This window comes from Lysinibacillus sp. EB106-09-02-XG168 (genome assembly GCF_058791475.1).
This window is the reverse complement of record NZ_JBYTDN010000003.1, coordinates 1614802-1845487: the sequence shown is the minus strand read 5'-3', so window position 1 is coordinate 1845487 and position 230686 is coordinate 1614802. Positions and strand designations below refer to the sequence as shown.

Here is a 230686-nt window from a genome sequence, read left to right as displayed (position 1 = left end):
AGTAGCTTTCTATATTGCTTTATGGAATCAAGATTGGCGTTTACTTATTGCTTCCTTAGTAGGCTTTACTCTTATTATCATACTAGGTATTTATGAAGGATCCGCCATGTTATTTTCTGGATTTATATTTGCTGATTTAATTGGGCGAGCTAAAAAGAAATGGCATATTGCTTTAGGAATGATTGCCATTGCCTTTATGTTTTTGACCGTTATTTGGTTTGAGTCAGGAGCATCTTTCAAATTAGAATCCCAAGTATTAATACCCGTTATGATTATTCAGCTACTATTTCCAATGCTAATTTACTACGTAGAAAAGTCTAAAAAATTACAATCAGAATTAACAGAGGTAAATACGCAGCTCGTTCAACAAGAAGAAAGACAGCGTATTGCAAGGGACCTTCACGATACGATCGGTCATACATTGACAATGATTAAAATTAAAACCGAATTAACTACAAAATTAGTCGATAAGGATACGATGCGTGTGAAAGATGAGTTAAATGATATTTTAGCAACAACACGAACTGCGCTAAAGCAAGTAAGAGAATTAGTATCCGATTTGAATTTTATTTCGTTAGAAAGTGAGCTTATTCTTTGTAAACAGCATTTACAAACTGCGGATATTTCCATAAATATCAATAATAACTGTCCAAAGCTTCTCCTAGCGAGTGTAGAAGAAACGATGCTGTCCTTATGTTTGCGGGAAGCGACTACAAATATTATTAAACATAGTCAAGCAAAAAAATGCCAAATCGATATCAATACTATAAATGGAATTTTAAATATAACTATTGTTGATGATGGTGTCGGCTTACATATCCAAGGGCATGGGAATGGACTTTCATCGATGAAAGAAAGAATGAATGCCCTTCTAGGAACTGCTTCCATAGAGAATTTACCGACAGATGGAACAATTGTGACGTTAACACTGCCTATCCAACACTACAGATTGGAGCAAACTACATGATACGAGTATTACTAGCAGAGGATCAACAAATGTTACGTGGCGCCTTGACTTCCTTGTTGTCGTTTGAGCCTGATATAAAAGTGATCGCAGAAGTTTCAGATGGTCAAAAAGCGTGGGAATTTATTCAACATGAGCTACCTGATGTTTGTGTTTTGGACATCGAAATGCCGAATCTTTCTGGGCTTGACCTTGCTGAAAAAATTAAACAGGCAAATTTACCGTGCAAGGTGATGATTGTTACTACCTTCGCACGCCCTGGCTATTTACAAAAAGCGATGGATTGTGGGGTACATGGATATTTATTAAAAGATGAACCTATAGACTATTTAATCGAAACAATAAGAAAAGTCATGAATGGCGAAAAGGTCGTCAGCAGAGATTTAGCCGCTACGTTATTTATGAAAGAACAGAACCCACTAAATGAACGTGAAATTGCTGTTCTGCAGCTTGTAAAGGAAGGGCTCACAACAAATGAGATTAGTAAAAAACTATTTTTAACGAAAGGTACTATTCGAAACTATTTATCCACCTCTATTCAAAAACTTCAAGTCGAGTCTAGACAACAAGCTGCTCAAGTCGCCAGTGATAAAGGGTGGCTTTAGAAAAGAATCTCGTCACCAGTCGTGACGAGATTTTTTAACATGTTAGAAACCTCAGATATAAATTTTCGTATCTACTAAAAGATTCTTTAGTTCGCTTTTAAGACTATATTTGTCGCTGTAGCCCAGTTGTTTAATGGGACAACTGTATAATTGACATTAGCTTTGAATGTACCACCGTTCGCAATATCAAAAATGCCTACTGCACCTTTACGTGATGAGTATCGATATTGCGCTTGAAGTGAACTTCCATCATTTCCTCGTAATTCTACACTTCTACCTGCAAACAAATCAGATTGAGGATCATTTGTTAACTGTAATTCAAATGATTTATTATCAACAGCTTTGGCAGACTGAAGAGTAAATGGAACCATTTCTTTTGCTAATAAGCTTTTTTCATCAATTTCAGCCCATTCAGAGTTAATACGATATGTGACACCAGGCTTCAGTTTTTTTCCTTCAGGTAGTCTAAACTGAGGAGCTTGTTTGCCATCTGCAGCTTGTGTAAATGGTACATAATTTGCTACAAACTCTTCCCCTTCGCTTGATTTCACAGTAACATAGCGATCACGCAAGGAAGATATAATATCGAAGCGTGTACCATTAGCATCTCGATTATGACGATCTAAGCTAAAAGCTAGATTTCCACGACCTGCACGATAAGCTTCAATAATATTTGCATAATCAACAACGCCATCCTCTTGGAAAGACTCCAATATAAATGTATCGTTTGTCACTTGCGCTACATTACGAACAAATACTTTCTCATCAGTTCCCTCAAACATTTTTTTGCGCTGTTCTTTATAGCTCAACGTATAGATATAGTCATCTTTCTGGAATGTTACAGGTACAATATATATACTCTTTGAACCAGTCATTAATCGTGGAACATTGACAATCTCTAAGTCACCATTAAATATGAAATGTTTTTTAATAGCTTCTAAATTATTCAGATCTACATCCTCTGCTACTAACGGTTTGTTAAACGTAATTTGCAGCGTCATTGTGTTTAATGACTTAATGTTTGTAATCTTTGCTACTTGTTCATTTTTGGCGCTTGCTACTGATTGAGTCCCTGCCGCTTCTACACTTAAAGGCTCGTTAAATGTTACAATACCAGCTGATAATACCGAAAGTGCTAATGCTGCTGGGACAATACGTTTTCTTAATTTCATCTTTAAATCTCTCCTTTACTTGTGCAAGTTGTTTACAAGATTTATCATAAGATCCATCTCTAAACTGCCAATAAATAAACTATTAAAAAACAATTAAAAAATAAAAAAATTAATTTAATAATACAAAAGAAACCATAAAAAAACTGTAGATCAACTCAGCATCAAGTTCATCTACAGTTTAGTTTTTATACCGCCCCTGCTGCGTTGAGAATCTTTTCAATCTCCTTGAATCCTCGTTTTTTAGCATGTTGTAACGGGGTCACATTATTATCATCTGCTATATTAACATCTGCACCATGTTCGATTAACAATTGAATCGTTTTTTGCTGTGTTGGATTACCGTCATTTAAAATGATCGCCTCCATGAGTGCAGTCCATCCTAAATGATTGACATGATTAACGTCAATTTTTGTATTGGTCAATAATTCTTTTATAACCTCAATATGCCCGTGCTCTGCAGCAGGGATTAATGCCGTTCCCCCATATCTATTCGTAATCTTAGAGTCTGCACCAGCTTGAATAGTCATCTTTAAAATATCAAGGTATCCTTCTGCACCTGCATAAAGGAAAGGTGTGTTCAGCATTTTATCCTGAATGTTCACATCAGCTCCTGCGTCTATTAATAGTTTTGCCGCCTCGACATTATTCTTATACGTAGCAATCATCAATGCTGTCCGATTGTTTGAGTCCTTTGCATTGATATCGACTTTTTTATTCAAAATACTTTGGAGTTCGGTGTTGTCACCTTTTTCTACTGCTTTAAACAATTCACTAGTTGATTCCTTTTTCAAAATTTCACTACCCCCTTTGCTATTATACAAAGCCCCCTTTTCATTTGAGGTACAGCCTTGAAGGATAAATAATAACGCCATCATAACCACCTTCATGTTTGTCACCATTAAACACCTCTTCTAACGACATTTTTTAATACCTCCCATAGTTTAAGTGTTAATGCTAAATTATCCATTAATGATTTCTTAAAAAAGTCTAAAAATTTTCAAGAAAAAATAACTCTTCACCTAACAACGAGATATTTTCGTTAGACATTTAACCGGTACCCGGCTCCCCAAACGGTTTCCAAAAATTTAGGCTGTGCAGGGTCCCGTTCAATTTTTTCACGCAGTTTTCTAATATGAACAGTCACTGTCGAAACATCTGCTGCTGACTCATAGCCCCAATTTCTTTCATAGAGTTGCTCCTTGCTTAGCACTTGATTGGGATGTCTGAAAAAAAAGACAAGCAGATCAAATTCCTTTGTCGTAAAGGCAATATCTTCCCCATTGACAAGTACCTTTCTTGCAGAAGTATCGATGCTAATCCCATGAATAGAAATGATATTATTCGTTTGTTGATTACTAGCTAAACGTTCATATCTCGATAAATGTGCCTTCACTCTTGCAACAAGCTCACTTGGACTAAATGGCTTCGTAATATAGTCATCCGCACCTAGTCCAAGTCCTCGTATTTTGTCTATGTCCTCTTTTTTTGCTGAGACAAACAGTATCGGAATATTGTGAACTGCACGAATCTGTTTGCAAATCTCAAACCCATTCATTCCCGGAAGCATAATATCTAAAATAATTAAATCATATTGTCCCTGAATAGCCTCTTTGAGTCCGGCTTCACCATTATGTTCCATAACAACTGAAAAACTATTAATCTCTAAATAATCTCTTTGGAGCTCAGCAATGCTCACTTCATCTTCAATTAGTAATATTTTTTTCACTGTTTCTCACCTTTTCCTCAGCCTTTTTCAATGAAAAGAAAATGCTTGTTCCCTTGGTTATTTCACTAGTTCCCCAAATGTCTCCATCCATTTCAAGGACAATTTGTTTAGCAATGGCCAATCCTAAACCACTGCCACCAGTTTGAGAATTTCTTGATGGCTCAGCCCGATAAAAACGATCAAAAATTAAAGGTAATGCATTCGGATCAATACCTATTCCATTATCCATTACTTGAATGATCACTTCATCTGGTTTTTCTAATAGTGAAATAGTAATTTGCTTTTTTTGCTTATCCATATATTTTTCACTATTGCTCAATAAATTCGCCAAAACGCGACGTAATTTATCGCGATCAGCCTTAACGTAAAGTGGTTTATTAAACGGAGTATATTGTAAATGGATCTCTCTAGAAACTAAGTCGAAACTTGCTTCTTCTACGTAATCCTTTATATATTGATGAAGATCTATTGTTTCAACATTAAATGGTAGTTTCTTCAAATCCAGCTTTGAAAATAAAAAAAGTTCATCAATTAATAAATCCATATCCTTCGCTTTCGTATAGATGGTAGTTAAATATTTATCCATTTTTTCTTCTGTATTCGCCACACCATCTTTTATCCCCTCTACATAGCCAATAATAGATGTAATTGGTGTTTTTAAATCGTGTGAAATATTTGATAAAAGTTCTTTGCGGTTTTCTTCATATTGTAACTGCAATTGTACGGAATCCTTTAATTTGATTCTCATTTCCTCGAAGGAGCGATTTAATTGACCAATTTCATCATTCGAATGGACATTAATTGCAAAGTTTAAATCTCCAGATTTAATACGTTTAGCTCCCTCTTTTAGAGTTGATATCGGTTTGATAATACTTCTAGATACTAAATAATTTAATAATCCAATAATCATCATAAAAAATAAAAATAAAATACCTAAAAGTATTGGCAGCAGCTCTCTAATTAATTCCGCATGGGAGCTAACTTGTTTTAAGACAAAAATACTTCCCTCCGTGTCATCAGGAAAATAAAAATCGAACTTTACATACGTATAAAATGAATTCTCAATCATAATCGTGTCGCGTGTATTAATATTCGTTGCTTCAAAGCCTGGAAGACTATTCAGTAACATCTGTTTATAATTAGAATGCGAAGTATAAATAAGCTGATGATCTTTTCTTACTACAATTCCAATTGAAGAATCGCCAATTTTCTGAAGCTGTTCAATATCCAATAACTGCTGGGGATTATTTTTGGCAATTAACTTTAAATCCAGAAATGCGTTCTCCTCAACTGCTGTTAAAGGCTTTTGCACATAGGATTTTTTGTAAAAATGCTCAATGGCCTTTACATCACCTGTAATTGCAAATGAAAATAAAAACCCTGCAGCTATTAATAGTGTGATAGCTATTATGATTACACCTACATAAGATAGCAAAAACCTTGTTTTAATGGACATGCTCTTCCTCCCCTAAGTTAAACTAAAAAAACTTTACCATACAAATCTTAAAACTTTATAAAATGACCGTAAAAAAATAAAAAACTCTATTTAAAGGAACTTAAAGTAAAAAAGCGACACTGCTATCCTCTCATCTGAAGGAGTATGCAGTATCGCTATAATTTTAATTTACATCATTTTTTGCTAATTTATTTTTAGACACCAAATTTATAATTAATTCTACAAGGACGACAGCAATTAAAGAAAGTCCAAATAGTGGCATCAATATTCCTAAAATGATCATGAAAATGATAAAAGGAATAGATACCTTTTGAGAGATTTTAGGTGGTGCCGATAGTATACCTTGTTTCTTTCGTAGTAGCCATGTTCTGAATCCCCAAGCAATAACTACTAAAAATGCTATACATACTAGTAAATTGATTAATTTATTTGGCCAACCAAACAAATGACCTTCATGTAAAGGAATACCCCATGTGAACCATTTTGCAAGAATGCCATAGTCCTCATAGCCAACCTTGTCTATAAATTTCCCGCTATATTGATCAAAATACATTGTCGTTTCATCATCTGGGCTAACATCAAGACCTGTGACACCTGTGTTACTAGATTTAGCAACTGTATAGACACCGTCTTCGCTAGTAGGATAAATAATAGCGTATGGTTTCGAGATATTCATTGCATCAATTTCTTGTTGTAGCTTTTCCACACTTAGTTGGTTAGGGTTTGCAACAAAGCCTGTATTTCCTCCCCCGTGATGGGCTGCATGTGCCGAGTCTGAGGTTGGAGGAGTTTCTTGACGAGTAGCCCAAGGAATCTCACTTACATCAGATGTAGGTGGCTGCTGTTGCAATAATGGCGTGCCGAAAGAAGGGTAATCTTGTGAAGCTTGGTAAATATATTTCCCCATAAACGCAGACCATGGTAAACCTGTGAAAATAATAACTAGCATTGGAATCGTAATAATTGTCCCAACAAGGGCATGGAATTTTCTACTCTTTTGACGTTTGTTTGTCTGCTTTGTTTTCTTTAGTAATTTTCCTTTAAACGTCATGTAAATGCCTGAAAGCATTAAAAAGATAGCCCAGCACGCTGCTAATTCAACTAAATAATTGACAAACGTTCCCCCAATAAATAAGGAACTATGGATATTTCTAATTATATTTGCAAATGTGTAGCCAGCATCTTGACCACCAATAATTTGGTTATGATCATCTAAAAACACATATTTTTCTTTGCCATCTGCATTTTTCATTGATAAACGTGTATTGTATGGCTCTTCTAACTCAATAATTTTATTTGTTTTGTAGCCAGCATATGATTCTTCTGCAAGTTTAACAGCATCATCAATAGATTGTACCTCTATTTTTCCACTTTCACCAAAAAAGTATTTATCATATAACTGATTTTCAACATTGGTATAAAATAAAAAACCGATACCACTTAATGTTAGCGAAATAAGCAGTGGCGTAATAAATAATGCGGCATAAAAATGCGTTCGCCAAAAGCTCTGATAAAATGTGTTTTTCATGTTGTATTCTCCAATCTATTTAATCGATCTCGCCTTGGCGTAATTGTAGCTGACGCTTCGCTTTCGCTACAGAAAACATTTGTAGCTGACGCTTTGCTTTCGCGCAGATAAACAAGGCGTCCGGATTTTGAATTGTGCATAGGCCTGCAGATGTTTTTTGTGCGAAAGCGCAGTGCTAACATAGCGTCAGCAAAAGGTCTTGGTTATGTCTGTGCGAAAGCGAAACGTCAGCAACAACACGAGGGTCGACACGATGTCGGTCATTTCGGTAATGCCACAGGACGTGGTGTTTTTACCGATGCAGGTCAGTTAGCCGTTTTCGCAGGATGCGAAGGTTCAGGCAAACATCCTTATATTCTTCCCTTGCAAAATCCGTGACATCCGCCGGAGGAGCACAAAATTATTATATAGATAAAAAGTGAAATATGGATGAAGTACTAGGGATTATTTTATGACAATTATATGTATTCCTATTAATATAATTAGTTTATAAGAAATAAAAAGTAGCCAAACGCAGTCATTTCAGGTTTGGCTACTCAACTTTTCTATAAGATCATCTAAGCTAATAACGGTATTACTATCAATAACACCTCGTGCAAGTAAAAGGATAACTTCAGGGGATATATTAACGTAGTTTCATTTTATCCCATTAATTCTTTCATTACATTCCTATATGCTATTAAAATATCACTTTTATGAACAGCATCCTGCCCTACATACTGTTCAACGAGCTCCCCTAATGTGTGAGAAGTACTTGTATACTGCTTTTCCATGATTTCAAACTTTAACAGACTTTCATAATACTCGATAACTTGTGGATTCATGTGTAACACTCCTTCATTTTTAGCATAAAAAAACATCTTTCCCTCTACAGAAAGATGTCTACTATGACAAATACACGACATAATACGGTGATTGCCACGGCGAAAAAGAATTTCTATTAGTAATAGAAGCTACCTTCTCAGCAATCATCGTACTATGAGCATGCAGGAGAAGTTCTCTAGTCACACTCAACACCCCCTATCCTCGTAGGTTTTTTGGTTGTACTAGATAAAGGCAGGTCTCCTGGCTTATGTTCATCACACCTTTCACCTTCCCATTACAAGTCGTAACAGTGGTCTTTTGAAACGTGCTCCCATTTACAGTTGCGGGACAGCGTCGGATTTGCACCGATCTTCCCTTTTAAACAAATCAAAATATGATTTGTACCTCTATCTTATTATTCCGTTTTTATTATTATACCATAGTGGTTTGTGTACATTGTCACCTTTATATCAGTGTTTATCGGAAACAATGGGCATGCCTACACTATGCTCATCTAAATTGAACTTACCCAACACCCTCCGACATTCATGGCACTATACTAAGCAATAAGGGCGCATTCTCACTCACAAGATAGCTTACGACGTTTTCACAACTCTACAGAGGTATCGGATACTTGCATAACCTCAAAATAAAAACGAGATAAACACATCGTTCACCTCGCTCCTTTACTACTCTTATTGATCTGTTTGTTTTTGCTTCTTTTTCAAATACTCCGCACGTATTTTTTCAAGTTGCTGCTTTTTATCAAATTGGGCAGGCTTGTGTTTTTCATGATACTTTTGCACAGCTACCTTACCTTTGGTATCCAATTGATATTTCCCCACTTTGTTCACCTACTTTTCTTGTCTTTAAAGAGAAACTATTCAACTTTGTACCTCTATCTTATTATTCCGTTTTTATTATTATACCATAGCGTCTTGTGTTAATAAGTCCTTCTATCTTTTATCCAATGTGTATCCACCCTCGTTAAAACACACTTGGAAATTAAGGGATATTTTGTTATTTTATAGTTAGTTATCCAACTAACTAATAACTAAAGAGGTGAAAACCAATGGCAAAACCTACTGGTATCGAAAAGTCTGATTTATTAACGGCTGCCAAGCAAAGTTTAGTGGAAAAAGGGATTGAAAAATTCACATTAAAGGCTGTTGCTGAGCAAGCCGGGGTGACACAAGGAACTATTTATTATCATTTCAAATCAAAAGACCAAATAATTCTAGAAATTGTTCAAAACATTTGTGAAAACTCTTGGAATGAGATTTTGACGATTGATCAACATATGATTCAATCTGCACTTCTCTCTGCAAAAAGTCGATATGAAAATGATGTCTTTTATCATAAATTATTTTTCACCTTAATCGTCTTTGGCTCTACTAACCCAGCTATTAGGCAGCAAATGGGACAAATTTTAGCGACTGAAAATGAACATTTATGTAACGTTTTAATAAATTATGGGGTACATCTCCAATTGATGGTGTCACAACGGAAACGTGGAGCATTTTTCTCAATGCCCTTATTGATGGTTTAGCTATACAAGTGATGATGCGGGACGATTTCAATGTAGATGCATTCTATCAACAGTTAGAAAAAATCCTAGAGACACTGTATCGTCTAGGGAAATAATTGAAGGAGGAACCACAATGCCATTCTTTTTATGTTGGGGGTTTGCAATTTGGCTTGTAGCAAGTGCTGTATTCCGATTAATGGGGAATTACTTTTTTATCCTTGAAAAACCTTTATTCATGATAGCCGCTTTCATTATAGCTATTCCACTCATTTTGATAGCGACTATACCTATTTATTCTTTGAAAAAGATAAAGGGTACTGATCGATTACTGGCTGCTATTTGTATCGTATTACCTGGAATGCTCATCGATGCAGTCGTATTATTAGTTTTCGATAATATTTTTCCGAATTTATCAGCCGATGTAGATCGTTATTTCGCCTCATGGCTTCTATGGGCCTATTCCCTAATACTTATTACAGGTGCTACAAAGGCTTCATTCGTGAGGAAGAATACTATTCATTCATAAAATAAAAGGATTTTACATTATCATCCCAGAACTTAGTATTGATAGGAATTAAAGGAGGAGAACAAAAATGATTATAGGCTTACATCATGTTCAAATAACAATTCCAAATGGTGAGGAAGAAAAAGCAAAACATTTTTACTGTCAAGTATTAGGACTAAAAGAACTTGAAAAGCCTGATTCGCTTAAAGGACGAGGTGGATTTTGGTTACAAGTCGGCAATAAAGAGGTACATGTAGGGACAGAAGATGGCTTTGATAGATTAACGACTAAGGCTCATATCGCCTATCAAGTTGAAAGTATAGGAGAGTGGAAAAAGACATTAATCGAACATCATATAGAAATATTCGACTCAGTTCCTATTCCTCATTTTGAACGATTTGAATTTAGAGATCCATTCGGTAATAGAGTAGAGATGATTCAGGAAATTTAATAGCAACAGTTGAATAGGAGTAATTTCTATTCAACTGGCCTGTTTTCAAAAATATGATAGTGAATATCACATGACAGTCGTTTTAACAAATGTCATCTAACTTTTGAATTTTATCGGATACCTTTTTCGTTTTATTACCCAAATGTTTTATTTTATCGATTAACTTTCGCGTTTTATCCCCCAACTTCTGAATTTTATCGACATCTGCCTTCCAAAAAGCAAAAAATGATTTACCTGATTATCGCTAAATATTTCATGCTGAGTGTATCGTCGTTCCCCCCTCTGTCATGGTTTTTACTGCCCCTTTGACCTTTCGATTCTAACAATTACTTCACCCAACTGAAACATTTGTAATATAACTGTAAATTAAGGCGATGAAGCCATTTGTATCAGGTGGTTACAGCGAATTCCCATTCACCGTGGTAACAATTACCTCAAAGAAGCCTTACTTTTTCATGCTACGATTAATTCCAGAGAAAAGCCAAAACAGGATTAAACTTAACAAATGGCTTCAGGAGGAACTTAACATCATGAATAAACGATTTTTAAAAACAACATTAGCTTTGACAATAGGTTTTAGTACATTGGGAATAGTGCAACCAACTGTTCATCCAGTAGAAGTAGAGGCTGCAACAACTAATAACTCTCAGGCTGTTGCTACGAAAGCAGAGCAACTAATTCAAACTGGTAAAAGCTTAATTGGTAAGGCGACATATAGTAATTCAGAATATAAGCCTACGTATCCATATAAATTTTCTTGTGCTTCTTTTATCATGTACATTTTCGAGAAAAATGGTGTCGATATTGGCACTTACAATGAAGATTATATGATGCAGCAAGGGTCTTACGTGGCGAAAAGTCAATTACAAAAAGGCGATTTACTTTTCTTTAAGAGTAAAAAAACAGGAACAGATCCTGATCATGTAGGAATGTATATTGGCAACAATAAAATGATTCACATGGCTGATTCTAAGCAAAATATCGTTATTTCGGATTTAAATAGTAAACCATATTATACAGATAATTATGTAACTGCTCGCAGAGTATTACCTACACTACTTTCAGCTAATCCTGCAACGAAAGGCGATAAAATTGTTGAAAACGCCTTTAATTATAAAAATAAAGTAACGATCAGCTCTACAAATAATGAAGCAAGTCTTCGCTTTACAGCGCCAGGATTTGTAGACTTTGTTTATCGCAAGAGTGGCGTTAAACTTGGTACAACCAATTTAAAGGATTTGATGAATGCTGGCACAACAGTTTCACGTGCTAATTTAAAAAAGGGTGATTTAGTGTTCTTTAATAGTGTTGTAGGCTCTAAAACCCCTTCACTAGTAGCTATCTATGCAGGTGATCACCGTATTATCATTCCAAGTTCTAGTGGTATCACTACAAGAGTACTAATGGTTGATTATTACAAAGAGCATTATATTACAGCAAAACGTGTTTTTTAAGACCACTCTAAATTGTATGTAGAAAAAAGAAGCATTCCTTAAGGAAGCTTCTTTTTCTTTTATCCATTTTTTAACTGATTGGCAAATTCAATCATAGATTTGCTAGACATTGGTCCTTTAATAAGTACGATGGTTTCACTATCGAGCTTAGTCTTTAGTATATCTAACACTCCTGAAACATCTTTAAACATATGAACGTCTGCCTTCGTACCTTCCTTCAACGCTTGTTTCGCGATATTTTCTGCTCTTTTGCCAATAGTAATAAGCGTATCAATATTTCTTTTCGCGACCATTGTGCCAATCTCTCGATGATATTTTTCTTCGAAGTTACCTAATCTCTTAATGTCACCTAAAATAAGAATTACTTTTTTCCCTTCTCCTACCGTATCTAACACCTTTAGTGCCGCTTCAACAGAAGTTGGGTTATTTGTCCAAGTATCATCTACGATTGTACTTTCACCAATCCCTGTTGAAAACTCTAAGTGTCTTGCCATCGCTTTAAACGTTTTTAAATGCGAAATGGCGATTTCAATGGAAAGTCCCATTTCCTTTACAGCAGCTATAGACGCTAACGCATTATATACTTGGTGTTCACCGTATCCTGGAACAGACACTTCATATTGGTTATTTGACACTTTTAGTACAAATTGCATGCCGCTCTCTGTGAATTGTATATTCGTAGCTTGATAATCTGATTTTTCGTGAACGCCAAAAGTAATCAACTTCCCTTTAAATTTGCGAAAGGGGATCTTTTTAGTGTTTTCATCATCACTATTAATGATTAGTGTGCCATCTTTTTTTATTCCTTCTAAAATTTCTGCCTTTGCTTTTATATACCCATCAAGATTTATACATCCGTCTAAATGATGGACACCTATATTCGTAATAATACCAATCGTAGGCTGATAGATCATACACTGGTGTTTAATATTTCCGATATTGCCCAAACCTAATTCAAATATAGCTGCTTTTGTCTTCTGATTGATTCCAGTCAAGTATGGCAGGGATTGCCGAGGCTCATTTTTACTACTTACAGATGCTTGAACATCCCATTCCTTACTAGTTATGTGTTTAATCATTTCTTTCGTAGTAGTTTTCCCACATGTTCCGGTTAAAGCAACGACTGGTATTTCGAATAGGTTTCTGTAATATTCAATGAATTTCCAATAGGCCTGCACAATGCTCCTGACGCGTATAACAGTTGTATTCTTCAGCGTATTTTTCAATTCTTCTGATGATTTATCCGAAATGACTAGAGATGGCCCCTTTCGATCTATCTCTTGCCAGTTGATGGTATCCCTTTTACTAACAAACATAAGTGTATGATTATGTGTAAGCTCATGTCGATTGTAATAAATTGCATGTTTAACAGACCAGTGTTCAGAACCGCTTAATAATTCTCCTTGCAATAGTTTTCTTATCTCATGCACACTGATATGTTGCAAGTTAACTTCCCCTCCTTTCTATAAAGTATATTTCTGAGTAAATGAGCGATATATAAGTAGCCTTTTACCTTTTTTGCAATCAGCTAAAGATATGCTCAATCTAGAAAATGATGAAAAATAACATTTTATTTTGGTGAAATCTATTCGCAATCAGATGATTTCTTTATTTTTAGATCATCTGCCAACTTAGAAATTTCTTTACTATACATATCTCCTTTAACGAAAATAATCGTATTTTCATCTACAATATCATCTAGCAATTTATAGGCCAGCGTACTATTTTTATAAATATACACAGGTGAACTCAGTCCTGCCTCAATGGCATGAACAGCCATAATGCTTGCATGTTCCCCTATCGTAATGAGTACATCGACCCCAATTTTACTAATTAATTCTCCCGCTTGCTCATGAATGATATATCCCCAAGACCCTAAATCTGTAATCGTCCCAATAATGGCAATCTTTTTCTTCCCTTCTCCGAGCGCATTCAAAACCTTTAACCCTGCCTCCAAAGAAGTAGTTGTAATATTCCATGTATCATCTATTAATATGGAATTATTAATGCCTTTAAACACTTGAAGCTGCTTATTCAATTTTTGATATGATTGCAGTTGTTCAGCTGCTAAAGAAATCGGCAGACCCATTTCATAAATAGCTGCTATCGCAGCAAGCGCATTATATACTTGGTGCTCGCCAAAACCTGTTACAAAGATTTCATAGAGCTTATTCTTGTGATGAACGTTGAACAGCATACCATTTTTGTGGTAACGAATATTACTTGCTCGAAAATCACAGGATGCATGCTTGCCTATTTTAATGATGCGACCGTGAAACTTCGATACATCTATTTTACTTGTGTTGATATCCTCAGCATTAATGATTAATGCGCCTGTAGGACTAATAATATCCAGCATTTCAGCCTTTGCTTGGATATACCCCTCCAACGTTTTACAATAATTTAAATGATGTGCTCCTATATTCGTAATAATCCCAATAGTCGGCTTGAAATACTTCCCTGCATTTCTGACATCCCCTGGTGAACCAACAGCAGTTTCAAAGACGGCCGCTTCGGTATGATCATCAATACCCAGTAAATATTGCAAAGAAGCCGTTCTAGAATTACTGCTAAGTGTCGTGGCTACTACATTTTTATTGGCAGAAAGTATATGTTTAATCATTTCCTTCGTTGTCGATTTACCAGATGTACCAGTAATGGCTACAATCGGAAGTTTAAATTGATTTCGATAAAAGTTTACAAATTTCCAATAGGCCTCGTCTGTATTTGTTACTTTAATAATAATTATTTCCTCAGGTATATCATTTTGACTATATAGTCTATCTGTTACAAGCACTAGAGGATAAAACTGCTCAAATTTTTTCCAGTTTACAATAGGCTTACTCGTAAAAAGGACGGTATTGTTTTTTTTCACTTGCTTCAGTCGATAAGCACCATGGTGAATCAACACTTCCTCCGACCCTTGCACTAAATGACCTGTAGTAATCACTGTTAAATTTCGCACCGTAAGAGGCTTCATATTAATCTCCCCTCCTTTCCTTTCTAGTATATGGAACTTCTTAAAAGTTGCTTGGATGTAGACAAGATACATAACTAGAGGAAATCTATTTGTTCGCATATATATATAGGTGATTAAGTAATCTAAGTACCAATAGAAGGAGTGATATACCTGAAAACGATTATATTTATCGGCACAAATAAATCCGGGTCAAGTCGTGAAGCGACAAGAGCAGCAGAAAAATTGGGTTACTTTACTGTACTTTTTACAAACACCGAAAAGCAATTACAGCAAAGAAAAGCCTACCCAGATATTCATAAAATGATTCTTATTGATACTTCGAACATAGAAGCCATGAAAGATGAAATTTATACCTTAATTAAAACCGGGTTAGATATAAAATCAATTGTTAGTTTTGTCGATCCCTTTGTCCATATAGCCTCCATTTTATGTGATGAGTTTTGTGTCAACTATACATCTTCAGCAGCTATTGAAATGATGGAGGATAAAGAAAAAACTAGAATTTTTTTAGAGAACCATTCCTATTCTCCAAAGTTTTTTCTTCTCAAACCCAATGAGTCCGTCACTAATGACTTAGAATTTCCATTAATTATAAAATCTCCGAAATCTACAGGTTCCAAAGATGTTTTGTTAGCAAACAACTCGAGCGAACTGAAGAAACACCTGAGCTATCTACGAAACAAAAATCCACGTGAAACAATTATGATTGAAGAATATATCGAAGGCCCGCAATATTTAGTAGAAGCACTTGTCTATAAACAGCATGCTCATGTAATCGGTATTATTGAACAAGAAATTACTCAAGGTAAACGTTTTATTATTACTGGTTATGGCGTGCTTGTTAAAGTTCCTAAAGAAATTCAATCTGGTCTTGAGGAAGTTCTTCAATCTATTGTTAAAGAGTTAAACATCGAAAATGGTGCGCTTCATTTAGAGCTTCGTTTAACAAAGAATGGCTGGAAGCTTATTGAGATTAATCCACGAATCTCAGGGGGAGCAATGAATACTATGCTTCACGCCGCTTTTGGATTTAATTTAGTGGAAGAAACACTTAAATTATTTTTAGGTGAACGCCCCAATATCAGGCCAAAGCATAAAAAGTTCGTCTATACAAAATACGTCATTGTTGAAAGTAAAGGTATTTTAGAAAAAGTGATTGGAAAAAATAAAGCAACGAATTCACCGGGAGTCGTGGATGTATATGTGAAGCCGAAAAGGGGAACATTACTGAGCCCTCCTTTATCGATGGGACATCGTTATGCCTATGTAATTGCGGAAGGTGCGACATTAGCTGAAGCAAAAGATAAAGCAATAAATGCCGCGAAAGAAATAAAATTCATTCTAAAAGTGTCATAGATTTAAGGTATATTTTGAAACTGAACTCATCGATTAGCTACAAAAAATATCCCGAATAATTGTCCCCTTTCAAAAGGTCAATTACTCGGGTCTTTTATTTATTCTTTAAATGTTTGATCTAAAAATTTTACCGTTTCAAACATATTCGTTTTACTAGCACCCTTTACTAAAATGGTATCGTGAGGTTCTATGACTTTCTCTAAGAGTGCATGCAAGTTTTCCTTATTAATGAAATGATGAATTTTAGAAGGCTCCATCCCTTTAGCCTTTGCTGCCTCTCCCATTTCCTCCGTTCTAAAGCCATAAGTAATGAATAAATCTATGTCTTGCTCGTAAATGAATTCGCCCAATTTACGATATTCCTCTTCTCTCAAATCCCCTAATTCTCGCATTTGTCCAATAATAGCAATTTTACGTTTCTTCGCTATATTCGTAAGAACATTAATAGCTGCACGTACGCCCTGTGGATGAGAGTGAACGGTATCGTCAATAAGCGTAATGTCATCACGACAGTTATAAATAGTTAATCTTCTAGGTGGTTTTTTGAAATTAAGCCCCGCTTGAATATCTGCTGGACTAAATCCTAAATAATCTGCAACCGCAACAGCATTCAGCGCATTATAAACATGATGCTCTCCTAAAATGGGGATATACATAGCGATTCCCTGTCCTTGTAGCTTTATTTTAAAGGTCATACCGATGTCTTTATATCGAATATCATAAGCATTATAGTCCGCTGTGCCATGAATGCCAACCGTTAATATTTTTCCTTTAAACTGCTGTGTCTCTAAATAGTTTGAGTTGTCATCATCCTTATTCAATATTAATAAACCGTTTTGATCCATGCCATGTATTAATTCCGATTTTGCCTTCGCCACGCCTTTAATCTCTCCATCAAAGTTGCCTACATGAGCTAAACCGATATTTGTGATAATACTAATATTCGGTTGGATAATGCTACAATGATTTGTAATGATACCTGGATAAGCCATTCCGTATTCAAGAACAACAGCCTCATGCGAAGCATTAATTTCTTCTTTATGTTTTTTCGTATGCTCTGTTGTATTCCAATAATCTTTTGACTCAAAAACATTCCATTTTTGCGACAAAATAGAAGCAAGGAATGCTTTTGACGTCGTTTTTCCAGCACTGCCGGTAATCGCAATAATCGGTAAACCATTTCCTTTGTCTAAAGCCTTATTTGTCGTCTGTTGTGTTATTTCACTTTTTACTTCGCCTTTATCCTTATTTGTCGTCTGTTGTGTAGTTTCACTTTTAACTTCGCTTATATCCTTATTTTTTTGCCGTTGCTTAATTTCACTTTTAATTTGCTTTTGGTTGCTAGCAAGGTACATGGCATACTTTATCGTATTGATGACCACATCTAATTCTAAATAGAACGCAGGAGGGCAACCTGGTCGCCAGTTTACCTCATACATCCAGATTTTTTGATGTTCATCTAGGCCTATATCAATGCCAATTTCATCAATAACTTCTCCAAATTGCGAAATCTGAATCTCATCTAAATGTTGAGCTAGTGACAAGGAAAAATGCTCTAACATACGCCGAATATCATAAGCCTCTTCTTTAAATTCCTGCTCTAGAAAAGGATCTAAATAATTCGTAAATCCACCATTGTTAATATTAGGTATGATTGAGCCATTTGGTGCAATTCGCGGATAAATCGTCGTTATAACCCATTTACCTTCACCGTTTTTTTGAACATGAAGCCGAAAATCATAAATTTGACCAGATTTTGTTATCGATTGAATATAAGGTTGCACGATAAAGGTGCCTGTAGAGAGTTGCCCTCTTATCAAATCATCTAGCTGTGGCTTTGAATAACTAGTAATTTCCGTATCTTTCTTTACCTCAAAGTTAGCCCTTCCTACTTTCGAAATAAAATAAATCCTTTTTCCCTTCCGGCCATCTATCGGTTTAAATACCACTTTTTTATAAAATGATATAAATTTGTGGAATAAATCAACATTCTCCACAATTTCAGATGGAATTAAATATTTATCGAATTCCTTAGCTTCCTTCAGTCGCTTCATTACGTTCCATTTATTCCCTATAGAATAAGTTGTAAAAGGAATTTCCTTTTTCAATTTCTCAATAATGTCCTTTGATACGGACAACTTTTCTGGACTGCCTGCATTGTATATCACATCTGGAAAGGGCATCATCCTTTCATGCCAATCGCCATTTTCATATACCTTCCCTCTAATGGAACGATTATCGAAGTTAACACTTTTTGGTGTAAAATAAAAAAATTGAGCCCCTTCTGCTTTTGCAACAGCCGCAAATGCATATGACTTAATTACTGTTTGAGGATCTAGACGATGATGCAACATTCCAATAATTGTCATTCTTCAATCTCTTCCTTTCATCGATTTTCTCTCTAATAAATTCAATCAATCCAACGTGCATATAGACAGCTGCTATAGAGTTCATGTTATTTTAGTAGGCTAAAAGAGGGACATAATTTCATCACCATTTGGGCTCAATGATAAATTTCCCTTTTAACATATCTGGCTTAAGTAACTGAATCGCAGAAATACTACTTAATTCAATGGATTTTACTGTGGACGTTCGCTCTAACCTGACGACCTCTGCAATTAAATTCGTATCATGCCCTTCATAATCATAAGCACGCAAAAGTGAAACAGTTCCTCGACAAAGTTCTTTATCAATAGCCTCTATTCGAAAAAACTCTGTTTCAAACTGGTTTACAGTATCCATTAACCTTAAATGAGTACCGTTTTGTGCAATTAAAAAAAAGGGAATTGTATCGCTTCCCACTATTTTCACAAGCAGTTGACCAAAGTATTTAGAATGATAATCCTTCATCACATCTTGGAGTGCTTTTATGTCGTAGAGTGCTTCACATAGAAAATGGTTTCTTTTATTTTCATTATTCATTTCCCCCAGCCCCTCCCAAGTCTTCATGAGCCATTCGTCCAGGACAGTAAGACTCCCCATACAAGGTTTTAATGTAAAACAAAAATATAGGTGGGAGTTCCACTACCCGTAAAAGCCCGATTGGTTCATGAACAATCAGCGGGAATGAGAATCTCCCATTTCACTTTATGCAACATCTTCTCTTTATCATATGTAAAGACAATAAATATGACGACTTTTTTCGATTTACCTATAAAATTAGTTCTTTATCATGTAAACTGAGGGGAAATAGTTTACCGAATATAGATTATGTTAAAGATATTTTGAAGATCATTGCAGGAGGTTTTAAAGCAAGAAAAACGGGCAGTAAGACTCCCTAAACAACAGCAAAGAAGTTAGGTGGGAATTCAACTGCACGTTAAAGCTCGTTTAATGAAGACTTATTATCAGTGGTATACTCCACGTTTCACTTTATTGAACACTTTATTGAACACTTTGTTGGTCTCCCTGATTTAGAAGAATAACACCGCCAATAATTAGGGTAATTCCGATTGCTGAGTATAAATTAAACATTTCTCCCCATACAACGATTCCTACAATTACGGTTAAGGCTGTGCCTATACCTGACCAAATGGCATATGCAAGGCTTAATGGTAGCGTTTTTAAGCATAGGGACAAAGAATAAAACGAAATCCCATATCCTAATGCGACAGCTATCGATGGACCTAGAATTGTAAATGCCTCTGAAAACTTAAGCATCGTTGTTGCAAATACCTCACTGACAATAGATAACGCTAAAAAAAGATAACCCTTCATTTACAAATTCCTCCTTAATGTCCGCTACCAGCAAGGTTAAGTATAACTACACCGACAATAATAAATAAAATCCCCATAAGCTTTTTTTTATTAAGTAATTCCTTATAAAAGATTACACCGATTATCGCCGTTAACGCCGTTCCTATTCCTGCCCATATCGCATACGCAGTACCAATTGCTAAAGATTGTAATGTTAGAGAAAAGAAATAAAAAGCTGTTCCATACCCAACCACTACACCAATTGACGGGAATAATCGTTTAAAGCCATTTGTAAGTTTTAGCATCGAACTTGCAAATACTTCTGCGATAATTGAAATAAATAAAAAACCTAAAGCACTCATGTATGTTAGTCCTTCCTTGTCATGTGCATTAATTGTTCAAAGACACCTTCTGTTGCCTTATCGGATAATGGTGCGATATTTAATAGTTTAGAATAATACAATCCATCAATCGTTAACCGAATCAAATGAACAACGGGGGCCTCTAAGCCATCCTGAAGCAACTCTTCTAATAAACATTCATAAACGGTTGAGATGGATGAATGGTCATTTTGCAATATTTGAACCGCAATATTTAAAGATGCCTCATTCGCAAGATCTTTTTGAGAAGTTAAAATAAATGCTCTCGACAGTCTTCCAGTTCCTTGCTCAAAACTTGCTAGATGTTCAAAGGATTGTATAACCTCGTTTAAAATCGTTTCAGCAATTGCTGTTTGAAGGGCGTCCTTCGTATTAAAATGATACAGTAAACCACCTTTACTAATGTTCGCCCTTTCGGCTACCCTTTCTAAAGTTAACGTGCTTAAATCATTATCCTTTAAATATTGAATCGCCGTTTGAATAATATGTGATCGCTTTAAATCCGCTTTTGATGACATACAATACCCCCTATCAAATAAAAAACCGTCTGGACGGTCTTTTTTAGTTTACAATTCCTATTTCACATCGTCAATTACCGCGCAAAAAAAATCGAGACCCGAATAGCATTTACGCTTCGGGCCTCTGTTATTCTTCATCGTCTATATACTCCAAAATATCTCCTGGCTGGCAGTTCAATGCCTTACATATCGCATTCAACGTAGAAAAACGCACTGCTCTAACCTTTCCAGTTTTTAAGTTGGATAGATTGACAATCGACACATCTACTTTTTCTGCTAGCTCACTTAGCTGCATTTTTCGATCAGCAAGCATTCGATCTAATCGAATAATTATCGTCATTTTTTCACTTCCTAAGCTGTCGCATCATATTCATCCTGTAAAAACGCACCATATCGGAATACACGTGCTATCGTCCAAATGACGAATCCACATAATAATAATGTCCAATTAATTCCGGCAAATTGAAAGCTTATCTCTTTTATTAAACCTGTACCTACTAACAACTCACCTAATTGAATTTGTTCAGTTACTGTATAAGCAATGTACGTGCGAAATGTATCTACTGTCAAGCTCAATACAACTACAGTATAAGCTATCCATTCTATTTTTCTACTATTCTTTTCTGAAAAAATAATTCCTTTACTTAAATTACTCAACAGATTTCTTACTTGAACAACGATGAATAATAATAATCCTATGTAGATTGAAGCAGTCAATAGTAATTTCACGACACTCATTTTCGTATATTGAATATTTTCCGTTACCTTATCTGCTAATTCAATTTGAATCCCTTCTAAATGAATGAAAGCTGTTATATTACCCTGTTCCAGAAAATTATTTACACTATTCTCCGGCACAAAAATTACCCCTGCACATAATACACCTATCATAATTATCCCAATTATAATTAAAGCCATCATGATTGTAAAAATTGAACGTAACCCTTTTGTTAAAAATCGAAATTCTTTACTTTGGATTATTTGTTCCATTCCAAGCATCCCCTCTCTTATTGTTAATTATACATCTCACTAAACCCTTTACAATAATTAATTAATGTTTATCATTAAAAAATTATTGTTTAATTTTAATATCATGAATTTACATAAATGCGTTCTATGTTTTCAAAATTGCTGTTTCCTTTACATTATTGGGAAAAGAAATGTGATGAATGGAAGTGCTAGAATCGTCTCATCACAAAGGATTAGGCCTAAACGGATGATAAAATAAGCCCTCTCAATTTACGAGAGGGCTCCAGCCATTTATTTTGGTAATATAAATGTTTCTTTTTTACCTTTAGAAGTATCCTCTGCTCCTTTATTTCGGATCGGACCCAACTCAATGTCAAAGGCTTTATCTTTCCAAATTTTTTCATACTGCTCTTGATCTAATACGAATACTTGTAATAGCTCGCCATTTTCACCAGCTTTAATAATGTCATTAGGCTTATAATTTAATAACATACCTTCGCTTAATAAATATTGCATGCCATCATTAACTGTTAATTTCGAAGACATAGAAGATAAGCCAATTTCACTAGTAGCTTTATTTTCAAGTTTAAATTTCACTGTTAATAAAGTGACACCGTTTGTGAATTTTGAGAAACGAGGAGCTTCCACATCATTAGGTGTGAATTTTGTAAACTGATAACCTTCTAGAATAGCATTTACATCACCTATTTTTTTACTTTCATTGATGTCGCTTTTTTCCTTTAGAATCTTCTTTTCACCCATATTGTCCATTGTTACTTTATCTTGATAAAATGTTGAATTACTTGATACTTTTTTCGAACCATCTGCATTTAAAGCAAGATTAAATCTTCCTTCTGTACCAATAGTAGTGTCATATTTTTCTTTTTCTGCAAGCGGTACTGGAATCATTACTGATACTGTGCCCAATTCATTGATTTTTGCTAAATCTGTTTCACCGAATGGATAAGCGATATACCCAGTTACCTCTTCGCCTGCTTTTATCAAATAATCCGTTTCGAAGCTTAGTTTTCTTGGTAATTGATCTTCTTCCGGAATCAAATACTTATCATTCGTATAATATTTACTAGCACCCGTAAATGTAACGTCTAAACTAGGCATGTAGTAAACATCTTTATCCATATCATTCTTCACTGTATATTTAGCTAAGATGACACCACCATTATTTTCTTCGTTAAATGGAATATTAAAATCTGTGTGGAAATCCTTTAACTCTACTACTGAATATGCATCAAGTGAAATTGAAACATTCTCCATTTTATGTACTTGTGATTCATTATTTTCAAAAAGAACTTTAGCTTTCCCTTGTGTTTCCTTCTCCATATAAGAAATGAAGGAAGCGAAGTCAGCTGAACCTTTTGTTGCTTCTTGATCTTTTTTAGGTTCTTCCTTTTGGACTTTTTCTTTATCTTGTCCTTTTTCCTCCTGTACTTTCTTTGGTTCATCGTCTTTCTTTGTTTCGTCCCCGTCTTTCCCACAACCACTAAGAATGATTGAAGTCGATAAGATTAGCGAAGACATTAAAAATAAACTCTTTTTCATTTCTTCCTCCAAGTTGTTTCTTTATTAATTTTTTGGCTCAACTGTAAAAAACGAATAATAAAAGCTATTTTTCGAGCTGATACCCATTTTAATCCACATTTAGTTACAAAACAACTTGCATTGGAAGAAATTATACTATCGAAATAATGAACATCCAAATATTGTTTATTAAATAATTCAATCTTATTTTTCTATTACCATTATTTACATAATTCGAACTTTTTTAAGTTATTTTCATTGAATAATAATTATCAATGTACTAAAAAGGCTGTATCACTCATTGTTATTAGAAAATAAGTATAATTTACCCAAGAACATAGTCTCATTGCCCTTTTTGTAATTCATGATAAAACGAGGCTGATATCGTATAGATTATTGTTATTAAAACGTAAAAAAACAGAATTAATCTACAAAATATATAGAATTAACGCTGTTAAAAAATATTCAAATTGAATTTTATATACTTATTAAACCATATAGCATTAGTAGCAGACCTAAATAAAACAAACTTGATCCTGAATAGCTGGCCTTTTCGTACGCTCAACACCTCAAAAAATAAGTACCTCTTTCTAAGGTATCCTGTGCTATATACTGAAGCATAGATGCTCTTGTGACAACACCAATTATTTCCCCTTTTTCTTCCACATCCAAACATTTATAATGAGCTAATTTTTGAAGAATGGTCTGTAAAGAATCATTGAAGGAAATGGTGTTCTCTTGATTTCTTTGAATATTCTTAACTGCAATAGGTTCAATTACATCTTGGATATTGAAAGTATTCTCCCCATACTCTTTTACCCCAATAAAATCTCGAACAAAATCATTAGCAGGATTTTGTATGATTTCTTGTGGAGTATCAATTTGCACAATTTCCCCATTCTTCATTACGCATATTCGATCACCAAGTTTTAAGGCTTCTTGCATATCATGTGAAACAAAGACGATCGTTTTTTGTATCGTTTGCTGAAGCTCAAGAAGATCATCTTATAATTTTGTGCGAGAAATCGGATCTAAAGCACTAAAAGGCTCGTCCATTAAAATGATTTCGGGATCCGCTGCTAATGCACGAATAACACCGCCCCTTTGCTGCTCACCACCAGAAAGCTCTGTTGGTTTGCGCTGACTATATTTATCTGGTTCAAGTCCAACCATAACTAATAACTCACGAACTCGTTGCTGGATTTGCGGTTTACTCCATTTTTTCAATTCAGGCACAACAGCTATATTTTTCTTCAATCGTCATATGAGGAAACATCGCAATTTATTGAAGGACATAGCGATATTCCATCGCAATTCATGAATGTTGTAATCACTAATTCTTTTGCCGTTAATTCGAATAGTCCCGTCCGTTAAATGAATGAATCAATTTATCATTTTTAATAATGTTGTTTTTCCACAGCCACTAGGTCCAATAAGAACAAAAAATTCTCCCTTTTTGATCTCTAAATGAATAGCTTTCACTGCGACTTGGTCATTTGCATATTTTTTTGTGACATTTTCAAATGCTATCATTGTATAAGCTCCTTTTCAGCGTCACTACCTGTTAAACGAATACCCACGATATTAAATATATATTTTGTTAAAACGATGGGGTTGATTTCCGTTCCGACTAGGCGTTTTTCTAGAGCCTAGCCTTCACTCCAATCAGCTATTCCACTTTGTAAGGATTCCTTGATCTTTTGAGAACACACATTATCTATTTACTTAATGTTTTAATATAGAAATAAACTACTATTATTGTCTTCTTCATTTCGTATACGTTAAGCATAGTAGGTCTAGAACTAACACTTTTTTAAGATACAACGTGTTCCTATATATATTTCACTATCTAAAGTCATTTCAAACTTAATTTATTGTTTTATATCAAAACGTTAGTCATCTTGACGCTTTACTCTATTTGTCTCATAATTTTCATAGAAAATCGTATACTGTTTTTGAGTACGTATAACTACTATTCAATCCCCTTTCATTTCTAAATGGTGCTGGAAATTAAGGAACTAAATGAAGGGTTTTATCGTTCTATGAATGATGTACTCTATAAAAGAAAACATGACTTTATTTCTATTAATGACTTTGGAATAATTAGAAATATATGAGCTTCGTTATTGAAAAGAAAGGAGGATGGCAGATGTTGTAATCTATCAACATCAATGAACAATGAAATACGTGATTAATTTTTTCAAAGGACTTATGATTACTATTATTGTTATTTGTATTTCGTTTTTTATGGTGACGCAGCTATTCAAAACGCATGAAACTGAAGAGCCTATAGTTGTAGATAATCGTCCTAGTGTAGAAGAATTTATTGGCTCAATTGCTGAAATTGCTCGGAAACTCGGTGCTGAAAATGACTTGTATGCATCGATTATCATTGCGCAAGCCGTTTTAGAAAGTGAACATGGACAAAGTGGTCTTGGATCTGCTCCAAATAATAATTTATTTGGTATGAAAGGTAGTTATCAAAATAACTCCGTGACATTTGAAACATATGAGGATGACGGGAAAGGTAATATGACTACGGTGATGGCTCAATTCCGCAAATATCCTTCCTATGAGGCATCTTTGCAAGATTATGTGAAATTAATGCGTAATGGGGTTTCTTGGGACAAAAATTTCTATGCAGGCATTTTTAAAAGCAATGCGAAATCCTATACAGATGCTACGAAGTTTTTAACAGGCTCCTACGCAACAGATTCAAAATACAATGAAAAACTGAATGCACTAATAGCAAAGTATGATTTACAACAGTATGACAGCCCTGTCAAAGATAAAAAGACAATTACCGTAGCTGATGGTGACTCGCTTATGCATATTGCAGAAGCTCATAATGTTAAAGTTACGTCCATCAAACAATGGAATCAGCTTCGATCTGATACACTTGAAGCTGGTCAGCAATTAAATATTTATAAATATTAACGTCAAACCTCCAAGCTTAATAGGGTTTATCCTAATAGCATGGAGGTTTTAGTTTTATAGGCTTAATAAGAAAAAAGCTTCCTTATCTATCCTGTTCGGATATCCATTTGTTAATCATAAAACCTTAAAGTCTTTCATACTTTCTCCAAGAATATAGTGTGAAAACCACATCAAATTCTGCTTCATAATAGCCACATTAATTCCTGGCTGATCCGAACTATATGCCATTCCTTTAAATATTATTAATTCTGTATCAACTTCCATATCCTTTAGTCCTTGATATAGCTCATATGCATTTGGAATTGGGACTCTTGCATCCTTTTCGCCATGTTGGATTAAAGTAGGCGTACAGGCTGATTGATTATATGTCATTGGTGATGTTTTGCTATAGATCTCTGGATCATTCTATGGAGCATCTCCTAAATACATCCTAATAAAGTAAGGGATATCTGTATTTACATAATGGCTACTCCAATTAGTAATTCCACCACCAATTGAAACTGCCTTAAATCTACTACTAAATGTAGAGCAATAAGCTGATATATAGCTACCGTTGCTCCATCCCATAACCCCTACTCTATCTTTATCTGCAATCCCTTTGTCAACTAGTTTATCCACTCCAGATATAACATCATCGTAGTTAGCAATTCCCAGTTTTCTATAGTTTTCTTTTAAGAATTTCGAGATTTTGGTGGCATCTTTTTCATTTCTTCAAAGTGTTAAGAATGATCGACGGGTGCCGGTAGCTCTGTAGCAGGTAAAATATACAGGATTTTATACATGCTGCAGCTAGTGAGCTAGCCGAAAAACACTGTCAAACCAACGATGTATAAAATTCTGCATACACAATAAATTATTTTGTAATAGAAAACGAAGTAATACCAAGGGTTTGATCCTTGGTATTACTTCCTTTTTCTTCTAATGTTATGTAAAGTCGAAATGTATGAACATGAATAAAACTTTTTTTAAAAAGTTGTTAAATCAAATTGAAAGTCCCCTTTATAGAGTGTTAGGTTGTTCAACTCTAACAAATTCATATAACAATAGGAGGAATTATATTATGGCTAGATAGAAAAATATAGCAAGAGAAACAGAGGCTCAAAGCGTACAGAGCTACCTAGCTGCTATACACAAAGAGAACTCTAAGGTAAGTCCTAGTGATTTAACAATCGCAATTGCAGGGGTAGGTCTTTCAGCATTATCGTTATTATTTATTAAAAAGATTGGGCCACAAATGGGGAAACTTTTGGGGGCTGTTAGTACAGTCCTTAGTGTGGTTTCATTAACTTCATTGTTTTTAGCTAATCCGAATAGTTCGAAGTTACAAAAAGTTTTAGACGACTGTGCTAAAAAGAAGGGTACTTATATCTTAACAACTACAGAATTATGGGAGTACGTAGGTCATAGTGGTAACAATACTACCTGGGAAACGCGGACAACCTATTCATACCATTAAGTTTTTCTTGTTTTCAACTACTCGCAACTAACATTATTACAGAAGAAATAATAGAAAGAGTTGCTTTATAGTAGATTGATGTAATCAATAAAACTAGAGCACTGATGATGATTGTTACACGTAAAAATGTATCTGTTTTTTTACTTGCATTGAAAAAATCGTGAAGAATACCAAGCAAATAACACAATCCAAAAAATATAAGATATTGATAAACAAATATCGGTTTTATATAAACTGGGATACCCAAATAAATTATTTCAAATATGAAAATGAGTAGCACTACATATTTTGCGTATTTGGTGAAAAAGTTACCCAAAACACCATCTCCTTTTATATAATAGATTGTTAAATAATAGCTTATTTAAATCAATGACGGAAAAATGATTACAGATTAAACATGGCTTTCATTTGCATCGCTTCACGATGATACCCAGCGTTTTTAATAATAGCTAAGATTTCTCGTTGGAGTTTCGCCCTAGTTTTTTTTGTTTTTGCTGCAACTAGTTCCTGTATTTTTGGTTCTACGTTAATCAAGTGAATGTGATGTATTCTTCCAAGAATTCTTGATGATTTCCTTGAGAACTTACATTTACAATACCATAACCCGAACTTCCCCAGTAGTTTGGTTCTAAAACAATAAAACCTTTTTCGATAAACTGTTCAATAGGATATTTCTCATTAAAACAGTCTGAAAATATTGAAAAGAACGCCCAAGCCGGACCACCATGGATCACTACTAATAAGGGATATTTTTTATTGGCGTCAAAGTCGACTGAGGTTGATAAAACTCCTTCTATTTCAAGACCATCACTACTTTGCCATGAGATTATTTCCCTGTTACTTTGACCCCTTCTTTCTCATCAGTAATTTGAACCCCTTTATAACCATCTATTGACTTAACAAAGATCTGATTTTTCTTATTAACTGGGCTAAGGTATACGATAGCTCGAGAATCTGGAGACCATAACGGGTAAGTACTATCTAAATCTCCTGTTGTTAATCGGTAACATTGCCCCTTATCTTTTTCATATATCCATACATGATTCCTATAGTTATTGTCTTTCCAGTTAGCAGTCTTTTTGACAAATGCTACGTTTTTGCCATCATCACTTATATTTGTACCTGATAAAATTGGTATTGAAATAATCTCTTCTATACTTAGATATGTTTTTTCATTCATTTCCATAAGTACACCCCTTTGTTTCTTTCATCATATATTGAACATGACCCTTACTGAATTTTCATAAAATGGGTGGAAATCACTTCTCTTACTAACTAGCCTAAAGACACCCATTTCTACTGAGTGTCTTATCGAACCTTCATTTTAAACGTCGCGACATTTTTATAGACTTCATGACTTTATTTATAAGCTACAACTTTGTCATAGTGAACATTCAATATCACTGTTTGATTAAATTGTCATTATTGGTGAAGAGGGCAATGGAAAAAGTACATTATTAAAACTCATTTACGATGAACAATTGATTGCTGATTATATGCATCACCCCAAGTGTTTTTAAAAACAAAAAAAGATGCCTCTGTGTAAACAGAAGCATCTCGCTCAACAAAAGTATTCACTCAAAGTGTAAAAATCAAAGAGTGGTGGAATTGATATATGACAGGTGAAAATTAGCTTCTTGTTTATTTATTATGAGATTAGCTTTACGAATAAATAAACAATTGCTCATATTCTTCACCCTCCGTTCATTCAAAAATAGTAGGTTTAATTTAACATAAACTTCTATATTCTGCAAATAACATTAAAGCTTAAAATAGACTCCCTACCGCTATTATTGTTGTTGCTAAATCTTTTCGATAGAGCGGGTGTAATTCATTCAGACTATTAATATTTACTTCATTTCCACCAAGTGATGAATGGACATAGAAATCATCGCCTATATAGAGCGCAATATGATCTGGGAAGTATAATAAATCACCCTTTTGTAGGAGCTCGACAGCTATTTGTTTTATCGGAAACCCTTCGACAATTTTAGCATCTCGGTAAATCAATACACCACTTAGCATATACGCCATTGAACATAAACCTGAGCAATCAATACCGAGTGGCGATTTCCCCCCCCAGCGATAAGGTGCTGCTAAATAGCTAAGCGCTGTTTGGACCACATTTTCTCGTATTTGTTGCTCTGATAAGCTGTTTTCTGGAATTTTTTCTTGTAGCCATTGCCTACGTACATAACCAGTCTCTCCCGACGCTAATTGCACTGCTGCCCACTGAGTATCTAACTCGTTTTTAGTAATCGAACAGATAAATGAACCTTTAACAAGTGTTATCATTTTCGCACTTTGAATTCGAGGCTGGTGCAAAACATCGGCGAAGCTTTGGTTAATAAAATGGTTTGCTTCTTTTCGCCAAGTATCTGTTTTTGTTTTATCAACTATTAAATTAGCCTTTTGGCAATAACCTTCATAGCGATAATCGGTTAGTATGCGTGCCCAGTTCTCATCTATGTCTTCCATAATTTCTACCGTCATTCCATATAGTACCTCATCTACTAATTCTGAGGCTTCATCTGGCTTTGCGTGTAAATTTGCGATCATGGATTTCACAATGGCATTCATTCTATCCGCTCCTTCCGCTTCACCAAGTATTCGTAAACAACTTTGGAAATACGACCGATTAGCTGCCTCGCATGATCATTATTCGTAACCTCTGTTACGAAAACACCAATGAGATAATCTCCAGAGGTGCTGTACACAATCCCAGCATCATGATCTACTGTTTGAAGACCACCTGTTTTATGAGCAAGTTTCACATCATCTACTAAATAACGACTTAATGATTCGTGTATTCGTTGGCGACTTAAAATATCGATTGTTAGCTCACTAAATGCTGATGATAACAAGTCCTTACGATAAATTCGTGAAAATAATAGTGCCATATCACTTGCGGACGTTGTATTGTCACAGCCTTTTGCAAGCTTTTCAAAATCCATCATCTTCCGTTGAATGGTTGTTTGCTTAAGCCCTATTTGATGAAAATAATGATTGAGTGCGTCCATCCCTAGAAAATCGATTAATACATTTGTTGCTGTATTATCACTCGTAATAATCATCCATACTAAAAGCTCATAGATGGTACTTTGCTCTAGACGCTGCTCACTAATAACACTAAAATCAACCCACTCTTCTGGCACTATCTCAATCTCTTGCTCTAAAGATTGGTTGTTACTTTCTAAATAGTTCAAAACAGCAAGCAGTATAGGCACCTTTATTAAGCTAGCACTAGAAAACGTGTCTTCTAGCTTTTCACTTATAAAAAATTGCTCAGTCTTACAATCTTTCACAAACATATGCACTTTATAGGGAGCATTTTGAAGAATCTCCGTTATCGTTTGCTTCATATTTCACCTACACTACCACTTTTATCATCTGATTCTCCGTATCTATCGTGATCGTACGACCTAGTGGCAGCGACATAGTCGGTAAAATGTGACCACAAGTAATGTCCTTAATGATAGGTTTATGGAATGGACCTAAAATTTCTTGGAAAATTGTTTGTAGGGATAGGCTATGCTCTGGATGTTTTGGATTTTCAGGACCACAATTTGTCCAAGCTCCTAGTAAGATACCTGCCACCTTATCTAGTTTGCCTGCTAGTTTTAGTTGCGTAAGCATCCGGTCAACACGTTGCTCACTCTCGTCTACATCCTCTAAAAATAATATTTTGCCCTTTGTATCAATTTCATAAGGTGTTCCAAGAGATGCGGTAACTAATGTTAAGTTCCCACCAATAAGCTGTCCTGTCGCTTTTCCATCTACAAGCGTTGTCATTGTACGTCCAGGTGGATTTTCAAGACAGTAGTCAGTTCGTTCTGTTGCTGTCACACTTTCGATAAAGGAATTCCATGTATATGGATCCATCTCTGGCCGAATAAATTCTGTGGAGGGCATTGGTGTATGATAGGTAACAAAGCCACATGTTTGGTTAAAAGCGATATGTAATGCTGTCACATCGCTATAGCCAGCAAATACTTTTGGATTTGCCTTGATCATATCGAAATCCAGAAGCGGTAAAATCTTCATCGCTCCGTAACCTCCACGTATGCAGAAGATGCCATCAATATTTGGATCTCTAAACATTTGATTAACTTCAGAGGCTCTTAGCTCATCAGAGCCTGCTAAGTAGCCATGCCTTGCACTACATGTTTCCCCAGCAACTACCTTAAAACCTAGTTTTTCAATACTTTTAACTGCGGGGAGAAATTTTTCTGGTGGGGTTGCACCTGAAGCACTTATCAATCCAATAGTGTCGCCTTTTTTCAATGCCTTTGGACGAATCATTTGCTTACCTCCATCTTTAGTGAAGTTCGGTATCTATCCAATTCCTCTTCATTGGCCAATACAAAATGACCTTCCTCTATTTCGAAAAATGACGGTGGCTGAATGTCATAGCGGTGCTGTGATGGATCATAGATTTCTACGACTTTATCACGCTCCTTATAAGGGTTTGGCTCAGGTACTGCCGATAATAACGCCCTTGTATAAGGATGAACCGGATTAGAAAACAGCTTTTCTGTCTCAGCTAGCTCAACAATTTTACCTTTATAAATTACAGCAGTTCGGTCTGTAATAAAACGGACTACCGATAAGTCATGCGCAATGAATAAATAAGTTAAATCATTTTGCTGCTGTAAGTTTGCTAGTAAATTTAATACTTGGGCACGAATAGATACATCTAATGCTGAAATTGGTTCGTCTGCAATAATAAACTCTGGCTCCATTACTAGTGCACGTGCAATACCGATGCGCTGACGCTGCCCTCCTGAAAATTCATGTGGAAAACGACTAGAAAACTCCGGTAATAATCCAACATTTAATAATGCATTGCGTACCTTCTGTTGACGATTGGCTTCATGTTTGACGTTTTTTGAATTAATGAGTCCCTCGGAAATAATATAGTCTACCTTTGCTCGTTCATTTAGCGATGCCATAGGATCTTGAAAAATCATTTGGATTTTCTGTGTAATTTCTCGATCCCACTCTTTTGATATTTTGCCATTTAGTTTCTTACCGTGATACAGTATTTGTCCTTCAGTGACTTCATTGATCCGCATAATAGCTCGGCCGATTGTTGTTTTTCCTGAGCCCGATTCACCTACTAAACCGAACGTTTCACCTTTAAAAATATCGAAGCTGACATCATCAATAGCTATAAATTTATTTTTGCCTTTACCAAAAACGACCTTTAAATTTTTCACTTCAACTAACACTTCTTTATGACTCATGGGCGTATCGTCTCCCTTCAGCGAAAAAGGCTTGTAATGCTTCAGGTGGCTCTACTTTCGGAGCAAGTGGATCCAATAGCCATGTACGTGCATAATGTGTGTCACTCACCTGAAAAAATGGAGGACGTTCCACAAAATCAATCTTTAACGCATATTGATTGCGAGGTGCAAAGGCATCTCCTTTAATTTCTTGAAAAAGATTCGGAGGAGTACCTTTGATGGAATAAAGCTGCTGCCCTTTTGATCCTAGTTGTGGCAATGATGAAATGAGTGCCCAAGTATAAGGGTGCTTGCCATTAAAGAAAATTTCATGTGTCTTGCCCACCTCGATAATATCACCCGCGTACATTACTGCAATACGGTCGGCAACCTTCGCGACAACGCCTAAATCATGGGTTATATAAACGGTTGTTAGTCCATATTTTTGTTGGAGATTTTTTAGGAGCTGTAAAATTTGTGCTTGGATTGTTACATCTAACGCAGTTGTTGGCTCATCACAAATTAATATTTTGGGCTTACATGCTAGCGCAATCGCTATCACAATTCGTTGACGCATGCCTCCGGAAAACTCGTGAGGATATTGCTTATAGCGCTTTTCCACATCGTGAATGCCAACATCTTTTAACAATTTTAAAGTTTCTTCGTATGCGGCTTTACCCTTTAAGCTTTGATGTAAATGGACGCATTCCTCAATTTGCTTACCGATCGTTTTAAGTGGATTTAATGATGTCATTGGATCTTGTGTCACCATTGCCACTTCTTTTCCACGAATGCTTAGCCATTCCCGCTCGGTTCTAAACTGTGCTAAATCCTGATTATTGTAGAAGATATGCCCCTGATCAATATGTCCATTTTTATCAAGCAAGCCCATGATTGATTTCATGAGAACGGATTTTCCCGAACCTGATTCGCCAACGATTGCAAGGCTTTCACCTTTGTATAAATCAAGGGAAATATTACGAATAGCCGTTAGCACTCTGCCACGAAGTGTAAATTTAATGACAAGGTTTTGAATGGTTAAAATAGGTGATTTAGTTTGTGTCACTTCCAACATCCCCCTTTATACGTGATTTTTCGGATCTGCTGCATCTGCAAATGAATTCCCTATAATATAAAATGCAATCGTAATGATACTTAATACAATACTTGGAAAAATGAGCTGATATCTTAATTCTGGAGACATCATGAGCACTCGGCCTTCATTGATTAAATTTCCTAAAGACGGCTCACTAATCGGTAGCCCTAATCCGATGTATGTTAAAAAAACTTCCGAGCCTATTGCAAATGGAATAGCTAAACTCATTCGTAGCATAATGACAGAAATAAGATAGGGTAATAGATTTTTTATTATAATTCGGTAATCTGGTGTTCCTAAACATTTTGAGGCTAAGTTATATTCACGATCTCGTAAAATAACAATTTGATTGCGTATAAACCTCGCCATCTCTACCCAGCCAGTAATACACATAGCAATAATGATGGTTGAAATACTCGGCCGCAAAATATAGGACATTAAAATAAGTACGATAGTCGTCGGTATATTATCAACGACGTTGTAAAGTTGCGTGATAGGTAGCTCTAATTTACGCGAAAAGCCCCAAAGCGTACCAATCGTAATACCTACGATAGCCTCTACTAAAGCAACGACACAGCCAATAAATAGAGAGGTCCTTGTCCCTGCCCAAATACGTGACCATAAATCCTGCCCAATGGAGTTTGTTCCAAACCAAAATTCAGCGCCTGGCGCAATATTACGTGCTTGGAGACCTGTTTGCTCATCAAGATATATTTCAGTCGGTGATTTTTGCGCTGGTAAATACGGCTGTAAAATAGTAAAGGTTACGATAAGAAGCACGCCAACTAATAAAAAAACAGCGATGCGGTTTTTCAAAAAGGATTTCCAAGTTGAACGCCAATAAGAGTAATTAGAGTACGCTGTTTCTTCAGCTTGACGTTCATCAACTTCCGCAAACTCGAACAATGTTTCACGTGATTTGTTAGAAATATTATTTATTTCTTCTGAATACATTCCCATTAGCGTACACTCTCCCCTTTCCCTAATTTAATCCGTGGATCAACAAGGGCCATTGCAATATCCCCTAAAATGAGCCCGATAATTCCAAGTGAAGAGAAAACTAGTACTAAGCCTTGTACAATCGTATTATCTTGTCGCTGTATAGCATCTACGAGTAAGCCCCCCATCCCAGGAATGGAATATAAGGATTCAATATAGATAGAGCCTGTAATCGTAAAAAGAATGGTTGCAGGTAAATATTGTGCCATCGGAATAAAGGCATTTCGTAGTACATGTTTAAACATTAATGTACGTTCTTTAACACCTTTCGCCTTTGCTAGCTTAATATAATCCTTGTTTAGTTCATCCACCATATAACGTCGCATCCACATCGCATAGGAAGCAGTCGGCGCTAGTGCCATTGAAGTAAGTGGTAAGATCCAAGTAATGGGCTGATATTCATCAAAAAGCATTGGCAAATGTAAAATTTCTGTAATATACATTTGAATGACTAAATAATAAACGGCAGCTGGCACCGCTACAACAATGACAATGTAGCCAGTTCCCAAACGGTCAAGCCAGCGTCCCTTCATCTGGGCCATCAATATTCCGAGCGGAACCCCTACTAAAAGTGATAGTGCAACCGCACCTAAACCGAATAGCAAGGAATACATGATCTTATCTGCAATAATCGTGACGACAGGTACATCTGTCCGGTATGTAACGGATTTACCTAAATCACCTTGAAATAGATTCGTGTAAAAGTTCCCCAATTGTACAAGTAATGGGTCCCGTAAACCTAAATTCGTTATATAGATCTCTTGTTGAGCAGGTGACATCTTATCTGCTGCTGCACCTAAATAACCTTCTTCAGGCATTAAACGTAGTAATGAAAAAACAATCGTAATAATAATAAACAGTGTTAACACTGATTGTAATAAACGTTTACCTATATACCCCAGCATCACTTCAACCTCCTTTTTCAGAAAGACTAAAGGAGATCCCGACTTTTCTATTTCGGTATCTCCTTCATCAATACTCACTACTTTTGAATATTTATCTTGAATGGAGCCATCACGTTTTTTCAACATTAACTACCCTAATAATCGATTGATACAACTAACAATTATCGGGATAGGGTTTTAAATGATTGAATTTTCAATTATTTCGATGCGTTAGCTAACGCATCCGCCCGTTCTTGCTCCCACTTCACTAAAGCTTCTTTAAACTCCTCGTTACTCATTGGTTTTTCTAAAACTCGCTGACCTTTAAATTTCTCGGCCGTCACACCAAATGGGGAGTATTGAGCCTCAAATGGATTTAATTTAGAAGCAACATAGCCACTACCTCCTACTGAATAAGGAATGACAAATGCCTCATCAATTAAGAACGCTTCCGCTTTCGCAAACAACTCGTAACGTTTTGCTGTATCGATTGTCTCTTTTGCTTCGTCTACTAAGTTTTGATATTTTGTTTTTCCGTTTGCTTCTGTATAACCTTCAGCTAGCTCCGGTTTATTATAAGTACCGTCTGCAGTGAATGGATCCGTATACGTTGATGGATCGGCATAGTCTGGACCCCAGTTAGCTTCAAGGAATGCAAATTTACCAGGTTTACGAACCTCCGCTAAAAAGCCTGTTGATGGTCCGGCCTCTACAATAACGTCTACATAATCAGTACCTAATAATTTTTCAATCTGCTGCTCAACGACTTGTGAACGATTTGCCCAATCTGGACTACCAGCGTTATAAGGCATTAACACTTTTACCGGGAAAGTTACTTTCCCTTCTAGCGCTTTTTTCGCTTTTTCCTTGTACTCTAATGCTTTTTCCTTATTAAAGGAATCGGTGTTCGTAAGATTAGCTAATGGTTTTAATTGTGTATAGTCAACTCCCTCTACGTTGACAAAGTTTTTAGGTGTAATTGTGTTGCTCAGTAAATCTTTAGGATTATAAGGTTCTAACGTAAGCATCGCAGATTCGCGGTCAAGCGCATGGAACAATGATTTTCGGAAATCTTTATTATTGACCGCTTTCTTCCAATTTTCAGGCTCGTATTCTGCATCAAACTGTGGATTGAAGTTTAATGCAAAGAAGTACGTATAGAAGTTATTTTGTGTTTGACGGATTTGTGTTTTTTTCTTTTCGTCTTTAAACCACTCATCAATAATAGAAGTTGGAATACTCGCTGAATCGATTTCTCCTCGTAAAAATAATTCTGGTGCTACTGTAGCCGCTTCTTTATTGTATTTATAGCGAATACGATCAATCAGTACATCGTCTTTATCCCAATACGTATCATTTTTCACAAGTACACGCTCATTTTGAGGTTCAAATTTATCTAAAATAAAGGATCCGTTATATAGGAAATTTTCACGAGTTGTTCCAAAACTATCACCTTTTTCTTCTATAAACTTCCCGTTAACTGGGAAGAAGCAGACGTAGTTCAACATCGACAGGAAATAAGGTGTAGGCGTTTCTAAAGTATATTCCACTGTCTGCTTATCTACCGCCTTAATGCCTACCTTCGTAAAGTCAGTCATATCACCGTTATAGAAGGCTTCCCCATTTTTCACGACCGTCGCAATCCAAGCTGTCGATGATTCATTTTTTGCATCAAGTACATAAAGTAAGCCATCTACGAAATCTTGAGCAACAACATCCGCATACTCTTTACCGTCATGTGTAACCCATTTTGCATCGTCACGAAGCTTGAACGTCCAAACAGTAGCATCTTCATTTGATGACCATTCTTTCGCTAAGCCCGGTTGCACAACACCATAATTATCATACTCAATTAATCCATCAACTAAGTTCGCTGCAACAGCAAACTCATTCGTTTCAGAAGTTTTTAAGTAATTTAGCGTTTTTATTTCCCCCGAATAAACAACCCGATATTCTGATTTTTTTTCACTTGATGAATCGTCACTACAGGCTGCACAAAGCATTACAACTAGACACGCGAAAAGCATCCAATATCTTTTCATAATAAGCATCCCCCTAGCAATCTTTTTATCTCGCATAAACGGGTAGAGATTTATATGTACTGTAAGCGAAAGCGTTCAGTACAAGACTCCCACTTCAAGATATATAAGCGGGGAGATTAACTACCCGTAAAAGCCCGTTTTGTTCATCAGTGGAGGATGAAACACTTCCACTGAGCTACATTGAAAATCCTACCCCAACCGCATCTGTCATCCTAATTCGATCATTTTCAAATTTTGGACCCCCAGCAATAGGATCTTTCACACATAAACTCGGTCCATCTAAATCTACCATCGTGATATTTTTCTGTGATGCGGCAAAATGTGCAGCAGCACTTACGCTAATTTTTGTCTCTAACATACAGCCAATCATGCATTGTATGTCGTTTGCCTCCGCAATGTGGCAAATTTTCTGTGCTTGATAAATACCTCCTGTTTTCATGAGCTTAATATTAATCAAATCTGCAGCTCGCTTTTCAATAATTGTATAGGCATCTTTTGCAGAGAAAACACTTTCATCCGCCAAAATATTTGTCATTGTATTAGCCGTCACGAATTGCATTCCCACTAGATCATGGCTATGAACAGGCTGCTCAACTAATTCAACATTCGTACCTGCATCTTCAAGTGCGCCAATAATTTGTACAGCCTGCTTTGGTGTCCAGCCCTGATTCGCGTCCACCCGTAATGTTATGGCGTGTCCAACTGCATCTCGAATTGCAACAACTCGCTCTACATCACCTGCTGGATCTTTCCCCACCTTGATTTTTAAAATTTGAAAACCTCGTTGAACAGCGGCTATACTATCCTTCACCATTTCTTCAGAATCATTTACACTTATCGTAATATCTGTAATTAATTCTTTCCGATAGCCCCCTAGTAATTTATACAGAGGTGTTTGATAGTGTTTCGCCAATAAATCATAAACCGCCATATCTACGGCGGCTTTCGCACTGGTGTTTTGATAAATACTGCTGTCGATTCGCTCCATGATTGATGACAATTCTTCAATATCCATCCCGATAATGGCTGGCTTGATATAATCTTCTATAGCGTGCGAAATGGACCCTAGTGTTTCACCAGTAATGGCTGCAGTCGGTGCCGCTTCACCGATACCTATTTGCCCATCATCAGTGTGAACATAGACGGCAATATTGTGAATGCTATGCACTGTTCTTAAAGCTGTTTTAAACGGTGTTATAAGCGGTGCTTCTACTTTCCCTACGATAATATTTTTTATTTTCATCCATTCACCTACCTTTTCATTGCTTATGTTAAGAATTGTAATATTCGAAGCACCTCATAAAAATTATCCGTTACGAATTCCACTGTATTATGTGGTTTAAATGTAGCATTGGGATAGAACGAGTTTCGATATGCACGCGTATGATCACGATAAATGATTTCCACTACAAAGCGCTCCGGTAATGGAACTTGCAAATCTTCCCGAGGAACTTTCATTGAGTCCTCAACAAGTCGTTTCGTTTCTTTAATCGTCAACTGTGGGCTGACACTAATAGTCGCATTTCCGATCCCTTCTTTTGTAGCAAATGTGAGGATATGATCATTGATTGATTGAATTTCCTCTGTTAACCCCACATCTCCACTAACAAATGAAACAGGAACACCATGTAAAGCAGCCGCGTACGTATTAATTAAAAATTCACTTGCATACTCCCCATTAATTTTCACATCCGCAAAAACACAAAGCGTATGTGCCAAAGGATTACGCGCACTTCCCCCTTTACTGTGGTAACCAATAAAAATCGCTCGATCAAAGCTCTTATCAAGTCCCGCGACCATACACATCGGGTCATACGTCCAACCTCGAATAATCTTGCAATTTACTGGTAAATTAGAAATATCTAGATTACGTGCTGAATCATGGGCATCCTTTAATAAAATTTCGGTTGCTCCACCACGAATAGCCCCCTCTATAGCGGCTTCTACTTCCTTTGTCATTTGCTTTTGGAAAAACTGATAATCTGGCGCGTTTAGCTCCGTCTCACTCCAAGCTGTTGTGCCTGTAATTCCCTCAATATCTGCACTAATATAGACCTTCATAGAAATCGAAACTCCTTTACATTATTGTCTTGGATCATTGCTTCCACAGCCCCATAACTAGCTTCTAGCGCACCTACACGTCTTGCCCATGAAACATTATTAAAATCGTAATGCCACCATTCCTCTGAATAATTCGTAAAGCCAACTATCGTCATACAGTTATATAGAAGACGTCGATGTACACAGGCTTCCCAATCTTCCTCTGGATGTTGTTCAAAATAGCGTGTCGCAGACTTTTCACTGATTTCATCAAATGCTGAACCTAAATTTAAAGCATTACCTTCTAGATCTCCTAGTGTCAGATCAATTGCTCCACCTGTTAAATGTGGGGCAAGATGAGCTTGATCAATGCTAGGAAACGCAACATACTTACGCGTTTCTCTTACAACCTCTTGCTCAGTAAAATGGGGATAAAGCTGTGCTATTTGCTTTGAAAAATTCACAAACAAAAATTGCTGCACTTGGAATGGACGATAGCCATCATATAAAATAAGACTAAAAGTTTTAGGTAAAAATAACAGCGCTTGTGTTAATCGCTCATAGACACCTTGACGTAAATAAATTGCTTGTAAACTGTTTGGTATTTTTTGTTGATAGTAAATTGGGTTAACAAAAATCCTCGAATGTTCTTCCCCGATTTGAATGAATGGCTCGCCATTTTCACAAATTGCTGGAGTAGATTCCCCCATTGAAGTTTTATTTACCTCAATGGGTTGAAAGATGGGGTCATGTATAGTTCACACCTCCGATTTCAGGTTTTGATAAAATTTTTAGATAATTCAGTTTTATCGAATGTATCATACCTTAAATTTATTGACTAGATAAAAAAAGAAATCTTCCAGAGTAATTGCTATTCTCTGTTTTTTTAACAAGATGCGCCAAATCATTGGTGCAAGCAGTCGAAAGGCGATGTATTTTCACCTATTTAGGAATTTTATTCGTGGATAGGGTAGAAGATTACCGAAATATAATAAAAATTGACCGATTTAAGCCTTCTCTAAGTTTCCTCACCATAACGAGTAGTTGATTTCCGTTCCAACTGGGCGCTTTGGTGTTGACGCTTCGCTTTCGCACAGAGCAAAGCTTCCTGGGGGCGTTCGATAAGCCGCTTCGCTTCTCTCCAATCAACTTATATAGCACTTGTAATTAGTAAAAAAACCTCCATTTTGATAATAGTCAAAATGGAGGTTAACTCTCATAATTATTTCGAAGTTACTAAATAGGCCAACTATATAGTATTTTTATTAATATTTCGAGCACTAAAACTAAAGAGGTTCATGTCTATTTATAGAGCTAAAATCGATAGCTTCAACTTTATGTCCATTTCGGCCAACAGTAGTTTGTGCCTGTGATAATGAATTTAAAATGGCTTCCTCTGTTGCTTCTGCAGCAGCTGCAAATAATTGATTCATGATAGGATGATCCTCACGTAGTTGTGTACGTGTCTCGACTAGCTGATCTGATAGATGAGCGATATGATGGGCTGTTGTAAAGCCAATAACTATATCTCCACTACCATGTGAAAAATGACTGCCTGTACGTCCTAATCCAATACCACAGCGTTTAATGACACGTGTCAGTTGACGACTACTAAGCGGCGCATCCGTGGCAAGTACGATGATAATTGAGCCATCAGTCTGAGATAATGTCGATTCACTTTGACAGTTCGAAGCATTATATCGATGTGCTTGAAACTCTGAGCTTTGCCCGAAATTACTAAGGACCATACATCCTACCGTGTAGTTCGTTGACTCATGCGTCACAATTCGGGAAGATGAGCCAATCCCACCTTTATAGCCAAAGCACATCATTCCTTTTCCTGCACCAACTGCCCCTTCCTCTGCTGTTACATTTGATGCGTTGCGGATTGCTTCCACAGCATGTTCCGGTGTGATAGGACATTCTCGAATAGAGTTTAAATAGCTATCGTTACATTCCCCAACTACGATATTAATTGTTCCTGTTGAATAACCTATTTCACTATTCGAATCTAGCATAAATTGTAACGTTCCTTGTGTTACAGCTGGAACGCCAAATGTATTCGTTAGCATAATTGGTGATTCAATTACTCCTAGTTCATTCACTTGAACGAGCCCTGTCGTTTTCCCAAAACCATTTATCACATAGCTTGCAGCAGTAACTTTTTGCTGAAATAAATTGCCACCATGCGGTAAAATCGCTGTTACCCCTGTACAGGCATAAGCGCCGTCTTGATTCAATTTCTCATCGAGCGTTACATGACCTACATGCACGTCAGCTACATCGGTAATACAATTTTTCTCACCAGTGGATATTGTTCCAATAACGATTCCCATCTCTCGTACTTTCATATTACTTCCCCTTATGAATCGCCATATTTACTGCAGCCTTTGCATGAAGAATTGTTGTATCAAAAACAGGCACGTTCAGATCTCCCTGTTTAATTAGTAATCCTATCTCTGTACAGCCTAATATAATTCCTTGTGCTCCCGACTGCACAAGGTTTTCAATCACCTGTAAATAATATTCCTTCGATGTTTGTTCAATTTGGCCCAAACATAATTCTTCATAAATGATACGATTGACCTCAGTACGCTCGTCAGCAAGTGGAACAATCACTTCAATGTCAAATCCCTCTACTCTAGCTTTATAGAAATCTTGTTCCATCGTGTACTTTGTCCCAAGAAGGGCAACTTTCTGTAAACTAGCTTTTTCTATTTGATTTGCTGTCGCATCAGCTATATGTAAAATCGGTATCTGGATCTTTGCGGCAACGATATCTATAACTTTGTGCATTGTATTTGTACAAATGATAATAAAATCTGCCCCTGCACTCTCTAAAGATTGTGCTGCTTCTCCCAGCACTTGTCCAGCCTTCTCCCAATCTCCCTCAGCTTGATAAAGCTCAATTTCTTGAAAATCTACACTATACAAAATACATTTGGCTGAATGTAAGCCTCCTAATTGTGTCTTTACCTCTTGATTCATAAGACGGTAATACTCAGCAGAAGACTCCCAGCTCATACCACCAATCATGCCAATAGTTTTCATACGAATTCCCCCTTTAATTTGACTGAATACACATTACATCATGTTGATTTCCGCTCCGACTAACGCCTTTTTTTGCGGGCGTCAGTCTTCATTCTAATCGACTTGGTTTCAATAAATTACATACCAAACTCTGGTTAATTATACAATGATTTTATTATTATACTAAAAAGCTACAGCAAATAAAGGAATTTTCAAAAACTTTACCATTTGTAATCCCCTTCCTCCATTTCTTCCGCTTTTCATTTTAAGAAGAGTAAATATCTAATGATGGAAACATAGGAAACAAAAAAGTGATATTCCCCTCAAATATGATCAATAACATAATCATAACGAAAAATGCCAATACAAAAGAAAGTAAAACACGATACCGTACCTCCTTTTTTATACAACATGCACTTTTCTTTCGTTTCATTTAATCATTTTTATCCGGTATAATTTCGACAAAATAATCCATTACTTATAACATCTCGGACTAGACGTATCAAATATTGTAAAAACATTACAACACGCAAAAAATTAATATAATTCTGTATTTTCAAAAAGTGGATATATTGCAAAAAAACAGTGTAGACTAAAGCGTATTGAGATTGGAGGAAAGCAAATGGAATGGTTAACGAATATTGTAGGTGATACTAATAATATTTTATGGACATATTGCATTATTACATTGTTATTAGTTGCTGGATTGTATTTTTCATTTGGCACAAAATTTGTCCAAATTCGACTTTTCCCTGAAATGTTTCGTTTAATAGTGGAGAAAAGAGAGGGAGATTCAGGTGTTTCTCCGTTCCAAGCCTTTACGATTAGCGCAGCCTCACGTGTAGGTACTGGGAATATTACAGGTGTTGCATTAGCAATCGGTGTAGGTGGACCTGGAGCAGTTTTTTGGATGTGGATTATTGCCATCTTAGGAATGGCGACTGCCTTTATTGAAAGTACGCTTGCACAGGTGTACAAAGTAAAGGATGGCGATACGTTCCGTGGTGGACCAGCATATTATATGGAAAAAGCGTTAGGTCAACGTAAATTAGGGGTTATTTTTGGAATTCTTTTAACGTTAAGCTTTGGCTTTATTTTTAATGCGGTACAATCGAATACGATTGCAACTTCTGTAGGTGAGGCATTTAATATTAAGCCTTATATCATTGGTATTATATTAGTTGTGTTAACAGCCATGATTATTTTTGGTGGCGTACATAGAATTGTAAAAGTTACGCAAGTACTTGTACCCGTGATGGCGGTTTTCTATTTAGCTGTAGCCCTATTTGTTATTGTTACGAATCTGACTGAAATACCTGCCGTTTTCAAACTGATTTTCACAGAAGCGTTTGGTCTTCAGGAAGCTGCTGGTGGTGCGATTGGTGCTGCCATTATGCAAGGTGTACGCCGTGGCTTATTTTCTAATGAAGCCGGTATGGGTAGTGTTCCTAATGCCGCAGCTACAGCTAATACATCACACCCTGCAAAGCAAGGATTAGTGCAAAGCTTAGGTGTATTTTTTGATACAATTATGATTTGTTCTGCAACAGCGTTTATCATTATTTTAGCGGGTCTATATAATACTGGTGAAAGTAATGGAATTATTCTTACACAAAATTCCTTAGCTGTACATGTAGGTGGATGGGCTCCTTACTTTATCGCTATTGCGATTATTTTCTTTGCATTTAGTTCTATTGTCGGAAATTACTATTACGGTGAATCTAATATTGAATTTATGAATGCTCATAAAGGTTGGATGTTTGGCTACCGTATTTTAGTTCTTGCTATGGTTATGTTTGGTTCTCTTGCGCAAGTAGATCTTGTTTGGAATTTAGCAGACCTATTCATGGGACTAATGGCTATCATCAATATTACGATTATCCTGTTACTTGGTAAAATTGCCTTCAAAGTGTTAGACGACTTTACAATGCAACGTAATGCAGGCAAAAATCCTGTATTTTATGCAAAATCAATCCCAACATTGAAAAATACTGATTGCTGGGAAGAAGATCGATAATTATTCGAAAACGCCATTCCTCAAACGGAATGGCGTTTTTTTATATTTATAATTAATATTTAAATTGACTAATGAGCTGTTTTAACTCATCTGCCATATGCGCAAGCGCTTGTGCAGAAGCATTAATTTCTTCCATCGAAGCTAATTGTTCCTCTGTAGACGCTGCCACATCCTCTGAGGCAGTTGCATTTCCTTGTGCTGAGAATGCCAAATCTTCCGTAACAGCAGTCACCTCTTGTACACTTGCTGACATTTGTTCAGAGGCAGAAGATACCTCTTCCATTTTAGGAGTAATCGCATCCATACTTGACATAATCACTTGGAACTTCGTGATAGCTTCATCCGATACATGTAGACCATTTTGAACATCCTCTGTAACTTTTGCCATGATGTTTACGGATTGTTCTGTTTCTAACTGGATGCCATGGATTAACTCGAAAATTTGTTGTGCAGATGTCTGTGATTGCTCCGCCAACTTTCTAACTTCATCAGCAACAACTGCAAAGCCTTTTCCGTGCTCCCCTGCTCTTGCTGCCTCAATCGCTGCATTGAGAGCAAGTAAGTTCGTTTGATCTGCAATGCTTGTAATCACATCTAAAATAGATGTAATTTGCTGAGAGCGTTCATGTAGTGATTGAATTTTCGTGTTGGAATCGGTCACCGATACATGAATAGATTGCATTTGATCTTTTGTATCTCGAACTGCCTTGCCACCTTCGTCTGCCTGTAGCGTTGCATGCTGTGAAAGATCTGTCACAGTAGAAGAGATCTCCGCGATATGAAGAATAGCCTTAGAAAGTTCCTGTAACGATTCTGCATTCTTAGTGGCACTCGTCGTTTGCGTGTCTGCGCTCGACGCAACATCTTGAATCGAAATGGCCACCTTTTCTGTAGCAATGCTCGTTTGATTAGCATTGGCTGTTAGCTCTTCTGCAGACGATGCTACCTCTTCAGCATTTTGTTCAATTTTTTGAATAAGAGTTCTTAAACTGTCTTGCATATCGTTAAAGGCTTGTCCTAGCTGCCCAATCTCGTCATGAGAAGTGATTATCACCTTCTCTGTTAAATCACCTTTACTAATAGTTACTGCACTATCCTTTAGTGATCTAATTGGTCTTATAATTGCCTTCATGACAAAAAAGAATACAATCGAACTGATTACAATCGCAGCAATTAGTACGAGAAACGTTTTTTTCAAAATAGGTGATGCTGATTGGTCAATTTCCTTTGCAAAAATTGTGCCGGTAATTTTCCAGTTTGTCAGTTCATTTGTTGTATAGAACATAATACGGTCATCACCGTCAAAGACATATTCAAACGTTCCCGATTTGTCGTCGTATATTTTGTCAAGGAAGCTTTCCTTTAATTCGCCACCCGGTTCTAAAGTCGGATGTGAAATGACCAAATTATTCTCACCAAAAATAGAAGGATATCCATTTTTCCCTATTTTTATAGAGTCCGAAAGTTTTTGAATGTCTGTCAATTTTATATCAATTGCCACTACACCAGATTGATCTTTTAGCTGACGAGCAACTGTTACGACCATTTCTCCAGTCCCTGCATCTATGTATGGACTTGTAATTAAAGTCTCACCTTTTAACGCCTTAGCCTCTTTATACCAATCCCTTTCCAAGGGATTATAATCCGCACCATTTATTTTTGGTTCTTGAATAAATGTTCCGTCATTTGTTCCTACATAAATGCTTAAAACATCTGGACTCAACTTCATATATTCTTGAAAATTTGGTAGTATTGTAGTTTCCTTCTGTCCGTACTTTGAAGAATTTATTTCCTCACTAAAAGTAATGATTTCATTCATTTTTGTGCTAATAGCACTATCAATTAACGTATTCAAAATTTTAACACTTTCATCCGCACTAAAAAGTATTTCTTCTTTTATCGAATTTTTTGCTGAAAGATATGATAAGCTTCCTACAGAAATAACTGGGACTAATAAGATAAGAGCAAATAACGTGTAGAGCTTACCCTTAAAACTTTTAAATAATTTTTTCATGCAACAGTTCTCCTTTTTCTTCAAAATTATTAAGATATATATTTTTGTGTTTCTTTTATCGATGAAATTTCACCCAAGGCTTTTATCGGACGAAATACTTCATTTCAAACCCTTTTTTTCATTTTTTTGATTTACCATTGGCATAATTGTTGCTTTCGCACAGATAAAACCGTGTTGCTTTCAGAAAAGTGGGAAGAGAGATTTCACAAGAAAAACCAGGTACCATCTATCGACAACGAAAAATCAATGTAGAGCCTGTTTTTGGATTCTTAAAGGCTAATTTTTGTCACATTCGATTTTCTGTCCGTGTTCCTGTTCGTGGTTAATAAAAGGTTGAAAACGAAATAGGCTTTATTGGTGCCATTAAATCTCCGGAAATATACACCCCTTATTAAATAAGATAAAAAAATAGAATGACTTGGTTAATCAAGAAAAAAGAGAAATCGATGCTATTAGATTTCTCTTTTTCATTTCGATCAATTAGTTAAGTCCCATTCTCGTTTATTAGTGTTGAAAATCAAAATACTTAAGGAAATCTTTGCGAATATTTTCCTATAGCTCAAAACAGTATCGCTAAAGCTGCTTTAGTTCATTTTTGTATGAACACTTTTAAGATTTATCAAAACAAAATCCTGTTTTATCAGAAAAACAAACTCTTACTATTATAAACGCTTAAAAAAGCGCCCATTCGTTTTGCCGAAGAGCCATACTTTATTTAAAATGTAATCTTAATCTCATTGACACAATAGTTTTTCAACAATCTAAAATGCCACCCCTCAAAGGAGGAATGGCATTTTTCGTATGTCTATTAATATTTAAATTGACTAATGAGCTGTTTTAACTCATCTGCCATATGCGCAAGCGCTTGTGCAGAAGCATTAATCTCTTCCATCGAAGCTAATTGTTCCTCTGTAGACGCTGCGACATCCTCTGAGGCAGTTGCATTTCCTTGTGCTGAAAATGCCAAATCTTCCGTAACAGCAGTCACCTCTTGTACACTTGCTGACATCTGCTCAGAAGCAGAAGATACCTCTTCCATTTTAGGAGTAATTTTATCCATGCTCGTTTTAATCATTTGGAATTTAGTGATGGCTTCATCCGATACTTGTAGTCCATTTTGAACATCCTCTGTAACTTTTGCCATGATGTTTACCGATTGTTCTGTTTCTAATTGAATACCATTGATTAGCTCGAAAATTTGTTGTGCAGATTCCTGTGATTGCTCCGCTAGCTTTCTTACTTCATCAGCAACAACTGCAAAGCCTTTTCCGTGCTCCCCTGCTCTTGCTGCCTCAATCGCTGCATTGAGAGCAAGTAAGTTCGTTTGATCTGCAATGCTTGTAATCACATCTAAAATGGACGTAATTTGCTTAGAGCGTTCATGTAGCGTTTGAATTTTCATGTTTGAATCGGTCACCGATATATGAATAGACTGCATTTGATCTTTTGTATCCTGGACTGCCTGTCCACCTTCATTTGCTTGTAGCGTTGCATGCTGTGAAAGATCCGTCACAGTAGAAGAAATCTCCGCGATATGAAGAATAGCCTTAGAAAGTTCCTGTAACGATTCTGCATTTTTAGTGGCACTCGTTGTTTGCGTGTCTGCGCTCGACGCAACATCTTGAATCGAAATGGCCACCTTTTCTGTCGCTATGCTCGTTTGAGTGGCATTGGCTGTTAGCTCTTCTGCAGACGATGCTACCTCTTCAGCATTTTGTTCAATTTTTTGAATAAGAGTTCTTAAACTGTCTTGCATATCGTTAAAGGCTTGTCCTAGCTGTCCAATCTCGTCATGAGAAGTGATTGCCACTTTCTCTGTTAAATCACCTTTACTAATAGTTACTGCACTATCCTTTAGTGATCTAATCGGTCTTATAATTGCCTTCATAACAAAAAAGAATACAATCGAACTGATTACAATCGCAGCAATTAGTACGAGAAACGTTTTTTCCAAAATAGGTGATGCTGATTCGTCAATTTCCTTTGCAAAAATTGTGCCTGTGATTTTCCAGTTTGTCAGTTCATTTGTTGTATAGAACATAATACGGTCATCACCGTCAAAGACATAATTATACGTACCAGATTTGCTGTCATACATTTTGTCGAGGAAGCTTTCGTTTAATTCGGTACCCGCTTCTATGGTTGGATGTGAAATGACACTCTTGTTTTCATCAAAAATAGAAGAATATCCACTTTTTCCGATGTTAATAGAGTCCGAAATTTTTTGAAGGTTTGTCAATTTTATATCAATTGCCACTACCCCAGATTGATCTTGTACCTGACGAGCAACTGTAACAACCATATCTCCAGTCGCTACATCTTTATAAGGATTTGTAATTAAAACTTCTCCCTTCAAAGCTGTAGCCTCTTTATACCAATCTCTTTCTAAAGGATTGTAATCAGTACTATTCGATTTGGGCTCTACAAATAATGCGCCCTCATTTGTTCCAAGATAAATGCTCAGAACATCCGGATGTAGCTTTATGTATTGTTGAAATTTTGTTTGTACCACTGCCCCCTGCTGTTCATACTTAGAAGAATCTATTTCGCTAAACACATTGATGTCATTTGTTTTTTCACTAATGGTTTTATCAATTAACGTATTTAAAATTTCTACACTTTCATCCGTACTAGCAAGTATTTCTTCTTTTATCGAATTTTTTGCTGAAAAATACGATAAGCTTCCTACAGAAATAACTGGTATTAGTAAGATAAGAGCAAATAATGTGTAAAGCTTACCTTTAAAGCTTCCAAATAATCTTTTCATGCAACAGCTCTCCTTTTGTCTTTCCTAGTTCTTAAAATGTGTTTTGTCTCATTTTGTGGTTTCCTTTTATATTCAAAGAATCCCCAGCACACAACCTCCCCTTCTCCTATCGATTAAATTTCTTTCTTCTATTTTTATCGGACAAAATACTTAAATTCAAAGACCTTATTTCATTTTTTTGATTTTCTCGACATAAATCGAGCTCTCTCTGCCACTATCCACTAAACATAGAACCCCTATGAATCAACTTTTATGATCATAGGGGTTCTCGTGTTAGTACTTAAATGCCTGAATGGATTCTTGTAAGTCAATCGCCATTTTTGCCAAATGTGTTGAGGCAGCCGCTACTTCTTCCATCGCCGCATTTTGTTCCTCAGAGGATGCTGCAACACTTTGAACATTGCTACTCGATTTCATGGATACTTCGCTAATGTAGTCAATTTCTTTTACAAGTTTTTCAATATCTTGATGGATTGTTCGAATAGCCTTTGTAACTGATTCGGTTTGAGCTTGCACATCATTAATGGCATCGTCAATTTGAATGAAATTATCTCTTGCCACATCTACTTTTTCACGACCTACCATTACAGAATCATTACTACTAATCATATCTTCCTCGATAATTCTTGTATCTTCAGTAATTTGCAAAACAACCTTTTCAATATCTACCGCTGCTAGATTCGATTCATCTGCTAGCTTTCGTACCTCTTCTGCCACTACAGCAAAGCCCTTACCATGCTCACCACTGCGCGCCGCTTCTATAGAGGCGTTGATTGCCAATAGGTTTGTTTGGGTAGCAATATTTTTAATAACATTGACTGCTGAGACGATCGCTGCTGTATTTTCATCTAAGTCTTTAACGCGGGTACTTAGCTCTTCTGAATTATTCGCAATGTCATTCATCTGTTCAATGACATTACGAACTGAGGAACGCCCTATGCTAGTCATATTTTTAGTTTCTACAGTTGCACTGTTTACATGATCAATATTCGTTGATATATCATCCATCTTTTTTAAAATGTGTGAGGATAAGTTTCGTACATCACCTGTTAATGTATCCTGCTCTTCAATACCATGTGCAATATCTTGAATCGATTCTGAGACAACTTCTGTTGCCTGTGTCACTTCCATACTACTCGCTGTGAGCTGCTCGGATGTTGCTGCTACTTGTTCAGCCGAATTACCAACTTGCTTCATCGTACGTTGAAGCTTTTCTGACATCGAATTAAATGAAGCTGCCAGTTGGGCAAACTCATCTTTTGTTTTAAATTGCAGGTGCGTTTGTAGATTGCCAGTTGAGAATTTGTCCATTTCTACTACTGTTTGCTGAATATTTTTTGCTACTCTTCGCCCAAAAACCGTCGCAATAATAATGCTTGTAAGTAAGGAGACTATTGCTAGTACAGCAATCTCTTTGCCACTTCTGTCGCCCTTTTGCTTAGTAGCCTCAATACGTGCCTGCATTTCGTCCTGCTGAGCGGTTGCCATCGTTTTCCCAAACTCAACAAGCTTTAGAGAGCCTTTCCCTAAAACCGGTAATGCCAACTGCTGGGCTTGCTGTTTTTCACCACTTTGAAAAAGCGGTACAATTTGTTCATCTATAGGCTTTTCCCATGTTTCTAATTGCTTTAAAAACTGTTCAAAGTCCGTATTTTTATGTTCGAGTTCTTCAATACGCTGAATAGATTTATGTAATGTTTCTCGTATTTCCTGATGATTGTTGAGCATATCTTCTTTACCATATAACATATACCCTCGAATAGCAGCATTTGCACGAACTGTTTGAAAGGAAATATCATTATACAAGTTCATTAGTTCCGTATTTTTTTCGATTTCCGCAAGTGTGTGTTTATTATCATTTAAAAAGTATATAGCAATACTGGTAATTAGCAATAGAAATACTAAAACTATACCAAAAGCAAATTGCAGTTTTCGTTCTACCGTTGTTTTCATACGACTCCCTCTATTCTACTATTAACATTAGTCCTCTTGAGTATAGCCTAATCATACCTTTTATCCCATAAGAGGTGCGTCTTTTATCATAAATCAACACTAATTTTTTACAAAATTTAAACACATCTCCAAATGTCTTGACTTCTGTAAATTTAATATGGCTATTTAAAAGCGTAGTACAAACATAGCGGCAACAATTTCACGATGTAGGTTTCGAACTGGCTTTCACATTGTGGGTTCACGTTGTTCGTTGGTGTTATTACCAAAATTAGGGTAAACTGTTAACAACTAAAATAAGGGAGAGTAGTAGAAAATGAGTAAACCAGATTTATACGTTAGTTTAGTAGTAGGCTCTGAATGTGATATCGAATCGCTTGCAATACGCTCTGTACTTGAGTCATTCGGTGCACGAGTGACTCTTCATTTAATTGGAAGACCCAATGATTTAATTGATGTTTTGTCTGGGGAAGATTTAGACGATCGAATAGATTATTTAATTTTAAACTTCCATGGGAACGAAGGACGTTTTTGCATGCCAGAGTTAGGTGAGGATATTTATGAGTTAAATGAACCAAGGGGTGAATTTTTCGGTCCACACGAGATCTTAAATTACTGTACATTAAAAGATGTGAAAGTTATTGCCTCTGGCTGTACTTTAGGTGAAAAGCAGTTAGCTACTGCATTTTTAAAAAGCGGTTGCCACTCCTATTTAGCCCCGGATGATTACATAGATGGTAATGCCAATTTAATGTTTCTCATTAGATTTATGTATGAAATCATTGCTAATGAGCGCACACAACAAGAAGCCTTTGAAATCGCAAAATCTATTGACGATGAGACTTCGATGTATCAGCTTTATTTTGCATAGTAAAAACAGCAAAAAATCGTAGCTATAAAATCGGCTACGATTTTTTATTTATTTAAATCTTCCCTTAGGCTAACACGTTTTTTGTCTGTCCCGGGGATGCGAAGGCAGAATAGCGTCGTATAGTTCGAGTGAAGCGGGGTGTTTAAATGGATCGTTCTTATTGATTTCCTCAACAAGTCGGCCTTTATGCATCACTAGTATTCTATCTGATATAAAGCGTATTACATTTAAATCATGAGAAATAAAAATATAAGATAACTTCAGTTGCTTTTGTAGTGATTGAAGTAGTTGCAATATATTTTTCTGCAATATCATATCGAGGCTACTGATAGCCTCATCTAACACAATTAATTTTGGTTTTATTGCAATTGCTCTAGCAATATTTACGCGTTGCTGTTGACCTCCACTAAGCTGTGAAGGATATTTATTAGCAATATTGTTTTCTAACTCAACACAGTTCAGTAGCTCCTCTACTTTACGTTGCCTTTCGCTTTTGGAAAAATTCTCAAAATTAAGAAGTGGTTCTTCTATTATTTCTGCAATTGTTTGCTTTGGATTAAAAGAGTTAAAGCTATTTTGAAAAACAGCTTGTAAATCTCTTCGAACCCCCTTTTTTTCTTTAGAGCTAGCTTGATATAAATTTACATTATTAAATCGTACAATTCCACTCGTCGGATTCTCTATGCCCAAAATGATCCTAGCTAATGTACTTTTTCCTGATCCACTTTGACCGACTACTCCTAAACATTCGCCTTCCTGAAGCGAAAATGTGACCTGTTGTAATACTGGTATTTCTAGTTTTTTTTGTATAAATGACTGCCTCTGATGATAGTACTTCTCAACATTCGTCACCTCTAATAGAGCCATTTACTACCTCCTCTAAAAAGTGATTCTCGATTGTAAAAGTTTCTTTGTATACCAATGCTGTGGCGCGTCAAAAAAATCAAAGACATTCGCCTGCTCGATGAGTTCTCCCTTATACATAACAGCAACTTCATCGGCAAGTTCAGCAATAACACCAAGGTCATGTGTGACGAGAATAATCGCCGCATTTGTTTCATCTCGAATTTGATTAAACAATGTTAATATTTTCTTTTGATTGACAGTATCAAGTGCTGTTGTAGGTTCATCGGCAATATATAATTTAGGTTGCATCGCAAAAGAAAGAGCAATCATGACACGTTGTAACATCCCTCCACTTAATTGGAAAGGATAATATTGCAAAAGTTTTTCGGGATTAGGTAAATTTACTTTATTCATAGCGGAAATAGCTATCTGTCTTATTTCTTTTTTAGTTAAAACGTAATGCGCTTTTAATGTTTCTCTAAAATGCATTTCTATTGTTTGAATACTATCAAAAGCTACCAAAGGATTTTGTGTAATCATCGATATATGCCTTCCTCGATAATCTCTCAAGCTTTCTTTTGTTACAGATGATAAATCAATATTTTGAAATAAAATTTGCCCCGTCGATTTTGCTACAGCTGGAATAGATTGCATAATTGCTTGACATAACATCGACTTACCACTACCACTTTCACCGATAATACCTAATATACGACCTTTATTTGCAGTTAAATTAATAGAAGATAGGATTTCCTGCTCTCCTATTTGCACATTTAAATCTTTGACTTGTAATAAGATTTTTCTTTCCATAGCAATCCCTTTCAATGATCCACTTGCTTGCTTTGACGAGAGATGAAGTTAAATAATAGGACTACAATGATTATTGCTATACCTGGATAAAGCATAAGTTCAGGATGTAGTCGAATATACTGTTTGCCTTCACTAATCATCATTCCCCACTCAGGAGTAGGAGCTTGAACACCTAATCCAATAAATGAGAAGCCAGCGATTTCTAAAATGACTTTTCCTAAATCTAATGAAATAATAGTTAGCATGGGCGCCTTTATATTTGGCACGAAATGGCGTAGGATTAGCTTAACTCCTGAAGTTCCACTAATTTTAGCAGCTTTTATAAATTCTTTTGCATGAACGCTTATAAATAAGCCTCTTAAAACTCTAGAATAATAAACAGTTTGAGTAAAAATAAGTGCCAATAATAGATTTTTTAAGCTTGGACCCAAAATACCTAGAAGTCCAAAAACAAGAACAAGCGTGGGGAATGCTAATAAAATATCACAGATACGAATAAAAAAATAATCAATTATCCCCCTTTTAAAAGCCACTATTGCCCCTATCCATATAGCGAAAAAGGTTGCTACTAATTGGATAAATAAAGCTGATCCTAAAGAATAGCGAATACCTAACAGTATACGTGAAAGTATACATCGCCCTAAATGGTCTGTGCCGAGAGGATATGCCCATGATGGTTCTAAAAACTTTTTAGATACATCTACCAAAAAAGGATCATTCGGCATGATAAACGGTGCAAAAAGCCCCAATCCCCCAATAAATGTGAGAAGAGTTATACTAGTTAATTGTTTACCATTTAAACTTTTGTGTAATTTGATCAATCTACTCTCTCCTCCTCACTATCATTAGCTGAGGATCAAGAACTCGATGTAATATATCTGTACATAAATTAGCAAAAACATAGATGATAGCAATTATTAGAACATAACATTGCACAACTGGATAATCCCTATTCATAATTGATTCTATTAAGTAGCGACCTAAACCTGGCCAGCTAAATACTTGCTCCACAATAACTGCCCCACCTAATAAATTTCCAAGTGTCATGCCAAGCATCGTCGTCAACGGAATAGCTGCATTTTTGAAGACGTGTCGACTGAGAATAACAGATTTTTTTAACCCCCGTAAAAATGCATACTGAACATATTTTTTTTGTAATTCTTCTATAACACTTGTACGAATTGCTTGAACAAACAATCCAGTGGTTGGTAATGCCAAAGATACTGCTGGTAAAATCATATGTAAAATAGTCCCTTTACCATTTGTCGGGAAGATGCCTAGCTTCAAACTGAATAAGTATAAAAGAAAAAAACCTAACCAAAAAGTTGGGATGGATACACTGATAATAGATAATAAGCCGACAATCCTATCAAATATTGAATTTTTATAAAGTGCACTAATAATACCTAGTGGAATACTAAAGCAAATCATACATACAAATGCAGCTAGGGCTAATTCAAAAGTTGCCGGCAGTTTTTCTACTATTTCTTGAGCAACGGGTAATTTACTCACAAATGATGAACCAAAATCGAAGTGCAACACACCTTTTAGCCATATAAAATATTGAATAGACAATGGTTGATCAGTGCCTAATTCCGATCGTAGCGCCTGTATCGCTTCTGCTGTCGGGGCGACCCCTGACATTCTAAGTATGACCTCCGCTGGCTCTACTGGAACAAAACGAATAAATAAAAAGGTCATTATTGACACCCCTAGTAAAACAAATGGTAATGTAATAACTCGTTTTAAACAAAAAAGCCAAGTTGATTCGTACATTTCTTTCATCACTTCCCAAGTCTTCATAGTGCAAAAAGAGAGGAGTCATAGTAGACCCACTCTCTTCTCATTCTCTTACTTTAAATCCATTTGAGCATAAGGGATATCGTATTCAGATGCACAGGGATTAAAATCTTTCATATGTTTATGGTAAATAACGTTATTCGTTTCATATGAAATTGGATAGAATAATGCTTGGTCATGGAACATTGTTAAAATATCTTTATACAATTGCACACGTTCCGCTTCATCTGTACCAATTAATAATTGATGTATTTTGCCATCAATTTGCGCTGCGTTATCTAGGCCTAATTTCGCTTCATAAACACCATTTGCATTCGGTGTTGCTGACTCGTTTGCGAAGCTGTGTGGGTCTGTTGGTGGACCGTTTGTGCGCCAGAAATTAATATCTACTTGATTATCCATTAATTTTTGGAGCCCTACCATTACATCGGCGCCTTCAAGGTTTAATTGGACGCCTATTTTTGCTAATTCCCCTTGCATTAATTCTGCCATTGGTTTTTGGATAGCATCTGTTGCAATGTAGATTAAATCTAATTGAAGAGGCTGCCCATTTTTAGAACGGATTTTATCACCATTTTTTAATGTCCAACCTGCTTCATCTAATAGCTGCTCGGCTTTTTTTGGATTAAATAGTATTGGTTTTAACTCAATATCTGCGTATGGAATAGCACCCCAAAACAGTTTATTGGCAACTTTTTCTGTACCATGGGTAATACTTTCAACCATTTGTTCTTTATTAACTGCGTATTGAATAGCCTGGCGTACTTTTAATTCTGCTAAAGGACCAGATTGTGTATTAAAAAGTAATGCTCGTGTAGATAAAGGTTCAGATACAGCCGTTTTGTATTGATCACTGTCTTTTAAGAAAGTGTAGTTATCTAAGCTAATAATGCCTCGACCATAAATTATGTCTAATTCTTCATTTTCAAATGCCAGTGAAATAGATTCTGAATCAGGAATAATTTTCACTTTTACTTTGTCAACTAGTGGCTTTTCACCCCAATAATGTTCGTTGCGGCTAAAAATTGCATATTGATCTTTTTTATATTCGGTTAATACCCATGGACCTGTTCCAACCGGAGCATTAATACCTTTATTAGTTGTATCTCCTTCAGGGAATCCGTTATCCCCTAAAAAGCGAAATGGTCGCACAAAAGCCAGTTCATTTAATACAGGGTAATAGGGCGCATCTAATTGTAGACGAATTGTATAGTCGTCTTCTTTCACAACATCTACAATATGATTCACCATCCCCATCCAAGAGTGTGTATCACGATCTGCTAAAACCGCATTAAAATTACGAATAACATTATCTGCATTAAATGCTGTCCCATCAGAGTATTTTACATCTTGTCTAAGATGAAATAGATAAGCTGTTTTATCATCAGAAATTTCCCAGCTCTTCGCTAATTTCGGCGATATTGTCCCGTCATCGTTATATTCTACCAATGATTCATATACCATTGCTTGCGCAGTCATTTGGTTTGGTAAATAGGTGTGCGGATTTAAAGGCCCTATATCTAGCGGCCAGCCAACTGTTATCACCTTTCCTTCGTTAGAAGTTTTACTTCCATTACTTTCACCCGAGCTTGAACAGCCTGCTACAATGGTTAACATCAGTATGAGAATGAAAGGTAATATTTTTTTAAAAAATATCATTATGATTGCTCCTGTCTATTCTTGGGTGATAGAAAATTGATATATGTATGTTTCTCCACCATAATACTAACTTGAAACTCAAAGTAATCTCATGACTATGATTAGAAAAATGCAAAAAAAAATCCTTATTCCACGTGAATAGGGATAGAAAAACTCATTATTAAAAGCCTTCCATCCATCTCCCTATCTTTCGTAGATCTACAATGAATCTTACTACAAGCAGGCATTCTGGCTTATGAATCTTCATTTTGCTTCACCTTCCCAAGTACTTACTCAGTGGTATTAGAAACAAAACTCCTCATTTACAGCTGCGGGACAGCATGGGATTTACACCCATTTTCCTTTAAATTAAGCGAAAAAGTTTTTTCACTCAAACTTGTAATGATACATATTAAATTAGTATTAAACATAACACGCTGCAAAGACACACGTCAATTTTATTTTCTGAATATAATATAGTTTTGAGATTTTTCAACATAGATATTTATGTTTATTCCACAAAAAAAAGCCACCACATACTAGTGCGATGGCTACACTTCTATCGTTGATGTTTTTTTAACATTGATTCTGTAAAAAACTGAGATTGTCCCTTTGGAATACTTATTGTTTGCCACTGAGAACCCTTTACTTGCTTAGCGATGTAAACGATTTGACCGACATGTTGTGAATAATGGGCCATTTGTCTTTCAATCGCATCTATCACGGAATGCTGCTCTCCCCTTATCGTTACAAACCCATTTAAATCAGCTTCAGATAATCCTTGTAAAGCATCTAAAAATACTTGCCAGCCCTTTTCCCATACTGTCATAACCTCTTCTTTTGTCTGAAGGCTATCCGTAAATTCATCATCACGATTTCTCGTTGCTTTCTCACCATCTGTCGTTAGAAAGTCAGTCCATCTCGATATCATATTACCACTAATATGTTTTACAATCACTGCGATACTGTTTGAATCTTCATTATACGCCCAGTGCAATTGGGCCTCTTCTAATTGGTCGAGTGTTTTATCGCCTAGCTCTTTGACACTTCTAAATCTTGTTTTGACAACATTTAAATACATTCGCGCTAGCGTCATTGTTGACCCCCCTGTCCCTTTTCAACTATTTTAATAATATTCTGTATCAGACAAAATCTTTCCCCTCCTTCTACACTATAACAAGGCTACAGGTATAAAAGATTAAATTTAAACCAAAAAAAACCGTCTCTTCATTAATTGAGACGGTTTCCTTCGAGCCATTATAAATTTTCATCAATATATGTTTCTATATCTGATACAATCGTGTCAATAGGGACATCCTCTGGATTCTCTGCATACCCCGAATACATTTTTACGATTACGCCATCTTTATCAACTAAGAAAAATTGATTCCCATGGACGACTTGGTCGCTGTTAGGATCATTTCTGACGATTATTTTTGTTGATTTTACAGCGAACTGCTCGATATATTTTTGTGAATAACCAGTAAGTAGATTCCATTTTGATTGATCTGGAACATTATATTTTTTCAAATAATCAGCTAATACTTCTGGTTTATCAACGTCAGGATCAACTGAAAACGCAACAATATTATAATCTTCCACACCTTTTTTCTTCAGCTTCTCTTGAACTTGCGTCATATTAAAAGACATTGGTGGACAAATTGAAGTACAATTCGTGAAAATATACATACCTATCCACGGTTTTCCTTTTAAACTTTCTAATGAAACTTTTTCTCCGCGTTGATTGACATGTTCAAAATCTGGTAATTCTAAACTATAATCTGCTTTAAACTTTGAATTTCCACACGCACTCAGTACAGTTGCTACTGCAAAAAGTAAAACAAGCCCAATTATTTTATTTCTCATCTTTAACACGCTCCCCACTTACACTATCCTCATCCTATCGTACGATGTAACTATTGACAAGGACACTCAAGTGACAGCTTTCGTACATCTTTGTGAAATCGATTTCACTTTAAGGAAACAAGCGCATCATGAATGGCATCTAATTTCACTTCTACTCGGTGCAGTAAATAAAACGACACTAAAATAGGAAAACCGATATCCGATATCATGTTTAACCATTGTTCCATGTTAGTCCCTCCTTCGCAGCTAGATGAATAAGACTACTATTGCTGAAAATGGTCCTTGCAGTACATGCTGCAAAGACCATTTCTTAGTTATTCGATTTCTAAATCAATTTCTGTTACTTGACGATCAACGATGCGAGCCCCAGTCATTGTAACCAGAGCGCCAGCTTGTCCTTCAAAAACGTTTTTAGCGATGATTGTTTGCATTACCTTTTGAATTTCTTCCGATGTTACCTTTGGCTTCGGTGCATCAATTGCAATTGTTGCCGTTTTCCCTGCTGCTGTTTCAAATTGCAGCTCTAGAACTTGTGTCATAGCTTTCCCTCCTTAGGATAAATCTGTTGTTTCCTGTTTTACAATACTGTCTAGTGCGTGTGAAGATAGACTTGCAATGACTTTTGCAACAGCTACTAAATCTTCTGCCGTATGCGAGCTGTTCAAATTACGGTACGTTTTTGTTGTGAACAAAGGCTCGTTCTGGGCATCGTGTCCAGCGACATACTTTAAGCGCAGTGTAGCACCTACGAAATTGACTTTTGCCATGGAGGTCACCCCCTTTCTTTCACAATATATATACGGACTTATTACTAAAAAAGGGACATTTAGGATGAATTTTTTTATGTAAGCTTTTATAATAGAGTGAGAGAAGGCAAAGAGGTGAACGATTTGTTAAGTGGTTGGTTTTTATGGTTTATTTTATTTTGGGTAGTTGTACTTATTTCCCTTATGGCGATTGGCGGATTTTTCATGTTCCGCAAATTTTTAAAGGCTTTACCGAAGCAGGATGGTAAATCTGATTTAGATTGGCAAGAGTATTATTTAGATAAAACTATTCATTTATGGGGACAACCTGAGAAAGAGCTTCTATATGAACTTGTAAGCCCTGTACCTGAGCTATTTAGACAAGTAGCAAAGGAAAAAATTGCAGGGAAAATTGGAGAACTTGCAATAGAAGAAAAGGCATCTGCTATTAACCATGATTTAATTATACGTGGCTATATTCAAGCAACGCCTAAGCGCGACCATAAATTTTTACGTAAGAAATTAGATGAAATGCAGATTGACATTTCTCCATATGAACATCTATTTGATTGATGATACGCTGCACAGAATCGTTGTGCAGCGTTTTTCCTTCCTTAGTAAAGAATTATCACATATTCTTTTTTATAAGTTTTTCTTGGAGTCTATCCGTCGCTTGGACGACTCTTCCTTCGCTCTGTTTTCTATCCATCACTTTGAAGATTCTATCCACAGCTTTCGCCCTTTTATCCATATCTTTGACGATTCTATCCGTCGCTAGAACTACTCTATCCATCAGGTGCATAAAAAAAACTACACTAGATAAAATCTCTAGTGTAGCTCTTCCATTAATAATTCTTCAGTGGAATTGTTTTTTTGATTTTTATGAACTGGATAAGCATTGCGATTCGCCAAGGAAGTAACATCGCGAACGCTAGAATCCAAAACATTCCAGCTAATTCACCAATATCAATGGAGTTACTTAATATTACTTTTGCAACTACACGGAACACTAACAGTCCGATTAGTATAAAAACGAATGCTTTTGAACGTTTTAAATAAATATCTAGGCCTTTTACTTCAAATTTAGAAGTGGCAATTAAGATTGTCGAGAATACCATGCCGACTGCTGCCGCTTCAAGAATTTGCATGGGTGGCACTCGAAATTGTTCGAATAAAAACATTAACGCACCTGTAGACATCGCTATAGGTGGAATGATAATTTTCTTCTCATTTGTCGGTTTCTTAGACGCTCGCATACGTATAACCATGACAAAGGTACCCATAAAAATGGCCATTATGGTCGAACCTATTACATAATAGTGAGAAGGGATATTGCTAAACATAAAAAATCCTCCTCTAATGTCATTAACAATTTTGTCCAAGTAATTGATCAACTACAGCTTTTAATCTTTCTGGCTCGAAAGGCTTTGTCATAAAATCCTTTGCTCCACTTTCAATTGCTTCCACAATTAACTTTTGTTGCCCTAAAGCTGTAATCATAATTATTTTTGCATCTGGAAATTCAGGAATGATTTCTTTTACTGCTGCAATACCTGTCATAACGGGCATTGTTACATCCATCGTTACAAGATCTGGTTGTAACTCACGATACATAGCCACAGCTTCCTTACCATTTGCTGCCTTACCGACTACCTCATAACCCCATTCAGTAAACATATTACTTATTGCAACACGCATAAAGAGCGTATCATCCACTACTAAAACTGTAGGCACATGTTCATCTCCCTCCACGTTAAGGTATGGTATGCCACTTTAGTTTAGCAGATTAGAAGCCTGTAAATCCACCGAAAATAGGCTCTAAAATGCGTGTTATATACGTTAATCCATCAAAGAATAACACGACACCAACGGCAATCATAATATAGCCACCGATTTTCACAATTTTTTGGCTGTGTGTACGAATCCAAGTCATCCGCGCTATAAAGAAAGATAACAAGAAGAACGGAATAGCAAAGCCTAAGAAATAAGCTAACATATAGCTAAAACCTGAGCTTGGATTTGCACCAGCTAAAGCAATAATCGATGCTAAAATTGGGCCAGTACACGGCGTCCAACCAGCCGCAAAGGCTATTCCGATAAATACTGATCCCAAATAACCAGATGGGCGGTTTTTAAATTGGAATTTTCGATCCTTCATTAAAAAGTCAATTTGTAGTAATCCCACAATCATTAAACCAAATACTACGATTAAGATAGCACCAACCTGACGTAATAATGTTTGATAGTTAAGGAAGAACTCCGCCGCTAACGATGTCCCTAGTCCAATCATAATAAAGATAATTGAAAATCCTAGTAAAAAGAAGAGGGTGTGCAAAATAGCACGTTTTTGCATCATACCTCGTTCCGCTTTTAGCTCATCTAATGTCATCCCCGTTATGTATGATAAAAATGCGGGATATAACGGTAGAGTACATGGTGAAATAAAGCTTAAAAAACCTGCACCTAAAGCTAAAAATAAGTTAATATCAGTTTCCATATTTTCTCACTCGCTCCTTACAGTTACTGCCTCCATCGTACCAAAAAACACTGTAAATTGCGCCCTTCCTGTTTGTGAACGTTTCATGTCAAAAAGGTGTTGAAAAAGTGAAGCTCTATGAAGTTCTATTATACTAGTATACAAATTTATTATTCAAACTTTATTACATCAACGTGATGTAGTTCATATACTTTTGCATTATGCGCTCCCCTTATATTATCTGTCAACAAAATTCCCCATTATTCTGCATTCCAAGTTATAACATTCTACGCCTATTCAAAAGGCACTAGCACTGTGCTTTCATAGGTGCACAGCTTTATTGTAGACTGTACAATGTCTTTACTGTTAAATAGTGAGAAAATTTATTTTCTTCATGTATAATAAAAACAATAGAGCCATTGATAGAAATAAATGAGGTGTAGTCCTTGGAATTAAGAAAAATTAAACCGAAAAAAATATATGAGGAAGTAACCGAAATTCTCTATGAAAAAATTAGAGCTGGCGAACTAAAGCCTGGTGACCGACTTGATTCAGTAGAACAACTTGCTGAACAATTACAAGTAAGTAGATCTGCCATCCGAGAAGCTCTTTCCGCTTTAAAAGCGATGGGGCTTATTGAAATTAAACAAGGCTCAGGTACTTTTGTTAAAAGTAATCAATCCAATCAGCTCGATTTCCCATTATCAACTGCCATTTTAACAAATAAGCAAGATATCTCACATTTGTTAGAAGTACGCAAAATTATTGAAGTAGGCACAGCGGCTAGCGCAGCCATTCATCGAACAGACGAAGACCTACAGTCAATGATGCAAATTTTAGATGAAATGAAACATGCCCAAGGTAATGGTGAGCTAGGTGAAAAAGCAGATTTTCAATTTCACGCGGCCATTTCTGCAGCATCCCAAAATCCCCTACTTGCAACTTTATTAGACCAAGTTTCAGGTTTAATGATTGAAACGATGAAAGAGACACGACGAATTTGGTTGTACTCAAAAAAAATAACAAGTGAAAATTTATATGATGAACATATGCAAATTTTCCTCGCAATAAAACAGCAAAATGAAGAACTTGCAAAACATGCTATGGCTTCACATTTAAGTAATGTGGAAGAAGTTCTATTGCAATATTTCGAAACAACAGAAACTCAAAAATAACCGAAGCTGCCTAGTTTTTATAATAGGCAGCTCCTTATTTTTCCGAAAATTTAAAATAAACACCTTTCATTCGTCTGAAAAGTTGTAGTATTATAAATACAATATATTTACCCAACAAGTCATCAGATGACCTGTTGATTAGTTGGTCAAAGGGTAATAGAAACATAAAGGAGCGGTTATTATGAAAGTTACACTTTTTGCGACTTGTTTAGTTGATATGTTTCAAGGTGATGTAGGAAAAGCTGTTGTAGAAGTTCTTGAAAGGCTTGGCTGTGATTTAGACTTCCCTGAAAATCAAATTTGCTGTGGACAGCCTGCCTATAATAGTGGCTATGTAAAAGAATCTAAAAATGCTATGAGAAAAATGATCACAGCATTTGAACATGCCGAATACATCGTCTCCCCTTCTGGTTCTTGTGCTTATATGTTTAAGGAATACCCAGAAGTATTTAAGGGAGATCCTGTTTGGGAGCCTAAAGCACAAGCATTAGCAAATAAAACATATGAATTTACAGAGTTTATAGTAGATGTACTAAAGGTCGAGGATGTAGGCGCACATTTAGAGGGCACGGCTACTTATCATACTTCCTGTCATATGACACGTTTGCTCGGTGTTACAGAAGCACCGTTTAAATTATTAAATCAAGTGAAAGGTTTACAGTATGTCGAACTTCCAGGTAAAGATCGATGCTGTGGATTTGGCGGTACATTTTCAGTAAAAATGGGCAATATTTCAGGAGCAATGGTCAATGAGAAAGTACAGAATGTTGAAGAAACAGAGGCAAACATTTTAATCGGAGCTGATGCTGGTTGTTTAATCAATATCGGTGGACGAATCAATCGACAAAGTAAGCCTATTAAAGTTATGCATATTGCGGAAGTATTAAATTGCCGCTAGGAGGGAGTAAAAAAATGTCCATGAAAACAAGTTATGACCGCTTTAATCATCGAGTATCGAAAGAATTAGAAAATACTTTTATGCGCGGAGCTGTGTCAAGCGCACAGGAACGCTTTCAAACACGTCGGCTAAAACAAGCTGATGAGCTCGGACATTGGGAGGAATGGCGTTCTCACGGAGAAGAAATCCGAAAGCATGTACTTGCGAATTTAGATTACTACTTGTATCAGCTAAGTGAAAATGTCTCTAAAAGAGGTGGACATGTTTACTTTGCGCAAACAGCAAAAGAAGCGACGGACTATATTCAAAGTATCGCTAAAAAGAACAAGGCTGCTAAGATTGTGAAATCAAAATCTATGGTGACGGAGGAAATTGATTTAAACGCGGCTTTAGAAGAGCTCGGTTGTGAAGTCATTGAAACAGATCTTGGAGAATACATTTTGCAAGTAGATGATCACGAGCCCCCCTCTCACATCGTTGCCCCAGCTTTGCATAAAAATAAGGAACAGATTCGTGATATTTTCAAAGAAAAACAAGGCTATGCGAAAAGTGAAAAGCCTGAGGAAATAGCTTTATATGTACGTGAAAAATTAAGGAATGAATATTTAACAGCAGATATAGGCATTACAGGCTGTAACTTTGCTATTGCAGAGAGTGGATCGATTACACTCGTGACGAATGAAGGGAACGCAGATTTAGTAACAGCATTGCCCAAAACACAAATTACAGTAATGGGGATGGAGAGGATTGTCCCTACATTTAAAGAGATGGAAGTGCTAGTAAGCTTATTAACAAGAAGTGCAGTTGGACAAAAGTTAACAAGCTATATTACAACATTAACAGGAATCAAAGACGAAGGTGATACAGATGGACCAGAGGAATTCCATTTAGTCATCGTTGATAATGGGCGTTCTAATATTTTAGGCAGTGAGTTCCAGCCTATTTTACAATGTATTCGCTGTGCAGCCTGTGTGAATGCTTGTCCTGTTTATCGTCATGTGGGTGGGCATTCTTATGGTTCTATCTATTCTGGGCCAGTAGGTGTTGTTCTTTCGCCATTATTAGGTGGCTATGAAGATTTCAAAGAGTTACCATATGCATCCACATTATGTGGTGCCTGCACTGATGCTTGTCCTGTTAAAATACCGTTACATCAGCTTATTCATAGACATCGTCAAGTAATTGTTGAAAACGAAGGTAAAGCTCCTGTATCAGAAAAGCTATTAATGAAGGCATTTGGTTTAGGTGCTTCCTCCCCTACTTTATATAAAATGGCGACAAAAATGGCTTCACCAGCAATGGCCCCTTTTACTAAAAATCAAAAAATCTCAAATGGTCCAGGTCCACTAAAAGCATGGACGGAAGCAAGAGATTTTCCAGCACCAAACAAAGATAATTTCCGTGACTGGTTTAAACACCGCCAAAAAGGAGGCGATGAATGATGGCAGGTACTATTGAAAATAGAGATGTATTTTTATCAAAAATTGCAAAACAGCTTGGGCGTGCGCCAAAAACAGAAATGAAGCAACCGACATGGCAATATCAACCTCAAGATCGTGTCCTAAAAGAAGCGACAAAAGATGAGTTAGTAGAGGTTTTAGTTGAACAATGCAAAAATATTCATACGGATATTTTCCTTACAAATACAGCAAACCTTCCAGTAGACTTACAAAAAGTAATTGAAAATTATGGAGGTCAATCTGTTATAACATGGAAAGACGAACGTTTTAAGGGCTTTGGCCTATCATCACTAATGACCGAGCAATGGCCTCAAGCAAATATTCAGCTGTACGAATGGGATTCGGAGCAGCCAAAGGAAAATATTCGACAGGCTGAAAAAGCTAATATCGGCATTACGATTAGTGAAATAACATTAGCAGAATCAGGGACTGCTGTACTTTTTAGTAGTAAGGATAAAGGTAGATCTGTCAGCTTTTTACCCGAGAACTCTATTATTTTAATTCCGAAAAGTACGATTGTTCCACGGATGACGCAAGCAGCCCGCTTAATTAGTGAAAAAGTCAGAACTGGCGAGCAAATTGCCTCCTGTATCAACTTTATAACAGGACCAAGTAATTCAGCAGATATCGAAATGATTCTTATTGTTGGTGTACATGGACCCATGAAAGCTACTTATATTGTGATTGAGGATCAGTAAATCTTGTTGAATGAAGAAAACCGGGCATACTTCACATTGTGAAGAGATGCCTGGTTTTCTTCTAATGATATATGCAAAGCGATACATTAATTTGTTACGCTCTTAGTTACTACCTTTTGTTCATAAAACTCTGGATGTGCTTCTTTTAAGACAGATGTTCGTAGCATAACTAGTGCTATCGTTACGATAATTGCACTTGTGACAAGTAAAATAACCGTTGCCGGGAAAGTATCGTACAAGATACCGTAAACAACCATACCGATCGGCATCATTGACATTGCCATTGTTTCCATTAAACCTAATACACGTCCGCGGTATTCTTCCGAAATTAGCTTTTGCATATAAACCATAATCGGCATGTTAATTCCCATCTCAAAAATAGCGAAAATAAAGTAGATTACAATATAAAAGATAACCATCGTTAAATATGATAAATTCGTTACTAATGGAACAACCGCAAGCCCTAAACTGCTAGCCAACAGCAATAAGCTGATTTTAGCAAAACGTAGTGGCGCCTTCACCTCTGCCCGTGTTGCAAAATAGATGGAAGCAACAAGCATACCAACTGCACCCGAGGCCTCTACAAAACCAAAATGAGTTGATTTTACTTTTAATAACTCAATAATAATGTAAGTCGCCCCTACAACGATGGCAGAGAAAAACAAATTAATCCATAACGAAATCCACATGATTGTTTTAACTACTTTTTGTTGCTTAATATAACGAAAGCCGCTAGCAAGCCCATCCCACATCTTTTCCTTTTCTACAATCTGTTCCCTTGTACTATAAAGTGTAAAATTCATTGTGGCTTCTAAGCAAAACGTAATCACATAGGCCACCATATGTACAAGTAAAAATGCTTCCATGGAGAAAAATCCATACATCATTCCACCGATTACTGGTCCTCCAATTGCTGCGATTGACACTGACATTTGATTAAATGACATTGCTTTTTGTAGACGTTCTGGATCTACTAGTGTTGCGATTGAAGAAGTAAATGTTACACCTGAAAAGGCAGAGCAAATTGTATTAAAAACTGTTGCAATATAAATAGCATACACCGACAAACCGACCATTTCTGTATAGAGTAGTAGCCCTGTAACGGTCAATATCGTACCTGCTTGTGCTATTAAAATAGTGCGTTTCTTTGAATAATTATCAGCTACATAACCTGCCAAAGGCGCGACCAATGCACGAGGTAAAATGGAACAGATCATCGTTGTCGCAAAACTCATCGCTGACCCTGTCAGTGCCAAAATATATAAACCTATCCCAAATGATAAAACATGAGACCCTAACTGCGAGATCATTTTGCTGGCTGTAAATGTCCATAAATGATACGTTGCCTTTTTATACTTTTGCGCTTCATTCATCTAAAATCCCTCCATATTTTTAGTTAGGTTAAAAAGTTTAATTTTATTAAACAAAATATAACACACCTTCCACTTTTCATACAACAAAAAGTTTAATATAATTAAACAAAGGATATGATTTAAAAAGGAGGCGAGGCAGTGGACTCTTTAGGCACACGAATTCGCAAATTAAGGAAAGAACGAAAATTAACATTAGAGGCACTTGCCGGTGAGCGTCTAACAAAAGGTATGTTAAGCCAAATTGAAAATGATAAGGCCAAGCCTTCGATGGAAAGTCTTGAATATATTGCGGAGCGTTTAAAGGTAAAAGCAAGTGAATTACTTGAAGAAATAGCACCTTCTACGATACGTCATCTTTTAGAGCAGGTGGAGACTATATATGCAGAAATAAAACTAGGTAATACAGAAAATCAGCAGCAAATCATAGAGATGATTAACCCTTATGTAGAAGATCTTCCGCTTAGCTATGAAGCTGGTCGTTTACTGTATATTTACGCAACAGCACAATATCAAATGGGATTAACAACATGGGAGTCACCACTCCAACAAGCGCGCTTCATGTTTAAAGAAATTAATTTACTGAGCCATTGGTTTGAAACCTATATATTACAGTCAGCCATATTCACAGAAGGTCGAAACTATAAAATGGCGTATTCCTGTATCTTACAAGCTAAAGAAAAAGCTGAGCAAGAAAATTATCAATTAGATTCACGGGATGCCGGAAAAATGGCTTATTATATTAGTGTTTTTCAATTAGCAATCGGAGAACATGAAGCCGGTAAACAACTCGTTAAAGAGACAATTGCCAATGCACATAAAAATCAATTTTACTCTTATATAGATGATATGTATCGTATTGCAGCGTTTTGTGCTATGGTTGACAACGATTTTGAGCAAGCAGAACATTTGATAAAAAAACTTGAGCAGTATCGAGTTTTTGCGGAACAAGTGGATGTAGATGCCTTTATTTTCACATTACGAGCGCATTATTATAACAATTTCACTCATGATTATGAAAAGGCACTAGCGGAAATAGAGCGGTTTCGTCCACTTATGGATATGGGATCGATTAAATTTGATAAAAATCTTTACTATTCGGAAAAAGGAAAATCCTTATATTTGCTAGCCCGATATGAAGAGGCTAAAGAAGCATTTGAACATTTAACAAACATTCCTCCATTCATCTTACATCCATTTGACATATTAGGCTTAAATGAGTGCTTTTCCTATAAAGCACTTTGCTATGCACATTTCGGTGAATTAACAACTGCCTACGAAATTGCCAAAATGGCCTATTTGGATTCAAAAGATTTAATTGATTTGCCCTATAAAGAAAAAATTGAAGAAACTTATTATTCAATTAAAGCACAAATTAATTCGGTTCAATAATATAAAAGGGATTGCACATTTTTAAATTTATGTGCAATCCCTTCAGATTATTAGCTCGATTTATCTCTCTTTATTTCCTTCTGAATCTTGCGAAGGGCTTTTTTCGAACCGCGCTCTATATCATGCTGAAGCTTTCGATCTTTATAGTTCACAAACAATGTCTCTACATCATATCCTTCTGGGTATAATTCTGTTGCTGGTAGCTCTAGTGCCAAGCGTTTAACATTTACCTTTATGAATTCTTCCTCATAGTACACGACAACATTATAGAAATTATCCATTTCTTCATAAACGATTCCAACGTCATCATGATCTAACAGCTTCACACGATCTCCCTTTTTAAAGTCATACTTTGCTTTTGTTCTCTCTTGCTCAATCTTAGGCTTCCTGATTTTACTGTCATTTACTTGTTCTAGATGATAATCCTTATTATCAATATAACCCTTCGCTCTTTGTAATACTGTTTCACGTATATTCATTTTCTTAGAAATCCATAGCGCATTACTTTCTCCAGATGTTCCGATGACTAATTTATATAACGGTTCTAAAGTTTCACTATTAAAACGCATAGCCGCATTCATAAAATCACTATGCATTTCAGAAAAACGCTTAATTTCTCCATAATGCGTTGTCGCCACTGTGATACAGCCCATATGGTAGAACTCCTCCAAGATGGAAATGGCCAGCGCTGCTCCTTCATTTGGTTCCGTACCGCTACCTATCTCATCAAATAGCAAAAGCGTATTATTATTGGATGCCCTCATAATATCCGAGAGATTTTTCATATGGGATGAAAACGTACTAAGTGCATTTTCAATACTTTGATTATCACCAATGTCTACAAAAACATGATCGAATATCGCTATTTCAGTACCTTTATCCGCACCAATATGGAAGCCCGACATTGTAGCCAATGTTAACAAGCCAATGGTTTTTAGGACAACGGTTTTACCACCAGCATTCGGTCCTGTAATGATTAAGCTGCGATAGTCTTTACCAATTTCAAAATGAAGTGGCACCGCTTTACCTGTTAACAGTGGATGCTTACAATTAACGAGCTTAATATAGCCATAATCATTTAAGCTTGGTTCTAAGCCCCCAATATTCTTGCTAAACTTGGCTTTGGCAAACACCATATCATATTGGCTAATTAACTCCATGTTGATGTTGATTTCACGGATATTTTCCATCAGGAGCCCTGATAATGTCGCCAAAATTTGATATTCCTCCACCGCTTCCTCTGCCTTCAAAGTGGCCAATTCCACATTTAATTTAGCAACAGCACTTGGCTCCATAAAGACCGTAGCACCTTTTGATGAAATCTCTACTACCGTCCCTTGCACATGGTTTTTATAAGAAGCTTTAATAGGTATCGTGTATCGATCATCCTTCTTACTTATAAAAAATTCCTGGATATATGTTTTATTTGCACTGCTATTCAAAAATTTAGTCAAACGGTCTTTAATTTTTTCCTCTGTTGATTCGATATGATTACGGATACGCTTTAATTCTCTACTAGCAGCCGAATCGACACGATTTGCTTTAATCGCAAAATTAATCTCCTCTTCCACACTTTTAAATTCAGACATCGAATTAGCATAGGATGCAAGTACGGGTGCAAAAAACTCCTTTTCCAGCATAAATTTTTTAATTTTTCTACAGCCTCTTAAAAAGTCTGAGATGCTAACTAATTCACTTGGGTCTAAAATGACCCCCTTTTCAAGTTTTTGAATGGTATTGTCAATATTGGATACCCCTAAGAACGGGACATGACCTTCCGCATCTAAAATTACTCGTGCCTCAGTCGTTTCATTCAAACGATTTTTAACAACTGTCAAATTTGGGCTTGGCGTTAATCTATCTAATAACTGTTTACCTAATCCACTGACACAATATGATTTAACGATATTCTTCAATTCATTGTATTGTAACTTCTCAAAAGTAGTATGATTCATTGTTAATATCCCCTCACTATGATTTTCTAGAATCATTCATGAAGACACCTACTCATTAGATAGCAATGATTTTTATCAATTATGCCTCGGCATAATTGCGTCCAGAATCGGCTTTGTGCTTAGGCCTGCCGAGGGCCGACACGATGTCGATCATTTCGGTAATGCCACAGGATGTGGCGTTTTTACCGATGCAGGTCAGTTACCCGTTATCGCATGGATACGATGATTTTAGGCTAACATCCCCTAGGAACTTCTCTCCGATTCTGTGACATCCGCCTGATGCTTCAACTTCTTTCAGCGGATGTTTGGACAGTCGCTGAAAGAAGTTGAAAAAGACAAAAAAAGCTGCGGGAGAAACCCACAGCTTTACCATTACAAGGCATGTGTAAAAAGCATCATGAAAAAGACTTCATCTACATGAAGTTTAGTCAGACCATTACAAGCTTTATAAAGTATTGTAGGTATCTTCATAGGTATCGAAATAAATCCACGACTAAATAAAGGGTGACATACTGACATAAATCCCCTGGCGTCATTAAATTTATTTCATTAAGTTGTTCCTATTTAGAACCTACCGCACTCATCAAAAGCACCTCTCATTAATTATCATTGTTATCTAATTTGTCATCATCTTACTATATGCTGGTAAAAAAGTAAAGGTACTTATGTTTGATACGATTTTAAACTATAGGAGAACAAAAAATTAAAAGTAATTGGATATATTGCAAACAATCCTTTCCCCCTTTACAAAATATTAATTCTATAAGTATTACGATAATCGCCCAACAATGAGACCGTTACTTAAATGCTTCACGGTTTAAGCTGCTGTTGTGGAAAATTCCTTTTTATCTAAAATTATGATATTTTAGAATATAGTATATAAAAAATAGTAAAAAAATTAATATTACTTAAGTTTTTCATATGAGAAGGTGGTTTTTTTCATATATGGATATTAGACAGCTGCGATATTTCATAGCAATTGTAGAGGAAAGAAAAATTTCTGCTGCCGCTGAAAGGCTTCATATCTCCCAGCCTCCGCTAAGCCAGCAACTGAAAACAATGGAAAATGAATTAGGAACGAAATTAATAGAGATAACTGGTAAATTTTTAGAAGTTACGGAAGCAGGAAGGGCCTTATATAAGTACGCGCTACAAATGAATCAATTAATGGAAGAAGCTAAAATAGAAGTAAAGGAAGTCGGAAACGGGGAAAGTGGAAAATTGACGATCGGTATCAATACTTTTTCGTTAACCGGATTACAAGAGTTACTTCACCAATTTCACAAAAAATATCCTAAGGTTACATATACAATTCAACAAAATGAGTCATCTCATCTTTGTCAATTAGTGAGAGACAGGGTTGTAGAGCTGGCGATTATTCGATTACCGCTCGAGTTAGATGATTTTTCTGCTACCCATCTTTATACAGAACCTTTTTACTTTATTACTTCAAATAAAAATCAGCCTTTTAATCATCAGATTATGCTTGCTGACATTCAAAACTACCCGTTGATATTACCGAGTACAGAAGGATTAGGAGTGCATTATATGATTCTGGAAGCATTTTCGAAAGCTCAACTACATCCGAACATTATTGCCGAGTGCTCTGATATCTCCCTATTATTAGATTTAGTTGCTTGTAACTTTGGGGAAGCTATTGTTCCGGAAACCGTCATTAAACAATACAAAAACTACAATATCCAAGCTTTCAAAATTACAGATACAGAGCTTTCTGCATCCACGGGCTTAATATGGCTGAAGGATCATCATCTATCAAAAACCGCTCAAAACTTTACAAAACTGTTAACGAAGTTCCACCAGCAAAACACGGATTTACAGAGTCAATGATATTCCAACATTCAAAATCCCAATCTCTCATTTTCATAATTGAGGAATTGGGATTTATTTATTCAACTAAATGGCCCTTTCATGTGAAAAAACACAGATCCATCCTCTAAAAATGCGTCCGATTGTAGTAAAACTAAAGGATGGTCTCAGTCTTTAAAACTGAATCACATTTTTCCGCCAAAACCGCAATAAAAACAATCGCACTATTTATCATTATATAATAGCCCATTTGCTTGCCATAAAACATTGCAAATTCACCTAAAAGGGGGACCACTAACAAACTACACATTTAGTAGGACCTCCGGAAGAAGTCTCAAGGATTTTCTTTCTATATTTCTCCTGCAACTACACTACCTTTAAACATCGTAGCAATTCTATTGGATCTTCTAGCAATAGCCTCTGCAGAACAAGAAGCTTCAACAAAGACAATGTTTGCTTCGTCTCCGACTCTTGGCCAAATCTGATTGCCTTCATCGTTCAAAGTAGTTTTCCCGTCAGTTATAAATCCAAGTGTCTGTGACAATGAACGTTCATCAGCCCACCCTGAAATTTCTGCCAAACGACTAACTCGTTCCAAAATGTCTCCGTTTCCAAATGGGGACCAGACATCGAAAATATTATCGCATCCAACAGAAACATGGACTCCTTTCTTGTGCAATAAGCCTACATGCGGGAATTTCCTTCCAATTGGTACACTAGTAATGATAGAAATACCTGCATCAGCCAAAATTTCTGCCATTTCTTCTGCATGTGCCTTTGAGATTTCCCCAAGTCCAAATGCATGACTGATTGCTACTTTACCATGCAAACCCGCTTCTTTCGTTAATGCTGCCAATCTTTTCATAGTATAGACACCGAGGTGATCCGGATCATGTAAATGTAGGTCGATTCCCGCACCCCCTTCAATAGCAAGGTCAACCATATCTTGTAATGATTTTTCGATATTACCGTCAACTGTAGCTGGATCGACTCCTCCTACCAACGTTGCTCCCTGACGTAGACTTTCCCTTACTAAATCATGTGCCTTTGTACGTAACAAACCGTGTTGTGGAAAGGCAACGATTTCATATGATAATTTACCTTCAAATGTTTGTAATGCTTTTTGTACCTCTTCTAAATTTTTTAATCCAACCTCTGGATATATGTCCACATGGGTGCGAACGTGTGTTACTCCTGCGTTCAAGTATATATCCAGTAATTTTTCTGCCCGTTCTTGCGTAGTTGTTTTTAGAGAAGAGAGTATTTTTTTCTCGATTTCAAGTCGTTCATAAATATGATTAACTGGTGTTACTGCACGCCATTCATCACCAAGCAATGTTTTATCTAAATGACAATGTTTTTCGGTAAAGGATGGTAGAAGTAACAACTGTTTTACATCCTTTTGTGGGAAATCGTCTAAAATTGTCTCACTAGCAGAGATAATTTTTGCGATTTTCCCATCCTGAATTAACAAGTGGCGGCAATCTGTCTTTGTGCCGGTTACCATATCGCTTTCTATTTCATATTTACTCTCTACTAGGGCATTTGTTAGCCAAAATGTTTTATCCATATTATCTACCCTTTCTTATGTGAATCATGAAAGTTTGTCTGTAACAAAATTTCCAGCAAACACTACTGCCTTTCTCGTTGCTCTCCTTGCAACTGCTTCAGCTGAACAACTTGCATCAACTAAAACGAAATCAGCTTTGTCACCGACTTTTGGCCAAGCACGTTCTCCTTCTTTATTTAACGGGGTTATGCCACCGGTAATATACCGAAGCGTTTGTCCTAGTGAGCGTTCATCGCTTAAACCGAAGCGCTCTGCCAATGTTCCTGCCTTTTCTAAGCTGTCTCCTTTTCCAAAGGGAGACCAGTGATCCATAACGCTGTCAACGCCAAGAGACACATTGACACCTTTCTCTTGAAGTAATGGGATTGGTATTGTATGACCAATCGGAACGGAAGATGCAATTGAAATTCCTTGTTTGGCTAGTAGTTCAGCTACTTCGTTTACTTCCGCACGTGAAATATCGGCAAATGCCAATGCATGACTAATTGTGACTCTACCTTGCCATCCAGCTTCTTGTGTTAGAGCTGCAAGCCGTTTAAAGGTAAAGATACCTAGATGACCACCATCATGTAAATGAAGATCAATATCTGCATTTGCTTCAACAGCAAGCTCCATTACTGTTTGCAACGATTTTTCAAGATCTCCGTCAATGGTTGCTGGGTCGACACCCCCTACAAGTGAAGCCCCATTGCGCAGGGCTTCTCTAACAAGTTGAACGGAGTCACTACGCAATAATCCATGTTGTGGGAAAGCAACGATTTCAACTGTAGCTTTTTCTTTATAAGCTTCCACAGCTCGTACAGTTGCCTCAAGATTTTTTAAGCCAATGACTGGGTCGACATTACAATGTGCACGAATATGAGTTGAGCCTTTACTAGTTAGCAAGTTCAGTAACTTTTCGGCCCGTTCTGTGGCAACAGGAAGTAGTTTTGGAAGTAATAGTTCTTCCTCTTCCAGACGAGTGAAAATTCCCTTCGTCGGAATGGAGGGTGCTTTCCATGGTCCGCCATAGTAGGTTTTGTCAAGATGTACATGCATATCTCTAAAGGAAGGCAACATCAAATAGTTTTTTGCGTCCTTCACAGGGAAATTTGTTTCTAAAAGCTTGTCCACCGAAACAATATCTGTTATTTTTCCTGCTGTAACTTGAACGTGAAAGCTTTCCGTTTCAGTTCCTGTAACTGTACCATCTAGATAATGATAGCCGGTCTCCAATTGAACATTCTTTAGCCAATATGTTTTATCTGTCAATTACTTTTCCTCCTCGTTTGTTACTGCGCGTTTATTTATTTTATTCATTCCAGCGTTGATATTCTTTGATGTCGTCTTTATGTTGATGCTGCACTATAGGTATTATCCCTTGAATGATTGGTTTGAAAAAACCAAGGAACATGCCCCGGCCTATTCTCATAGCATCCTTCTCTCTTTTGTTGATAATGTTATCATTGTATAAAATATATTAAAAATATTAAAAAAATTACTTTTCGTTAGGTTTTTGATATATCGGGAGATAAAAATCACAATCATATGCGTTTGGTGAGATCTTTCGGCAGCTTTTAGGAAGTATTTTATTCGATAATCACATCAATTTTCCTTATCTGTTCAGGGCATGCATGCTACATGTTAGTAGCTTCATATCGTTAAGAAGAAGAAAAAATGGAGCAATTAATCCAAGAACATATAAGGTTTTAATTGTCACTAAGTGAGAGGTTATTATCTAATGGTTCATTTTTTTGAAAAAGTAAAACGATTCTAAGCTTAAAATATTAATTAAAAAATTAATTACTCGGATTGACAATAACATTAGCAGCAGCGTGCCGTACAAGTGACAACGCAAATGAACCAAAGAAAGAAACAAAATAGTCATCTGTATCAAGATGACTATGAGGAAGTTCCTTTGATAACAAGGCTCCGAGTGTTGAAGTTCCATTAAACAATCGCGCCCTAGTTGAATATCCCAAAATATAAAAAGTTACGACTGCATACATACGTTGAAATGAAGTAAACTATATTATAAAAAGCACAAATGGTGTACTTTATTAGTTAGTTTGACTCTTCAATAGGAGTTGGATAATTACAGGATAAGGTACGAATTAATAAAAAAAAAGGAGAGATATGATGTTCGATCAAGTTGCGTATTTTATTTTTCAAGCCCTGCTAATTCTAACGGTTTTGGTTGTTTTCGTTGGAATCCCTCTTGGGGATACACTTTTAAGAAAAAAATAATACTGCATCTAGTTAATTATTATGAACTGCCCCTTCGCTTCGTAGGGATTTTTCAAAGAATACAAAAAAGTAGTACAAACCAAAGGCTTGGTTTGTACTACTTTTTTTGTATTTACTTATGCAGATTTATGATGTGCCCTTCTGATTTCAATGATTTTCGATCCTGAAAACAGTAGTAAGGCTGCCCAAATAATGCTAAATGCCAAAAGCTCTATTTGACTAAACGGTTCCTTATAAAGTACGATCCCTATAACTAACGTAATCGTTGGCGATACGTATTGAATAAAGCCTAATAAATAGAGTGGAATATTTTGTGCACCTTTCGCAAATAAAATTAACGGTACTGCTGTCACGATACCACTTACAATCATGAGGATGTCTGTTTTCACATCAACATGTAAAAATGAGGCATGATTCGTTGTAAAGAGGTAAACATAATAGCCTAATGCAAACGGTAGAATAAATAACGTTTCTATGGCTAGACCTCTTGTCGCATCAAGCTTAATTTTCTTTTTTAGAACACCATAAATAGCGAAGGATATAGCAATAAGAAGTGCTACCCATGGGATTGATCCATAATTTATCGTTAAAATAATAACAGCAATAAAGGCAATTCCGGTAGCCACCCATTGCGCACGACTAAGTGCTTCTTTAAAGAAAATAACCCCTAAAATAACTGACAGTAAAGGATTAATATAATAACCTAAGCTCGTTTCAATTAAGTGGTTATGGTTAACTGCCCAAATATATAAATACCAGTTCATCGAAATAACAAATGAAGCTCCAGCAAGCTGCCAAAAATGCTTTTGGTGTGACCACAAATATTTTAAGTCTGCGAGAAGATCCTTGCGCATTCCAAATACTATTACTGCTAGTACTGTAAAGACAAAGGACCAAATGACGCGCGATAATAAAATTTCCATACTCGGTACATGTTCAAGTAGTTTCCAATAAAGTGGAAATGAACCCCAAAAAGCATAGGCGAAAAATGCTGCCAGTACTCCTTTTTTCTCATTTGACATTGCCTCTAACTCTCCTACTCCATATGAATCTATACGACTTTGCGTATTATTACCATTAAAAGAATAGACTTATTATAGGACTTTGAGTGGAAACTGTAAATGCCCAATTTTAATAAATTGACATGTATATTGTTACTTTTTCATTTCAGATTCAAGCTCAGAAATATATTTGCGCACCGTACTATAACTAATATCAGGATTAATTTGACGCTTAATACGAATATGAATCTCTTTAATACCGACACCTTGCTCTCGCATATCGCGAATCATACATTTTAAAGGACCTGACAAGGATTCCTTTGACAGAGCAGTATATTTACTTAATTCAATTAGTAGCTCTGTATTTTGTCGGCGAATCTCCTTGAGCTCTTCTACAACGCAATTATATTCTGTTAACTTTTTTTGTAAGACGGCGTTTTGCTTCTTTATTTTTTGCATGTCTTCCACAAGCTCTAAATTTTGTTTCTTTAAAATTTTCCTCTCTTGCTCTAAGATTGTGTGCTTTTCATCTAAATCTATATGTAAGGCATTGAACAGTTCTTCTATATGCGTTAATTCATGGTAGCGACTTTTTAATACGAGCATTAGTTTTTCTGTCGTATTAATCGCAAGTGCTCCATCATTTAAAGACTCACAAGATAATAAAGTTGGATTCATTTTGCTCATCATCTTTTCTTTCTCCATGATTGATTGTTTTATATAATCGAATTTCAGTGTTTAGCATCTTTCCGCTTCCTTTTCTCTGATAATGATTCTCATTTACTTTATCATAATGAGGAATTTCAATTTTGTCAAAAAATAAAAAAACTTCTTGCAAGATAAGATTGCAAGAAGCTTTACATTTACATTTTTTTCAGTTTTTCATATTCAAGTTGTAAACGTTCAATACGTTTACGGCCTTCCTCACGATTTCTTGCTGTTTCTGCTTGAATTTGCTTCGTTTCTTGAATACCTGACATAATTGTTTGCCATGTTGTTTCAATTGTTTCGATTTTAATGCTTGGGCTACCAGCCGCACGTGCGATATTAACGCTATTTTTACTAATATTTTCTGCATTTTTGACAAGCATTTCATTTGTACGACGGTCTAATTCACTCATTGAATCAGAAATTAGTTTTTGGCGCTTTAACGTCACCGCATGAATAAGCCCTTGCTTGAATATAGGAATTGTCGTCACAAATGCAGAGTTAATTTTAGCAATTAAATGGTTATTACCTTGCTGCATTAATCGAATTTGTGGAGCAGACTGGAATGATACTTGTTGTGCCATTTCTAAATCATAACGACGTTGTTCTAGTAAATCAACGGCACGTACCATCGTTTCATATTCCATTGCAGCTAATTGATCGCCAGTTTGTGCTTTTTGCTCTAGTGCTGGTAATGTTGAACGTACTTCATCTGTTTTCACTTCAATTGCTGCTATAAATTTACTTAGTGTTTGGAAATAGTTTAAGTTTTGATCATATAAATTCTCAAGATCAATAGTATTTCGCTTCATTTCACCTTCGTATTTTTGAACCTCACGGAAAATAACGTCAACTTCTTTATTCATGCTGTCATATTTGGATAGAAACTTTTCTAATTGTTCCTTTCCTTTACTAAACAGTTTCGTAAGGAAGCCACCTTTTTGTTCCTCCGCAAAATCTTGAGGATCAAATTTATCCATAATTCTATTTAAATTATTTAATAATACACTTGATTCCTCAAGCTTACTTGTTTTCATCGTTGCTAGCATTTTATCTGAAAAGGTAGAAATACCATTCGCTGTTTCTTTTCCAAGTTCTAGCATTGCAATTTGATCTTTCACATCAATTTTTTGTGCTAATGCATGAACCTCTGGATCTTGCTTTAGCGCAAGTTGATTTTGAGCAATTTGTGATAGCTCTTGCTCAGAAACAAGCACTGGTTTTTGTGCTTGCTCCGCCTGTAATAATGGATTAGGTTGTAATAATGGATTTTCTGATGCGAATGGATCCTTTGATTTCATAAGGTCGTTGTCAAATTCAGACATAAAGTTTTACCCCCTGCGATTTATCTCTTTTACTTACATACGATTCCCAGCTGAAAAAGTTTCATTTTAGTCAAGCATCTGCAAAATAAGAGTCATTAAATGTAGGAAAACCCTCGAGATGCTCTAGTTGATTTACTTATGTGGCAAGGCGTTAAATAGGTGATTTTTTTAGTAAAGCTTCAATCCTTGCTTGAGAAAACGAAACTTCACTGTCTACTATAAATTATAGCTTGTTTCATTAGGAAATTCGACTGAATGCACGAAAAAAATTACATTATTCTCTAGTATTGGCATACCCGCACTAAAAAAAGCAGCTACTAAATGCAGCTGCTTTCACCATCATGTTGTCACTTTTAGTACGGTTTTAATTTTTTGAATAACGCCACCTGAACTATAAGTTAGGACACTGCGTTTATAGAATGATATGCTGAATAAGTAAGCTACAATAATTGTTGCGATTAAAATACCTAACGATAAAAGTGGTACCGTTACGCCTATATCAGTAGCCCCAATACGCATCGGCATAATCATTCCAGACGTAAATGGAATATAAGAGAATATCTTAATGATAAGAGTATCCGGATTCCCCATTCCAGATAACATAACATAGAAACCAATTAATGTAATCATCATGGCTGGCATTAATACTTGACCTGCTTCTTCAACTTTAGACACTAAAGAACCGAATAGTGCGCCAACAATTAAATAAAGAATAATTGTTAATAGTAAGAATAGCACGGCATATATGACATAACCAATCGATAATTCACTAACGATACTAGCTGCCATATCCCAAATAACACCGTTCTTCGCAAATTTCGCATAGATTAGGAAGACAACTATAATAATGCCCATCTGTGTTAATGCGAGTAACAATACACCAGCAATTTTTGCTTTAAAATGGGTAGCTGGTTTAACACTTACTAGTAGCATTTCCATTGCACGTGAACCTTTTTCAGTCGCAATTTCCGTTGTAATCATAGATAGGAATGTAGAAATAAAGAAATAAATTAAAATACCTACTGCATAAGATACAAATTGTCCTGATTGTTTTTCTTCTTCGCTTTTACCACCAGTAGACTCTGTATTTAAGTTTTTATCAGTAATAATCGTTTTGGCATCCACAATTTGAGCTGCTTGGTCTGGTGTTAATGATAACTGTTGTACAGCATAATTTTGGCCAGCAAGTTGCAATATCGAATTTATCGCACCTTGATCATTTAATTTCAACGGAGTGAAAGTGGCAATTTCAGCATGTAGCTGTCCATCTTGATCTGTTATTTTAACGATTGCATCTAGCTTTTCGTCTTTGACCTTTTTCTCTAGCTCCGATATATTCGATTCATTTTGTATAAATTCCATATCGCCATTCGATACAAAGAGACCACTTAAATCAGCTGTTGTTTCATTGACGATTGCAATTTGTTGCGCTTGATCATCACCTGTAAAAAGCTCTTTAATATCTGACCAGAATACTGCAACGGACATCCCAAGTATATAAATGACTGTCATTACAACAAAGGATTTTGATTTTATTTTTGATGTGTAAAGCTGTTTCATTAATAAATTAAACTTCGACAACGTTGCCACCTACCTTATCTTTAAAGATCTCATCTAACGATAAATAATCTAAGCTGAATTTTTCTATATATTTACCATTGGAAAGCTTCTCGAAAATACTTTGTGCATAACTCTCATCCTCTAGAGTAAGCACAATTTGCTCTTTCTCCACTCGGACATCTTTGACTCCTTCTAGTGTCAACAATTGAGTGGTCGACCACTCTGTACGCACTGCTAATCTCGTTTTTCCGTATTGTTTCTTTAAATCTAGTAAACTACCTGAAAATAGAGAGACTCCACGTTTTAATAGACAAAGATGATCGCATAGCTCCTCTACATTATCCATCTGGTGACTAGAGAACAAAATCGTTGTGCCCTGTTCTTTTAAATACAAAATTGCATCTTTCAGTAAATCTTTATTCACAGGATCCAGTCCACTAAATGGTTCGTCCAGTATTAAGAACTGCGGTTTATGAATAAAACTAGCAATCAGTTGTACTTTTTGCTGATTCCCTTTCGACAAAGTTTCAGCCTTATCTTTTCGTCTTTCTTCGAGCTCAAATCGATTAATCCAATAGTCAATCTCTTTCTTTAGCTCCGACTTCTTCATGCCTCGTAGCTCGCCGAAAAAGTAAAGCTGGTCCTCTACCTTCATCGTTGGAAAAATACCTCGTTCCTCTGGTAAATAGCCAAGTACATCTCGGTTGATGGCATTAACAGGTTTGCCATTCCATGTAATCGTACCAGCCGTTGTCTCCTGTAAATCTAAAATCATTCGGAACGTCGTTGTTTTACCGGCTCCGTTTTGTCCAATCAGCCCAAAAATCTCCCCTTTTTCAATCGTAAAGTTTAGATTATCGACTGCTGTGAAATCTTTGTATTTCTTCGTGACACGCTCTAATTGTAATGTCATTCTTTTCCCTCCTACGCTTCAAATATATGTAATTTTTGTTGCAGCCCTTTTTTACGTCTTTCAACCTTCAAAATTTGCATACACACAATTATTACGACTACAAAACTTAAGAATGATGCTCCCATGTTTAAGAATCTTTCTGTTGATTCACCAAGCCCCATATAAAAATTGATAAATCCAAATAAAAGATTTATCAATGTTGCGGCTATAAAAAGACGGCTTATTGATGTTAAATATTTTATTTTCGAAGAACAATCTGAAAATAATTCAAATGGGCCTTCTGATTTCTTTTTTCGGTAATAAGCCCATACTCCAAATTTTGAAACTAACTCAATATTCATCGTCTCTAAAAAATCAAAGTATTCCTGGCTTTTACCTTTGATTAGTTCATTGCGATATATGTACTGACCAGGTTTCCCTTTTTCAAACATAAAGTATCCCATCATTGTGCGCTTTAGATGCCAACCTTGTTCCGCCATTTTATTAACCCATGCTTCTTCTTTTTCATAATCAAGAAAAATCCGATACACTCTTTTATTCATAAAGTTCCACCTCCCATCCAAGTCTTATAAAATTGATGTGAACTCTTGGTTAAATATGCGCCTTAATACTAATCGTTATAACTCTGCACCTTTTTGAATTATCCAACTTTTCTGATTTCCCGGAAAATAATTTTGAATATTCATCTCATCTAAAGCTTTTTTTCAGACTTGGTATTATTAACATGCAGCTAGCTTGTTGGGAATCTCCTATACTAATCTGTAAACAGATCCAAATCCTTCTTTAATTTATGGCGCACACGCATAAGTTTTAATAATGGAATAGAAAATAACACGACTACAAGAAGATTAGTGATATTCATTGATAATTTAATCCAGTCTATCGCCTGTTCTGAAAAGATTCCACTCAAGCCAATTAAACCTATTATCAAATTAAGCATGATGAGTGATAGTAGCACTGAAATTTTTTGAGACAGCTTACTAATTTTATTTTTCTTATCAGAGTAAAGTTCAAAAGATCCATCATTTGCTGGCTTCCTGAAGAATACGAAATGACCAGAACGATCTACCTGTTCAATTCCCGTGGACTTTAGAAATTCTAAGTATTCGTCTTCATATGAGGCACCAAATCGCTCCAATTCATCATGCCGATAAATATAGCTACCTGGTTCCCCACGTTCGAACGTAAAACGTATCCAAGTAAACTTTTTCAAATGCCAACCTTTGCTTGCCATTTCGTTAACCCATTTCTCAATATCATAAGGGTTAACAACCAATCGATATTTATCCATTTGTTCCATCATCCTTTGTTATACGGACACCATTGTCAAAAAGTTCCCTTAATCTCAAAATTTCGTATTCAATAACTTTTTTTCCACTCTCTGTAATGATGTATTCTTTTTTTCGTCCGTCACCATCTAGCGCCTCAATCCATCCTCGTTCAAGTAACGTTTTGATTGCCCCATAAATCGTACCCGCTCCAAGCCGGACTCGACCATTACTCATTTCCTCTACCAATTGCATGATGCCGTATCCATGCCTTGCATCAAATAACGCTAATAAAATATAATAAACGCCCTCTGTTAAAGGCGGATGCTCTTGCGTCATACGAATCCCCCTTTTGTATCGCCTAACAATATATCGTCAGCTGATACATTTAAAATATATCAGCTGACGATATAGTTGTCAACGCTATTTTTTCCATAAAAAGTTATTTACACACTTAGTGTAGTACTATTAGGTTGATTTGATTCACTTTGAGTGATTTTCCCGGATACCCGAACGTCTAAATAGTTTTGGCCTTACCAATGCAATCTTTTAGTCATCCAATCGTTTCTTGATTTCCTCTATTCTTGAATATTTATATTGCATATGAAATTGCTCTATGCTAGCATGTAAGTAATTACTTGCACGAAAGGAAGAATTCTATTGTCAACAAAAGGTACCGCAGAACGAATCATAGATGCAGCTTTACAACTCGTTAGTGAGAAGGGCTATACTGCTGCAACAACGAAAGCAATTGCTGAATTAGCTGGGGTCAATGAAGTAACAATTTTTCGCCATTTCGGAAACAAGCGCGGTATTTTGAAAGCCATAATTGAACAATTTTCCTATTTTCCTCTTTTGCAGCAAGAGATCAATAAAAATGTAACATGGGATTTAGATACAGATTTACTAAATTTCTCTGTGAAGCATTTTAACTTTTTAATGTCTATTAAAGACTTTGTAATGATTGGCTTTAAGGAAGCTATGCAGTTTCCTGAAATTAATGAAGAGATTGCTAATATCCCTCTTCATATTAAAAATGAGTTAATTCATTATTTTCAGGAAATGCATGAAAGAGGGAAAATTAGAGAGATTGATTTTGAAGCAGCAGCGTTATCTCTTATCGCTACTAATTTTGGCCATTTTATTTCACGGGCACGTTTAGGAACAATTGTTTCTAATGCGCCTACTGAAGAATTATTAAAAACAAGCGTTTCAATTTTTTCTAGGGGATTGGCTCCCTAGAAAAAATTTTCCCTTTCAATGCAAGTAAGTACTTACTTATATTCAGGAGGTCAATGATGAAAGGTTTAAAAGCTTTATTAAAAATTCGAGAAACTTATATTGGCATTGTCATTACAATTGCATTCCAGGTAATTTTCTTTTCCGTATGGATGACTGCCTATGATGGTGTAAATGACAGAACAGAAAATTTAAAGATTGGACTAATTAGCGAAGATACTGTGATGGGAAAACAAGTAATAAATGAAATAAAAGGAAAACTACCTTTTACAATAGAAAATTACACATCTCTAAACAAAGCTGAGCAAGAATTAAATCAACGTGATATCCATATGATTATTCATATTCCAAACAACTTTACGAGTCAATTACAAGCAGGTAAGGAAGCAGAAATTATTTACTCTATCAATCAAGCAAATCCAAGTATCGCAAAAAATATGATGGATGGAGTAGCAAAACAAGTAGCAGAGGAAATTAACCATAATATTTATCCTATAAAGCAAGGCAAGACCATTGAAGCATTTTCTCAAAAGTTCTTACAGCTTTCAGTGGAACCAAAAACAGCACAACAAATTTACGAAGCCGTTGCTACAACAATTATGAGTGTAAAGGATCATACGATAGGATCTACTATTATTAAAACGAATAATGTTGAAGAGTTTGCAGCGAATTTTGTGCCATTGATGGTTATTATTTCGTCTTTCGTTGGTGCTATGGTAATGATTATGCAACATCAGCAGGCTGCACAACTTGTACAAGATAAAGTTTCAAAATGGCAATTGTTCCTAGCAAGACAGCTCATTAATATTGGTGTAGCCTTCTCCCTTCCGTTATTAACTATTGGCTTAATGCACCTATTTAATATTTCAAGTCAGGCAAATTTTTTAACAGTTTATCTATTTCAAGCATTAATGTTCTGGGCTTTCCTCTGTCTGGCACAAGCCTTTATTATTATTTTTGGTAATTTGGGTATGATTTTTAACATTTGTGCTCTTTCTATACAACTTGTTACTTCAGGTGCTCTTGTTCCACAAGCGATGCTATCAGATTTTTACAATAAACTAGCGTTACTTCTTCCAGCTACTTACGGAGCAGATGGCTATTACACGATTATTTTTGGTGGAATCACTGATAGTTTAATGAGTAATTGTAGCTCGTTAGGAATGATCATTACTGTAACATTGGCCATTTCTGTTACGGTCGTTGCTTTAAGAAGATCAAAAGTAAAAAGCGAAAGTGAGCACATTTCTCCTGCTACTGTTCAATAACATTATCAAAAAGGCGATGTATTAATGATGAGTTAGTACATCGCTTTTGTTGTTGAACGAGCGAGGGGTTGATTTCCGTTCCGACTGCGCGCTTTGTCGCTGCCGCTTCGCTTTCGCGCAGAGTAAAGCTTCCTGAGGGCGTCCGATGAGCCGCTTCACTTTAATCAACTACTCCGCAAAATATGTGTCATTTAGCATGTAGTAAGATTTATAGTGATAAAATCCAACTATAGAACATATGAGCGAATTCACCGACTTTGTACCACGCTTCTATCCACTCTTACTTCATCACTTTTCACCAATCCGCAAAATAGCAGCAAGTTGTTTATTTAAGGTATCTACGCTGTCCTCAAAATCTTGGCGATACCATTGAATGATTAGGCCTATGATTGCATTTGCTTGATACGCACTATAATATTCAATGGATATCTCGTCATGTATTTCATTATGGGTTGTGATATCCCTTTTTAGCAAAGAGAAAATTCCATCAAATAACATATAATAGTAGGTCAGCGGTACATTTTTAGAAAAAACAATGCGATAAAACATTTTAAAGCGTTCAATATGATGAAAAATACGAATAGTATTAGGATCTATTTGATTTTTATCCATTGTTGTTACTGCACGGTACGGTTCCTCGTAGGAATTATTCAAATCCTCCATAATTTCCTGAAAGTATTCCTCAAATAGCCCTTCCTTTTGCTCATAGTGCAAGTAGAAGGTACCTCTATTCACCTTTGCCATCCGACAAATTTCTGCGATGGTAATGTTCTCTAAAGGCTTCTCACTCAGTAATGTTAGTAAAGCATTATGTAATGCTTGCTTCGTTTTGACAACTCTTAAATCGTTAGCGCTCAAATATTTTACCCCCTTATTAAACAGATTTTTTATATGTGTTGATTACTGAACAGTTTATAGTATTTTGCATATTGAAATCGCTTACAAATCTATTATATTATTTTAATGAACACATGTTCAATTTCTAACATATTATATCCTAGAAATCACTGGGACAAACGCTGGTGAAAGAACATAATTTATAGGAGGATTTGTGATGAGATTAGAAGGTAAAGTAGCAATCGTAACAGGTGCCGCTTCAGGTATGGGTAAAGCAATTGCAGAGGGTTATGCAAAAGAGGGAGCAAAGGTCGTAGTTTCTGATTTAAATATAGAAGGTGCACAAGCTGTTGTTGAAAGTATCAAAGCAACGGGTGGCTCAGCATTCGCCATTCAAACAAATGTTGCATCAACAGAAGATTTACAACGCTTATTTGATGAAACAAAAAATGCTTATGGCAAATTAGATATTTTAGTGAATAATGCTGGTATTATGGATGGAATGGAGCCAATTGGTGAAGTTTCTGATGAGCGATGGGACAAAGTGTTCTCGGTAAATACAACTGCTGTTATGCGTTCAATGCGTATGGCGACAGAGATTTTCCTTGCTCAAGGACATGGTGTATTTGTCAATAATATTTCTGCTGGCGGTCTATATGGCGCTCGTGCTGGAGCTGCTTACACTGCTTCTAAGCATGCCGTTGTTGGGCTAACAAAAAACACAGCATTTATGTATGCAGATAAAAATATTCGCTGCAATGGGATCGCTCCAGGTGCAGTTATAACAAACATTGCTTCTACCATGACAAACGTGAGCCAAACAGGTGCAGCTCGCCAATCACTAGGTATGGCCATCAACCCACGAGCTGGACAACCTGAGGAAATTGCTCAGCTTGCTATTTTCCTGGGATCAGATGAAGCAAGTTTTGTCAACGGACAAGTAATTGCTGTTGATGGTGGCTGGACAGCTTACTAAGATTCAACATACGAGAAAGCACGCACATGTAAAATTCATTGTGCGTGCTTTCTCTCATTTAAATTTCATTTTTATGCTTTCTTACTGGGAATAAGCATCCAATAAATGCCCCAACTAACGCTGGTAATACCCATCCTAAGCCTATGTCGTAAAATGGTAAAAGGTTCGAATAAGCTTTCTCAATTGCATCAAAAATAGTTAGATTCGCCGACGGAATGCTATCTACTAATGCTTTATAGCCATCAATGACACTAATAAAAATTGTGAAAAGCATAGCAACCGCATATACCGTTTGCTTATTTTTAAATAGTGATGAGCATAATGCTAGTAAAATTAAGACAATTGCTATCGGATATAGGAACATCAACACTGGAATGGCAAACTTAATAATATTCGTTAATCCGAAGTTGGCAATTGTAAATGACATTACACACAAGATTAATACAAACCATTTATAGCTAATTTTCGGAAACACCTCATGGAAAAATTCACTACAAGATGTGATTAAGCCAATACTTGTCTTTAAACAAGCAAGGACAATAATAACTGCTAATAAAATAGCCCCGAATGATCCAAAATAGTGATCTGCCACTGCGGCAAAAATTAAACCACCGTTATCAAATGTACCAACAGCTCCCACACTTGACGCTCCCATATACGTGATTAAACCGTATATTAACATCATTAAAGCCATGGCAAAAATACCAGATTTCCACGTTGCTTTAGCAATTTCTTTTCTTTCCGTTATTCCTGCGCTTTTAATTGCATTAATGACGACAATACCAAAAGCTAGTGAAGCTAACGCATCCATTGTGTTATAGCCTTCTTTAAAGCCTGTCATAAATGCTGTATCAATATAATCCCCCATAGGCTGTTGGAAATGCCCCATCGGTTTTACAATACTAATTATAATTAAAATAAATAACACAATAAGAAATGCTGGTGTTAAATATTTTCCGATATAATCCATAATTTTCGCTGGATTCAATGAGAAATAATAAACGATGGAAAAAAATACAAAGCTAAATAAAGCGAGTAAAAGTGTTGTATGTTCAGCTTGTATATATGGTTCAAAGCCAACTACAAAAGGAACTGTCGCTGTACGAGGGATCGCAAAAAAAGGACCAATCGTTAAATAGAGGGCTAATGAAAAGATGACACCGAATAATGGATGAACGCGGCTCGCTAAGTCACGCAAACCGTTACTACCTGACAAACCAATAGCTAAAATACCTAGAAAAGGTAAACCGATAGCTGTTACTAAAAATCCAATTAGGCCAAGCCAAAAGTTAGTCCCAGCTAATTGTCCAAGCTGAATTGGAAAGATAAGATTCCCTGCTCCAAAATACAGTCCGAAAAGCATCGTACCGATGACTGCATATGTTGAAAAAGGTATTTTCTGTTGCATTTTGATGAACTCCTTAGATGTATTTAACTATTGCGAACAATTTAAATGAAGAGATTTTTCACTATAATTCCACTATATTAACATAGCTTTTATTTGAAAAACAATAGTTGTTTTTTCTTTTAAAATCGTTAATTGTATAGTTTCTAGCATTAAACAGGCAAAACTAAAAGAGCTGTCTGCTGACAGCCCCTTAGTTTGCTACAGACCACTCTATATGATCTAAAAACTTATATACGTCCTCATACACTTTTTCGCGCTCTTTATCTAATGTAATAATATGACCAGAATTTTCATACCAAATAATCTCTTTATCGTCTGTTTCCACGGTATTTAAAATAAATGGTGCACTTTCTTGATAAAGTTCATCATCTAATGAACCTTGTAATACTAATGTAGGTGCTTTGATTGTAGATAAATCATCGCGTGTTTCTGTCGTTAAACGTGTTACACCATCCAATGAATCCTTAGGTGTAATTCGTAATTCATGTAATTCTGAAATAATTTGATCTTTTGATTTATTTTCAAAATGTTTATATAAACGAGCGTAATGATATAAACGTGTAAATAAGCCTTTTGAGTTATCGCGTGTGATTGGTGCACACATGGCAACACATGCTTTCACAGGAAATGTCTCTGCTACTTTTAACGAAAATACACCGCCAAGTGAAATTCCTACTACCGCGATTTCTTCATAGCCTTTACTTTTTAGGAAGTTATAACCTTCCACAACATCATTCCACCAGTCTTCCGGTTTTGTTTCAAGTAATGCTTCTGGTTCTACACCATGCCCACTATAAATCGGTGCATGAACTGTATAACCACGTTTTGATAAAAATTCTCCTAGCTTTTTCACATCTTTTGTGCTACCTGTGAATCCATGCAGTAATAGTACGGCTTTTTTGCCTCCCTCAATTGTTAGAGGTTGTGGCTTAGATAAATTCATTTTATAATATCCCCTTCACGGAAATTTGTAATTGTGTAATTTATGTGTCTATCTTAACACCCTTTATTCATAATGTACAATTTATAGTTTTTATCATATTAATGTGTTTCATGCATTAACGATGTGAGGTTAACGGCTGTACTATCACACTTTCAGCTACTTTCATTTTTCATTTCTCTTTTTAAGCGCTCCATCTTTTTTAAATTTTTTTGGCGCCTATACTTCCTACTCTTTTACCGTTATAATGCAGTTAACTCAAAAATAACGAGAATTGAGGTGAAAAAATGGAGTGGCAGCAATTGGAGTATTTCGTAACGGTAGCTAAACTTGAGCATATGACTCGTGCAGCTGAAGCATTAGCGATTTCTCAGCCAGCATTAAGTCGCTCTATTTCAAAGCTTGAAGAGGAATTAGGAGTACCCTTGTTCGACCGTCAAGGGCGATCGATTATGCTTAACCGATATGGCGAACTTTTTTTATATCGTGTTCAACGCATGCGAAAGGAATACGAAAAAGCAGTGATTGAATTACAGGAGCTAAATAACCCAGAGCTAGGAGATGTATCACTCGGTTTTTTACATACTTTAGGGACTAGCATTGTACCTGACTTGATCCGTTCCTTCCGTCAGAAGCATCCGCATATACGCTTCCACTTTACACAAAATTACTCACACTCCCAGTTGAAGCAATTACTTGCGGGAGAGTTAGATCTTTGCTTACTCGCAGCGATTGACACGGAGCCGCCTGTTTGTTGGAAAGAGCTGTGGCGAGACGAGCTTTTTATTATGGTGCCGATTGACCATCCCCTCGCCAGCCGTAAAAGCATCAATATGAAGGAACTTGAACATGAAAATTTTGTTCTGTTGAAAAAGGGTTACGCATTACGCCGCACAGCTGATAAATTATTAAATGCTGCAGGTATCAAACCGAAAATTACGTTTGAAGGTGATGAAGTATCTACAGTTGCTGGTTTTGTAAGTGCTGGGCTTGGCGTGTCGTTGCTACCAGTTGATGAAGACTTGAATCCAAATAAATTGGCGAAAATTCGTGTTGAAGATATGGTTTGTGAACGGACTATAGGTATGGCTTGGATTGAAAATCGATACCTTTCACCATCAGCACGGCAATTTCAGCAATTTGTATTCGATTTTTACGATAAGAAGTAATCTTTCATTCATATATAATGGGCTAAAGCAATAAAGCGAGTAACAATTGTTACTCGCTTTTCTTTATATTCGATTTTGGAAAAGTTAGTCCTTTCAATGACTTTTCACGTTAAGGTACTTTTCTTAAACTACAAAAAAACCACCTTCTCCAAATGAAAGGTGGTTACTGGAAGCGGTCTTATTATTTTTCCCCTACATATTTTACTTGATACGAATACATATCTGTTCTATCTCCATCAACCTCAAAAAGTCCCTGCTTTGCAAGTGTCATTAGTCGTTTTTCCACAAACTCTTCACCTAAATACTCATTAATTGAACCAATTGCTTCACCGATGATACGCATCGGTTTAAGCCATTCCTCATTTAGTTCAGCATGAGCTCTTTCTGCACATTCTCTAATGATAGGATCCAATGCATCTTCCGCTACATGGACAATTCCATCTTGCCAAACTCGCAATGTACTAGGGTTTTGTTTTAGTTCTTCCCATTCATTAGCAAATTGCTGACACTCATCAATAGAAAAACGCTTTGTCTCAGAACGTAGCTTCATAAGCAAGTCTGGTGAAAGCTCACCTGTTTGACGAATCATCATGTTTGGTTGTACACGTTTCAGGCCATCTGTGGCATCAATCCCATATACCATACTACATTTATTGATCAACTCGCTCATGACATAACGTAACCCAATCTCTTCATGAGTACTTTGACTGTACCATACCCAGACATCAACATCGCACGGTAAACCGGCAATTTTTTTCTTCCATTCTTTATGAAGATCCTCGTTCAATTCACGTTCTTCACTGTCCCTAAAAATATTCGCTCGTAACCAGCTTTTTCGTTCTTCTGAGCTGCTTAGCGGACCAATTGAGAAAATCTCATTGACACTAAGCACTGACTCCTCTCGTTGTAAATGATGTTGTCGTATTGCATGTTTAATTGATCCTTGCGTAGATAAGCTAAACGTTATATGTAAAATTGCCATGAAAATCCCCCAATTTACTGTTTACTTAGCGCTATTTGTATTCCAATAAAAGTGAAAAGTACACCTTGAATCATATTTAATCGTTTAGCAATTGCAGGCTTCCCAATAATTACTTTTCTTACTTTACCGGCAAAAATACTAAATAATGAAAACAGAATAAGCGCTTGTCCTAAAAATACAATACCTAAAACTAGCATCTGTAAACCTACATGGCCATTAGAAGGATTTACAAACTGTGGCAATAGTGCTAAGAAAAATAAAGAAACTTTTGGATTTAAAATATTCATTAAAATACCTTTTCGATATAACGTCACATATGCTTGTACATTTTGCTGTTCCATTGTGAATGGATCACCTTTCGCACGAAAAGACTGCCATGCTAAATACAATAAATATGCCGCTCCTGCAAATTTAACAATAGAGAAAATTACTGTTGATTGATAAATAATAGCCGAGATACCGAGAACCGCCGCGCCTATATGAACGAGCAAGCCTGTACATAAGCCAAGTGATGTTGCTATACCAGCCTTTTTATCCTGTGCAATACTTTGTGCAAGAACAAATAAATTATCTGGACCTGGCATTATAGTTAAAATAATTGCCGCTCCTAAAAACGCCATTAAGGTTGAAAACGCCAATACTATCCCTTCCTCCTATTACTTTTACAAAAAATTCATCATAAGTGAGATTAATTTCTATTCGGCGATTAAATCTACTTTTAGTAAAACAATTACTTTTCAAAAAAAATAACCATAGAACGTATTCTTAACATTATACTATATATCAATATATTTTTCCTAAATTTTTACAAAAATCTTCCAACTAATTCTGCTCGTTTCAACAATACTTTTCTACCTTAATCCATTATAATAAATATTACCATAACTTAAAAGTCGGATTATTCGGGAGAAAGGGGTGTTAGTTGATGGCAGTAAGCGATATTGTAAAGCAATATGAAGATGAGCAAGGAAATGTCTATTATAAAATGAAAACACATGATATCAGGGTACAGGCTACGCAAACTTCAGGGTTAGCGCCAGTTATTACTTATTGGATGGGTGAAAAAGAGATTACAGACGACATTCGAAGTTTACGCTTTAGCCCTCGCCCTCCCTCAAGTTATATTCAAGATTACGATGAATTTCAAACTATGCTTTATGCGAAAGAACAACGTTCCATCAACGAACTATATGAACAAATGAGTATTACACCAAAAAATATGTCTTCTGGAAAACAAATAGTATGGAGTTCTTTCGTGATTGTTTTAGCGATGCTCCCACTACTAATCGCAATCTGGTGGTTCAAGTAAACAAGGTTATGTTGCTCCTACACGTTACTCTCGATTGTTCAGTAATACCTACTTTTTTATTCAAAACTTTCTATTAACATTCCTAATCAGCTTGACAGACATGCTAAAGTAGTGCATTCTTTATAGAAATCAGACTCCAACCAAAAGAATTGATGAAGATTCATTCAAAAAAAGATATTGAATTATACAATATAAGCGAGCGAAGATTAGTACCTAGAAACTGCTTGATCAGAGAGCGATGCCCACCGGCTGTAAGGCATTGTACAAGAAAGACTAAAGAACCTACTTCGTAAATCGTCCTAGCAAACTAGGCGCAGTCTCAAGCGTTATGAGCAAAGTGGAATGTCAATGATGTTCAATCTAGGTGGTACCACGGAAAGTAAACCTTTTCGTCCTAATTTTTTAGGATGAAAAGGTTTTTTATTTTTAAATTTAGCGAAAACTAAGCAGCTGCTAAAGTTTAAATCATAATACAAGTGTAATGGCGAATTGGAGGTATTGCTATGGAAAGAAAAAGAATTGTCGTCAAAATTGGGAGTAGCTCCTTAACAAATGCAAAAGGTGAAATTGATAAAATACGTTTAATGGACCATGTCCAAGCGATCGCTGAATTAAAAAAATACGGTCATGAAGTATTGCTTGTTTCATCAGGTGCCGTAGCAGCGGGCTTTAAACAGCTAGGCTACCCTTCTCGTCCCGTCACATTAAAAGGTAAACAGGCTGCCGCGGCAGTTGGGCAAAGTTTACTAATTCAAACCTACAATGCTTTATTTAGCATTTATGATATTGTGCCTGCTCAAATCTTACTTACACGTACTGATTTTTCAAAAAAAGAGCGGTATAAAAATGCCTGTGCCACATTTGAGGAATTATTAGAACGTTCCATTTTACCTATCATTAACGAAAATGATTCGGTATCTGTCAGCGAATTAACCTTTGGAGATAACGATATGTTATCAGCACTTGTAAGTGGTCTTATACATGCCGATCAGCTCATTATCTTAACAGATATCAATGGCTTGTATAATGCCAATCCATCTAAAAATCCTGATGCACAACGTATTGATCGTTTAACAGAGGTATCTGATGAGATGCTTGGCTTTGCAGATGGTTCAGGCTCTAAGGTCGGTACAGGTGGTATGGAATCCAAATTACTGGCAGCTCGAGCAGCTTTAAATGCAGGTGTTAAGGTGTTTATTGGAACTGGTCACGGTGCTAATAAGCTTGTCGATATAGTAGAAGGACGTGGTGATGGTACGTATGTTGAACATGACGCGCTTGCTGTTTTAACGAATAATAAACAGTGGATTGCACTAACGGAAGTATCTGGTAAAATTTTTATAGATAACGGTGCAGAACATGCTTTATTGGCAAATGGGAAAAGCTTGTTGCCTGCTGGTGTATATCGTGTCGAAGGCGACTTCGCAAATGGCGACGTTGTCGAAGTCTATAGTGACAAGGGACTGCTTGGCCGTGGTGAGGTCTTATATTCTTCCCTAGAGTTAGCACATGCGATGGGAAAACGTACAGATGAGTTAGCGAACTATCCCATTGAGGTCATACATCGAGATAAATGGCTAAAAATTTAAACAATTTAAGGAGGAATTCACATGACGAGTGAAGTTCAACAAAAAGGAAAGCTGGCTAAGGCTGCAAGCTATATTTTAAATATTAAAACAACTCGCGAGAAAAATGAAGCTCTTACAAAAATCGCTGAGCAATTATTAATCGATCAAGATACGATCATTGCTGAAAATGCAAAGGATTTAGCAAATGGCGAGAAACAAGGAATGCCAGCTTCTACCCTCGATCGCATCATGCTAAACAAAGAACGAGTAGAGGCAATGTCAAGTGCTATTCACTTACTAGTTGAATTAAATGATCCAGTTGGGAGTCTCTTAGAACGAATAGAAAAAGATAATGGATTACTAATTGAAAAGCGCCTAGTACCGATTGGCGTTATCGGGATGATTTACGAGGCACGCCCTAACGTAACAGTAGATGCTGCAACATTATCATTAAAAACAGGCAATGCAGTCATTTTACGTGGTAGCTCCTCTGCTAAATTTTCAAATGTAGCGCTAGTAGCAAGTATTCATCGTGCACTTAGCGAAACGGCTATCCCTGCGGACGCTGTGCAATTAATTGAGGATACAAATCGTGAAACTGTCAAAGAATTATTCCATTTAAAAGAATACTTAGATGTTTTAATTCCTCGTGGTGGAAAGGCACTTATTGACTTAGTAGTAAATGAAGCCACTGTACCAGTACTAGAAACAGGTGCTGGCAACTGTCATATTTATGTAGACCAAACGGCAGATTACTTAAAAACAGAAAAGATTTGCATCAATGCAAAAACACAGCGTCCTTCTGTTTGTAATGCCGCAGAAAGCTTACTTATTCATCCTGAATGGTTTCATGAGCACGGCAAACAACTACTAAGTGCTATACATCAAGCTGGTGTGACAATTATCGGCGATGATACTGTTTGTCAAGCTCTTGATTTCGCGCAACTAGCAACTGTAGAAGACTATGCAACTGAATATTTAGATTTAAAGATTAGCGTTAAAATTGTGGAAAACGTTTATGAAGCAATTGAGCACATTAATAAATACGGCACAAACCACTCTGAAGCCATCATGACAGAGGATCAGTTAGCAGCAGATACTTTCTTACATAGCGTGGATGCTGCCGCTGTTTATCACAATGCCTCCACTCGCTTCACAGACGGCTTTGAATTTGGCTACGGTGCAGAAATCGGCATTAGTACGCAAAAATTACATGCTCGTGGACCAATGGGTTTACCTGCGTTAACATCTACAAAGTATTTCATTCACGGTAACGGCCAAATCCGAGAATAATTGTAGAACAAAGAAAAGCCGACAGTTGACGTACGCACACTGTCGGCTTTCTTCGCTTATTTTATGAAGCTTTAAGATTGAAAGATTTGTAGAGGGACGTGGCGGATTCTACTCCTAACCGCGTAGTTCTAACCTCTACATGAGTGAAGAACATTGATAATGGGGCGAAATAAACATTAATATTTTCACAAGCGTCAAAAATTTTAATAGAGAGAAGGTTTAATATGAACATTTCAGCGATTATCAAACTAACTGTTTCAATGGCCCTTTTTGGCTCTATTGGATTTTTCACCGTTCATACGGGCGTACCTGCAATCGAGCTAGTATTTATTAGATGTATTTGCGCTACCCTCTTCCTTGGCGGAATGTGGCTTATAACTGGTGGTCATAAGACGGAAAAATGGGATAAAAAAGAAATATTACGTACACTTCTATGCGGTGTCTTTATTGTCTTAAACTGGGTATTTTTATTTAAAGCTTTTGAAGAAATGTCGATTTCCATTGCCATTTCTATTTATAATTTAGCACCAATATTCGTATTAATTTTTGGCGCATTGTTTTTAAAAGAAAAAATGACTATCCAAGCGTTACTAGCGACACTAACTTGTTTTATCGGCAGTATGTTTATTATTGGTTTAAATAATTTTATTTCCCTCTCTGAATTTATGAAATCAGGCTTTATATGGGCATTACTGTCTGCATTATTTTACGCATTTACGATGTTAACAAGTAAAACGATCATAAAGCTTAGCTCCTACGCATTAACATATATCCAAACAGCGGTCGGAATTATCATACTATTGCCATTTGTTAATTTTTCATTATTTGAAGGCTTAACGACTACAAACTGGCTATATATTTTAGGAACAGGTTTTATTCATACAGGATTTGTTTACTATTTATTTTTTGATAGTATTCGTAGCCTCTCTACCATACTAGTTTCAGTATTAGTATTTGTTGACCCTGTTGTGGCAATATTGCTTGATATGCTGTTGCTTGATTTTATGCCGAGCTTTATGCAAACAGCTGGTATTGTATTAATTTTTGGCGGTATTTTCTACACTATTTACGTACCAAAGAAAAAGCGAGTGCCTCGTAGTGGAAGTGAAGCGTCTGCTACAGACCCCCCCCACCTTTAAAGGTGAATGCGGTGTGGTTCAGGTATCTAAACAACTGCTGAAATAAGGAATTGTGCGGGCAAGGTGACGGAGCGTACTGGCTTAACAATGGATACAATGCCCATAGCGACGGAAAGCCACGCCTTATGGCAATTTTTCTGTGCGACAGCACCAATTATCTAAGGCGAAATTGAAATAAAGGAGGTTTTTCATGAATAAACTTTATGCAATTGGTGAATTATTAATTGATTTTACACCTACTGAACTAAATGCCTCCCTTTCTGCAGTTGAGCAATTTACTAAAAATGCTGGTGGGGCCCCTGCCAATGTTGCAGCTGTTTGTGCAAAGCTTGAGCAACAAGCAGCCCTCATTACACAAGTAGGTCAGGATGCTTTTGGAGATTTTCTAGTAGAAACATTAAAAAAAGCCGATGTCGATACGAACTATATTGTGCAAACTGTTGAGGGTGAAACAAGTCTAGCCTTTGTTTCACTGACAAGTAATGGAGCCCGTGATTTCTTATTTTATCGCCGCCACGCAGCTGATTTACTTTACAACAAAGAGCAACTGCCACCTAATCTTTTAACAGATAAAGATATTCTTCATTTTTGTTCAGTTAATTTAGTGGAAAGCCCAATGAAACATGCACATGTTGCTCTGATAGAACAAGCTCATCAGGCAGGGAGTCTTGTTTCTTTTGATCCAAATGTTCGCTTGCCACTGTGGAATGATGTGAAGGCATGTCGTCAAACCATTTTCGAATTTTTACCAAAGGCCCATATCGTTAAATTGTCTGAGGAGGAGCTTTTATTTTTAACAGCGATTGAGGATGAAGAAACAGCCGTCCATTCATTATTTCAAGGAAAAGTACAAGTACTTATCATTACTCGTGGAGCAGAAGGTGCAAGTCTTTATACGAAAAAACTTTATGTTAAAGTACCCGCTGACAACGTTCATTCGATTGATACAACCGGAGCAGGTGATGCATTTATTGGTGCATTGTTAGCCATTCTCCTTAGCAAGCAGATTACAGCGATCAATCTAGTCGACTTTTGTCAGCAGCATGCTACCGCCCTCCTTACATTCGCGAATAGCTATGCGGGAGCTTCGACAGAAAAACATGGGGCCATACCCTCTTACATTACTAAGCAAGAGTTGCCATTAAAAGACAATATATTCCTTTGAAACTTATGAGGAGGTACTCCGATGAAATCTATTACTAAAAAACGAACAAAAGCATTTCTAATTGATTTGGCAATTTCAACGGCTGTCACAGCTGGAGTGGAATATGTCCTGCGAAAAAAAGTAAAAAACGAGGCTATTCATACCATTATCACACCAACAGCCGTTATGTGGTCACTTGAATTTGCACAATTACGTAAAAATGGACAAACCGTTGGCTATAAAAAAATGGGGATAGCTCTTGAGAATCAAAGTGGGACTAAGCTCACTTCTGCTCAAATTCTGAAACGAATGGCATACCGTGATTCAATTAGCCCATTCGACTACTTGAAAAATCCAACAGCGTTCGAACAACAAAACGGACAACTTCTACCTCACGATCACTTCTCAGACACCGTTGTAAAAGAAGTCTAACAAAATAAGGCTACTCAAAGTATTACTGAGTAGCCTGTTTTAATAGAAGGAGAGGATACACTTGAATTTGGGTCATGTTGTTGAGATTTTACTCGAAAGTTTAAAAGGTGATCAATTTATTGAAGCTGTATTTTTAAGAGGATCCATAGCTAGAGAGGAGCATGATGAATTTTCAGATATCGATATGTACTGCGTTGTGAAGGAAGAAAATATTGAAGTATTTTTGCCCAATCGCAAGAAGCATATTGAAAGTTATAAGGATACATTATTTGTTGATGACATTTATATTATTGCCCCTCAGCTACTAGTCGTATATGAAGATTTGATTCATATCGATTTATTTACCGTAGCTCCCTCTGAAATAAGTAATAAAGATGCCATTAAAATATTATTTGATCCGAATGGGATCCTTACAGCTAAACTGGAAAGTACAACTATGGCTTTAACTCCACTTGAATTTCAAGATGCTGTAGATGATACTGTCTGGTATTTGTATCAATATTATTGGAGTGCTCAACGCGGAAATGAAATTTGGTGTATTCATTTATTGCAGAATAGTTTAGAACACTTCGCTAAAGTACTCCTGCATAAATATTGCCCTGAGCGAGCTTTACTTGGACTTAAAGCGACATATAATTCGCTTCCCTCTGACCCCTTAAATGAGATAGTCGATATTATGAATTGTATGAGCCTTGTCACACATGAAATGGCCGTTAAGAAATTAGTGAAAGCCATCAATAATGAATCAGATTGGATATTTGAAAATGTGCCGACTAAAGAAGAAATTAAGCCATTATGGGAAAAAATAAAAGAGTTATTCCACTAAAATAAAATAGCAAACTAACATAAACCTTAGTTTGCTATTTTTAATATATTGAGTACCCTACGCCTTATTAAATTGCTTTTTCATTAAAATATGCGGGATGCCACAATCCATAAATTCTTCACCTTCACGTTTATAGCCTAATTTTTCATAAAAGCCTTCTGCATAAGATTGCGCGTTTAATTTTGATTTTTTTAAACCTTTTTCTAGTGCTATTTCCTCTAAACCTTGGATAATTACTTTACCTAAACCAAATTTGCGGAATTCTATAAATATACATATACGCTCTAGTTTGCCATAGCCATCAACAACTCGCAGTCTACCAGTACCAACAGGTTGATCGTTATAGTACACAAGAATATGATCACATGCTGCATCTAGCGTGTCGAATTCATCATATTCTTCTTCCACTGGCACCTTTTGCTCCTCAATAAAAACTTTTTGACGAATGGAAAACGCTGTTTGTAAGTCTTTTTCATCTGTAATTTTTTTTGTGTTCATTTTTATATTCCTCCTGATTATTACTTGAATTTGGTGAGCTATTAAGGCTCATCCGCATAATGTAGGGTTGATTTCCGTCCCGCTTTGTTGCTGCCGCTTCGCTTTCGCACAGGTAAAACATTTGTTGCTGCCGCTTCGCTTTCGCACAGGTAAAACATTTGTTGCTGTCGCTTTGCTTTCGCGCAGAGCAGAGCTTCCTGGGGGCGTCCGATGAACCGCTCGGGCCAACAGATGTTTTTTGCGCGAAAGCGTAGTGCTAACATAGCGACAGCAGAGGGTTTTGTTTGTGCGAAAGCGCAGCGACAGCAACAGCAGGATGTTGGTCACGAAGGCGTTATCACAGGACGTGATGATTTTAGCCTCCGTTCCTCTATATCGCTAATCCCCAAGGAGTCACCCAGCCTCCACTCCAATCAACTTATATAAATAGCATACAAATATAAAATATAATCCTAACCTAAGGTGATGAGTTTCTCTTTGTATCAGTGATCGAACTTTCTGTTCCACTGGTAGAATTGTCAATTGTGTCGCTAGATCCGCCTATTGAACCACTACGCTCCTGACTGTAAGTTTGGAAAAGAAAAACACCTGTAGATATGAAGTGAAATTTCCCTTCATGGATGATAATATATAGTATAGAGTATTTTTTATTGCAAATACAATATTTTTCGGAGGCAATCAATGAAGGAAATTTTACGAGATATTGGTGCGATTGCACGGGCACTTGATTCCATTAGTAATATTGAGTTTAAAGAACTTGATTTAACAAAGGGACAGTATTTGTATGTCACTCGCATCTGTGAAAACCCTGGTATTATTCAAGAAAAGGTTGCTGAGCTATTGAAGGTAGATCGCACAACTGCCTCTCGAGCTATTCAAAAATTGGAGACTAAAGGTTTTGTAGAAAAGCGTAGTGAAATTGGTAACAAGAAAAACAAACAGCTTTTTCCAACAGAAAAAAGTTTAAAGATTTATCCATTTTTAAAGCGAGAAGGAGACTATTCGAATGCTAGAGCATTAGATGGTTTTTCTCCTGAAGAAATGGACAGTGTTCAAGACTTTTTAATTCGTATTCGTCAAAACATTGAAACTGATTGGGAATACGTAAAAAAAGGACATAAACGAAATTATTAAAGGCGATTCCTCTTGCTTTTCGAGCATTTGGAATCGCCTTTCTTTGCGAAGAATACCTATTTTGATATATCATTAACAGCCCTTGAATTACACCCTCTTGGCACTCTAAGCATTAATTGGCGAGCTTATAGTATGATAAAAATGAAAGTTATTATAGGAATGGTTATACGAATTGAACGACTAAAAATTATTTTATTTTTTTACAAGCCCTCGTCGTCAATAGCTATGAAACCTTTGATTTATTGAAAAAAACAGCACCTGATATTTTACGCTTTTGAACGTGGATCCATAAAATCGCGTAACGCATTGCTAAGCATATACAAACCTAATACAAGTACTGTAATAGCTCCACCTGGCGCATAAGTGTACCAAGGGGCTCCCACTAAATAAGCTTGTGAATCTTTTAACATTCGTCCCCAACTAGGGTTTGGTGGCTGCACACCAAGCCCTAAATAACTAAGTGCCGCCTCCGCAAGCATCGCAGTCGCAAAGGTCACAGTGGTAGCGACGATAATTTGCGATGAAATATTAGGTAAAATATGACGAAACATAATGCTATAAGATTTTACACCAATTAACTTTGCTGCTAAAACATATTCAGTGTCACGATGTTGGACGAAACCACTACGTGTAATTCTGGCAATGGCCGGTATGGCAATAATGCCTAATGCAATAGCCGTATTAACAATCCCCGGTCCAAATACCGCCACGAGCATTAAAGCTAGTATAATTCCTGGAAAGGCCATTAATGCATCCATCATGCGCATAAAAATTTCATCGATCCAGCCACCTACATACCCCGCTATACCACCAATTAAAATACCAAAAATTGCTCCGATAAATACAGTCAGTAAACCGACTGCAAAGGCCGTTTGAGTTCCTTTCATAATACGGCTAAAAATATCACGACCAAATTCATCCGTTCCAAATAGATAATCACTACTTGGGCTACGTAATTTTTGAGGAATATTCATCGAGTTCACATCATGAGGTGTATAAAAAAAGCTGATTATCATGATGATTAGAAAACCGATAATGACTAGTAGACCAATGATTAAATTAATATTTTTCATGTATCTTTGTATATGTTTCATCGTATCCACCTCGCTCATCGTAATCGGATTCTAGGATCTAACACTGAATATAAAATATCGACCATAAAATTAATCATGACCACCGCAACAGTAATATACATAACGATTCCCTGTACTAATGGAAAATCACGATTACTAATTGCTGTGATGAGAAGTTGACCAACGCCTGGCAGTGAAAATACTTGCTCCACAATAATTGTTCCAGCAACAACTTCAGCCATAATCAATCCAAATACCGTTAATATTGGAATCATCGAATTTTTTAAGACATGCTTATACATAACATTTTGCTCAGACATCCCTTTACTACGAATCGTACGCACATAATCGAGCTGAACTTGCTCTAGAATTGACGTACGAACATAGCGAAAATTGACCGCAATTTGTGGAATCGCAATTGTTAACGCAGGGAGAACAAGTGTACTTAACGCTCCTGCTACACTTTGCGTCCACGGAATATAACCACTTATTTTAAAGAAGCTGAACTGCAGTCCAACATATAAAATGAGAATCATTCCGAGCCAGAAAGAAGGAATGGCCATTCCAACTTGTGTCACTGTTGACAACGACATATCACTGAACTTATTTTGTCTTCTCGCCGCAAACATCCCCAACGGTAAGGAAATGAGTAACACAATTACGAGGGCGAGCCCAGCTAATGACATCGTTACAGGTAATCTGTCAAACAGTAAGTCTTTTACTGGCATTGAAAAGCGAATAGAATTTCCTAATTCCCCTGTTAATAATCCCTTCATCCAATCTGTATATTGCTCATAAAGAGGGCGATTCAAGCCAAGCTCTGATCGCAAATTTTCAATTTGTGTGGGATCCGCTTCAGTACCTAACATTGTCCGAACCGGATCACCAGGTAAAATTTGAAAAACACCGAATGTAATGATCGACACTAGAAGGATAGTTGTTATTAACAGGATGAATCGACGTATAATATACATCATCAAGCACTCATCCTTTTCTAGTTAGAAATTTTAACCTCAGACATATCATGGAACCAGAATGGGTAGTTCTTTAATCCAGTAACTTGCTTCTTAGAGCCCCAAACAATCTGATAATCTGCGATATAAACCGCTGCTGCCTGCTCAGCTAAAATTTCCTGTGCACGATGATAGTAGTCAATTTGCTTCGCCTGATCTCTTTCCTTTAAAACGTCTGCCATAATTTTATCGTATTCTTCATTTTTAAATTTGAAGAAGTTTTCACTATCATTAGTTGAAATGTAATCATTTATAATTTCATAAGCAGAAGCACGACCTGTTAAATCGATTGTTGTCATTTGATAGTCACGACCAAAGTAAACACGGTCTAGCCAAATTCCCCATTCTACAACTTCAATTTCTACATCAATACCAATTTCCTTTAAATTATCGGCAACGATTTGCGCGATATTTGAATAAATTTCATTATGCGAAGATACTGTAATTTTCGTTTTAAAGCCTTTAGGATAGCCAGCTTCTGTTAATAATGCTTTCGCTTTTTCCACATCACGCTTATACATATCTTCTAAACCTTTCTTTTGATAGTCCCCCATCGCTGGACTCATGTTTGAACCAAGTGGTACAGCATAGCCTGCAAACACTGAGTCAATAATATCGGACTTACTAATCGCGTAGTTAATTGCCTGCCGAACCTTTACATTATCAAAAGGTGCTTTCGTTTCATTAAATGTAACGATTAATGATGAGTTATTATTTTGATGAGATAAGTTAAAGTTATCTTCTACTTCACTTACACGTTGCCATGGTACACTCGTTAAATCAACTTCATTGGCCATTAAACTCATAATTGCTGCTTGATCATCCGATTGGAAGGTAAACGTCACTTTATTCAAGTATGGTAATCCTTCCTTCCAGTAGTTTTCATTTTTCTTCAACTCTAAATTTGTACCAGGAGAGTATTTTACATATGCAAATGGTCCAGTACCTATTGGATTTTCATTATGCTTTCCATCATTGCTTTTTGGTAAGATAGCAGATTGACGTGCTGTTAATGAATATAAGAAGTTAGAGTTTGGCTCCTTTAGCTTAATCACAAATGTATTGGCATCTGTTGCTACTGTTGAAGCAACATTATCAAAGCTGTTTGACATCTTTTCGCCGCCGTTTTTCCCCATTAAACGATCAAATGAATACTGGATATCCTCAACGGTTAAATCCTCACCATTATGGAATTTCACATCCGGGCGAATTTTAAATGTATAAGTTAAACCATCCTCAGATACTTGATAGCTCTCGGCTAGACCTTCTTTTAAAGTACCATCTGTTTCTGGTGCCATTAGCCCTTCAAAAATATTAAGAATCATTTGGTACGAAATAGACGCCGTTGCTTTATGTGGATCTAAAAAATCTGGGTCGTCATTTATACGTACTACGATTTCTTGAGGTAAATCTGCCACTGACTTTCCACTAGTACTTGCATCCTTTTTGTCATCACTTGAACAGGCACTCATTAGTAAAACGACTATCATTGTCAATAACAGCAACGACCAATTGTTCTTTAGTCTCATGTTATTTCCCCCTATTCCCTATGTGTTCATTATTTGAATGCTTTTATAGCTTTCTACTTCAGCTAATTTATCAGCAGTTTTAATACCAGTAATGATCGCTTCCTCCATAGCTCTTGTAGCTAAATGACCCAAATAGTCCACCGGAAATCTTTTATCCCCTGTACCAAGCACGAATATCGTATCTCCATCCAGCATTGTGTGTACTGGATAAATTGTCCGTGCAAGAGCATTTTGTGTAAGCTGGGCTATTTTTTTCGCCTCTGCTTTAGTCAACTTGGCATTCACTGCAATGACACCGATTGTCGTATTCGTACCAGACAATGCTTCCGATTGCACATGCTCCTCTAAATACGTACAGCAATCCATCCATTCCCCTGTTTTCGGATTCCTTGCTCCTGCTAACGTTTCTCTTGTAGTAGGATTTTTCACATCTCCAACAGCATTGACAGCAACAATGGCACCCACTACAACACCCTCTTTGCCAGCTATAGAGGCGCTGCCTAGTCCCCCTTTCATACAAAATTGAGGACCCGCCAATTTTCCTACAGTCGCACCATAACCAGCACCTGTATTTCCATTTGCAAATGGACCAACAACTGCACTTTTAGCGGCTTCATAGCCCATTGAAGCAGTAGGTCTTGTCTTTGGATCACCGATAAATAAATCGAACAGCACCGCACTAGGAACAATTGGAATTGTGGCAACTCCTGCCTGTATGCCAACACCCCTCTCCTCTAAAAATCGCATGACTCCGGTCGCAGCATTCAATCCAAATGCGCTCCCTCCAGACAGGCAAATTCCATGCACATGCTCAATTTCGTTAATTGGATCAAGTGCATCAGTCTCTCGAGTGCCCGGCGCTGAGCCTCTTACATCGACACCGCACACCGCACCACTTTCCACTAAAATCGCTGTACAGCCTGTAATTCCATCACTATTTTCTGCATGCCCCACTTTAACTCCAGGCACATCTGTAATGTTTCCATACATCATACACACCTCACTCACAAAGACTGATTTTTCAGTCTATTTATCATATAAAAAGCAAGCTACCCGTTGATGGTTATTTTCTTCCTTTAGCTTTGGGCGTTCCTGATGACATCTGTCCATCACATAGGGACAACGTGTATGAAACACACAGCCTACAGGAGGATTCATCGGGCTTGGCAATTCACCCTGTAACGGTATTTCTTGTTTCGGCTCATCAAAATTGATCACTGGAATGGCGGATAGCAATGCCTGCGTATATGGGTGCAGAGGATTTGCATATAATTCTTTCTTCGCGCCAATTTCCACTACCCTCCCCAAATACAACACAGCTACTCGATCGCTAATATGTTTTACAACACTTAAATCATGTGAAATAAATAAATAGGTTAAATGAAATTCATCCTGTAAATCCATCATTAAATTCAATACTTGCGACTGCACCGAAACATCTAATGCAGATACAGGCTCATCCGCAATAATGAACTCTGGATGAATAGCTAGAGCCCGCGCAATACCGATTCGTTGTCTTTGGCCCCCGGAAAATTCATGCGGGAACTTTTGCATAGCATCCTCTGGTAAACCTACCTTGTGTAAAAGCTCCTTTACACGTTCTTTGCGCTGCTCTTTCGTTAATGTTAATTGCAGCTTCATCGGCTCTTCGATAATGGCACCGATTCGCATACGAGGATTGAGTGATGCAAACGGATCCTGAAAAATCATTTGCATTTGATTGCGATAAGTTTGTAGTTTTCTTCCCTTTAACCGCTGAATAGGCTTTCCTTTATATAAAATTTCTCCGTCCGTTGGTTCAACGAGTTTTAAAATAGTCCGGCCAAACGTCGATTTTCCGGAGCCGGATTCGCCTACGATCCCAAGCGTCTCACCTCGAAAAATTTCTAGAGAAATATCATCGACTGCTTTAATGACCTTTTTCTCTTCCTTCATCGACTTACGTTTTACAGGAAAGTACGCTTTTAAATGTTTTATTTCAAGCAAGGCTTCTTTCTTCGTCATGATCTTGCGCCCCTTTCTCTGAAAATAAATGACAGCGTACTTTATGCTCATCTTGAATATGGATTACCTCAGGTTGCACATCACGGCATTGTGCCATTACAAATGGACAGCGTGATGCAAAACGGCAGCCTTCTGGTAACGCATAAGCCGGTGGAACAGTACCTGGGATTGACGGCAATCGTTTAACATCTGTCCCTAGATTAGGCATTGTTTTTAAAAGAGCCGTTGTATATGGATGCTTTGGATTCATAAAAAGATCTCGTACTGGCGCTTCTTCTACAATTTGTCCGGCATACATAACTAGAACACGATCTGCCGTTTCTGCTACAACGCTCATATCATGTGTAATAAATAATATAGCCGATTGATGTTCTTCCTTCATCTTCATCATAAGCTTTAAAATTTGAGCCTGTACTGTTACATCAAGTGCCGTTGTTGGCTCATCAGCAATTAACAGTTGAGGGTTATTGGACATTGCAATCGCAATCATGACACGTTGGCGCATACCACCTGATAATTGGTGTGGATATTCAGCAATCACCTTGTCTGCATTGGCAATACCCACTTCTTTTAAAAGCTGCAGAGATTTCTCCCGCGCACCCTTTTTTGATAACCTTTGATGTCTACGAATACCTTCCATCATTTGATTACCGATTGTAAAGACAGGATCTAATGATGTCATCGGCTCTTGAAAAATCATACTAATTTCATTGCCTCTTATATTGCTCATCTCTTTATTTTTAAAGTCTAAGAGATTTTTACCATTCAGTTTAATGGTACCAGCTGTAATTTCTCCTGGTGGAATAGGCAGTAATCGCATAATTGATAACGATGTAATACTTTTACCACTTCCTGACTCACCTACAAGCGCAACCGTTTCTCCCTTACGAATCGTAAAGCTCACATCATCGACCACTTTTGCCTGCTCACCATTTTTTAAATGGAAATTTATTTTTAAATGTTTTACCTCTAGGAGCACCTGATTTTCTTTCGGCTGATCCATATGCATCCCTCCATCTCACATTTCATTACATTTGATTAGGTGGTGCATAGCGTATTGCGATATTTTTCATTTGCGTATAATTTCTCAACGCAACAAAACCTTTTTCTCGTCCAATGCCACTCTTTTTATAGCCACCAAACGGCATTTGAATTCCGCCTGCTGCTCCATAGTTATTAACAAACACTTGTCCAGCTTTTACACGACTGGCAACATAATGTGCAGTATCCAAATCCTTCGACCAAACGCCTGCAACTAATCCGTAATCTGTACTATTCGCCAAGGTAATTGCTTCATCAACCGTCGTAAACGCAAATACAGTTAACACCGGTCCGAAAATTTCCTCCTGCGCGAGTGGATCGTTAGCTTTTACTCCAGCAAGTATGGTTGGCTCAACATAATAGCCCTGTTCATAGCCTTTAATCGTCAGAGTTTCACCACCAGTAACTACGTAGGCATCCTCTTTCGCCTTTTGCAGCAGTGTTGAAATCTTCGTATATTGTCGTTCATTTAGAAGAGGGCCCATATCAACGTCCGCTTCACCAGGACCAACTTTTAATGCTTGGAATTTTTGTACTAATTGTGCCATGAATTTTTCTTTAGCACGCTCTTCAATTAGGAGTCTGGCCCCCGCCGAGCATGTTTGTCCGGCATTTTGAATAATGGCGCGTACAACCCCTTCAAGCGCTTGCTCCATGTTGGCATCCGCAAAAACAATATTCGGGGATTTTCCACCAAGCTCTAATGTCACTGGTACAACATTTTCAGCGGCTGACTTCATTACCTCAATGCCTGTCGGAACAGAGCCTGTAAACGTAATATGATTGATATCAGGATGGGATGTTAAATACGGTCCGACATCACGGCCTAAACCTGTAATATGCTGAAAAATACCTTTTGGTACTTTATCCGCAAACCATTCCGTTATAGCGTGTGTAGTTAATGGCGTATCCTCCGCACTTTTAACAATTACAGCATTGCCAGTAGCAATTGCAGCTGCTACACTTCTTGCCGTAATTTGAATAGGATAATTCCAAGGCACAATATGTACGGTAATTCCTACAGGCTCTAACACTACCGCATTTAAAATGCCGTCTTCAATGGGAATCGTATCCCCCATTACTTTATCAGCAGCTCCACCATAAAACTCAAAATAGCGGGCTGCCGCTTCAATATCGGCCCTTGCTTGAGTTAACGGCTTTCCAACATCACGACATTCTAACAAACTCCATTCCTCTGCATGCAGACGTATGTAGCGTGCAAGTTCAATGAGTAGCTGCCCACGTTCATAAGCCTTTATTTGCCGCCACTCTTCACTTTCAAACGCTACACGCGCAGCGCGTACAGCCTCGTCAACATGGATTTTGTGCGCATTCGTAATTCGGGCAATGACTTCACCAGTAGAGGGGTTCATGACATCCAATAATGCTTCCATATCACCATGTATCCACTCACCATTTATTAACATCGGAATTTTCTTCATGTGTTCCCTCCTATAGTCCACGACCACCGTCTACATGCAATGTCGTTCCTGTAACCATATTCGCTGCATCAGAGAGGAAATAACTAACTGCCCCGGAAATGTCTGATGGATTTACTAATCGCCCAAGTGGGACCGATTGAACAAAGACACTCTGCTTAGTTTGCTCGACGTCCGCTCCTTGTGCCGTAAATTGAGAAAGCATCTGCGTATCAGCTGGCCCTGGGTGAATCGTATTCACACGTATTTGGAACGGAGCTAGCTCAATCGCCAAACCACGTGTAAAGCTTTCCGCCGCCCCTTTAGATGCAATATAAGCCTGTAAACCTGGGCGAGGTCGCACAGCAGAAATGGAAGCGATTGTGACAATTGAGCCCTTTAGCCGCTCCTTCATATAAGGAACGACTGCCTTTGTTGTAATAAATAAGCTTTTAACATTGACATCCATTAAGCGGTTCCACTCGTCCATCGTTACTTGCTCAATCGATTTTGCAGCCTGCGCTATACCAAGTGCATTGACAAGTCCATCAATCCGTCCGAACTCGTCAAAAATTTGTTTGAATACTTTGTTCACTCGCTCCTCTTGCAAAACATTGACCGTAAAGCATCGCAAGGTATCGTGCGCTAAATCGCTTAGGGAAGCTACTGATAAATCAAGCCCTACAGCAATATTGCCCTTTGCAAGCTGTTCCTGAATAATAGCTTTTCCCATTCCACCACCAGCACCTGTAACGATGATGACCTTTTGCTCCACTGCCATGCTATACACCCCTTGCCGCTAAATTCATTTTGATAATCTCCTGACAAATCGCATCACCCATTTGTGCGGTTGTCGCCTGTCCACCAATATCTGCGGTTTTCACAACCCCTTCTCGAAGTACCGTCTCAATCGCACTTACAATTAGCATTTCTAAATCGGGTTTCCCGATATGTCCAAGTAACAAAGCAAGTGACCAAATTTGTGCAATTGGGTTTGCTATGCCCTTTCCTGCAATATTTGGCGCTGACCCATGTACAGGTTCAAACATAGAGGGGAATTCCTTTTCTGGATTTAAATTAGCTGACGGTGACAGCCCAAGACCACCAACGATGGCTGATCCTAAATCTGATAAAATATCTCCGAATAAATTGGAGGCCACAACAACCTGAAAATCTTGCGGTCGTTCCACGAAATAAGCTACTAAAGCGTCGATATAGATAGATTCTAACTCTAGTGCTGGTGAGCTTTGTGCAACAATTCTTCTAGCATGCTCATCCCAAAACTTCATTGAATGTATAATAGCATTCGATTTTGTCGCGCTCGTAATCTTCGTTTTGCCATTTTTATAGGCATAATCACAGGCGGCTTGGACAATTTTTTCAATACCGATACGTGTCATAATCGTATTTTGAATCGTCATTTCCTGTGGTTGACGATGATAAATTCGCCCACCACTATCGGAATATTCCCCCTCTGCATTTTCACGGAAGATCACAAAATCAATATCCCTTCCATTAGCAAGTGGCGAGGCTATGCCAGGTAGTGATTTAATCGGACGAAAATTAACATATTGCTGAAAGCTTTTTCGGATCGGCATAATTAATTCCCATACTGTCACGTCATCAGGAACACGAGCATCTCCAATAGCCCCGAATAATATCGCATCAAATTCTTTTAATTTGTCTAATGCGTTACTTGGCATCATTCGACCGTGCTTGAGATAATAATCTGAGCTCCAAGGAAAAATAGTTGTGTCTATTTGTAAAGTAGAATCATGTTCCTGAAGAGAATTTAGTACCTTTAATGCTTCCTCCATAACTTCCTTCCCAATACCATCCCCTGGAATAACTGCGATTTTTGTGTGAGTCATTGTGCATCACCTGCTAAAAACTTTAATGCTGCTAAACGATAAATGGCTGTTGTTTCTGCTAATTCTTCGATATCGACATATTCGTCAATTTGATGGGGCATATCACGATCACCCGCTCCAACGGTAACGATTGGTACTCCATGCACATGTAGGAATGTTCCATCTGTAGCCCCTGGGACACCGTTATATTTCGGCTCTTTTTCTGTTACCTCAGCGACTGCCTCATAAATGGCTTGTACAACAGGCTCCTCCTTCGCTGTTGCTGTTGCAGGGCGATTATCAAGCACTGTTAACTCAACTTTAAAATCTGGATCATCTGCTTGCAGACGTTTAATGATCCCCTCAATTTTACCGAGAAGCTCATCGTGATCCTGTGCAGGAACTGTACGAATATCAAGTGTCGTCATACAATGATCAGGAATGACATTAATTTGCGCATCTCCTTTTACAGGCGCGCGTAAAATCGTTGGTGTAATAGATGGCCAATTAAGCATCGGATCACGTCCTAAACGTGCCTGCTCTTCTTTTTCAAATTTTTCAAGCTCTACTATAAAGCGTGCCATGCGCCAGTTCGGGTTAATGCCACTCCAAGAAATCGCACCGTGTGCCATTTTACCGAAAACATCCACTTTCAAGCGTATTGCCCCACGCTGTGCGATACAAACGTTGTTTTCCTCTGGCTCACATATAATTGCTCCATCTACATCATCTGCCCAACCATTTTTTATAAAATGTTTAATACCAAGCATTAGCCCTTCTTCATCACATGGAATACATAAAATAATCTTGCCTGTAAATTCCTCCTGATCCAGTAACAATGATTGACAAGCTGTAATCATACACGCAAGATTTCCTTTTGTATCATTTGTGCCTCGGCCATACATTCGACCATCAATAATTTCTGCACCGAACGGATCGTACGTCCACGCTTCACGATTCCCTTCAGTTACGACATCTGTGTGTCCTTCAAAGAGAAGTGTTTTTCCTGACTTACCCGAATCAATAATACCAATGACATTCGGTCGACCTGGCACAACCTCCTCAACATGTGTCTCAATCCCTATATTACGTAAATAGTGAGCGACATAGTTCGCGACTTCTTGTTCATTGCCATTTGGGTCATCTTCTCGGTATACGCTTTCTATACGTACTAGCTTTTGTGTAAGCTCAATAACTGCTTCGCGGTCACGTATATAAGATTCAGTTGTCTTTAAACTAGTTACTGTCATTTATAAGCCCCCTATGTTTTATAGAATATTCTGAATTCTATTCATTTTATCATTATCCCATTCAACAAACATTAGACAATTTGTAAATAATATATAGAATGCTATTAACTTTATGTTTAGTAGTGAAAAGCTAGAAAACACAAAAATAATATATATTATGTTATTTTTCGATAAAAAGAGACTTAAGGAATCCATTACCATAACGTAGGGTTGATTTCCGTTCCGACCGGGCGCTTTGCTCTGTTCACGAATGCGTTATCACGTTCTGTGATAACGCATTCGTTCCTCTATTGCTGATTCCCAAGGAGTCGTCCAGCCGGAACGAAGATCAACAATCACATGATATAGGTTTTATCAAAATGCCATCACATATTTCGATGATAAAGAAATAAATAGCTTTTAGTTTAAAAAGGACCGAATTAAAGAAGTAATGATGGAGAAATTTTATATATCTTTCAGTTTTTAAAACATTGATAAAGTAAACTATGTTTGAGGTTACTTTACCACAGATGGATACGAGCAGACGTATGACTGGACACAAAATATTAGAACTACGACATTTGAAGATTTAAGGGGAAGATTAGAGGATTTAGTGATAGGCTGTTTTCGAAAAGATTGTTGCTATCCAACAAAGGAAGTTAGTCAATAATAGTAGTGTATTTCTTATATCGCGTTTAAAATAAAATGTTCAATAAGGAGAAGCAACCTGAGATGATAAATTAAAAAAGGGTCACTCTGCTTGAAGTGACCCAAAGTATAACTATAAGATACTATTTGTACTTATCCTAATTTCTTAACTTTCATTGAAATCATTGGTGAACCCGAAAAATTAAGCTTAACGAGCCTAATTGGTTTTACATTTGCATAAGATCCGCCAAATTCACCTTGGGCAAACGAATCATTACCACAAGTATTACGAACTAAAAGATCACCTTCCATCCCCACTACTTCTTACGAATAACAGGAATATGCGATGAATCATCCTTTAACAGGATGCGCCTTATTAATGAACCTTTGTACAAAACGTTAAAGTGATAGAGTAGTGGAGTTACTCTAATCTACTAGATTAATTAGTTAGTGGATATGGCCATTAAATCTTCATTTTCTAGCCAGTGTTTACCGCCGAGAAAATCAACTAAATAAAGCGGTTTATAGTTGTTATTAATAGTAGTATAGATTACTTCGCCCGTTATCTTTAGGGCAGCTATCATCACTTGTGATCTGATAGGATATTTAATATCGACGCATTCCTTTAGAACAAGGATGAATTGTTCCATAGAGCAAACACCAGTCTGGAAGATACGGTAATTATCATCGGTCTCAATGTGGTATATAACTCCCCCGTCTTTTAATACATCGATTACGATTGTATGTTGGAATTGACCAACTGAACGAGTAGCAGAAAATCTACACCCGGTAACAGCTCGGTGGAACGGTTCTTCTTTATCCGGATAATATAAGCTTCTCTCTACTTGCTTCCAACCACTTTCTGTAAGTGCATTCTCAATATAACTAAAGATGGGGACGTATCGACTCGGGTTTTCTAGTATGAATTGTTTTATTTCTTCAAGTTCTTGAGCCAATGAGTTGTCGAAATTAGTCTCATCGAAATCTCCCTCGGAATACGTTTTAGTCAAATCTTTCATTTGATTTCTAAACTGTTGGGGGGTGATAAGCTCTGTAATGGCCCCTTCATTTTTTAGTAATTCAGATGTTTGGGTATTGCCTGATGGATCGAACAAATATGGTTTGCCTAAATAAGATGTTTCTAAATATACCTTTAATAGCTTCATTTGCAAAGCTCTGTTGTGTTGTATTATTGGGCACCAAATTGCAATGATGTCATATCCAAAGACTTCATTCATTGCTAAGGCAAATATATGGCTGCGGTTAAGACAATAATCGAATAGTGTTCTTCCTGTAGCGCCTACTCTAATTTCATTTAAAGGCAAGTCTACGAAATCGTATTTCAACTGCACTTATCTTCCCTCCTTAAAAACTATAATCTTTTTTTATTTGTCATTTGTTATTATTTATTATGCACTGTGCTCTTATAGCTTAAACTTCAAGGGTACCGATATAGAATATGCCCCTGCTCTCCTATGTTCCTGTTCTCCTGTTCCACTATAAAATAACTTGTGAGATTTCAATGTATGAAACTTATGAAAAAAACATGACTGAAAGAAAATCAGAACGAAAATCCTTAATCTTAGAAAGTAATTACCTTCAATAAGACTAGTTGATCTGCTTTTCCTAATTCTCCGAATGCTTCATACATTCTAGGAAGCAACAAGCTATAAAAAACAACCTAGCGAAAAAATGAAATTGAAATATAAAAAAACCAGCGTCTATTTGAATTGCTCAAATAGACGCTGGTTGTTTCGTTTTATCGCTGGCGAGATTCTGTCATTTGCTTCCAAACAGAACCTTTTGCTTCCTCACCTTGTTCGATGCGAGCAATCGCCATTTTTACTTGTAGCTTCACTTCAAACTCTTTATCTTCTTCAGCAGCTTTTAATGCCGTTAACGATTTCTCCGTTCCGACTTCATATAAGTACATAGCTGCACGCCAACGAACTAGTTTATTTTTATCTTGTAATGCTTGCTGCATCGCGTCTTCAAATTCCACGAAGCCGAGGTCACTCATACAATCTCCTGCAGTTCGACGTACCGCTGCACTTTTGTCCTGTAATGCCTTTTCCAAATAAGGCACAACCGCTACATCTTCAATCATTCCTAAATATACGGTTGCAAGTCGACGGATAGACATTTGCTCATCTTGTATCGCTAAATCTAAAAGTGGTAAGTCATCTAGTTCTGGATCTGCCATTTGATCAAGCAGTTGGAAACGTTTTTCCCATTCTGGTTGTTTAAACTGTTCAACAGAAATTTTTAGCTTAGCTTTTTTCTCGATAGTTTTCTCAGAATCATTAATCGTTGCAATAATCTCCGCTAAACGTCCCTCTGAATAAGTTACATCGATTTCTTGTTTTACGGCTTCCGCAATTTCCTCTAGCTCTCCATAACGTACACCATAGTCAATCCACTTACGTTGGAAAATATAATTTTCATCAACTGCTGTCTCAATAATTTTATTGAAAGCTTCCACAAAGCGATCACCACAGCTTACACGATGCTCACGTTGATTATCAAACACCTTTACTTGAAGCGGTACTTGTTTATAAAACTGCACATGGACGTACACTTCACCATAAAATTCATTGGCAACTTGTTCATTATTTACTTCCTGTACATCTTCACCTAACACTTGACGGATGCTGGCTAAAATACCTTCCCATGCATACTTTGCGTTACGCTCAACAGCGAAGAAATCTGCTACATGATAAACACCTTTAACACCTTCAATTGCTAAAATCGCTGCCGCTTCACCTGTTGCTTCATCTTTATTATCTTTTGTAAAATTATAGCTTTTGCCAAAAGGTAACTCTGTATCAACGACAATCTTCATAGAATTAGGGCTTGGTGTTGGTTCAATTGTAATAATCTTCATGTATATCGCTCCTTATCCGTTTACGATTTCATCTAAATACGACCATCTTTCAATAAGATGCTCATATTGTGCATTCAGCTCATCTAGCTTCGCCGTTAATTCCTGTAGCTTTGTAAAATCAGCTCCAGCATTTGCAATACCTTCTTCTGTCTCCATAATTGCTGTCTCTGTCTTTTCTATTTCATCAGCAATAGTTTCCCACTCTTTTTGCTCTTTAAAAGATAATTTTTTCTTGTCTGATTTAGGTTTTTCGGTCTTAGGTTTTTCAACTTTTGGCGCCTCTACCTTTACAGCAGTTTCCTGTTCACGCTTTTGTAAAAACTCACTGTAAATATCAAGCGTCTCATTCACATGCCCCAGACCATCTAAAACCCACAGCTTTTTCGCAATTCGATCTAAGAAAAAGCGATCGTGGGATATTGTTATAACGACTCCAGGGAAATGCTCAATGAAATCCTCTAGCACACCTAATGTTTCAATATCTAAATCATTTGTAGGCTCATCTAGTAACAGTACGTTTGGTTGCTCCATTAATAATCGTAATAAATGTAGACGTTTACGCTCGCCACCTGATAATTTACCGATAGGTGTACCGTGTGCATGAAGTGGGAATAAGAAACGCTCCAGCATTTGAGCAGCCGAATAGCGTACACCTTCTGCATCTGTAATATCATTGGAAGCTTCACGAATATATTCAATCATGCGCTCATTTTCATTCATCTTCGGTAGTGTTTGTTTGAAATGCGCTAACTTCACTGTCGAACCTACAAGAATTTCACCAGCATCAGGTGTTTGCTCTCCTGCTAGCATGTTCAATAATGTTGATTTTCCTACACCATTCGCTCCGATAATACCAATACGATCGCCCTGCTGTAGTAAAAATGAAAAGTTTTCAAGGATTTTTTGTTGGCCAAATGCCTTTGAAATATTTTCAGCCTCTAAAACTTTCCGACCGAGTCGTGTTGTTGCTAGTCCCATCTCAAGTGAAACATCCTCAGATTTACGCTCCAAGTTATCCTCTAACTGCTCGAAGCGCTGGATACGTGCCTTTTGCTTCGTAGAACGCGCTTTCGCACCACGACGAATCCATTTTAATTCTGAGCGATAGCGGTTGCGATCCTTTTGTGCAGAAGCTGCTTTCATTTCCTCACGAATAGCACGAGCTTCTAAATAATCCCCATAATTCCCCGTATGGCGGTATAATGTTTGATCAGCTAGCTCGTAAATATGCGTAGACAGCTCATCTAAGAAATAACGATCATGGGTAATAAATATTACTGCGCCCTTTAATCGTAACACCATTTCCTGTAGCCACTCTGTTGACTGCACATCTAAATGGTTGGTAGGCTCGTCTAATAAATAAAGATCTGCCGGCTCGATTAAAACTTTTGCTAAAGCAACGCGCTTTTGCTGACCGCCTGACAGTGTTAATACTTCTTTATCAAACATTTCAATCCCAAGCTTCGTAAGCGCTGTCTTTGCAAGAGCATTGACATCCCATGCTTGCTCTTCATCCATACGATGTTGCAAACTAAATAACGTTTTTTGTAAACTTTCTGAAGTCGGATTTAAGGCAAGTGCAGCAACCGTCTCCTCATATTCACGGTTCAGTTTCAAAATAGGTGAATCCCCTGCAAACACTGCCTGTAACACAGTTTCGCCACTATTAAAAGTAGGCTCCTGTGGTAAATAAGCAACTCGATATTTATTTGGGCGGTCAACTTCCATAGAATCCGCTTCGATTTCATTCGCTAAAATAGAAAGCAATGTGGATTTACCAGTACCATTAATACCAATTAGCCCAGCTCGTTCTCCCTCATAAATGGTAAATTCAATATTTTGAAAGAGCGTTTTATCGCCCACTGTTTTCGTTAAATTTTGTACAATTAAATGACTCATTACACTTGTCCATCTCTTTCATTTAGGTGTTGTTTAATGTCCATACTACTTTTAATATGTAGTTTATTATTGATATCCATTTTTATCATAACACCAAATGACAGGTAAACAAAGGACAACAAACTCTTCTTGCCCATCTAAAAAAAATAGCCCCTCCAAACATGCAAAATGAAGGAAGGGTTAAAAATCTCAAAAAATATCCGGATAGAAATAGTTCTACCCGGATACAGAAGCTAATTATTTCACCAATAACCAAGAGCCTTCCACCATAATCCCCCTATTACAACAAAAATCAGGATTGTTACAACGGAAACTACAAAACCAACTGTCCACCATTTTTTTTGATCAATATAGCCTGCACCAAAGAAGACCGGTGCTGGACCAGAACCATAATGAGTAGTGGCGCCAAATAAATTACTAAATGCTGCTAATAATATAGCTGCCAACATAGCAGGTGCACCCGCTTGCAGCATTACAGATAAAAATGCTGCATACATCGCACTAATATGGGCTGTAGAACTCGCAAAGAAATAATGAGAGTAAAAGTAGACTAATGCTAATATGACAACAGCCCATATCCAACTATACCCAGATACAAGTCCACCCACTTCATTACTAAACCATGGAATCAGCCCTAGTTTGTTCATAAAAGATGCCATCATAAATAGCGTTGCAAACCAGATTAGTGTATCCCATGCGCCTTCTTCCTTTTTAATATCTGCCCATGTTAATACATCTAACAATAAAAGCAATGAAAGACCTATAAGAGCTGCTGTAGTAGCACTTATGCCTAAGTAGTCTCCACCAATCCATAACGACAACACAGCAACAAATACTATGATCATTCGTTTTTCAGAACTTTTTAGTGGACCAAATTCATCCAGCTTCTTTTTAGCGATAGCTGCTGCCTCTGGTGTTTCCTTGATTTCAGGCGGATAGATTTTATAAATAACATAAGGAACAACGATTAAAGCTGTTAACCCAGGGACAATCATGGCCAATGCCCAACCAAACCAAGTAATCGTTACCCCAGCTGAATCACTTGCTAGCTTTACAATTAAAGGGTTTGCTGCCATGGCTGTCATAAACATAGCAGACGTTATTAAATTCCCTTGAAAGCCTACCTTCAAAAGAAAAGCACCCATCTTACGCTCTGTCCCGTCTTCCGGTTTAGATCCGAAAGTGTGAGATAAAGACTGGATGATTGGGAATATAACACCACCAGCACGAGCCGTATTACTAGGAATAGCTGGCGCTAATATAAGGTCACTCGCTAATAAAGAATAAGACAGACTCAAAGTTTTTTTCCCAAAAAGGCGAACAAATACATAGGCAATTCGTTCTCCTAGTCCCGTTTTAATAAATCCACGAGAAATAAAGAAGGCAATAACAATTAGCCAAATCGTTGAATTGCCAAAACCACTTAGAGTCTCTTCAATAGTTAAGGTATTAGTTATGGCAATCATAGCCATAGCAATAAAAGATATCGCTCCCATTGGCAACGGTTTCGATATAAATCCTATAATTGTCGCAACAAAAATAGCAAATAGATGCCATGCCTTTTCATCTACTCCTGAAGGTACTGGACAAAACCAGATTGCTACGCCAACAGCAAGGGAAATGAAGAAAGGAATCCATTTGACTGCGCTTTTTGCTTCTTTCATGATGTTGATGCTCCTTTGACGGTTACCCCAATGTTTTTTAACAGGCTATTTCTCCCACGATCTAATACCCGAATAAACTATAGACAAAATCAATATCCCCATTGTCGAAAAAGCATAAGTAATTATATATGCTTTGTGCATTGTATGAAAAGAGTTTTGACTCATTTTTCAAGAAAAAATAATCAACAATTACAAATACCTATCTTTTATGATATTTTTTTGTTTTAAAATTTTTCAACAACCACATATCCATTGAAGTTAGCATGTGCAATTCCACTGAAAAAATACGAATGAACGCGTTTTGAATGAGTTAGATAAGTAGTGATATAGTTGATTGGTATATTAAATCCTTTTGTATTCTATTTCATTTTATAAAAGTCTTATTACTAACAGAAAAAATACCATGCCGATTGCCAACATGGTATTTTCAAATCTTTTATTTAAATAGTGACTCATCACTCTTTAATATCTTTTTTATTATATGATTATCAATTCGAACGAAATCCAACCGTTGCTAAAGATATGTTTCCATTGTCTTTTTCTAATTATTGCATATGTCCTTTTACATACTTAGAACGAACAATGGTCCTATTATATGGCTCACCTTGTAACGTTTCACCGGAAATATTTAAAGTTATATTATATACACCAGACTCTTTATTCTCTGGGAAATTTAGCATAAAGTTTTGTTCATTAACCTTTTGCATTTGTAGAGAAGAAGCAATGTCTTTACCTGTTGGATCTAGTACTCGTACATCGAAAGCAAGTTTTTGTAGTTGTTGATCCGCTTGCACTGTGATGATATTATTCGTTTCAAATGTTACTGTCGGAATGCTCACTTTAATCAAAGATGGACCCCCGTGTTGAACTGCCAGTAAATACGCATTATCTCCTGCCTGCGTGCTTATATTTATCTTCCATTCCCCCTTCTCAGAAATAACGTCAGTAAAAGTATGAGGTACTACGCTATTAAAGAAGGAGGCTTCCTCCAATGATTCGATTGTCTGGTTGGTATATTTTTTCCCTGAAGGAGATACCAACTCTATCTTATCACTAGTTAATCCCGTCCACAGTTTAACATTATCGAGTGCGGTATCCACATAAAAAGAATGTGTCACATTATTTGTTGATTGTAACTTTCCTCCATAAAAATAATGAGAAACATCCAACTCTTGAAACATATCAGATTGAGAAAAGTATTCTTTGTTTGCAATGATTCGATCAGTGGAATCAGACTGTAGATACTGTTCCAATCTAGAAAATACCGCAGATCCCATGCGAATACGGTCATGGTCAAGTGAGGTATCGGTAAATAAATGTGTACCGTAAGATAATTTAGTGCTCACCTCTTTGACTAATCCATCATTTGGATCAGAAAGATATTGACCACCCATCCAGAGTGCAGATAGAAATGGTCCTGTATTAGTACCAGCAATTGTATAATAGTTGTTCTTACTTATGTTGGGATGATTGTCTATTAGTGAGCGAAAGTGTTCCATTTCCCCAACTTGAAGTGAATAAGTTCCATCATCTTTTTGACCGAGTAATGTAGCTAGCCAACCTGCCCACCAGCTATATGCAAGATCAGCTAACTCTGATCCATAATGAGGGGAACCTAACGTAAACACCCTACCAACGTACGAATGAGCATTATTAAGAACTAATGCTGCTTGGGTATCGGGCCCACCCTTGCTATGGGCAACTATATTTAATTTTTTTCCGTTAAAATGTTGACTGATTTCTTTTAACATAGAGGCTAATAATTTCCCATTATCGTATTGACTATAAGAACTTTTACCTGCCGCATCGTATAATTGAACAAATACCGTTTGATACCCTGCTTCATAAGCTTTTGTATACATGTCATTAAGACCGTGATATTGTGTATTACCATACCAACTTGTAGCGTTACCGTTTTTCCCTTGAACAAAAACAATAGGTGGTTTATTCGGATCAACATTAGGTGGAGTATCTCCTAGAAACCACTCTCCAGGTGTAAAACTTTCACCTGGTGGCTTCACTCCATAAGGTTCAATCGAGTTTGAGGCAAAAACATCTGGGGTAGAAAAAAGAATAATTGTGACCATTACTAATAACGAAACTATTTTTTTCAAATTGTTTTCCTCCTAATCATAATAGATCAAGTTCGTAAAGCTGTAGAAAAGCAATTCAGAATCCATAATTCCAAAAAAACTCTCGATTACTACATCATCGTAACGGTTTCCTTTGCACGGCATATCTTGTGTAAAGTCTACAAAAACAGGTGTTGATTAACAGACATTAATGATAATAAATCTGTCTTCAAAGATGTATTTTCAAACAGAGACAAACTAACACGCCATCCACTTATCTCAATATTCTATAAAAGGAAATGATTCCCTTCTAATTCAGACAAAAAAAACATTATCTTATACTGCGGCGAAGCCTAACGTTGAGAAACAGCATAATAGATTGCGTTAGCAAGTAAAATAGCATAGAGCGAAATGAATTGTCCCTTTGTTTTTCAAGTTACATACCCATCGCATTAATTACAGCACAACTTTCTCTTGAATATCCTCGATAATTCCAATATATCTATTTGCCTTATTTCCTTATCGATAAAACCAAACGTATCTTTTTTTAATTGATTCATAAATTACTACCTTCTAGAAAAGTAAATAATTTCGTTCAGTTGGTCACAAAACATTTAATTTAGCAAGTCTTATCAAATTACTACATCCAAACATTATTCCTAAATTTCCTCACACATGCTTTAAAAATAATAATAAAGAATGGAGTAAATCACTCTAAGTTTAAAACGCGCGCTTGTGGCTTCATTTCACCTTTTGATATAAATTGATGGACTAAACCCACAAAAATCCGTTGCCTATTGGAATCGACAACGGATTTTTTTATGAGACGTATATCTAATTAATATTTATAAGCCCACATTATTTTTTTGAAGCGTGAATTGTTACTCACCTATCTCATTTTGTAATTGCTCTAAAAACTGCACCATAAATTGATGGCGTTCTTCAGCCATTTGTTTGCCCTTCTCTGTAATCATTAAATCCTTCAGTAATAAGAGCTTTTCATAAAAATGGGTAACTGAGGATGTATTTTTACTACGATACTCGTCCTCGGTCATATCCATACGTGCATTTTCTTCCTTGTCATAAAGCTTTCGACCTTTAGCCCCACCAAAAGCAAACGTCCGTGCAATACCGATTGCTCCAATTGCATCTAAACGATCTGCATCCCGTGCTATTTTTGCTTCGAGAGAAGTTGCTTCTAGTTCGTTGCCACCATTAAACGATACTTGTTCGATGCAATCCCGAATATGTTGCTTCTTTTCTTCACTTAAAGGTAGCTCGGCAATCAGCTTATTTTCTTGATCTTTGCTATCGGTATACTTTTTATCACTTACATCATGCAAGAGCACAGTGATTTTCACAACTTCTGCATCCGCTTCTGACTCTGTTTCTAATATCGCTAACGCGTTTTGATAAACACGTTCAATATGTTGAAAATCATGACTAGCATCAAATTGTTCGTAAATTCCTCGTACTTTGTCCATTAAATTGTTCATAATCTTAGCTCAGTCCCTTCGTACATTATTATACTGTATTACTTAGAATAGTTGGCAATTATTAAGCAACCTCAAGGCTTTTAAAAAAAACAATTTCGCAAGTGATTCCAATTGACAAATTTTTCAGAATATTGTAAGGTGAATGTACAGAACATTTAACTTTGTTCTGTAGCTCACTATTTCAGTGGTGTACAGCAACTATGTTTTGACAGATTTAACAACTTCAGCGGGCTTGCAATTGAATACTGTGTTGAAAGATGACGTGCGTATAGTGAAAATCAATCATCTAAGAAAACAAATAAAAGTGAACATTTTTCCCTTAGAAATTCTTTGTTTCAACCCGCATAGCGAATGTACATGACGAGATAAGCGAACAAACAGTTAGCTTGTTGTCACGACCTAGAAGGCTTTGACCATATGTCGCAAGCGTGTGATATTTGTATCATTAATTGACGTTACCTTCTGTAATCATACTCTTGAGTATGTGTGAACGTAACTCCTCCCATTAATAACAAATAGCATATCGAATTCTTGCCAACATTTTTGAAAAGTCAAATTATCAGAGTCGTGCTAACAAAACTAGAGAATTCTTTTTAGGCAACCATTTTTCCGAATTTCATTTAAGCCGTAAATGAAGTAATAAGTTATGAAGGAAGTAGGAACGATAGTTATGTTACGTATTACCAACCCGCTGAAGAAAAAGTAAAAGCTGCCCATCTTACTATTGTAGATGATGGCAGCTTTTATTTTTTCTTCCATTTTCATTTAAAAGACATTATCCTATCTCCCTTTTTGCCCTACTCTTATTTCGTTTTTTCTATTAGACTTTCAAAATAATTTAAACGTAAAAGAAGACTTCCTTCTTTTAAATATACAATGTTTACAATAATTCGAATGGCATTTTTATGGTTACCCTGTTTTTTCTTATTTCATATGAGAGATATTTTTAATTAAAAAAGCTGCCCTTTATAACTTATAGGAGCAGCTTTGTATGTTGTATTTATTTTTTTACGAAATCTTGCATTTTTTCTTAGAACAAACCTACCGCATGTCCTTCGTTATCTACATCCATGCGTAAGGCAGCTGGTGCTTTTGGTAAACCTGGCATTGTCATAATATCGCCTGTAAGACAAACTAAGAATCCTGCACCCAGTTTTGGAATCACTTCACGGATTGTGATAGTAAAGCCCTCAGGACGTCCTAAAAGACTTGGTTGGTCGGATAAAGAATACTGTGTTTTCGCCATACAAATCGGTAAAGAATCCCAGCCAAATTTTTCGATTTGGGCAATTTGTTTTTTTGCTTGTTCAGTAAACTGTACATCTTTCCCACCGTACACTTTTTGAACAATCGTACGAACTTTTTCTTCAACGGACTCTGTTACATCGTATAAAGGAGAGAAGTTATTTTCTTCTTCTAATACGGCTACTACTTGCTCAGCTAAGGCTAATCCACCCTTACCGCCTTCTTCCCAAACGTTTGTACGAGCTATACGAACATGATTTTCTTGACACCAGTTCAGCACTGCTTCTAACTCCGCTTCTGTATCGGTAATAAATCGATTTAAAGCGATAATCGGTTCAACGCCAAATGTACGAACCGTCTCAACATGTTTAGCTAAATTTTCAATTCCTTGTAAAAGTGCTTCAACATTTTCGCCTACAAGCGCTGTTTTTGGTACACCGCCATGCATTTTTAATGCACGGATTGTAGCTACAATAACAACTGCACTTGGTTTAAAGCCTGCTTTACGCGCTTTAATGTTCATGAATTTTTCAGCACCTAAATCTGAACCGAAACCTGCTTCTGTCACAACAATATCAGCTAGCTGGCGAGCCGTTTGTGTCGCCATAATCGAATTGCAGCCGTGCGCAATATTGGCAAATGGCCCACCGTGGATAATGGCAGGTGTTCCTTCAAGTGTTTGCACTAAGTTTGGTTTAAAGGCATCTTTTAATAATAATGTTAACGCCCCTTCCACTTGTAGATCTCGCACGAATACAGGCTCACGCTCAAATGTATAACCGATTACGATACTTGCTAAACGTTCACGTAAATCTTCAATGCTTGTAGCTAAACAAAAAACTGCCATTATTTCTGATGCAACGGTAATATCAAAACCGTCCTCTCGTGGCATCCCTTGTACAGGACCACCAAGACCCACAACAACTTTACGAAGGGTGCGATCATTTAAATCCATTACTCGCTTCCAAATAATACGGCGAGGGTCAATGTTTAAAGCATTTCCTTGGTGGATATGATTATCAATAAAGGCTGATAATGCGTTATTCGCCGTCGTAATAGCATGAAGGTCGCCAGTGAAATGCAAGTTTATATCCTCCATCGGTACAACCTGTGCGTATCCACCACCTGTTGCACCACCTTTCACACCCATTACCGGTCCAAGTGATGGCTCACGTAAAGCAACAACAACGTTTTTATTCAATCGATGAAGTGCATCAGCAAGTCCAACTGTTACAGTTGACTTCCCTTCACCTGCTGGAGTTGGACTGATGGCTGTTACTAATACTACCTTTGCGTCCTCACCCTGTGCTGTTATTTTTAGTGGGTCAATTTTTGCTTTGTAGCGACCATACTGCTCAAGTGCATCCTCTGGAATACCTGCATCTTTCGCGATTTCAGTAATAGGCTTCATCACCGCTTGATTAGCGATTTCTAGATCTGATAAAGGTTGATTAGTCGTTGTCATTTGGCATCCTACTTTCTATGTTGTTAATTTCCATTATAGACTTTATTGTGAAAAAATCATAGAAAGTTATACAAGCATTTCGACAATCAATTGACAACTTTGCTCAATTCATGTATGTTCTTAATGAAAATGCATTTTTTCACATTTTCTCAATTATTTCACGACTTAGTTGATTTTATTCTACTTTCAAGCGCATGGGAGGCGAATGCTTATGCAACAGGGAATCGTAAAGTGGTTCAATAATGAAAAAGGTTATGGCTTTATTGAATGTGATGATGGAGAAGATGTATTTGTACATTTTACGGGAATCCAAGAGGAAGGCTTCCGTACACTTGAAGAAGGTCAAAAGGTATCATTTGATGTGGTGGAAGGCAATCGAGGTCCACAGGCGTCAAATGTTGTAAAATTTTAAGTACAAAGGAGCTGTTCATTTGATGAACGGCCCCTTTTTTCAATTGCTCTTTATAGATCTTTTAATCTCTTTAACCTCAGCTATTAATCCAATAAAAAGCTCCTGGAAAAACTAGCGTTTCCTTCGTTCTATCAGTATCCTTAAGTGTAACCCCAAACGGCCCTTCATTTAATGGACCTAGCGCCATCGTAGCCGCAGTAACTTCGTCATAAAAATCTAGGCGAATATTTGGTAAGTGTAGGGAAATAAACTTTTCTTGTTGTTCAGGTTCTGGTAATTGTAATACTTCCCTCCATAGTTTCACTGTGGCTTGCACATCTTTTACATAAAATTGTACAGATTCCATCGATATGGGTTGATCGCTCTTAATGACTCCATTTGCTTTTAATTGCGCAACACGTTCCTCGTCTGTATCAGCCCACTCAATCAAAAATGGGAAATCAATTTCCAGCCCTGGCTTCCCAAAATGCAAGAGCTTCCATTCAACTACGGAGCCGTCTGGTCTTGTACGACTACAAGCATCAGGTCCATATACTTCGAAGCCAAGTGCACGTAATCGTTGTCCCTCTTCCATAATACTTTTTGTACGTAACGCAATTCTTGAAAAACCATAGCGCTCGTTTGTATGATTAAACGTATAATGTAGTGAATAAGGTAATTTCACTGCATTTTCATATAATTGGCGATCATAGATGGCTATTTGCTCAATATAGTTTAATCCAAAGTAGCTTAATGTATTGAATGTCCCCCACATTGTATGTTGACCACCGTTAACTGTATGGATATTACGTTTATTTAAGAAAATCTTTGTATTCTCTGGTGATTGAACTTGATGAACTAAATGGTCAAAATATAAAGACATGACTACCCCCCCTTTTTTTCTCTATTATATACTTTACCAGTTAGTTTTGTTGGTTTAAAATAAAATTAAGAATATTACAATTATTTAAAAATATAAATACTCAGCAAGAAGATGGTTGGCACGCTGATTTTTCATTTCCAAAAATCAATGAAGAGGTGATTAGAATGACAGACAAAGTTGCTGCTTTTAAACAAGCATTAGGTAATTATCCAACAGGCGTAACGGTAGTCACTGCTTGTAACGACGCAAACGAACCTTTTGGCTTAACTGTCAATTCCTTTGCATCGGTTTCTATAGATCCACTCCTTATTTTGTGGTCGCTTGATAAAAAATCACAGCTACATCCATATTTTACAGTAGCTCAAAAGTTTGCTGTTAATGTTTTAGCGTATAATCAAGAGCATCTATGTACACTATTTTCAAGTAAAATTCCAGATCGCTTCGCCCAGGCTAACTGGTCAACTTCTGTATTAGGTGTTCCAGTTTTGCATGATACTGCAGCTATTTTACAATGTAAAACATTTCAGCAAATCGATGCTGGAGATCATACGATATTTATCGGGCAGGTCCTAGAAATTGACAATGCACAGAAGGAACCTTTACTGTATCATCGCAGACATATTGGTGAAATCCCAAAAAGTTTTTATGAATAGGTTATAAGAATATACGCAAAACCAGGATGATTCGCCTTAATCATCCTGGTTTTTGACGTTGAGTTGTTCTTTTTTTATTATGTGTGTTTTTAATACAATTCAAATGATAGGCCCCTTCAGATTTAGTAAAAAAGATAGCCGGCTCCTCACCCTAAAAAAATGCTAGTTATATAGGAAATATTCCCCACGATCTAGAAATATCTGTTCGCCTATCATCATACCTTTTACTTTTTCTGTGGAAATCTTTGCTTTTCTAATCTGTTAATTTGCACAATGACACCATCTTGAATCGTAATGTGTACTTCTCCAAACTCCAAATTTTGAATTGCCTTTGCAATTGCCTCTAGTTTTGTGTCATCTACTTTTGCCTGTTGAGTCATCCGATACACCTCTTCTTTTATTTTTTGTACAAAAGAGCCAACGCGTCAATCATAGCCCCTTATCCCTTAGGAGCTCTCCTAGGTTTAACCTATACCATTCGTTATCGTAGAAGCCTCATTTTGTGCCAAGTCCTCTACGGCTCCCGATAAAAGAATTACGTTTCTTGGAAATAATTCTATAATTCAGAAATCCTATTGTCAATATAAATATTAGAAAACTTAGTTGTTTACTAAGGAATTAAGAATAATAAGGTTTATCTATTAGTTATGCCAGTTAGTATCATTTCATTCTTCATAGTAAAAAAACAAAAATAAAAACTGTGTAGAGTCTATTTTACCTCTACACAGCTTTATTCATTTTATAAAAGTTCTATTAATACTTGTGCTGTCTTTTGCTTGCCCATAACCTTTTTCGGTTCTCCTTTAGCTGGTACAATCCAGTGAGGCTCATCGCCACCATATAAAGATTGTGAGCTGTTAGCTACCATAAACTGAGCGTTGGCCGATTCCATTCGTAGACGTGCACGGGACATTAAAAATTCCTCGTCATCTGTTGCCTCAAGTTTAAAACCTACTAATGTAACTTCCGGATTCCACCCCTTTATTTGACCTAATACTTTAGGTGCCTTTTTAAAGTGGATGATAGGTGGCTCGTCAGATGGCATTTTGCCTGCCTCCTCCAATAGATTCCCAGACTGGTCATACACTTTATCAATGAGCCAATCAGAACCTGCAGCCGCCATAATGACGATATCCACATGCTCTTCTTGAACAGCATGTCGAACTTTCTCGCCTAAGTCTTCGATGCCTTCAAATCGAATGGTACGCATTTTATCTTTATTCGTTGGAAGCTGTGCGAAATAACCATGCATATACAATACGTTTGCCCCAGCCGCTAGTGCCGCTTCCGCTAAATAACAGCCCATCGATCCTTTCGATAAATTCGTATGCCCACGCACACGATCCCATTTTTCAAGTGTTCCCCCACTTGTAATGAGTACGGTCTTCCCTTGTAATGTCCCCATACACTCACCTTTTTTCTAATCAATTTCATCTTTGGTAATTGTAGCTGTCGCTTTGCTTTCCTACAGATAAAAATGCGTGTGGATTTTGAATTGTGCCTAGGCCTGCACGTGGGCCGACACGATGTCATTCATTTCGGTAATGCCACAGGATGTAACGGACAACAAATGTTTCCTGTGGCGAAAGCGAAGCGTCAGCAACAACATGATGTTGGTCACTCAGTCGTTGCAGTAGGACGTGGCGTTCCTAGACTGAGTTCCTCTATTTCAGTAGGTGCTTGGACACCAACTGAATAAGTAATCAAAATTGCATTCATCTCACCACCTTTAGAGGTGGGAATCTACTGTACCTGTCGCTACGCATTCGGTACAAAAAAGATCTGCTGAATGAAGTTAAATATACAAATACTATTTTAGCGTAATGCTACGTTTTGCTTCAATGCTGTTTTTATAGAGAAAGTTGCTATTAATCAATAAATCAATTCCTATTTTGCTCTTTTAACCAGGAACTTAGTATTTCCGCAAATTTTTTGGTCACTGGTGATGCATGGTGTTTCATTGCAATTCCAATTGTCCGATATCCACCTTGTTTTAACGGTATAGCTTTTATCGTAGGCGGCAAATTATTCGTCACTAATTTCGGTAAAATACTAATTCCAAGTTGGTGAGAAATCATCGACGTGATTCCTACCTCTTCAGATAGTTCAAAACGAATATTTGGCTTCACATGATATTGCTCTAACAATACTTTTACATCGTTTGTCCCTTTATGTGAAGTCATGATAAATGGCATATCTTCTAGTTCCACAATATCAATTTCTGCTTTATTATAAAGTGGGCATTTATCAGAAACGATACATAGCAACGGATCTTGCTGTAATTCTATAAACTGAAATTGCTTGGACTTTTGACCATTTAAAAATCCGGCATCCACCTCTCCACTCAAAAGCCATTGTTCGATTTCATAATAATCTCCCTCACGTAATTCAACTTGTATACCAGGAAATTGATTGTCCATAATTCGAACAATTTCCGGCATCCAGTTTGACGAAATACTTGAAATTACACCAATTCGCACTTTCCCTCGAGTAACACCGAGTATATGTGCTGCTTCTTGCTGTAACAGTTCCTCTGCATCGAGGACATGCCTCATTGACCTTAACATTGCATCTCCTTCACTTGTTAACGAGACGCCCGCTCGACTTCTGTGAATGAGTGCAAAGCCGAAATCCTTTTCTAAACTTGAAACAGCATGACTTACAGCAGATTGAGTTAATCCTAATGCCTCTGCAGCTTTTGTAAAGCTAGCTACCTCAGCTACTTTATTCAAAATCTCATATTTGACTAAACTCATTGTCTTGTCCTCTATATACATGAATTTTTTTAATACTGATTATTATAAACATTCGTTTTACTAATCACAATACAAGAGATATAGTAAATTTTAGGTTAAAAACTGTTTTAGTACACAGAATGTAGGTGAGCATAATGAGTATCCAAGGAAAAGCAAATTTATTAATGGTTATAGTGACAATGTTTTGGGGATTATCTTATACCTTTATGGTAATGGGTCTTGAAACATTGGCTGTTTATAATGTAGTGGCATTGCGGTGTATCATCGCATTTTTCGCAGCAGGAATCATCTTTTATAAACGCATGATTAAGGTCGATGCTAAAACTTTAAAATATGCGGCTATTCAAGGGTTTTTATTATTCATTGTGTTCGTTCTAAGCTTATTCGGACTAGAAACAACTTCGGTATCAAATGCAGGCTTTATTTTAAGTCTAACAGTTGTCTTAGTGCCTATTATCAGCAGTTTTATTGAAAAGAAATTACCTTCAAGAGCAGTTAGTTTTGCGATTGTTTGTACAATGATTGGGATTATAGTTTTAACTGCTCACGGCTCATTTACCTTTCAAAAAGGGGATATTTTAATAGCCATCGCTGCACTATGTTATTCGATTTATTTACTGTTAAACAGTTCATTTACGCGTAACGTTGAATCCATTTCATATGGCATTTACCAGCTCGGTTTTGCTGGATTTTATGCCCTCGTATTAACACTCATTTTTGAAACACCTACACTTCCAAATACAACGTCTTCTTGGATTGCTATTATTGGACTCGGTGTCATTTGTAGTGCATTTTGTTTCGTAGGTCAAACTGTTGCACAACAGTTTACTTCTGCTACACATACAGGACTAATATTTTCCTTAGAACCGATCTTTGCAGCGATGTTTGCCATGATGTTTTTAGGAGAAGGATTAACGATAAAAGTATTAATAGGTGGTAGCTTTATTCTAATTGGTAACCTTGTTGCTCAATTCGAGCAGCTTCATGTATTACGTTTTATAAAAAAACATGACCACAAAAAAGCGATTCATTAAATCAATTTTGAAACCTTTCTACACAAATAAACAGAGTGATGCATGTGCACTCACTCTGTTTATCGTATTATAATAAGTAAATATTCCCTATTATGTGAATGAAGATGACTTTCAATCACCTTTCACTAGATTATGTCGTCATAGGTTCAATTGTAGGCTCAGCAAATACTACGATGACACCTTGTTCTACGAGATGAGAATAGTAAGCTGTTTGTCCCTCTGTAAGATCAAAACGTTTTAATCCTTCCGTCACAGCCGATTCACCAGTAAACCAAGACTTGAATTGATCCACCCAATTCCCTACTTCATGGGTTTTAACATTAATACCCCATTCCACATCCTCAAATTTGCTTGGATCCTTTGCAATAACATGAATGTCCTCTATTTGATATGCTTCTAATTGCATACTTTCTAAAATATGAAGCATTTCTTCCCTTGTATGGGCCACTTCAATTTGTGGGTTTTGTTCATTTATCATGTTCAATTCCTCCTACTTGTATGGCTTACTTAGTATCTACCCTTCCTATTCAAAAAAAAAACATATTTTGCCTATTCTTTTCCGAACTGTAATATATGTTATTTCCTTGTGAAATATGTCCATCTTTTGAAACAACAATATGAAACAACAAAAAACAGACAATGGAAATACATGAACGAGTTTCCATTGCCTATCATTTATTTTTGGTTATTAGTGTCCAAGGAAGGCCTTTAACATCCATGTATGCTTTTCAAGAGACTGGTACATAGCATTCAGTAAATCCTCTGTTCGATCGTCCCCTTCTTCTGCTGCAAGCCCCATTGTTGAATGTAATGCTTTCATAATTTTTTTGAAATCTGCAATGGTTGTAGCCACCATTTCCTCCGTCGTCTCATTCCCAGTCGCTTCCTCGATAAAGGACAGTTCAAGATGTTCTTTTATCGTAGCTACTGGTTGTCCATCCTTCGAAAGAATGCGCTCTGCAATTTCATCTAGATTTAATGTTGTTTCATTATATAATTCTTCAAATTTTGCATGTAGTGTAAAGAAGGTATTTCCTTTAACATACCAATGATAATTGTGCAATTTAGTATAAAGTACAGACCATGTAGCGACAAGTTTATTTAATTGTTTGTTTAAGTTTTGTGTCATTGTTTCTCCTCCAATGTGCCAGTTATTCTAACCATTAGTATGCGTAGCAAAGTGCATTTGCTATACACACATTTTTCACCAATAACACAAACAATTTTTAAAAGTCATTTGTCATACAAAATCAAAACATCAGGAGGCAGATGCAGTTTCACAACAATTTCACACAATAAGATTTCATCATTAGGACGCAAGAAAACTTACAACAAACCTAAAAAGAGATTGGCAGTTTGTCTCTCTACACAATTAGACTATTTAAGTTCCTTACGAATTTCATTAATGTTTGTCACTGGAAGCTTCGAAACCTCTGCAATCCATTCGTCTTCAGCACCCTTTTCAAATAAACCAAAAATTATTCGTTTCATGCCACGTTCAATTCCTAGCTCAATGCCCTCCTGTCTTTCTAATTCCAATACTCCAGCAAGTGTCGGTAGTAAATCTTCTTTATATTGATGCAACATTTCTTCCTCCCCTCTAATTTCCTCTTTTACAGCTCTTATAAGTTGCTCAGTCGTAGCTCTTGTTAGTTTCAATAAATAATCAATAAAAGTAAAGTAACGCATTTACTTCTGTTTTTTCAACATTTTCTAATGACCACACTTCTCTTAGTAAAGTTCTTTTGTACGCACTACGAAGACTCATTTCATTTTTTGTACGATTCAAATAAAGAGATGCTAGTAATGCTTTACTGAGTAGCTTCGTTGATTTTTTCAATTCTTTTTCATCAAAATCAGATACAACAATTTTATTAAAAGTGTACATTAATTCTGTACCGTAATACTTTTCATGATGCTAGTTCGTGCTTTTTGTACTCTTATCCGTAAAAATAGCAATAGCCACAATCTTCTTACCATATCGATCCCTAATACGATGGAAATACTCAATCATGCGCTTCACAAAATGCACTTCATCTCCAGTTTGTATTTCCGTATGGACAAAGCTCCATTGCACTTTCCCACTTTTCAGATGTACATTCGCAATTTGATCAGCTATTTTGCGCCCTTGACAATGCTCAATAATTTCTTTGAAAAGCTCCTGTTGCAAAAATTCTACTTGCTTCGAAAAATCTACCTCTAAGTGTAATTCAGGCAAAAAAACAACAAAAAATCTTCAAACAAATCCGCAATTAACTTCTTCCATAAATTATCCTGATTTACTTGACTAAGTTTATATAGGTCGGTTTTTTCCCAAACTAACTGCTTTATAACTTCATTCCTCCTCCTTTCTTTACATCCATTATATTTAACGCGAACATAAGTTTCTACTTTTCTATTCTATTTTTGAAAATATTTAAACTATTCTCTATAATTATTTCACTTTCCGAAATAGTTTCGTTATAATGGAGACACTTACAAATAAGGGGTGTTAATTGATGGAAGTATTACGAAAAGATGTACCCGTAGAAGAAACGTGGAATTTAAAAGATTTATTTGAAAATGAAGCGGATTTTGAGCCTGTTTTAGCTCAGCTTGTAGAGGATGCACTAACCTTTGAACGGAAGTATCAAGGTACAATTACGGATGCGCAAAAAGTAATTGAAGTTTTAACAGCCTTTGAAGCATTACAAAAAAGCATTGTCCCTATTGGCACATATGCAAATTTAAAAATTCAAACAGATCTTACAGATGATGTTGCGCAAATGCGTTCTGCCAAATACAGTACTGCGGTGGGAAAAATAAGTAGTGCATTTTCTTTCGTACGCAGTGAATTACTAGCATTAGACGAGGCAATTTTACAAGAGGCCACTGAGTTGAGCCCTATTTACAAAGTTTACTTAGAGGAATTGTTAAAGCAAAAGCCCTATCAGCTGCACCCTGAAGTGGAAAAAGCATTAGCTGCATTTAGCTCAACTTTTAAGGCACCTTATGAAACATATAATACGACAAAGCTTGTTGATATGCATTTTGGACAGTTTGAGGCAAATGGTGAAAAGCATCCATTAAGTTTTGTATTATACGAAAACAACTGGGAGTTCGAGGCTGATACAAACGTACGTCGCGCTGCATTTGAAGCATTTTCTAGTAAGTTACGAGATTATCAGCACACAACTGCAAAAATTTATAACACACATATTCAACAAGAAAAAACAATGGCGGATTTGCGCGGATTTGACTCTATCATTGATTATTTATTATTTGATCAGGATGTTGATCGATCACTTTATAATCGTCAAATAGATCTTATTACAAAAGAGCTTGCGCCTCATATGCGCCGTTACGCAAAACTTATTCAACAAGCGAACGACATCGAGAGCATGACTTTTGCAGACTTAAAAATAGCGTTAGATCCAGCGTATGATCCAAAATTAACAATGTCAGAAGCAAAAGAATATGTTGAAAAAGCATTATCGGTTATGGGCGAGGATTACAAGAACATGATTGAAAAGGCGTTTAACGAGCGCTGGATTGATTATGCAACAAACAAAGGAAAATCTACTGGGGCATTCTGTTCAAGTCCATATGGTAATCATCCTTATATTTTAATGTCTTGGAATGAACGTATGAATGAGGTATTTACGCTAATTCATGAGCTAGGACATGCAGGTCACTTTGTAAATGCACATGCCCATCAATCATATTTTAATAGTCGTCCTTCGCTATACTTTATCGAGGCACCATCAACAATGAATGAAATGCTTCTAGCCAATTATTTATTGGCCCATAACGAAGATCCTCGTTTCAAACGTTGGGTTATTTCAAACATTGTGTCCAAAACATACTATCATAATTTTGTTACACACTTACTAGAGGCAGCGTATCAACGAAAAGTATATGAATTAATTGACGCAGGTGAAGCTGTTAATGCTTCTATTTTAAATCAATTAAAACGTTCTGTCCTTGAAGATTTCTGGGGCGATACTGTCGACATTTCTGAAGGTGCAGAACTTACATGGATGCGTCAGCCTCACTATTATATGGGCTTATATCCATACACATACAGTGCTGGCTTAACAATTTCTACACAAGTATCCAAGCGTATCTTAAAAGAAGGTAAGCCGGCGGTAGATGAGTGGTTAGCAGTCCTTCAAGCTGGCGGTACGAAGTCACCTGTAGAGCTAGCTCAAATGGCGGGTGTCGATGTTACAACAGACCAGCCGCTTCAAGATACGATTGCTTACATTGGTCACCTCGTTGATGAGCTTGAGCGATTAACGACAGAAATGGAAGCTATCAAAAGCTAAACAAACCTTAGAACCATCTATGCTATTTCTAAAGCGTAGATGGTTTTCTTTTTTTTAGTTCTAAGTTGGAAAATATGTTCATATAATAGAATCAGGGCGTCCATTTTTTGATATTTCTAAATAGACAATCATTTTTCTTCATACAAATGTACCGTTATTATTAAGTAGATGCAATTTATTTAGCAAAATTCGACTAACAATTTTCAAAGGAAGTGTTTCTAATTATGGTAAAACGTAATGATCCATGCCCTTGTGGTAGCGGCAAAAAATACAAAAAATGTTGTGAAGGCAAACAGCAGGTTACAGTAGAAACTGTAGCAATAGAAGAATTAGAACGTGTACTACAAACATTTTACTTAGAATATCCAGAACGCAAAGATGTTCGTGCTTATATCGAGCATGTAGGTACATGGCAGCCTAAATTAGAAAGCGTACTACAAAGAGAGCTAATTGAAGCGATCGCGTTAGACGACTTCTTCTTCCATCAAGAGCCTTCTATTTGGAAAGGTTACTTAAAGAAAACAAAGAAAAAAGCGGTAAGACCTTCAACAGTAAAAGTGTTAGAAGGCTGGTCACAACCTCGTCTATTTATTGGTTCTGTGTCTGTTGTAGAAGAAAAATATTTCAAGGCTACACATGTGTTATCAAATGAAGAAATTTATATTCGTCGTGAAAATGATAAACCAATCCCTGAAGGTATGCATGTCTTTGCATTCATCTTACCGGATGGTACAAAAAAATCAGAGCATTATTTAGCTGTTTCAACGCTGATCTTCTTCCCGGAAGATCACGCGAAGGTGTTTGAGCAATTTAATAAAAATTTCGAGGCTTCTGAGAAGAAGATTGGCGCATTCTTAAAAGAAGAGCATTTATCCTTCTGGGAGTTACTTGTGTCAAACGGTTATAAAGGCGAGGAATTCACGAATTTCGAGAGCAATGTAATCACACAAGTGAAAGATTTCCTTGAGCAAAATGATCGTGAAACAGCTCCTATGTTAGAGCTTTTAGAAGACTACTTAATTGAAGGACAACCATCTGCGCGCAAAGAGGCTGCGATCGCTGCTGGCGCGATTCGATATGGTCAAGAAAAAGAGCTGTTCGAGCCGCTATCAATGACAGTAAAAGAAATTGCAGCGACGTTCGATATTTCAGCTTCCTCTCTCACAAAATACTACCAAGACTTAAGTACCTATGCTGAAACTAAATAATACTTAAAATTATATTGTGCTACACGCTCTAAACAGATTTAGAGTGTGTGGCGCATTTTTGTTACCATAGAAAAAGCTACATTTGTTATCGGTAGTGAACCAACAACAAAGTAGCTTATTTTAGGGTAACCAACCATCACCATTTTTTCGAACAAATTGAGTAAAAAAATTTTTTCATTAAGCTTTACTTTATTTAAACATAGTCCATTTAGTCCTATGATTACTTCAAAGACATTTCTGCAATATGTGAAAACATTATTTACTATATACCTTCATGAGCTCTTCTCCAAGAAATTGTAGTCGCTCTCCTATCGTGCAGGCTTCAATACAGAAGCGATGAGCTCCAGATTTACCACGCTCTTTTCGTAATTGCTTGATCACTAAGCAATCAGCACAATACATATCATGTAGTTCATCAATATCTTTCATAACCGTCACTTTATCCAATTTGAACTCTCGCTCCTTTCACGTCCAAATTTCGCTTCTTACTATTATGAAGTGAACATTTTGAACAAGCAACTATTTTGTTTATCCATATTTAACTTCTTTCAGCAATTGTTTTCTGTGCGAAAGCTTAGCGACAGCAACAATTATTTTCTGTTCCGATAGCATAGCGACAGGTACAGATGTTTTACGTAACGTAAGTGAAATGGCAGTTACAGAAATCCCCACCATTTTAATTACGCCCAGGAATTATTGATTATCAACTAAAATATTGTGAAAAAGCACTATTGATGTACAATTAATGTAAAATCTAAATCAAAAAGTGGGGATTTTATGTTAGAAGTTTACATTGATGCTGCTAGTGCAGGAAACCCTGGCCCCAGTGGTATTGGAATATTTATTAAAGGAGAGGGCCACCATATACAAATAAGTGAGTATATAGGACAGACCAATAACCACATTGCCGAGTTTACTGCATTAGTACGCGGACTTGAGGAAGCACTCAAGCTTAGTTCAAACCTAGTATCAGTGCGCTCTGATTCAAAAATTGTCGTAGCCTCTATGGAAAAAGAATATGTGAAAAATGAGGAATTTAAACCTTATCTTGAGCAGGCACTTACACTTGTAAGAAACTTCGATTTATTTTTTATTAAATGGGTTCCAGATACGCAAAATAAAGCAGCAGATGCACTTGCACGTAAAGCAATTCAAAAAGAAAAAAATTAAACTTCGGGGACTGTCCCTTGTCTTAAGCCAAGAGCCAGTCTCCTTCCATTATCCACATTCACTTTAATATCCCCCAATATTTCATTTTTATCATCTTCAAATACATTCTTCTATAAAACTGTGTTCCTATAATTGTTAATCTCCTTCCATATGAAATACGTTTACCTTGTATCATCCCTGACTTTACATAATGATCCATAAAGTGGATGATCTCCTAATTATTATTAGTAAAATTTGTATCTTTAATGTTATTTTATTGACATACTATTGTAATATTACAATGTTAATATCATTTATGTATTAAGTTTTTAATTTTTAGGAGGATACATAATATGAAAAAGAATAAAAAGTATAGATGGGGGATGAAATTAGCTACATTGGTTTTAAGTTCATCTGTACTTTTTTCAACAATTGACACAGCATCGGCGGCAACTTATACAGTAAAATCTGGTGATTCTTTATGGAAGATTGCCAATCAGTACGGTGTTTCTTATCAAACTTTAATGAAATGGAATAACTTATCTTCTTCAACCATTCGCGTTGGACAAAAGTTAAACCTTAATACTACATCAACATCAACCATTAAACCAAAACCAATATCTACAGCTAAACCAACTGCTAGTCTAGTACAAATTGCTAAACAACAATTAGGCGTAAGATACACATTTGGTGGGAGTAAACCAAGTACAGGCTTTGATTGTTCAGGCTATGTTACTTACGTTTTTAATAATGCTGGTATTTCGACTGCTCGTAAGTCAGCAGCAGGTTTTTACAGTACAGCTAAAAAAGTAAGCTCTCCCCAAGTAGGTGATTTAGTATTTTTCGCTAATACGTATAAAGCTGGTATCTCACATGTAGGCATTTATATTGGAAATAACCAAATGATTAGCGCCAGTGACGGTGGTGTTTCTGTCGCTGACATTAAGAGCACTTATTGGAAAAAACATTTTGCAGGATATGGTCGTTTATAGTGCAAAAGAAAAACAGTTGGGACATCCCAACTGTTTTATTTTGCACTTATACACGCGTTACTTTTTTCGATTTTTTTAATTATGCCTCGGCATAATTGCGTCCTGAGGCTTTAGGCCAACAGATGTTTTTCACGCGAAAGCGTAGTGCTAACGCAGCTTCAACAAAGGGTTTTATCTGTGTCAATGTTAGTCACTCAGTCGTTGCCACAGGACGTGGCGTTCTTAGACTGAGTTACTCTTTCCAGCGGATGTTTGCCCGCTGAAAGAAGTTAAACGCGCTAAATAAATGATAAAGACAACGACTAGTATGCCTGCTCCAATTAGATAAACAGAGCTATAGCCAGCTTGCACGGCCACCATTCCTAAAATATAAGAGCCTAGTGCAATGCCCAAGTCAAACATCGTAAAGTACGTTGCGGTTGCATAACCACTACGTGTATGTGATGTAGACTGCACCGCTAATGCTTGTAAGCTTGTATTCACCCCTCCGTAGCCAATTCCAACAAAGATGGCTGCACATAAAAACAATGCCGGCCCTGAGACAAATGCAAGCATAACAAGTCCGATTGCAAAAAATATTATCCCCGGAAGAATAACATATTGCGGCCCTTTTGTATCATAAAGCTTACCTGTATATGGCCTAGTTATAAGCATTGCTGCTGCAAAAACCGCATAAAAAAGACTCGCTACATCCATTAAATCTTTTTGCTGTGCGTACACTGATAAAAACGATAAAACACTCGCATATGAAAAAGCTACTAAACTAGCAATAGCCGCTACCGGAAGTGCACGACGTTCAAATAAATCATCAAATTTAAAAGTCAATTTACCTTGATATTCAGGCTTAGGTAAATCATTCGTATTCATTGTTACAGCTAGGATGCCCCCTGCTAGTATGCAAATACTCATAACAATAAATAGTACATTAAAGCTGCTATATTGAATAAGCAATAAACCGACAAATGGCCCAATAACTACTGCTAAGTTAGTAGACATTGTGAAATAGCCTAGACCTGCACCTTTCCGATTGGCTGGCACAATATCCGCTGCTAATGAGCCGGCTGCCGTTGTAATAATACTAAAGAAGATCCCTTGAACAAAACGCAATCCTAGTAAAAGTCCAAAAGGATGTATAAATAAATATAAAACTGTACATAAAAAATAGCCGATAATTGAAATAACTAAAAGCTTTTTCTTCCCAAATATATCTAATAGTTTACCTGAAAAGGGGCGAACGATTATGGCCGATAATAAAAATCCTGACAGTAACAATCCCGCTTCCTTGTCAGTCTGGTGTAACTCACCAATCGCATAAAGCGGCAAAGTCGTTACCAACCCATAAAAAACAAAAAATACCGAGATATTTGTGAAAAAGAGACTAATAAATCGCTTCGTCCATATTTTTGTATTTCCCTCTTGCTGCATATCTATCAACCTTTCATTTTTTCCAATAAAATCATAAATTGCTGCTGTTCCTCTACAGTCAATGCCCCTACCATTTCTTCCTCAAATGCTAAAATGGTTTTAGTAATAACAGGCAAATGTTCCTCTGCATATGGTGATAAGGTAACAATTTTTTCTCGTTTATCTTCACCATCTATTCTTAGCACCCAGCCTAAAGTCTCGAGTCGCGTTATTGCTCTTGTAATACTCGGCGCTTCAACGTTCAAATACTTCCATATTTGTGTTAATGTCATTGATCCGTGATTATGTAAGCAATATAAAATAGTCCATTGCGAGCTATACAAATTATGCTGTTTCAGTACTTCATTTAAACAATTCGTTAAATAACGACTTTTTTGGAATAACGCATGAAATAAAGGATTCAAGTTTGTGACCTCCTGCATTTATTTACCTAGCTAAATAAATACTATACGCCTCATTTTTTTTGTTGTAAAGCAAGCTGTTTATGTAGGGTATTTAGTGGCAATGATCCAGAGTCGACTGGCGCGGATTCCCACGCAATTATCGCGATTACCCTACTTCTTCTAGCTTTTCTATCATATTAGAAGGGAATTTTTTGAAAGTGTCGAATTTAGCTACTAGATTACAATAAAAGGAGATGGAAGCATGGGGAAAAAGGTATTAATACTTGCAGGAGACGCAGTTGAAGCTTTAGAAATTTTTTATCCTTATTATCGTTGTCTTGAGGCTGGCTATGATGTAACGATTGCAGCACCATCCGCAAAAAAGTTACAAACTGTATCGCACGATTTTGTCGATGGAGTTGATACTTACATCGAGCGTACAGCATATGGCTTAGAAGCACATTCATCCTTTGCCGAAGTAGACCCAACACATTTTAACGGACTCATCATTCCTGGTGGACGAGCGCCAGAATACATTCGTTTAAATGAACATGTGCCAGCACTAGTGACCCATTTCTTTGAAGCAAATAAACCAATCGCTGCTGTATGTCACGCAGCACAAATTTTCGCGACCATTCCAAAAGTTCTGCAAGGACGTGAGCTAACTGCTTATATTGCCTGCAAGCCAGAGGTTCAAGTAGCAGGAGGAACGTATATCGATGCTAATCTTCATACAGATGGCAATTTGATTAGTGGTCATGCATGGCCAGATTTACCTGGATTAATGCGAGAATTTATTCATAAGCTAGAAAACTAATAGAAGGAGGATGCCTGAAGTTAGGCATCCTCTTATTTTATGAAGTGATTTCTTGGAATTCAACTTTTACCAATTTATTTGTATTGGTTACATATTTGATTCGAACTTGTACACCGAATTCCTTGTCACTTAGTTTTATCCAAAGCTTAAATTTCTCAATCGTGGTGTCTCCTTTAACCTCGCTTCCCTCATGCAAATAATCGAGGATTTTAGCTTGAGGGTATTTTGCCTGCGTTTCTTTTATCGCTACTTTTCCCCATTGAGCATGGGCTGATATTTCTTGCTGGGCAAAGACACTTGTTGGGATATGGGACGACACGGCAAACAATACAAGAGAAATTCCTAGCATTACAAAAAATTTTCGCAAGTGAATCAACCTCTCATATTTTTTGACATAAAGTCGCCAAAACTGCATAAAATAAGTGCTCCCTAAGTATTTTTTTAATTTACTTAAGGAGCAGTTTCTATTATCTTTTGCTGGATTGTTTTGGTTGTTGAGGATTGTTATGAATTACTTGATTAAATTCTGCTGAATATTCTTCACGATCATTTCTTTTATGTGTATCTTCTTTCTTTTTCTTTTTGAAGCTTGTTTTACCCTTCTTTGCCATTTTTTAAGCCTCCACTATTTGTTTTTGTTGGACTGTTGATTTTTCTTATGGTTCGTTTTATTATCTTTATTTTTGGCCTTCGCATCGAATTCTGCAGAGAATTCTTCATTTAAATTGTCATTCGGGTTATTGTTATTACTATTTGATTGATCGAGGTCTATTTTTTTGTAGGTATCAAAAGGATTATGTGTTCTAATGTTCATTGTTTTATTGTTATTTTTGTTGTTTTTATTCGTGTTTCTATTGCCCACGGATGTTCACCTCCTAATTGTAATGTGCTCAGGATAGAACAATTTATGCTTTGGGGATTACTGCAGGCATTGCCAAAAAAAAATGTACATCACCAATATTAATTAGTAATGCACATTGTATTTAGACAATCGTATATTCAGTTATATTTAATAATGCGCCGACTGCACCAGAAAAACCGTGGTCATTTATAAAGATTGGTGTATGTTTTTTCGTTCTTGTGTAATTGGCAATAACACGTGCAAGATGATCATTATTACTTAAAGTTGAACCGATATAAACGATATGCTGAGCATTTTTCTCTTCAGCATATTGAATACTAAGGGTAGTAATAACTTCACCAACAAGCCCTTGTACAGTTGCAATAATATCTTCTGTTGGATGTTTGACTGACTCGGTAATACCAACTTTCCCAAAATTACTAGCTGTCAAATGCCCATCAATAGGTGTGTCCATCCCTTGGTAAATATCCTTGACAAGTAAATCAATACTTTCACGATTTCCCATAGAGGCCAGATTTCTTATTTCATTATAATCCGTGATTCCAGTTGTAAGCGCTGACAATCCAATCAATGTTCCACCACCTACACCTGTCCCACCAACACGGACATGCGTATTATCTTCCATATAATGAATTGAAGTACCAGTACCAATATTCGTAATCATACTTCGTTCGAAGAAGTAGCCCTCTTTATGCAACAAAAATCGAACGCCCTTCAAAGTGGCTTCAAACTCTACTATATAATGAATCGATTTCATTTTTTTAATGACATCAAGTAATTGTTCCGTACGCCCTCCCGTAACTCCAATATCCTCAATATCTGGATGATTAATAATCCAATTCTTCACAGCGAGCAAATCATTTGACGGAAAAGTTGTTAAAACAAGCTCGTTATGCTCATCTAAATAAGCAACTTTAGTCAATGTTCCTCCTGCATCAATTCCTATAGCCTTTGGCATACCATTCTCCTTTGACTTTACGTACAATCTCTATTTCAAATGGTGAGATATATACTAGATTTTGCTTTTATTCAAGTGGCGTTTAGAAGCCAGTTGAATAACGTTCATGTCTCCACAAATGTCACGGATTTTGCAAGGAGTTATTGTGCCAAAATCCGATGTATTGTATTTAGGTACCGAAAGCGTAGCGACAGCAACAATTGTTTTTTTCTGTGCGAAAGCGTAGCGGCAGCAACAATTTCTCGAAAGATGAAGTTGCATATTTGCCCTTCTTAAACTTTAACGCTGTTGAAATAATTGTGCAATAACTTAGCAAACTTTCATGAAAAAAACACGAAAAATATCAAATTTCTTCTATTATTCACGCGAATTTCGTCGCATTTTTATAACTTTAACATTATTCTATTAAAAAAACAAAAGAAGCGAAAATTCGCTGATACATTTTCACTTCTAAAGGAATTCTTACAATTAACGAGCCAGATACCCTCAACCTTTACTAAGTAATTTTTTTCGCCAACCTAAACAATTTCTCCAGTGCTACGGCCATCTTTAACGTACAACCTATATTATTCGCAACTTTGTTATCCATCCTTCTATCCCATTTGAAAATAGTTAATTATAAATTGAACAATCTGTTTTATCTTTCTTCACTTTTACGATACGATATACTATAGATGCGTTACCATTTGAACGGAGGAATACAAGTGAAAGAGCAAAAGAAACTTTACAAAGAAGCGATGCAAGTTTTAAAGGAAACTAGTCGCACTTTTTATATACCAATTACTTTTTTAAAAAATGATTTAAAATTGTCAGTTGCAGCCGCATATTTAGCAATGCGCGCTATAGATGAGATTGAAGATCATGAAGAACTTTCAAATGATGTAAAATTTGATTTACTAACTGCAACAAGTGAATTATTAAAGGATACATTTAATGCCGAAGCTTATGAAGCATTATTAGCGCCATATGCAGATCAGCTACCTGAAGTATCTCTTCGTTTAGCAGATTGGCTAACATTTTGTCCGGAAGGCTCACGTAAAATTATCCAAGATTCAACAGGTGAAATGGCATTCGGGATGGCAAAATGGGCAAAGGCAAACTGGCAGGTTCATACGCGAGAGGATTTAGATGATTATACATACTACGTAGCAGGGCTTGTTGGGACGATGCTGTCTGAGCTTTGGGCGTGGGGTGCAGACATTCAAACAGATCGCGATTTAGCAATTGGCTATGGTCGAGGTCTCCAAGCAGTCAATATTTTACGTAATCAGCACGAAGATCTGGATGAGCGCGGCGTAAGTTTCGTTCCTGATGGCTGGACACGCGATGATTTATTTGCATACGCGGAGGAAAATCTTGCGAAAGCGGATCTTTATATGAAAGATATTAATAAACGAACGGTATTATTATTCTGTCGATTACCGCTTGCCTTAGCTCATAAAACTTTGAAGGCGATGCAAGATGGTCGTGAAAAAATGACACGAGCAGAAGTAGAACAAACGGTTGAAGAAGTACAGGCTGACTAAAACCTTCTCCTTTAAAAAGAGCCCTATTACGAAAAAATTTCGTAATAAGGCTTCTTTTATACTGTCTGTATTAGCTTAATCATAATTTCATAGCTAAAAAAGACTGAAAGCATCGTTAACAACATAAACACTACCTTTTCAGCTTTACTACCCGTTTTTGTAGTAATGGGTAAACGCACTGAAATGGATACCGGGAAGAACAGCTTAACACCCTTCTTCGTCGCCATATCAAGAAGTATATGACTGGCCATCCCTAATAAAATACCTAGTGAAATGGATTTGTAAGGTATAAATGTATGTAGTAACATCCCAACTAGAAATAAAAAAAGCAAACTATGTGTAAAGGAACGATGACCAAACATAGTATTGACAATCTTTGAAATGATGGGAAGCTTCCTCCCAATTTTACTGCCGCCATGGCAAATATCTGGAAGTAATGCACCGATAACGCCCGCCCCTACTAAAACAAGCGGATTATCATTTGAAATTTGTGCAAAAGCAAGGCTTGCCGTGATGCCTCCAACTATATGTGTATTCCCTTGCATTATTTACCTCCACTCCTTCTCTCTATATATTTTTACCCTTCTTAATTTAACACACCACACCACAAAAAGGAACATATATTCCGAACGTACAATCCCTTTTTTGTTGTGGACAAATTAAACTCTCATATAAAAAATTAAAAATATCAGAAACATTTCAGGTTCTTATTGTATATGTAAGATGATTAGAGATAAAAATGAGTATTGGAGGTTATTTATGAAATCTATCAAAGGAATTTTATTTATCATATTAATTATGAGTAGTAGTGCTTTACTGTGGTATTTTGCTACTCCTATTGAGCCTATACAGGCAGTTAACAGGCTTAGTCACATCATTGGGGGCATGGCCATAACAGGCTTCTTTCTTGTCTTTTTGTTAGCAACAAGAATGAAGATTTTTGAACGTTGGTTTTATGGGCTAGAGAATGTTTATTTTTATCATAAATATATAGCAATATTTTCACTAGTATTGGTGATTATTCATGGACAATTACAAGGTCTAGTACCCCGCTTGGACAAAGTAGAAAGAACTTCATTCAGCGAATTTGCGAAAGAACTCGGGTCACTTGGCCAATATGGCTTCATAGCACTAATTTTAATTGCTCTTTTTGCTAAATTTCTAAAATATGAGCATTGGCGGATTTTTCATCGGTTATTGCTTATCCCTTATACATTCGGAATTTATCATGCTTATTTTTCAAGCAGATACGATTTATTACAGCCTACACCTTTAGGAATTTTTACCGTAATAACGGCTACTATTGGATTTATGTCAGCATTATATATGTTGACGATGTATCAGGATATGTTTTTTAAATATAATGGCACCATTACGGGGATCAAAAAATTGGGGCCAAATGTTATTGAACTGGAACTAACACTTGATCAAACATTACCGTATCAACATGGACAATTTATTTTTATCAAGATTTTGCAAGATGGCATAGAAAAGGCACCTCATCCATTTTCTATTTCAGGTGGTGATGGTAAAAAAGTATTTATCTCTATGAAGGTACTTGGTGATTTCACAAAAAAAGTATATGATTCCGTTCAACTGAACACACCAGTCACTCTTGATGGTCCATATGGTCATTTTAATTTTGAAAATGCTGCACAACAACAAGTTTGGATAGCTGGTGGCATAGGCATCACTCCATTTCTATCTTATTTGCAATCACAGCCCGTCAATCGTGATATCGAGTTATTTTACACTTATCACGGTGAAGACAACGCAATCCATAAGAAATTTTTACAGGAGTATGCACAAACAAATCAACAATTTAGAGTGAACTTTATTGATACTGCCCAAATGGACAGGCTTTCTTTTGAAAATATTTCAGTATCAGCGCATACGAGTATTTTTTTGTGTGGCCCCCAAAAAATGCTTAAACGTTTTGCCAAGCAATTGAAAACCTGCAATAAAGATCTAAGCATTCACTTTGAAGTATTTAAATTTAAGTAATAATGGAAAATCGTAAAATTAAAACTCTCTAATTCGAGCAATTTACTTGGAATTTTAAAAAGGATATCGTATAGTAAAAATCTCATCAAATTTAAAGGAGATTTTTTAACATGACTACAACTAAAAGTTATTTAAATAAAGTTATGCACGATCGTAAATCTGTTCGTAAATATGATTCAGATTTTAAAATTCCACAATCTGAATTAGAGGAATTGCTTGTTGAGGCAACAACCGCTCCATCATCAAGCAATTTACAACCTTGGCGCTTTTTAGTCATTCAAGATGAAGAAGTAAAAAAAGAACTACGTTTGATTGCTAATAACCAGGAGCAAGTAGAAACTGCTTCTGCTATCATTGCGGTATTAGGCGATACTGAAATGTACAATAATGTAGAGGAAGTCTATACAAAAAACTTCGAGCTTGGCTACATGGATGAAGCAACGAAAAATATGATGATTGAAAATTCATTAAAGCTTTATTCAAACCTTCCTAAAGAAGTTCTAAAAAATATAGCTACATTTGATGCTGGCCTAATTTCTATGCAAATCCTGCTTTTAGCAAAAGAAATGGGCTACGATACGGTTACAATGGGTGGCTTCAATAAAGAGGCTTTTGCGAAACGCTTTGAATTAACAGATAATCTAGTGCCTATTGTTTTAATCGCCATCGGAAAAGCAGCAACACCGGCTTACGGCTCTTCTCGTTTAGCGTTAAATGACATTGCAAAATTCATTTAAGACTTATACAAAATGTTCTTTTTAGAATAAATATGATACACTGACTATAGAATAAAAAAGACTGGATGCGTTCACATCCAGCCAAAAGCAACAATCATGCCGCAAACATAACGGCTGACCAAGTTAAAGTTCATAGAAATAGCCACCTTACTTAGCCGGCAGGGGGCTATTTCTTTTTATTTTGAGAGACAATAATGCTAAGCATCAGCGTTAGTACTGCAATTAGCAATAGGCTACACTGTACAATCAAACTAAATGCTTCAAATACTGTCATCCGCCTCACCCCCTTTCAAAAGGGAGTTCAGCCGCCACCTGCTTTATGAATTGTTGCTATTGCTAGTCTACCAATTTTATGAAATATATTCTACGGAAAATCCTCAGAAGATTTATGTTTTTCAACGTGTATCGATAGTCAGGAATGGCTATACTCATTTTTTTACGCTTCATAAGCATGAATCCCGACTTACTTTATTACCTAAAAAACACTATAAAAATACCTTTGTTATTCTGACAATTTAGCTAACGACTCTTTCAAAAGCTGTAGTTCAGGCATTGATAACGTAACACCCTTCCCCATCTTTGTATGATCCTCCGACCAATCTCTAATATCGTATTTCGGTTCACGATCATTCCAACTAATTAAATTCAATTCTTTTTTCCAGCCTTTATTACCCTCCGATAACACCGCAATCGTTTCAATAATTTCATATTTAATTTCTGCCATATGTATTCCTCCTTCATGTATCTGTAATAAGAACTATATCTTGAAATAATAGGATTATCAAACGTGACAACGCATGAAATAATGGAATTGTATAGAAATAGATCGCGAAATCTTGCCTTTCTACGGCCTTCCTTAAAGTAATCAAATTATTTTTTCAATTTGTGTACTTTCTTTGGTTTCTATACTTCAAGTACTCATCGCAACAACCTTATTTTGCCCAATTGAAATTCCTTCAACGCTCATAAAAAAGATGACGCCTTCACGATACAATCATCATCTTTTTAAGTTACCAAAAGCGTATTGTCTTTTACAGAGGGCACACATTATATTAAACATGTACTCTCTTATACTGTAAAATAAAGGATAGGGACAACACTCATTATTAAAGTAACATCACCAAGAACAGATATTCTTTTGTGTGAAAGCGCAGTGCCAACGTAGCGGCAGCAACAATGTCTTTTGTGCGAAAGCGCAGTGCCAACGTAGCGGCAGCAACAATGTCTTTTGTGCGAAAGCGCAGTGCCAACGTAGCGGCAGCAACAATGTCTTTTGTGCGAAAGCGCAGTGCCAACGTAGCGGCAGCAACAATGTCTTTTGTGCGAAAGCGCAGTGCCAACGTAGCGGCAGCAACAATGTCTTTTGTGCGAAAGCGCAGTGCCAACGTAGCGGCAGCAACAATGTCTTTTGTGCGAAAGCGCAGTGCCAACGTAGCGGCAGCAACAATGTCTTTTGTGCGAAAGCGCAGTGCCAACGTAGCGGCAGCAACAATGTCTTTTGTGCGAAAGCGCAGTGCCAACGTAGCGGCAGCAACAATGTCTTTTGTGCGAAAGCGCAGTGCCAACGTAGCGGCAGCAACAATGTCTTTTGTGCGAAAGCGCAGTGCCAACGTAGCGGCAGCAACAATGTCTTTTGTGCGAAAGCGCAGTGCCAACGTAGCGGCAGCAACATTACTATCGAACTAGGAAGTAACGACAAGGCTAAGCCATCCCTTGTCATTACTTCCTTCTTTGGTTCAATCACTAGTTGGGGTTGCCTTTAATCCGATAACAAAAATACGTTTATCAAAACCAAATATATATTCCTTAAAATAATATAAATATATTATTACCATTGAATTCCGGATATTTTTTACTGTAGATTTATTACTTTAGCATTGTTATTATAAAAAAGTATTTTTTTGAAAGGAGGTTATCTTGTGTACGATTCTTATTATTACGATGATTTTGATGCGGCTCTCGGAGGTATATTTATCATTATTATGTTAATTGGCCTTGTATTGAGTATTGCAAGCTATGTTATTAGTTCACTTATTTATTATAAGGCGTCAAAAATAAATGGTTTTAGCGATCTAGCTTATATTGCATGGATTCCAATTATTAACGTTTATAGCCTTTTCTTATTAACTGCAAAGGGTGAAGATAACGCAACTGTTCGTGGTGCAGCGAAAAAGAATGCTCTTATTTACGTAGGATTAATACTAGTTTCATTTATCCCGCTTATAGGTATTATTGCTTCATTAGGTCTTTTGGGCTTTACTTTGTATTTCACATATCGCCTCTTCTATCGTTGGACTGGTGAAACTGGCAAAGCTATACTTTATATCATTTTATCATTCATTACATTCGGACTATTCTATTATATTTACGGCTTAATGAAAATGAATAAACCTTTCGTTGCATAAATACATATGCAAGTACAAAAACCTCTTTACACCTTTAAAAGGGTATAAGAGGTTTTGAACTTATTTTTACTATAGATACTCCTGATTTTTAGGGAAGATCTTATCTCACATTTTAACTTTTGAATTTTTGATTCCCCTATCCAACCATTGTATTTGTAGATTTTATTTAACATTAACACTCTAAGTGTTCTCCTTGTTTTAATACTCTTATGCTACATGTTTTCCCCTCTTCTTCAATTACTTGAGGAATTAAATCACGTATTAATTTATTGTATCTTGGCATGCTTATTGTCCCCTTTTAACGCACGATTATTTTCCATATTTCTGCTGAATCGTTTGAATATGTTGTTTTTTGATTTCATTAGATACTTGCATTTGAGGCACAAGCTTCTCATAAATTGTTTGAATATCGTCCTGAGAGAAAAACTGTTTTGCAGTTTGCTTTTGTGTTTGGATAAAACGCCTTAAATTCTCTCGTTTTATAACATGTACATTTTGGGAAGTAACTCCCACTTTTTTCAATGTGCAACGCTCACTAAAGACAATTACTGAATGAATTGCTTCTTTCGGAAGATCTAAAAAGTCTTGAATTGCACGGATATGCGTAGCATTTTGACGGATTGGATTGAAAAATTTATATTTTTTCTTATTTGGCATCGTTTGTGTCCATTGTTGTTGTGTTTCATTGCCAAAAATCCAACCACTATAGTTTTTTGACTCAATTACATATAGACCTGTTCGATCAATATAAAGCAAATCAATTTCCGTTAATTCATCTGAATTTCTCTTTGGAATATATACATTTAATAATTGCCTATGACTTTGTAAGGCATGCCTTTCAATAATTTTCGATGTTAAGTACTCACCATTTCTCCCTTTACTGAGTTTAACTGCAAAAATATTATTTTTTGTCTGTTTATAATAGACACTTTTCCGATAATTTTTTTCCATAAAGTAAAAGCTTATCACTATCAATATAAAAATTATAATTAGCATCGCATACTCTCCAATCTCTTATTTCTTTTACTTCATATAAACTAAAAACCCTAAAACTATTATACCAAGACTACTGAGGATATTTTTAGCATTTTTTACATTAATACTCAAATTTTCATCAAGATAGTTTCTTGTAGAATTTTAGTTTGTATTAAAGTATTTTTTGTAAGTTGCCTTTTTCTAACACTGATTTTTTGTGCCATCTACAACGGCTTATTGAAAATGAATAAACCTTTCATTGCATAATACAAATGCAAGTACAAAAACCTCTTTACACCTTTAGCGGTTAAAGAGGTTTTGAACTTATATGTTTTATCCCTTGCTTCATTGCACGTTTTCCACCATTCTAACTTAAGTACTATCTATTTACTCCGTTAGTACAAGCTAAATTCATACATTTATAACTTAATTACAGCATATGATGTACTCAACCGTACTTCCATTACAATATTAGTAGAATCCTCTAAAACAGAAAAATGTATAAAATGGTTCTTCACCACTATATCCCCAATAATTCCAAATTTATTTTTACGATTCGATCAATCTTATATCAAAAAAACATTATTGAAATTATACAAATATTTCATGAAAATGGTATATTTGTACGATTACCTTTAACTCCCTATATTTACCGCTATAGATTTAAAACTTTAGTATTGTTATTATTATGAAGTATTTTTTTGAAAGGAGGTTTTCCAATGTACAATTCTTATGATTCTAATGATTTTGATGCAGTATTTGGCAGTTTATTTCTCTTGTTTATATTATTTTGTCTTGTAATGGGGCTTGCTGGCTATATTATTAGTTCTCTTATTTATTATCAAGCATCTAAAACAAATGGCTTTAATGATCTTGCCTATGTTGCTTGGATTCCTATTATTAACGTTTATAGCCTTTTCTTATTAACAGCAAAGGGTGATGATGACGCAACCGTTCGTGCCGAAGCGTTAAAGAATGTTTTAATTTATGGTGGATTATTACTTGTTTCATTCATCATTCCATTTATAGGTATATTCGCTTCCTTTGGTATTTGGATTTATGTTATGTATTTCACATATCGCCTATTTTATCGTTGGTCTGGTGAGCCTGGGAGAGCTGTACTTTATATTATTTTATCGTTCATTACATTCGGACTATTCTATTTTATCTACGGCTTAATGAAAATGAATAAACCTTTCGTTGCATAATTACATATGCGAAATAGAAAACCTCTTGACCCTTAAAAGGATTAAGAGGTTTTCAACTTATTCACGTAACTTTACACTATAGTGTCTCATGGACTTAGGAATACCTTTTAATGCAAGCACCCCACTATAGACTAAAAATCTTATTCTACATTCTAAAAAGAAGACATTAGGAAACTCTTCTATTGAAGGTAAGAGTTCCTCAATCACTGTCCCTGTCTTTATAAAATCTATTATTGCTTGTTCATTATGTAGCCTTTCTATCGTCTCTATAATAAGTGGATCCAAATAATTTTCTGGCATCCCTTTTATTCCATTATTAATCCATAAGCGCAGAACATCGTTAGTTTGCGATAATGTTTCCCATTCATTTTGGAAAATACGACGGTCCCGGATAGTTAATGGCTTTTTTTCTTCTATGTTCATAAAAAGCTGCGCTAATTGCTGTGAACTAAGATGACTTGTCGCACATTTAGCCTTACTATGTTCTATTGTATTAATAAGAAAAATTTCATTTGATTTATCTCGCAATAAATAGAGGAAAAAACGAAGCCCACATTGTTCATCAGCATTATTACCATACCAAATATAGATAGGAACATGATTTGGAATATCTTCTATCTCACGTAAAGTATTTGTAAACTGATTTTGATAAATATCTTCCTGTCCATCGTTAATATTTTCAGATAACCAATTACTTCGGAATGTTTGACCCCTTTTGTCCTCTAGCTTCCACAATGGTCCAATTGAGAAGCAATCAGGGAAACCAATTACATGTTTAGGTGGTACAAGTGCTACTCTCACTGAACCAGCAGCAGATTCAGAGCTCACAATATGAACTGCCTGTGTTGCTATTCGTTGGTCCACAGAACGATGTTTTTGAATACAGTCATTGATAATTTCTACTATGTCTCTTAATTTATCTTGCTCAATCCAGAACCCCCACCCCTCAATTGCTTCATTTTCTTCATGGTTGAATGTTTCAAATTGAGCATGATGCTGTAATTTATAAGCCTCCCATTCACTTCTATCTAGCAAATCCGATGCATTTAGATAATGATGTGTTTTAATTCGATAGACACAAACCATATTTGATTCCAATAAAAAATAGATATATGGATAATTTACTTTCGATTCCATAGCTTAGCCCCCCTTTACATGAAAATTTTACCATATAAAAATCAGGAACTAATCGTTGTATTTTCTACTCTCTTACGATACTTGACTAATCAAATTCTGAAAAAGAAGTTAGATAGCAGAAAAAATATGCTATATTATAGTTAGAAAATTTCTAATTTTTAATTACAAAGGGGTTTGATGATTGTGTATGGAAATATTTTAAGACATCCAGGACCTACGCCAATTCCGAAAAAGGTCCAGCTTGCGATGAATCGCGATATTATTAGTCATCGAAGCAATGAATTTGTAGAGCTTTACCGTGAAACTATTGAATTAGTAAAACCTGTTTTCGGGACAAAGCAGGATATTTTAGTCCTTCCATCAGGAGGTACAGCAGCTTTAGAGGCTGCGTCGGTTAACACTGTTTCTGCTGGTGAAAATGTTGTTGTGATCACTGTTGGAGCATTCGGAGACTATTTCGTTTCGATTTGTGAGAAGTACGGCTTTCATGTACATAAACTTGAAAAAGAATGGGGACAAGCTTGCACAGCTAAAGAATTACGAGAATTTTTGCAGCCGTTACAAGATATTAAAGCTGTTTTTATCACATACAATGAAACTTCGACTGGGATCATAAACCCAATTGCTGAATTAGCACAAGTTGTTCGTGAGGAAACAGATGCATTATGTATTGTCGATGGTGTAAGTTGCATAGGTGGAGCTCCTGCTGAAATTGATGCCTGGGGCATCGATATTCTTGTTACAGGCTCTCAAAAAGCCATGATGCTACCGCCTGGACTTTCCTTAGTCAGTGTAAGCGAAAGAGCTTGGAAAGTTATTGAAGAAAATAAAGCACCATCCTATTATTTAAACTTATTGAGCTATCGTAGCTGGGCAGAAAAAGGGATGACGCCAAACACGCCTACTGTGACACTTATTTCTGGACTTCATGAGGTTTGTAAACTTATAGAGGAAGAAGGAGGCTTTGAACATACAGTTGCCCGCCATGAACTAATGAAAAACATGGTACGTGATGCAATGAATGCCCTTAATATTGAACTTCTCACTACGGATGAGCATGCTTCTCCGACCATTACAGCAATTATGGCACCAAAAGGAATAGCACTCGGTGACTTCTTGTCACATTTAAAACAGCAATATCATTTAGATTTCGCTGGAGGACTCGGTCATTTGCAAGGGAAAATTTTCAGATTCGGCCATATGGGCTATTGCTTCCCAAGTGATATTTTACAGGCCGTTTCTTTAATGGAAGCAGCTCTTCAAGACTTTGAATATGACTTTGAACCAGGTGCAGGTGTACTGGCGGCACAGGAAGTATTTTTAACCGCTCAGCGAAAACAACGCCACGATAAAGTGAAACTTTAATCAGAGATCTCCACCGATGATTTGTTTTAACTAATCAGGCTTATATGGGTAGTTATTCTCCATTTTACTGCTTGCTAATGTGGGATAACGCTTTAAACCTCCAAATCTATGTATGGATTTGGAGGTTTGTTTATTTATTTGAGTTAATTTCATAAATTTAATCCCTATAGTCTCCATGGGTCCGAAACAAACTTTTCGTTATGGCCTTTTTGATTGAGGCTTGGACATAAATATTCTCGAGAAAAAGTGAAATCGCGGCGTCGATTTCACTTTTTTTGAAAGCTATTAATAATTCACAAAATTTATTTGAGTAATGTGAGAGTTGTTGCGATTGCATTGTCAATAAATGATTTTTGTGGTTGAGATTTCATCATGACTGTTAATCCAATTAACGCCACAATTAGAGCCTGCGCTAAAGACTTTGCATCCGTTTCTTCCTCTAACTCACCCGATTGAATTCCTCGTTCAATTGTCTCCTGAAAAATGACTGCTAAATAAAGTTGATGTTCTCTCGTTAAGATTTCAAATCTCTCATCATGAGGAGCTAGTTCAACCATTGTATTGATGCAAAAACAGCCGTTACTAAGATCTTTCGTATATTCAGTAGCAATCACTTCTTCAAAAAAATTAGCAAATGCCTGTTTTACAGAGGAATGACCTTGAAGTCTAGCTCTTATTTCAGCTGCACGAGATGTCGTATACCTACGAAGTGCTGTTTCGAATAGTTCCTTCTTATCACCAAAGGTTGAATAAATACTCGGACGTTGAATCCCCATTCTTGCAGTGAGATCACTTAAAGAAGTAGCTTCATAGCCCTTCTCCCAAAATAACTGCATGGCAGCCTCTAAAACTTTTTCCTCATCAAATTCACGGGTTCTTGCCATAAAAAATCCACCTCCATTGTTTAAGAGTTAGTGAGTTTGTCACTTTAAAATTTAAAATACCAAACAGTATGTAAACATTGTATAATCAGCTGCTTTCATTGTCAATTTCCATTGTATTTGGTAAATGTTGAGTAAAATATTTTCAAATAAATCCTTGACATTATAAACAGAGCTAAGATATATTTACCAATAATTATATTGTACCGGACGGTATGTTATGGTTAAAATCTAATAACGAACGGGGGAAATGGTGTGGACAATGATCTGAGGCAAGAAGTGGATGCATCTGTGATGAATCTACAACCTTCTATGTCTAGAACTGTAACTTTATTATTCGCAACAGCCTGCGGAATGTCTGTCGCCAATATTTATTTTGCACAGCCGTTGCTTGATCAATTGTCTTATGAATTTAATATTGATCCCTCAACAATAGGTGTTGTAATTACCATCACGCAGATCTTTTATGGATTGGGCTTATTACTGCTGGTGCCTCTTGGAGATTTACTTAACCAACGACGCTTGATTATCGGACAGATGCTATTATCCACAGCGGCTTTGGTTATAGTTGGTACCGCTTCTTTTAGCGTGATGCTTTTTACTGGTATGGCTTTAGTAGGTCTACTCGCAGTTGTGACACAGACACTTGTGGCGTTTGCAGCAACTATGGCTTCCCCTACAGAACGTGGACGTGTCGTTGGTATTGTTACAAGCGGGATCGTCATTGGCATTCTGCTCGCTCGAACCTTTGCTGGTCTATTAACAGACCTTACAGGATGGCGATCCGTCTATTTAGTCTCTGCCACCCTCATGCTTGTAATGGTTTGTATGTTTGTTAAGGTGTTACCAAAGGTGGAACGTGAAATAAAATCACTCCCCTATCATCAGCTAATTAAATCCGTGTTCACTCTGTTTATGCAGGAAAGAACATTGCGCATCCGTTCAGTTCTCGCCATGCTAATTTTTGCTGATTTCAGTATTTTGTGGACTTCACTTGTTTTACCTCTTAGTGCGCCACCATTAACTCTTTCACATAGTGTAATTGGCGCTTTTGGTCTCGTTGGAGTGGCTGGTGCACTAGCTGCAGCACAGGCCGGGAAACTGGCCGATCGAGGTTTCGGACAAAGAACGACAGGTATTGCTTTAGTTCTATTACTCATTTCATGGTTGTTTATCAACTATCTAGAACAGTCGTTATTGGCATTAATTATAGGTATTGTATTGCTTGATTTGGCCGTACAGGCAATACATGTCACTAATCAGACGATGATTCTTCCATTACGTACAGAGGCACGGAGTCGTCTTACTGCTGGATATATGATGTTTTATTCCATCGGAAGTGCCGGTGGCTCAATCGCTTCTACACAGATGTATGCACACTTTGGTTGGGAAGGAGTTTGTTTCCTCGGAGCTTCAATCAGTGCAATTGCCCTTATTTTTTGGGCTACGACTAAACGGTTAACAAAATAACAAATTTGACTAGGAGAGATAACAAATGGAAATAGGAATTACTTCTTTTGTAGAAACAAAACCAGATGTTCATAGTGGTGAAGTGATTAGCCATGCACAACGTCTGCGTGAAGTGGTTGAAGAAATCATTCTTGCAGATCAGGTGGGACTGGATGTGTTTGGTGTCGGCGAGCACCATCGAGAAGATTATGCTGCAGCCTCTCCAGCAATGGTGCTATCTGCTGCAGCTCTACAAACAAAAAAGATTAGGCTTACAAGTGCAGTAACAGTTCTATCTTCAGCTGATCCTGTACGTGTCTTTCAGGATTTTTCCACATTAGACGGACTATCAAATGGACGCGCTGAGATTATGGCAGGTCGGGGTTCCTTTATCGAATCCTTCCCCTTGTTTGGCTATAATTTAAATGATTATGATGAACTATTTGAGGAACATCTGGACTTACTTCTCAAAATTCGCGAGTCAGAAAAAGTAGTATGGGAAGGTAGACACCGACCAGCAATCAATAATTTAGGTGTGTATCCAAGACCTGTTCAAAGCTCCTTACCAATATGGGTTGGTAGTGGAGGAAATCAACAATCTGCCATCCGTGCAGGACTTTTAGGATTACCACTTATGCTAGCAATCATTGGTGGCAGTCCAATGCAGTTTGCACCTATCGTACAGCTCTATAAAAAGGCAGCTGTTCAAGCAGGGCATGATCTATCAAACCTTCAGGTGGGATCTCATTCAATTGGTTTTGTTGGCCCGAATACTGAATGGGCAGCGGATACATTTTTCCCATCAACAAAAGCGGGCATGAATAAATTGGGCAAAGAACGGGGTTGGCGATATTATGATCGCTCTAGCTATGATGCTGCACGAAGTTTTGAAGGCGCGTTATATGTAGGTGATCCAGATACAGTTGCTGAAAAAATCATCCATCTTCGTAAACATGTAGGGATTACACGTTTTATGCTGTACGTACCGTTAAGCACAATGCCACATGATCAAGTTATGCAAGCTATAGAATTGCTCGGAACAAAAGTTGCTCCTCGTGTCCGTGAGGAAGTTGCCAAATGGGAGAAGGAAATGGCACTAGAAGGACATCCATTTCTTTAAGATATCATTATTTAACAGGAGGAATTTATATGACGATCAATAACCGAGTCTTACCGGAATTAAGACAGACTTACTCCCAATTTCCAGGCTTTCGGTTGGAGAAAGATTTAGAGTGGAGTCGAAGTCTTTTGTCCAACCCACCTTCGGAGAAGTCAGAACTTGTACACATATCAAATCGTATGATTCCCAGAGGTGATGGAGACGAGATGTTGGTTAAAATTTATGAACCTGTTAAACGAAATATCAACCAGCTTCCAGCGATGCTTTGGATTCATGGCGGCGGTTTCGTTATGGGACACCCTGATATGGATGATATTTTATGTGAACGCTTTGTTCAGACTGCTAATTGCGTTGTCGTTTCGGTAGATTATCGACTTGCTCCTGAGCATCCCTACCCGGCGGCTATAGAAGATTGTTATACAGGGTTAGTATGGATGACAACCGAGGCAACTTCCCTTGGCATCGATGTCAAACGGGTGGCGATTGCAGGTGCAAGTGGTGGCGGAGGGCTAACAGCAGCTCTAGCATTAATGGCTCGTGATAAAGGAGGACCCTCAATTATATTCCAGATGCCATTGTATCCAATGCTTGATAACCGAAATGAAACATCTTCCAGCTATGAGGTTACCGAGGATCATGCAATATGGAGTAGAACTAATAATTTGGCCGCTTGGGGTATGTACTTAGGCAAGGAAAAGGACACCCATGAGCTATCTCCGTATGCGGTCCCTTCAAGAGCAGATAACTTAGCAGGACTACCTCCAACTTATACATGTATAGGTCAACTCGATTTATTCCGAGACGAAACCATTGATTACGTGACACGTCTTGCCCAAGCAGGAGTAGATGTTGAATTCCAACTCTACCCTGGTAGCTTCCATTGCTTTGAAGTCTTTGTGCCAGATGCGGAAGTAAGTCAACGAGCTAGTCAGAATTATTTAGATGCTATGACACGCGCTCTTTATTCTTAATATCGAATAGCCCTAAACTTCAAATGAAGCCCTTTCCCCTACTGGCTGATTTAACTGTGTAAGAGAACGATAAACCTAAGTAAAATTGCAATTTAGGCCAATATTTCATTTTATGATCGACTGAATAATCTTTTAAAGCTAGAATTATGAATATAAGTGCATTTTCAAAAGCTAAAAGTGTTATACTAATAAGCACGTTATAAATTGAGGAGTTAGACAGTATGAAATATTTTAAACCACAAATGCAGCAACTTGTGAAAGAAAACCGTGAATTACATGATCGCTTAAAAGAGTTAATGGCCGAAATGGATTTGCAAAAAAATTATGCTTTAAAAGCGCTATATCATGCTGAAGTAGCGGACGGCGGACGCTATCAGCAAGATTATCAAGCGTTGGACTATTTATATAAATAACTCTCAATGAGCAAAAACACTTTGATTAATGAATAAAATTTTGAAATCAATTTTTAAAAGTAATAAACGCAAGAATGCTAATTCCGATCGCATTCTTGCGTTTTCTTATTAAATACCTTAATCATTAATTCTTGCTACTTGTACTACCTTCGCCATGTATTCCTCACGCATTTCCAACGGCACCATACTTCCACCTGTTGCCCAAACAAGATGGGTAGCTTGCTCCATCTTATTAACTAAATCATGCTTTTCTAAATAACTTTGTCCATTTTTCATTAACTGAATTGGTCCGAACATCCCTGCATGTGCAGATGGCTCCAAAAATAACTCTTCAACTTCCATAGTTATTGCAAGCGATTTAAATAATTCCTCATCTTTTACCGTGTAGCAGCCACTAATATAAGTTTCCATTACTTTCCCTACGAACTTAGACGCGCGGCCAACAGCAAGGCCATCTGCTTCAGTTTTATTATCAAGACCAATATCTTCTACACTGATTGCGTCATGTAAACCTGTCATTAAACCAATTGTCATACAAGGAGAGGCTACGGGCTCAGCGAAGAAAATATGTGCATGTTCTCCAAAAATTTCACGTACGCCGTATGCAACACCGCCCGGTCCACCACCTACACCACACGGCAAATATACGAACAATGGATGCGCTTCATCCACAGTAATATTCGTCTTTTCAAACTGGGCTTTTAAACGCTTCGCCGCCACTGCATAGCCAGCAAATAAGTCCTTCGAATTCTCATCATCAATGAAATGGCACTTAGGGTCTAGTTCAGCTTCTCGACGCCCTTGTTCCACAGCAACGCTATAATCAGCTTCATATTCAATCACTGTCGCACCTTTTTCACGCAGCAATGCTTTTTTCCATTCTTTTGCATCACTCGACATATGTACAACGACATTAAAGCCGAGTTTTTTGCCCATAATGCCGATACTTAATCCTAAATTACCTGTAGAACCTACGGCAATTGTGTATTGCTGGAAGAATGATTGAAAATCATCTGTTGCCAACACAGCATAATTGTCCTCTTTTGTTAGTTTGCCACTAGCGATGGCAATGCGCTCTGCATGCCTTAATACTTCAAAAATACCCCCACGAGCTTTAATAGAGCCTGAAATCGGCAAGGTATGATCACATTTTAAGATCAACTGACCTGGTATTAAAACGTCAAATTCCTTTTCAAGAGCTTTCTTTATCAAAGCTATGTCTTGTATAGATGATTCAATAAGTCCTTTACTTTCCAAAAGCTCAGGAAATGCAATAATTAAATAGGAAGAAAAACGTTTAAGTGTTTCTTCTGCTTCCTCAACCTCTTCCATTGAAAAAAGATTGGTTTCCCCCCTTTTTTTTCGATTTGTATTTTCCCATAGCACAGTTTCATGATTCGCTAGCTCTTCTAATCTCGAAAATCGATTAAATAGTTCGTGTTTAAGTTCATTTTTCACCTTTAGATTCCTCCACTTTTTGAGCTAAAATTGCTCGTTCACAAATTTGTCGAAATTTCAATTCGAACGAAATATTGTTTTCTTGTGTTCGTTTTTTCGGTCCTCTCGTACGTCCACCTGCACGTCTAATTTTTTGTCCAACATGGCGCATATCGAGCAAACGTTCGATATTTTCATCGGACATCTCTCGTCCATTTTGATCAATTGGATAACCACCTCTTGCCAAAACCATTGCTGCTAATCCGTAATCCTGTGTAATGACAATATCATGTTTTGAAAGCGCATTCACTAGCGTAAAATCAACCGAATCTGGCCCTTTAGGAACAATAATTGTTATTACATTATCACGTTCAACACGATGGGATGTATCGCAAAACAAGATTGTTTCAATCTCAAACTCAGATGATATGGATAGTGCTAAATCCACGACTGGACAAGCATCAGCGTCAATTAAAACCTTCACAATAAAGCATCATTCCTTTCTCATAATTAGATGGATCAAACACATAATTATTATTTCAATATAACAAATTTTCACTCCCGTTTGTTCAATTTTTCACAAACTTAAGACTGTTAAAAAAAGTATTTTATTGAATAGTGTGAAAAATAGATATACGATACACCTATCAACTAACTGGAGGTTTTTTACTATGACAACTGTAACTGTAAGCAACGAACAATTAGCAAAAGAATACGTTGATGGCGTATTTGAGCAACTAAAAAACCAAAATAGTTATCAAGCAGAATTCTTACAAGCAGCTGAAGAAATTTTTATTTCATTAGTGCCTGTATTTGCACAACACCCTGAATATATAAAAGCCAATATCTTATCTCGTATCGTTGAGCCAGATCGAATCATTTCCTTCCGTGTTGCTTGGCAAGATGATAACAATCAAGTTCAAGTAAACCGTGGTTACCGTGTGCAATACAATAATGTTATGGGGCCATACAAAGGCGGCCTTCGCTTCCACCCTTCCGTAAATGAATCCATTATCAAATTCTTAGGCTTTGAACAAATTTTTAAAAATGCTTTAACAGGCCAACCAATCGGTGGTGGTAAAGGTGGCTCAAACTTCGACCCTAAAGGTAAGTCAGATTCAGAAATCATGCGTTTCTGCCAAGCATTCATGACTGAATTATACCGCCATATTGGTCCTGATGTCGATGTTCCAGCAGGTGATATCGGTGTTGGTGCTCGTGAAGTTGGCTATTTATGGGGTCAATATAAGCGTATAACAAAAGCAAGTGAATCTGGTGTATTAACAGGAAAAATTCCTGGCTATGGTGGCTCTTTAGCTCGTAAAGAGGCAACTGGTTATGGTACTGTTTATTTTGTAAATGAAATGCTAAAAGATGCCAACGATTCATTCGAGGGTAAAACAGTAGTAGTTTCTGGCTCTGGTAACGTTTCAACATATGCAATTGAAAAAGCACAATCCTATGGTGCAAAAGTTGTTGCTTGCTCTGACTCTTCAGGCTATATTTACGATCCAGATGGTTTAGACCTTGATGCAATTAAAGAAATTAAAGAAATAAAAGGCGATCGTATCTCCACTTATTTAAACTATCGTCCTAATGCTACATTTAAAGAAGGCTGCACGGGTATCTGGACGATTCCTTGTGACATCGCGCTTCCATGTGCTACTCAAAATGAAATTAATGGCGATTCAGCTCGTACTTTAATTGAAAACGGCGTAAAAGCTATTGGTGAAGGTGCAAACATGCCATCAGATTTAGAAGCAATTAACGAATTTTTAAATGCTGGCGTATTATTCGGTCCTGCAAAAGCGGCTAATGCCGGAGGTGTTGCAGTATCTGCTCTTGAAATGGCGCAAGATTCAAGTCGCGTATTCTGGTCATTTGAAAAAGTAGATGCTAAATTACACGAAATTATGAAAAATATTTACGCAGATAGTAAAGCGGCTGCTGAAAAATATGGTTACCCTGGGAACCTTGTAGTTGGCGCGAACATCGCTGGCTTCGTAAAAGTTGCTGATGGTATGCTTTCTGAAGGTGTATATTAATAACTTTACCCCATCCAAAGATGATAACGAATATTCGTTATCATCTTATTTTTTAATATATAAAGCGCTGAAATACTCGTAAGTTTTGCATTAAAACGAACAATTTTACTATTAAACAATCAAAATATTCGTGTTATAATATTGGAGTACTACAACATATTGGAGGTTTTTTTGTGGAATTATTGTATACAGGTAAAACGAAAAATGTGTTCAAGTTAGAAGATGGTCACTACTTATTAAAATTTAAAGATGATGTAACTGGTGAAAACGGCGTATTCGACCCAGGTGCTAATACTGTTGGATTAACAATCGACGGTGCTGGTTTGGCTGGTCTTCGCTTAACTTCTTATTTCTACTCAAAACTAAACGAACAAGGTGTTCCTACTCACTATGTTGATGCAAACTTCAACGATGCAACAATGACGGTAAAACCTGCAACTGTTTTCGGTAAAGGGTTAGAGGTCATTTGCCGATTCAAGGCAGTAGGATCTTTCCTACGTCGCTATGGTGCTTACGTGAAAGAAGGACAAGCCTTAGATTCTTTCGTAGAAGTTACCATCAAAGATGATGATCGACTAGATCCTCCTATTTCTGAAGATGCTTTAGCAATGTTAGACCTGTTAACACACGATGAATATGCAATTTTAAAACAACGTACGATTGAAATTGCTAAATTTGTTGCTGCAGAACTTGCAAAAAAAGGGTTAACCCTTTACGATATTAAATTAGAATTTGGCCGCGATGCTCAAACAAATGAAATTTTATTAATAGATGAAATTTCAGGTGGTAATATGCGCGCTTACAAAGGCGAACAATACATAGAACCATTAGAGCTTGAAAAAATTATGTTAGCTGAATAAAAAAACCATTCTATTAATATGCTATGTAAGATTAGTTACGCGTAATCAAAAGAGTCGCTTTTTTGCGGCTCTTTTTGTTACTATATATTGATTTTTTTCGAAACCTTTCATTAGGTCATTCCGTATACTCATTATACGCATAAATTTATACTATTATTTTGGAGGTAATTTGATGGATAACTATAATGAATCATCACAAGAAAGGCCAAAGGTTAATCCATTTTTGTCTATTTGGTTGCATCCAAAGAAAACAACCCGTTACATGATTGAAGAAAAATCAATAGGTTTTGCGATTCTTCTCATGTCAATTGGTTATCTAGGTGTTATACTTTCAGACCTTGTTGATAGTACATTTTTGTCAAACGTGTCTCCTTGGTTTATCGTCATTTTTTGCGTTATTGCAGCACCGATTCTAGGGATAATTGGTACGGCTTTTTCTGCACTAATCACTTGGTTGTTCGGTAAACTTTTTAAAGGAACAGGTACGTACTCACACTTATTCAAAGGGCTAAGTTTAACTTCTATCCCATTTATAGCACTTATTCCTTTTTACTTAATTTGGTTATTTACATCACCCGAGTCTTTAATGAATTCTGACTTCGCCGGAACTTACCCTTGGGTTATTTGGCCAGCACTTTTATTAACCCTTGTGGTTGTAATATGGTCCCTCGTTATTACAATAGGAATTATTGCAGAAGCACATCAAATTCCAAATTGGATGGCCTTCTTAACACTCTTAATTCCAACCATTATTTTCGTTATTCTATTCATTATTCTTATTATTGTTCTATTTTTCATTTTCGGCATTTTTATCGGAATGATGTAAAAAAATCTCCCCTCTCTATGAGAGTGGGAGATTTTTTAGATTCACCTGTATACGTAAATGTTAAACCGATAACACTGTATTTTGTTGGAAGAGCTCCGACACACCTGACTCAACAGCTGCACCACTTACAGCTTGCGAAACAATTTCAACAACCCGCTCATCTAATGATTTAGGTACAATATATTCCTCAGTTAATTCCTCATCACTAACAAGAGCCGCTATCGCTTCCACTGCAGCTATCTTCATCGCTTCATTAATATCTGTCGCTCGAACATCCAAAGCCCCACGGAAAATACCAGGGAAAGCGAGAACATTGTTAATTTGGTTCGGATAATCTGAGCGTCCTGTCCCCATAACACGCACTCCCCATGCCTTGGCGTTTTCATACGTGATTTCAGGATTTGGATTCGCAAGTGCAAACACGACCGGATCTTCATTCATCGAAGCAATATGTGCTTCTGTTAATAAATTGGCAACCGATACGCCGATAAAGACGTCAGCCCCTTTAATGGCATCCTCCAATGTACCATGTATTTTTTCAGGATTTGTTAAATGGGCAACCGTTTCTTTAATCGGATTCATACCTTCAGCGCGGCCTTCATATATGAGTCCCTTTGTATCGCACATAAAAATATTTTTATAGCCCATTTGCACAAGAATACGCAAAATAGCAATACCCGCTGCACCTGCACCATTAATGACAACCTTCATCGTTGCCACATCTTTCTTCACAATACGATTGGCATTAATCATCCCTGCACCTACTACAATCGCTGTTCCATGCTGATCATCATGAAATACAGGAATATCACATTCTTGGCGCAGACGATCTTCAATTTCAAAGCATCTTGGCGCAGAAATATCCTCTAAGTTTACAGCACCGAAAGTTGGAGCTAGTGCCTTCACAATGCTAACGATTTCATCTGTACTCTTCGTATCTAAGCAAATAGGAAAAGCATCAACATTAGCAAAACGCTTTAATAAAATCGCCTTCCCCTCCATTACCGGTAATGCCGCCTTCGGACCGATATCCCCTAATCCCAATACCGCTGTACCATCTGAAACAACAGCCACCATATTCCCCTTCATTGTATAGTCGTAAACAAGTGATGGATTTCTTTCAATCTCTACGCAGGGCGCAGCTACCCCCGGAGAATACGCAAGACTTAAATCATATGAATCTTGCACTGGTACTTTAGAAATCACCTCTAGTTTACCACTATAATACTCATGCATTTCTAAAGCCTTTTTCATAATGTCCATTCAATCCCATCCTTTTCTTTTCGAATTATTATATATTTCAGAATCATAATACTTTGTGAAAGTAAAGTCAACGAATTTTCTGTCAATTTTATTTTATCTATGAAATAGCGCCATTTTTAATCGTACACTCCAATTTATTGTCTTGTTATACTCTTCACAATCAATTATTTCAATATATCATCTACAACTATTAGCCTTTCAATAAATGTATTATTACCGGTATTAAACCTGTTCAACTTTTCACATAGTATTTTACTTATGTAAATGAGAATCTTTTCACAAACTTATGTAAGCGCATCCATTACTCTATCTAGTTTCGTCACATTTTCTCCACATTTTTTCACAAAGTTTTTTATTATATTCATTTCATAGGCAGTGTTACATTAATCAACAAAAAAGAGCCCTTATTTCAAGGACTCTTGCGTAAACTGATTTATAAATGCGGTGATAATATGCTTGGAAGACCATTGTTCCCCTGATACTTTTGTAATCGGGTATTCTCGAGAAAAGATCGATTTTGTCATTTCGTCTACCGAATAACCTTTATAAAACAGTTGCCTTATATTCCCCTCCATCTCTTCTAAATAAGCAATTTTTTCTAGTATTTTCGCTCGACCATCCGCTATAAAGCCTGCATGACAACAATATACTACTTCAAAATCATAGTTTACTATTTTTTTCAAAGACGCTAAGGTATGTACGATATTTTCTTCATCAAGGACAACCTTAGTTTTCGTTTGTATATACAAATCACCTGTAAACATAGCACCTGTTTCCCGATTATAAAATGATACATGATCTGTCGTATGTCCTGGTGTTTCAATTACATCCCAAGTAGCTGAATTTGTTTGCAACGTATCGCCAAACGGCTGAGCTATAAACGCTGGTCGCTCACCCCATAATGCCTGTCGATAAAAAGGATACTCTCCATCCTTTGCACAAAGGCTCACCGAATCACGGTGAACATAGATAGGTACACCCGTATACTGCTGAATCCATGCTGCATTTCCTGAATGATCCTCATGAGAATGAGTGAGCGCCAATTGTTCAATCGGTAATTCTTTAAAAAAAGATTGGAACTCCTGCGAAAGTGAGTATGAGCCTGTATCAATTAATAACCCATCTACCAAAAAGCTATAAACACTCATGCCAATACCCTGAACCGCCACTTTCCCATGAGCACATTGCACACCACGATTTCGTTGAATTTCTATACTTTTCTCTCGTTCAAACATCCTTTCTCCCCCTTTGTAAAAAGAGTTTAGCATAAAAAGAATATTCAGTCATTTTACCAATACATCAAAATTCGGTTCGTTGATATAATTTCGCTCTGGTGGGTCCATCCATCATTTTGATGGTTCTATCCACGATTTGAGCGGGGCTATCCTTCATTTTGACAGTTCTATCCACGATTTGAGCGGGGCTATCCACCATTTTGACAGTTCTATCCACGATTTGAGCGGGGCTATCCACCATTTTGACGGTTCTATCCACGATTTGAGCGGGGCTATCCTTCATTTTGACGGTTCTATCCACGATTTGAGCGGGCCTATCCACCATTTTGACGGTTCTATCCACGATTTGAGCAGGGCTATCCACCATTTTGACGGTTCTATCCACGATTTGAGCGGGCCTATCCTTCATTTTGACGGTTCTATCCACGATTTGAGCAGGGCTATCCTTCATTTTGACAGTTCTATCCACGATTTGAGCGGGGCTATCCTTCATTTTGACAGTTCTATCCACGATTTGAGCGGGGCTATCCTTCATTTTGACAGTTCTATCCACGATTTGGCTTTTCTATCCTGCCCATCATTCTGTCACCTTCGCTCTTCTTTCTGCCTCTCTTACCTTTCTTTCCATCACTTCGACTGCTTTCCACCTTTTCCACTCCAATAAAAGCAAAAAAAACGCCCACCAAAGTGAGCGTTTCTTCTATAATCTTTTATTCATTTGTCCCTTTTTCAACGTCATATTGTGTAATCCAGTCACTATAGCTACCTACATACAGTTGAATATTTTCGTAGCCTTCATCTGCTAGCACTGCATACAATGGTGATGCTGTAACACCGCTTCCGCAATACACCACAACATGCTCGTCACGAGCAACTTTACTACGTAACACATCATTCGCTTGCAAATGACCGTCTGCCTTTAATTGCTCCCAGTCAAAGTTTTTCGCAGTCGGAATATGCCCAGCTACATTATCAAGAGGCTCCATTTCACCACGATAGCGAGCTGCGGCACGTGCATCTAACAACGTAGCATCGACTACTCCATCTACAATAGCTTTCACTGCTTCACGTGGAGCATATAGTTCATCTCGCCAAACAAATTCGATCGTAGTTGGTGGATATTTGATAATGTCTTTTGTGAAAGGTATTTTCTCCTCAAGAGCCGGTGCGCCACCATTCACAATTACTACATTCGGAAAGCCTGCATAAGTCAGCATCCACCAAGCACGTGGTGCAAATGGAGAAGCTCCTTGATCGTAAACGACAATTTGATCCTCATAGTTTAATCCCAATCCTTGAAATACTGCTGATAGCTTTTCCTTATTCGGCATGGGATGGCGACCATCGCTGGACCCCATATCAGATAAATCCTGCTCTAGATCGATATAAATAGCTCCTGGTGCATGTCCTTCTTCAAATGCTTTGCTACCCGCCTCTTTCTTTTGTAAATCAAAGCGAGCATCTATGAAACGGACTTCATCAAACTGAATTTCCTCAACTGATTTGAATACTTTTCCCAAATGAATCACCTCATGCGTATTGTAATTGAGCATAAATTTCTTTCCAAGAAGCTAAACGACTTTCTTCCTGAAGTGCAAGTCTTTCTGTTGCAATTTGTTCAAGTGCCTGATGATAAATATGCAGACGTAATTTCTCTGCTTCCTCCGCAATATAAGTAATCGCCCATGTCATGAGAGATACTTTTTGTGAATCTAAATAATCTTGCGCATCTGGTTTCGTTAAGACCTCTAGAGCCTCACTTAACTTCACTTTTTCATTCTTCTCAAAGAATGCCTTTTGATTACGGAAGTGTGATTTCACACCTGAATATTTAGTGATATCTGTAAATGGCCCTTCAAAATCAAGTAAATCTGGCTCAGAAGATTCAAACGCTAAAAACGAGAAGCTTCGATTTAATTCTTTAAGCTCACGTACTTCATCTTTAAAGCGCAGTTGCATTTTTTTACTAATAAACTGTGATAAACGGAAGTTTGTTACACGCATTTCTTGTGTAAAATCAAATCGTAAACTTTGCATTACTTCCTTTAAAGCATGCTCTAATGCTTGCTGAACCGGCATTGCTGCAAATGTTGACGGATTGTAGCCTTCCTTAAAGAACTCTGGGTAACGATAATACACACGCTGAAGAACATAATACAGTAATTCATCAAGCTCTTGCTTCGTTTCACTTTCTACCATACTTGTATTAAGCGAATTGAATTTCGATTTCACATGTTGCTCAAGAGTTGTTAATTCCTCTAAACGCTCATCCTTACGCTTTAAGTTCTCTTCTGTTTGCGCAATTAAGTCACCTAAACGTTGCTCCGTTTTATCGACTTCCTCCGCAAGTGCCTGAACCGCCAATGCACTTAATTCATCATTTAAGAATGTGTGGAAAGAATCTTCGAAAGGTGGCATTCCAGATGTGAAATCCGCACCCTCTACTTTTTCCTTTAATGCTAATAAGCTAGACACACCGTAAAGGCGTGGGAAGCGAATGCCAAAGCGTTGTAATTCTGAACGCACATAACCTTTTACATCTTCCTGTTCTTCTTCTGTTGTCGCTAAATCAATCGCATTAACGATAAAGAACATCTTATCAAGCTCGAAGGTATCTTTCACACGACCAAGCTGGATTAAAAACTCACGGTCCGCTTTAGCAAAAGCATGATTATAATAAGTAATAAACAAAATTGCATCAGCATTACGAATATATTCAAATGCCACTCCTGTGTGACGCGCATTAATAGAATCTGCTCCTGGTGTGTCAACAAGTGTCACACCCATGCGTGTTAACGGACTGTCATAATAGAAATCGATATTATCGACAAAGCATGATTTATTTTCCTGCGCAACAAATTTTTCGAACTCTTCACGGTTTACACGTAATACTTTCCCAAGCTCAGACTTAAATATTGGGAACCCTTCTTTAAATGCGCGAATAAATGATTTATGCACATTTAAGCGATCGTCAGATAGTTGCACCGCAAGTCCCTCATCTGCACGATTGAATGCTTCTTCTAACGAGGAAACCGATAAACCAATCGCTGCATATGAAGCTTGAATATCTTCTAGCATTTGGTCAGGTGTTTTTAATTGGACATCTGCTGTTTCATGCGGATGATCTGGTGAAACAGGACGAATTTTATTAATAGCCGCCGTTGTCGGGTTTGGTGACACAGGTAAAACCTTGGCACCCATTAACGCATTAGAGAACGAAGATTTCCCTGCACTAAACGCACCGAAAAGCGCAATTGTGAAATCCTTTTTCTGTAAGCGTTCTACTTTATTTTCTAAGTAAGTTGCTACTTCCGCAAAGCCTTGTACATCTTTTACAGCAGTTGCCGTGTGAAGTGCACGCTTCACTACACCTTCAATAGGAAGACTTGTTGCACTAACTGTTTGATGTGACTCTTCCTCAATTAACGCTTCCTCTTTTGGCTTTAACATCGATTCGTCAAATAATCGAATATCTGCTAAATCTTGCTTAAATGCATGCTCCCAATTTGTCAGCTGTTGATTTGCTATTTTACGTATTTCATTGCTTGCCTGATGCATAATACTTGCACTATATTGCTGATAGCCCTCGATTTCAAGCACTGCTTGAATGGCATCAACTTTCTTTTGCATCCCTGCCATTTTTAATTTAGATGGAGCAGCTGTTTCTGTAGCTACTGCTTCCAAAGTTGTTGCTTGCGCATCTTTCCACTTATCAGTTTCCTGGATGTAGTAGCGCTTAGTCGCTTCTGCCACACGGTTGGCAAAATTCAACACAGCATCTCCTGTTAAAATTGCGCCAACTTGTACCTGCTGCTCAATAAGGGAGAATGGTAAATCAAAGTCGTAGGCATCAATAGCTGTAGCACGTTCTTCATTTAACGCACCAACATCTTTTATCACCTTTTTCATTAGCCCTTTTAAATGTCCAGTAATCTGTGCATGAACAACATTTTGATAGGCACTATAGGCATCCTCTTTACGGCGGTTACGCTCTTCCTCTGTTTTTTTCTTAGCAGTAAATAAGCCCCCTACCTTGAAACCTTCCTGCTGACTCTCTAAATAAAGACGTAATTTATCGCGTAAATCTGCTGGCATAATAGCTGCATTCGCAAGAAGTTCTTTGCGTTGCTCTTCGAACATTTCATTCCATGCCTCAACTGAGAACAATTCAACTTGACGATTTAGCTTATGATACTGCTCTAAAATATCCTTATGGTTTGCCCAGTCATCGGCACTTAATACATCTTCATCAATATCTAAACGATCCTGTCTTTCTTCCGTTAAATAATTGTCATGCTCACTTTGTAATAAACGCAATGTATTTGATGCAGTTTGTATAAGCTGCTCCTGCCAATCATTCATACTATCCATAACGATTTTCTTTACGACCACAAAATCGTTATTAGGGTGCTCCGGCTCTCTTAATGAAGTGAAAAATACGCCTTTTGGTACTACGCCCCAAGCTGCAAAGGAATTGTGAACAGTTGCTTTAAATTCCTCGAAGCTTAATTCATTTTCCTTATGCTTATCTATCATGTTAACGATTAAATAAACGTTTGGATTGTACTTCATTAATTGCTTTGTAAATTGAAAATTCAATTCCGATTGCACGTGATTGTAGTCCATTGTATAAAAAACAATATCAGCAATATGAAGAGCAGACTCTGTTGACATACGGTGAGCATCATCTGTCGAGTCAACACCTGGCGTATCCATAACAGTGACACCTAGTGGTAATGTCGATGTACTATGACCAATTTCAATTTGTGACACTAGGTCCCCATTTTTACTAAGCTCTTTAACTGTTTTAAAATCATAGCCCGCTTCGAATTTTACAGGCTTTTCATTATGCATATAGACAATCGCAAAGTCTTCTTCAGATTTATGGACTTTGACGATATTTGCACTCGTTGGAATAGGACTTGCCGCAAGTAAATCTTCACCAGATAGTGCGTTAATCATACTCGATTTACCAGCAGAGAAATGGCCTGCAAAGCCAATAACATATTCTTTTTGCTGTATTTTACGTGCAAAAAGTGATGTCTTATCCATACGCTCTGTATCACCATTATGCTGATAAATTATGTATTGTAACGAAGCTTGCTTTAAAAGCGCCTCCAATTGTTGTTCAAAATCTTTCATAAAAACCAGTAACCCCTTTATTCATATTAATCAATTTCGCCTTGGCGTAATTACCGCTGTCGCGCAGAAAAAAATTGCGTCCGGAGGCTTTAGGCCAACACGATGTTGGTCACTCAGTCGTTGCCACAGGACGTGATGTACTTAGACTGAGTTCCTTTCAGTCTTGGTTGGACAGAAACTATATCCGTATTCATCTTACTACTTCCTAGGAAGTAGTTTTTACGAATGAAGATAGTCATAAATAATATTCTACCTTATTCGACAAGCAAAGTATAACACTAATTTACTATAAAAAGCATATATATCAGGATTTCAGACGCCATATTCATCCATATCGTCCTGTTTATTTATAAAATTAAAGTTTATAGGCTCATGATTACTATGTAATGATGTTTCTTAAAACCTTCTACCAGGATAACGCCCAGCCTGAACAGAAATTACCCACACGTTATGGTCATTATTTTTCTAACTACTAATTTCTATTGCAAAAATGGATGCGCAACTATTCAACTAATAATTTTCTTCATATTTTAAAGTAAGAAAAAAAGATTGGTGTGCGATTGTAAATCTAATAGTGAATAGATAAATACGAAGTTAAATGGAGTGATAAACATATGGTAACTTTAGGAACCTCCGAAAAATCGAGCCAGAATGTGAAGATCGGTTTATTTGGCCACGTATAAAACCTAGTACCATTCCATTGGAAGACCCTCCCCCAGTCGTTGAACCTAGAAAAATATTATTCCAACAGTAAATAGATATTTCAATGTTGTTACATCGGATATTGATTTGACTAACGGGGCGACTCTATCAGCTAGCCAATTTTGGAATGATAATGGGAACCAAGCAACCAAATTTATCATTTTTAATCCGAGTGGCTACGTTCAGCTTTATATCAATCCCGTCATGCAGGAAAGTGGAATTTATACCTTAAGTCCAAGTAATTCAACAATTTATAGTGGTACTCCAATCATCATAGAATCAATAGGGTTTTCAACACAGTAAAATAAAGCCTTGTAATAGGTACTTTATCTGCCTGGACACTGTATTAGTGATAGAAGAAATGGGTGTACGTTGATATCAAATCAATCCTACTATCCAATAATTTGTTTCATTACTTATCTAACTAAAAATGGATGCCTAAAATGATGATTATCATTTCAGGTCATCCATTTTACTTCTTTATTTATCCTCATCGTTTGAGGAAAATCAATCGTTTGCTGCACGAATGGTCTCCTCGATACAGAGCCTAATACACGTGATTAAATCTTGGATATTCCATCCAGGTATTTTTCCATGTTGAATCGCCAAATCAAATGACGCAGGAATATGAATGAATCCAGCATGGACCTCTTTATGTTGCTTCGCGTAAACAAGCCCTTCATACATAATGTTATTACATAAATAGGTACCAGCCGTATTTGAAATCTCCGCTGGATATCCTTCTTTACATAATCGATTTACCATATTTCTAATAGGTAGATTCGTGATATAGGCATCTACACCATCATCATAAATGTTCTCATCTACTGGTGTATAACCATCATTATCTGCTTCCCCATCTTTAATATTAATCGCGATTCGCTCTGGCGTTATTTTAAATCGCCCCCCAGCTAATCCTAATGAAATAATGATTTGTGGCTTAATCTCAGCAATATATTGTTTCAGTTGCTGAGCTGATTGCTGAAAATCTACAGACAAAATGCGTCCTACAATTTCATAACCATCCATCTTTTCCCCATTTAATTTTTCTACAATTTGCATCGTTGGATTTATTTTATATTCAAGAAATGGCACAAACCCTGTTAATAATATCTTCGTCATTTTCTTCACCTAATTTTCTATAGGACGTTGCTTGATTGCCTATCCATTATTATTTTTTGATACTTCAGCAGCCAGACCGATCATTAACATCAGATAAACATTGTATGAAGTTAATGTCTTATTAATAGCCTCGTAACCATAATATAAAAAACCAATTCTCATTTTCAACTTTTTTCAGAAAAAACAAATAGTTTTTCTCTTTATTCCCTCGAAAGTATGTAAGATAAATATTTTCGTAAAAAAAGCATGATCTCTAAATTGCTTAGACCACGCTCTCTTGTAAAAATATTGTCGTTATTGTTTATTCTCTTATTTTAAATGCGCAGTCGCCTGTTTCATAACGTGTTTCCCTACTCCAATATAGATAACCACTGCCGTTCCAATCAATACGAATGTCATCGCTGACCGCTCCTTTTTTTATAAAAATTTGTATTTAAAAAAACTTAATCGTTCATTTAATGATTTTGAAAATCATTCTCATTAATATAATATAAATTTCCCATTAATTCGTCAAGACATACTTTCATCTTACCCTTTTAACATGGTAAGATGTAGAAAAGTCGGAAAAAGGATGCGGTAAAAATGAGTAATTCGAAGTACTTTCAAACTATTTTAAATGGGACAATCCACGCTTTAAAATCGATCCTACCTATGGAGATAGACGTGAAAACGCCGAGTATTATTTCTGAACCATTTCAACAGCAGCAAATGGGGGTTTTAATTGGTTTAATAGGAGATTTAAAGGGCCGAGTAATCATTGACTCTTCTCCAGAAACATTTAGCGACATCGGCAATACGATGTTTGGTATGCCTCTCGAAGGAGAAATGTTGGAATCCTTTACAGGGGAATTCGGCAATATGATTGCAGGGAATCTATGTACTACCGTCGGACAAGAAAGCTTAGAAATTGATATCACGCCACCAACAGTGATGGTTGGTAACACAAAATTATACGGCTTTGAAAAGGCCTTTATACTCCCTGTCACAATTCCAAGCGTTGGTCCACTGACAGTTCTTTTAACAATTGAAGAAGAATAGAGTTCTAGAATATCGAACTGTTCAATTTGTACATCCTATGCCTATACATCAAACATTTATGATCACGCTTTATCATTCTCTTTAATAAACGATGAATACCCCGTAAGGCTCAAGTCTAAATTCCCTATAGTAAAATTACTTGAAAAATAATAGATTTCAATAATAATCACTTCATTTTCAACTAAAATGCGGCCATCTCAATGACTATTGAGCTGGCTTTTTTTTATTCCCTCCTCAATTTTTCACATTTTTTTCACATTATTCGTCAAGATGTGTGATTTTTTTCACATCAAAAAGAATTTTATTTATATATCATGGCAATATGAAAGACACAATAAAAGCGAAGGAGGAGCAAAAATGGCAAATAAAAAAAAGTCAGATGAAAATTTAAAAGGTTCACTCTATGCGGTATTTGGAGTAGGAATCATTATTATCTTACTTTGGGTGTACTGCTTCGATTTGTTCATCAATCGTTTTTAATCTACTAAGAATAAGAAAGGACAGAGACATATGCACTTACATAAGTATGAGAAATACTGGCTTGTGTTTGGAGTTACTACTTTAGTAGCATTCCTTATCATTCTCGGCATCGGTGCATTTCATCAAGGCTCACATCCGAACAATGGTAAAAAAACACTAGATTATGAGAAAGTAAATGAATTTCCTCCCTTCGATAATCCTGGTGTTCACAAAGTTGAAGGTAAGGATTGGGACTATGAAGTGGTTGTTTTAGCATCAGCATTTAATTACAATCCTCCAGAAATAGAGGTCCCTCTAGGAGCTAGGGTGAAATTTATCGCAACAAGTGCGGATGTCATGCACGGTTTTGAAGTTGCAGGTACAAATATTAATATGATGCTTGAACCTGGATACATTTCTGAATATGTGACAGAAGTAAATAAAGTAGGAGAGTTTTTAATTGTATGTAATGAATACTGTGGTACAGGACATACGATGATGCACTCTATGCTAAAGGTGGTGGATCCAAATGAGTCTCAACAATAATTTGACAAAAGTGGATCGTCGTGATGCGAAGCTAGCGATGGCACATATATACGTGGCATTCATCGCATTATTATTAGGGGGTCTTGCAGGTTTATTACAGGTTTTCGTTCGTTCTGGTCAATTTACATTACCAGCAGGCATTGGTTACTATCAAGTTTTAACTGTACATGGTGTTTTACTCGGTCTTATTTTAACAACATTCTTTATTTTCGGTTTCCAAATTGCCAGTGTTAGCCGTACATCAGGGACTTTCTCAGATGGACAACGTCGCCTTGGCTGGATCGGCTTCTGGTTAATGACTATCGGTACAGCAGCAGCTGCAGTAATGGTTCTACTGAACGAAGCATCTGTTTTATATACGTTCTATGCTCCACTGAAAGCTCACTGGATTTTCTATTTAGGACTTACATTAGTCGTTGTTGGTTCTTGGGTTGGCGGCGCAGGTCAAATTTTACGATATGCTCAGTGGCGTAAAGAAAATAAAGGTAGCGGACAACGAAGCCCTTTACTTTCATTTATGGTTGTTGTCAATAATTTAATGTGGTTCGTAGCAACTTTAGGTGTAGCTGTTTCTGTTCTATTCCAGTTACTTCCATGGTCTTTAGGCTTTATCGAACGTGTTGATGTAGCACTTTCTCGTACATTATTCTGGTATTTTGGTCATGCTCTTGTGTATTTCTGGTTATTGCCAGCTTACATGGTTTGGTATGTCATTATTCCGAAGGTTATTGGCGGAAAAATTTTCTCTGATTCTTTAGCAAGACTGTCATTTATGCTGTTTTTAATATTCTCTGTACCAGTTGGGATCCATCACCAATTAACAGAGCCAGGTATTGATGGTACATGGAAATTTATACAAGTCGTTTTAACATTTGCCGTAATCGTACCATCTTTAATGACCGCCTTCTCGATGTTTGCAATGTTTGAATTACGCGGTCGTGAATTAGGAGGAAAAGGTCTTTTCGGCTGGTTTAAAAAATTACCATGGAAAGATGCTCGTTTCTTCGTGCCATTTATCGGTATGTTAGCATTTATTCCTGGTGGCGCAGGCGGTATCATCAATGCTTCTTACCAAATGAACCAATTAATCCATAATACTATTTGGGTTACAGGACATTTCCATTTAACAATTGCAACAACAGCCGTTTTAACTTATTTTGGGGCGGCATTTTGGTTAATTCCGTATTTAACAGGTCGTACACTGACTAAATCTTTAAACAATCTTGGTAATTTTGCCGCTATTTTATGGGCGATAGGTATGACGATTATGTCTTCTGCTATGCATATAGCTGGTCTAATCGGTGCACCGCGTCGATCTGATTACTCTGAGTATGGCGGAGCTCAGCAGGCTTATGATTGGATTCCTTATCAAATCGCTCAAGCTGTTGGTGGCACAATTCTATTCATCGCCATTATAATCATTCTTTATATTGTGGTGAAATTAGCATGGTTTGCACCAAAAGGCGAAGAGGAATTCCCTGTTGGTGAGGTACATGAAAACGGTGGTACGACTCCAGCTATTTTAGAGAACTTTAAAGTATGGCTAGTTATTTTAGTAGCATTAATTTTATTTGCTTATACTATTCCAATTATTGATATCATTTCCAATTCCCCACCTGGCTCTAAAGGCTATAAGCTTTGGTAACAAAGTTTAGTCTCTTCATAAAAAGAGGCTGGGACAAAACTAGCTTCTAATATCAAAAAAGTGAAATCGAGTATGCTTAATTTCACTTTTTTGATTTTTCTCTATTTTAGCTTACACTTCTTATTGAATAAGCTCCCTACGTGGATGATAGGCAGGACAACCCGCACTTCGTATAAACGGTTCGAAATTTTATTACGAAAAAAATAAAGCCGGTGAAATTTCACATTTCGTAAAATTTCACCAGCTTTTTTGGTATCAGAGGAATGGTTTGTCCTTGCCTCTTAGTAAAGGTATCAGCAAAATAAGCATGATGGCTCTCTTTTGCCTACCAACCACTTTTTGAAATATTTTTTAGCGAGCTCTCTTTTTCTATTTTTGTATGCGTAAATTGCGCAATTTCAACTGCTTTTTCATACGACTACCTCAATTTTTATTGTTATTTCGAATTTGAAATGTTTTAAAATGTACGTTTCGTATAACAATTTTAATTGAGGAAAGGCCGCATATTGATAATTTATATTAATGTGATGCCTCGCGATTGTACGTTTCCATTTCAGAAGCAGGGTCGAATTGCTCTCTACCCATAGCAAATGCCATAATTAGCGCAATAGCAGCTGGGATTATCGCCCAAGCAAAAGTATGAGCAACTGAAATAGTAAGTGCTTCTTGCATTTTATCGAGAACCTCTACAGGGATAACGTTTCGAGTTTCAGATGTTAGGATTATACTTGGATCACTTAAATCCATACCAGTAGGTGCTTGACCACTAAACGCGGACGTTAATTTATTTGAGAAAATATGGTTTTGAATAATCCCAAACACTGTAATTCCTAATGTCATTCCAAGTTCTCGATTGAAGTTTAGCGTTGAGTTAGCCGAGCCACGTTGTCTCATACTAAGACCATGAATAACGGCATTGCTCAACACAGAGAAAGACGAGCCAATGCCAAGACCAACAAGTATCATAAAGATTGTTACCATAAAGTGTGACGTTTCAGTTGTCAATGTTGTAAGCAAGGTAATACCAACAACGAATAGAGTTAAAGTCGGTAACATAATCGTTCGATACTTAAATTTTGTGAGGAGAGCTCCACCTCCAGATGCTGTTACAACAGATCCGACCATCATCGGAAGTAAAATAAGACCTGAGTTCGTTGCCGAGCCTCCAAGTACGCCTTGAACAAAAATCGGAATGTAGATGGCAGCTGTAATGTAAGCAGCACCAGCAAATATTGAAATGATATTACTCGTTGCATAAAGACGATTTTTGAACATTTTAAAGGAAATAATAGGCTCTTCTACACGTAGTTCAATTAAAATAAAGCTAATAAGAAGCACTCCAAATAGAGCGAATAATCCAAGAATCATTGCGGAATCCCAAGCATATTCTTTGCCGCCTAGCTCAAGAGCAAACATTAAACTAACTACTGCACTAACTAAAGTAGCTGCGCCAAAGTAGTCGATTTTTTGCTTGGCATGTACAACTGATTCATTATAAAATTTTGCAACTAACACAAAGGCAATTAGCCCAAGTGGTAAATTAATGTAGAAAATCCAAGACCAATGAACATAATCAGTTAAATAGGCTCCAAGAAGCGGACCAAAGATACTCGATAGACCAAATACTGCCCCGAATAAGCCACCCATTTTACCGCGTTTATCTGGAGACACTACATCAAACATAATTGTGAATGCAATTGGCATTAATGCACCACCGCCAATACCTTGAATTGCACGGTAAATGCTAAGCTGAATGATTGAGTTTGCTGTACCAGCTAGCGCCGAACCGATTAAAAATACAACTAAACCGAAAATAAAGAATCTTTTACGACCATACATATCGGATAATTTACCGAAAATCGGCATACCTGCAATCGACGCGATCATATAAGCTGATGTCACCCAGACAAGTTTGTCATATCCACCAAGATCTCCGACAATGGTACTGATTGCCGTTGCTACAATTGTATTATCCATTGCAGCCATTAAAATCGCTAGCAATAGCCCAGCGATTACTACACCTATTTTACTTGAATTCTTTGACACTTTCATACCTCCGTTTTGGTAAATCCCTACTATTTTTAACTATCAATATGTATCTTGATAGGGGATGTTTAAATAACCATTTTGTATTATATCAGTTCCAATCAATTTTATATACGATATAGGATTCAGCATTTTCTTTTGGAAAAAAGTGGTCATTGGAATATGAAAAGCGATTTCTCTATAGTAGAGAAATCGCTTTGACCTTTAAAGCTGATACAGCTTCGTATACTTTTCTTGTAAATAGTTTGCTAAATATTTAGCGTTTAAGCCTTCCCCTGTTGCCTCTTGTAACAATTCGAACGGCTTCTTCAGCGCACCGTATTGATGGACTTTGTCTGTTAACCACTCACGAATTGGAAGAAGCTCTCCCTTTTCTAACAGCTCATCAAAGTTTGGAATATCTTTATCCATTGCATGCTTCCATTGTGCTGCGTAAATCATTCCTAAAGCATAGGATGGGAAATAACCAAACATGCCCCCTGACCAGTGCATATCTTGTAGTACCCCTTTTGCATCTGTCTCAGGACGAATACCTAAATATTCCTCGTATTTATCATTCCATACTTGTGGAAGGTCTTTCGCTTGGAGATCGCCATTAAATAGATCACGTTCAATTTCATAGCGAATCATAATATGTAGTGGATATGTTAACTCATCTGCTTCAATGCGTATAAATGAAGGTTCCACCATATTAATCACTCGCAGGAAATCAGCTAATGCTACATCGCCAAATTGAGCAGGTGAATGTTTTTGCAGTCGCTCGTAATTATGCTCCCAGAACTTTTCATTCCTCCCAACAAAATTTTCATAAAATAAAGATTGAGATTCATGTATTCCCATTGACGTACCCGTTGCTAACGGTAAACCATCAAGCTTCGCATCGATATTTTGTTCGTACATAGCATGCCCACACTCATGGATTGTTCCAAAAATTGCTGAGCGGAAATCATTTTCATCATATTTCGTTGTAATTCGATTATCTCCATGATTTAAGCCAATCATAAATGGATGCACACTTTCGTCTAAGCGACCTGCTTCAAAATCATAGCCAAGTTGTGTTAGCATTTCCAATGATAATGCACGTTGAGATTCACGAGGGAAATGCTTAAATAATATGCTTGTATCTGGTTTATTTGGTGAATCTGCAATTTTTTTCACAAGAGAAACGATTGTTTCACGTAATTCACCAAAAACTTGATCTAAAACATCAGTCGTCATATCCGGTTCATATAAATCTAGCAATGTATTGTATGGAGAACCATTTTTAATACCCCAATATTGAATAAATTTCTTCTGCCAGCTTATAATTTCCTCTAAATAAGGTAGGAATAAAGCAAAATTATTCGTTGCCTTTGCTTCTTCCCATGCTGTTTCCGCTTTAGATTGTAGAATGACAAATTCCTTATATTCATCAGCTGGAATTTTTTTATTTTGATCGTAATCTTTCCGTACTTTCTCTACTAAACGCAGTGTAACATAATCGAGATCTGCCTTTTGCCCCTCTAGATCCGTTAGTAATTTCCCTAACTCTTCACTAGTTTGCATTTCAAATAAGGAAGCAGATAATGTTCCAACTACCTCTGAACGTTGAGTTAACCCCTTCTTAGGTGCACCCGTACGCATGTCCCAATAAATCACACCCAATGCTTCTCCGTAGTGCTGCATTTTTTTCACATAGTCAGTAAATTGTTGTACAGTCATACTAACATCCTCCTTTTCACGCTACTAGTTTATCATATTTTCGAAAATTTTGTATATTATGGACTTTTAGTATTTTTCTTCTTCTACTTCAATTAAATATTGATTCTACAAAATTACAAGCTATTTCAAAAAAGGATGTATGGGGATTTAGATTCTACTACTGGATTTTCTATAATGCGTTAATGGAGATTCTTATGCTGCTGCACTAGATGAGTGGCGAAGTTACATAATTAAGTGGTTATGTATCTGGCGAAAAATACTTACTGAAGAAGTAAACAAAGAGAATACAACTTTGTCTACTTTGACCAAACATGGACAATCGAAGACGGATCTATCCGACTTAGGACTAAATTATTCCTGCAAGAATATGCTTTTTCCCACTAACTATACTAGATGGCTTTAAAAAAGCTGAATACAGAATAAAATCACTATGACTAGTCTTTGATTTAAAACAATACTATACTTTATATTGCTTCACTCGCCCATAAGTTGTTTGTATCTCAAGTAAATAATATAGCGACGAGAACAAATACTACCAAGCGGTATGAACATAAGTGCATTTGTTAATGATAGCAATGCATGCTCTCTACTCCAATGACCTACCAGTATCCTTACAAGAAGAAATCCAAAAAACAAAATAATACCAGCAATAGAACTTTTTGTAGTAACGATTCCTCTAGTGTGATTCTTACGAATTTTTTCTAGTTTTCCTTTCCATACTCCTATACCCAATCCAACAATTAAACAACTGATATACATCATAATACTTAAAGGCGTTAATTTAATACTGGCAATAGTAGAAAACACTACACCAATTAACAAAACTGGAATGACCCACAAGCGAGCTGGTCTAACTTGTTTCTCCTTTAACATTATAAGGACAATGACAATAAAGACGACCAAGTAGCTTACCATTTCTTCCCCTCACTTTATTTAAAAAAGTATAATTTAACCTCAAACTGAAGATGTAGTGAGCACGACCTTCAGAAAGGGGATTTTTCAATACGCTTCTTCATAAAGATAACTTTATCAAATTAGATAATAGACTATTTATTATAGCCTATTGTCTAATTTGATAGGATTAAAATTTAACCTATGTCATAAGTTGAATGGGGTCGAGACTGCGAAATACTAGGGGATAGTTACCGATGAACTTGAAGCAAGCGTGCATCCACCTAATTGGAAACGAATTATCCGCCTCACTTGAACTATAAAATTATTGATTATTTATTACCGCTGGAATTATATACTCTTTTATTAACGGCCATCTATCTCGTGGATTCATGATGAATTCTGAACTAATTGCCACAACCATATTCAATTTCGGTATGCAACAAATCATGTTACCTCCATCCCCTATTGCTGAATATGTAAATAGTCCATCATCTTGGCGTAGCCACCATAAATAACCGTAATTGTTATGGTTCATCTCCATCGATTCTCGAATCCATGTCTCTGAGAGGACCCTATTATTATTCCACATGCCATTGTTTATATATAGGTAACCAAATCGCGCCATATCACGAGTAGTTAATGTAAGTCCCCATCCACCTGTCGAATGACCATTTGGATCATGGACCCACCCCTTGACGTTTTTCCCGAATAAATCATCAAACCCATAGGCATTCATTTGGTAGTTTGGAATTTCTTTTATGCCAAGCGGTGTAAACAAATGTTCATTGGCGAACGCTCGTGCACTCTTGCCAGTACTTTTAGTAAGAATTGCTGACAATAAATGTGCTCCTGCAGTAGAGTATTTAAATGCACCTAAATCTCCATTTACACCCATAAAATCAAGTGTGTATTTTATCCAATCCTGCTGTTGACATAGCTTATCTAATGGCTCATGCCAATCTTCAAATGGATAAGGTACTGTCATCGTGAGAAGATGTCGTATAGTAATCTGTTGTTTCTTCTGATCAGTAGCCAAATACTCTGGGAAAAAATTTAACACCTTTTCTTCGACGCTATTAATATAGCCTTTATCAATTGCGATGCCTATTAGTGCTGAGAGTACACTTTTTGTTACAGATGCTACATGGTGACAATGCTCAGGACCTTTGCCATTAAAATATTTTTCATATGCTAAATGACCATCTTTAATAATAATAATGCCATTAATATTGTGATAATCACTTTTTATCATCTGTTCTAGCTTAGAAATTTTTTTATTGTTCATATATATGCTTTCAGGTTTTACGGCTTGCCAATTTATTGTCGTTTGCATAGGAACCTCCTAATTATCATTTTTTCTTTACAGGAAAATATACCTCAGTAACATACTCCTCAGGGTCGATTGCTTGATTTGGGTCTGTTACATATATTTCATATGGTGGCAATATTAGCTCGTATCCCTCGTTTTCAATCCACTTCATCAAATTAGCGTAGACGGATGTCAATTCTGGATATGCCCCCTTTAAAACAGATTTAGCACAGAGGCGACCAGGCAAATCTCTCGTTCCTTTGACACTCTCAGCTATTGAAATAGCGAACTCGGTATCATTGCCAGCAGGATTAAATTCAGGGCTATGGTAAATCGTCATCGGCTGACCAAGTAAAGTAAGCTTCTCCTTCGCAATTCTTTCGTATAACTCGTTAAAATAACGACCGTATCCCGATGCATAATCATCACTGCTCAATATTAACCGCTTATAAAGGATATTCTTTGGCTTTGTTTCTATTAGTTGTACTTCGAAGTCGTCAAGATACGACATGATTGATACCCCCTTTTCTAGATTTGAAATATCTTGACTTAGTTGTTTTACAACATATTCAAAAGCCTTTAGTTTCTCTTGAATTTCATTTTTTTTCTGGTTCAACGCCGAACAAAGCATTTCTTCGGACTGATCCTCTTCTAACGCCACCATAGTTTTAATTTCTTCAAGAGAAAAATGATAGGATTTTAAACGGTTGATGTAGAGCATCCTTTTTAGTTGTTCGATGGAATAATACCTATAACCGCTTTCAGCATTAATCTCATCTGGGTTAATTAATCCAATTTCATCGTAATATCGAAGTGTTTTTGTTGAGACACCACATATTTTTGAGAACTCTCCTATTGATAGCACAAAACCACCTCACACATTTATTTGTTACTTGCTACCATTCATTTATACACCTTCCCCTAAGGACATAGTCAATCAAGATCTTTGCTTTATTCTAAAATCTTTTATTGACCGTTTAGTACAAAAAAGATATTCTAGTAATGTAAATGAGAGGAGGATCAATTTGAATAAACGAGGCAGACCCCGAGAGTTTGATTATTCCTCAATTATAGATGTCGCCATGAAAACTTTTTGGATAAGAGGATATGAGGGATGTTCTACACAAGATTTATGCAATGATACTGGACTTGGGAAAGGCAGCTTATACAATACTTTTGGTAGTAAACACGAGCTATATCAACAAGTATTAGAACGCTATCATGAGTTTGGGATTAAGGAACAACAGGAATTGTTAAATGCTCCAATTGCATTGAAAGAACGTTTAAGCAATTTTTTCGAATGGGCATTAAAGGAAGATTTTGAGAATATTGATCAAAAAGGTTGTTTGTTAATCAATGCCAGTGTGGAAAGAGCTAAGAATGACGAAATGGTTCAAGAAATTTTCTCACGGCATGTTGAGCTCCTTAGACAAGCTATTGAAAAAGTAATGGAGGAAGGATTACAAACTGGCGAAATTTCAAATAAGCAAACTGCTGAGGAACTAGCTAGTCTATTTTTAAGCAGTTATTACGGATTTCGTGTTCTTAATGTTTCGATGCAAAATAGGGTGTTGTCGGAACAGATTATGAACGGAACATTGGTATCTATTTTTGGCGCTTAGTGCGCTCTTTTTTAGCACTATTTTTGTACCGAACGTTACAATAATAAATTTAGGAGTGTTTTTATGCCATCGATAATTTATTTACTAGCTTTAGCGATTTTTTGTATGACGACATCTGAATTTATGGTTGCAGGTATGATGAATGAACTTGCTCTTGCATTTCAGGTTTCTGTATCTTCAATTGGGTATTTAATTACAGCTTATGCAGGAGCAATGGTAGTAGGAGGACCTATTTTAACGGCAACTCTTCTCCGAATGCGCAGTAAACAAGCATTATTATTTTTAATGTTTGTATTTTTAATTGGCCAGTCGCTCGGAGCTATTGCATGGGACTATGATAGTATGATGGTTTCACGTATTATTACGGGTATTGCTTCATCTTCAGCATTTGGTATTACCATTTCCTTTTCTGCAACATTGGTTCCTCCTAATACAAGGGGAAAAGCTGCATCTATTGTACTTGCTGGTTTAATAATTGCAACAGTCATAGGCTTACCTATAACAACGTTTGTCTCGCAAAATTTTGGCTGGCGTATTAGTTTTGAGTTTGTTTCTATTCTCGTACTCGTTTCCGGGATTATGATTCAATTTTTACTACCCTCGTCGCCAAACAAATCGGTATTAAACTGGAAAGACGAGCTCATAGGCTTTAAGAATATTAATCTTTGGGCAGCGTACATAACAAGTATGTTTATCATAGGTGGCACTTTTGCAGCATTTAGTTATTTCACCCCTATCTTTACAAGTATCACAGGCTTTTCAAGCGCAAGTATTCCATATTTACTTGCTCTCTATGGTGTTGCAACAGTAATTGGCAATATAGCAATTGGCAAGTTTGCTGATAAATATACAATGAAAACACTTTTGATTGGATTGATTATTTTAATCGTAGCATTGTCTTTATTTGCTGTAGGAGCTGAAAATAAATACATTGTAGTTATTACTACTATTTTTATTGGCTTGACAGGTGTTTCAATGAATCCAGCTATGGTGGCAAGAGTGATGAAAACAGCTAATAATGGTACGATGATCAATACCCTTCATAGTTCTTTTATTACGCTTGGTGTTGTTATTGGTTCATCGCTAGGCAGCCTAGGTATTAGTAATGGATATGGCTATAAATCACCACTGTGGATTGGCGCTTGTTTAGCTATCCTAGGGTTACTATCATTATTACCTTATTTAGGAAAGAATTTTAATGTTTCAAAATAAATTAAAAAGTTGGGGTGAGGCATATTGTGACGCTTCCCCCACATCTATGGGCTCAACTCGTAGTTTCTTGTCCATATGCACCGATAAATCTCAAATAAAAATTATTTCAAACTAAAGAAGCTCTCTTCAAACTTTCACGTTCAAAGTGAGCTTCTTATTCTATATAAATATGGGGGAATTTTAACTAGCTTTTAAGTGCCATGTTCGGTTTCCAATCAAACATTTTTAAGAGCTAAAGGTTTTTACAACAGATATATAGTTGGGGATACTACATATCTTATTGCAGCATAGCGTCTGATTACCCTATGTTTTGACAAATTGTTAATACTTGTTTGACGGCTTCTGCCGATTGGTGGAGTGCCTTTTTTTCTTCATTTGTCAGGTGCAATTCGATAACTGATTCTATACCATTGCCGCCTAATATTGTCGGTACACCTAAAAATAATTCGTGGTAACCGTACTCACCTTCTAAAAGGGCAATAGAAGGAATTATTTTGCGTTGATCTTTCATGATGATTTCGGCCATCTGTGCACAGGCAGCAGCTGGCGCATAATAAGCACTACCATTCCCTAACAAACCAACAATTTCTCCGCCACCTTTACGTGTACGTTCTACGATTTGTTGTAGTCTATCTGAGGGAATTAGTTTTTCTAATGGGATACCCCCAGCATAGGAATATCGAATTAAAGGGACCATTTCGTCGCCATGTCCACCTAAGACGAATCCTGACACATCCTCTGGTGCAATTTGCAGTTCCTGTGCTACAAATGTATTAAAACGTGCTGTATCTAACACACCTGATTGACCAATGATACGATTTTTCGGAAAGCCTGTTTCCTTATAACAAACATAGGTCATGGCATCGACTGGATTGCTTAATACAAGAACTATGCTGTTTGGAGCATAATGTTTTATTTGTCTAGATACTTGTTGAATAATTTTTGCATTCGTCGCCACTAAATCATCTCGGCTCATGCCTGGTTTACGAGGAATACCAGCTGTAATAACGACAATATTTGCTCCTGCTATATCTTCATAATTGCTCGTTCCTTTAATAGAAACATTAAACTTTTCGATTGGTCCTGTTTGTAATAAATCTAGCGCCTTTCCTTTTGTCGGATTCTCCGCTTCTGGAATATCTAACAGGACAACATCTCCTAGTTCTTTTTGTGCCAAAAATAAACTTAAAGTTGCGCCAGTATGACCAGCACCAATTACAGCAATTTTACTTTTTCGAAAAGACATTATGCCTCACCTCGTTGATCAGTTACAGCTGTTTCCGTCGTTTTTTTAGCACGTGTTGATGTTGTTGCTGGCTTTTTCTTTGGTGCTTCTGGTCCTTTAATCATTTGGAAAACATCTTCATCAGGCCTCGGAATTACGTGAGCGCCTAATAGTTCTCCAACACGCATTGCAGCGGCTTTTCCAGCTTCTACTGCTGCCTGAACAGAACCAACATCACCTTTCACGACAACTGTCACAATCCCACCATCAACGAACTCTTGCTTGACGATTGTTACATCTGATGACTTAATCATCGCATCTGCAGCTTCGTAAGAGCCTACTAATCCTTTTGTCTCTATCATTCCAATAGCGCTACTCATTCTCTTCACCTCTCATAACTTCCGTAGAATCAATAATACCTATAACAACTGCATCGATAGGCAATGGATTTTCTTTCATAATATATCGGGATGAACCACCACTTGTAATAAGCACATCATCACCGATTCCTGCCCCGATACGATCTGCGGCTACAATCTCTGAACGAATCGGCTGCTGATTGGAGTCAATTGGTTGAATAATTAATAGTTTTAAGCCATTCAACCCATCTTCCTTACGTGTTGCCCATACACTGCCTATCACTCTTCCCATTTGCATGAACTTCACCTTCTTTATCCTGAAAGGACTTTTCTAATTACTCCGAGCGAATTGTTAACGTCTTATTCAACTCTCGTATTTTGTCATAAGCCAATGCCGTGACAATTGTGTTTTTAGAAACAACAATTTCCCGCGCTTCTATTTCAAGTACTTCTACTTGCGAAAGTAGTTTCTTATCAAATTGATAGATGGACGGTCTTTCATCTTGTTTTAAAACTGGAGGAATTTCTTTGACATCCATTTGTTCGTTAGCTTGTACATAGATAATTTCTGCAAGTGCACCTTGTTGAATTAATCCTGCATTTGCTTCATCTGTGTCGATATGCATCTCTAATCGATAACGATCCGAAACACGAATAATTACATTGGATAAAATAATCGGTCTCATACCTTCTACTTTAATTTGCACAGATTGTCCATCCGCTACTTGGAACCGAGCGCTATCAGCTGGTGACATATGAATATGTGCTTGCGCAATAATGAGTCCTTCATTTAGCACGACACTGCCACTTGGACCGATGAGTGTTACAGGGCTAGAGCCTTTAATATCTCCTGAAATTCTTAATGGTGGCTTTACCCCTAATTTCATCGCGTCTGTCCAGCTTATTTCAACTTGAGATAATGAACGAGCTGGGCCTAATATTCGCACCCGCTCAATGGAACCCTTAGGACCAGCAATAACAACGGTTTCCTCAGCAGCAAACTGTCCTGGCTGTGAAAGTTCAAACTTAGGTGTTAATTGATAGTTCTCACCAAATAGCTTCTCTACTTCCGCTTGGGCAAGGTGGACATGTCTTGCTGACACACCAATAGGGATTTTTCCATCATATTCAGAAGAAGGCTGTTTTTTTAAAACTTGCTGCAATACTTCTTCGACAATTTTTTGGACTAAATTTTCCTGCATCTAACCTCCTCCTTACGTTAATGATCTGATAATTCTCCCCTGTGCTTGCTGTTCAATAAAGCCTGCATTCGCTTCATCTGTATCAATATGCATCTCCAAACTAAAATCGTTCGACACACGAACAACAACTCCACGAAAAGTTACAGGTCGATCACTATCCACTTCAACCGATACTAATTCATTATTTTGTACGTCCAATGCAATTGCATCTTCTTCCGTCATATGAATATGTGCCTGTGCAATAATGACTCCCTGCTTAATTATGATTTCTTGTTCTTGATTGATTAATTTGATGCCTGCTGAACTTTCGATATCTCCCGATTGCCTTAAAGGAGGGGTTAATCCTAGTTTCATTGCATCTGTTCGACTAATTTCCACCTGTGTTGCCGCTCTTACAGGACCTAGTACACGCACATTGTGAAGAACACCTTTTGGTCCCTCAATAGAGACACGCTCTTTGGCTGCAAACTGTCCTGGCTGTGAAAGATCAAAATCCTTCGTTAGCGTTGCTTTTGGACCAAAAAGTGCTTGTAAATCTTCTTCACTGACATGTATATGACGAGCTGAAATGGCCACAGGAAATATCTTTGTCGCTGTTTTCACGTTAGCCACCTCTATATCTTTATTACTGTTGAAAATGAATAAGCAGGATGAGTTATGATGTGTAGCATCCTGCCCTTCTAATTAGATTGTTTTATCCGTCGCTTCGGCTTTCCTTTCCGTCACCTTTAATTGGCTCAGCTCAACCTGAAATTACGCCTCTGCTTTTGGTAAAATTAATTCTAATTCATGGTGTGGACGTGGGATTACATGTACAGATAGCAGTTCTCCAACACGTTGGGCTGCTGCTGCACCTGCATCAGTAGCTGCTTTTACCGCTCCTACATCACCACGAACTAATACAGTGACAATACCGCCACCAACATGTACTTTTCCTACTAAATTAACGCTAGCAGCTTTCACCATTGCGTCTGCTGCTTCAATTGCTCCTACTAATCCTTTTGTTTCTACCATTCCTAATGCTGTACTCATTTGTCATTCCTCCAAATTATTTATTTTGTAATGTTATTTGTTTTAATACTTGATCAACAATTTGTTGAACCACTGCTGTATCCAGCGATGGATCTTGTGCCTTAATATTCTCTACTACTGGTTTTGTTAAGAACTTTGGTTTTGGCACCTCTACATCTTTAATGCCGTATGCCATACGTTTAATATTCAATAAATGTCTCGCTGTAATGTTATCGGACGTAATATTGCCACCAAACGTGCCACATCCTAATGTGAAAGATGGTGCTAAACCTGTAGTTCCACCAACAGCGCCAATAGATGATAATGTATTGATCACAATTCTGGACACTGGTAATTCAACAGAAAATTGCTCAGCTAAAGCTGTATTTTCTGTATGGATTGAGCATGTATGTCCGCGTCCACCTATATTTAGCAAATCAATCATTACCTGTTTTGCTTCTGTACTGTCATCAACTGTGTATAACGCAAATATCGGGGACAGTTTTTCCAGTGAAAATGGAATGTTCTTGCCGATCATCGTTTCCATACCAACAAGTACTTTTGTATCTTCCGGCACAGTAACACCGATAGAATCTGCTAGGCAAGCCGCTGACTTGCCTACAATTTGAGGATTTACTTTCCCAAGGACTGGAGAAATCAACTTTTCCATTTTTACCTTCTCTTCATCACTCAAAATATAAGCATTGTTTTTCTTTAACTCTGATAAAACTTGCTCGGCAATAACTTTATCTACAATAATTGACTGCTCTGTAGCACAAATCGTACCGTTATCAAAAGACTTACTTTGAACAAGCTGTCGAACAGCTTTGGATATATTCGCCGATTTTTCAATATAAGCTGGAACATTCCCTGGCCCAACACCATAAGCAGGTTTGCCTGAACTATAGGCTGCTTTTACTAGCGCACCCCCACCAGTCGCTAATATTAAGTGAATATCGGGGTGCTTTATTAATTGCTGCGTAGCCTCCATAGAAGACAGTGTTAAACAGTGAAGCAAGCCTTCTGGTGCTCCCGCTTCTTCTGCTGCTACTCTACAAATCTCTAAAGCTTCCTTTGTACATTCAACTGCATATGGATGCGGGCTTAGAACAAGACCATTTCTAGTTTTCAATGAAATAAGTGTTTTAAAAATGGCTGTTGATGTTGGATTTGTCGTTGGGACAATGCCCGCAATTACGCCAAACGGACTAGCAATCTCTGTCACTTTCTTCATTCGATCGAAACCTATGACACCGACAGTCTTTAACTCTTTAATGTCTTCATAGACATCTCTAGAGGCAACCTCATTTTTCATCTTTTTATGATTAGGAACACCCATCCCTGTTTCCTGAACGGCCATATTTGCCAAACGTTCCGCCTCTTTAAATGCGGCATCCGCAACTGCCTTGACGATATTATCTACTTGCTGCTGTGAATACTGCATGTAAGCAACCTGTGCAATATTGGCACGTCTCACGGCGTCTCTCATTTCTTGAATTGCTAATAAATCTTTATCTAGTGTGGCCATAAAGCCCCTCCTTTCTAAACAACTGGATTTCTTGTTAAATTTTCAATAGCTTCTCTAAAAGAATTTGCAGCAGCTTGGCAGGAAGATTGGCTACCACTTAATAAACCGCCACCGAAATTGGTTTCAGATGGTGGACCAAAAAAAACCTTTAGCTCTACATCTGCCGCCTTTAATGCAGCATCTAAACCAACAACAGCCTCAAGTGGCGGTGCGATTAAATAAGCAAGGGCTGTTCCAACCTTAACGTTCGCTAGCTCTGCTAAATACGTACCACAGCTTGCTACAGTATGTGCAAAAAGAGCGTGTTTTTCATTTTGAAGGATCGCTTCAAAATACGTATCAAACTGAATTTTTTGCTGAATCGCATCGAAACCACTGCGTATTTCATCAGGCGATCTCCCGGCAATGATGCCAATGACTTCACCAGATAATGGGCCAGATGCATGGGCCGCTCCAGCATAAAAGCTTTTCGCATACACAACATCAACATCTGCTTTTTTCGTAGCCTCGTCCAACGCTACATAGCCAACATCATCTATTGTTAGTGTTACGAGTCCAATGCTATTATGATATGGCTTCAAATCTAATTGCTCAGCTAGTTCACGATTCACTCTTGGAATGACTTGCATTGCTAAAATTTCTGCCATAATTTTTTGAGGATTCATCGTTTGGCCCCCTAACCTTCTTTTGCCACAAGACCAACTCCACTTGCCTTGTAATGCAATATTTTTTGCACGACTGTTCCTAAATAGGCTCCAGCTTCTAACGGCGGGATACCACCTTTATGAATGTTCGAAACGACCATTCGATCAGCTTCTACTGTGCCAATTCTAGGTTGATAGCATATATAAGCACTCATTGACTCGGCTGATACAAGTCCCGGACGCTCACCGATTAGATAAACAATCACTTCTGCTTGTAATATCTCGCCAATTTCATCCATAAGAGCTACACGCCCTTTATCAATATAGAAGGTAGTTCCTATTTCAATATTTAAATTATGAAGACTTTGCTGTAACGCTAAATAAACATCTTGCACATTCTCTTCAATCGCACTAGCGCTTAATCCATTAGAAATAATGATTTGTACTTTAGGATTTTGTTGGCATTTTGATTGAATAAGTGCTTTGGAATCATCAGATAAACGACGACCTAAATCCGGTCTTGTAATGTATTCTTCCTTATCTGTCACTTTAGTTGTTACTTGAAAGACATCAAGCTTTTGAAGTAGCTCCTCTGTCACTTCTCCATATACTGCATCAACTGCTGCCGCATGATCGAGGCGGAATTTTAGCCAAGTTTTTGTTTTTGGTCTTGTCCCAGCTCTCCCAACACCTATTCTTGCCGGTGTATGTTTTTTAGCTGCTTGCACACTTTCAGACACTTCATCCTCTTCAAATTTAAAGGCTGGGATAGGTGTCACAGTGTAAGACGGTTCATCATAACTTGTACTGTAAAACGATTGTTCGTGATTACCTGATTCATTATGATAAAGTTTAATTAATGGTTCATTTGATTTTTCTGTTGTGCTTGGACTTGCTACTTCATCAGAATGATTAGCTGCCATATCATAGAATTTAATAAGTGTTTCCTTTTGTTCTTCTGTTTCCACAGTTGTTTCTGATGAAGATTTAACGGACGTATCATTACCCATCTTTTCCATTACGAGCTGTGTAATCATCGATACTAGTTGTTCATTCAATAGACTCACCTACCTTTCAAATATCGATAAATCGCCAGCTCTTGCTGATAGACGACCATTTTCATAAATGCCCATTTTCTCTAGCCATGCTAGATATTCAGGTGCTGGTTTTTTACCAAACGTTTGAAGTAATGTAGCGACATCATGGAAGCTCATTGACTGATAGTTCAACATGACATCGTCGCCCATTGGTGCAGCTATAATAAAGTTGACACCAGCAGCTGTTAATAAAACACTTAAATCTTCAACATCATTTTGGTCTGCTTTAATATGGTTTGTGTAACAAATATCAACGCCCATTGGAATGCCGTGCATTTTGCCCATAAAGTGATCTTCTAGTCCTGCACGTATAACCTGTTTGTTATTGTATAAATACTCAGGTCCAATAAAGCCAACTACCGTGTTCACTATATATGGATTAAAATGTCTAGCAAATCCGTAATTGCGCGATTCAAGTGTTACTTGGTCAATACCCATATGTGCCTCAGCAGATAGCTCCGAGCCTTGTCCAGTTTCAAAATAGAATAAGTTCGGACCAGTTCCTGTTCCTTGCTTTTTCACAAGCTCCTCTGCTTCTCTTATTAGATCAGCGGATATACCAAACGAGCGATTAGCAATTTCTGTTCCTGCAATACTTTGGAAAATCATATCAGCTGGTGCACCTTGTTTAATAGCCTTCATCTGTGTTGTAATATGTGCTAACACACAGTTTTGTGTAGGAATCGACCAATCATTGATAAACTCCTTTGTCGCTTGCAATACTTTTTTCACGCTTTCAACTGAGTCATCTACTGGGTTAATCCCGATGACCGCATCACCAATACCATAGGATAAGCCCTCTTTTAATGAAGCAATAATACCGTCAATATTGTCTGTTGGATGATTCGGCTGTAATCTTGAGGATAGTGTGCCCTTTTGTCCGATTGTACTATTACAAGTTGACAATATTTCCACTTTATTGGCAGCATGGACGAGATCTAAGTTGGACATTAGCTTTGTAACGGACGCAATAATTTCTGAATTCATGCCCTTGCTTAAGCGTTTTAATTCCCTATCGCCTGTTTCATTGGATAAAATGTATTCTCTAAGTTGCTCGATACTCCAGTTTTTAATTTCTCCATAAATTTGCTCATTAATATCACCTTCAATAATGCGTGTCACTTCATCCTCTTCGGGAGGAACTAATGGATTTTCTCTTATATCTTTCACTAACAGCTCACTTAGAACGGCCTTGGCCGCAATTCTTTGTTGTACAGATTCAGCAGCAATTCCAGCTAACTGATCTCCTGATTTTTCTTCATTGGCCTTGGCCATTACATCCTTCAATGATTTAAAATTATATTTTTCTCCACCAAATATCACCGATAGATTCACATTCATCCTCCTTACTTTGAGTGAAAAGCAAGTGTTTTTACAACGACTGGGACAACTCCAGATGGCAGTACTTCCCCAATGTCAATGTAATCGCCTGTTTCCACTTTGATTTGATCGATGCAAATGATGGGAACTGTTTGATTAATCGCTTGTATCGTTTGCCCAATAACTTTTGCATAATCTGATTGAATGACTATGATAATTGGTAGTTCCTTGGAGCTTATCGTCGCTAAGTGTTTCAAAATAGCCTCACATAAAGCACGGACATCCCGGAAGCTTAAATAGGGTAACTGACTAAAATAGAGTGCAAACGGAGAGCGACTCTCCTGTATAGAAAATAAAGCATCGGCTCGTTCAACCGCTGTTTTTACCGCATAGTCGAATTCTTGGCTGTTCGTATCCATATGACAATCGAAAACAGGCACATTTTTTAAAGGCAAAATTTCCGCGTCTACTTGAATCGTTGCACCACTAATCTCAGTTGTTTGGGTACCTGCACCAGTCACCGTTGCCCGTGCTGTTTCCTCTGGTTTTAGCCATAAAAAGGATTGTAACTGTTCGTGCTGCAAAAGATATGTCGCCAATTTTTCGCCGATATCATCATATTGACGGTTTGTACATTCTTGTTCATAAATACAAGCAGCTACACCACCGGAAAAAACGACTGCTTCAACTGGTTTATTCCAAGTTGGCAAATGTCCTAGCAATAACGGATGCTGTTCATCTGACAATTGTCCGCTTAGTGTCATCGCGACTATATCCGCCATTTCTTGGATTAGTTGTGTGACACGTACATCCTCTGCTGCATCACCCACCTTTAATGGCTTTGACCATTTTTCCATCAGTTTCATAATGGGTGGTGAAATCGATTGAACAATGCCATTATGAAATTCTATGAGTCTCCCTCCGACATGCAATGTACACGTACCAATTACTTCTCCATACTGCATTACCGCAATATTTGCTGTACCACCACCGATATCGATATTAGCGATAACTTTGGCCGTATTTTTAGATTGTTGTAAAGTACCCGCGCCCTTTGCTGCAATGATTCCTTCCAAATCGGGTCCGGCAGTAGCAACTAAAAAGTGTCCAGCTGTATCCGCAATCGCATGAACCACCTCGCTAGCATTTTCCTTTGTTGCAGATTCACCTGTAATAATAATGGCACCTGTTGCAATATCTGTTGGTGCAATTTGGGCCAATTGATATTGCTGAAAAATAAATTGCTCGATTTTTTCCATATCGATAATTTCTTTATTGATAAATGGTGTTTTAATAATCGGGCTTTGATGTAAAACCGTTTTTTCAATAATTTCTATGCGAGGCACATGCGTTATACCTGCAACATTTTTCAACAGAAAGCTACTGACAACCATTTTTGTTGTACTTGTTCCAATATCAATGCCTGCACTATAAATTTTTTCTGTCTTCAACTTATTCCCCCCCCCTCCTTTCGCCACTACGGGCAATACATGAGATAAGGACTATCACGATCCTTCACGAATTGGCGAATTTCTTCGTCACAATTGAGCTGAATAAGTGGCGCAATAAACTCAATACCAAGTTTTTGCCACGAAGAGGTTTTCACAATAGGACCACGTGTCATGACATTTTGTAATAACGCTGTTGCTCTTTCTACATCTGCAAGGGGTGCATCAATTTTTGTAATAACACCAATTTGTATTTTGGGAATTCCTAAGCTAAATTGCGGAGGAAAAACACTCCTTGATGACGTGGCATCCTGCAAATAAATTACATGTGTCACTTCAAGCGATGTTGCCATAATGTTTCTGTAATACATCGGATTTTCAATATATTCTCCGGGTGTATCAACTATCCAGTCATCATAAACGAGCGCTTGTGTTTTATTGGCTTGTCTATCTTTTCCTAATAACGCATTCATCAATGTCGACTTCCCTGCTTGCACACCACCTATAATCATTACTCGATTTTTCATAAGGCACATCCTATGACTTCGTTATTTTTGATGGCGTATAGCCTAGCTTCTCTGATAGAAAACGATTAATCTCTAACATCGCCATTTCAACCTCGGAGACACTGCCAACAATTACGAGACTGCCGGTAAAGCGATCTAAAAACCCAAGTTTTACGTTCGCCGACTTTGTTGCTAAATCCCCTGCGATAATAACTGTCTCACTTGGTGTACATGTCATGATGCCAAGTGCACCTGCTTCTTGGATACCTAGCTTTTGAAACATATCAGGGTCAGGATTTGCGATTAGATGACTTAATGTTAGCTGCTTTCCTGGCACAAACTCCTGAATAAACCGTTTCTTTTCTTCACTCACACGTCATCACCTCTTTCAAGTTCATTGTTCATTTAATCAAGACTTTTGCTCTAAATATTCTCCTTCTTTAATAATGCCTGCCTTGCGATCTTCTTGTTCAAGCCTTAGAGCTGTTGGAACAGATAGCTTATAGGCAAATATTATTGCAATAACACCCGCTAAAAACTTACCTGCGATAACCGGTAAAATGATGGTTGGTTGGAAGTTTGCTGTAAATGATAAATGATCTCCTAGAAGGAATGCAGAACAAACTCCAAAGGCAATGTTAATGACCTTATCTTTCGGTGGCATATGTCGAACAAGTGTAAACATGGCTAAAATATTAGCAATTGTCGCTAAAATACCTGCGCTCCCTACTGACGATAGGCCTAACTTTTTACCTGCTGCTTCTAGAGGCTTCGATGCATATTTTCTTATTAAGTACACCATTGGGAATGCACCCGCTAGCATAATACCGATGTATCCAGCTGTTTCAAGTGCCCGGAATTGATCGACTTTATCTGCCATAATCGGATCAAAGCCCCATGCACCAAAAACCTTCGTAAAAATACCTGTGAAAATTTCTACAATCGAAAACACTAGCACAAGTTTGATAGCAGCATCCATCACACGTCCAAAAATCATGAAGCCTTTGATCATGCCATTTGGAATTAACTTAAGACCTAACGCAATTAACACGACGAAAATAAATAAGGGCAATAAATTAATTAATATTTGTATAACTGAAATGGCAAAAACATATGTTGGTGCAGCTGTTGTACTAATCACTTCACGAACATCTGTATTAAACGTTACAATCATGATGGAAGAAATAAATGCTCCAATCGGAATTGTTAAAACACCCGCCATAATACCTAAAGCCATATATTTATGATCTCGCTTATCTAACATGGCAAGACCCATTGGAATAGAGAACACAATTGTTGCGCCTGACATAAATCCGACAACTAGAGCCATGACCCATCCTTCATAGGACTCTTTTAACGCATTCGCTAATTGGTATCCCCCCATGTCCGAGGCTAAAATTGTCGTTGCTGCAATAGCTGGATCAGCACCAATCCATTCAAAAATCGGACTAATAAAATGACTTATAAACCACGTTAAGTAAGGTATAGCAGCCATGATCCCTGCAGCAGGGACAAAAATATGTCCAACCGTATGAATACCATTCATAAACTCTTTCCCGATTCCATATTCAGCATCTCGAATTGCTCCGATTGCCCCTAAAACTGCACAAATCATAATAATATAAACGATAACGGTTCCTATCATTGCCATCCTAATCATCACCCCTTGAGTTTTGCTTAAAATTTTGTTATTTATTAAAAAAAAGACGCATTTAAAGAGGAGATCTCTTTAAAGCGTCTTTGCTTTACCTATTTACTTGTAAAGTATTGATAATGCGCCTTGCAATAAGCGCCATTTCCTGTTGAGTCTGCATACTTTCACTTCGAATTTTTTTATAAGCTTCGTCCTCACTAAGGTTCTCTGACTTCATGAGCAAACCTTTTGCTCGTTCGATTATTTTTCGCTTTTCTAATTCTGTCTGTTTATGCAGCAATTCCCCGTTTAAACGATTGAACTTATCAATCTGGTGAAATGCCACTTCCAACGCAGGAAGGACATTCTTCTCAGAAAACGGTTTCATAACATAGCCTAAAACGTTATCCTGCTTCATGTATAGTAACAATTCTTTTTCACTATAAGCTGATATAAATAGCACTGGTATACCGAGCTGCTGTTCAATTATTTTGCTTGCCTTTAAACCATCTAGCTTCGGCATTTTAATGTCCATTAAGATTAACTGTGGCTGATGTGTAAAAGCCAACTCAATTGCTGATTCTCCATTGTTCGCTTGTGCTACCACTTCGTAGCCATTATCCTCTAACATAAACTTCAAATCAATTGCAATAAGGGACTCATCTTCGACAATCATAACTTTCCTAGTCATTTAGGATAAATACCTCCTCACTTACAGGGAACTGGATTTGAGTATGTGTACCTTGTTCACTAGGGATAATTGAAAATATGCCAGCTAAATCATGTTCAACAAGCCTTGTTATAATCTCCATTCCAAACGATGCCTTCACCTCTTGCATTCCAACGCCGTTGTCAGAAATATGAAGTGAAATAGAAGAAGCATCTTTTTCAAATTGGATATCGATTGTTCCCTCTTCACGGCCAATAAAAGCATATTTCAGTGCATTTTGCAGTAGCTCACAAATGATTAATGCGAGCGAAACAGCCTTTTTAGAATGACAAAATAACAGTACATTCTCGTGATGAAAAGTTAATTGAATAGATGATGTGTTGGATGTGCCAACCATTTTATGACCAATCTTTTTAGATAACGCAATAACATCTACTTTCTCTTCTTCGTTATCCTCATTCTCTAAAATAAGTTCATAAACAGATGAAATACTATATATACGATTTAATGCCTCTTGAAAAGCACTCGCACTAGAAGCTGACAAGTCATTTCGCATTTGCAAGCGCAATAGACTCGTGACTGTTTGTAAATTATTTTTCACTCTGTGGTGAATCTCTCTTATAGCGAATGTTTTCATCATTAATTCATTTTCTTTCAGCTTAAGCTCTGTAAGATCATGAATTATGAGGAGTGTCACTTTATCATGTTGATCACGAATAGGAATTTTCTTCACAATAAAGGATTTACGATCAATCGTAATTTCTAAGAAAAAGACATCATCACCCTTATCATAGATTTCCTGTAAAAAAGGTAAGATTTCATCCAAAGCAACGTTGTCAAAACGCTCAAGTCCGGATAGCTCCGATATAAATCGGTAGCCTGCAGGATTACTATAGATGACTTTGTTTTCATGATTTGTAAGAATAATCGATTCCACTAGCAAATCAGAAACAACTGGAATCGGTTGAGAGTCCGGCTCCACAATATGCTCAATTAATGCAAAAGGCATTTGCCTGAAATCATCTTTAGGTGTTGTTTGCATGTCCACCTTTTTTTCCTGAATTAACACTGCCATAACTTGTTGTTTGTCATTATAGAGAGGGACAACGTTTTGTTCAACCGTTATGCCTTCCTGTGTGATTGCTCTAGTCATTGACGATTTTTCTTTATTTTTAAAAGCAGCAAATACTGCTGGCTCAAAACTTTCAAAGACAAATTTTCCAATTACAGATTTTTCGTATAAGCCTCTTTCTGTTTTTGGGAATGCCTCTGCCACAACAATCGCATGCGGAAAGTTTTCCATCATACAATCTATGAACATATAACAATCTGTCAACTCAGCATAATACGATAATGTTGCTTCTATTTCTTTTAACTTTTCTATGTCATTTGCAGATAAGCTCGTATATTTTCGACACAACGATTGAATGTTCGACAGGCTCATACCCCCTATCACTGAATAATCAGATTTGAATTATTCTAAAATTTCTTGTCATCATTATAAACCTTTTGCAAAATTATTTTCAATAGAAAAAATAATTTATTTTATTAAATTTCATTGCATTACAAAGAACTATATAGCTTAAAAGAGAAATATTCAACACTTTTTTCAAACTCAACATTATCCCACGATAAAAAAGTTATTTTAGTATAAAAAAAAGCGAGAATGCAACAGGTGCAAACTCGCTTTTTTCTACTTTATTTCTGGTGTAACAGCTAATATATCTTCAAATGTTTTACGCTGCTTTGACTCTTCTTCATTCATTAAAATATGGATATCTCCGCGGTCGTTTGAAGTACGAATTAAACGCCCCATTCCTTGCTGTAAACGAAGTTGCATAAATGGTAATTCCACTTCTTCATATGGATTTTCTGCAAATGTACGTTTCGCATCAAATAATGGATCGTGTGGAGGGAACGGTAAATCAAAAATAATAACTCGTGTTAATGCCTCCTCCGGCAAATCTAGACCTTCCCATAAATGATAGGAGCATAATGTTTTGATGGTACCTTCTTGGAAATCACGAACAATTCCTGACAGTTCACGATCCCCTTCAAACGCTACATACATTCGTTCCATAATAGGTAGTTCTGCTTTAAAATCTAACATTGCTTGTTTAGATTTAAATAAAATTAAAGTTTTTTCACCGTCACGTAATAGCTGTTGAACCCTCGCCGTTTTCTCCTTTTGAGAAAGTTCATGTAAATAAATTCGCATAACTTCTTCATAATCAAATGGAGAAGGAACAGAAAACGATTGATAATCACGAATTCCTAGACTATAAGCAATATATGAAAAATCTTTTTTCACTGATAAAGTTGCTGAAGAAAATATGATTGGAAGTTTTTTAGAGAATAGTTTTTCTGCTAAAACTTCTGTGATAAGACGTGGCATAATGACAAGCGTTTCTTCCCCATCGGTTTCCTCTAGCCAATCTACTGCATCTCCCTGCGCTATAAAAATACGTAAAGAAGCCTCGTATTGTTCTAAATACTCCTCTGCCATATTTAATTCATACTCCGGAATCATATACATTTCAGATTCGAAGACAAATTCCTCAAGTAATGTTTCGACATCTTGAATAAGTTGTTTCCCGTATTTCAATAGATTTGGCGATTTGTTAATACGTTTACGCTCTTCTTCAGAAGCGACTAGATCGTCTCGTAGTTGGTCAAAAAATAGCTCATGGTCATCTTGTAATTTTTCCATCGCATATAATGTACGTTCTCGCACACCATCTACCATTAAACGTTCTAACAATTGAACAATTGTTGTCGCCTGTACTTTATACGTCATTGCTTTTTGCGCAGCATATTCTAATAAATGACCTTCGTCTAACACGATCATTGATACATCCGGCAATAAAGCTAATTGCCCTTCACGTTCACGTGATTCCTTTGTAGCTAAATGTTCCATCAAAAAATCTTGTGAACAAATAATGAGATCCGCTGATTTACGATAATGTGCACGATGTAATGTTTGACCACATCGATTACGTAGGTCACATACTGAACACTGCATAATCGAGTTGTAATTTACTTTTTGCCAATCTTCATCACTGACTGTTGGATAATCGCTTCGTTCACCATAGGGTTGTATTGCAATCATCGAGCCCTGTGCATACACTCCATCAGGTATAGAAAACGAAATATCATCAATCCATTCATCAGTTTCGACTTTCTCAGCTTCCTCAAAACGCTTTAAGCATAAATATTGGTCACGTGACTTCGCTAGGCGGACATCGATTTCAAGACCTAATGTTTTTTGTAGCTTATAAATATCGCCGCCCTCTTTTACTAACTGGTCAATTAAGGTTTCATCAGCACATGCGATAAGGGCTGGTTTACCAGTATAGCGTGCATAAGATACAGCCGGTAGTAAATAGGCAATTGTTTTACCAGTTCCTACTCCTGCCTCTGCAAAAAGCACGTTTTTCTCTTTTAGGGCCTGCTCGATTTGATAAGCCATAAAGATTTGCTCATCACGGCATTCAAAGCCCTTTTCAGGTAATTCATCGTAAAGGACGTCCCCCATCCAGTCACCTAATGACTCAAAAAATGAGCGGTCCTTCGTTAATACAAATGGTAAAGATTTACGCAATTGACGCTCCCCCTCTAACTATCTGGTCCTATTATACGCGACGAAACGGAAGATAAGAAAAAATCTTATCTTCCGTTATCATTCGTTAATCTCTTTTAGACTTTTGTCCCCAGAACTGGTAATAATTCGTTTCAATAAAGCCATTGAATAATTTACGTTTCTTTGTCGATTGACGACCGTACAGTTCCTCAAAGTTTTTCATTGAGGATAACATGTACACAGACCAAGTTGGATAGTTTTTCATGACTTTTCCTAAATCACGAATTACCTGCTCCACGATCTCAATGTCCCCAATACGCTCCCCATATGGTGGATTACCAATCATAACACCATCTGTTAGCTGTGTTGTAAAATCACGTGCTTGCATTTGCTTGAACGTAATCATATCACCAAAGCCTGCTTCTAGTGCATTTTCTTGTGCAATACTCACCATGCGATGATCGATATCAGACCCGAAAATTTCTAATGGTTGATCATAGTTCGCTAAGCTATCAGCTTCATCTCGCACTGCATCCCAAATTTTTGCCTTCATCCATGGCCATTCCTCTGAAATAAATTCACGATTATAGCCCGGTGCAATATTTTGTCCAAGCATTGCTGCTTCTAAAGCAATTGTGCCTGAACCACAAAATGGATCAACGAACGGTCGATTTGGATTCCACTTTGAAATTTGTACGAGTGCCGCTGCTAATGTTTCTTTTAATGGTGCTTCACCCTGTGCTTGACGATACCCACGCTTATGCAAGCCAACACCCGATGTATCAATAGTAAGTGTAGCCACATCTTTTAAGATTGAAACTTCAATTTTATAAGTTGCACCAGATTCATCTAAAAATCCTAAACGCTTATAATGCTGTTTCATGCGCTCTACTATTGCTTTTTTAGTAATAGCCTGACAATCTGGTACACTAAATAATTTTGATTTTACAGACTTCCCCGATACTGGGAAAGCTGCATCAACGGGTAAATATTTTTCCCAAGGTAACGCTTTTACACTTTCAAACAATTGTTCAAAAGATTTAGCCGGAAACTGACCTACAACAATTTTTACTCGGTCTGCTACACGTAGCCATAAGTTTGTTCGTGCAATGGCCGTCTCGTCACCTTCAAAATACACTTTACCGTTATCGACTGTTGTTTTATAGCCTAGAGCCTTTACCTCTTGTGCCACAATCGACTCTAATCCCATTGCAGCAGTTGCTACTAATTTATAGTTTGCCATACACTAATTCCTTCCTTGATGTTCAATTTCCCAATACTCCAGAAACTCCATAAGTTCACGAAGTGGTAAAGGTTTACTGTAATAATAGCCTTGGATTATATCACAGTTCATTTTACGTAGTATATCCACTTGTTGTGCTTGTTCTACACCTTCAGCAACAACTTTCATTTTTAAACGATGCGACATTTGAATAATTGCATCCACTACTGCTTGTTTTTCATCGAGTGAGCCAATATGCTGAATAAAGCTTCGATCGATTTTTAAATAATCAAGGGGAAAACGAACTAAATAACTAAGAGACGAATAGCCTGTCCCAAAATCGTCAATAGAAATTTTAAAACCCATTTTCTTGAGTCGCACAAGCTTGCTAACCGTTTCATTTGCGCTGTTCATCACTGTTCGTTCTGTAACTTCGATTTCAAAATTGTTAGCAGGTGTGTTGTAACGCTCTAATATCGCTTGAACAGCGTCTAAAAAGTTTTGTTGCTTAAAGTGAATGCTAGAAATATTGATGGCAACTGGAGTCTTATAACCAGATTGACGCATCTCTATAACTGCTTCACAAGCTTTTTCTATAATTACTTCGCTTAACGGTATGATTAATCCTGTTTCCTCCGCATAAGGAATAAATTCTGCTGGAGATACAAATCCCAGACTTTCACTTTTCCAGCGAATAAGTGCCTCTACCCCTTGTATCTCTTCATTTTCCATAGATATTTTGGGTTGGAAGTGCAGCTCAAATTCCCGGCTTTCAATGGCTCTCCGTAGTTCCGAATCTAATAATAAAACACGCTGAGAGTCCGTCTTCAATTCATCAAAATAAAATGCATAGTCGTTTAGACCATTCTTTTTGGAATACGTCATCGCCTTGTCAGCACAATGAATCAATTGCTCTGTTGTTTCACCATCAATTGGATACATACTGATACCAATACTTGTAGAAATAAAAATATCTTGGCCATTAATATCTAAAGGCTGTTCAATAATACCTATAATTTGTTCAGCAAAATTTGCAGCTTCTTTAGCACTTTTTACGTTTGTAAGCGTTATAATAAACTCATCACCGCCATATCTAGCGATGATATCTTTATTTTTCAACAATGTTTTTAAGCGTTTTGCTACTTCTACTAGCATGGTATCTCCAACAGCATGACCTAACGTATCATTAATTTGTTTAAATCGGTCTAAGTCTAAAAAATAGACTGCATGCTGTACTGAATGAGAGATAGTAGAAGTTGATTCTAATAAATTATCCATTCTTTCAATATAAGCAAATCGATTTGATACTTCCGTTAATGAGTCCGTTAACAAACGCTTTTCTAGTTCATTTTCTACGATCTTTCTTTCAGACAAATCGGAGAAAATGCCACAGTAATTTGTAATCTCACCCTCATCGTCAGCTACACCGACAATTGTTAACCATTCTGGATATACGTCTCCGGTTTTACGACGATTCCATATTTCCCCCTGCCAAATGCCTTCTTGTCGTATCATTTGCCACATATCTAAATAAAATTGCAATTCATGCACACCTGACTGTAGAACGGCTGGCGTTTTTCCGATCACTTCATCACGTTTATAGCCAGTTACAAATTCAAATGCAGGATTAACCAATTCTATTCTTTTATGTTTATCTGTGATCATAATACCTTCAGATACATTTTCGAAGATTTTTGTCAATAAGGCAGTAGGATATTTGGAAATCGAATTTAGCTTCTCCAGACTATCGTTCACTCCGCTCATGATTCCGCTCCATCCTATCTCTCTATACTACCCTCATTTTTTAGAAAAGCGCTTTTGCGCCAGTCTACTCGTATGTAGACAATATGTACATCGTTGCGATAACAGTTTAACTTCTTTCAGCAAATGTCTTCAGTAGCGAAAGCAAAGCTTCAGCTACAAATGTCTTTTGTATTGTACGAGACAAATGTCTCTCACCTCTATAGGTGGAGAGATGTATGCTGATTTAAGCTACTTTTCAGCGTGTGTCCAAACACCCGCTGATATAGAGGAACTCAGTCTAAGAACGCCACGTCCTGTGGCAACGACTGAATGACCAACTTCATGTTAGCCTAAAGCCTCCGGCGGATGTCACAGAATTGGAAAGGAGTTCTTTGTGCAGGCACAAAGCCAATTCCGGACGCAATTATGCCAAGGCATAATTAATCTAGATGTTTTTGTTTCGAATCGTAGCGACAGAGGTATGACCAACAGTGTACAGCCTTATTCTCAAACGTATATCGCGCATGTTTAGACATGCTTCACAAGTAATTTTTTCTTACTATAGTCAAAAGAAAAGCTCTCCACCAAATTGGAGAGCGCTTGTCATTTCATAATAAGCATCAAAAAAATTCCATAAGCCATGTTTTGTTCCCGAGTACTCAAACAGCTATCGCCTCGTACGACCGGGTAGTAATCATCTATCTACAGAGCGAACTCTGTCCCTCTATCCGTTCAATTCCTTTTAGAGAGTGCCCCTACCATAATTTGGGTTTCTCACTCGTGGGGTTTACCTCGTTCCACCTTGCATGTTTCCAAACAAGCTACGTCACTGTGGCACTTTCAGGAAGTTTCAACCATATCATAAAGACTTAGGTTTTCCTTCCGCCGTCAGCTTTTACAGCTGCCTTACCTTATTTTTTCAGTAAGCACGAACACTACGGTCATCTCAGAACCGTGCGAGCATGGACTTTCCTCTACGACGTCTAGCGCCGCAGCGATTACCAGAATTTCATGATGATAAAAAGATTATACTAGAGTTTTATGATAAATACAACATTATTGATAAAAATTTATTCGTACAACTTACTCCCAAAGACGTGTTTCTCTAAATTAGAAAGACGTTTTAAAATATCAAAGTTAGTCGTACCAGCTGTCGATGCGACAGGTTGTCTCTTAGGTGTATTATCAATTTCTTCTTTTAACTGTTTATTTTCTTCACGAAGTTGGGCCACCACTTTTTCGAACGTTTCATAGTCTTGTATTATCTCATCAAGAAATGAATCGACTTCTTCTACATTGTAGCCTTTAAAGTTTTTCTTAAATTCCTTTTCAAGGATCATTTTTGACGTTAATTTAATATCCATTCACATCGCCCTTCCTCACACTACGTCGTTTCATTATAGCATACTTCATCACATTATATCGTCTGAAAACATCAAATGTAAGGCAAAACTTGTCGTTTCTTGCGCTTACCCAGGAAATTATTTCTTATTTCCTAACCTGAGCAACCTCTTCTCCCAAGAAATTCCCCATTTTTGCTTTTGTTCTGCTCTCCATTGCTCATTCTTCTTAATTAAATTTATACCCTCTTGCGTATACTGAAGGGCTTGGTCATAATCTTTCATTTGATGCTCATATATCATAGCTAGCTGTTCTAATACGTGCAACTTTTTTCGTTGATCAACAAAATGGAGAGAAGCCACAAATGCATCAATTGCTTCACTATACTTTTTATTTCTTTTATGCTGTATGGCCAAATAATATTGCGCATTACCCGCTTCAAGTGCATCAAATTGGGTCGTAACTTTCTCTAAAACCTTTACACTCTGCGAACTCTCTTTTAAATCGGCATACCACTTACCGATATTTGTAAACGTTTTGGCCGATTCTTCGCTTGTCTCTTCAAATAGCAAATTTGTAGAATGGACATAAAGCGTAATCAATGAAAGTAAATCCCATTCATTATGAAGAAGGACTTTCATCAGTGCATCTGGAACACCGCTTTTAACGGCATCTAAATATATTATAGGTGCAAGATATCCAGGTATATCTCCAATTCGGGAAAAACCCAGCTTCTCTTCTTCCACAGATTTTAATTTCATTCGTTCCATATCATTTTTCCATAAACGCTTCGAACTATGCAATAAATCGATTTGACGTTGTGTACGTAGCTTAGGTAATTCTTTTTGGTGGAGCGTCCAACGTGTTTCAAGTTGTGGCCAGTCAAAGCTTTTACCATTGTAAGTAATAATCGTCGCAGTTTTTTGCCAAAGCTTTGATTCAAAAAGTAACGCTGCTTCATGAGCAGGATCCGCTAAAAGATATTGAGTTAAAATAAAACTTTCATCTTCCTCTGACACTTCTAAAAAGCCTAGAAGAAAAATTTGTGTACCTACACCCTTTAAGCCAGTCGTTTCCGTATCAAAAAATAATACTTTTTCATTTTTTTCTAACGCATATGGATGTTCGAACTTTGCCTCTTTCCATTTTACTAACGCATCAAAAAATGACTGCAATTTATAATGACCGTGCTGATAACTAAATGGATAACGCACTTGCCGTTTAAATACAATACCGAATTCATTTTCTACAACTGTCAGTCCCGCTTTTTCCCACTGCTCTGTATAGCATGGAGATACAGGTTTTTGAAAAGCAGGTTTAGCCTCTTTTTTTATAGTTGTTGTCGTTTTTTTACCGAGCATTTTTTTCATTTGTAAAATTTTATTTTCGTAAGACATTACATTCACTCATTTTCTGCATATTAATTATTCCTCAGCATAATTGCGTCTGGAATCGGCTTGATGCTTAGACTGTATGAGGGCCGACACGATGTCGGTCATTTCGGTAATGCCACAGGACGTGGCGTTTTTACCGATGCAGGTCAGTTAGCCGTTATCGCATGGATGCGATGATTTTAGGCTAACCTCCCCTAAGAACTCCTTTTTGATTCCATGACATCCGCCGAGGCTTTAGGCCAACAAAAGTTTTCTGTGCGAAAGCAAAGCGTCAGCAACAACATGAAATTGGTCTCTCAGTCGTTGCCACAGGACGTGGAGTTCTTAGTCTGAGTCCCTCTATTTCAGCAAATGTCTTTTGTACCTGACGCTACGCTTTCGGTACAAAAGACATTTGCTGAAAGAAGTTAAAATTGCTAAAACTTATTGTATTTTTTCTTCACTAACTGCAATCATAACTCATTTTTTACCTGCTGCACAAAGAGAAGGTAAAAGTAGTAAGGCTAGACGAGCATCTTGTAACTTTTCTTTCGTTTCAGAACAGCTTTCCGCAGATAAATTTATATTGGTATATATATAAATCATCGGTGGATGATTTGTTTATACGGTACAGTTAGGAAGTATTATAATACAATGAATAATTGAATAAGAGAAATTGTCTCTAAAGATGGTCTTTAAACTGATAAACGAAGAGGGCTTGAGGAAATAACTTGGTTATTCCTTAAGCCCTCTTTTTAATTTAAATTTAATTTTGATTAATTTGATTCAAGATCCGAAGAAGTTCTATTATTCTCTTCTTCCCTTCCTGCAAACTGTCTTGTGCTCCAATGCATGATGGACACCCAGACTCACAAGGACAATTCGAAACATGCTCTAAGGTTTTGACTAAAAGACTTTCCCATAACTCATATACCTTTTCACTTAGGCCGATACCACCAGGATACTTATCATAAACAAAGAATGTTGGCATTTCATTGTGAGATGCCTTTACCTGAGGTACGACAGCTACATCGCTGCTGTCACATTGGATAAATATCGGAATAAAGGCGTTCATTGCATAAGCTGCTCCAGTCATCGCATCTGTTAATTCAGCTTCGGACCACTGTTCTACTCTGTTGAATGATAGCCACGATGAATTCGTATGCATTTCATCTGGTGGTAAGTGAATTGGACCAGAACCGATATTATCGTGTGTACCGAAGCGTATTTTTTTAAATATCGTTGCCTGTGCGACTAAGCCAACATCACCGAAGCCAATAATGCCACCTTTATAATCTCGGCTCCGATCTTCTTCTAGCACCTTCATCTCAACTGCTAGATTAGCGTTAGTATAGTAATCGACATCTACTTCTCGCACATAGGCTTTCTTCTCTTCCCAATCAAGCTTTTCTACTTGAAATTGAATGCCCTGATGCAAATAAATAGCCTCTTCATGTAGCAACGTCATCGCACTATGACGATCCATTTCACCAATCACCTTTGTTTGTGCAGGGACAGTCATATCAATGATTACAACATTTTCTTGCGAAGCAGAACGAAGACTAATATCATGTGCTGGAAAACGGTCACTCATCCAATGCCACTTCTCACTTGTTTTAAAAATTACGCCTTCCTCCGCTAAATAGTCAAGCAACTCCTGAATTTCATATTCACCATACGTATCCTGTGTGGAAAATGGTAGCTCAAACGCTGCACATTTCAAATGATCCATTAAAATCAACATATTTTCAGGATAAATACGCGCTTCCTCAGGTGCACTACCAAGTAAAAAGAGTGGATGGTTCACTACATATTGATCAAGTGCGGCTGATTGTGCTACATAAATGATTAGCGCCTCGTCTTGACGACGGCCAGCACGACCTGCTTGCTGCCATGCACTTGCAATATTTCCCGGATACCCTGTCATGATACATGCTTGTAATTGGCCAATATCGACACCTAACTCCAGCGCATTTGTACTCACTACTGTTTGAATAGTACCGTCACGAAGCCCTCGTTCAATAACACGTCGCTCAGAGGGTAAATAACCACCACGATAACCCCGTACCGATTCATCTAAAAGCTTATTGCGTGTAAGCTCCTTTAAATACGTCACAATCATTTCTACTCGCACACGGCTTTTGGCAAAAATAATAGTTTGAATACCTGCTGTATATAATCTTTTCGCGAGGTCACTCACCTCCAAAACAGCACTTCGACGTACGCCAAATGTTTTATGGACGATCGGCGGGTTATAAAAAAGAAATGTCTTTTTCCCAACAGGCGCTCCAGAATCACTAATTAAGGCATGGCTTTCATTTGTTAAAGTTTCCGCCAGCTCTTTTGGATTTTTAATAGTTGCTGATGTACAAATGAAAATCGGCTTACTGCCATAAAACTCACAAATACGCTTCAACCTTCGAATAACATGCGCAACATGTGAGCCAAACACACCTTTATATGTATGCAACTCATCAATGACGATGTACTGTAAATTTTCAAATAGTGAAACCCATTTCGTATGATGTGGCAAAATTCCCGAATGAAGCATATCCGGATTTGTCATCACAATATGCCCTGCCTTACGTACTTTTTGACGAATGCCTGGCGCAGTATCCCCATCATACGTATAGCTTAATATTTCTTCACCGCTTAGTTCGATTAATTCATTCAAATCATTTTTTTGATCCTGTGCTAAAGCTTTCGTTGGAAATAAATAAATAGCGCGTGAATTTTTATCTTCTACTATTTTTTGAAGTACCGGTAAATGGTAGCAGTATGATTTTCCAGACGCAGTTGGTGTTACAGCAGTAAAAGAAACACCTTCCATTGCGTTATCAAATGCCTGACGTTGATGAGTATACAGTTGTTCAATTCCTCTTGATTGAAGAGCTTTTACAAGTGAAGGATGTAAGTTTGCAGGGAAAGGTGCATATTTAGCCTCTCGCCCTTCAAGCGTTTGCCAGTGTACTATGCGTTCCTTCAATTCCTCATCATATCTCCACTCGCTTAACAGTTCACTAATGGTCCTTTTTTTCGATAACATCTGATTGTGTCTCCTTCACTACCCGTTCTAAAATTTCCAACGTATACGAGGTTGAATGAATCGCATCTAAAAAACGCTTTTTACTTGTTTCTTTATAAAAGGATTGCACAACAAATTGCTCCATCGATTCTGCCGCTGAAGCAATTTGTTGTGTATGCATATATTTTGGTCGATTTTTTTGAATCCACACATTCGCCTCTTGTTGCCATTCTTTTAAAAGTTGGTGAATGATATCTGCGTGTGGCTTAACCTCCTCAAAAAAGTCGGGAGTACGATCCTCCTCACGCATTTGCCAGAAGCGTGAAACACATTTTTCACATTCATCTATTAATTTGGAAGTTTGCTGTAATAATAACAAAATTCGCACCTCTTCTTATTCAATTAAGACTCATCACCAAAATGGATGGATTTCCGTTCCAACTGTGCACTTGCTTAGGACATTTGATAAGCCGTTTGGGTATTGGTCACACTTTGTTCCTCTATAGGTGCTCCAAGCCTTATAACACGGCATACATAAAAAAATGTCTCGCAAAATTTTTGGCGATGAGCGTTAAAATATATTTTTATCATTAGGTTGGTACTACTTAAAATACAGATTGAACTACATTAATATAAACGCATAATCTCATTATAAGCTAGTTTCGAACCTGCTATTTTAAAATTCGTCTACAAAATAATTTATGCTATATGAGTAATTTCTCCCAACAATAGATAGAAGTCTTTATTTATGACTCATTACCATAACGCGGGATTGATTTTCGTTCCACAGTCCCGAAGCCTTTATCACAAAACGTATGCTTTTTAGCCCTCGTCCCACTCACATCTTTGACCAAGGAGTCCCCTGTTTCAGTAAATGTCTAATCAAACATATCACTCTAAGTGACAAATACTGTATGAAAAATGCTCATATTGAGTTAGGTACACTGCATATGAGATAAGTGTACCAAAGTCTATCATTTTTCACTACTAATAGGCGAACAAGCATTCTTTACTTGCCAGTTCTTTTCTGCTAAGCTTACTTTCTGGCTAACAGATTTAAGCTGTTCAAAAAAATGCATACTCTGTGCATTGTTTTCCAAAGACACTCTTGTTAACAGTAATTGATTGACCAGATCCAACTGCGCAACTAATTGTTTTAACTTGTTCAAAATAACGCCTCCTTTGCTTTATTTTATGTATTCCTCGTATGTATAAAATTACCTTCATGCGTGACAAAATAAGCGTAAGTTAGCTGAAAGAAGAAGTATTTCGATAAAATTTAGTTGAACTAGTCTATTAAACTCCCTTGTCTTGACACTTGGAATCAAGTAGAGAAGCTAGCGTGGGATACCGTATTTTCTATAAAACGTCTTGAAAATCCCATCAGTTATTTTGACGATTCGCGTGAAAGAGCTAATTAAATTACATGCTATTATTCGACTTTAAGAGGCGAAAATTGCCCAAAGATTGATCATCTGCGGGTAAATTTAACTATAAAAAATCTAGCGTCAATCATACTATTAATGGAAGTAGAGAACTGCTACTTAATCGTGGTAAACTATTGTATAATAGCAGTATTATAGAGGGTGAACTAAATGACAATTCGTTATCCGAATGGGAAATTGTATTCCCCCATTCCTACTGTTCAAAAAACGGTAAAAAAGGGGAAAGAAAAAGATTTTTCTTTTAGTAATCGAGGTAAAACACTAGAAGATGAAATTGATGAAGCAAACGATTATTATGTAAAAAGACGACTTGCTATCATTCATAAGAAACCTGTTCCCGTGCAAATCGTCAAAGTAGAGTACCCATCACGAAGTGCTGCAGTTATTCGTGAGGCTTATTTTCGAACACCGTCAACAACAGATTACAACGGTGTTTGGAACGGGCGTTATATTGATTTTGATGCAAAGGAAACAGCTTCAAAGACCAGTTTTCCCCTAAAGAATATTCACTTACATCAAATGACACATATGCAGCAAGTGACGGAACAAAATGGTGTGGCCTTTATTATCGTTCGTTTCTCGGCTTTTGAACGATATTTTATCGTGCCATACGATGTTTTACAAAAGGCCTGGCTAGCGATGGAAAACGGTGAACGTAAATCGATTCCCTTTTCAATTATAGAAAAGGAAGCTTTTGAAATTCCTACAAGCTATTATCCACGTATCGATTATTTACCGATTATCCAACAGCTCATTGAAGCACAAAGTCATGGTTCTGAAAGTGAGGAGATAGTAGAATGACTGAACGTCGTCCAACACGCGGTGAGCATCAAAAAGCTCTCGCTCAAAAAAATAAAAAAAGCGCTCCGAAACCATCGAAGAAAAAATGGTTTAAGCGCATTACGCTAACACTTGTAGCAATTATGGCTGCATGTTTTATAGGTGGTGCTGGGTTATTCGCCTATTACGCAAGTACCGCACCTGAATTAGATGAAAACTTACTGAAGGACCCCGTTTCTTCTGAGTTCTATGATAAAAACGGTGAATTATTTGCCACAATTGGTGCAGAAAACCGTAAATATGTAAAATATGAAGATATACCTAAGGATATGGTTAACGCAATCCTTGCAACGGAAGATGTACGCTTTTTCGAACACGGTGGTATGGATTTTTATCGCCTTGGCGGAGCAATACTCGCTAACTTCCGTGATGGCTTCGGGGCACAAGGGGCCTCTACATTAACACAGCAAGTTGTTAAAAACTCATTTTTACAAAATGAGAAAAAATTAAAACGTAAAGCACAAGAAGCTTGGCTAGCCTACCAATTAGAACGTAAATATTCAAAAGAAGAAATTTTTGAAATGTACTTTAACAAAATGCTTATGTCAGGTCGTGTTTATGGCTTCGGAACAGCAGCCCAATATTTCTATGGGAAAGAACTAAAAGATTTAGATTTAGCTGAAGAAGCATTACTTGCAGGTTTAGTACAGCGCCCAAATGCTTACAATCCATTAAAAAACCCTGAACTTGCGGAAAAACGCCGTAATACCGTTCTTGGATTAATGTATCAACATAAAAAAATTACAAAAGCCGAGATGGAAGAAGCAAAGAAAGTAAACGTTCAGGCTGGTCTAGCTGACGATGCGACACGCCAAAAATTTGCTGGCTCTAAATACGATGCCTTCCTTGATGTCGTTATTAATGAACTAGAGGATAACGGTGATGGTAGTGCAATGGCAGAAGGTATTAAAGTTTACACAACACTTGATCCGGATGCTCAGCAAATTGTTGAAAACATTATGAATGATGACAGTAACTTCCCAACAGAAAAAATCCAATCGGGTATTTCTGTCGTTGATACAAAAACTGGTCAAATTCAAGCAATCGGTGGCGGACGCAAATATGGGGCTGAACGTGGTTGGAACTATGCATATGACTTACATCATCAACCCGGCTCAACAATGAAACCATTAATAGATTATGGTCCAGCAATCGAAAATTTAAAATGGTCGACAGGTCAAACACTTGTGGACGAACCAATGACCTACACTAATACGCGTCAAACAATTACAAACTGGGATAATAAATATATGGGTGCCATAACAGCACGTAAAGCTTTATATGCTTCACGTAACGTTCCAGCTGTTAAAGCATTACAAGAAGTTGGTATTGATAAAGCAAAAGAATTTATTGGTCGTTTAGGTATTAATGCTAAAAATATTTATGAATCTGATGCGATCGGTGGTGGGGATATTACGATGTCTCCTACGCAAATGGCTGCTTCCTTTGCAGCATTTGGAAATAATGGTGTTTACACTGATCCTTATTCAATTACAAAAATCGTTTACCGTGACGGTAAAACAACAAAAGACTACACACCTGAGTCTAATGTAGCAATGAGCGATTATACAGCTTATATGGTGACAGATATGTTACGTGATGTTGTCGGCAATAAGCCAGATGCATCAGGTACTTACGCCAATGTACCTGGATTAGATATCGCAGGTAAAACAGGTACAACAAACTACGCAGCTGCTGATTTTAGCAAGCATAAATTACCGGATACAAGTGTACCGGATGCATGGTTTGCTGGGTACACTACAAACTATTCAATCGCTATTTGGAGTGGTTATGAAGAACACTTTGATCCAATTACAACTTGGGATGAGCGTCGTTTACCACAAACTTTATTTAAACAAATTATGCAAGATATTTCGAAGAACGGTGAAACACCACGTTTCAAAAAGCCAAATTCAGTTGTTGAAGCTACAATTGAAGTAGGATCAAAGCCACTTAAATTAGCAAGTAGTTTTACTCCGAATGAGTTACGTCGAACAGAACTTTTTGTACGTGGCTCAGAGCCTAATGAAGTTTCAAATGAATACGCTGCACCAGAGCTTTCTACACCTTACAATGTAAGTGCAAGCCTAGATTTAGAAGGTCAATCTATTAATATTTCTTGGGAGCATGATGCAATGCTTAATCCGGATTCAAATGAACCGCTCCCAACAACCTTCGAAGTATCCGCTAAAAAAGAAGGTGGAGAGACTATTCCTCTTGGTACAACGGATAGCAAAGGTTTAACTGTTAGCAACAAATTAGAAGATGGCAACTACACGATTTCTGTCGTAGCAGTTGTAGATGGTACACGCAGTAAACCAGGGAAAACTACTTTCCAAGTAACAGGTACGGCTGAAGAAGATAAAGAGCCAGATACTCCTGAGGAACCTGATGTTGAGGAACCAACGGAACCGGACGAAAATGGCAATACCGAGGGCAACGGTAACCACAATGGTAACGGAAATGATAACAATGGTAACAACGGCAACGGTAATGGAAATGGCAACGGTAATGCAGGTGACAATGGTAACAACGGCAATGCAGGAAATGGCGGCACCGCGCCAGGTAACAATGGCAACAATAATGGTAGCCAGCCACCAACAACGCCAACTGACCCAACCGCTCCGGATGATGGTACCGGTAGTACTGAATAAAAAAAGTAGAGTAGCTTAACGCTACTCTACTTTTTTTGATTCCTGAGATTATCGATCTGTATTACTTTTTTGTAGCTTGCAAACGTAGTCGCGCAGCTCGTTTTTTTGTTTCCTTAAATAATTCATCAAGCTGACGATAACAAGCATATTGGCTAGGCTTTGCTTTTATAAAGTTTAGTCGTTCCACACCGTTTATGGGTAATACTTCATCCCCTGCTTCCTGCACTAAACGCTCAAATAATACAATGGCCTCTTCCATCAATCCTTTTGCTTCACCATTCCTTGCATCATGTGCCGCATGGATATTGGCTTCAAATTCCATCCATTCTGCAAACCAAGCATCTATTATTTCTTTTGCGATTGCCTCTACATTCACGATTCCTTCACCAGCCCTTTTTTCAAACGCTTTTGCCCTTCTCTACAATCATCAAATAAAGGGCATGTATGACAGCCAGGATTTTGAGCCTTACAATGGTAACGACCGAAGAAAATTAGCTGATGATGTGTTTTCGACCACTTGTCCATCGGTGTTTTTTTCATAATTGTTTCTTCTACTTCTAATACTGAATCCTTCCAGCGACAAAGCCCTAATCTTTTAGACACGCGCTCTACATGTGTATCCACTGCAAGTGCAGGAATATCAAAAGCTACAGACAACACGACATTAGCCGTCTTACGACCAACACCCGGTAACGTAACTAGTGCTTCACGACTTGCTGGTATTTCTCCCCCGTATTCCTCTAATAGTCGTTGACATAATGCTTGAATGTTCTTCGCCTTATTTCGATACAAGCCGATGGAGCGAATATCCTGTTGCAGCTCCTCTAAAGATACAGCTAAATAATCTTCAGGCTTTTTATATTTTTGAAACAATGTTTTCGTAACTTTGTTTACAAGTACATCCGTACACTGTGCAGATAATAGCGTGGCAATAGTAAGTTCAAACGGATTGTCATGCACCAGCTCACAATGTGCATCAGGGAACATACGATCCATTTCCGCTAAACAATGTTCCCATTGTTTTTTTGTTAACATGTCGGAAGCCCCCCTATTCTCTTTCTTCTAACCAATTATAAAATGGTACTTTATTTGTCGACTGCGGTTCTTGCTGCATTGTACGAACTGACGGTCTGTTAAATGTTTGCTTTTCACGGAACTGCTCGCTTTGTTTCTGCGCAGCCTGTGGTGTCGTAATATTTTTCTTCTTCCACTCCAGTAGTATTCGATCAATATAACGAATACTTAGTTTGCCAGCAAATACAGCCTCTTTCAACGCCTCTTTAATAAGCGCGGGACTATGCTTATCGTCATCTAACCAAGACCCTATTTTTTCTAGTTCTAAAGGAGATAAAAGACGTCCCATTTCCTCTTCAAATAATCGGAAAATCTCACCCTCTTCTTGTCGGAGTGATGCTGCTGATTTTTGCTGTTCCTTCATTTCAATAATCTGCATAATGCGCTCCCAAAGTGGATATACCGAGTATTTTTCATATAGTTTGCCATTTGCGTCGACGTCACTTGTTATTTCAAGGAAACCCTTTTGCATTAATCGCTGTAGATGTGAAGTAATATCACTGCTAGGCATTGTTAGACGATTCATTAGATCATTAGGCGTTGGAAAATCATTACCCTCCGTGTAGAATGCAAGTAAATGCATAACAATCAATGCCTCATCATCCTCAATTTTTAACTCCTTATAAAACTGAAAAAAAAGCTGAGGAATTTGAATCATTCTCTGCTCAGTCCATGTACGGAGTCGATTATTATTTGCGCTCATATGATACTTGACTCCTTTTCCATCGTAAGTAGAAAAGCCGCGTAGACATATCACTACGCGACTTTTTTTAATTTTACACTTCAAAACCTAAAACAAACTAGTTATAACTTATGGATATAAGCGGTTTAGTAAACGTGGGAATGGGATTGTTTCACGAATGTGCTCAGTGCCAGAAATCCATGCTACTGTACGTTCTAATCCTAGACCGAAGCCTGAATGTGGTACAGAACCTTGTTTACGTAACTCTAAATACCATGCATAAGCGTCTAAAGATAAATGATGTTCTTCAAGACGAGATTGTAATAAATCAAAGTCATGGATACGCTCAGAACCACCAATGATTTCACCATAACCTTCAGGTGCAATTAAATCTGCACATAATACTACATCATCTCGGTCAGGATGTGGTTGCATGTAGAATGGTTTAATGCCTACTGGGTAGCAAGTAATGAATACAGGTTTGTCAAATGAATTAGCAATTGCCGTTTCATGTGGTGCACCGAAATCATCGCCCCATTTAATATCATCAAATCCTTGTTCATGCAATAATTTTATAGCATCGTCATAAGAAATACGCGGGAATGGCGCTTTAATATTTTCAAGTTTAGATGTATCACGACCAAGTCGCTCTAAATCTAATTTGCAATTTGCCAGAACGGATTGCACAATATGCTCCACGTATTGTTCTTGTACTTCTAAGTTTTCTTCAAATTCAGCAAACGCCATTTCCAGCTCAATCATCCAAAACTCGATTAAGTGACGGCGTGTTTTAGATTTTTCAGCACGGAATGTTGGACCGAATGAGAATACTTTACCTAAAGCCATCGCAGCCGCTTCCAAGTAAAGCTGACCAGATTGAGAAAGGAATGCATCTTCATCAAAATATTTTGTATGGAATAGCTCAGAAGTACCTTCAGGTGCTGAACCAGTTAAAATTGGTGGATCCATTTTTGTAAAGCCTTTGTTGTTAAGGAACTCATAAGTTGCGCGAATAATTTCATTACGGATTTTCATGATCGCATGTTGCTTACGAGAACGTAACCATAAGTGACGGTTATCCATTAAAAACTCAGGACCGTGCTCTTTTGGCGTAATCGGAAAATCAGTTGCAGCATGTAGCACTTCAATACCAGTTACAACAAGCTCACAACCAAAGCTTGAACGCTCATCTGCTTTAACCTCACCTGTAATGTACATAGAAGTTTCTTGAGACATACCTTTTGCAATTGCAAAAATTTCTTCGCCTACTTCTTCTTTTACAACAACGCCCTGTACAAAGCCAGAACCATCACGTAATTGTAAAAAGGCAATTTTACCACTTGAACGTTTGTTAGATAACCAAGCACCTAGCTTGATTGTTTCGCCGATATGCTTTGGCATATCTTGAATCATAATTTTTTTCATAGAAATCCTCCAAAATTGGTTAAAAGGATTAGTCTTGCCATTTTGATTTTACAAATGTATCAATTCGACGGACTGCCTCTTCTAATAAGTCTAAAGATGTAGCATAAGATAATCGCATTGTAGTTGGTGCACCAAAGCCAGAACCTGGGATCACTGCTACGTTCGCTTCTGTTAATATATCCGCAGCGAATGCATCTACAGAATCATAGCCAGTATGAGCCATAGCTTCGGCTACATCTGGTAATAAGTAGAATGCACCTTGTGGTTTTAATACGTTGAAGCCAGGAATTGCACTTAACTGTGGATAGATTTTTTCAAGACGTGCTTCGAATGCTTGACGCATTTCTTCTACAGCGTCTTGTGATCCATTATAAGCTTCCACTGTTGCATATTGTGCAGTTGTTGTTGCATTCGAAGTAGAGTGTGATGCAAGGTCAGTCATTGGTTTAATAATGTCCGCATCCCCTGCAGCATACCCGATACGCCAGCCTGTCATAGAGTGAGATTTGGCAACACCATTTACAACGATTGTACGTGCTTTCACTGCATCAGATAGCTGTGCAATTGAAAAATGCTCAATACCATTGTATACAAGCTTTTCATAAATTTCATCTGACACGATTAAAATATCTTTTTCTTCTGCAACTGCAGCAATTTCAGCTAGCTCTTCGCGGGAATAAATCATACCTGTTGGATTGCTAGGAGAATTTATAATCACTGCTTTTGTTTTATCTGTCACAGCAGCTCTTAATTGATCAGCAGTAATTTTATAGCCTTGCTCACGTGTGCCTTCCACATAAACTGGTACACCGCCTGCTAATTTAACTTGCTCTGGATAAGATACCCAATAAGGAATCGGAATAATAACTTCATCGCCCTCGTTTAAAATAACTTGGAATAAAGTGTAAAGAATATGTTTTGCCCCAACACCTACAATTACTTCATTCGGCTTGTATGTAAGATTGTTGTCGCGTTGAAGTTTATCGATAATAGCTTTCTTTAGTACCGGAAGACCGCCAGCAGGTGTATATTTTGTTAAGCCTTTTTCCATCGAGTCAATGGCAGCATTTAAAATATTTTGCGGCGTGTTGAAGTCTGGTTCACCAGCGCCTAGGCCAATAACATCAATACCTTGCTCTTTTAACTCCTTCGCTTTAGCAGTAATGGCTAAAGTTGAAGATGGTGTTAAAGTTTTTACACGGTTTGCTAATAAATTTTTCATACGGGATCTACTCCTCTTATAAATTCGTAATGCGCTTCCACCAGTCGCCGTCCTTAAACATAATATAGACATAGTTGAGCTTATCCTGATCGTTTAGGTATGAAATTTCCCAAACAGCACCTGGCTCCTCATAGCCTAATTTCACATTGAGGACTTTTTGTACATTTCCTTCCTTTTTTAAAACCGATAATGCTTCCTTTTCCGTAATACCATCTTTTAAATATACATCCTTAATCGAATCAGCTTTTAGATTCGTTGGAACAAAGACAGCTTTTTTATCACCATATTCATCTACCCCGAACACAGTGACATACGAATGTTTGCCATTATATGTGTAGGACTCCGAGACAATTGCGAGGGCTTTGGCATCAAGTGCCAACTGTTCAGCCTGTTCTTCAATTGAATCGAATGGAGCCTCGGCTTTCCAGAGTACTAAAATACTAATGACAAGTGACAACGAAACCATAAAGACAGAAATGAAAATCAACCAGTTTTTCATATATTCACCTTATGTTTCACATCTAGCTTATTCTTTAACACGAATGCCTGATGCTTTTGCATGTTTATAACTGCGTATACATTCATTTTGCTTTCCATTTTTGTCAACCTGCTTTCTTTCCTCATACCACAACATTATACAACAATTTTGTGCTGTCGTGTTTCTTAATTTCATATATTGTACGTTGATAACATACCGTTTTCAAATGATTCGGGTAGCAATTTTTCTCTTTTTCGTTCAGCCTTAAAAAAAGGTAACCTTTTTCATGTAAAAATTCCTATTCACCATCGCAATTAGGCATTAAAGTTTTCCCTAAACACCATGACCATCATTTTTAGTGCCTAACAGAAATCAATGTACTTGCTCAACTGGATTTTTTTATTGAAATGTTTTTTTCTTGCTCAAACACCCTTGTTTGCTTGGAATATCGCACTCCTGTAGATGCTTAAATATTTGTATTTTTATATTCGTACATTATCTCCATTATTGTCCTAGGCGCCCATTATTTTTACCCATATGATGAGGTAATTAGCAATTTTAAGAATAAAAAAAGGGACGTGATGTTTTGACTAAAGAAGTCAATCCAACAGATCCAGCAACAATACTAAAATTTGTGGATGAGCTGCCAAAACCAGTTACCGCTAAACCAAAATACTATAAGGGGCCACAAAGAAAAGATTATTATGAACTTAAAATGATGCAAGCAGAGCATTGTTTCCACAGAGATTTCCCAAAATCAATTATATGGGGCTATAACGGGCTTTATCCCGGACCAACTATTGAAGCCAAAAAAGACAAAAGTATTTATGTTCGCTATCAAAACAAATTGCCCTCAGAACACTTTTTACCAATCGATTTTACACTTCATACGGCAAACGATTCACAAGAAGTAAGAACTGTTACACATTTACATGGCGCAAATGTAGATTGGGAGAGTGACGGTCATCCCGAGGCATGGTATACACGTGAATATGCACAAACAGGTCCAAATTTTAGAAAAGAAATACATGAATATACCAATCATCAACCCGGCACAACACTGTGGTATCATGATCACGCAATGGCGCTCACCCGTTTAAATGTGTATGCGGGTTTAGCAGGTTTTTATTTACTACGGGATACACTTGAAGAGCGTATTAACCTACCTTGTGGTGACTATGAGTATCCCATCTTAATACAAGATAAATCGTTTAATGAAGATGGCTCACTTTTCTATCCTGATGAACCACCATTCCCAGTTCCTGTTCATCCATCTATTACACCTGGCTTTGTTGGTAATACCATCGTTGTAAATGGGAAGGTCTGGCCATATTTAAATGTCGAACCTCGTAAATATAGATTTCGTTTTCTCAACGGTTCTAATAGAAGAGGTTATGTCATTAGCCTTTCAAATGATGAGCCTATGATACAAATCGGAACAGATGGAGGGTTTTTAACAGCTCCTCAAGAAATTCACTCTGTTGAGTTATTGCCGGCAGAACGAACAGATGTTATCGTTGATTTTTCAAAATTTGAGGGTCAGGATATAACGTTAATCAATTCTGATGAAGATTTCCTCGATGAACATACAAAAGTCATCATGCAATTTAAAGTGTGTCTTCCTCTTAAGTGTGAAGATACTAGTGAAATTCCTGAAAGACTCGCAGTATCAATGGATTTACAACACCACAAAGCAAATACTGAAAGACATTTACTATTATCCGCCACGACAGATGATTTTGGTCGACCTATGTTATTATTAAATAACCGAATGTATCATGACCCTGTAACTGAAAAACCTACACTAGATAGTATAGAGATATGGAATTTCATTAATGCTACACCGTTTGATCACCCTATCCATCTTCATTTAATTCAATTCAAAATACTCGAACGACGCCCATTCAATATAGAGCTCTATCAAAGAGAAGACAGACTGGAATTTACAGGTCCCCCTGAAAATCCGCATATCTATGAGCAAGGTTGGAAGGATACTGTAAAAGCGGAAGCTGGGAAGGTTACGAAAATTATTATGCATTGGAAAGATCATGTCGGTCATTACATTTGGCATTGCCATTTCCTAGAGCACGAAGACCATGACATGATGCGACCAATACTCGTCATGAAGGAGGTTCCCCCCATGCAAGAGCAACATACTGAAATTGAGCACCATGAAATTGAGCATTCGCCAAAACAGAATCATGGTGACTCTACTATTATAACAGGCAATAATGAGCACACTGTACCGCTCCTTAATTCTATTCAAAACATCACTCCGACAGAAGAAATAGTAGAATACGCACATGCTTCTGCGCAAACAACTTATTTAGAAGATGAAATAGAATATATTCCGCAAACTATTCCTCTCTTAACTAGTGCCCAAAACATCACCCGCCCTACTAAAACAGCTTATTCAGAAAACAATGTGGAATATAATCAGCTATCTAAACCATTTTTGAACAATACTCAAAATATCATTTTTTCAAAAGTAGAACACTCAGAACATCATAAAGTTTCTGATATTGAAAGTATCCCTCAGCCAACCCACTCGTCTGCTAAGTTCCAAACACAACAAAGAATATCACCTAGGCATCGGAGAAGATGGTTTTAATGCTGGAATTCTAAAACGGAGACATAAGTCTAAAACTAATTGTTTTACTAATAATCGTATAAAATAAAACCGCAGGAAATCAAGGTTTATAAATTTGATTTCCTGTGGTTTTTTATTTTTATAGAGTAGGTACGATAAATAACGTTAAAAATGTAGAAGTAGATAGCCCACCATTAGCAACAACAGAAAGAGACTTTGATATCATCCCAGTTTCATTCGAAATAGCCATCGGGATTCATGCATCCATTGTTGCAATTGCTGTCATCAATATTGGGCGAATACGTACGATCCCCGCTTCATTTAAAGTTTTTTTTTTGCTTGGTCATTCCACATCTTTCAAATTGCTCCACCTTATCAACTAAAACCATAGCCTTCGTTACGACTATTCCAATTAGCATGAGTAAACCGATCATTGCTGGCATACCAATTTGTTCCTTCATAATAAAAAGTCCAATTAATGCCCCAATAATAGAGAATAGAATAGCAACAATCTATTAGAAAACAACCACCTTATTATTATTCAAAAATATGGTTGCGCCAGAAACTTGCCTGTAAAGGACTTTCTATACACATACTAAAAATCTCAGAGAAAAAGTGGATAGCGAGAATCAATTTGCTGCCTCGCTCCTTTCAAATCGTAAAATACTCTTTGTGGCAATTGCCATCACTACCATGGCAATACATATCATTAAAGTAGGAATGTAGACTTTAACACTAAATGCTTCGAATAATAAGCCATACACTATTTGCCCAATTGGTGCCATACATTGTGAAACGGCAATGATAATAGCCATGACCTTCCCTAAGTTTTCATTAGGTGTTTCTTTTTGTACAAGCGTAATAACATAAATGGAGATGATTGTCATAATCATGGCGATTAAAAGTGCGCTCAAAACAAATAAAATATAAGATAGATAATAGCCTATATTCAGCAGCATAGGCGTAACCGCTATAGCCATCGGGACAATCAATAAAGCAGTAATGAAAATCCAACAATACAAATTAGTGATACCCATTTTTTTTGCAAAGTACCCCATAGATAAAGCTCCTAAGATCGTAGCAAAATCGATTAACCCCATCCCTACTCCGTACAATGTATTACTACTTTGCATTGTAACACGGAGAATAATCGGTACGCCTACGACAAACAGCGGTGTTAATAATAAATTTAATAATGCCGCTAAAATCATACATTTGAAGATAAAAGATTGCTTCACAACATAACTAAAGCCCTCTTTCAAATCATTTACCAGCGTCGGAATAATATGACCGTTTTGCTCTCGTTGCATGAATGGGATGTGAATAAACATCTCTAATATGGCCGAAAGGAAAAAGAACACACCACTCACTACAACTAGCACTTTTAAGCCAATCAAACCGTATAGTATTCCACCTAATACAGGAGCAGCTACATTAGACAACGCTTGAATACCATTAACAATTCCATTAGCTTGCTCAAGTTTTTCCTCTTCTACAAGAACCGGAATACTGGCCATCACTGCAGGTGCATACATAGCACTAACAAGGGATAGCAGTACCATCACAACACCAATAAGCAAAACGGAACTATTACCAAATGCTAGCATTGCAAAGAAAACAAACACAATTATGCTACTCGTAAAATCGAAAATCACCATTATGTTGCGTCGATTGAACCTGTCAGCAATGGCTCCTCCAAGCGGTGCTAGTAATATTGGAACGCTCGATATCGCAAACAATACTGCAAAAAGATCTGCGCGTCCTGTAATATCTAGTACATAAAGTGATAAGGCAAACCTTAAAAGCGCAGAACCTAAAATAGAAATAATTTGCCCAATCACCATCAGGTTAAAGTCTTTTGAAAAGCCTTTTCTTTTAATCTGTGATTCCATTCATTAGACCCCTTTCTTTAACATTCATGCCCCTTTTGAAAGGGCAAAATATTTTTGTATTATAAGAAGAAAGACATTACTAAAAATACTAATAGTACTTAACCAAATGAGCCAGTCAATTTGCGCACTCCAAGACGGTATTAGCAATAAGAACCCCACGATAATGGATACATAATTTCCAGTACGACTAATTTTTGAACTCCGACAAAATTTCCCCTTTACCTCATACGCAGATTTCTTTATTTTACGTTTCATAAGAAACACTTTTTCTTTTAACTTCTGCTCAATATCTTTTGCTTTTTGAGGATAAAAAAAGATGTATCTGCTTTAATCATGGCGTTCTTCATCTCCATATCGTCTTTTTAATAACTCTGTTAAAAATCTCTCTTGGAAGTCCGAAATCTGTTCTGGTTCCTCTACCTACATATTTACCGTTTCTTCATACCCATCTAGTTCCTCACCATCAAAACGATAAAGTTTTTGCAATAGCTTCCACAATGTTTCGATTTCCTCAGTTGTAAAGTCTTTAAAGATATCTGCTAAAAAGTAAGTAGACTTCTCCGAACAAGTAATTAATGCTATTTTTCCCTCTGGAGTAATCTCAACATTGATTGATCGTTTATCTAATTTACTTGGTATCGTTTGGACATATCCTTTTTTCGCAAGACTCGTTATTAACTTATTCGCAGTCTGCTTAGTTGTACCAAGCTTTTTAGCGATATTTACGAGTGTTGTATTTTCTACTTATAAATGGGCAATGGCATTAAGAGCCATATGCTGTCTCGAAGTTAATATCCCTAAATATTCATCTCCTTTTATTTGAACTTTCTTGACAACTGAAAACAATGTCGCATAACTTTGCTGCATGAAATGCAATTCTTTTAATAATTTATTTAAATCCATATGTAACACCTCCCTATTTAGTCACCATGTTTACTAAATAACACAAAACGACTTTTAAAATGTCAACATGGTGACTATTTTACAAAAAGCAAGAGATGTTTATGTTATTAGACCGACTGTCGGTTTATGGATATTATATGGTACCTATCCAAAAAAAGGAACACCTTTTTTGAATTTTATTTTTCATTTTCCTAGAGCATTCACTATTTAAAACAATAGAAAAAGCCAGCCCACTTTCGGACTAGCCTTGGAAATAAACTTCAATTTGTTCAATTAAAGCTTTTGTTGCTTGACTTACATAACGATCTACTCGATAAATAATCGACAAACTACGGCTTGGTGCGTCGTCCTGAATGTGTATGATATGCAAGGTAGGATCATTCATCTCTATTATTAAAGGATAGGGCTGTACAGTTGCACCTATATTCGCTTTAACAAGATTAATAATCGACGTAACTGAAGATGTCTCTAGCACAGAATTTAATTGAAAACCATGTTTTTTTACAGTGTCCTCCACAATTTCACGCCCAAAAAAACCTTCTGGGTACATTATCACTGGTAGATTTTTCAACTCTACTATGTCTATGCTTTCTCGATTTGCCATTGGATGCTCCTTCGATACAGTTAGCACGTACTGCTCCCTACATAAAGGAATCGTAACGAGTCGGTCGTTTGGGAGGACGTTAATGCCAATGCCAATATCAACTTCATTTTCAAGAACTTGTCGCACAATTTCGATGGACGACATAATCTTTAATTTAACTTTAGGAAACTTTTGGTGAAAATCGATGACAAGCTGTGTAATTCGATAGTCTAGATCAGATGGCATAATTCCTATTCTTATATGACCACTTTTCATATCCTGTAAATCCTTAATGGCGTCTTTGACATTTTGCAATGTATCTAATATTTCTGTTCCATAACTTAATAGCATTGAGCCTGCCTCAGTGAGTACAATTTTTTTGCCAATCCGATCAAACAGCGGCATACCAACCTCGTCTTCAAGTACACGAATTTGTTGACTTAGAGTCGGCTGGGAAATACCTAGTTTTTCAGCTGCTTTTGTAAAATGTAACTCCTCACAAACAGCCATAAAATAATGAAGATGACGAATTTCCAATATATCACTACCTATCATAGTTTGTAACTATCATCATAATAGTAATAATAGTATTGTTCAATCATTTGTATTGTTATAGACTTCAATTTGTAATTATTATTAGCTATAGATGGAGTTGAAAGAGAATGAATGTAAAACGAACGATTCTACCAATTATCGCTATTATTTTAGCTTCCCTTAATCTAAGACCCGTGATAACTTCCGTTTCGCCTTTGTTAGGAACCATACGAGAGTCATTACAAATAAGCGCCGCTACTGCAAGTTTATTAACATCACTAGCGGTACTATGTATGGGCTTATTTGCACCATTTGCAATAAAACTTGCCAATCGTTTTAGCATCGAACGAGCCATTGCTTACTCACTTATTCTTATTGGGCTGGCAACAGCTGCAAGGTTTTTTGCCAACTCTGTATGGGTGATGCTACTAACAGCCTTTCTTGCTGGTATTGGCATCGCTATAGCAGGGCCATTACTATCAGGCTTTATTAAACAAAATTTCACGAATCCTTCTCGTGTTGTTGGTATTTATTCGTTAGCATTAGTTGTAGGAGCTTCACTTGGCTCAGGGCTTGCCTTACCTTTAAGCGCCCTTTTTCATACATGGCAAACTTCTGCTGCATCTTGGGCTATTCTAGCTGTCATCGCTGTTTTCTTTTGGTGGAAACCAATTGAGAAAAAGCCATTCACTAACACTGGCTCAGACGCTTCAGGTTTTGATAATAATTTAAAGAAACTTTTTACAGATCAAAAAGCTTGGTTATTAACTGCTTTTTTTGGCTTAATGGCTTTCATGTTTTATACAATCATGGCCTGGTTGCCACCTATAGTAGAAGATATGGGCTATAGTAAACAACAGGCTGGCATGATGTTGACACTATTAACGGTTGCCCAAATGCCTGCAACTTTTTTAGTACCGATTTTAAATAATCGTTTTCAGCATAGAGCTGTATGGTTAGTGGGTTGTTCATTGTTAGAATTAATCGGTCTATCCATGCTACTATTTTCCGTTAACCCTTGGCTCAGTAGTCTTTTCATTGGCATAGGTGCAGGTGGCTTATTCTCATTAGGATTAACATTACCAATTGATGAAGCCAAAAACATTAAGGAAGCAAGTATTTTGGCAGCTATGACTCAATCGGTT

At 37.0% G+C, this 230686-nt stretch carries 216 protein-coding genes, 1 other RNA gene, 4 pseudogenes and 2 riboswitches (2 of these 223 running past the window's edge); of the genes and pseudogenes, 63 read left to right on the top strand and 158 right to left on the bottom strand.

Going from position 1 to position 230686, the window contains the following annotated elements:
* Nucleotides 1–967 carry the 3' portion of a histidine kinase gene (locus tag AC3WSO_RS09690; protein ID WP_492530408.1) on the top strand. The gene continues 11 nt to the left of window position 1, outside the view, so the window shows 967 of its 978 coding nt (coding positions 12–978); its start codon lies off the left edge, out of view; the stop codon is at nucleotides 965–967.
* Nucleotides 964–1569, top strand: a complete 606-nt coding sequence (locus AC3WSO_RS09685; RefSeq protein WP_492530407.1) for a response regulator transcription factor — start codon at nucleotides 964–966, stop codon at nucleotides 1567–1569. The genes AC3WSO_RS09690 and AC3WSO_RS09685 overlap by 4 nt, the downstream gene beginning before the upstream one ends.
* A gap of 86 nt (nucleotides 1570–1655) precedes the next feature.
* On the opposite strand, the gene AC3WSO_RS09680 is transcribed toward AC3WSO_RS09685, so the two are convergent.
* The 8 genes from AC3WSO_RS09680 to AC3WSO_RS09645 form a co-directional block, all read right to left on the bottom strand.
* Nucleotides 1656–2741, bottom strand: a complete 1086-nt coding sequence (locus AC3WSO_RS09680) for a hypothetical protein (protein WP_492530406.1) — start codon at nucleotides 2739–2741, stop codon at nucleotides 1656–1658.
* Between the two features lie 185 nt (nucleotides 2742–2926).
* Nucleotides 2927–3640: an ankyrin repeat domain-containing protein gene (locus AC3WSO_RS09675; protein ID WP_492530405.1), complete on the bottom strand. Its 714-nt coding sequence runs from the start codon at nucleotides 3638–3640 to the stop codon at nucleotides 2927–2929.
* 140 nt (nucleotides 3641–3780) lie between these two features.
* A complete protein-coding gene (locus AC3WSO_RS09670; RefSeq protein ID WP_492530404.1) occupies nucleotides 3781–4467 on the bottom strand; it encodes a response regulator transcription factor in 687 nt (228 codons plus the stop codon).
* A complete protein-coding gene (locus AC3WSO_RS09665) occupies nucleotides 4445–5923 on the bottom strand; it encodes a sensor histidine kinase (protein WP_492530403.1) in 1479 nt (492 codons plus the stop codon). The genes AC3WSO_RS09670 and AC3WSO_RS09665 overlap by 23 nt, the downstream gene beginning before the upstream one ends.
* A gap of 163 nt (nucleotides 5924–6086) precedes the next feature.
* Nucleotides 6087–7451, bottom strand: coding sequence for a PepSY-associated TM helix domain-containing protein (locus AC3WSO_RS09660; RefSeq protein ID WP_492530402.1), 1365 nt, complete (start codon nucleotides 7449–7451; stop codon nucleotides 6087–6089).
* A gap of 641 nt (nucleotides 7452–8092) precedes the next feature.
* Nucleotides 8093–8275 (bottom strand): hypothetical protein, encoded by a 183-nt coding sequence (locus AC3WSO_RS09655; protein ID WP_492530401.1) that lies wholly within the window; start codon nucleotides 8273–8275, stop codon nucleotides 8093–8095.
* Between the two features lie 61 nt (nucleotides 8276–8336).
* The gene (locus tag AC3WSO_RS09650; RefSeq protein ID WP_492530400.1) at nucleotides 8337–8459 is read right to left on the bottom strand and encodes a hypothetical protein; all 123 of its coding nucleotides are present in this window, start codon (nucleotides 8457–8459) and stop codon (nucleotides 8337–8339) included.
* Between the two features lie 30 nt (nucleotides 8460–8489).
* Nucleotides 8490–8679, bottom strand: a riboswitch (cobalamin riboswitch).
* A gap of 271 nt (nucleotides 8680–8950) precedes the next feature.
* Nucleotides 8951–9100: a hypothetical protein gene (locus tag AC3WSO_RS09645; protein WP_492530399.1), complete on the bottom strand. Its 150-nt coding sequence runs from the start codon at nucleotides 9098–9100 to the stop codon at nucleotides 8951–8953.
* 227 nt (nucleotides 9101–9327) lie between these two features.
* Here AC3WSO_RS09645 and AC3WSO_RS09640 point away from each other — a divergent pair, with 227 nt between their 5' ends.
* The 4 genes from AC3WSO_RS09640 to AC3WSO_RS09625 all read left to right on the top strand — a co-directional run bounded on the left by AC3WSO_RS09640 (nucleotide 9328) and on the right by AC3WSO_RS09625 (nucleotide 12193).
* A complete protein-coding gene (locus AC3WSO_RS09640) occupies nucleotides 9328–9804 on the top strand; it encodes a TetR/AcrR family transcriptional regulator (protein ID WP_492530398.1) in 477 nt (158 codons plus the stop codon).
* 112 nt (nucleotides 9805–9916) lie between these two features.
* A complete protein-coding gene (locus AC3WSO_RS09635) occupies nucleotides 9917–10309 on the top strand; it encodes a DUF5367 domain-containing protein (protein WP_492530397.1) in 393 nt (130 codons plus the stop codon).
* 67 nt (nucleotides 10310–10376) lie between these two features.
* Entirely contained in the window at nucleotides 10377–10739 is a 363-nt protein-coding gene (locus AC3WSO_RS09630; RefSeq protein ID WP_492530396.1) for a VOC family protein, read from the top strand.
* A gap of 530 nt (nucleotides 10740–11269) precedes the next feature.
* On the top strand, nucleotides 11270–12193 hold the full coding sequence (locus tag AC3WSO_RS09625; protein ID WP_492530395.1) for a C40 family peptidase: 924 nt from the start codon (nucleotides 11270–11272) through the stop codon (nucleotides 12191–12193).
* Between the two features lie 59 nt (nucleotides 12194–12252).
* Here the strand turns inward: AC3WSO_RS09625 and AC3WSO_RS09620 are convergent, their stop codons facing one another.
* The gene (locus tag AC3WSO_RS09620; RefSeq protein ID WP_492530394.1) at nucleotides 12253–13638 is read right to left on the bottom strand and encodes a UDP-N-acetylmuramoyl-tripeptide--D-alanyl-D-alanine ligase; all 1386 of its coding nucleotides are present in this window, start codon (nucleotides 13636–13638) and stop codon (nucleotides 12253–12255) included.
* A gap of 140 nt (nucleotides 13639–13778) precedes the next feature.
* Entirely contained in the window at nucleotides 13779–15173 is a 1395-nt protein-coding gene (locus AC3WSO_RS09615; protein ID WP_492530393.1) for a UDP-N-acetylmuramoyl-tripeptide--D-alanyl-D-alanine ligase, read from the bottom strand.
* A gap of 150 nt (nucleotides 15174–15323) precedes the next feature.
* Between AC3WSO_RS09615 and AC3WSO_RS09610 the strand changes: the two genes are divergently transcribed.
* Nucleotides 15324–16529 carry an ATP-grasp domain-containing protein gene (locus AC3WSO_RS09610; RefSeq protein ID WP_492534297.1) on the top strand — a complete coding sequence of 402 codons (1206 nt, stop codon included), beginning with the start codon at nucleotides 15324–15326 and terminating at the stop codon, nucleotides 16527–16529.
* A gap of 98 nt (nucleotides 16530–16627) precedes the next feature.
* On the opposite strand, the gene AC3WSO_RS09605 is transcribed toward AC3WSO_RS09610, so the two are convergent.
* From AC3WSO_RS09605 to AC3WSO_RS09560, 10 genes and pseudogenes are all read right to left on the bottom strand, one after another.
* Complete coding sequence (locus AC3WSO_RS09605) at nucleotides 16628–18898, bottom strand: YheC/YheD family protein (RefSeq protein WP_492530392.1); 2271 nt, start codon at nucleotides 18896–18898, stop codon at nucleotides 16628–16630.
* A gap of 121 nt (nucleotides 18899–19019) precedes the next feature.
* The gene (locus AC3WSO_RS09600) at nucleotides 19020–19451 is read right to left on the bottom strand and encodes a hypothetical protein (RefSeq protein WP_492530391.1); all 432 of its coding nucleotides are present in this window, start codon (nucleotides 19449–19451) and stop codon (nucleotides 19020–19022) included.
* Nucleotides 19452–19913: 462 nt separating this feature from the next.
* Nucleotides 19914–20246, bottom strand: a complete 333-nt coding sequence (locus tag AC3WSO_RS09595; protein ID WP_492530390.1) for a DMT family transporter — start codon at nucleotides 20244–20246, stop codon at nucleotides 19914–19916.
* Nucleotides 20247–20260: 14 nt separating this feature from the next.
* Complete coding sequence (locus AC3WSO_RS09590) at nucleotides 20261–20587, bottom strand: DMT family transporter (RefSeq protein ID WP_492530389.1); 327 nt, start codon at nucleotides 20585–20587, stop codon at nucleotides 20261–20263.
* Nucleotides 20588–20592: 5 nt separating this feature from the next.
* Nucleotides 20593–21123, bottom strand: a complete 531-nt coding sequence (locus AC3WSO_RS09585) for a TetR/AcrR family transcriptional regulator (protein ID WP_492530388.1) — start codon at nucleotides 21121–21123, stop codon at nucleotides 20593–20595.
* Nucleotides 21124–21250: 127 nt separating this feature from the next.
* The gene (locus AC3WSO_RS09580; protein WP_079560164.1) at nucleotides 21251–21463 is read right to left on the bottom strand and encodes a helix-turn-helix domain-containing protein; all 213 of its coding nucleotides are present in this window, start codon (nucleotides 21461–21463) and stop codon (nucleotides 21251–21253) included.
* Between the two features lie 11 nt (nucleotides 21464–21474).
* Complete coding sequence (locus tag AC3WSO_RS09575) at nucleotides 21475–22113, bottom strand: DUF2975 domain-containing protein (RefSeq protein ID WP_492530387.1); 639 nt, start codon at nucleotides 22111–22113, stop codon at nucleotides 21475–21477.
* A 270-nt stretch (nucleotides 22114–22383) separates the two neighbouring features.
* Nucleotides 22384–23652, bottom strand: a complete 1269-nt coding sequence (locus tag AC3WSO_RS09570) for a DUF5068 domain-containing protein (protein WP_492530386.1) — start codon at nucleotides 23650–23652, stop codon at nucleotides 22384–22386.
* Nucleotides 23653–24192: 540 nt separating this feature from the next.
* The gene (locus tag AC3WSO_RS09565; RefSeq protein WP_492530385.1) at nucleotides 24193–24519 is read right to left on the bottom strand and encodes a hypothetical protein; all 327 of its coding nucleotides are present in this window, start codon (nucleotides 24517–24519) and stop codon (nucleotides 24193–24195) included.
* A 117-nt stretch (nucleotides 24520–24636) separates the two neighbouring features.
* Nucleotides 24637–25164: pseudogene (locus tag AC3WSO_RS09560) on the bottom strand (ATP-binding cassette domain-containing protein).
* A 678-nt stretch (nucleotides 25165–25842) separates the two neighbouring features.
* Between AC3WSO_RS09560 and AC3WSO_RS09555 the strand changes: the two are divergent.
* Nucleotides 25843–26568 (top strand): glucosaminidase domain-containing protein, encoded by a 726-nt coding sequence (locus AC3WSO_RS09555; RefSeq protein ID WP_492530384.1) that lies wholly within the window; start codon nucleotides 25843–25845, stop codon nucleotides 26566–26568.
* Nucleotides 26569–26682: 114 nt separating this feature from the next.
* Here AC3WSO_RS09555 and AC3WSO_RS09550 read toward each other — a convergent pair.
* The 15 genes and pseudogenes from AC3WSO_RS09550 to AC3WSO_RS09480 all read right to left on the bottom strand — a co-directional run.
* Nucleotides 26683–27252: pseudogene (locus AC3WSO_RS09550) on the bottom strand (alpha/beta hydrolase family protein); the annotation flags it as partial.
* 1368 nt (nucleotides 27253–28620) lie between these two features.
* A pseudogene (locus AC3WSO_RS09545) lies at nucleotides 28621–29210 on the bottom strand (S9 family peptidase); the annotation flags it as partial.
* 581 nt (nucleotides 29211–29791) lie between these two features.
* Nucleotides 29792–30604, bottom strand: a complete 813-nt coding sequence (locus tag AC3WSO_RS09540) for an NlpC/P60 family protein (RefSeq protein ID WP_492530383.1) — start codon at nucleotides 30602–30604, stop codon at nucleotides 29792–29794.
* Nucleotides 30601–31386 (bottom strand): serine hydrolase, encoded by a 786-nt coding sequence (locus AC3WSO_RS09535; protein WP_492530382.1) that lies wholly within the window; start codon nucleotides 31384–31386, stop codon nucleotides 30601–30603. Before AC3WSO_RS09535 ends, AC3WSO_RS09540 begins: the two co-directional genes overlap by 4 nt.
* Before the next feature lie 7 nt (nucleotides 31387–31393).
* Entirely contained in the window at nucleotides 31394–32326 is a 933-nt protein-coding gene (locus tag AC3WSO_RS09530) for a S66 peptidase family protein (protein ID WP_492530381.1), read from the bottom strand.
* Nucleotides 32323–33270 carry an ATP-binding cassette domain-containing protein gene (locus tag AC3WSO_RS09525; RefSeq protein WP_492530380.1) on the bottom strand — a complete coding sequence of 316 codons (948 nt, stop codon included), beginning with the start codon at nucleotides 33268–33270 and terminating at the stop codon, nucleotides 32323–32325. Before AC3WSO_RS09525 ends, AC3WSO_RS09530 begins: the two co-directional genes overlap by 4 nt.
* Nucleotides 33260–34315: an ABC transporter ATP-binding protein gene (locus AC3WSO_RS09520; RefSeq protein WP_492530379.1), complete on the bottom strand. Its 1056-nt coding sequence runs from the start codon at nucleotides 34313–34315 to the stop codon at nucleotides 33260–33262. The genes AC3WSO_RS09525 and AC3WSO_RS09520 overlap by 11 nt, the downstream gene beginning before the upstream one ends.
* Nucleotides 34316–34330: 15 nt before the next feature.
* Nucleotides 34331–35305, bottom strand: a complete 975-nt coding sequence (locus tag AC3WSO_RS09515) for an ABC transporter permease (protein WP_492530378.1) — start codon at nucleotides 35303–35305, stop codon at nucleotides 34331–34333.
* Nucleotides 35305–36375, bottom strand: a complete 1071-nt coding sequence (locus tag AC3WSO_RS09510) for an ABC transporter permease (protein ID WP_492530377.1) — start codon at nucleotides 36373–36375, stop codon at nucleotides 35305–35307. Before AC3WSO_RS09510 ends, AC3WSO_RS09515 begins: the two co-directional genes overlap by 1 nt.
* 71 nt (nucleotides 36376–36446) lie before the next feature.
* The gene (locus AC3WSO_RS09505; protein ID WP_492530376.1) at nucleotides 36447–38270 is read right to left on the bottom strand and encodes a peptide ABC transporter substrate-binding protein; all 1824 of its coding nucleotides are present in this window, start codon (nucleotides 38268–38270) and stop codon (nucleotides 36447–36449) included.
* A gap of 175 nt (nucleotides 38271–38445) precedes the next feature.
* Complete coding sequence (locus AC3WSO_RS09500; RefSeq protein ID WP_492530375.1) at nucleotides 38446–39513, bottom strand: dipeptide epimerase; 1068 nt, start codon at nucleotides 39511–39513, stop codon at nucleotides 38446–38448.
* A gap of 23 nt (nucleotides 39514–39536) precedes the next feature.
* On the bottom strand, nucleotides 39537–40331 hold the full coding sequence (locus AC3WSO_RS09495; RefSeq protein WP_349658651.1) for a M55 family metallopeptidase: 795 nt from the start codon (nucleotides 40329–40331) through the stop codon (nucleotides 39537–39539).
* Nucleotides 40328–41020: a M15 family metallopeptidase gene (locus AC3WSO_RS09490; RefSeq protein WP_492530374.1), complete on the bottom strand. Its 693-nt coding sequence runs from the start codon at nucleotides 41018–41020 to the stop codon at nucleotides 40328–40330. The genes AC3WSO_RS09495 and AC3WSO_RS09490 overlap by 4 nt, the downstream gene beginning before the upstream one ends.
* 576 nt (nucleotides 41021–41596) lie before the next feature.
* Nucleotides 41597–42661, bottom strand: coding sequence for a DmpA family aminopeptidase (locus AC3WSO_RS09485; protein WP_492530373.1), 1065 nt, complete (start codon nucleotides 42659–42661; stop codon nucleotides 41597–41599).
* A 1-nt stretch (nucleotide 42662) separates the two neighbouring features.
* Nucleotides 42663–43361, bottom strand: a complete 699-nt coding sequence (locus AC3WSO_RS09480; RefSeq protein ID WP_492530372.1) for an aspartate/glutamate racemase family protein — start codon at nucleotides 43359–43361, stop codon at nucleotides 42663–42665.
* A 601-nt stretch (nucleotides 43362–43962) separates the two neighbouring features.
* Between AC3WSO_RS09480 and AC3WSO_RS09475 the strand changes: the two genes are divergently transcribed.
* Nucleotides 43963–45357, top strand: coding sequence for an alanine/glycine:cation symporter family protein (locus tag AC3WSO_RS09475; RefSeq protein ID WP_492530371.1), 1395 nt, complete (start codon nucleotides 43963–43965; stop codon nucleotides 45355–45357).
* Between the two features lie 52 nt (nucleotides 45358–45409).
* On the opposite strand, the gene AC3WSO_RS09470 is transcribed toward AC3WSO_RS09475, so the two are convergent.
* The 3 genes from AC3WSO_RS09470 to AC3WSO_RS09460 all read right to left on the bottom strand — a co-directional run bounded on the left by AC3WSO_RS09470 (nucleotide 45410) and on the right by AC3WSO_RS09460 (nucleotide 52091).
* Nucleotides 45410–47371, bottom strand: coding sequence for a methyl-accepting chemotaxis protein (locus AC3WSO_RS09470; protein WP_492530370.1), 1962 nt, complete (start codon nucleotides 47369–47371; stop codon nucleotides 45410–45412).
* A gap of 808 nt (nucleotides 47372–48179) precedes the next feature.
* Nucleotides 48180–50138, bottom strand: coding sequence for a methyl-accepting chemotaxis protein (locus AC3WSO_RS09465; RefSeq protein ID WP_492530369.1), 1959 nt, complete (start codon nucleotides 50136–50138; stop codon nucleotides 48180–48182).
* Nucleotides 50139–50411: 273 nt separating this feature from the next.
* Nucleotides 50412–52091 carry a methyl-accepting chemotaxis protein gene (locus AC3WSO_RS09460; RefSeq protein ID WP_492530368.1) on the bottom strand — a complete coding sequence of 560 codons (1680 nt, stop codon included), beginning with the start codon at nucleotides 52089–52091 and terminating at the stop codon, nucleotides 50412–50414.
* A gap of 313 nt (nucleotides 52092–52404) precedes the next feature.
* Here AC3WSO_RS09460 and AC3WSO_RS09455 point away from each other — a divergent pair, with 313 nt between their 5' ends.
* Complete coding sequence (locus tag AC3WSO_RS09455; protein ID WP_492530367.1) at nucleotides 52405–52959, top strand: delta-aminolevulinic acid dehydratase; 555 nt, start codon at nucleotides 52405–52407, stop codon at nucleotides 52957–52959.
* A gap of 69 nt (nucleotides 52960–53028) precedes the next feature.
* Here AC3WSO_RS09455 and AC3WSO_RS09450 read toward each other — a convergent pair whose 3' ends face one another.
* The 10 genes from AC3WSO_RS09450 to AC3WSO_RS09405 form a co-directional block, all read right to left on the bottom strand.
* Complete coding sequence (locus AC3WSO_RS09450) at nucleotides 53029–53826, bottom strand: ABC transporter ATP-binding protein (RefSeq protein ID WP_492530366.1); 798 nt, start codon at nucleotides 53824–53826, stop codon at nucleotides 53029–53031.
* Nucleotides 53827–53838: 12 nt separating this feature from the next.
* Complete coding sequence (locus AC3WSO_RS09445; protein WP_492530365.1) at nucleotides 53839–54615, bottom strand: ABC transporter ATP-binding protein; 777 nt, start codon at nucleotides 54613–54615, stop codon at nucleotides 53839–53841.
* A gap of 11 nt (nucleotides 54616–54626) precedes the next feature.
* Nucleotides 54627–55436 (bottom strand): ABC transporter permease subunit, encoded by an 810-nt coding sequence (locus AC3WSO_RS09440; protein WP_492530364.1) that lies wholly within the window; start codon nucleotides 55434–55436, stop codon nucleotides 54627–54629.
* Nucleotide 55437: 1 nt separating this feature from the next.
* Nucleotides 55438–56391 carry a nickel ABC transporter permease gene (gene nikB / locus AC3WSO_RS09435; RefSeq protein WP_492534295.1) on the bottom strand — a complete coding sequence of 318 codons (954 nt, stop codon included), beginning with the start codon at nucleotides 56389–56391 and terminating at the stop codon, nucleotides 55438–55440.
* 75 nt (nucleotides 56392–56466) lie between these two features.
* Nucleotides 56467–58074 (bottom strand): nickel ABC transporter substrate-binding protein, encoded by a 1608-nt coding sequence (gene nikA, locus AC3WSO_RS09430; protein ID WP_492530363.1) that lies wholly within the window; start codon nucleotides 58072–58074, stop codon nucleotides 56467–56469.
* 201 nt (nucleotides 58075–58275) lie between these two features.
* Nucleotides 58276–58469: riboswitch (cobalamin riboswitch) on the bottom strand.
* A gap of 143 nt (nucleotides 58470–58612) precedes the next feature.
* Nucleotides 58613–59149, bottom strand: a complete 537-nt coding sequence (locus AC3WSO_RS09425; protein ID WP_492530362.1) for a DUF1572 family protein — start codon at nucleotides 59147–59149, stop codon at nucleotides 58613–58615.
* A gap of 161 nt (nucleotides 59150–59310) precedes the next feature.
* Complete coding sequence (locus tag AC3WSO_RS09420; RefSeq protein ID WP_492530361.1) at nucleotides 59311–59919, bottom strand: SCO family protein; 609 nt, start codon at nucleotides 59917–59919, stop codon at nucleotides 59311–59313.
* 104 nt (nucleotides 59920–60023) lie between these two features.
* Nucleotides 60024–60146, bottom strand: coding sequence for a YvrJ family protein (locus AC3WSO_RS09415; protein ID WP_082337366.1), 123 nt, complete (start codon nucleotides 60144–60146; stop codon nucleotides 60024–60026).
* Between the two features lie 87 nt (nucleotides 60147–60233).
* Complete coding sequence (locus AC3WSO_RS09410) at nucleotides 60234–60458, bottom strand: DUF2922 domain-containing protein (RefSeq protein ID WP_492530360.1); 225 nt, start codon at nucleotides 60456–60458, stop codon at nucleotides 60234–60236.
* A gap of 12 nt (nucleotides 60459–60470) precedes the next feature.
* Nucleotides 60471–60686 (bottom strand): DUF1659 domain-containing protein, encoded by a 216-nt coding sequence (locus AC3WSO_RS09405; protein WP_492530359.1) that lies wholly within the window; start codon nucleotides 60684–60686, stop codon nucleotides 60471–60473.
* 123 nt (nucleotides 60687–60809) lie between these two features.
* Here AC3WSO_RS09405 and AC3WSO_RS09400 point away from each other — a divergent pair, with 123 nt between their 5' ends.
* Complete coding sequence (locus AC3WSO_RS09400) at nucleotides 60810–61238, top strand: DUF2621 domain-containing protein (RefSeq protein WP_492534293.1); 429 nt, start codon at nucleotides 60810–60812, stop codon at nucleotides 61236–61238.
* Between the two features lie 272 nt (nucleotides 61239–61510).
* On the opposite strand, the gene AC3WSO_RS09395 is transcribed toward AC3WSO_RS09400, so the two are convergent.
* From AC3WSO_RS09395 to AC3WSO_RS09385, 3 genes are read right to left on the bottom strand one after another with little or no spacing between them, the layout of a single operon-like run.
* Nucleotides 61511–62008, bottom strand: a complete 498-nt coding sequence (locus AC3WSO_RS09395; RefSeq protein ID WP_492530358.1) for a CcdC family protein — start codon at nucleotides 62006–62008, stop codon at nucleotides 61511–61513.
* 22 nt (nucleotides 62009–62030) lie between these two features.
* Nucleotides 62031–62399: a response regulator gene (locus AC3WSO_RS09390; RefSeq protein ID WP_249071955.1), complete on the bottom strand. Its 369-nt coding sequence runs from the start codon at nucleotides 62397–62399 to the stop codon at nucleotides 62031–62033.
* A gap of 52 nt (nucleotides 62400–62451) precedes the next feature.
* On the bottom strand, nucleotides 62452–63162 hold the full coding sequence (locus AC3WSO_RS09385; RefSeq protein WP_349658732.1) for a cytochrome c biogenesis CcdA family protein: 711 nt from the start codon (nucleotides 63160–63162) through the stop codon (nucleotides 62452–62454).
* Between the two features lie 425 nt (nucleotides 63163–63587).
* On the opposite strand from AC3WSO_RS09385, the gene AC3WSO_RS09380 reads away from it, so the two are divergent.
* The 4 genes from AC3WSO_RS09380 to AC3WSO_RS09365 all read left to right on the top strand — a co-directional run bounded on the left by AC3WSO_RS09380 (nucleotide 63588) and on the right by AC3WSO_RS09365 (nucleotide 67372).
* Nucleotides 63588–64316, top strand: a complete 729-nt coding sequence (locus tag AC3WSO_RS09380) for a FadR/GntR family transcriptional regulator (protein ID WP_492530357.1) — start codon at nucleotides 63588–63590, stop codon at nucleotides 64314–64316.
* A gap of 181 nt (nucleotides 64317–64497) precedes the next feature.
* Complete coding sequence (locus tag AC3WSO_RS09375; protein ID WP_492530356.1) at nucleotides 64498–65214, top strand: (Fe-S)-binding protein; 717 nt, start codon at nucleotides 64498–64500, stop codon at nucleotides 65212–65214.
* 14 nt (nucleotides 65215–65228) lie between these two features.
* Nucleotides 65229–66656 (top strand): LutB/LldF family L-lactate oxidation iron-sulfur protein, encoded by a 1428-nt coding sequence (locus AC3WSO_RS09370; protein ID WP_492530355.1) that lies wholly within the window; start codon nucleotides 65229–65231, stop codon nucleotides 66654–66656.
* Nucleotides 66656–67372 (top strand): LutC/YkgG family protein, encoded by a 717-nt coding sequence (locus tag AC3WSO_RS09365; protein WP_492534291.1) that lies wholly within the window; start codon nucleotides 66656–66658, stop codon nucleotides 67370–67372. Before AC3WSO_RS09370 ends, AC3WSO_RS09365 begins: the two co-directional genes overlap by 1 nt.
* An 86-nt stretch (nucleotides 67373–67458) precedes the next feature.
* Here AC3WSO_RS09365 and AC3WSO_RS09360 read toward each other — a convergent pair whose 3' ends face one another.
* Nucleotides 67459–68745 carry an MFS transporter gene (locus AC3WSO_RS09360; RefSeq protein WP_492530354.1) on the bottom strand — a complete coding sequence of 429 codons (1287 nt, stop codon included), beginning with the start codon at nucleotides 68743–68745 and terminating at the stop codon, nucleotides 67459–67461.
* Between the two features lie 138 nt (nucleotides 68746–68883).
* Between AC3WSO_RS09360 and AC3WSO_RS09355 the strand changes: the two genes are divergently transcribed.
* The gene (locus tag AC3WSO_RS09355; RefSeq protein WP_492530353.1) at nucleotides 68884–70134 is read left to right on the top strand and encodes a helix-turn-helix domain-containing protein; all 1251 of its coding nucleotides are present in this window, start codon (nucleotides 68884–68886) and stop codon (nucleotides 70132–70134) included.
* Between the two features lie 50 nt (nucleotides 70135–70184).
* Here the strand turns inward: AC3WSO_RS09355 and AC3WSO_RS09350 are convergent, their stop codons facing one another.
* Nucleotides 70185–72089 carry an endonuclease MutS2 gene (locus tag AC3WSO_RS09350; protein ID WP_492530352.1) on the bottom strand — a complete coding sequence of 635 codons (1905 nt, stop codon included), beginning with the start codon at nucleotides 72087–72089 and terminating at the stop codon, nucleotides 70185–70187.
* Nucleotides 72090–73034: 945 nt separating this feature from the next.
* On the opposite strand from AC3WSO_RS09350, the gene AC3WSO_RS09345 reads away from it, so the two are divergent.
* Nucleotides 73035–73937 (top strand): LysR family transcriptional regulator, encoded by a 903-nt coding sequence (locus AC3WSO_RS09345; protein ID WP_492530351.1) that lies wholly within the window; start codon nucleotides 73035–73037, stop codon nucleotides 73935–73937.
* Nucleotides 73938–74265: 328 nt separating this feature from the next.
* Here AC3WSO_RS09345 and AC3WSO_RS09340 read toward each other — a convergent pair whose 3' ends face one another.
* From AC3WSO_RS09340 to AC3WSO_RS09295, 10 genes are all read right to left on the bottom strand, one after another.
* Nucleotides 74266–75486, bottom strand: coding sequence for an amidohydrolase (locus tag AC3WSO_RS09340; RefSeq protein ID WP_492530350.1), 1221 nt, complete (start codon nucleotides 75484–75486; stop codon nucleotides 74266–74268).
* A gap of 24 nt (nucleotides 75487–75510) precedes the next feature.
* Complete coding sequence (locus AC3WSO_RS09335) at nucleotides 75511–76737, bottom strand: amidohydrolase family protein (protein WP_492530349.1); 1227 nt, start codon at nucleotides 76735–76737, stop codon at nucleotides 75511–75513.
* A 1091-nt stretch (nucleotides 76738–77828) separates the two neighbouring features.
* Complete coding sequence (rarD, locus tag AC3WSO_RS09330) at nucleotides 77829–78734, bottom strand: EamA family transporter RarD (RefSeq protein WP_492530348.1); 906 nt, start codon at nucleotides 78732–78734, stop codon at nucleotides 77829–77831.
* 132 nt (nucleotides 78735–78866) lie between these two features.
* Nucleotides 78867–79403 (bottom strand): hypothetical protein, encoded by a 537-nt coding sequence (locus tag AC3WSO_RS09325; protein ID WP_492530347.1) that lies wholly within the window; start codon nucleotides 79401–79403, stop codon nucleotides 78867–78869.
* Nucleotides 79404–79576: 173 nt separating this feature from the next.
* Nucleotides 79577–80746: a toxic anion resistance protein gene (locus tag AC3WSO_RS09320; RefSeq protein ID WP_492530346.1), complete on the bottom strand. Its 1170-nt coding sequence runs from the start codon at nucleotides 80744–80746 to the stop codon at nucleotides 79577–79579.
* 339 nt (nucleotides 80747–81085) lie between these two features.
* Complete coding sequence (locus AC3WSO_RS09315; protein WP_492530345.1) at nucleotides 81086–82336, bottom strand: ABC transporter permease; 1251 nt, start codon at nucleotides 82334–82336, stop codon at nucleotides 81086–81088.
* Nucleotides 82314–83219, bottom strand: coding sequence for an ABC transporter ATP-binding protein (locus AC3WSO_RS09310; protein WP_492530344.1), 906 nt, complete (start codon nucleotides 83217–83219; stop codon nucleotides 82314–82316). The genes AC3WSO_RS09315 and AC3WSO_RS09310 overlap by 23 nt, the downstream gene beginning before the upstream one ends.
* A gap of 11 nt (nucleotides 83220–83230) precedes the next feature.
* Nucleotides 83231–83761 (bottom strand): DUF2812 domain-containing protein, encoded by a 531-nt coding sequence (locus AC3WSO_RS09305; RefSeq protein ID WP_492530343.1) that lies wholly within the window; start codon nucleotides 83759–83761, stop codon nucleotides 83231–83233.
* A 212-nt stretch (nucleotides 83762–83973) separates the two neighbouring features.
* The gene (locus AC3WSO_RS09300; protein ID WP_492530342.1) at nucleotides 83974–84510 is read right to left on the bottom strand and encodes a DUF2812 domain-containing protein; all 537 of its coding nucleotides are present in this window, start codon (nucleotides 84508–84510) and stop codon (nucleotides 83974–83976) included.
* Nucleotides 84503–84826, bottom strand: a complete 324-nt coding sequence (locus AC3WSO_RS09295; protein ID WP_492530341.1) for a PadR family transcriptional regulator — start codon at nucleotides 84824–84826, stop codon at nucleotides 84503–84505. The genes AC3WSO_RS09300 and AC3WSO_RS09295 overlap by 8 nt, the downstream gene beginning before the upstream one ends.
* Nucleotides 84827–85147: 321 nt before the next feature.
* On the opposite strand from AC3WSO_RS09295, the gene AC3WSO_RS09290 reads away from it, so the two are divergent.
* Nucleotides 85148–85729: a TetR/AcrR family transcriptional regulator gene (locus tag AC3WSO_RS09290; RefSeq protein WP_492530340.1), complete on the top strand. Its 582-nt coding sequence runs from the start codon at nucleotides 85148–85150 to the stop codon at nucleotides 85727–85729.
* Nucleotides 85730–85785: 56 nt separating this feature from the next.
* Nucleotides 85786–86994, top strand: coding sequence for a YhgE/Pip domain-containing protein (locus tag AC3WSO_RS09285; RefSeq protein ID WP_492530339.1), 1209 nt, complete (start codon nucleotides 85786–85788; stop codon nucleotides 86992–86994).
* A 288-nt stretch (nucleotides 86995–87282) separates the two neighbouring features.
* On the opposite strand, the gene AC3WSO_RS09280 is transcribed toward AC3WSO_RS09285, so the two are convergent.
* Nucleotides 87283–87852, bottom strand: coding sequence for a TetR/AcrR family transcriptional regulator (locus AC3WSO_RS09280; protein ID WP_492530338.1), 570 nt, complete (start codon nucleotides 87850–87852; stop codon nucleotides 87283–87285).
* Nucleotides 87853–88048: 196 nt separating this feature from the next.
* Between AC3WSO_RS09280 and AC3WSO_RS09275 the strand changes: the two genes are divergently transcribed.
* Nucleotides 88049–88807: an SDR family oxidoreductase gene (locus AC3WSO_RS09275; RefSeq protein WP_492530337.1), complete on the top strand. Its 759-nt coding sequence runs from the start codon at nucleotides 88049–88051 to the stop codon at nucleotides 88805–88807.
* A 58-nt stretch (nucleotides 88808–88865) separates the two neighbouring features.
* Here AC3WSO_RS09275 and brnQ read toward each other — a convergent pair whose 3' ends face one another.
* Both brnQ and AC3WSO_RS09265 read right to left on the bottom strand, forming a co-directional pair.
* Nucleotides 88866–90215, bottom strand: coding sequence for a branched-chain amino acid transport system II carrier protein (brnQ, locus tag AC3WSO_RS09270; RefSeq protein WP_492530336.1), 1350 nt, complete (start codon nucleotides 90213–90215; stop codon nucleotides 88866–88868).
* A 190-nt stretch (nucleotides 90216–90405) separates the two neighbouring features.
* Nucleotides 90406–91158: an alpha/beta hydrolase gene (locus tag AC3WSO_RS09265; RefSeq protein ID WP_492530335.1), complete on the bottom strand. Its 753-nt coding sequence runs from the start codon at nucleotides 91156–91158 to the stop codon at nucleotides 90406–90408.
* Nucleotides 91159–91442: 284 nt separating this feature from the next.
* On the opposite strand from AC3WSO_RS09265, the gene AC3WSO_RS09260 reads away from it, so the two are divergent.
* Nucleotides 91443–92324, top strand: a complete 882-nt coding sequence (locus AC3WSO_RS09260; protein WP_492530334.1) for a LysR family transcriptional regulator — start codon at nucleotides 91443–91445, stop codon at nucleotides 92322–92324.
* Between the two features lie 181 nt (nucleotides 92325–92505).
* On the opposite strand, the gene AC3WSO_RS09255 is transcribed toward AC3WSO_RS09260, so the two are convergent.
* Both AC3WSO_RS09255 and AC3WSO_RS09250 read right to left on the bottom strand, forming a co-directional pair.
* On the bottom strand, nucleotides 92506–93306 hold the full coding sequence (locus AC3WSO_RS09255; protein WP_492530333.1) for a DUF1835 domain-containing protein: 801 nt from the start codon (nucleotides 93304–93306) through the stop codon (nucleotides 92506–92508).
* Between the two features lie 14 nt (nucleotides 93307–93320).
* Nucleotides 93321–93944, bottom strand: a complete 624-nt coding sequence (locus tag AC3WSO_RS09250) for a LysE family translocator (protein WP_492530332.1) — start codon at nucleotides 93942–93944, stop codon at nucleotides 93321–93323.
* A 287-nt stretch (nucleotides 93945–94231) separates the two neighbouring features.
* On the opposite strand from AC3WSO_RS09250, the gene AC3WSO_RS09245 reads away from it, so the two are divergent.
* From AC3WSO_RS09245 to AC3WSO_RS09215, 7 genes are all read left to right on the top strand, one after another.
* On the top strand, nucleotides 94232–94615 hold the full coding sequence (locus AC3WSO_RS09245) for a sodium:proton antiporter (protein ID WP_492530331.1): 384 nt from the start codon (nucleotides 94232–94234) through the stop codon (nucleotides 94613–94615).
* 503 nt (nucleotides 94616–95118) lie between these two features.
* Complete coding sequence (gene proB, locus AC3WSO_RS09240; RefSeq protein WP_492530330.1) at nucleotides 95119–96204, top strand: glutamate 5-kinase; 1086 nt, start codon at nucleotides 95119–95121, stop codon at nucleotides 96202–96204.
* 21 nt (nucleotides 96205–96225) lie between these two features.
* Nucleotides 96226–97476, top strand: a complete 1251-nt coding sequence (locus AC3WSO_RS09235) for a glutamate-5-semialdehyde dehydrogenase (protein ID WP_492530329.1) — start codon at nucleotides 96226–96228, stop codon at nucleotides 97474–97476.
* Nucleotides 97477–97700: 224 nt separating this feature from the next.
* Complete coding sequence (locus tag AC3WSO_RS09230; protein ID WP_492530328.1) at nucleotides 97701–98615, top strand: DMT family transporter; 915 nt, start codon at nucleotides 97701–97703, stop codon at nucleotides 98613–98615.
* A 190-nt stretch (nucleotides 98616–98805) separates the two neighbouring features.
* Nucleotides 98806–99780, top strand: a complete 975-nt coding sequence (locus tag AC3WSO_RS09225; protein WP_492530327.1) for a carbohydrate kinase family protein — start codon at nucleotides 98806–98808, stop codon at nucleotides 99778–99780.
* Between the two features lie 21 nt (nucleotides 99781–99801).
* Nucleotides 99802–100191 (top strand): RDD family protein, encoded by a 390-nt coding sequence (locus AC3WSO_RS09220; RefSeq protein WP_492530326.1) that lies wholly within the window; start codon nucleotides 99802–99804, stop codon nucleotides 100189–100191.
* A gap of 61 nt (nucleotides 100192–100252) precedes the next feature.
* Nucleotides 100253–101017 carry an aminoglycoside 6-adenylyltransferase gene (locus AC3WSO_RS09215; RefSeq protein WP_492530325.1) on the top strand — a complete coding sequence of 255 codons (765 nt, stop codon included), beginning with the start codon at nucleotides 100253–100255 and terminating at the stop codon, nucleotides 101015–101017.
* A gap of 57 nt (nucleotides 101018–101074) precedes the next feature.
* Here the strand turns inward: AC3WSO_RS09215 and AC3WSO_RS09210 are convergent, their stop codons facing one another.
* Nucleotides 101075–101515 carry a GNAT family N-acetyltransferase gene (locus AC3WSO_RS09210; protein WP_492530324.1) on the bottom strand — a complete coding sequence of 147 codons (441 nt, stop codon included), beginning with the start codon at nucleotides 101513–101515 and terminating at the stop codon, nucleotides 101075–101077.
* A 681-nt stretch (nucleotides 101516–102196) separates the two neighbouring features.
* Here AC3WSO_RS09210 and AC3WSO_RS09205 point away from each other — a divergent pair.
* Complete coding sequence (locus tag AC3WSO_RS09205) at nucleotides 102197–102649, top strand: MarR family winged helix-turn-helix transcriptional regulator (protein ID WP_492530323.1); 453 nt, start codon at nucleotides 102197–102199, stop codon at nucleotides 102647–102649.
* Nucleotides 102650–102915: 266 nt separating this feature from the next.
* On the opposite strand, the gene AC3WSO_RS09200 is transcribed toward AC3WSO_RS09205, so the two are convergent.
* From AC3WSO_RS09200 to AC3WSO_RS09115, 18 genes are all read right to left on the bottom strand, one after another.
* Complete coding sequence (locus AC3WSO_RS09200) at nucleotides 102916–103743, bottom strand: ABC transporter permease (protein WP_492530322.1); 828 nt, start codon at nucleotides 103741–103743, stop codon at nucleotides 102916–102918.
* A 14-nt stretch (nucleotides 103744–103757) separates the two neighbouring features.
* Nucleotides 103758–104699 carry an ABC transporter permease gene (locus tag AC3WSO_RS09195; protein ID WP_492530321.1) on the bottom strand — a complete coding sequence of 314 codons (942 nt, stop codon included), beginning with the start codon at nucleotides 104697–104699 and terminating at the stop codon, nucleotides 103758–103760.
* A gap of 17 nt (nucleotides 104700–104716) precedes the next feature.
* Nucleotides 104717–106264, bottom strand: coding sequence for an ABC transporter substrate-binding protein (locus AC3WSO_RS09190; protein ID WP_492530320.1), 1548 nt, complete (start codon nucleotides 106262–106264; stop codon nucleotides 104717–104719).
* Nucleotides 106265–106282: 18 nt separating this feature from the next.
* A complete protein-coding gene (locus tag AC3WSO_RS09185) occupies nucleotides 106283–107254 on the bottom strand; it encodes a P1 family peptidase (RefSeq protein ID WP_492534290.1) in 972 nt (323 codons plus the stop codon).
* Between the two features lie 36 nt (nucleotides 107255–107290).
* Entirely contained in the window at nucleotides 107291–108268 is a 978-nt protein-coding gene (locus tag AC3WSO_RS09180; protein WP_492530319.1) for an ABC transporter ATP-binding protein, read from the bottom strand.
* The gene (locus AC3WSO_RS09175) at nucleotides 108243–109271 is read right to left on the bottom strand and encodes an ABC transporter ATP-binding protein (RefSeq protein ID WP_492530318.1); all 1029 of its coding nucleotides are present in this window, start codon (nucleotides 109269–109271) and stop codon (nucleotides 108243–108245) included. Before AC3WSO_RS09175 ends, AC3WSO_RS09180 begins: the two co-directional genes overlap by 26 nt.
* 25 nt (nucleotides 109272–109296) lie before the next feature.
* The gene (locus tag AC3WSO_RS09170; protein ID WP_492530317.1) at nucleotides 109297–110751 is read right to left on the bottom strand and encodes an aldehyde dehydrogenase family protein; all 1455 of its coding nucleotides are present in this window, start codon (nucleotides 110749–110751) and stop codon (nucleotides 109297–109299) included.
* 10 nt (nucleotides 110752–110761) lie between these two features.
* Nucleotides 110762–111508: an SDR family NAD(P)-dependent oxidoreductase gene (locus AC3WSO_RS09165; protein WP_492530316.1), complete on the bottom strand. Its 747-nt coding sequence runs from the start codon at nucleotides 111506–111508 to the stop codon at nucleotides 110762–110764.
* Nucleotide 111509: 1 nt separating this feature from the next.
* Nucleotides 111510–112598 (bottom strand): tartrate dehydrogenase, encoded by a 1089-nt coding sequence (locus AC3WSO_RS09160; protein ID WP_492530315.1) that lies wholly within the window; start codon nucleotides 112596–112598, stop codon nucleotides 111510–111512.
* A complete protein-coding gene (locus tag AC3WSO_RS09155; RefSeq protein ID WP_492530314.1) occupies nucleotides 112595–113827 on the bottom strand; it encodes a M20 family metallopeptidase in 1233 nt (410 codons plus the stop codon). Before AC3WSO_RS09155 ends, AC3WSO_RS09160 begins: the two co-directional genes overlap by 4 nt.
* Nucleotides 113828–114607: 780 nt before the next feature.
* Nucleotides 114608–114766 carry a hypothetical protein gene (locus tag AC3WSO_RS09150; protein ID WP_492530313.1) on the bottom strand — a complete coding sequence of 53 codons (159 nt, stop codon included), beginning with the start codon at nucleotides 114764–114766 and terminating at the stop codon, nucleotides 114608–114610.
* A gap of 131 nt (nucleotides 114767–114897) precedes the next feature.
* On the bottom strand, nucleotides 114898–115806 hold the full coding sequence (locus AC3WSO_RS09145) for a hypothetical protein (protein WP_492530312.1): 909 nt from the start codon (nucleotides 115804–115806) through the stop codon (nucleotides 114898–114900).
* Nucleotides 115807–116213: 407 nt separating this feature from the next.
* Nucleotides 116214–117338, bottom strand: a complete 1125-nt coding sequence (locus AC3WSO_RS09140) for a conserved virulence factor C family protein (RefSeq protein ID WP_492530311.1) — start codon at nucleotides 117336–117338, stop codon at nucleotides 116214–116216.
* A gap of 12 nt (nucleotides 117339–117350) precedes the next feature.
* Nucleotides 117351–119237, bottom strand: a complete 1887-nt coding sequence (locus AC3WSO_RS09135; RefSeq protein ID WP_492530310.1) for an ABC-F family ATP-binding cassette domain-containing protein — start codon at nucleotides 119235–119237, stop codon at nucleotides 117351–117353.
* Between the two features lie 242 nt (nucleotides 119238–119479).
* Nucleotides 119480–120901, bottom strand: coding sequence for an anion permease (locus tag AC3WSO_RS09130; protein ID WP_492530309.1), 1422 nt, complete (start codon nucleotides 120899–120901; stop codon nucleotides 119480–119482).
* 545 nt (nucleotides 120902–121446) lie between these two features.
* Nucleotides 121447–123015 carry an esterase/lipase family protein gene (locus AC3WSO_RS09125; RefSeq protein ID WP_492530308.1) on the bottom strand — a complete coding sequence of 523 codons (1569 nt, stop codon included), beginning with the start codon at nucleotides 123013–123015 and terminating at the stop codon, nucleotides 121447–121449.
* 839 nt (nucleotides 123016–123854) lie between these two features.
* On the bottom strand, nucleotides 123855–124469 hold the full coding sequence (locus AC3WSO_RS09120; protein ID WP_492530307.1) for an HD domain-containing protein: 615 nt from the start codon (nucleotides 124467–124469) through the stop codon (nucleotides 123855–123857).
* A gap of 1030 nt (nucleotides 124470–125499) precedes the next feature.
* Nucleotides 125500–127179, bottom strand: a complete 1680-nt coding sequence (locus AC3WSO_RS09115; RefSeq protein WP_492530306.1) for a formate--tetrahydrofolate ligase — start codon at nucleotides 127177–127179, stop codon at nucleotides 125500–125502.
* Between the two features lie 211 nt (nucleotides 127180–127390).
* On the opposite strand from AC3WSO_RS09115, the gene AC3WSO_RS09110 reads away from it, so the two are divergent.
* The gene (locus AC3WSO_RS09110; RefSeq protein ID WP_079560081.1) at nucleotides 127391–127591 is read left to right on the top strand and encodes a cold-shock protein; all 201 of its coding nucleotides are present in this window, start codon (nucleotides 127391–127393) and stop codon (nucleotides 127589–127591) included.
* 76 nt (nucleotides 127592–127667) lie between these two features.
* Here the strand turns inward: AC3WSO_RS09110 and AC3WSO_RS09105 are convergent, their stop codons facing one another.
* A complete protein-coding gene (locus AC3WSO_RS09105) occupies nucleotides 127668–128453 on the bottom strand; it encodes a VOC family protein (RefSeq protein ID WP_492530305.1) in 786 nt (261 codons plus the stop codon).
* 164 nt (nucleotides 128454–128617) lie between these two features.
* Between AC3WSO_RS09105 and AC3WSO_RS09100 the strand changes: the two genes are divergently transcribed.
* Nucleotides 128618–129106 carry a flavin reductase family protein gene (locus AC3WSO_RS09100; RefSeq protein ID WP_079560079.1) on the top strand — a complete coding sequence of 163 codons (489 nt, stop codon included), beginning with the start codon at nucleotides 128618–128620 and terminating at the stop codon, nucleotides 129104–129106.
* Between the two features lie 224 nt (nucleotides 129107–129330).
* On the opposite strand, the gene AC3WSO_RS09095 is transcribed toward AC3WSO_RS09100, so the two are convergent.
* Together AC3WSO_RS09095 and AC3WSO_RS09090 are read right to left on the bottom strand one after the other, a co-directional pair.
* Nucleotides 129331–129486 carry a YezD family protein gene (locus tag AC3WSO_RS09095; protein WP_492530304.1) on the bottom strand — a complete coding sequence of 52 codons (156 nt, stop codon included), beginning with the start codon at nucleotides 129484–129486 and terminating at the stop codon, nucleotides 129331–129333.
* A 359-nt stretch (nucleotides 129487–129845) separates the two neighbouring features.
* Nucleotides 129846–130511 carry a phosphopantothenoylcysteine decarboxylase domain-containing protein gene (locus tag AC3WSO_RS09090; RefSeq protein WP_492530303.1) on the bottom strand — a complete coding sequence of 222 codons (666 nt, stop codon included), beginning with the start codon at nucleotides 130509–130511 and terminating at the stop codon, nucleotides 129846–129848.
* A gap of 165 nt (nucleotides 130512–130676) precedes the next feature.
* Between AC3WSO_RS09090 and AC3WSO_RS09085 the strand changes: the two genes are divergently transcribed.
* Entirely contained in the window at nucleotides 130677–130805 is a 129-nt protein-coding gene (locus AC3WSO_RS09085) for a hypothetical protein (RefSeq protein WP_492530302.1), read from the top strand.
* Between the two features lie 181 nt (nucleotides 130806–130986).
* On the opposite strand, the gene AC3WSO_RS09080 is transcribed toward AC3WSO_RS09085, so the two are convergent.
* Nucleotides 130987–131862 carry a LysR family transcriptional regulator gene (locus AC3WSO_RS09080; protein ID WP_492530301.1) on the bottom strand — a complete coding sequence of 292 codons (876 nt, stop codon included), beginning with the start codon at nucleotides 131860–131862 and terminating at the stop codon, nucleotides 130987–130989.
* Nucleotides 131863–131996: 134 nt separating this feature from the next.
* Between AC3WSO_RS09080 and AC3WSO_RS09075 the strand changes: the two genes are divergently transcribed.
* Nucleotides 131997–132896, top strand: coding sequence for a DMT family transporter (locus AC3WSO_RS09075; RefSeq protein WP_492530300.1), 900 nt, complete (start codon nucleotides 131997–131999; stop codon nucleotides 132894–132896).
* A gap of 130 nt (nucleotides 132897–133026) precedes the next feature.
* Here the strand turns inward: AC3WSO_RS09075 and AC3WSO_RS09070 are convergent, their stop codons facing one another.
* From AC3WSO_RS09070 to AC3WSO_RS09050, 5 genes are all read right to left on the bottom strand, one after another.
* Nucleotides 133027–133374 (bottom strand): general stress protein, encoded by a 348-nt coding sequence (locus AC3WSO_RS09070; RefSeq protein WP_492530299.1) that lies wholly within the window; start codon nucleotides 133372–133374, stop codon nucleotides 133027–133029.
* Nucleotides 133375–133584: 210 nt separating this feature from the next.
* Nucleotides 133585–134025, bottom strand: coding sequence for a Dps family protein (locus AC3WSO_RS09065; RefSeq protein WP_492530298.1), 441 nt, complete (start codon nucleotides 134023–134025; stop codon nucleotides 133585–133587).
* A gap of 248 nt (nucleotides 134026–134273) precedes the next feature.
* Complete coding sequence (locus tag AC3WSO_RS09060; RefSeq protein ID WP_492530297.1) at nucleotides 134274–134585, bottom strand: hypothetical protein; 312 nt, start codon at nucleotides 134583–134585, stop codon at nucleotides 134274–134276.
* Nucleotides 134563–134784 (bottom strand): hypothetical protein, encoded by a 222-nt coding sequence (locus AC3WSO_RS09055; RefSeq protein WP_492530296.1) that lies wholly within the window; start codon nucleotides 134782–134784, stop codon nucleotides 134563–134565. The genes AC3WSO_RS09060 and AC3WSO_RS09055 overlap by 23 nt, the downstream gene beginning before the upstream one ends.
* Nucleotides 134785–134814: 30 nt before the next feature.
* A complete protein-coding gene (locus tag AC3WSO_RS09050; RefSeq protein WP_492530295.1) occupies nucleotides 134815–135114 on the bottom strand; it encodes a hypothetical protein in 300 nt (99 codons plus the stop codon).
* 280 nt (nucleotides 135115–135394) lie between these two features.
* On the opposite strand from AC3WSO_RS09050, the gene pepF reads away from it, so the two are divergent.
* Both pepF and AC3WSO_RS09040 read left to right on the top strand, forming a co-directional pair.
* Nucleotides 135395–137203, top strand: a complete 1809-nt coding sequence (gene pepF, locus AC3WSO_RS09045) for an oligoendopeptidase F (RefSeq protein WP_492530294.1) — start codon at nucleotides 135395–135397, stop codon at nucleotides 137201–137203.
* Between the two features lie 224 nt (nucleotides 137204–137427).
* Nucleotides 137428–138411: an SEC-C domain-containing protein gene (locus AC3WSO_RS09040; protein ID WP_349658803.1), complete on the top strand. Its 984-nt coding sequence runs from the start codon at nucleotides 137428–137430 to the stop codon at nucleotides 138409–138411.
* A gap of 255 nt (nucleotides 138412–138666) precedes the next feature.
* On the opposite strand, the gene AC3WSO_RS09035 is transcribed toward AC3WSO_RS09040, so the two are convergent.
* A complete protein-coding gene (locus AC3WSO_RS09035; RefSeq protein ID WP_197144123.1) occupies nucleotides 138667–138858 on the bottom strand; it encodes a zinc-finger domain-containing protein in 192 nt (63 codons plus the stop codon).
* A gap of 81 nt (nucleotides 138859–138939) precedes the next feature.
* On the bottom strand, nucleotides 138940–139086 hold the full coding sequence (locus AC3WSO_RS09030; RefSeq protein ID WP_492530293.1) for a hypothetical protein: 147 nt from the start codon (nucleotides 139084–139086) through the stop codon (nucleotides 138940–138942).
* Between the two features lie 102 nt (nucleotides 139087–139188).
* Here AC3WSO_RS09030 and AC3WSO_RS09025 point away from each other — a divergent pair, with 102 nt between their 5' ends.
* Nucleotides 139189–139581 carry a ribonuclease HI family protein gene (locus AC3WSO_RS09025; protein WP_492530292.1) on the top strand — a complete coding sequence of 131 codons (393 nt, stop codon included), beginning with the start codon at nucleotides 139189–139191 and terminating at the stop codon, nucleotides 139579–139581.
* Nucleotides 139582–139913: 332 nt separating this feature from the next.
* Entirely contained in the window at nucleotides 139914–140552 is a 639-nt protein-coding gene (locus tag AC3WSO_RS09020) for a C40 family peptidase (RefSeq protein WP_492530291.1), read from the top strand.
* Nucleotides 140553–140774: 222 nt separating this feature from the next.
* Here the strand turns inward: AC3WSO_RS09020 and AC3WSO_RS09015 are convergent, their stop codons facing one another.
* Together AC3WSO_RS09015 and AC3WSO_RS09010 are read right to left on the bottom strand one after the other, a co-directional pair.
* Nucleotides 140775–141977: an MFS transporter gene (locus tag AC3WSO_RS09015; RefSeq protein WP_492530290.1), complete on the bottom strand. Its 1203-nt coding sequence runs from the start codon at nucleotides 141975–141977 to the stop codon at nucleotides 140775–140777.
* 5 nt (nucleotides 141978–141982) lie between these two features.
* Complete coding sequence (locus AC3WSO_RS09010) at nucleotides 141983–142381, bottom strand: MarR family winged helix-turn-helix transcriptional regulator (protein ID WP_492530289.1); 399 nt, start codon at nucleotides 142379–142381, stop codon at nucleotides 141983–141985.
* 241 nt (nucleotides 142382–142622) lie between these two features.
* Between AC3WSO_RS09010 and AC3WSO_RS09005 the strand changes: the two genes are divergently transcribed.
* Nucleotides 142623–143177, top strand: a complete 555-nt coding sequence (locus AC3WSO_RS09005; RefSeq protein WP_492530288.1) for a DJ-1/PfpI family protein — start codon at nucleotides 142623–142625, stop codon at nucleotides 143175–143177.
* A gap of 37 nt (nucleotides 143178–143214) precedes the next feature.
* Here AC3WSO_RS09005 and AC3WSO_RS09000 read toward each other — a convergent pair whose 3' ends face one another.
* The 4 genes from AC3WSO_RS09000 to coaW form a co-directional block, all read right to left on the bottom strand.
* On the bottom strand, nucleotides 143215–143592 hold the full coding sequence (locus AC3WSO_RS09000; RefSeq protein WP_492530287.1) for a DUF3889 domain-containing protein: 378 nt from the start codon (nucleotides 143590–143592) through the stop codon (nucleotides 143215–143217).
* 52 nt (nucleotides 143593–143644) lie between these two features.
* Nucleotides 143645–143788 (bottom strand): hypothetical protein, encoded by a 144-nt coding sequence (locus AC3WSO_RS08995; RefSeq protein WP_170938888.1) that lies wholly within the window; start codon nucleotides 143786–143788, stop codon nucleotides 143645–143647.
* Between the two features lie 14 nt (nucleotides 143789–143802).
* Nucleotides 143803–144039, bottom strand: coding sequence for a hypothetical protein (locus AC3WSO_RS08990; RefSeq protein ID WP_386827991.1), 237 nt, complete (start codon nucleotides 144037–144039; stop codon nucleotides 143803–143805).
* Between the two features lie 121 nt (nucleotides 144040–144160).
* Nucleotides 144161–144997: a type II pantothenate kinase gene (coaW, locus tag AC3WSO_RS08985; RefSeq protein WP_492530286.1), complete on the bottom strand. Its 837-nt coding sequence runs from the start codon at nucleotides 144995–144997 to the stop codon at nucleotides 144161–144163.
* Nucleotides 144998–145701: 704 nt separating this feature from the next.
* Between coaW and AC3WSO_RS08980 the strand changes: the two genes are divergently transcribed.
* Nucleotides 145702–146523 (top strand): squalene/phytoene synthase family protein, encoded by an 822-nt coding sequence (locus AC3WSO_RS08980; protein WP_492530285.1) that lies wholly within the window; start codon nucleotides 145702–145704, stop codon nucleotides 146521–146523.
* A 56-nt stretch (nucleotides 146524–146579) separates the two neighbouring features.
* Here the strand turns inward: AC3WSO_RS08980 and AC3WSO_RS08975 are convergent, their stop codons facing one another.
* Nucleotides 146580–147068, bottom strand: coding sequence for a metal-dependent hydrolase (locus tag AC3WSO_RS08975; RefSeq protein WP_492530284.1), 489 nt, complete (start codon nucleotides 147066–147068; stop codon nucleotides 146580–146582).
* A gap of 214 nt (nucleotides 147069–147282) precedes the next feature.
* Between AC3WSO_RS08975 and AC3WSO_RS08970 the strand changes: the two genes are divergently transcribed.
* Together AC3WSO_RS08970 and AC3WSO_RS08965 are read left to right on the top strand one after the other, a co-directional pair.
* Nucleotides 147283–148527 carry a ferredoxin reductase family protein gene (locus AC3WSO_RS08970; RefSeq protein ID WP_492530283.1) on the top strand — a complete coding sequence of 415 codons (1245 nt, stop codon included), beginning with the start codon at nucleotides 147283–147285 and terminating at the stop codon, nucleotides 148525–148527.
* Nucleotides 148528–148637: 110 nt separating this feature from the next.
* Entirely contained in the window at nucleotides 148638–149264 is a 627-nt protein-coding gene (locus AC3WSO_RS08965) for a nitroreductase family protein (protein ID WP_492530282.1), read from the top strand.
* A 166-nt stretch (nucleotides 149265–149430) separates the two neighbouring features.
* On the opposite strand, the gene AC3WSO_RS08960 is transcribed toward AC3WSO_RS08965, so the two are convergent.
* Both AC3WSO_RS08960 and AC3WSO_RS08955 read right to left on the bottom strand, forming a co-directional pair.
* Nucleotides 149431–149538, bottom strand: a complete 108-nt coding sequence (locus tag AC3WSO_RS08960; protein WP_220443510.1) for a putative holin-like toxin — start codon at nucleotides 149536–149538, stop codon at nucleotides 149431–149433.
* A gap of 228 nt (nucleotides 149539–149766) precedes the next feature.
* Nucleotides 149767–149988 (bottom strand): YdbC family protein, encoded by a 222-nt coding sequence (locus AC3WSO_RS08955; protein WP_079560055.1) that lies wholly within the window; start codon nucleotides 149986–149988, stop codon nucleotides 149767–149769.
* Nucleotides 149989–150440: 452 nt separating this feature from the next.
* Between AC3WSO_RS08955 and AC3WSO_RS08950 the strand changes: the two genes are divergently transcribed.
* Together AC3WSO_RS08950 and AC3WSO_RS08945 are read left to right on the top strand one after the other, a co-directional pair.
* Nucleotides 150441–150950 (top strand): hypothetical protein, encoded by a 510-nt coding sequence (locus AC3WSO_RS08950; RefSeq protein WP_492530281.1) that lies wholly within the window; start codon nucleotides 150441–150443, stop codon nucleotides 150948–150950.
* Between the two features lie 233 nt (nucleotides 150951–151183).
* Nucleotides 151184–151669 carry a hypothetical protein gene (locus tag AC3WSO_RS08945; protein WP_492530280.1) on the top strand — a complete coding sequence of 162 codons (486 nt, stop codon included), beginning with the start codon at nucleotides 151184–151186 and terminating at the stop codon, nucleotides 151667–151669.
* Nucleotides 151670–151978: 309 nt separating this feature from the next.
* Here AC3WSO_RS08945 and AC3WSO_RS08940 read toward each other — a convergent pair whose 3' ends face one another.
* Entirely contained in the window at nucleotides 151979–152665 is a 687-nt protein-coding gene (locus AC3WSO_RS08940) for a nuclease-related domain-containing protein (protein ID WP_492530279.1), read from the bottom strand.
* 698 nt (nucleotides 152666–153363) lie between these two features.
* Between AC3WSO_RS08940 and AC3WSO_RS08935 the strand changes: the two genes are divergently transcribed.
* Nucleotides 153364–153852, top strand: coding sequence for a hypothetical protein (locus AC3WSO_RS08935; RefSeq protein WP_492530278.1), 489 nt, complete (start codon nucleotides 153364–153366; stop codon nucleotides 153850–153852).
* A gap of 57 nt (nucleotides 153853–153909) precedes the next feature.
* Here AC3WSO_RS08935 and AC3WSO_RS08930 read toward each other — a convergent pair whose 3' ends face one another.
* A complete protein-coding gene (locus AC3WSO_RS08930; RefSeq protein WP_492530277.1) occupies nucleotides 153910–154989 on the bottom strand; it encodes a DUF1835 domain-containing protein in 1080 nt (359 codons plus the stop codon).
* Nucleotides 154990–155172: 183 nt separating this feature from the next.
* Between AC3WSO_RS08930 and AC3WSO_RS08925 the strand changes: the two genes are divergently transcribed.
* Nucleotides 155173–156354 (top strand): pyridoxal-phosphate-dependent aminotransferase family protein, encoded by a 1182-nt coding sequence (locus AC3WSO_RS08925; protein ID WP_492530276.1) that lies wholly within the window; start codon nucleotides 155173–155175, stop codon nucleotides 156352–156354.
* 302 nt (nucleotides 156355–156656) lie between these two features.
* On the opposite strand, the gene AC3WSO_RS08920 is transcribed toward AC3WSO_RS08925, so the two are convergent.
* On the bottom strand, nucleotides 156657–157238 hold the full coding sequence (locus AC3WSO_RS08920) for a TetR/AcrR family transcriptional regulator (protein ID WP_492530275.1): 582 nt from the start codon (nucleotides 157236–157238) through the stop codon (nucleotides 156657–156659).
* Nucleotides 157239–157529: 291 nt separating this feature from the next.
* On the opposite strand from AC3WSO_RS08920, the gene AC3WSO_RS08915 reads away from it, so the two are divergent.
* From AC3WSO_RS08915 to AC3WSO_RS08900, 4 genes are all read left to right on the top strand, one after another.
* Entirely contained in the window at nucleotides 157530–158705 is a 1176-nt protein-coding gene (locus AC3WSO_RS08915; protein ID WP_492534289.1) for an MFS transporter, read from the top strand.
* 25 nt (nucleotides 158706–158730) lie between these two features.
* Complete coding sequence (locus AC3WSO_RS08910; RefSeq protein WP_492530274.1) at nucleotides 158731–159804, top strand: LLM class flavin-dependent oxidoreductase; 1074 nt, start codon at nucleotides 158731–158733, stop codon at nucleotides 159802–159804.
* Nucleotides 159805–159833: 29 nt separating this feature from the next.
* Nucleotides 159834–160775 carry an alpha/beta hydrolase gene (locus AC3WSO_RS08905; protein WP_492530273.1) on the top strand — a complete coding sequence of 314 codons (942 nt, stop codon included), beginning with the start codon at nucleotides 159834–159836 and terminating at the stop codon, nucleotides 160773–160775.
* Nucleotides 160776–160996: 221 nt separating this feature from the next.
* The gene (locus AC3WSO_RS08900) at nucleotides 160997–161188 is read left to right on the top strand and encodes a hypothetical protein (protein ID WP_053482024.1); all 192 of its coding nucleotides are present in this window, start codon (nucleotides 160997–160999) and stop codon (nucleotides 161186–161188) included.
* 117 nt (nucleotides 161189–161305) lie between these two features.
* Here AC3WSO_RS08900 and dsdA read toward each other — a convergent pair whose 3' ends face one another.
* The gene (gene dsdA, locus AC3WSO_RS08895; RefSeq protein WP_492530272.1) at nucleotides 161306–162646 is read right to left on the bottom strand and encodes a D-serine ammonia-lyase; all 1341 of its coding nucleotides are present in this window, start codon (nucleotides 162644–162646) and stop codon (nucleotides 161306–161308) included.
* Complete coding sequence (locus AC3WSO_RS08890; RefSeq protein WP_197144149.1) at nucleotides 162636–163109, bottom strand: YaiI/YqxD family protein; 474 nt, start codon at nucleotides 163107–163109, stop codon at nucleotides 162636–162638. The genes dsdA and AC3WSO_RS08890 overlap by 11 nt, the downstream gene beginning before the upstream one ends.
* Nucleotides 163110–163296: 187 nt before the next feature.
* Here AC3WSO_RS08890 and gdhA point away from each other — a divergent pair, with 187 nt between their 5' ends.
* From gdhA to AC3WSO_RS08875, 3 genes are all read left to right on the top strand, one after another.
* On the top strand, nucleotides 163297–164670 hold the full coding sequence (gene gdhA, locus AC3WSO_RS08885; protein ID WP_492530271.1) for an NADP-specific glutamate dehydrogenase: 1374 nt from the start codon (nucleotides 163297–163299) through the stop codon (nucleotides 164668–164670).
* Nucleotides 164671–164843: 173 nt separating this feature from the next.
* Complete coding sequence (locus AC3WSO_RS08880) at nucleotides 164844–165530, top strand: phosphoribosylaminoimidazolesuccinocarboxamide synthase (protein WP_492530270.1); 687 nt, start codon at nucleotides 164844–164846, stop codon at nucleotides 165528–165530.
* A gap of 172 nt (nucleotides 165531–165702) precedes the next feature.
* Nucleotides 165703–166356, top strand: a complete 654-nt coding sequence (locus tag AC3WSO_RS08875; RefSeq protein WP_492530269.1) for a Yip1 family protein — start codon at nucleotides 165703–165705, stop codon at nucleotides 166354–166356.
* A gap of 60 nt (nucleotides 166357–166416) precedes the next feature.
* Here the strand turns inward: AC3WSO_RS08875 and AC3WSO_RS08870 are convergent, their stop codons facing one another.
* The 5 genes from AC3WSO_RS08870 to AC3WSO_RS08850 all read right to left on the bottom strand — a co-directional run bounded on the left by AC3WSO_RS08870 (nucleotide 166417) and on the right by AC3WSO_RS08850 (nucleotide 173996).
* Nucleotides 166417–167619, bottom strand: a complete 1203-nt coding sequence (locus tag AC3WSO_RS08870) for an NAD(P)-dependent malic enzyme (RefSeq protein ID WP_492530268.1) — start codon at nucleotides 167617–167619, stop codon at nucleotides 166417–166419.
* 404 nt (nucleotides 167620–168023) lie between these two features.
* Entirely contained in the window at nucleotides 168024–168854 is an 831-nt protein-coding gene (locus tag AC3WSO_RS08865; RefSeq protein WP_492530267.1) for an MBL fold metallo-hydrolase, read from the bottom strand.
* Nucleotides 168855–168918: 64 nt separating this feature from the next.
* Nucleotides 168919–169407: a hypothetical protein gene (locus tag AC3WSO_RS08860; protein WP_492530266.1), complete on the bottom strand. Its 489-nt coding sequence runs from the start codon at nucleotides 169405–169407 to the stop codon at nucleotides 168919–168921.
* Nucleotides 169408–169564: 157 nt separating this feature from the next.
* Nucleotides 169565–170374 carry a sulfurtransferase gene (locus tag AC3WSO_RS08855; protein ID WP_492530265.1) on the bottom strand — a complete coding sequence of 270 codons (810 nt, stop codon included), beginning with the start codon at nucleotides 170372–170374 and terminating at the stop codon, nucleotides 169565–169567.
* A gap of 10 nt (nucleotides 170375–170384) precedes the next feature.
* A complete protein-coding gene (locus AC3WSO_RS08850; protein WP_492530264.1) occupies nucleotides 170385–173996 on the bottom strand; it encodes a dynamin family protein in 3612 nt (1203 codons plus the stop codon).
* A gap of 789 nt (nucleotides 173997–174785) precedes the next feature.
* On the opposite strand from AC3WSO_RS08850, the gene AC3WSO_RS08845 reads away from it, so the two are divergent.
* Nucleotides 174786–175001, top strand: coding sequence for a DUF4183 domain-containing protein (locus AC3WSO_RS08845; RefSeq protein ID WP_492530263.1), 216 nt, complete (start codon nucleotides 174786–174788; stop codon nucleotides 174999–175001).
* Between the two features lie 204 nt (nucleotides 175002–175205).
* On the opposite strand, the gene AC3WSO_RS08840 is transcribed toward AC3WSO_RS08845, so the two are convergent.
* Nucleotides 175206–175820: a pyroglutamyl-peptidase I gene (locus AC3WSO_RS08840; protein ID WP_492530262.1), complete on the bottom strand. Its 615-nt coding sequence runs from the start codon at nucleotides 175818–175820 to the stop codon at nucleotides 175206–175208.
* 582 nt (nucleotides 175821–176402) lie between these two features.
* Here AC3WSO_RS08840 and AC3WSO_RS08835 point away from each other — a divergent pair.
* From AC3WSO_RS08835 to AC3WSO_RS08820, 4 genes are all read left to right on the top strand, one after another.
* The gene (locus AC3WSO_RS08835; RefSeq protein ID WP_492530261.1) at nucleotides 176403–176858 is read left to right on the top strand and encodes a chemotaxis protein CheX; all 456 of its coding nucleotides are present in this window, start codon (nucleotides 176403–176405) and stop codon (nucleotides 176856–176858) included.
* 357 nt (nucleotides 176859–177215) lie between these two features.
* Nucleotides 177216–177338: a hypothetical protein gene (locus tag AC3WSO_RS08830; RefSeq protein WP_255505077.1), complete on the top strand. Its 123-nt coding sequence runs from the start codon at nucleotides 177216–177218 to the stop codon at nucleotides 177336–177338.
* Between the two features lie 30 nt (nucleotides 177339–177368).
* Nucleotides 177369–177863, top strand: coding sequence for a cupredoxin domain-containing protein (locus AC3WSO_RS08825; RefSeq protein ID WP_492530260.1), 495 nt, complete (start codon nucleotides 177369–177371; stop codon nucleotides 177861–177863).
* Nucleotides 177847–179508 (top strand): b(o/a)3-type cytochrome-c oxidase subunit 1, encoded by a 1662-nt coding sequence (locus AC3WSO_RS08820; protein WP_492530259.1) that lies wholly within the window; start codon nucleotides 177847–177849, stop codon nucleotides 179506–179508. Before AC3WSO_RS08825 ends, AC3WSO_RS08820 begins: the two co-directional genes overlap by 17 nt.
* A gap of 519 nt (nucleotides 179509–180027) precedes the next feature.
* Here AC3WSO_RS08820 and AC3WSO_RS08815 read toward each other — a convergent pair.
* The 5 genes from AC3WSO_RS08815 to AC3WSO_RS08795 form a co-directional block, all read right to left on the bottom strand.
* Nucleotides 180028–181560 (bottom strand): MDR family MFS transporter, encoded by a 1533-nt coding sequence (locus tag AC3WSO_RS08815; protein WP_492530258.1) that lies wholly within the window; start codon nucleotides 181558–181560, stop codon nucleotides 180028–180030.
* Nucleotides 181561–181758: 198 nt separating this feature from the next.
* The gene (locus AC3WSO_RS08810; RefSeq protein ID WP_492530257.1) at nucleotides 181759–183255 is read right to left on the bottom strand and encodes a carboxypeptidase M32; all 1497 of its coding nucleotides are present in this window, start codon (nucleotides 183253–183255) and stop codon (nucleotides 181759–181761) included.
* A gap of 474 nt (nucleotides 183256–183729) precedes the next feature.
* Nucleotides 183730–184170 (bottom strand): hypothetical protein, encoded by a 441-nt coding sequence (locus tag AC3WSO_RS08805; RefSeq protein WP_492530256.1) that lies wholly within the window; start codon nucleotides 184168–184170, stop codon nucleotides 183730–183732.
* A 301-nt stretch (nucleotides 184171–184471) separates the two neighbouring features.
* On the bottom strand, nucleotides 184472–185482 hold the full coding sequence (locus AC3WSO_RS08800) for a serine hydrolase domain-containing protein (RefSeq protein ID WP_492530255.1): 1011 nt from the start codon (nucleotides 185480–185482) through the stop codon (nucleotides 184472–184474).
* A gap of 16 nt (nucleotides 185483–185498) precedes the next feature.
* A complete protein-coding gene (locus AC3WSO_RS08795) occupies nucleotides 185499–186323 on the bottom strand; it encodes a MerR family transcriptional regulator (protein WP_492530254.1) in 825 nt (274 codons plus the stop codon).
* A gap of 160 nt (nucleotides 186324–186483) precedes the next feature.
* On the opposite strand from AC3WSO_RS08795, the gene AC3WSO_RS08790 reads away from it, so the two are divergent.
* Entirely contained in the window at nucleotides 186484–187080 is a 597-nt protein-coding gene (locus AC3WSO_RS08790) for a TetR/AcrR family transcriptional regulator (protein ID WP_492530253.1), read from the top strand.
* A 63-nt stretch (nucleotides 187081–187143) separates the two neighbouring features.
* Nucleotides 187144–188292: an MFS transporter gene (locus AC3WSO_RS08785; RefSeq protein ID WP_492530252.1), complete on the top strand. Its 1149-nt coding sequence runs from the start codon at nucleotides 187144–187146 to the stop codon at nucleotides 188290–188292.
* A 298-nt stretch (nucleotides 188293–188590) separates the two neighbouring features.
* On the opposite strand, the gene mdh is transcribed toward AC3WSO_RS08785, so the two are convergent.
* From mdh to AC3WSO_RS08660, 25 genes are all read right to left on the bottom strand, one after another.
* Complete coding sequence (mdh, locus tag AC3WSO_RS08780; RefSeq protein ID WP_492530251.1) at nucleotides 188591–189538, bottom strand: malate dehydrogenase; 948 nt, start codon at nucleotides 189536–189538, stop codon at nucleotides 188591–188593.
* Nucleotides 189538–189897 carry a BMC domain-containing protein gene (locus AC3WSO_RS08775; protein ID WP_492530250.1) on the bottom strand — a complete coding sequence of 120 codons (360 nt, stop codon included), beginning with the start codon at nucleotides 189895–189897 and terminating at the stop codon, nucleotides 189538–189540. The genes mdh and AC3WSO_RS08775 overlap by 1 nt, the downstream gene beginning before the upstream one ends.
* Nucleotides 189890–190174: a EutN/CcmL family microcompartment protein gene (locus AC3WSO_RS08770; RefSeq protein WP_492530249.1), complete on the bottom strand. Its 285-nt coding sequence runs from the start codon at nucleotides 190172–190174 to the stop codon at nucleotides 189890–189892. The genes AC3WSO_RS08775 and AC3WSO_RS08770 overlap by 8 nt, the downstream gene beginning before the upstream one ends.
* A 37-nt stretch (nucleotides 190175–190211) precedes the next feature.
* The gene (locus tag AC3WSO_RS08765) at nucleotides 190212–191078 is read right to left on the bottom strand and encodes a phosphate propanoyltransferase (protein ID WP_492530248.1); all 867 of its coding nucleotides are present in this window, start codon (nucleotides 191076–191078) and stop codon (nucleotides 190212–190214) included.
* Between the two features lie 12 nt (nucleotides 191079–191090).
* Nucleotides 191091–191681 (bottom strand): phosphate propanoyltransferase, encoded by a 591-nt coding sequence (pduL, locus tag AC3WSO_RS08760; RefSeq protein WP_492530247.1) that lies wholly within the window; start codon nucleotides 191679–191681, stop codon nucleotides 191091–191093.
* Between the two features lie 150 nt (nucleotides 191682–191831).
* Complete coding sequence (locus AC3WSO_RS08755) at nucleotides 191832–192110, bottom strand: BMC domain-containing protein (protein ID WP_053482447.1); 279 nt, start codon at nucleotides 192108–192110, stop codon at nucleotides 191832–191834.
* Between the two features lie 16 nt (nucleotides 192111–192126).
* Nucleotides 192127–193617 (bottom strand): aldehyde dehydrogenase family protein, encoded by a 1491-nt coding sequence (locus tag AC3WSO_RS08750; RefSeq protein WP_492530246.1) that lies wholly within the window; start codon nucleotides 193615–193617, stop codon nucleotides 192127–192129.
* A gap of 14 nt (nucleotides 193618–193631) precedes the next feature.
* Nucleotides 193632–194282 carry an ethanolamine utilization microcompartment protein EutL gene (gene eutL, locus AC3WSO_RS08745; RefSeq protein WP_492530245.1) on the bottom strand — a complete coding sequence of 217 codons (651 nt, stop codon included), beginning with the start codon at nucleotides 194280–194282 and terminating at the stop codon, nucleotides 193632–193634.
* Nucleotides 194283–194293: 11 nt separating this feature from the next.
* A complete protein-coding gene (eutC, locus tag AC3WSO_RS08740) occupies nucleotides 194294–195319 on the bottom strand; it encodes an ethanolamine ammonia-lyase subunit EutC (protein WP_492530244.1) in 1026 nt (341 codons plus the stop codon).
* A gap of 9 nt (nucleotides 195320–195328) precedes the next feature.
* The gene (locus AC3WSO_RS08735) at nucleotides 195329–196699 is read right to left on the bottom strand and encodes an ethanolamine ammonia-lyase subunit EutB (RefSeq protein WP_492530243.1); all 1371 of its coding nucleotides are present in this window, start codon (nucleotides 196697–196699) and stop codon (nucleotides 195329–195331) included.
* 5 nt (nucleotides 196700–196704) lie between these two features.
* On the bottom strand, nucleotides 196705–198129 hold the full coding sequence (locus tag AC3WSO_RS08730; RefSeq protein WP_492530242.1) for an ethanolamine ammonia-lyase reactivating factor EutA: 1425 nt from the start codon (nucleotides 198127–198129) through the stop codon (nucleotides 196705–196707).
* Nucleotides 198130–198155: 26 nt separating this feature from the next.
* Entirely contained in the window at nucleotides 198156–198653 is a 498-nt protein-coding gene (locus AC3WSO_RS08725; protein ID WP_492530241.1) for a EutP/PduV family microcompartment system protein, read from the bottom strand.
* Between the two features lie 10 nt (nucleotides 198654–198663).
* Nucleotides 198664–199005 carry an ethanolamine utilization microcompartment protein EutS gene (eutS, locus tag AC3WSO_RS08720; RefSeq protein WP_283871719.1) on the bottom strand — a complete coding sequence of 114 codons (342 nt, stop codon included), beginning with the start codon at nucleotides 199003–199005 and terminating at the stop codon, nucleotides 198664–198666.
* A 36-nt stretch (nucleotides 199006–199041) separates the two neighbouring features.
* Nucleotides 199042–200283 carry an ethanolamine utilization protein EutH gene (gene eutH, locus AC3WSO_RS08715; protein ID WP_492530240.1) on the bottom strand — a complete coding sequence of 414 codons (1242 nt, stop codon included), beginning with the start codon at nucleotides 200281–200283 and terminating at the stop codon, nucleotides 199042–199044.
* A gap of 94 nt (nucleotides 200284–200377) precedes the next feature.
* On the bottom strand, nucleotides 200378–200956 hold the full coding sequence (locus tag AC3WSO_RS08710; protein WP_492530239.1) for an ANTAR domain-containing response regulator: 579 nt from the start codon (nucleotides 200954–200956) through the stop codon (nucleotides 200378–200380).
* The gene (locus AC3WSO_RS08705) at nucleotides 200949–202379 is read right to left on the bottom strand and encodes a histidine kinase N-terminal domain-containing protein (RefSeq protein ID WP_492530238.1); all 1431 of its coding nucleotides are present in this window, start codon (nucleotides 202377–202379) and stop codon (nucleotides 200949–200951) included. Before AC3WSO_RS08705 ends, AC3WSO_RS08710 begins: the two co-directional genes overlap by 8 nt.
* 249 nt (nucleotides 202380–202628) lie before the next feature.
* Nucleotides 202629–204536 (bottom strand): ATP-dependent DNA helicase, encoded by a 1908-nt coding sequence (locus tag AC3WSO_RS08700; RefSeq protein WP_492530237.1) that lies wholly within the window; start codon nucleotides 204534–204536, stop codon nucleotides 202629–202631.
* Between the two features lie 85 nt (nucleotides 204537–204621).
* Complete coding sequence (locus AC3WSO_RS08695; RefSeq protein ID WP_492530236.1) at nucleotides 204622–205758, bottom strand: THUMP domain-containing class I SAM-dependent RNA methyltransferase; 1137 nt, start codon at nucleotides 205756–205758, stop codon at nucleotides 204622–204624.
* A gap of 3 nt (nucleotides 205759–205761) precedes the next feature.
* Nucleotides 205762–207501, bottom strand: coding sequence for a putative bifunctional diguanylate cyclase/phosphodiesterase (locus tag AC3WSO_RS08690; protein WP_492530235.1), 1740 nt, complete (start codon nucleotides 207499–207501; stop codon nucleotides 205762–205764).
* Nucleotides 207502–208109: 608 nt separating this feature from the next.
* Nucleotides 208110–208490: RNase P RNA component class B (rnpB, locus tag AC3WSO_RS08685), an RNA gene on the bottom strand.
* Between the two features lie 60 nt (nucleotides 208491–208550).
* Nucleotides 208551–208844: a cell division regulator GpsB gene (gpsB, locus tag AC3WSO_RS08680; protein WP_323646594.1), complete on the bottom strand. Its 294-nt coding sequence runs from the start codon at nucleotides 208842–208844 to the stop codon at nucleotides 208551–208553.
* A gap of 117 nt (nucleotides 208845–208961) precedes the next feature.
* Nucleotides 208962–210218 (bottom strand): ribonuclease H-like domain-containing protein, encoded by a 1257-nt coding sequence (locus tag AC3WSO_RS08675; protein WP_492530234.1) that lies wholly within the window; start codon nucleotides 210216–210218, stop codon nucleotides 208962–208964.
* A 742-nt stretch (nucleotides 210219–210960) separates the two neighbouring features.
* Entirely contained in the window at nucleotides 210961–213240 is a 2280-nt protein-coding gene (locus AC3WSO_RS08670; protein WP_492530233.1) for a DEAD/DEAH box helicase, read from the bottom strand.
* Entirely contained in the window at nucleotides 213215–213598 is a 384-nt protein-coding gene (locus AC3WSO_RS08665) for a YppE family protein (RefSeq protein WP_197141327.1), read from the bottom strand. The genes AC3WSO_RS08670 and AC3WSO_RS08665 overlap by 26 nt, the downstream gene beginning before the upstream one ends.
* Before the next feature lie 595 nt (nucleotides 213599–214193).
* Nucleotides 214194–214388 carry an endonuclease gene (locus AC3WSO_RS08660; protein ID WP_079560000.1) on the bottom strand — a complete coding sequence of 65 codons (195 nt, stop codon included), beginning with the start codon at nucleotides 214386–214388 and terminating at the stop codon, nucleotides 214194–214196.
* 426 nt (nucleotides 214389–214814) lie between these two features.
* Here AC3WSO_RS08660 and recU point away from each other — a divergent pair, with 426 nt between their 5' ends.
* Both recU and AC3WSO_RS08650 read left to right on the top strand, forming a co-directional pair.
* Nucleotides 214815–215465 (top strand): Holliday junction resolvase RecU, encoded by a 651-nt coding sequence (gene recU, locus AC3WSO_RS08655; protein ID WP_492530232.1) that lies wholly within the window; start codon nucleotides 214815–214817, stop codon nucleotides 215463–215465.
* Nucleotides 215462–218158, top strand: a complete 2697-nt coding sequence (locus AC3WSO_RS08650) for a PBP1A family penicillin-binding protein (protein ID WP_492530231.1) — start codon at nucleotides 215462–215464, stop codon at nucleotides 218156–218158. Before recU ends, AC3WSO_RS08650 begins: the two co-directional genes overlap by 4 nt.
* Nucleotides 218159–218219: 61 nt before the next feature.
* Here the strand turns inward: AC3WSO_RS08650 and AC3WSO_RS08645 are convergent, their stop codons facing one another.
* From AC3WSO_RS08645 to AC3WSO_RS08620, 6 genes are all read right to left on the bottom strand, one after another.
* Nucleotides 218220–218534, bottom strand: a complete 315-nt coding sequence (locus tag AC3WSO_RS08645; protein ID WP_492530230.1) for a YpoC family protein — start codon at nucleotides 218532–218534, stop codon at nucleotides 218220–218222.
* Entirely contained in the window at nucleotides 218531–219193 is a 663-nt protein-coding gene (nth, locus tag AC3WSO_RS08640; protein ID WP_427487740.1) for an endonuclease III, read from the bottom strand. The genes AC3WSO_RS08645 and nth overlap by 4 nt, the downstream gene beginning before the upstream one ends.
* A 13-nt stretch (nucleotides 219194–219206) precedes the next feature.
* Complete coding sequence (locus tag AC3WSO_RS08635; RefSeq protein ID WP_492530229.1) at nucleotides 219207–219935, bottom strand: DnaD domain-containing protein; 729 nt, start codon at nucleotides 219933–219935, stop codon at nucleotides 219207–219209.
* A 108-nt stretch (nucleotides 219936–220043) separates the two neighbouring features.
* Nucleotides 220044–221339 (bottom strand): asparagine--tRNA ligase, encoded by a 1296-nt coding sequence (asnS, locus tag AC3WSO_RS08630; RefSeq protein WP_079559994.1) that lies wholly within the window; start codon nucleotides 221337–221339, stop codon nucleotides 220044–220046.
* 28 nt (nucleotides 221340–221367) lie between these two features.
* Complete coding sequence (locus AC3WSO_RS08625) at nucleotides 221368–222561, bottom strand: pyridoxal phosphate-dependent aminotransferase (protein WP_349660761.1); 1194 nt, start codon at nucleotides 222559–222561, stop codon at nucleotides 221368–221370.
* 16 nt (nucleotides 222562–222577) lie between these two features.
* Nucleotides 222578–223060: a cell wall elongation regulator TseB-like domain-containing protein gene (locus AC3WSO_RS08620; protein ID WP_492530228.1), complete on the bottom strand. Its 483-nt coding sequence runs from the start codon at nucleotides 223058–223060 to the stop codon at nucleotides 222578–222580.
* A 565-nt stretch (nucleotides 223061–223625) separates the two neighbouring features.
* Here AC3WSO_RS08620 and AC3WSO_RS08615 point away from each other — a divergent pair.
* Entirely contained in the window at nucleotides 223626–225650 is a 2025-nt protein-coding gene (locus tag AC3WSO_RS08615) for a multicopper oxidase family protein (RefSeq protein ID WP_492530227.1), read from the top strand.
* A gap of 296 nt (nucleotides 225651–225946) precedes the next feature.
* On the opposite strand, the gene AC3WSO_RS08610 is transcribed toward AC3WSO_RS08615, so the two are convergent.
* From AC3WSO_RS08610 to AC3WSO_RS08595, 4 genes and pseudogenes are all read right to left on the bottom strand, one after another.
* Nucleotides 225947–226090 (bottom strand): hypothetical protein, encoded by a 144-nt coding sequence (locus tag AC3WSO_RS08610; RefSeq protein ID WP_492530226.1) that lies wholly within the window; start codon nucleotides 226088–226090, stop codon nucleotides 225947–225949.
* Between the two features lie 168 nt (nucleotides 226091–226258).
* The gene (locus AC3WSO_RS08605) at nucleotides 226259–227521 is read right to left on the bottom strand and encodes an MFS transporter (protein ID WP_492530225.1); all 1263 of its coding nucleotides are present in this window, start codon (nucleotides 227519–227521) and stop codon (nucleotides 226259–226261) included.
* A 327-nt stretch (nucleotides 227522–227848) separates the two neighbouring features.
* Nucleotides 227849–228424, bottom strand: a pseudogene (locus AC3WSO_RS08600) (MarR family winged helix-turn-helix transcriptional regulator).
* A 241-nt stretch (nucleotides 228425–228665) separates the two neighbouring features.
* Complete coding sequence (locus AC3WSO_RS08595; protein ID WP_492530224.1) at nucleotides 228666–229544, bottom strand: LysR family transcriptional regulator; 879 nt, start codon at nucleotides 229542–229544, stop codon at nucleotides 228666–228668.
* Between the two features lie 125 nt (nucleotides 229545–229669).
* Between AC3WSO_RS08595 and AC3WSO_RS08590 the strand changes: the two genes are divergently transcribed.
* Nucleotides 229670–230686, top strand: the 5' portion of a protein-coding gene (locus AC3WSO_RS08590; RefSeq protein WP_492530223.1) for an MFS transporter. Its footprint extends 159 nt past the window's final position; the window shows 1017 of its 1176 coding nt (coding positions 1–1017); its start codon is at nucleotides 229670–229672; the stop codon falls past the right edge of the window.

Bases quoted from the DNA above. Each gene is read 5' to 3' on its own strand.
- AC3WSO_RS09685 (WP_492530407.1), top strand. From the start codon at position 964: ATGATACGAGTATTACTAGCAGAGGATCAACAAATGTTACGTGGCGCC.
- AC3WSO_RS09680 (WP_492530406.1), bottom strand. From the start codon at position 2,741: ATGAAATTAAGAAAACGTATTGTCCCAGCAGCATTAGCACTTTCGGTA.
- AC3WSO_RS09675 (WP_492530405.1), bottom strand. From the start codon at position 3,640: ATGGTGACAAACATGAAGGTGGTTATGATGGCGTTATTATTTATCCTT.
- AC3WSO_RS09665 (WP_492530403.1), bottom strand. From the start codon at position 5,923: ATGTCCATTAAAACAAGGTTTTTGCTATCTTATGTAGGTGTAATCATA.
- AC3WSO_RS09660 (WP_492530402.1), bottom strand. From the start codon at position 7,451: ATGAAAAACACATTTTATCAGAGCTTTTGGCGAACGCATTTTTATGCC.
- AC3WSO_RS09655 (WP_492530401.1), bottom strand. From the start codon at position 8,275: ATGAATCCACAAGTTATCGAGTATTATGAAAGTCTGTTAAAGTTTGAA.
- AC3WSO_RS09640 (WP_492530398.1), top strand. From the start codon at position 9,328: ATGGCAAAACCTACTGGTATCGAAAAGTCTGATTTATTAACGGCTGCC.
- AC3WSO_RS09635 (WP_492530397.1), top strand. From the start codon at position 9,917: ATGCCATTCTTTTTATGTTGGGGGTTTGCAATTTGGCTTGTAGCAAGT.
- AC3WSO_RS09630 (WP_492530396.1), top strand. From the start codon at position 10,377: ATGATTATAGGCTTACATCATGTTCAAATAACAATTCCAAATGGTGAG.
- AC3WSO_RS09625 (WP_492530395.1), top strand. From the start codon at position 11,270: ATGAATAAACGATTTTTAAAAACAACATTAGCTTTGACAATAGGTTTT.
- AC3WSO_RS09615 (WP_492530393.1), bottom strand. From the start codon at position 15,173: ATGAAGCCTCTTACGGTGCGAAATTTAACAGTGATTACTACAGGTCAT.
- AC3WSO_RS09605 (WP_492530392.1), bottom strand. From the start codon at position 18,898: ATGACAATTATTGGAATGTTGCATCATCGTCTAGATCCTCAAACAGTA.
- AC3WSO_RS09600 (WP_492530391.1), bottom strand. From the start codon at position 19,451: ATGAATAATGAAAATAAAAGAAACCATTTTCTATGTGAAGCACTCTAC.
- AC3WSO_RS09595 (WP_492530390.1), bottom strand. From the start codon at position 20,246: ATGAAGGGTTATCTTTTTTTAGCGTTATCTATTGTCAGTGAGGTATTT.
- AC3WSO_RS09590 (WP_492530389.1), bottom strand. From the start codon at position 20,587: ATGAGTGCTTTAGGTTTTTTATTTATTTCAATTATCGCAGAAGTATTT.
- AC3WSO_RS09585 (WP_492530388.1), bottom strand. From the start codon at position 21,123: ATGTCATCAAAAGCGGATTTAAAGCGATCACATATTATTCAAACGGCG.
- AC3WSO_RS09580 (WP_079560164.1), bottom strand. From the start codon at position 21,463: ATGACGATAATTATTCGATTAGATCGAATGCTTGCTGATCGAAAAATG.
- AC3WSO_RS09575 (WP_492530387.1), bottom strand. From the start codon at position 22,113: ATGGAACAAATAATCCAAAGTAAAGAATTTCGATTTTTAACAAAAGGG.
- AC3WSO_RS09570 (WP_492530386.1), bottom strand. From the start codon at position 23,652: ATGAAAAAGAGTTTATTTTTAATGTCTTCGCTAATCTTATCGACTTCA.
- AC3WSO_RS09555 (WP_492530384.1), top strand. From the start codon at position 25,843: ATGATTACTATTATTGTTATTTGTATTTCGTTTTTTATGGTGACGCAG.
- AC3WSO_RS09540 (WP_492530383.1), bottom strand. From the start codon at position 30,604: ATGAATGCCATTGTGAAATCCATGATCGCAAATTTACACGCAAAGCCA.
- AC3WSO_RS09535 (WP_492530382.1), bottom strand. From the start codon at position 31,386: ATGAAGCAAACGATAACGGAGATTCTTCAAAATGCTCCCTATAAAGTG.
- AC3WSO_RS09530 (WP_492530381.1), bottom strand. From the start codon at position 32,326: ATGATTCGTCCAAAGGCATTGAAAAAAGGCGACACTATTGGATTGATA.
- AC3WSO_RS09525 (WP_492530380.1), bottom strand. From the start codon at position 33,270: ATGAGTCATAAAGAAGTGTTAGTTGAAGTGAAAAATTTAAAGGTCGTT.
- AC3WSO_RS09515 (WP_492530378.1), bottom strand. From the start codon at position 35,305: ATGGGAATGTATTCAGAAGAAATAAATAATATTTCTAACAAATCACGT.
- AC3WSO_RS09510 (WP_492530377.1), bottom strand. From the start codon at position 36,375: ATGTTGAAAAAACGTGATGGCTCCATTCAAGATAAATATTCAAAAGTA.
- AC3WSO_RS09505 (WP_492530376.1), bottom strand. From the start codon at position 38,270: ATGAAAAGATATTGGATGCTTTTCGCGTGTCTAGTTGTAATGCTTTGT.
- AC3WSO_RS09500 (WP_492530375.1), bottom strand. From the start codon at position 39,513: ATGAAAATAAAAAATATTATCGTAGGGAAAGTAGAAGCACCGCTTATA.
- AC3WSO_RS09495 (WP_349658651.1), bottom strand. From the start codon at position 40,331: ATGAAGGTCTATATTAGTGCAGATATTGAGGGAATTACAGGCACAACA.
- AC3WSO_RS09490 (WP_492530374.1), bottom strand. From the start codon at position 41,020: ATGGGGGAATCTACTCCAGCAATTTGTGAAAATGGCGAGCCATTCATT.
- AC3WSO_RS09485 (WP_492530373.1), bottom strand. From the start codon at position 42,661: ATGAAAGTACGAGAGATGGGAATCGTTATTGGAACAATATCCACTGGT.
- AC3WSO_RS09480 (WP_492530372.1), bottom strand. From the start codon at position 43,361: ATGAAAACTATTGGCATGATTGGTGGTATGAGCTGGGAGTCTTCTGCT.
- AC3WSO_RS09475 (WP_492530371.1), top strand. From the start codon at position 43,963: ATGGAATGGTTAACGAATATTGTAGGTGATACTAATAATATTTTATGG.
- AC3WSO_RS09470 (WP_492530370.1), bottom strand. From the start codon at position 47,371: ATGAAAAAATTATTTAAAAGTTTTAAGGGTAAGCTCTACACGTTATTT.
- AC3WSO_RS09465 (WP_492530369.1), bottom strand. From the start codon at position 50,138: ATGAAAAGATTATTTGGAAGCTTTAAAGGTAAGCTTTACACATTATTT.
- AC3WSO_RS09460 (WP_492530368.1), bottom strand. From the start codon at position 52,091: ATGAAAACAACGGTAGAACGAAAACTGCAATTTGCTTTTGGTATAGTT.
- AC3WSO_RS09455 (WP_492530367.1), top strand. From the start codon at position 52,405: ATGAGTAAACCAGATTTATACGTTAGTTTAGTAGTAGGCTCTGAATGT.
- AC3WSO_RS09450 (WP_492530366.1), bottom strand. From the start codon at position 53,826: ATGGCTCTATTAGAGGTGACGAATGTTGAGAAGTACTATCATCAGAGG.
- AC3WSO_RS09445 (WP_492530365.1), bottom strand. From the start codon at position 54,615: ATGGAAAGAAAAATCTTATTACAAGTCAAAGATTTAAATGTGCAAATA.
- nikB (WP_492534295.1), bottom strand. From the start codon at position 56,391: ATGTACGAATCAACTTGGCTTTTTTGTTTAAAACGAGTTATTACATTA.
- nikA (WP_492530363.1), bottom strand. From the start codon at position 58,074: ATGATATTTTTTAAAAAAATATTACCTTTCATTCTCATACTGATGTTA.
- AC3WSO_RS09425 (WP_492530362.1), bottom strand. From the start codon at position 59,149: ATGACGCTAGCGCGAATGTATTTAAATGTTGTCAAAACAAGATTTAGA.
- AC3WSO_RS09420 (WP_492530361.1), bottom strand. From the start codon at position 59,919: ATGAGAAATAAAATAATTGGGCTTGTTTTACTTTTTGCAGTAGCAACT.
- AC3WSO_RS09415 (WP_082337366.1), bottom strand. From the start codon at position 60,146: ATGGAACAATGGTTAAACATGATATCGGATATCGGTTTTCCTATTTTA.
- AC3WSO_RS09410 (WP_492530360.1), bottom strand. From the start codon at position 60,458: ATGACACAAGTTCTAGAGCTGCAATTTGAAACAGCAGCAGGGAAAACG.
- AC3WSO_RS09405 (WP_492530359.1), bottom strand. From the start codon at position 60,686: ATGGCAAAAGTCAATTTCGTAGGTGCTACACTGCGCTTAAAGTATGTC.
- AC3WSO_RS09395 (WP_492530358.1), bottom strand. From the start codon at position 62,008: ATGTTTAGCAATATCCCTTCTCACTATTATGTAATAGGTTCGACCATA.
- AC3WSO_RS09385 (WP_349658732.1), bottom strand. From the start codon at position 63,162: ATGGAAACTGATATTAACTTATTTTTAGCTTTAGGTGCAGGTTTTTTA.
- AC3WSO_RS09375 (WP_492530356.1), top strand. From the start codon at position 64,498: ATGAAAGTTACACTTTTTGCGACTTGTTTAGTTGATATGTTTCAAGGT.
- AC3WSO_RS09370 (WP_492530355.1), top strand. From the start codon at position 65,229: ATGTCCATGAAAACAAGTTATGACCGCTTTAATCATCGAGTATCGAAA.
- AC3WSO_RS09365 (WP_492534291.1), top strand. From the start codon at position 66,656: ATGGCAGGTACTATTGAAAATAGAGATGTATTTTTATCAAAAATTGCA.
- AC3WSO_RS09360 (WP_492530354.1), bottom strand. From the start codon at position 68,745: ATGAATGAAGCGCAAAAGTATAAAAAGGCAACGTATCATTTATGGACA.
- AC3WSO_RS09350 (WP_492530352.1), bottom strand. From the start codon at position 72,089: ATGAATCATACTACTTTTGAGAAGTTACAATACAATGAATTGAAGAAT.
- AC3WSO_RS09345 (WP_492530351.1), top strand. From the start codon at position 73,035: ATGGATATTAGACAGCTGCGATATTTCATAGCAATTGTAGAGGAAAGA.
- AC3WSO_RS09340 (WP_492530350.1), bottom strand. From the start codon at position 75,486: ATGGATAAAACATTTTGGCTAACAAATGCCCTAGTAGAGAGTAAATAT.
- rarD (WP_492530348.1), bottom strand. From the start codon at position 78,734: ATGTCAAATGAGAAAAAAGGAGTACTGGCAGCATTTTTCGCCTATGCT.
- AC3WSO_RS09325 (WP_492530347.1), bottom strand. From the start codon at position 79,403: ATGATGAGCAAAATGAATCCAACTTTATTATCTTGTGAGTCTTTAAAT.
- AC3WSO_RS09320 (WP_492530346.1), bottom strand. From the start codon at position 80,746: ATGTCTGAATTTGACAACGACCTTATGAAATCAAAGGATCCATTCGCA.
- AC3WSO_RS09310 (WP_492530344.1), bottom strand. From the start codon at position 83,219: ATGACATTACAATTAGAGCGTGTCACGAAGAAATACAAAGATTTCACA.
- AC3WSO_RS09305 (WP_492530343.1), bottom strand. From the start codon at position 83,761: ATGAATAAAAGAGTGTATCGGATTTTTCTTGATTATGAAAAAGAAGAA.
- AC3WSO_RS09300 (WP_492530342.1), bottom strand. From the start codon at position 84,510: ATGGATAAATATCGATTGGTTGTTAACCCTTATGATATTGAGAAATGG.
- AC3WSO_RS09295 (WP_492530341.1), bottom strand. From the start codon at position 84,826: ATGACGCAAGAGCATCCGCCTTTAACAGAGGGCGTTTATTATATTTTA.
- AC3WSO_RS09285 (WP_492530339.1), top strand. From the start codon at position 85,786: ATGAAAGGTTTAAAAGCTTTATTAAAAATTCGAGAAACTTATATTGGC.
- AC3WSO_RS09275 (WP_492530337.1), top strand. From the start codon at position 88,049: ATGAGATTAGAAGGTAAAGTAGCAATCGTAACAGGTGCCGCTTCAGGT.
- brnQ (WP_492530336.1), bottom strand. From the start codon at position 90,215: ATGCAACAGAAAATACCTTTTTCAACATATGCAGTCATCGGTACGATG.
- AC3WSO_RS09265 (WP_492530335.1), bottom strand. From the start codon at position 91,158: ATGAATTTATCTAAGCCACAACCTCTAACAATTGAGGGAGGCAAAAAA.
- AC3WSO_RS09260 (WP_492530334.1), top strand. From the start codon at position 91,443: ATGGAGTGGCAGCAATTGGAGTATTTCGTAACGGTAGCTAAACTTGAG.
- AC3WSO_RS09255 (WP_492530333.1), bottom strand. From the start codon at position 93,306: ATGGCAATTTTACATATAACGTTTAGCTTATCTACGCAAGGATCAATT.
- AC3WSO_RS09245 (WP_492530331.1), top strand. From the start codon at position 94,232: ATGGCAGTAAGCGATATTGTAAAGCAATATGAAGATGAGCAAGGAAAT.
- proB (WP_492530330.1), top strand. From the start codon at position 95,119: ATGGAAAGAAAAAGAATTGTCGTCAAAATTGGGAGTAGCTCCTTAACA.
- AC3WSO_RS09235 (WP_492530329.1), top strand. From the start codon at position 96,226: ATGACGAGTGAAGTTCAACAAAAAGGAAAGCTGGCTAAGGCTGCAAGC.
- AC3WSO_RS09230 (WP_492530328.1), top strand. From the start codon at position 97,701: ATGAACATTTCAGCGATTATCAAACTAACTGTTTCAATGGCCCTTTTT.
- AC3WSO_RS09225 (WP_492530327.1), top strand. From the start codon at position 98,806: ATGAATAAACTTTATGCAATTGGTGAATTATTAATTGATTTTACACCT.
- AC3WSO_RS09220 (WP_492530326.1), top strand. From the start codon at position 99,802: ATGAAATCTATTACTAAAAAACGAACAAAAGCATTTCTAATTGATTTG.
- AC3WSO_RS09210 (WP_492530324.1), bottom strand. From the start codon at position 101,515: ATGAACACAAAAAAAATTACAGATGAAAAAGACTTACAAACAGCGTTT.
- AC3WSO_RS09205 (WP_492530323.1), top strand. From the start codon at position 102,197: ATGAAGGAAATTTTACGAGATATTGGTGCGATTGCACGGGCACTTGAT.
- AC3WSO_RS09200 (WP_492530322.1), bottom strand. From the start codon at position 103,743: ATGAAACATATACAAAGATACATGAAAAATATTAATTTAATCATTGGT.
- AC3WSO_RS09195 (WP_492530321.1), bottom strand. From the start codon at position 104,699: ATGATGTATATTATACGTCGATTCATCCTGTTAATAACAACTATCCTT.
- AC3WSO_RS09190 (WP_492530320.1), bottom strand. From the start codon at position 106,264: ATGAGACTAAAGAACAATTGGTCGTTGCTGTTATTGACAATGATAGTC.
- AC3WSO_RS09185 (WP_492534290.1), bottom strand. From the start codon at position 107,254: ATGTATGGAAACATTACAGATGTGCCTGGAGTTAAAGTGGGGCATGCA.
- AC3WSO_RS09180 (WP_492530319.1), bottom strand. From the start codon at position 108,268: ATGACGAAGAAAGAAGCCTTGCTTGAAATAAAACATTTAAAAGCGTAC.
- AC3WSO_RS09175 (WP_492530318.1), bottom strand. From the start codon at position 109,271: ATGGATCAGCCGAAAGAAAATCAGGTGCTCCTAGAGGTAAAACATTTA.
- AC3WSO_RS09170 (WP_492530317.1), bottom strand. From the start codon at position 110,751: ATGAAGAAAATTCCGATGTTAATAAATGGTGAGTGGATACATGGTGAT.
- AC3WSO_RS09165 (WP_492530316.1), bottom strand. From the start codon at position 111,508: ATGGCAGTGGAGCAAAAGGTCATCATCGTTACAGGTGCTGGTGGTGGA.
- AC3WSO_RS09160 (WP_492530315.1), bottom strand. From the start codon at position 112,598: ATGACTCACACAAAAATCGCAGTTATTCCAGGGGATGGTATTGGGAAG.
- AC3WSO_RS09155 (WP_492530314.1), bottom strand. From the start codon at position 113,827: ATGACAGTAACTAGTTTAAAGACAACTGAATCTTATATACGTGACCGC.
- AC3WSO_RS09150 (WP_492530313.1), bottom strand. From the start codon at position 114,766: ATGGAAGGTGATCTTTTAGTTCGTAATACTTGTGGTAATGATTCGTTT.
- AC3WSO_RS09140 (WP_492530311.1), bottom strand. From the start codon at position 117,338: ATGAAGATTATTACAATTGAACCAACACCAAGCCCTAATTCTATGAAG.
- AC3WSO_RS09135 (WP_492530310.1), bottom strand. From the start codon at position 119,237: ATGAGTCATTTAATTGTACAAAATTTAACGAAAACAGTGGGCGATAAA.
- AC3WSO_RS09130 (WP_492530309.1), bottom strand. From the start codon at position 120,901: ATGAAAGAAGCAAAAAGCGCAGTCAAATGGATTCCTTTCTTCATTTCC.
- AC3WSO_RS09120 (WP_492530307.1), bottom strand. From the start codon at position 124,469: ATGAACAATTTAATGGACAAAGTACGAGGAATTTACGAACAATTTGAT.
- AC3WSO_RS09115 (WP_492530306.1), bottom strand. From the start codon at position 127,179: ATGACAACGACTAATCAACCTTTATCAGATCTAGAAATCGCTAATCAA.
- AC3WSO_RS09110 (WP_079560081.1), top strand. From the start codon at position 127,391: ATGCAACAGGGAATCGTAAAGTGGTTCAATAATGAAAAAGGTTATGGC.
- AC3WSO_RS09105 (WP_492530305.1), bottom strand. From the start codon at position 128,453: ATGTCTTTATATTTTGACCATTTAGTTCATCAAGTTCAATCACCAGAG.
- AC3WSO_RS09100 (WP_079560079.1), top strand. From the start codon at position 128,618: ATGACAGACAAAGTTGCTGCTTTTAAACAAGCATTAGGTAATTATCCA.
- AC3WSO_RS09095 (WP_492530304.1), bottom strand. From the start codon at position 129,486: ATGACTCAACAGGCAAAAGTAGATGACACAAAACTAGAGGCAATTGCA.
- AC3WSO_RS09090 (WP_492530303.1), bottom strand. From the start codon at position 130,511: ATGGGGACATTACAAGGGAAGACCGTACTCATTACAAGTGGGGGAACA.
- AC3WSO_RS09085 (WP_492530302.1), top strand. From the start codon at position 130,677: ATGTTTCCTGTGGCGAAAGCGAAGCGTCAGCAACAACATGATGTTGGT.
- AC3WSO_RS09080 (WP_492530301.1), bottom strand. From the start codon at position 131,862: ATGAGTTTAGTCAAATATGAGATTTTGAATAAAGTAGCTGAGGTAGCT.
- AC3WSO_RS09075 (WP_492530300.1), top strand. From the start codon at position 131,997: ATGAGTATCCAAGGAAAAGCAAATTTATTAATGGTTATAGTGACAATG.
- AC3WSO_RS09070 (WP_492530299.1), bottom strand. From the start codon at position 133,374: ATGATAAATGAACAAAACCCACAAATTGAAGTGGCCCATACAAGGGAA.
- AC3WSO_RS09065 (WP_492530298.1), bottom strand. From the start codon at position 134,025: ATGACACAAAACTTAAACAAACAATTAAATAAACTTGTCGCTACATGG.
- AC3WSO_RS09060 (WP_492530297.1), bottom strand. From the start codon at position 134,585: ATGCGTTACTTTACTTTTATTGATTATTTATTGAAACTAACAAGAGCT.
- AC3WSO_RS09055 (WP_492530296.1), bottom strand. From the start codon at position 134,784: ATGTACACTTTTAATAAAATTGTTGTATCTGATTTTGATGAAAAAGAA.
- pepF (WP_492530294.1), top strand. From the start codon at position 135,395: ATGGAAGTATTACGAAAAGATGTACCCGTAGAAGAAACGTGGAATTTA.
- AC3WSO_RS09040 (WP_349658803.1), top strand. From the start codon at position 137,428: ATGGTAAAACGTAATGATCCATGCCCTTGTGGTAGCGGCAAAAAATAC.
- AC3WSO_RS09030 (WP_492530293.1), bottom strand. From the start codon at position 139,086: ATGGTGGGGATTTCTGTAACTGCCATTTCACTTACGTTACGTAAAACA.
- AC3WSO_RS09025 (WP_492530292.1), top strand. From the start codon at position 139,189: ATGTTAGAAGTTTACATTGATGCTGCTAGTGCAGGAAACCCTGGCCCC.
- AC3WSO_RS09020 (WP_492530291.1), top strand. From the start codon at position 139,914: ATGAAAAAGAATAAAAAGTATAGATGGGGGATGAAATTAGCTACATTG.
- AC3WSO_RS09015 (WP_492530290.1), bottom strand. From the start codon at position 141,977: ATGCAGCAAGAGGGAAATACAAAAATATGGACGAAGCGATTTATTAGT.
- AC3WSO_RS09005 (WP_492530288.1), top strand. From the start codon at position 142,623: ATGGGGAAAAAGGTATTAATACTTGCAGGAGACGCAGTTGAAGCTTTA.
- AC3WSO_RS09000 (WP_492530287.1), bottom strand. From the start codon at position 143,592: ATGCAGTTTTGGCGACTTTATGTCAAAAAATATGAGAGGTTGATTCAC.
- AC3WSO_RS08995 (WP_170938888.1), bottom strand. From the start codon at position 143,788: ATGGCAAAGAAGGGTAAAACAAGCTTCAAAAAGAAAAAGAAAGAAGAT.
- coaW (WP_492530286.1), bottom strand. From the start codon at position 144,997: ATGCCAAAGGCTATAGGAATTGATGCAGGAGGAACATTGACTAAAGTT.
- AC3WSO_RS08975 (WP_492530284.1), bottom strand. From the start codon at position 147,068: ATGCAAGGGAATACACATATAGTTGGAGGCATCACGGCAAGCCTTGCT.
- AC3WSO_RS08970 (WP_492530283.1), top strand. From the start codon at position 147,283: ATGAAATCTATCAAAGGAATTTTATTTATCATATTAATTATGAGTAGT.
- AC3WSO_RS08965 (WP_492530282.1), top strand. From the start codon at position 148,638: ATGACTACAACTAAAAGTTATTTAAATAAAGTTATGCACGATCGTAAA.
- AC3WSO_RS08960 (WP_220443510.1), bottom strand. From the start codon at position 149,538: ATGACAGTATTTGAAGCATTTAGTTTGATTGTACAGTGTAGCCTATTG.
- AC3WSO_RS08955 (WP_079560055.1), bottom strand. From the start codon at position 149,988: ATGGCAGAAATTAAATATGAAATTATTGAAACGATTGCGGTGTTATCG.
- AC3WSO_RS08950 (WP_492530281.1), top strand. From the start codon at position 150,441: ATGTCTTTTGTGCGAAAGCGCAGTGCCAACGTAGCGGCAGCAACAATG.
- AC3WSO_RS08940 (WP_492530279.1), bottom strand. From the start codon at position 152,665: ATGCTAATTATAATTTTTATATTGATAGTGATAAGCTTTTACTTTATG.
- AC3WSO_RS08935 (WP_492530278.1), top strand. From the start codon at position 153,364: ATGTACAATTCTTATGATTCTAATGATTTTGATGCAGTATTTGGCAGT.
- AC3WSO_RS08930 (WP_492530277.1), bottom strand. From the start codon at position 154,989: ATGGAATCGAAAGTAAATTATCCATATATCTATTTTTTATTGGAATCA.
- AC3WSO_RS08920 (WP_492530275.1), bottom strand. From the start codon at position 157,238: ATGGCAAGAACCCGTGAATTTGATGAGGAAAAAGTTTTAGAGGCTGCC.
- AC3WSO_RS08915 (WP_492534289.1), top strand. From the start codon at position 157,530: ATGAATCTACAACCTTCTATGTCTAGAACTGTAACTTTATTATTCGCA.
- AC3WSO_RS08910 (WP_492530274.1), top strand. From the start codon at position 158,731: ATGGAAATAGGAATTACTTCTTTTGTAGAAACAAAACCAGATGTTCAT.
- AC3WSO_RS08905 (WP_492530273.1), top strand. From the start codon at position 159,834: ATGACGATCAATAACCGAGTCTTACCGGAATTAAGACAGACTTACTCC.
- AC3WSO_RS08900 (WP_053482024.1), top strand. From the start codon at position 160,997: ATGAAATATTTTAAACCACAAATGCAGCAACTTGTGAAAGAAAACCGT.
- gdhA (WP_492530271.1), top strand. From the start codon at position 163,297: ATGACAACTGTAACTGTAAGCAACGAACAATTAGCAAAAGAATACGTT.
- AC3WSO_RS08875 (WP_492530269.1), top strand. From the start codon at position 165,703: ATGGATAACTATAATGAATCATCACAAGAAAGGCCAAAGGTTAATCCA.
- AC3WSO_RS08870 (WP_492530268.1), bottom strand. From the start codon at position 167,619: ATGGACATTATGAAAAAGGCTTTAGAAATGCATGAGTATTATAGTGGT.
- AC3WSO_RS08865 (WP_492530267.1), bottom strand. From the start codon at position 168,854: ATGTTTGAACGAGAGAAAAGTATAGAAATTCAACGAAATCGTGGTGTG.
- AC3WSO_RS08850 (WP_492530264.1), bottom strand. From the start codon at position 173,996: ATGAAAGATTTTGAACAACAATTGGAGGCGCTTTTAAAGCAAGCTTCG.
- AC3WSO_RS08840 (WP_492530262.1), bottom strand. From the start codon at position 175,820: ATGACGAAGATATTATTAACAGGGTTTGTGCCATTTCTTGAATATAAA.
- AC3WSO_RS08835 (WP_492530261.1), top strand. From the start codon at position 176,403: ATGAGTAATTCGAAGTACTTTCAAACTATTTTAAATGGGACAATCCAC.
- AC3WSO_RS08830 (WP_255505077.1), top strand. From the start codon at position 177,216: ATGGCAAATAAAAAAAAGTCAGATGAAAATTTAAAAGGTTCACTCTAT.
- AC3WSO_RS08825 (WP_492530260.1), top strand. From the start codon at position 177,369: ATGCACTTACATAAGTATGAGAAATACTGGCTTGTGTTTGGAGTTACT.
- AC3WSO_RS08820 (WP_492530259.1), top strand. From the start codon at position 177,847: ATGAGTCTCAACAATAATTTGACAAAAGTGGATCGTCGTGATGCGAAG.
- AC3WSO_RS08815 (WP_492530258.1), bottom strand. From the start codon at position 181,560: ATGAAAGTGTCAAAGAATTCAAGTAAAATAGGTGTAGTAATCGCTGGG.
- AC3WSO_RS08810 (WP_492530257.1), bottom strand. From the start codon at position 183,255: ATGACTGTACAACAATTTACTGACTATGTGAAAAAAATGCAGCACTAC.
- AC3WSO_RS08805 (WP_492530256.1), bottom strand. From the start codon at position 184,170: ATGGTAAGCTACTTGGTCGTCTTTATTGTCATTGTCCTTATAATGTTA.
- AC3WSO_RS08800 (WP_492530255.1), bottom strand. From the start codon at position 185,482: ATGCAAACGACAATAAATTGGCAAGCCGTAAAACCTGAAAGCATATAT.
- AC3WSO_RS08785 (WP_492530252.1), top strand. From the start codon at position 187,144: ATGCCATCGATAATTTATTTACTAGCTTTAGCGATTTTTTGTATGACG.
- mdh (WP_492530251.1), bottom strand. From the start codon at position 189,538: ATGTCTTTTCGAAAAAGTAAAATTGCTGTAATTGGTGCTGGTCATACT.
- AC3WSO_RS08775 (WP_492530250.1), bottom strand. From the start codon at position 189,897: ATGAGTAGCGCTATTGGAATGATAGAGACAAAAGGATTAGTAGGCTCT.
- AC3WSO_RS08770 (WP_492530249.1), bottom strand. From the start codon at position 190,174: ATGCAAATGGGAAGAGTGATAGGCAGTGTATGGGCAACACGTAAGGAA.
- AC3WSO_RS08765 (WP_492530248.1), bottom strand. From the start codon at position 191,078: ATGCAGGAAAATTTAGTCCAAAAAATTGTCGAAGAAGTATTGCAGCAA.
- AC3WSO_RS08755 (WP_053482447.1), bottom strand. From the start codon at position 192,110: ATGAGTACAGCATTAGGAATGGTAGAAACAAAAGGATTAGTAGGAGCA.
- AC3WSO_RS08750 (WP_492530246.1), bottom strand. From the start codon at position 193,617: ATGGCCACACTAGATAAAGATTTATTAGCAATTCAAGAAATGAGAGAC.
- eutL (WP_492530245.1), bottom strand. From the start codon at position 194,282: ATGAATCCTCAAAAAATTATGGCAGAAATTTTAGCAATGCAAGTCATT.
- AC3WSO_RS08735 (WP_492530243.1), bottom strand. From the start codon at position 196,699: ATGAATGTGAATCTATCGGTGATATTTGGTGGAGAAAAATATAATTTT.
- AC3WSO_RS08725 (WP_492530241.1), bottom strand. From the start codon at position 198,653: ATGAAAAATCGAGTAATGATTATAGGTGGTGTGCAAGCAGGGAAGTCG.
- eutH (WP_492530240.1), bottom strand. From the start codon at position 200,283: ATGGCAATGATAGGAACCGTTATCGTTTATATTATTATGATTTGTGCA.
- AC3WSO_RS08710 (WP_492530239.1), bottom strand. From the start codon at position 200,956: ATGACTAGGAAAGTTATGATTGTCGAAGATGAGTCCCTTATTGCAATT.
- AC3WSO_RS08705 (WP_492530238.1), bottom strand. From the start codon at position 202,379: ATGAGCCTGTCGAACATTCAATCGTTGTGTCGAAAATATACGAGCTTA.
- AC3WSO_RS08695 (WP_492530236.1), bottom strand. From the start codon at position 205,758: ATGGCAAACTATAAATTAGTAGCAACTGCTGCAATGGGATTAGAGTCG.
- AC3WSO_RS08690 (WP_492530235.1), bottom strand. From the start codon at position 207,501: ATGAGCGGAGTGAACGATAGTCTGGAGAAGCTAAATTCGATTTCCAAA.
- gpsB (WP_323646594.1), bottom strand. From the start codon at position 208,844: ATGGATATTAAATTAACGTCAAAAATGATCCTTGAAAAGGAATTTAAG.
- AC3WSO_RS08675 (WP_492530234.1), bottom strand. From the start codon at position 210,218: ATGTCTTACGAAAATAAAATTTTACAAATGAAAAAAATGCTCGGTAAA.
- AC3WSO_RS08670 (WP_492530233.1), bottom strand. From the start codon at position 213,240: ATGTTATCGAAAAAAAGGACCATTAGTGAACTGTTAAGCGAGTGGAGA.
- recU (WP_492530232.1), top strand. From the start codon at position 214,815: ATGACAATTCGTTATCCGAATGGGAAATTGTATTCCCCCATTCCTACT.
- AC3WSO_RS08650 (WP_492530231.1), top strand. From the start codon at position 215,462: ATGACTGAACGTCGTCCAACACGCGGTGAGCATCAAAAAGCTCTCGCT.
- nth (WP_427487740.1), bottom strand. From the start codon at position 219,193: ATGTTAACAAAAAAACAATGGGAACATTGTTTAGCGGAAATGGATCGT.
- AC3WSO_RS08635 (WP_492530229.1), bottom strand. From the start codon at position 219,935: ATGAGCGCAAATAATAATCGACTCCGTACATGGACTGAGCAGAGAATG.
- asnS (WP_079559994.1), bottom strand. From the start codon at position 221,339: ATGAAAAAAATTATGATTCAAGATATGCCAAAGCATATCGGCGAAACA.
- AC3WSO_RS08625 (WP_349660761.1), bottom strand. From the start codon at position 222,561: ATGAAAAATTTATTAGCAAACCGTGTAAAAACTTTAACACCATCTTCA.
- AC3WSO_RS08620 (WP_492530228.1), bottom strand. From the start codon at position 223,060: ATGAAAAACTGGTTGATTTTCATTTCTGTCTTTATGGTTTCGTTGTCA.
- AC3WSO_RS08610 (WP_492530226.1), bottom strand. From the start codon at position 226,090: ATGAAGGAACAAATTGGTATGCCAGCAATGATCGGTTTACTCATGCTA.
- AC3WSO_RS08605 (WP_492530225.1), bottom strand. From the start codon at position 227,521: ATGGAATCACAGATTAAAAGAAAAGGCTTTTCAAAAGACTTTAACCTG.